General features: G+C 59.6%; 151 protein-coding genes, 1 tRNA gene and 4 pseudogenes. 77 read left to right on the top strand and 79 right to left on the bottom strand.

Annotation, left to right across the window (positions count from 1 at the left end; all coding sequences use genetic code 11):
• The 3 genes and pseudogenes from CFE47_RS15650 to mtnA form a co-directional block, all read right to left on the bottom strand.
• A pseudogene (locus tag CFE47_RS15650) lies at positions 1–110 on the bottom strand (3-phosphoserine/phosphohydroxythreonine transaminase); the annotation flags it as partial.
• A gap of 110 nt (positions 111–220) precedes the next feature.
• The gene (gene gyrA / locus CFE47_RS15645) at positions 221–2,881 is read right to left on the bottom strand and encodes a DNA gyrase subunit A (RefSeq protein WP_095184190.1); all 2,661 of its coding nucleotides are present in this window, start codon (positions 2,879–2,881) and stop codon (positions 221–223) included.
• A 423-nt stretch (positions 2,882–3,304) separates the two neighbouring features.
• Complete coding sequence (gene mtnA / locus CFE47_RS15640; RefSeq protein WP_099601430.1) at positions 3,305–4,375, bottom strand: S-methyl-5-thioribose-1-phosphate isomerase; 1,071 nt, start codon at positions 4,373–4,375, stop codon at positions 3,305–3,307.
• A gap of 109 nt (positions 4,376–4,484) precedes the next feature.
• On the opposite strand from mtnA, the gene CFE47_RS15635 reads away from it, so the two are divergent.
• The 4 genes from CFE47_RS15635 (at position 4,485) to CFE47_RS15620 (ending at position 8,198) form a co-directional block, all read left to right on the top strand.
• Positions 4,485–5,816, top strand: coding sequence for a TRZ/ATZ family hydrolase (locus CFE47_RS15635; protein WP_099601429.1), 1,332 nt, complete (start codon positions 4,485–4,487; stop codon positions 5,814–5,816).
• Positions 5,817–5,880: 64 nt separating this feature from the next.
• Positions 5,881–6,579, top strand: a complete 699-nt coding sequence (gene ubiG / locus CFE47_RS15630) for a bifunctional 2-polyprenyl-6-hydroxyphenol methylase/3-demethylubiquinol 3-O-methyltransferase UbiG (protein ID WP_017734479.1) — start codon at positions 5,881–5,883, stop codon at positions 6,577–6,579.
• A 4-nt stretch (positions 6,580–6,583) separates the two neighbouring features.
• Positions 6,584–7,255 (top strand): N-acetylmuramic acid 6-phosphate phosphatase MupP, encoded by a 672-nt coding sequence (gene mupP, locus CFE47_RS15625; protein WP_032888903.1) that lies wholly within the window; start codon positions 6,584–6,586, stop codon positions 7,253–7,255.
• Between the two features lie 202 nt (positions 7,256–7,457).
• A complete protein-coding gene (locus CFE47_RS15620; RefSeq protein WP_181643550.1) occupies positions 7,458–8,198 on the top strand; it encodes a YciK family oxidoreductase in 741 nt (246 codons plus the stop codon).
• Between the two features lie 190 nt (positions 8,199–8,388).
• On the opposite strand, the gene CFE47_RS15615 is transcribed toward CFE47_RS15620, so the two are convergent.
• Genes CFE47_RS15615 through CFE47_RS15590 form a run of 6 tightly spaced genes read right to left on the bottom strand, consistent with a single transcriptional unit; the run spans position 8,389 to position 14,552 of the window.
• Positions 8,389–9,903, bottom strand: coding sequence for an ABC transporter substrate-binding protein (locus tag CFE47_RS15615; protein ID WP_122764945.1), 1,515 nt, complete (start codon positions 9,901–9,903; stop codon positions 8,389–8,391).
• A 35-nt stretch (positions 9,904–9,938) separates the two neighbouring features.
• Positions 9,939–10,910 carry an ABC transporter ATP-binding protein gene (locus CFE47_RS15610; protein ID WP_122764944.1) on the bottom strand — a complete coding sequence of 324 codons (972 nt, stop codon included), beginning with the start codon at positions 10,908–10,910 and terminating at the stop codon, positions 9,939–9,941.
• Positions 10,907–11,863, bottom strand: coding sequence for an ABC transporter ATP-binding protein (locus CFE47_RS15605; RefSeq protein WP_181643549.1), 957 nt, complete (start codon positions 11,861–11,863; stop codon positions 10,907–10,909). The genes CFE47_RS15610 and CFE47_RS15605 overlap by 4 nt, the downstream gene beginning before the upstream one ends.
• Complete coding sequence (locus tag CFE47_RS15600) at positions 11,860–12,717, bottom strand: ABC transporter permease (protein WP_181643548.1); 858 nt, start codon at positions 12,715–12,717, stop codon at positions 11,860–11,862. The genes CFE47_RS15605 and CFE47_RS15600 overlap by 4 nt, the downstream gene beginning before the upstream one ends.
• A complete protein-coding gene (locus CFE47_RS15595; RefSeq protein WP_032888892.1) occupies positions 12,714–13,661 on the bottom strand; it encodes an ABC transporter permease in 948 nt (315 codons plus the stop codon). The genes CFE47_RS15600 and CFE47_RS15595 overlap by 4 nt, the downstream gene beginning before the upstream one ends.
• Positions 13,662–13,664: 3 nt before the next feature.
• Complete coding sequence (locus tag CFE47_RS15590; protein ID WP_181643546.1) at positions 13,665–14,552, bottom strand: proline iminopeptidase-family hydrolase; 888 nt, start codon at positions 14,550–14,552, stop codon at positions 13,665–13,667.
• 183 nt (positions 14,553–14,735) lie between these two features.
• Between CFE47_RS15590 and CFE47_RS15585 the strand changes: the two genes are divergently transcribed.
• Positions 14,736–15,500, top strand: coding sequence for a LuxR family transcriptional regulator (locus CFE47_RS15585; RefSeq protein ID WP_032888888.1), 765 nt, complete (start codon positions 14,736–14,738; stop codon positions 15,498–15,500).
• Positions 15,501–15,592: 92 nt separating this feature from the next.
• Positions 15,593–16,525, top strand: coding sequence for a proline iminopeptidase-family hydrolase (locus CFE47_RS15580; RefSeq protein ID WP_032888886.1), 933 nt, complete (start codon positions 15,593–15,595; stop codon positions 16,523–16,525).
• Positions 16,526–16,625: 100 nt separating this feature from the next.
• Here the strand turns inward: CFE47_RS15580 and CFE47_RS15575 are convergent, their stop codons facing one another.
• The gene (locus CFE47_RS15575; protein WP_181643545.1) at positions 16,626–18,128 is read right to left on the bottom strand and encodes a nucleobase:cation symporter-2 family protein; all 1,503 of its coding nucleotides are present in this window, start codon (positions 18,126–18,128) and stop codon (positions 16,626–16,628) included.
• 157 nt (positions 18,129–18,285) lie between these two features.
• Between CFE47_RS15575 and CFE47_RS15570 the strand changes: the two genes are divergently transcribed.
• Positions 18,286–19,119, top strand: a complete 834-nt coding sequence (locus CFE47_RS15570; protein ID WP_181643544.1) for a nucleoside-binding protein — start codon at positions 18,286–18,288, stop codon at positions 19,117–19,119.
• Positions 19,120–19,186: 67 nt separating this feature from the next.
• Here CFE47_RS15570 and punC read toward each other — a convergent pair whose 3' ends face one another.
• Positions 19,187–20,365 (bottom strand): purine nucleoside transporter PunC, encoded by a 1,179-nt coding sequence (gene punC / locus CFE47_RS15565; RefSeq protein ID WP_181643543.1) that lies wholly within the window; start codon positions 20,363–20,365, stop codon positions 19,187–19,189.
• 122 nt (positions 20,366–20,487) lie between these two features.
• Between punC and punR the strand changes: the two genes are divergently transcribed.
• On the top strand, positions 20,488–21,411 hold the full coding sequence (punR, locus tag CFE47_RS15560; RefSeq protein WP_095184183.1) for a DNA-binding transcriptional activator PunR: 924 nt from the start codon (positions 20,488–20,490) through the stop codon (positions 21,409–21,411).
• On the opposite strand, the gene CFE47_RS15555 is transcribed toward punR, so the two are convergent.
• The gene (locus CFE47_RS15555; protein WP_095184182.1) at positions 21,383–22,561 is read right to left on the bottom strand and encodes an acetylornithine transaminase; all 1,179 of its coding nucleotides are present in this window, start codon (positions 22,559–22,561) and stop codon (positions 21,383–21,385) included. The two genes, punR and CFE47_RS15555, sit on opposite strands and share 29 nt — an antisense overlap.
• Positions 22,562–22,657: 96 nt before the next feature.
• On the opposite strand from CFE47_RS15555, the gene CFE47_RS15550 reads away from it, so the two are divergent.
• Complete coding sequence (locus tag CFE47_RS15550) at positions 22,658–23,563, top strand: LysR family transcriptional regulator (RefSeq protein WP_181643541.1); 906 nt, start codon at positions 22,658–22,660, stop codon at positions 23,561–23,563.
• Here the strand turns inward: CFE47_RS15550 and CFE47_RS15545 are convergent.
• Positions 23,560–24,183 carry an HAD family hydrolase gene (locus CFE47_RS15545; protein ID WP_181643540.1) on the bottom strand — a complete coding sequence of 208 codons (624 nt, stop codon included), beginning with the start codon at positions 24,181–24,183 and terminating at the stop codon, positions 23,560–23,562. The two genes, CFE47_RS15550 and CFE47_RS15545, sit on opposite strands and share 4 nt — an antisense overlap.
• A gap of 304 nt (positions 24,184–24,487) precedes the next feature.
• Between CFE47_RS15545 and CFE47_RS15540 the strand changes: the two genes are divergently transcribed.
• Positions 24,488–25,657 (top strand): anthrax toxin-like adenylyl cyclase domain-containing protein, encoded by a 1,170-nt coding sequence (locus CFE47_RS15540; protein ID WP_122755762.1) that lies wholly within the window; start codon positions 24,488–24,490, stop codon positions 25,655–25,657.
• Between the two features lie 63 nt (positions 25,658–25,720).
• Here CFE47_RS15540 and fabV read toward each other — a convergent pair whose 3' ends face one another.
• Positions 25,721–26,917 carry an enoyl-ACP reductase FabV gene (gene fabV / locus CFE47_RS15535; RefSeq protein ID WP_181643539.1) on the bottom strand — a complete coding sequence of 399 codons (1,197 nt, stop codon included), beginning with the start codon at positions 26,915–26,917 and terminating at the stop codon, positions 25,721–25,723.
• A gap of 192 nt (positions 26,918–27,109) precedes the next feature.
• Between fabV and CFE47_RS15530 the strand changes: the two are divergent.
• The 3 genes and pseudogenes from CFE47_RS15530 to CFE47_RS15520 form a co-directional block, all read left to right on the top strand.
• Positions 27,110–27,208, top strand: a pseudogene (locus CFE47_RS15530) (aspartyl/asparaginyl beta-hydroxylase domain-containing protein); the annotation flags it as partial.
• 148 nt (positions 27,209–27,356) lie between these two features.
• Positions 27,357–28,730 carry a nucleotide 5'-monophosphate nucleosidase PpnN gene (ppnN, locus tag CFE47_RS15525; protein ID WP_032888871.1) on the top strand — a complete coding sequence of 458 codons (1,374 nt, stop codon included), beginning with the start codon at positions 27,357–27,359 and terminating at the stop codon, positions 28,728–28,730.
• A 194-nt stretch (positions 28,731–28,924) separates the two neighbouring features.
• A complete protein-coding gene (locus CFE47_RS15520; RefSeq protein WP_181643538.1) occupies positions 28,925–29,296 on the top strand; it encodes a hypothetical protein in 372 nt (123 codons plus the stop codon).
• Positions 29,297–29,304: 8 nt separating this feature from the next.
• Here CFE47_RS15520 and CFE47_RS15515 read toward each other — a convergent pair whose 3' ends face one another.
• A complete protein-coding gene (locus CFE47_RS15515; RefSeq protein ID WP_095184329.1) occupies positions 29,305–29,634 on the bottom strand; it encodes a YXWGXW repeat-containing protein in 330 nt (109 codons plus the stop codon).
• Positions 29,635–29,846: 212 nt separating this feature from the next.
• Positions 29,847–31,493 (bottom strand): malate dehydrogenase (quinone), encoded by a 1,647-nt coding sequence (gene mqo, locus CFE47_RS15510; protein ID WP_032888867.1) that lies wholly within the window; start codon positions 31,491–31,493, stop codon positions 29,847–29,849.
• A 437-nt stretch (positions 31,494–31,930) separates the two neighbouring features.
• Between mqo and CFE47_RS15505 the strand changes: the two genes are divergently transcribed.
• The 6 genes from CFE47_RS15505 (at position 31,931) to CFE47_RS15480 (ending at position 37,758) form a co-directional block, all read left to right on the top strand.
• Positions 31,931–32,503 carry a fimbrial protein gene (locus tag CFE47_RS15505; protein WP_032888865.1) on the top strand — a complete coding sequence of 191 codons (573 nt, stop codon included), beginning with the start codon at positions 31,931–31,933 and terminating at the stop codon, positions 32,501–32,503.
• A gap of 66 nt (positions 32,504–32,569) precedes the next feature.
• Positions 32,570–33,268 carry a fimbrial biogenesis chaperone gene (locus tag CFE47_RS15500; RefSeq protein WP_286838234.1) on the top strand — a complete coding sequence of 233 codons (699 nt, stop codon included), beginning with the start codon at positions 32,570–32,572 and terminating at the stop codon, positions 33,266–33,268.
• Between the two features lie 41 nt (positions 33,269–33,309).
• Positions 33,310–35,886, top strand: coding sequence for a fimbria/pilus outer membrane usher protein (locus CFE47_RS15495; RefSeq protein WP_286838231.1), 2,577 nt, complete (start codon positions 33,310–33,312; stop codon positions 35,884–35,886).
• Positions 35,887–35,889: 3 nt separating this feature from the next.
• Positions 35,890–36,798 (top strand): fimbrial protein, encoded by a 909-nt coding sequence (locus tag CFE47_RS15490; protein ID WP_241089438.1) that lies wholly within the window; start codon positions 35,890–35,892, stop codon positions 36,796–36,798.
• A gap of 7 nt (positions 36,799–36,805) precedes the next feature.
• A complete protein-coding gene (locus tag CFE47_RS15485; protein WP_032888859.1) occupies positions 36,806–37,273 on the top strand; it encodes a fimbrial protein in 468 nt (155 codons plus the stop codon).
• A complete protein-coding gene (locus tag CFE47_RS15480; protein ID WP_181643964.1) occupies positions 37,270–37,758 on the top strand; it encodes a fimbrial protein in 489 nt (162 codons plus the stop codon). Before CFE47_RS15485 ends, CFE47_RS15480 begins: the two co-directional genes overlap by 4 nt.
• A 5-nt stretch (positions 37,759–37,763) precedes the next feature.
• Here CFE47_RS15480 and CFE47_RS15475 read toward each other — a convergent pair whose 3' ends face one another.
• From CFE47_RS15475 to CFE47_RS15460, 4 genes are all read right to left on the bottom strand, one after another.
• Entirely contained in the window at positions 37,764–38,411 is a 648-nt protein-coding gene (locus CFE47_RS15475; RefSeq protein ID WP_032888855.1) for a response regulator, read from the bottom strand.
• A 28-nt stretch (positions 38,412–38,439) separates the two neighbouring features.
• Positions 38,440–41,337 carry a hybrid sensor histidine kinase/response regulator gene (locus tag CFE47_RS15470; protein WP_181643965.1) on the bottom strand — a complete coding sequence of 966 codons (2,898 nt, stop codon included), beginning with the start codon at positions 41,335–41,337 and terminating at the stop codon, positions 38,440–38,442.
• Positions 41,338–41,462: 125 nt separating this feature from the next.
• A complete protein-coding gene (gene pvrR, locus CFE47_RS15465) occupies positions 41,463–42,662 on the bottom strand; it encodes a response regulator cyclic di-GMP phosphodiesterase PvrR (protein ID WP_032888851.1) in 1,200 nt (399 codons plus the stop codon).
• Positions 42,659–45,472 carry an ATP-binding protein gene (locus tag CFE47_RS15460; protein ID WP_099601419.1) on the bottom strand — a complete coding sequence of 938 codons (2,814 nt, stop codon included), beginning with the start codon at positions 45,470–45,472 and terminating at the stop codon, positions 42,659–42,661. The genes pvrR and CFE47_RS15460 overlap by 4 nt, the downstream gene beginning before the upstream one ends.
• A gap of 163 nt (positions 45,473–45,635) precedes the next feature.
• Between CFE47_RS15460 and CFE47_RS15455 the strand changes: the two genes are divergently transcribed.
• From CFE47_RS15455 to CFE47_RS15435, 5 genes are all read left to right on the top strand, one after another.
• Complete coding sequence (locus CFE47_RS15455; RefSeq protein ID WP_032888847.1) at positions 45,636–46,823, top strand: MFS transporter; 1,188 nt, start codon at positions 45,636–45,638, stop codon at positions 46,821–46,823.
• A 181-nt stretch (positions 46,824–47,004) separates the two neighbouring features.
• Positions 47,005–47,823 carry a lipopolysaccharide kinase InaA family protein gene (locus CFE47_RS15450; RefSeq protein WP_286838224.1) on the top strand — a complete coding sequence of 273 codons (819 nt, stop codon included), beginning with the start codon at positions 47,005–47,007 and terminating at the stop codon, positions 47,821–47,823.
• A gap of 852 nt (positions 47,824–48,675) precedes the next feature.
• Positions 48,676–50,004, top strand: a complete 1,329-nt coding sequence (locus CFE47_RS15445; protein ID WP_286838221.1) for a hypothetical protein — start codon at positions 48,676–48,678, stop codon at positions 50,002–50,004.
• 61 nt (positions 50,005–50,065) lie between these two features.
• Positions 50,066–52,306 (top strand): hypothetical protein, encoded by a 2,241-nt coding sequence (locus tag CFE47_RS15440; RefSeq protein ID WP_181643967.1) that lies wholly within the window; start codon positions 50,066–50,068, stop codon positions 52,304–52,306.
• 989 nt (positions 52,307–53,295) lie between these two features.
• A complete protein-coding gene (locus CFE47_RS15435; protein ID WP_181644020.1) occupies positions 53,296–56,268 on the top strand; it encodes a TrlF family AAA-like ATPase in 2,973 nt (990 codons plus the stop codon).
• 95 nt (positions 56,269–56,363) lie between these two features.
• On the opposite strand, the pseudogene CFE47_RS15430 reads toward CFE47_RS15435, so the two are convergent.
• Positions 56,364–56,768, bottom strand: a pseudogene (locus CFE47_RS15430) (phage portal protein); the annotation flags it as partial.
• Between the two features lie 333 nt (positions 56,769–57,101).
• Positions 57,102–57,416 (bottom strand): annotated as a pseudogene (locus tag CFE47_RS15425) (site-specific integrase); the annotation flags it as partial.
• Positions 57,417–57,519: 103 nt separating this feature from the next.
• Here CFE47_RS15425 and dusA point away from each other — a divergent pair.
• Together dusA and tal are read left to right on the top strand one after the other, a co-directional pair.
• On the top strand, positions 57,520–58,530 hold the full coding sequence (dusA, locus tag CFE47_RS15420) for a tRNA dihydrouridine(20/20a) synthase DusA (RefSeq protein ID WP_181643969.1): 1,011 nt from the start codon (positions 57,520–57,522) through the stop codon (positions 58,528–58,530).
• 313 nt (positions 58,531–58,843) lie between these two features.
• The gene (tal, locus tag CFE47_RS15415; protein WP_032888840.1) at positions 58,844–59,770 is read left to right on the top strand and encodes a transaldolase; all 927 of its coding nucleotides are present in this window, start codon (positions 58,844–58,846) and stop codon (positions 59,768–59,770) included.
• Positions 59,771–59,953: 183 nt separating this feature from the next.
• Here tal and rssC read toward each other — a convergent pair whose 3' ends face one another.
• Positions 59,954–60,436 carry an anti-sigma factor antagonist RssC gene (gene rssC / locus CFE47_RS15410; RefSeq protein ID WP_032888838.1) on the bottom strand — a complete coding sequence of 161 codons (483 nt, stop codon included), beginning with the start codon at positions 60,434–60,436 and terminating at the stop codon, positions 59,954–59,956.
• Positions 60,436–61,617, bottom strand: a complete 1,182-nt coding sequence (gene rssB / locus CFE47_RS15405) for a two-component system response regulator RssB (RefSeq protein ID WP_181643970.1) — start codon at positions 61,615–61,617, stop codon at positions 60,436–60,438. Before rssB ends, rssC begins: the two co-directional genes overlap by 1 nt.
• Before the next feature lie 278 nt (positions 61,618–61,895).
• On the opposite strand from rssB, the gene CFE47_RS15400 reads away from it, so the two are divergent.
• Positions 61,896–62,192, top strand: coding sequence for a PilZ domain-containing protein (locus tag CFE47_RS15400; protein WP_095184124.1), 297 nt, complete (start codon positions 61,896–61,898; stop codon positions 62,190–62,192).
• 62 nt (positions 62,193–62,254) lie between these two features.
• Here CFE47_RS15400 and CFE47_RS15395 read toward each other — a convergent pair whose 3' ends face one another.
• Positions 62,255–62,944, bottom strand: coding sequence for an MlaA family lipoprotein (locus tag CFE47_RS15395; RefSeq protein WP_032888832.1), 690 nt, complete (start codon positions 62,942–62,944; stop codon positions 62,255–62,257).
• 195 nt (positions 62,945–63,139) lie between these two features.
• On the opposite strand from CFE47_RS15395, the gene pcrP reads away from it, so the two are divergent.
• Complete coding sequence (pcrP, locus tag CFE47_RS15390) at positions 63,140–63,748, top strand: HAD superfamily inactivated hydrolase PcrP (RefSeq protein WP_032888830.1); 609 nt, start codon at positions 63,140–63,142, stop codon at positions 63,746–63,748.
• A gap of 110 nt (positions 63,749–63,858) precedes the next feature.
• Complete coding sequence (locus tag CFE47_RS15385; RefSeq protein ID WP_032888829.1) at positions 63,859–64,125, top strand: DUF4404 family protein; 267 nt, start codon at positions 63,859–63,861, stop codon at positions 64,123–64,125.
• 125 nt (positions 64,126–64,250) lie between these two features.
• Here the strand turns inward: CFE47_RS15385 and queF are convergent, their stop codons facing one another.
• Both queF and copI read right to left on the bottom strand, forming a co-directional pair.
• A complete protein-coding gene (queF, locus tag CFE47_RS15380) occupies positions 64,251–65,081 on the bottom strand; it encodes an NADPH-dependent 7-cyano-7-deazaguanine reductase QueF (RefSeq protein WP_095184123.1) in 831 nt (276 codons plus the stop codon).
• Positions 65,082–65,147: 66 nt separating this feature from the next.
• Positions 65,148–65,660, bottom strand: a complete 513-nt coding sequence (gene copI / locus CFE47_RS15375; protein ID WP_286838216.1) for a copper-resistant cuproprotein CopI — start codon at positions 65,658–65,660, stop codon at positions 65,148–65,150.
• 157 nt (positions 65,661–65,817) lie between these two features.
• On the opposite strand from copI, the gene CFE47_RS15370 reads away from it, so the two are divergent.
• Positions 65,818–66,498: a heavy metal response regulator transcription factor gene (locus CFE47_RS15370; RefSeq protein WP_032888823.1), complete on the top strand. Its 681-nt coding sequence runs from the start codon at positions 65,818–65,820 to the stop codon at positions 66,496–66,498.
• Positions 66,495–67,850: a heavy metal sensor histidine kinase gene (locus CFE47_RS15365; RefSeq protein ID WP_099601502.1), complete on the top strand. Its 1,356-nt coding sequence runs from the start codon at positions 66,495–66,497 to the stop codon at positions 67,848–67,850. Before CFE47_RS15370 ends, CFE47_RS15365 begins: the two co-directional genes overlap by 4 nt.
• 104 nt (positions 67,851–67,954) lie before the next feature.
• On the opposite strand, the gene CFE47_RS15360 is transcribed toward CFE47_RS15365, so the two are convergent.
• From CFE47_RS15360 to CFE47_RS15350, 3 genes are read right to left on the bottom strand one after another with little or no spacing between them, the layout of a single operon-like run.
• Positions 67,955–69,199 carry a lipoprotein-releasing ABC transporter permease subunit gene (locus CFE47_RS15360; protein ID WP_032888822.1) on the bottom strand — a complete coding sequence of 415 codons (1,245 nt, stop codon included), beginning with the start codon at positions 69,197–69,199 and terminating at the stop codon, positions 67,955–67,957.
• 60 nt (positions 69,200–69,259) lie between these two features.
• A complete protein-coding gene (gene lolD / locus CFE47_RS15355) occupies positions 69,260–69,943 on the bottom strand; it encodes a lipoprotein-releasing ABC transporter ATP-binding protein LolD (protein WP_024074097.1) in 684 nt (227 codons plus the stop codon).
• 7 nt (positions 69,944–69,950) lie between these two features.
• Complete coding sequence (locus CFE47_RS15350) at positions 69,951–71,201, bottom strand: lipoprotein-releasing ABC transporter permease subunit (RefSeq protein ID WP_032888819.1); 1,251 nt, start codon at positions 71,199–71,201, stop codon at positions 69,951–69,953.
• Between the two features lie 94 nt (positions 71,202–71,295).
• Here CFE47_RS15350 and CFE47_RS15345 point away from each other — a divergent pair, with 94 nt between their 5' ends.
• Both CFE47_RS15345 and CFE47_RS15340 read left to right on the top strand, forming a co-directional pair.
• Entirely contained in the window at positions 71,296–71,874 is a 579-nt protein-coding gene (locus CFE47_RS15345) for a PilZ domain-containing protein (protein ID WP_032888817.1), read from the top strand.
• Between the two features lie 44 nt (positions 71,875–71,918).
• Complete coding sequence (locus tag CFE47_RS15340) at positions 71,919–72,641, top strand: glycerophosphodiester phosphodiesterase (protein WP_181643971.1); 723 nt, start codon at positions 71,919–71,921, stop codon at positions 72,639–72,641.
• 42 nt (positions 72,642–72,683) lie between these two features.
• Here CFE47_RS15340 and sthA read toward each other — a convergent pair whose 3' ends face one another.
• A complete protein-coding gene (sthA, locus tag CFE47_RS15335; protein WP_032888814.1) occupies positions 72,684–74,078 on the bottom strand; it encodes a Si-specific NAD(P)(+) transhydrogenase in 1,395 nt (464 codons plus the stop codon).
• Between the two features lie 259 nt (positions 74,079–74,337).
• On the opposite strand from sthA, the gene CFE47_RS15330 reads away from it, so the two are divergent.
• Positions 74,338–74,871 carry a chalcone isomerase family protein gene (locus CFE47_RS15330; RefSeq protein ID WP_032888812.1) on the top strand — a complete coding sequence of 178 codons (534 nt, stop codon included), beginning with the start codon at positions 74,338–74,340 and terminating at the stop codon, positions 74,869–74,871.
• A gap of 194 nt (positions 74,872–75,065) precedes the next feature.
• On the opposite strand, the gene CFE47_RS15325 is transcribed toward CFE47_RS15330, so the two are convergent.
• The gene (locus tag CFE47_RS15325; protein WP_032888810.1) at positions 75,066–76,529 is read right to left on the bottom strand and encodes a glyceraldehyde-3-phosphate dehydrogenase; all 1,464 of its coding nucleotides are present in this window, start codon (positions 76,527–76,529) and stop codon (positions 75,066–75,068) included.
• A 340-nt stretch (positions 76,530–76,869) separates the two neighbouring features.
• On the opposite strand from CFE47_RS15325, the gene mfd reads away from it, so the two are divergent.
• From mfd to CFE47_RS15310, 3 genes are read left to right on the top strand one after another with little or no spacing between them, the layout of a single operon-like run.
• Entirely contained in the window at positions 76,870–80,319 is a 3,450-nt protein-coding gene (gene mfd / locus CFE47_RS15320; protein WP_032888809.1) for a transcription-repair coupling factor, read from the top strand.
• A gap of 11 nt (positions 80,320–80,330) precedes the next feature.
• Entirely contained in the window at positions 80,331–80,897 is a 567-nt protein-coding gene (locus CFE47_RS15315) for a CsiV family protein (protein WP_032888806.1), read from the top strand.
• A 9-nt stretch (positions 80,898–80,906) separates the two neighbouring features.
• Positions 80,907–83,594, top strand: a complete 2,688-nt coding sequence (locus tag CFE47_RS15310) for a DEAD/DEAH box helicase (RefSeq protein ID WP_181643972.1) — start codon at positions 80,907–80,909, stop codon at positions 83,592–83,594.
• Positions 83,595–83,681: 87 nt separating this feature from the next.
• Here the strand turns inward: CFE47_RS15310 and nagZ are convergent, their stop codons facing one another.
• Together nagZ and CFE47_RS15300 are read right to left on the bottom strand one after the other, a co-directional pair.
• The gene (nagZ, locus tag CFE47_RS15305; protein WP_032888802.1) at positions 83,682–84,692 is read right to left on the bottom strand and encodes a beta-N-acetylhexosaminidase; all 1,011 of its coding nucleotides are present in this window, start codon (positions 84,690–84,692) and stop codon (positions 83,682–83,684) included.
• 144 nt (positions 84,693–84,836) lie between these two features.
• On the bottom strand, positions 84,837–85,544 hold the full coding sequence (locus CFE47_RS15300) for a TetR/AcrR family transcriptional regulator (protein ID WP_032888800.1): 708 nt from the start codon (positions 85,542–85,544) through the stop codon (positions 84,837–84,839).
• A 263-nt stretch (positions 85,545–85,807) separates the two neighbouring features.
• Here CFE47_RS15300 and lexA point away from each other — a divergent pair, with 263 nt between their 5' ends.
• Positions 85,808–86,416 (top strand): transcriptional repressor LexA, encoded by a 609-nt coding sequence (lexA, locus tag CFE47_RS15295; RefSeq protein ID WP_003172575.1) that lies wholly within the window; start codon positions 85,808–85,810, stop codon positions 86,414–86,416.
• A gap of 10 nt (positions 86,417–86,426) precedes the next feature.
• On the top strand, positions 86,427–86,900 hold the full coding sequence (gene sulA, locus CFE47_RS15290) for an SOS-induced cell division inhibitor SulA (protein WP_095184114.1): 474 nt from the start codon (positions 86,427–86,429) through the stop codon (positions 86,898–86,900).
• 258 nt (positions 86,901–87,158) lie between these two features.
• On the opposite strand, the gene CFE47_RS15285 is transcribed toward sulA, so the two are convergent.
• The 7 genes from CFE47_RS15285 to CFE47_RS15255 all read right to left on the bottom strand — a co-directional run bounded on the left by CFE47_RS15285 (position 87,159) and on the right by CFE47_RS15255 (position 95,518).
• A complete protein-coding gene (locus tag CFE47_RS15285) occupies positions 87,159–87,392 on the bottom strand; it encodes a hypothetical protein (RefSeq protein ID WP_032889274.1) in 234 nt (77 codons plus the stop codon).
• A gap of 118 nt (positions 87,393–87,510) precedes the next feature.
• Positions 87,511–88,032, bottom strand: a complete 522-nt coding sequence (locus CFE47_RS15280; protein ID WP_095184113.1) for a DUF6586 family protein — start codon at positions 88,030–88,032, stop codon at positions 87,511–87,513.
• Between the two features lie 127 nt (positions 88,033–88,159).
• On the bottom strand, positions 88,160–90,781 hold the full coding sequence (gene topA, locus CFE47_RS15275; protein ID WP_032888794.1) for a type I DNA topoisomerase: 2,622 nt from the start codon (positions 90,779–90,781) through the stop codon (positions 88,160–88,162).
• Positions 90,782–90,895: 114 nt separating this feature from the next.
• On the bottom strand, positions 90,896–91,132 hold the full coding sequence (locus tag CFE47_RS15270; protein ID WP_010212074.1) for a DUF1653 domain-containing protein: 237 nt from the start codon (positions 91,130–91,132) through the stop codon (positions 90,896–90,898).
• A gap of 97 nt (positions 91,133–91,229) precedes the next feature.
• Complete coding sequence (gene fadA / locus CFE47_RS15265; protein ID WP_024074080.1) at positions 91,230–92,405, bottom strand: acetyl-CoA C-acyltransferase FadA; 1,176 nt, start codon at positions 92,403–92,405, stop codon at positions 91,230–91,232.
• 29 nt (positions 92,406–92,434) lie between these two features.
• Positions 92,435–94,582, bottom strand: a complete 2,148-nt coding sequence (fadB, locus tag CFE47_RS15260; RefSeq protein ID WP_032888792.1) for a fatty acid oxidation complex subunit alpha FadB — start codon at positions 94,580–94,582, stop codon at positions 92,435–92,437.
• A gap of 498 nt (positions 94,583–95,080) precedes the next feature.
• Entirely contained in the window at positions 95,081–95,518 is a 438-nt protein-coding gene (locus tag CFE47_RS15255) for a hypothetical protein (RefSeq protein ID WP_286838196.1), read from the bottom strand.
• A 105-nt stretch (positions 95,519–95,623) separates the two neighbouring features.
• Here CFE47_RS15255 and CFE47_RS15250 point away from each other — a divergent pair, with 105 nt between their 5' ends.
• Positions 95,624–96,064 carry a universal stress protein gene (locus CFE47_RS15250; RefSeq protein ID WP_124528029.1) on the top strand — a complete coding sequence of 147 codons (441 nt, stop codon included), beginning with the start codon at positions 95,624–95,626 and terminating at the stop codon, positions 96,062–96,064.
• Between the two features lie 183 nt (positions 96,065–96,247).
• Here the strand turns inward: CFE47_RS15250 and CFE47_RS15245 are convergent, their stop codons facing one another.
• Positions 96,248–98,170 (bottom strand): ATP-binding cassette domain-containing protein, encoded by a 1,923-nt coding sequence (locus tag CFE47_RS15245; protein WP_286838194.1) that lies wholly within the window; start codon positions 98,168–98,170, stop codon positions 96,248–96,250.
• 213 nt (positions 98,171–98,383) lie between these two features.
• Here CFE47_RS15245 and CFE47_RS15240 point away from each other — a divergent pair, with 213 nt between their 5' ends.
• Complete coding sequence (locus CFE47_RS15240) at positions 98,384–100,312, top strand: transglycosylase SLT domain-containing protein (RefSeq protein ID WP_286838191.1); 1,929 nt, start codon at positions 98,384–98,386, stop codon at positions 100,310–100,312.
• A gap of 62 nt (positions 100,313–100,374) precedes the next feature.
• Here the strand turns inward: CFE47_RS15240 and CFE47_RS15235 are convergent, their stop codons facing one another.
• Positions 100,375–102,159 carry an ABC transporter transmembrane domain-containing protein gene (locus tag CFE47_RS15235; protein WP_286838190.1) on the bottom strand — a complete coding sequence of 595 codons (1,785 nt, stop codon included), beginning with the start codon at positions 102,157–102,159 and terminating at the stop codon, positions 100,375–100,377.
• 251 nt (positions 102,160–102,410) lie between these two features.
• On the opposite strand from CFE47_RS15235, the gene CFE47_RS15230 reads away from it, so the two are divergent.
• Complete coding sequence (locus CFE47_RS15230; protein ID WP_185709384.1) at positions 102,411–102,590, top strand: PA1571 family protein; 180 nt, start codon at positions 102,411–102,413, stop codon at positions 102,588–102,590.
• A gap of 53 nt (positions 102,591–102,643) precedes the next feature.
• On the opposite strand, the gene pdxB is transcribed toward CFE47_RS15230, so the two are convergent.
• On the bottom strand, positions 102,644–103,786 hold the full coding sequence (gene pdxB / locus CFE47_RS15225) for a 4-phosphoerythronate dehydrogenase PdxB (RefSeq protein ID WP_286838186.1): 1,143 nt from the start codon (positions 103,784–103,786) through the stop codon (positions 102,644–102,646).
• Positions 103,787–103,919: 133 nt separating this feature from the next.
• Between pdxB and CFE47_RS15220 the strand changes: the two genes are divergently transcribed.
• Entirely contained in the window at positions 103,920–105,314 is a 1,395-nt protein-coding gene (locus tag CFE47_RS15220) for an MATE family efflux transporter (RefSeq protein WP_286838183.1), read from the top strand.
• Here CFE47_RS15220 and tusA read toward each other — a convergent pair.
• Both tusA and rlmM read right to left on the bottom strand, forming a co-directional pair.
• On the bottom strand, positions 105,311–105,562 hold the full coding sequence (tusA, locus tag CFE47_RS15215) for a sulfurtransferase TusA (RefSeq protein WP_286838181.1): 252 nt from the start codon (positions 105,560–105,562) through the stop codon (positions 105,311–105,313). The two genes, CFE47_RS15220 and tusA, sit on opposite strands and share 4 nt — an antisense overlap.
• Positions 105,563–105,705: 143 nt before the next feature.
• A complete protein-coding gene (gene rlmM, locus CFE47_RS15210; protein WP_286838179.1) occupies positions 105,706–106,782 on the bottom strand; it encodes a 23S rRNA (cytidine(2498)-2'-O)-methyltransferase RlmM in 1,077 nt (358 codons plus the stop codon).
• 196 nt (positions 106,783–106,978) lie between these two features.
• On the opposite strand from rlmM, the gene acnA reads away from it, so the two are divergent.
• The gene (acnA, locus tag CFE47_RS15205; protein ID WP_286838177.1) at positions 106,979–109,720 is read left to right on the top strand and encodes an aconitate hydratase AcnA; all 2,742 of its coding nucleotides are present in this window, start codon (positions 106,979–106,981) and stop codon (positions 109,718–109,720) included.
• A 125-nt stretch (positions 109,721–109,845) separates the two neighbouring features.
• Here acnA and CFE47_RS15200 read toward each other — a convergent pair whose 3' ends face one another.
• Both CFE47_RS15200 and cysK read right to left on the bottom strand, forming a co-directional pair.
• Complete coding sequence (locus tag CFE47_RS15200) at positions 109,846–110,781, bottom strand: aspartyl/asparaginyl beta-hydroxylase domain-containing protein (RefSeq protein WP_286838174.1); 936 nt, start codon at positions 110,779–110,781, stop codon at positions 109,846–109,848.
• Positions 110,782–110,890: 109 nt separating this feature from the next.
• Entirely contained in the window at positions 110,891–111,865 is a 975-nt protein-coding gene (gene cysK, locus CFE47_RS15195) for a cysteine synthase A (RefSeq protein ID WP_286838171.1), read from the bottom strand.
• 126 nt (positions 111,866–111,991) lie between these two features.
• Between cysK and CFE47_RS15190 the strand changes: the two genes are divergently transcribed.
• The 3 genes from CFE47_RS15190 to CFE47_RS15180 all read left to right on the top strand — a co-directional run bounded on the left by CFE47_RS15190 (position 111,992) and on the right by CFE47_RS15180 (position 115,328).
• On the top strand, positions 111,992–113,068 hold the full coding sequence (locus CFE47_RS15190) for a DUF748 domain-containing protein (RefSeq protein ID WP_185709392.1): 1,077 nt from the start codon (positions 111,992–111,994) through the stop codon (positions 113,066–113,068).
• Between the two features lie 236 nt (positions 113,069–113,304).
• Positions 113,305–114,150 carry an AAA family ATPase gene (locus tag CFE47_RS15185; RefSeq protein WP_003210690.1) on the top strand — a complete coding sequence of 282 codons (846 nt, stop codon included), beginning with the start codon at positions 113,305–113,307 and terminating at the stop codon, positions 114,148–114,150.
• Complete coding sequence (locus CFE47_RS15180) at positions 114,150–115,328, top strand: vWA domain-containing protein (protein ID WP_286838170.1); 1,179 nt, start codon at positions 114,150–114,152, stop codon at positions 115,326–115,328. The genes CFE47_RS15185 and CFE47_RS15180 overlap by 1 nt, the downstream gene beginning before the upstream one ends.
• A 118-nt stretch (positions 115,329–115,446) precedes the next feature.
• Here CFE47_RS15180 and CFE47_RS15175 read toward each other — a convergent pair whose 3' ends face one another.
• From CFE47_RS15175 to CFE47_RS15165, 3 genes are read right to left on the bottom strand one after another with little or no spacing between them, the layout of a single operon-like run.
• Complete coding sequence (locus CFE47_RS15175; RefSeq protein WP_286838168.1) at positions 115,447–116,355, bottom strand: 5-oxoprolinase subunit C family protein; 909 nt, start codon at positions 116,353–116,355, stop codon at positions 115,447–115,449.
• Positions 116,352–117,056: a 5-oxoprolinase subunit PxpB gene (pxpB, locus tag CFE47_RS15170; RefSeq protein WP_286838167.1), complete on the bottom strand. Its 705-nt coding sequence runs from the start codon at positions 117,054–117,056 to the stop codon at positions 116,352–116,354. The genes CFE47_RS15175 and pxpB overlap by 4 nt, the downstream gene beginning before the upstream one ends.
• A complete protein-coding gene (locus CFE47_RS15165) occupies positions 117,053–117,793 on the bottom strand; it encodes a 5-oxoprolinase subunit PxpA (RefSeq protein WP_286838166.1) in 741 nt (246 codons plus the stop codon). The genes pxpB and CFE47_RS15165 overlap by 4 nt, the downstream gene beginning before the upstream one ends.
• Positions 117,794–117,969: 176 nt before the next feature.
• On the opposite strand from CFE47_RS15165, the gene CFE47_RS15160 reads away from it, so the two are divergent.
• Positions 117,970–118,890 (top strand): LysR family transcriptional regulator, encoded by a 921-nt coding sequence (locus tag CFE47_RS15160; protein ID WP_286838165.1) that lies wholly within the window; start codon positions 117,970–117,972, stop codon positions 118,888–118,890.
• A 110-nt stretch (positions 118,891–119,000) separates the two neighbouring features.
• On the opposite strand, the gene CFE47_RS15155 is transcribed toward CFE47_RS15160, so the two are convergent.
• From CFE47_RS15155 to CFE47_RS15145, 3 genes are read right to left on the bottom strand one after another with little or no spacing between them, the layout of a single operon-like run.
• A complete protein-coding gene (locus CFE47_RS15155; protein WP_286838164.1) occupies positions 119,001–119,543 on the bottom strand; it encodes a DUF2937 family protein in 543 nt (180 codons plus the stop codon).
• Positions 119,544–119,554: 11 nt separating this feature from the next.
• Entirely contained in the window at positions 119,555–120,331 is a 777-nt protein-coding gene (locus CFE47_RS15150; protein WP_286838162.1) for a class II glutamine amidotransferase, read from the bottom strand.
• A gap of 21 nt (positions 120,332–120,352) precedes the next feature.
• Positions 120,353–120,883, bottom strand: a complete 531-nt coding sequence (locus CFE47_RS15145) for an MFS transporter (protein WP_185709400.1) — start codon at positions 120,881–120,883, stop codon at positions 120,353–120,355.
• Positions 120,884–120,907: 24 nt separating this feature from the next.
• Between CFE47_RS15145 and CFE47_RS15140 the strand changes: the two genes are divergently transcribed.
• Both CFE47_RS15140 and CFE47_RS15135 read left to right on the top strand, forming a co-directional pair.
• On the top strand, positions 120,908–122,950 hold the full coding sequence (locus tag CFE47_RS15140; protein WP_286838161.1) for a S9 family peptidase: 2,043 nt from the start codon (positions 120,908–120,910) through the stop codon (positions 122,948–122,950).
• A 66-nt stretch (positions 122,951–123,016) separates the two neighbouring features.
• Positions 123,017–123,490, top strand: a complete 474-nt coding sequence (locus CFE47_RS15135; RefSeq protein WP_286838160.1) for a cyclic nucleotide-binding domain-containing protein — start codon at positions 123,017–123,019, stop codon at positions 123,488–123,490.
• Here CFE47_RS15135 and CFE47_RS15130 read toward each other — a convergent pair.
• Positions 123,487–123,765: a hypothetical protein gene (locus CFE47_RS15130; RefSeq protein ID WP_185709403.1), complete on the bottom strand. Its 279-nt coding sequence runs from the start codon at positions 123,763–123,765 to the stop codon at positions 123,487–123,489. The genes CFE47_RS15135 and CFE47_RS15130 overlap by 4 nt on opposite strands.
• Before the next feature lie 77 nt (positions 123,766–123,842).
• Here CFE47_RS15130 and CFE47_RS15125 point away from each other — a divergent pair, with 77 nt between their 5' ends.
• The 4 genes from CFE47_RS15125 (at position 123,843) to CFE47_RS15110 (ending at position 126,021) form a co-directional block, all read left to right on the top strand.
• Positions 123,843–124,529 carry a spermidine synthase gene (locus CFE47_RS15125; RefSeq protein ID WP_207045443.1) on the top strand — a complete coding sequence of 229 codons (687 nt, stop codon included), beginning with the start codon at positions 123,843–123,845 and terminating at the stop codon, positions 124,527–124,529.
• Positions 124,530–124,590: 61 nt separating this feature from the next.
• Positions 124,591–124,965: a YajD family HNH nuclease gene (locus tag CFE47_RS15120; protein WP_017736286.1), complete on the top strand. Its 375-nt coding sequence runs from the start codon at positions 124,591–124,593 to the stop codon at positions 124,963–124,965.
• A 178-nt stretch (positions 124,966–125,143) separates the two neighbouring features.
• A complete protein-coding gene (locus CFE47_RS15115; RefSeq protein WP_003189607.1) occupies positions 125,144–125,611 on the top strand; it encodes an RNA methyltransferase in 468 nt (155 codons plus the stop codon).
• 68 nt (positions 125,612–125,679) lie between these two features.
• On the top strand, positions 125,680–126,021 hold the full coding sequence (locus CFE47_RS15110; RefSeq protein ID WP_286838156.1) for a YgaP family membrane protein: 342 nt from the start codon (positions 125,680–125,682) through the stop codon (positions 126,019–126,021).
• Positions 126,022–126,164: 143 nt separating this feature from the next.
• Here CFE47_RS15110 and CFE47_RS15105 read toward each other — a convergent pair whose 3' ends face one another.
• Entirely contained in the window at positions 126,165–127,385 is a 1,221-nt protein-coding gene (locus tag CFE47_RS15105; RefSeq protein ID WP_286838155.1) for a hypothetical protein, read from the bottom strand.
• Between the two features lie 12 nt (positions 127,386–127,397).
• Complete coding sequence (locus CFE47_RS15100) at positions 127,398–127,847, bottom strand: YcgN family cysteine cluster protein (protein WP_003172524.1); 450 nt, start codon at positions 127,845–127,847, stop codon at positions 127,398–127,400.
• A 287-nt stretch (positions 127,848–128,134) separates the two neighbouring features.
• Here CFE47_RS15100 and CFE47_RS15095 point away from each other — a divergent pair, with 287 nt between their 5' ends.
• The gene (locus CFE47_RS15095; protein ID WP_185709406.1) at positions 128,135–128,728 is read left to right on the top strand and encodes a nitroreductase family protein; all 594 of its coding nucleotides are present in this window, start codon (positions 128,135–128,137) and stop codon (positions 128,726–128,728) included.
• A gap of 41 nt (positions 128,729–128,769) precedes the next feature.
• Here the strand turns inward: CFE47_RS15095 and CFE47_RS15090 are convergent, their stop codons facing one another.
• The 7 genes from CFE47_RS15090 to CFE47_RS15060 form a co-directional block, all read right to left on the bottom strand.
• Positions 128,770–132,933 (bottom strand): SET domain-containing protein-lysine N-methyltransferase, encoded by a 4,164-nt coding sequence (locus CFE47_RS15090; protein ID WP_286838154.1) that lies wholly within the window; start codon positions 132,931–132,933, stop codon positions 128,770–128,772.
• 110 nt (positions 132,934–133,043) lie between these two features.
• Positions 133,044–133,586, bottom strand: coding sequence for a hypothetical protein (locus CFE47_RS15085; RefSeq protein ID WP_286838153.1), 543 nt, complete (start codon positions 133,584–133,586; stop codon positions 133,044–133,046).
• Between the two features lie 137 nt (positions 133,587–133,723).
• On the bottom strand, positions 133,724–134,656 hold the full coding sequence (locus CFE47_RS15080; protein ID WP_286838151.1) for a D-2-hydroxyacid dehydrogenase: 933 nt from the start codon (positions 134,654–134,656) through the stop codon (positions 133,724–133,726).
• A 107-nt stretch (positions 134,657–134,763) separates the two neighbouring features.
• Positions 134,764–135,057 carry a YcgL domain-containing protein gene (locus CFE47_RS15075; protein ID WP_185709408.1) on the bottom strand — a complete coding sequence of 98 codons (294 nt, stop codon included), beginning with the start codon at positions 135,055–135,057 and terminating at the stop codon, positions 134,764–134,766.
• On the bottom strand, positions 135,054–136,187 hold the full coding sequence (gene rnd / locus CFE47_RS15070; protein ID WP_286838150.1) for a ribonuclease D: 1,134 nt from the start codon (positions 136,185–136,187) through the stop codon (positions 135,054–135,056). The genes CFE47_RS15075 and rnd overlap by 4 nt, the downstream gene beginning before the upstream one ends.
• A 122-nt stretch (positions 136,188–136,309) precedes the next feature.
• Positions 136,310–136,909, bottom strand: a complete 600-nt coding sequence (locus CFE47_RS15065; RefSeq protein ID WP_286838149.1) for a class I SAM-dependent methyltransferase — start codon at positions 136,907–136,909, stop codon at positions 136,310–136,312.
• Between the two features lie 102 nt (positions 136,910–137,011).
• On the bottom strand, positions 137,012–138,382 hold the full coding sequence (locus CFE47_RS15060) for a glutamine synthetase family protein (RefSeq protein WP_286838148.1): 1,371 nt from the start codon (positions 138,380–138,382) through the stop codon (positions 137,012–137,014).
• 346 nt (positions 138,383–138,728) lie between these two features.
• Between CFE47_RS15060 and CFE47_RS15055 the strand changes: the two genes are divergently transcribed.
• A complete protein-coding gene (locus CFE47_RS15055) occupies positions 138,729–139,502 on the top strand; it encodes a transporter substrate-binding domain-containing protein (protein WP_286838146.1) in 774 nt (257 codons plus the stop codon).
• Positions 139,503–139,552: 50 nt separating this feature from the next.
• Positions 139,553–140,392, top strand: a complete 840-nt coding sequence (locus CFE47_RS15050) for a cache domain-containing protein (RefSeq protein ID WP_286838144.1) — start codon at positions 139,553–139,555, stop codon at positions 140,390–140,392.
• Positions 140,393–140,524: 132 nt separating this feature from the next.
• Here the strand turns inward: CFE47_RS15050 and CFE47_RS15045 are convergent, their stop codons facing one another.
• Both CFE47_RS15045 and pobA read right to left on the bottom strand, forming a co-directional pair.
• Complete coding sequence (locus CFE47_RS15045) at positions 140,525–141,979, bottom strand: MDR family MFS transporter (protein ID WP_233081541.1); 1,455 nt, start codon at positions 141,977–141,979, stop codon at positions 140,525–140,527.
• A 144-nt stretch (positions 141,980–142,123) separates the two neighbouring features.
• A complete protein-coding gene (pobA, locus tag CFE47_RS15040; protein WP_286838251.1) occupies positions 142,124–143,308 on the bottom strand; it encodes a 4-hydroxybenzoate 3-monooxygenase in 1,185 nt (394 codons plus the stop codon).
• A 188-nt stretch (positions 143,309–143,496) separates the two neighbouring features.
• On the opposite strand from pobA, the gene CFE47_RS15035 reads away from it, so the two are divergent.
• Positions 143,497–144,375: a helix-turn-helix domain-containing protein gene (locus CFE47_RS15035; protein ID WP_286838143.1), complete on the top strand. Its 879-nt coding sequence runs from the start codon at positions 143,497–143,499 to the stop codon at positions 144,373–144,375.
• Here the strand turns inward: CFE47_RS15035 and CFE47_RS15030 are convergent.
• Positions 144,368–144,547: a hypothetical protein gene (locus CFE47_RS15030; protein WP_286838140.1), complete on the bottom strand. Its 180-nt coding sequence runs from the start codon at positions 144,545–144,547 to the stop codon at positions 144,368–144,370. The two genes, CFE47_RS15035 and CFE47_RS15030, sit on opposite strands and share 8 nt — an antisense overlap.
• A gap of 100 nt (positions 144,548–144,647) precedes the next feature.
• Positions 144,648–145,553: a LysR family transcriptional regulator gene (locus CFE47_RS15025; protein WP_286838139.1), complete on the bottom strand. Its 906-nt coding sequence runs from the start codon at positions 145,551–145,553 to the stop codon at positions 144,648–144,650.
• A 105-nt stretch (positions 145,554–145,658) separates the two neighbouring features.
• On the opposite strand from CFE47_RS15025, the gene CFE47_RS15020 reads away from it, so the two are divergent.
• Both CFE47_RS15020 and CFE47_RS15015 read left to right on the top strand, forming a co-directional pair.
• Positions 145,659–146,525 (top strand): MBL fold metallo-hydrolase, encoded by an 867-nt coding sequence (locus CFE47_RS15020; protein ID WP_286838137.1) that lies wholly within the window; start codon positions 145,659–145,661, stop codon positions 146,523–146,525.
• 33 nt (positions 146,526–146,558) lie between these two features.
• Complete coding sequence (locus CFE47_RS15015) at positions 146,559–147,173, top strand: NAD(P)-dependent oxidoreductase (protein WP_286838135.1); 615 nt, start codon at positions 146,559–146,561, stop codon at positions 147,171–147,173.
• 121 nt (positions 147,174–147,294) lie between these two features.
• Here the strand turns inward: CFE47_RS15015 and CFE47_RS15010 are convergent, their stop codons facing one another.
• The gene (locus tag CFE47_RS15010) at positions 147,295–148,167 is read right to left on the bottom strand and encodes a LysR substrate-binding domain-containing protein (protein ID WP_286838133.1); all 873 of its coding nucleotides are present in this window, start codon (positions 148,165–148,167) and stop codon (positions 147,295–147,297) included.
• Positions 148,168–148,277: 110 nt separating this feature from the next.
• Between CFE47_RS15010 and CFE47_RS15005 the strand changes: the two genes are divergently transcribed.
• From CFE47_RS15005 to CFE47_RS14990, 4 genes are all read left to right on the top strand, one after another.
• Positions 148,278–149,903 (top strand): 5-guanidino-2-oxopentanoate decarboxylase, encoded by a 1,626-nt coding sequence (locus CFE47_RS15005; protein ID WP_286838130.1) that lies wholly within the window; start codon positions 148,278–148,280, stop codon positions 149,901–149,903.
• A complete protein-coding gene (locus CFE47_RS15000; RefSeq protein WP_286838128.1) occupies positions 149,900–151,357 on the top strand; it encodes an aldehyde dehydrogenase family protein in 1,458 nt (485 codons plus the stop codon). Before CFE47_RS15005 ends, CFE47_RS15000 begins: the two co-directional genes overlap by 4 nt.
• Before the next feature lie 78 nt (positions 151,358–151,435).
• Positions 151,436–152,623, top strand: a complete 1,188-nt coding sequence (locus CFE47_RS14995; RefSeq protein ID WP_286838125.1) for a cyanate transporter — start codon at positions 151,436–151,438, stop codon at positions 152,621–152,623.
• 137 nt (positions 152,624–152,760) lie between these two features.
• Complete coding sequence (locus CFE47_RS14990; RefSeq protein ID WP_286838122.1) at positions 152,761–153,696, top strand: LysR family transcriptional regulator; 936 nt, start codon at positions 152,761–152,763, stop codon at positions 153,694–153,696.
• Between the two features lie 16 nt (positions 153,697–153,712).
• Here the strand turns inward: CFE47_RS14990 and CFE47_RS14985 are convergent, their stop codons facing one another.
• Positions 153,713–154,075: a 5-carboxymethyl-2-hydroxymuconate Delta-isomerase gene (locus CFE47_RS14985; protein WP_185709424.1), complete on the bottom strand. Its 363-nt coding sequence runs from the start codon at positions 154,073–154,075 to the stop codon at positions 153,713–153,715.
• A 79-nt stretch (positions 154,076–154,154) separates the two neighbouring features.
• Positions 154,155–155,078: a LysR family transcriptional regulator gene (locus CFE47_RS14980; protein ID WP_286838119.1), complete on the bottom strand. Its 924-nt coding sequence runs from the start codon at positions 155,076–155,078 to the stop codon at positions 154,155–154,157.
• Positions 155,079–155,205: 127 nt separating this feature from the next.
• Between CFE47_RS14980 and CFE47_RS14975 the strand changes: the two genes are divergently transcribed.
• The 5 genes from CFE47_RS14975 (at position 155,206) to CFE47_RS14955 (ending at position 158,896) form a co-directional block, all read left to right on the top strand.
• Positions 155,206–155,382 carry a hypothetical protein gene (locus tag CFE47_RS14975; RefSeq protein ID WP_185709426.1) on the top strand — a complete coding sequence of 59 codons (177 nt, stop codon included), beginning with the start codon at positions 155,206–155,208 and terminating at the stop codon, positions 155,380–155,382.
• Positions 155,383–155,417: 35 nt separating this feature from the next.
• Positions 155,418–155,978 carry a hypothetical protein gene (locus CFE47_RS14970; RefSeq protein WP_286838117.1) on the top strand — a complete coding sequence of 187 codons (561 nt, stop codon included), beginning with the start codon at positions 155,418–155,420 and terminating at the stop codon, positions 155,976–155,978.
• On the top strand, positions 155,975–156,367 hold the full coding sequence (locus CFE47_RS14965) for a VOC family protein (protein WP_286838115.1): 393 nt from the start codon (positions 155,975–155,977) through the stop codon (positions 156,365–156,367). The genes CFE47_RS14970 and CFE47_RS14965 overlap by 4 nt, the downstream gene beginning before the upstream one ends.
• Before the next feature lie 466 nt (positions 156,368–156,833).
• The gene (locus CFE47_RS14960) at positions 156,834–158,138 is read left to right on the top strand and encodes an MFS transporter (RefSeq protein WP_286838114.1); all 1,305 of its coding nucleotides are present in this window, start codon (positions 156,834–156,836) and stop codon (positions 158,136–158,138) included.
• Positions 158,138–158,896, top strand: a complete 759-nt coding sequence (locus CFE47_RS14955; RefSeq protein WP_286838113.1) for a substrate-binding domain-containing protein — start codon at positions 158,138–158,140, stop codon at positions 158,894–158,896. The genes CFE47_RS14960 and CFE47_RS14955 overlap by 1 nt, the downstream gene beginning before the upstream one ends.
• Here the strand turns inward: CFE47_RS14955 and CFE47_RS14950 are convergent.
• On the bottom strand, positions 158,888–159,790 hold the full coding sequence (locus CFE47_RS14950) for a LysR family transcriptional regulator (RefSeq protein WP_185709431.1): 903 nt from the start codon (positions 159,788–159,790) through the stop codon (positions 158,888–158,890). The two genes, CFE47_RS14955 and CFE47_RS14950, sit on opposite strands and share 9 nt — an antisense overlap.
• Before the next feature lie 208 nt (positions 159,791–159,998).
• Between CFE47_RS14950 and CFE47_RS14945 the strand changes: the two genes are divergently transcribed.
• Together CFE47_RS14945 and CFE47_RS14940 are read left to right on the top strand one after the other, a co-directional pair.
• The gene (locus CFE47_RS14945) at positions 159,999–160,841 is read left to right on the top strand and encodes a DUF6216 family protein (protein WP_286838112.1); all 843 of its coding nucleotides are present in this window, start codon (positions 159,999–160,001) and stop codon (positions 160,839–160,841) included.
• Between the two features lie 84 nt (positions 160,842–160,925).
• A complete protein-coding gene (locus CFE47_RS14940; RefSeq protein WP_286838249.1) occupies positions 160,926–161,765 on the top strand; it encodes an SMP-30/gluconolactonase/LRE family protein in 840 nt (279 codons plus the stop codon).
• 62 nt (positions 161,766–161,827) lie between these two features.
• On the opposite strand, the gene CFE47_RS14935 is transcribed toward CFE47_RS14940, so the two are convergent.
• The 3 genes from CFE47_RS14935 to CFE47_RS14925 are packed head-to-tail and all read right to left on the bottom strand — an operon-like array spanning position 161,828 to position 165,426.
• The gene (locus tag CFE47_RS14935) at positions 161,828–162,853 is read right to left on the bottom strand and encodes a histone deacetylase family protein (protein ID WP_286838110.1); all 1,026 of its coding nucleotides are present in this window, start codon (positions 162,851–162,853) and stop codon (positions 161,828–161,830) included.
• A 10-nt stretch (positions 162,854–162,863) separates the two neighbouring features.
• A complete protein-coding gene (locus tag CFE47_RS14930) occupies positions 162,864–164,093 on the bottom strand; it encodes a Zn-dependent hydrolase (protein WP_286838108.1) in 1,230 nt (409 codons plus the stop codon).
• Positions 164,094–164,106: 13 nt separating this feature from the next.
• Positions 164,107–165,426 carry an MFS transporter gene (locus CFE47_RS14925; RefSeq protein ID WP_286838107.1) on the bottom strand — a complete coding sequence of 440 codons (1,320 nt, stop codon included), beginning with the start codon at positions 165,424–165,426 and terminating at the stop codon, positions 164,107–164,109.
• Positions 165,427–165,584: 158 nt separating this feature from the next.
• Here CFE47_RS14925 and CFE47_RS14920 point away from each other — a divergent pair, with 158 nt between their 5' ends.
• The 6 genes from CFE47_RS14920 (at position 165,585) to CFE47_RS14895 (ending at position 170,716) form a co-directional block, all read left to right on the top strand.
• Complete coding sequence (locus CFE47_RS14920; RefSeq protein ID WP_286838106.1) at positions 165,585–166,523, top strand: LysR family transcriptional regulator; 939 nt, start codon at positions 165,585–165,587, stop codon at positions 166,521–166,523.
• A 188-nt stretch (positions 166,524–166,711) separates the two neighbouring features.
• Positions 166,712–166,858 (top strand): hypothetical protein, encoded by a 147-nt coding sequence (locus tag CFE47_RS14915; protein WP_017256035.1) that lies wholly within the window; start codon positions 166,712–166,714, stop codon positions 166,856–166,858.
• Between the two features lie 6 nt (positions 166,859–166,864).
• Complete coding sequence (locus CFE47_RS14910) at positions 166,865–167,284, top strand: type II toxin-antitoxin system YafO family toxin (protein ID WP_286838105.1); 420 nt, start codon at positions 166,865–166,867, stop codon at positions 167,282–167,284.
• Positions 167,285–167,404: 120 nt separating this feature from the next.
• Positions 167,405–168,226, top strand: coding sequence for an SDR family NAD(P)-dependent oxidoreductase (locus CFE47_RS14905; RefSeq protein ID WP_286838104.1), 822 nt, complete (start codon positions 167,405–167,407; stop codon positions 168,224–168,226).
• 28 nt (positions 168,227–168,254) lie between these two features.
• Positions 168,255–169,280: an AraC family transcriptional regulator gene (locus tag CFE47_RS14900; RefSeq protein WP_286838103.1), complete on the top strand. Its 1,026-nt coding sequence runs from the start codon at positions 168,255–168,257 to the stop codon at positions 169,278–169,280.
• A 209-nt stretch (positions 169,281–169,489) separates the two neighbouring features.
• Positions 169,490–170,716, top strand: coding sequence for an MFS transporter (locus CFE47_RS14895; RefSeq protein ID WP_286838102.1), 1,227 nt, complete (start codon positions 169,490–169,492; stop codon positions 170,714–170,716).
• A gap of 383 nt (positions 170,717–171,099) precedes the next feature.
• Here CFE47_RS14895 and CFE47_RS14890 read toward each other — a convergent pair.
• The 4 genes from CFE47_RS14890 to bamC all read right to left on the bottom strand — a co-directional run bounded on the left by CFE47_RS14890 (position 171,100) and on the right by bamC (position 173,893).
• Positions 171,100–171,189 (bottom strand) — tRNA-Ser (locus CFE47_RS14890).
• 84 nt (positions 171,190–171,273) lie between these two features.
• A complete protein-coding gene (gene purC / locus CFE47_RS14885) occupies positions 171,274–171,987 on the bottom strand; it encodes a phosphoribosylaminoimidazolesuccinocarboxamide synthase (RefSeq protein ID WP_003172493.1) in 714 nt (237 codons plus the stop codon).
• 27 nt (positions 171,988–172,014) lie between these two features.
• Positions 172,015–172,773 carry an MBL fold metallo-hydrolase gene (locus CFE47_RS14880; RefSeq protein ID WP_286838101.1) on the bottom strand — a complete coding sequence of 253 codons (759 nt, stop codon included), beginning with the start codon at positions 172,771–172,773 and terminating at the stop codon, positions 172,015–172,017.
• Between the two features lie 4 nt (positions 172,774–172,777).
• Positions 172,778–173,893: an NlpB/DapX family lipoprotein gene (bamC, locus tag CFE47_RS14875; RefSeq protein ID WP_286838100.1), complete on the bottom strand. Its 1,116-nt coding sequence runs from the start codon at positions 173,891–173,893 to the stop codon at positions 172,778–172,780.
• Positions 173,894–173,919: the final 26 nt, after the last annotated feature.

Genomic DNA, 173,919 nt, shown 5'->3' with positions numbered 1-173,919 from the left:
ACGGAGAGGCCTTTTCCATGCCAGTCGAGGAGTTCACCCTGCGCACGCTGCAGGACTGCTTCAGGAAGCGCCGCGGGACCGGCACAGAAGTTATAGGCTCTCTTGCTCACATCCAATCTCACTCTGATCTGGTGGGGTGGTGCAATAAATCGGGATTTCAATATTTCACAAGGGACAAACAACAAGGGGGCGAATCTTCATCCGCCCCCTTTGTGTCCGCTTATTCCTGCGGTTCTTCTTCGTCTGCGGCAGCATCGAGGGTTGGCTCGTCGACGATATCATCGCCACTCGCCATGACCTCACCTGCGAACTCGGCATCGGCCTCGTCCAGCTCTTCGCCTTCAACTTCCGATGGTTCCTGGACACGTTCCAGGCCTACCAGTGTCTCGTCGCTGGCCAGCTTGATAAGCGTCACGCCTTGGGTGTTGCGACCCAGGCTCGACACTTCTGCCACACGGGTACGTACCAGGGTGCCCTGGTCGGAAATCAGCATGATCTCCTCGCCGTCGAGCACCTGTACCGCGCCGACCAGACGGCCGTTGCGATCGTTGCTGACCATGGCAATAACGCCCTGGCCACCACGTTTGTACTCCGGGAACTCGCCGATGGCCGTACGCTTGCCATAACCACGCGCAGAAGCGGTGAGGATTTGGCTGCCTTCTTCCGGGATCAGCATCGAAATCAGCTTCTGCCCTTCCGGCAGACGCATGCCGCGCACACCGCGGGCGGTACGGCCCATGGCGCGAACGTCGGATTCCTTGAAGCGCGTAACCTTGCCGCCGTCGGAGAACAGCATGACTTCACGCTCGCCGTCGGTGATGGCCGCGCTGATCAATACGTCGCCTTCGTCCAGTTCCAGGGCGATCAGGCCCACGCTGCGCTGGCGGCTGAAGGATTCGAGCGGGGTCTTCTTCACGGTGCCTTTGGCAGTTGCCATGAAGATGAAGTGACCTTCGGTGTATTCGTCTACCGGCAGCATGGTGGTGATGTATTCATCACTGTCCAGTGGCAGCAGGTTGACCAGCGGACGACCACGGGCGGCGCGGGACGCTTCCGGAATTTCGTAGGTTTTGAGCCAGTACACCTTGCCCTTGCTGGAGAACAGCAGCAGCGTGGTGTGGCTGTTGGCGACCAGCAGGTGAGCGATGTAGTCCTCATCCTTCACGCCAGTAGCCGATTTACCTTTACCGCCGCGACGCTGGGCCTGGTAAGCAGCCAATGGCTGGGTCTTGGCATAGCCGCCGTGGGAGATCGTAACCACGCGTTCTTCTTCCGGGATCATGTCACCCAGGGTCAGATCGAGACGGGCATCGAGGATTTCGGTGCGGCGCACGTCGCCGTATTCGGCGCGGATTACTTCCAGTTCTTCGCGGATCACTTCCATCAGGCGCACGGCGCTGTTGAGGATGCGGATCAACTCGCCGATCTGATTGAGAATTTCCTGGTACTCGGCCAGCAGCTTCTCGTGCTCAAGGCCGGTCAGACGGTGCAGACGCAGTTCGAGGATAGCCTGGGCCTGTTCCGGCGACAGGAAGTACTTGCCGTCACGCAGACCGTATTGCGGGTCCAGTGTCTCCGGGCGGCACGAGTCAGCACCGGCACGTTCAACCATCGCCACGACGGCGCTGGATTCCCACGGCATCTTGATCAGCGCTTCTTTCGCTTCCGATGGTGTCGGCGAGGCTTTGATCAAGGCGATAACCGGGTCGATGTTCGACAGCGCAACCGCCTGGCCTTCCAGAATGTGGCCACGCTCGCGGGCCTTGCGCAGTTCGAATACGGTGCGGCGGGTCACTACTTCGCGACGGTGACGCACGAAGGCTTCCAGCAGATCCTTGAGGTTCAGGATGCGCGGGCGGCCGTCGATCAGGGCAACCACGTTGATACCAAACACGCTTTGCAGCTGGGTCTGGGCATAGAGGTTGTTGAGGATCACCTCAGGCACTTCGCCACGACGCAGCTCGATCACTACGCGCATACCGTCTTTGTCGGATTCGTCGCGCAGCTCGGTGATGCCTTCGAGTTTCTTCTCTTTAACCAGCTCGGCGATCTTTTCGATCAGACGCGCCTTGTTCAACTGGTAAGGGAGCTCGGTGATGACGATTTGCTGACGGCCACCGACCTTGTCGATGTCTTCGATCATCGAGCGGGCGCGCATGTAAATGCGGCCACGGCCGGTGCGGTAGGCTTCGATGATGCCGGCGCGACCGTTGATGATCGCGGCGGTCGGGAAGTCCGGACCCGGGATGTACTGCATCAACTCATCGACGGTCAGCTCAGGGTTGTCGATGAGGGCCAGGCAACCGTCGATGACTTCACCGAGGTTGTGCGGCGGGATGTTGGTCGCCATGCCCACGGCGATACCGCTGGAACCGTTGACAAGCAGGTTGGGGATCCGGGTAGGCATGACAGCCGGGATCATTTCGGTGCCGTCGTAGTTCGGCACCCAGTCCACGGTTTCTTTGTGCAGGTCAGCCAGCAGCTCATGCGCCAGCTTGGTCATGCGCACTTCGGTGTATCGCATGGCAGCAGCGTTGTCGCCGTCGACGGAACCGAAGTTACCCTGGCCGTCTACCAGCAGGTAGCGCAGGGAAAACGGCTGGGCCATACGTACGATGGTGTCGTACACCGCAGTGTCGCCGTGAGGGTGATACTTACCGATCACGTCACCGACAACACGGGCAGATTTCTTGTACGGCTTGTTCCAGTCGTTACCCAGCTCGCTCATCGCGAACAGCACACGCCGGTGCACGGGCTTCAAGCCATCGCGCGCATCAGGCAGTGCCCGACCGACAATTACGCTCATCGCGTAGTCGAGGTAGGACTGTTTCAGCTCGTCTTCGATATTGACCGGGAGGATTTCTTTGGCCAGTTCGCCCATGAGAAGCCTGATTCCTTTTTCGGGTGAAACCTCGTCACATCCATATGGGACGAACGAAGCTCGCCGCTGCCGACAGAGTGCCTGACAACGACTTACGACAAATCAACGAGTTATGACACGGATCTGCACGTTATAGGCAACCCCTCGGGGCGGCCCTGGAAACCGCCGGATGTTATCACAATCGCCGCCACGCACCTATCCCCCTGATGCGCATGGAGACTAGTAATTTGACGGATGACAGGCTTGAGGGGGACGAGAGGGCCTCAGAGATGGGGTGGTGCTTTTTTTTGAGGGCGGATCCGAGGGTTTTATTGACTTTCAGGGCCAATCGGGGGCAAGCCCCCTCATACATTTTGACTGTGTTCGTCATTCAAGTGTGGGAGGGGCTTGCCCCCGGTAGCCATTTCACAGACACCGCAGCCCTCAATGCAGCCGCTTACGGCACATCAGCTTGGCCAATTTCGCCGTATCCGGCCGCTCAACCACGCCCTTCTCAGTCACAATCACATCAATCAAGTCGGCCGGAGTCACATCAAATACCGGGTTAAACGCATTAACCTCCAGGCGCTTCCCGTTGACCTCCAACAGCTCACCCGGATCGCGCTCTTCCAACGCAACATCTTCGCCAGTGGCCATCATCAGATCCAAGGTCGAACTCGGCGCCACCACCATAAACCGCACGCCGTGATGCATGGCACACACGGCCAACTGGTACGTGCCGATCGTGCTGACCACATCTCCATTGGCCGCAATACAGTCAGCCCCGACGATCACCCAGGTCACGCCTTTGGTCTTGAGGATATGCGCGCCCGCCGAGTCGGCATTGACCGTGACAGGGATGCCCTCGCCCGCCAACTCCCAGGCCGTCAGCCGCGAACCTTGCAGCCAGGGCCGGGTTTCATTGGCATAGACGTGTTCAACCAAACCCTCCAAGAAGGCCGCACGCACAACCCCGAGGGCCGTGCCGACGCCGCCCGTCGCCAACGCGCCGGCATTGCCGTGGGTCAGGATCGCCTGGGCGTTGCCCTGGTGCTTGCGAATCCGCTCAACGCCCAACTGCGCCATCACAAGGTTGGCTTCGCGGTCACTTTCATGGATCGCGATGGCCTCTGCTTCCAGGACTGCCAGCGGATCGGCGTGCATCTTGATGCGATCCAGGCGATCGCGCATGCGCTTGAGGGCCCAGAACAGGTTCGACGCTGTGGGACGAGTATCGGCCAGCAGTGCGTAATCCTCCTCCCACGCAGCCTGCCAGTCTTCGCCCTCGGCCATACGATCACGGGCGGCCAGTACCAAGCCATAGGCCGCACTGATACCGATGGCCGGCGCACCACGCACCACCATGGCGCGAATGGCGGCAGCCACATCGTCGACCGTGGAGCAGGCCACCCAGTTTTCCTGGGACGGCAAGGCACGCTGATCGAGCAGATGCAGCGTGCCATCACGCCAATCGATGGCCTTCACTTTCTCCGCTGCCAACAGTCGGTCGCGCATCCCTTACTCCGCACTCATGAACAAAAGCCGCCGATTATAGCGATCCGCCAGCCAGGACGCTCGGGTATACTTCGCGCTTCTTTTATAGCTGCCCGGGAAGAAGCCTGCGATGACCTCCACTGCCGCCCCGCTCGACTTACTGCTACTGCCAACCTGGCTGGTACCTGTCGAACCTGCTGGCGTGGTGCTCAAGGAACATGGCGTGGGCATCCGCGATGGGCGCATTGCCTTTATCGGGCCGCGGGCCGCTGCCTTGAAGCTGTCAGCCACTGAGGTGCGCGAACTGCCAGGGATGCTGCTCAGCCCAGGCCTGATCAACGCCCACGGGCACGCGGCGATGAGCCTGTTTCGCGGCCTGGCCGATGACCTGCCCTTGATGACCTGGCTGGAAAAACACATCTGGCCCGCCGAAGCCAAGTGGGTCGATGAAGCCTTCGTGCGTGATGGCACCGACCTGGCCATCGCCGAGCAACTCAAGGGCGGCATCACTTGCTTCTCCGACATGTACTTCTACCCCAAGGTCGCCAGCGATTGCGTGCACAACAGCGGCATGCGTGCACAGATCGCGATTCCGATCCTCGACTTCCCGATTCCCGGCGCCAGCACCGCCGATGAGGCGATCCGCCAGGGCATCGAGCTGTTCGGCGACCTCAAGCACCACCCGCGCATCAAGATTACGTTCGGCCCCCACGCGCCCTATACCGTGTGCGATGCCAACCTTGAAAAGATTCGGGTGATCGCCGAAGAGCTGGACGCCGCGATCCATATGCACGTGCACGAAACCGCCTTCGAGGTGCAGCAAGCCGTCGAACAGACCGGCGAACGCCCGCTGGCACGCTTGGGCCGCCTCGGATTACTGGGGCCGCGCTTCCAGGCCGTTCATATGACTCAAATCAGCGAGGACGACCTGGCTTTGCTGGTAGAAAGCAACACCAGCGTTATCCATTGCCCGGAATCCAACCTTAAACTGGCCAGCGGCTTCTGCCCGGTGGAGCGTCTGTGGCAGGCTGGGGTCAATGTGGCCATCGGCACCGATGGCGCCGCCAGCAACAATGACCTGGACCTGTTGGGCGAAACCCGCACCGCTGCGATGCTGGCCAAGGCCGTCGCCGGCTCGGCCACCGCGCTGGACGCGCACCGTGCATTGCGTATGGCTACGCTCAACGGTGCGCGGGCCATGGGCCTGGAAAGCGAGATTGGCTCCCTGGAAGTGGGCAAGGCGGCGGATATGGTCGCCTTCGATCTCACAGGGCTGGCGCAACAACCGATCTACGATCCGGTCTCACAGCTTATATATGCCACCGGGCGCGATTGCGTGAAACACCTTTGGGTCGCCGGCAAGCAGTTGCTCGACGATCGGCAACTCACCCGCATGGATGAACAACAGTTGACCGCCACGGCCATTGCCTGGGGAAAACGCATCAGCGGGCACACCGAATAACGCTGGCTCTGAACCTGAGTGTTCAGGACCGACAAACCGATTTATCAGATTTAGAGGATTCACCATGAGCAACGTCGACCACGCAGAAATCGCCAAGTTTGAAGCCTTGGCCCACCGCTGGTGGGACCGCGAAAGCGAGTTCAAACCCCTCCACGACATCAACCCGCTGCGGGTCAACTGGATTGACGAACGCGTCAACCTGGCCGGCAAGAAGGTGCTGGACGTCGGCTGCGGCGGCGGCATCCTCAGCGAAGCCATGGCCCAGCGCGGCGCCACGGTGATGGGGATCGACATGGGTGAAGCGCCGCTGGCCGTGGCACAACTGCACCAGTTGGAGTCCGGCGTGAACGTGGAATACCGCCAGATCACAGCCGAAGACCTAGCTGAAGAGATGCCCGAGCAGTTCGACGTGGTCACCTGCCTTGAGATGCTTGAGCACGTACCGGATCCCTCCTCGGTGATCCGCGCCTGCTTCCGCATGGTCAAGCCCGGCGGCCAGGTGTTCTTCTCCACCATCAACCGCAACCCCAAGGCCTACCTGTTCGCGATCATTGGCGCCGAATACATCATGAAGCTGCTGCCGCGCGGCACCCATGACTTCAAGAAATTCATCCGCCCGTCCGAACTGGGCGCCTGGAGCCGCCAGGCTGGGCTGACCGTCAAGGACATCATCGGCCTGACCTACAACCCGCTGACCAAGCACTACAAACTGGCCAGCGACGTTGACGTCAACTACATGATCCAGACCCTGCGCGAGGAGTAAGCCTGTGAAGTTGCGAGCGGTTCTCTTCGATATGGACGGTACCTTGCTGGACACCGCGCCGGACTTCATCGCCATCTGCCAGGCCATGCGCGCCGACCGCGACCTGGCGCCGATCAACCCGCAGCATATTCGCGATGAAATTTCCGGCGGTGCGCGGGCGATGGTCGCCGTGACTTTCTCGATGGACCCGGAGTCACCGGGCTTTGAGGAACTGCGCCAGGAATTCCTGGAGCGCTACCTGAAGGACTGCGCGGTGCACAGCAAGCTGTTCGACGGCATGGCCGAGCTTCTGGAAGACATCGAGAAGGCCAAGCTGGTCTGGGGCGTCGTCACCAACAAGCCATTGCGCTTCGCCGAACCGATCATGCAGCAGTTGGGCCTGGCCGAGCGTTCGGCCCTGCTGATCTGCCCGGACCACGTGACAAACAGCAAGCCGGACCCGGAACCGATGATCCTGGCGTGCAAGATGCTCGGTCTGGACCCGGCCAGCGTGTTGTTCGTGGGCGATGACCTGCGCGACATCGAGTCCGGCCGCGATGCCGGCACGCGCACGGCGGCGGTCAGCTACGGCTATATCCACCCGGACGACAACCCACGCCACTGGGGCGCAGATGTAGTGGTGGATCACCCACTGGAACTGCGCAAGGTGCTGGATAACGCACTGTGCAGTTGCTAATGGCTCACCGGCCTTAGTGATTGATAAAGATCCAAATGTGGGAGGGGCGGTTCGACGATTCGACTTGCCCCCGATTGCAGTGTGTCAGTCACTGCATTTGCTGACTGATACACCAGTATCGGGGGCAAGCCCCTCCCACAGGGGATCTTCAGTGTTTTCCAGCTCGCTGTTTGTAACCTGCTGAATTCTGTCGAGGCTTTTTATGTTTGATTACTCTGCACGTCCAGAACTGCTCAAAGACCGGGTCATCCTGGTGACCGGCGCCGGTCGCGGGATTGGCGCGGCGGCGGCAAAAGCCTATGCCGCCCATGGCGCTACCGTGCTGCTGTTAGGCAAAACCGAAGCCAATCTGGCCCAGGTCTACGACGAAATCGAAGCGGCCGGCAACCCGCAGCCAGTGGTGATCCCATTCAACCTGGAGACCGCCCTGCCCCATCAATACGATGAGCTGGCAGCCATGATCGAAAAAGAATTCGGCCACCTCGACGGCCTGCTGCACAACGCCTCGATCATCGGCCCGCGCACGCCCATCGAGCAGCTCTCCGGTGAGAACTTCATGCGGGTGATGCACATCAACGTCAACGCAATGTTCATGCTCACCAGCACCTTGTTGCCGCTGCTCAAGCTGTCCCAGGATGCGTCGGTGGTGTTCACCTCCAGCAGCGTAGGCCGCAAGGGCCGCGCGTACTGGGGCGCTTATGGGGTGTCGAAGTTTGCCACTGAAGGCTTGATGCAGACCCTGGCGGATGAGCTTGAAGATGTGGCAGCGGTGCGGGCCAACAGCATCAACCCTGGCGGCACTCGTACCAGCATGCGGGCCCAGGCGTATCCGGGGGAGAACCCGATGGAAAGGCCCGCGCCGGAAGAGATCATGCCGGTGTACCTGTACCTGATGGGGCCGGACAGTGCCGGCATCAATGGGCAGGCGTTTGATGCGCAGTAACATCTGACACCCAACTCGCTGTGTGAGTTGGCTTTTGTAGTGAGCGGGCTTGCCCCGCACGGGGCTGCAAAGCGGCCCCAAAACCTGCCAGCGCGATCTCTCTGTCAGATCGCGCTGGCTGTACTGCTGCTTCGCAGCCCAGCGCGGGGCAAGCCCGCTCATCACAGGTCTCGCCCCACATTGGGTTTACTTAGTTCTTCACCACTTCCTCAAGGGTGAAGCGCCCCAGCGGGTTTTGCAGGAAATTGCTCACGTTATTGCGTGAGATGTTGATGTAGGGGCTGTAGTACAAGTCGATCCAGTTCACATCCTGTTTCGCCAGTTTTTGCAGCTCGACATACATCTGCTCACGCTTGACCGGGTCCGCCTCAATCCGCGCCGCAGCCACCAGGTCCTTGACCTTGTCGTTCTTGTAGCGGGTCATGTAGTTCTGATTGGTGTCGTGGCCCAGCACAAAGGTGGTCTTCTGGTCCGGGTCGAGGATGTCGTTGGTCCAGTACATCACGGAAATATCGTACTCACCGTCCACCAGCATCTGCCAGCTTTGAGTCGGGTCGACCTTCTGCAGGTTGGCGGTGACGCCGACTTTGGCCAACTGGTCCTTGATGATCACCGCGATCTGCTCGTCAGCCTCATTGCCGGCGTTGACCACGTAGTTCAGCTTCAAGTCCTTGGCACCGGCAGCAGCCAGTAATTTCTTGGCTTCGGCCGGGTCGTACGGGCGTTGCAGGTTGTTGGCGTAGTGGTACAGCGAACCTTTTGGAATGTAGGAATAGGCCACGGTGCCCTGACCGTAGGTGGCGGTCTTGACCAGCGATTGTTTGTCGATGGCCATGTCCAGCGCCTGACGGACTTCCGGCTTGGCCAGCAGGCCATGGGCGTGGTTGATCAACAGGTGATCTTCACGGGTGGAAGGGTCGGCGTGGATCACCACGTTCTTGTCTTTCTTCAGCTCTTCAACCCGGGAGAACGGCACGAAGATCGCCGTGTCCAGCTCGTTGTTCTGCACCATGCGCATGCGCGTGTTGTCGTCGGTCACCGAGACCCACTCCACGCCATCCAGGCTCACATTCTTGGCCTGCCAGAAGTTCGGGTTCTTCTTCAGGATCACCCGATCGCCCTTGCGCCACTCCTCCACGGTAAACGCGCCGGATGTCACCGGGTTTTCCGAGTAGGCGTCTTCGCCCATCTTGGTCATGGCTTTTTCCGACAGGATCGAAACCGTCGGGGAAGCCAGTTGCGAGAGGAACGCCACGGCAGGCGTCTTCAAGGTGACGACCAGGGTTTTCGGGTCGGCGGCGTTGGCCGTGTTGATCAGGTTGAAAGGGTCCGCCCACAGCGAGGCTTTGTTATCGCGGATGCGCAGCAGGCTAAACGCCGCATCTTCAGCGGTGATCGGCGAGCCGTCAGAGAATTTCGCATCGCGCAGTTTGAAGGTGTAAGTCAGGCCATCCTTGGAAATGTCCCAGCTTTCGGCCAGGCCCGGTTCCATCTTGGTGCCCAGGTTATCCACGCGCACCAGGGTGTCGTAGACGTTGGCGAACACCCACGTGTCGCGGTTTTGCGCGCTTTTGATCGGGTCGAACGTGGTGCTGTCTTCACGGCAGCCAATAGTCAGGACGCCAGCGGCCTGGGCCAAACCAGCGGTCAGCGACCAAGCCGTAAGCGTAGCGGCGGCGAGCAACTTCAAGTGACGGGATTGCATGTCATAACTCCTTGTTCATGAATGGCAGGGAAGGGTCAAAGCAAAGGTGATTCAAGCACGCAACTGTATCGATGCTCGTGCAGGAAATGAGTAGGCGGCGACGCCACGGAACACATGGCGCGCGCATACCGGCAACGTGGGTGAAAGGCACAGCCGGTGGGCAAATTCAGTGGGCTCGGTGGCTCACCGGGCAAAGGTTCTGCAGGCAATGGCCGATGCGGATCGATCTCCGGAATCGCCTGGATCAACGCCGCCGTATAGGGATGACGCGGCGCGCTGAACACTGCCTCAACGGGCCCTTCCTCGACGATCTTGCCCAAGTACATCACCGCCACGCGGTCGCACAGGCGCCGCACGATGGCCAAGTCATGGGCGATAAACAGGATGGCCAGGTTCATGCGCTGTTGCAGTTCCAACAGCAGATTGATGATCTGCCCCTGGATCGACACATCCAGCGCGGCCACGCACTCATCGGCGATGATCAGGCGCGGTTCCACCGCCAAGGCGCGAGCAATGCCGACGCGCTGGCATTGACCGCCACTGAGGGAGCCGGGTTTTCGACTGGCCAGTTCGGGGCGCAAGCCGACCAGCTCAAGCAGTTCATTGACGCGCGCCGGGATGCGCTCTGCCGGGACTTTGCGCTGCACCCGCAGCACCTCGGCGATGGTTTCGCCGATGGTCTGGCGCGGGTTCAACGCGGCGTAGGGATCTTGAAAGATCATCGCCGTTTCATGGCGCAAACGCGCGATGTCGATCGCGCTGCCATGGGCCATGTCGATACCATCGAACAACACCTGCCCGGCGCTGATCGGGTTGAGGTGCAGGATCGCCCGGCCAAGGGTGCTTTTACCGCTGCCGGACTCGCCCACCAACCCGAGGGTTTCGCCGGCCGCCAGGTTCAGCGACACACCGTTCACCGCCCTCACCCACTGCGTGTTCAGGCCAAACAAACCGCTGCCTGACGCCGCAAAGCGCACCTCCAGATCCTTGATCTGCAACAGGCTCATGGTCGCGCTCCCAGCGGATAGTGACAGGCTACGCGGGCACCTTCTGGCAGCACCTCGGTACATAAGGCACCGACCTGCGGGCAGCGCGGATTGAAGCGGCAGCCGCCGGGCAAGGCATCCAGCAACGGCGGCTGGCCGGGAATGGTGCGCAACAAGGCGTGGCCACTGCTGTGGGCCGGCTGGCAGTCAATCAGGCCAGCGGTGTACGGATGTTGCGGATGGGCCAGCAGGTCGTACTTACTGCCGTGTTCGCACAGGCGCCCCGCGTACATCACCGCGATGGAATTGCAGGTTTGCGCCACCACGCCCAAGTCGTGGGTGATCATGATGATCGACAAGCCACGCTGGTCGCGCAGGTCCAGCAACAGACGCAGGATTTGCGCCTGGACAGTCACATCCAGGGCGGTGGTCGGCTCGTCGGCGATCAGGACCCTTGGGTTGCAGGCCAAGGCCACGGCGATCATGGCGCGCTGGCGCATGCCGCCGGAAAACTCGTGAGGATAGTTGTCGACGCGCGCCTGTGGATCGGGAATACCCACCTGGCGCAGTACGTCGATGGCGTGTCGTCGGGCGTCTTTTTTCGACGCACCCTGGTGCAGGCGAATACCCTCGGCGATCTGCTCGCCAATGCGCATCAGCGGGTCGAGGTGGCTGCTGGGGTTCTGGAAAATCATGCCCAATTGCCCGCCGCGTATCGCACGCATGCCCGCGTCATCCAGTGACAGCAGATCCTGACCGGCCAGGCACACGGCACCGCCCTGCGCGCGCAGATCAGGCGACGGCAGCAGCCGCATCAGGCCTCGGCAGGCCATGGTCTTGCCCGAGCCGCTCTCGCCCACCAAACCAAGGATTTCGCCTTCGGCCAGGTCGAAGGAGACGCGGTCGACCAAGGTGACATCGCGCCCCGCGTTATTGGCGATTACGCTGAGGTCTCGTACCTGAAGCAGACTCATGACCGATCCCCTAACACTTGCGCCACCCCATCAGCCAACAGGCTGAAACCCATGGCCAGGGTCACGATGCCCAACCCCGGAAAGGTGCAGATCCACCAGGCCGTGGTAATAAACGCCTGCCCTTCGGCGACCATCGTCCCCCATTCGGCGGTCGGCGGTTGCACCCCAAGGCCCAGGTAGCTCACGGCGGCACCGTTGAGCAGCACCAGCACCGCATCGGACATGGAAAACACAATCGAGCCAAACATCGCATTCGGCAGCAAATGCCGGAACAGGATGCGCCCATGACCAAAACCCAGGCTCTTGGCGGCCAGGGCAAAGTCGCTTTCCTTGAGCACCAGGATCTGCGAACGGATCAGCCTCGCATACGAGACCCAACCCACCAGCGCCATGGCGATGTAAAAGCTCTTCAGGCCCGGGCCGAGGATGGCCATGATCGCCAGCATCAGCACCAGGAACGGGAACGCCAGGATCACATCGATCACACGCATGCAGAAACTGTCGAAACGACCGCCGATGTAACCTGAGACCGCGCCCACAAAGGTGCCGATCATGAAGGGGAAAATGACCCCGATGATGGCCAGCTGCAGGTCAATACGTGCGCCCCAGATGACCCTGGACAGAATGTCACGACCGTAGTTATCGGTGCCGAATGGATGGGCCAGGCTGGGACCGATCAAACTGATATCGGTATTCTGTGCAATCGGATCAAAAGGCGCGATCCATGGCGCAAACAGCGCCAGGGTCAACCACACCAACAGTATCAATAGCCCCCAAGCGGCCGTCAGCCAGCCATTGCGAAAACCAAAGCGCAGGCGCAAGCGCCATGGGGCAATCAACGGGCGGCTGCTCATTGCATTTTCACCCGCGGGTCGAGGGCCACCGTCGCCACATCCGCGATGAAGTTGACCACCACCGTCGCGCAGGCCAACACCATGGCCACGCCCTGCACCACCATGTAGTCGCGGGTAAAGATGCCGCGCACCAATAACTGACCGATGCCAGGAATGGCGAACAGGCTTTCGATGACCACCGTGCCGCTGATCAGCCAGCCGATATTCACTGCCAGCAGGTTGACCGCCGGCACCAGGGAATTGGGCAACACATGGCGGCGAAACACGGCGGCTTCGGACAGTCCGCGCGCACGGGCGGCGGTAACGTGGTCCGCCTGCAACTCCATCAACATGCTCGCCCGCAGGTTGCGCACCAGTACTGCCGACAGCGCCAGGGCAATGGTCAGGCACGGCAGGACCATATGGTGTGCCTTGTCCAGCCAGGTGCGACCGTAGCCGGACACCGGGAACAAGCCCCATTTCACACTCAGCAGCAGGATCAGCATCAAGCCCAGCCAGAACGCCGGCATGCCCAGGCCCACCGTGGTGAACACGCGGATCAGGTTGTCGGCCCAGCCGCCTTTATTGCGCGCAGCCCAGGTTGCCAGGGGCACCGCGATCAGCAGCGCCAGCACCACGCTGCCGAGTACCAGCACCAGGGTCGGCTCGATACGGGTGACGATCAGCTTCAGCGCGTCGACCTTGTACAGCAGCGATTGACCGAGGTCGCCCTTCAGGAGGTTCTTCAGAAAATAGAAATATTGCAGCCACAACGGCTGATCGAGGCCGTACTGGGCGCGGATTTTCAGCAACGCGTCCGGTGTGCTGCGCGAGCCGAGCAACGCACGCGCCGGGTCGCCGGGGATCGAGCGCACCAGCACAAAGGTAATCAGGCTGATGCCAAACAGCACCGGCAGCAATTGCAGCGGCCGGGACAGCACAAAACGGTAGCGCGCCAAGTTCATCCGTCAGCCTCGGTGGCGAGCAAGAAAGTCCAGCAGCACCGGGAAATACGCCTGGGGTTCTTCGTAGAACGGCATATGGCTGCTGTTGGGGAATACATGCAGTTCGGCGTGTCTGGCCGCCATTTTCATGCGCATGGCACAGGCCGGGGTGAGTTCGTCGTGCTGGCCGGTGGTGATCAAGATCGGCATCTTGAAATCGGCCATCTCGGGGATGCGGTTCCAGTCCTTGAGGTTGCCGACATAGAGGAATTCGTTAGGGCCCTGCATGGTTTCGTAGGGGCCCATGTTCCAGTCGCCGAGGGCGCGTTTGACCGGCTCGGGCCATTCGTCCAGACGGCACACGTGGCGATAGTTGAGCAAGGTGATCGCGGCCTGGTACTGCGGGTGATCGAGAGTGCCCATGGCTTCATGGCGCTGCATCATGGCCACGGTTTCGCTGCCTAAGGCGCCGCGCAGGCGCTCCAGCTCCTGGGACAGGTGCGGAATGTCGCCGACAGTGTTTTCCAGGATCAGGCTTTTCAGCGCGTCGGGATAATGGATGGCGTATTCGATGCCCAGCCAGCCGCCCCATGAATGCCCGAGCAAGTGCACACGGCCCAGCCCCAGTGCCTGGCGCACGGATTCGACTTCTTCGACATAACGGCGTATTTCCCACAGGGAAACATCGGTCGGTCTGGCTGATGCCCCCGTGCCAAGCTGGTCGAATGCAACCACTCGCAGGTTATGCTCTTTGAGCCAGCCATGGGCGTCGCGCAAGTAGTCACACGGCAGGCCTGGCCCGCCGTTGAGGCACAACAGCACCTCATCGCCTTCGCCAAAGCTGTAGACCACGAGGTTATGGCCGTCGACTTGCACGTTGTACTGCTGGTCGGGGGCAATTTCACGCCACATGCATACATTCCTTGTGTTGTATCGGCCTGGCGAGTAGCGGCCGCTTGTCAGGCCAACACTACCGAGGATGCCGCGCGTCCATAACCTAGTAGTTCTTATAGGTTTGGCCTGGCAGTCCTTCGCCGGGGCGTGGCATTCTACTTGCCGCATGTCGAGATTCAAATGAATTCGGGAGCAGAACGGATGCTGACCAAGCTGACTGCCTTCAACAATCGTCTGATGCCGGGCAGGAGCCTGGATGAGCAGATGGACAACGCGTTTATCCTCGCTCAACAGTTAGGCTTCGATGCGCTGGTGTACGACTACTCCCCCGTGCCGATCGACCAGGACGGCGCTTTGATCACCCCCTCGGTGCTGGAACTGCGCAATACGCCACCCGACTGGCACGCATTATGGTGCAGTAAAGGGTTTTACCAGATCGATCCGGTGCAACACCTGGCCCTGAGCACGGTATCGCCGTTCGTATGGTCCTACGAAGCCAAGGCCGACACCCCACTGCAAAAAATCATCGATCCGTGCCACGCGCCGGTTTCATCCTACCTGCATGACCAGCAGCTGACCTGCGGCGTCAGCGTACCGATCCACCTGCCCCGTGGTGGCTTTGCTTCGCTGACCGGCCTGCGTATCGGTAGCGCGCACACGGTGTTGCAGGACGCGCAGCAAACTTTGTCGGATTTCAGTGTGATTTCCCATGCGTTGCAGGAAGCAGCCTACCCGCTGTTCAGCAAGGAACTGCGCACCTACCCCCATATTCACCTGACCAAACGCGAACGCGAGTGCCTGAAATGGGCCGCCGAAGGCCTGACCGCTGCTGAAATCGCCACGCAGTTGAGCCGTTCGCTGGCGGTGGTCACGCTGCACCTGGCTTCGGCGATGCACAAGCTGGGCGCCAAAAACCGAGTCCAGGCGGTGGTTCGGGCTACCCATTACCGCCTGCTGGAAGACTGATCCATCGGCAAAACCTAGCTGTTTTGCTAGTTACCTAAATTTCGCGCGCAGACTATCGTGTCCCTGAGCCTTTTTTCAGAGCAGGGTACGAAATGGAATTCATCGAAAAAATCCGCGAAGGGTATGCGGCCTTTGGCGCCTACCAAACCTGGTATCGCGTCACTGGCGACCTGTCCAGCGGCCGTACACCACTGGTCGTCATCCACGGCGGCCCCGGCTGTACCCATGATTATGTCGACGCCTTCAAGGACGTCGCAGCCAGCGGCCACGCGGTCATCCACTACGACCAACTGGGCAATGGCCGCTCCACGCATTTGCCTGAGAAAGATCCGTCCTTCTGGACCGTCGACTTGTTCCTCAAAGAACTGGATAACCTGCTGGATCACCTGCAGATCAGCGACAACTACGCGATCCTCGGCCAGTCCTGGGGCGGCATGCTCGGCAGTGAACATGCAATCTTGCAACCCAAGGGTTTGCGCGCGTTCATCCCGGCCAACTCCCCGACCTGCATGCGCACCTGGGTCAGCGAGGCCAATCGCCTGCGCCAATTGCTGCCGGAAGGCGTGCACGAAACCCTGCTCAAGCACGAAGCCGCTGGCACCTATCAAGACCCGGAATACCTCGCCGCCTCGCGGGTGTTCTATGACCAGCACGTATGCCGCGTGAACCCCTGGCCGGAGGAAGTGGCGCGCACTTTCGCCCAGGTCGATTCAGACCCTACGGTTTATCACGCCATGAGCGGCCCGACTGAGTTCCACGTGATCGGCAGTCTGAAGGACTGGAAATCCATTGGCCGCCTCTCGGCGATCAAGGTGCCGACCCTGGTGATCTCGGGCCGACATGACGAGGCCACCCCACTGGTGGTCAAGCCGTTTCTGGATGAGATCGCGGATGTACGCTGGGCGCTGTTCGAAGACTCCAGCCACATGCCCCACGTAGAAGAACGCCAGGCCTGCATGGGGACCGTGGTGAAGTTTTTGGATGAGGCCTGTTCAGTGCCGCACCCCGTTCGCAAGGCTGGTTGAGTTCCAAATGTGGGAGGGGGCTTTCTCCCGATAGCGCTGGGTCAGTCACGACTACTGTGGCTGACACCCTGCTATCGGGAGCAAGCCCCCTCCCACATTTTCAGACCTCTGTGGTTTCAGGCTGCGCTGTTTTCCTGGGCACCTCCGCTACCAGCGGAATCTCCTTGCCCTCGGCATCAAACAACTTGCCGCCCCTGAAGTAATCTCCATCCCGCAACGCCGCGACGTCGTGGAAGCACAAACTGCGCTCGGTCCCCGCCACGAACACCGACTGCTGATCCGAATTGCCCGCCGTGAAGTGGTTAAACGCCAGGTTCAACAAGATCGCCATGATCGCCGACGAGCTGATGCCCGAGTGGAAAATGGTCGCAAACCAGCTAGGGAATTGATCGTAGAAACTCGGCGCTGCAATCGGAATCATGCCAAAACCGATGGAGGTGGCGACGATGATCAGGTTCATGTTGTTGCGGTAATCCACTTTCGACAGGGTGCGAATACCACTGGCCGCCACGGTGCCGAACAGCACAATCCCGGCACCGCCCAGCACCGAGGTGGGCACCGCGGCGATCACCCGCCCCATAAATGGCAGCAGGCCAAGGATCACCAGGAACAGGCCACCGGTGGCAACCACAAAGCGACTCTTCACCCCGGTCACCGCCACCAGGCCGACGTTCTGGGCGAACGCACTCTGGGTGAACGAACCGAAGATCGGCGCGAACATACTCGACAGCATGTCGGCGCGCAGGCCATTACCGAGGCGTTTAGAGTCGACTTTGGTGTCGATGATTTCGCCCACGGCCAAGATGTCGGCCGAGGTTTCCACCAGGGTCACCATCACCACGATGCACATGGAAATGATTGCCGCGATGTGGAAGGTCGGCATGCCGAAATGGAAGGGCGTAGGGAAACCAAACATCGGGCCCTGGGTCACGCCGGAAAAGTCCGCCATGCCGAGGAACACCGCAATCACCGTGCCGATGACCATCGCCAGCAGGATCGACAGGCGCGAGATGGTTGCGCTGCCAATCTTGCTCAATAGCAGCACCAATACCAAGGTCAACGCCGCCAGGCCGATATTGGGCATGCTGCCGAAATCTGCAGCGCGGTTGTTACCGCCCATGGCCCAGCGCGCCGCCACGGGCATCAGCGTCAGGCCGATGGTGGTGATCACGATGCCAGTCACCAACGGCGGGAAGAACTTGGTAATCCGCGAGAACACGGGCGTGATCAGTAGCCCGATAAACGACGCGGCCATCACCGCCCCAAGAATCGCCGGCACCCCGCCAGCGCCGTCGCTGCCGACAATCGCCACCATGGTTGCCACACCGGCAAATGACACGCCCTGCACCAGCGGCAACTGACAGCCAAAGAACGGCAGGCCAAGGGTTTGCAACAGGGTGGCCAAGCCACCAGCGAACAGCGACGCGGCGATCAGCAGACCAATATCTGCCGGTGACAACCCGGCCGCCTGACCGACGATCAACGGTACCGCGACGATGCCGCCGTACATGGTGAGCACATGCTGCAGGCCGTAAGCCATGTTGGCGGCGACGCCGAGATTCTCATCTTCTGGCCGCTGCGGTGACGCCTTCGGGATAGTCATGGTGAGGGGTTCTCTGTTTTTGTTGTGCGGCCACTGTATGCAATGTTAGGACTAGATGTCCATAGAGTTGTATACAATCAATCGAACAAGATACCCTCCGCCGGCGTTACAAAAACAATCCGGCCGTGATGAGCCAGAACGCCAAAGGACCAGGACCATGAAAAAGGTATTACAGGGCGCCACCGTTGCACTCACCCTTCTCGGCGGCGGGGAGGCTGTCGCGGTGGAATGGATGAACAACAGCGCAGGCTTTCGCTACGGCCAGCAGTTCACCAACCCGAACAACCCCGATGAATTCAGCAAGCGCATCTACAGCTTCACCCACGCCAGCGGCTACCAGTACGGCAGCAATTTCCTGAACCTGGACGTGTTCCTGTCCGACAGCCGCGACCCGCGCAAGGGCACTGATCACGGTGGCAGCGAGGTGTACGCCGTGTATCGGCATCAGCTGTACGCCTCACGCGTATTTGATGTGCCGCTGGGCACCGGGCTGATCAAGGATTACGCGCTGACCTTGGGCTTTGATGCCAACCGCAACAACAACTTCGCCTCGGCCAAAAAGCGTGCGCTGGTGCTCGGCCCGACCTTGAAGTTCAACACCGTGGGCGTGCTGGACCTGAGCCTGATGTACTACAAGGAAAAGAATCACACCGGCATCCCCGGCGCGCAGGAGTCGAACCACACCTTCGACGACACCTACATGCTTAACCTGACTTGGATGCGCCCATTCGAAATCGCCAACCACGCGGCAAAATTCCAGGGTTTTATCAATTACGTCGGGGAAAAAGGCGAGGACTACCATGGCCGTGACACTGCGCCGGAAGCCTTGATGCGCACCGCGTTGATGGTGGCGGTACGACCGGGTAAGAGCGTAAAGCCGAACCTGTACCTCGGGGTGGGTTACGAGTACTGGCACAACAAATTCGGTGTGGACGGCGGCCGGGGTAGCCGCACGTCAACACCGACGGTGAATATGGAGATCACGTTTTAGCCACTCACCCAGCCGAGTCAAAATGTGGGAGGGGCTTGCCCCCTCTCACAATGACCGCACTGTCAGCCTAAACGCGCGACAGCTTCGAAGCCGTGTGCTTCGGCCGCGCCAGCCAGTAGCCCAACACCGCAAGTGGCGCGGTCGCCAGCATCACGATCACGGTGATCAGCAGCGGTTGGTCGATCATCGAAGACACCAGCAGGCTGCTGAGAAAACACAGGCCCAGTTGCAAGGTGTTTTGCAACGCGGCCGCCTTGCCGGAATTTTCCGCAAACGGCATCAGTGCATTCGCCACCACGATCGGATAACTCGCACCGTTGACCAACGCCATCAGACAGAACGGAATCAGCAAGGTGGTGAGGGTCGGCACGGTCATGGTCGCAACCAGATACAGCGCCACCATGCTGATGCAGTAGGCCGCCAGTAACCAAGGCAACAACGTCTTGCCCTGGAAACGCTGCAAGGCGCTGCGGCAGCTGTAGCCGCCCACCAGAAACGCCAGTGTCGGCAACACGTAACTCAGGCCGATGTCATTCGGGCTGTAGCCCATGTCGCCAAGGATGAACGGCGAAGCCGTCAGCCAGGCAAAGAAACTGGCGGAGCAGGCAGCGAAGATCATCACGTTGCCGGTGAACACCCGGGAAGTGAGCAACTGCCCATAACCGAGGCGTGTCGGAGTTTCTATCTGCCGTTTCGGCACGCTGCGCAGGAACAAGGTCGGCAGCAGCAACAGCAGTGATACGCCCAGCAAGACCCCAAAGATCGCCTGCCAACCGAAGTGGTTCAGCACCATCGCGCCCAACAGCGGCGCCAGGGCAGGCGACAGCGACATCAGCGGCATGATGCTGGCGAACACCCGGTGAGCCTTGTTGGCCGGGTAGCGATCGATGACCAGCGCCTGCCAGCTCACAGCAGCGGAGCACACGCCAATGGCCTGCATAAAGCGCAAGGCCAGCAGTTGAGACGCGGTCTCGACCCAGAACATTCCGGCGCAGCCCAGCACAAACAGACTCAAGCCTGCGAGCAAGATCGGCTTGCGCCCCAGGCGATCGGACAACGGGCCCCACAGCAACTGCCCCAGCGCAAAGCCGGCGAGGAAAATACTCAAGCTGGCCCCCACCGCGCCAGCGCCAATCTGCAACTGCTCGCCCATGGCGCCGAACGCCGGCAAGTACATATCCATGGCCAGATAACCGAGCATGCTCAGCCCCGCCAGGTACCAGGTAAAACCAAAAGAATTTTTCATTGAAGCCTTGTAGATCTTGCCATCAAACTATTTGCTGACTGGCGGCCATTATGAGGCTGACAGATTTTGTGTGAAGCGATAATAATTGGACACTCTTATCAATAATTTTGAAGGCAGTCACCATGTGGTCTGAATACTCCCTGGATGTAGTCGATGCGGTGGCACGCCATGGCAGTTTCAGCGCTGCCGCCCAGGAATTGCACCGCGTGCCGTCGGCCATCAGCTACACGGTGCGTCAACTGGAAGAATGGTTGGCAGTGCCACTGTTTGTGCGGCGCCATCGCGACGTAGAGCTGACCCCGGCGGGCCGTCTATTTATAGACGAAGCCCGAGGCGTGATGAAAAAAATGCTCGGCACGCGGCGTCTGTGTCAGCAAGTGGCGAACGGTTGGAGCGGTCAGTTGAAGGTGGCCGTGGACTCCATCGTCAAACCCCAGCGTTGCCGGCAGTTGGTGCTGGATTTCTATCGACAGTTCCCCGAGGTGGAATTGTTGCTGGAATACGAGGTGTACAACGGCGTGTGGGACGCCCTGGCCGATGAGCGCACCGACATTGTGATCGGCGCCACCAGCGCGGTGCCGGTGGCCAGTCACTTCACCTTTCGCGACATGGGGTTGTTGAACTGGTTGTGTGTGGTCAGCGCCAAGCATCCACTGGCGGCGGTGCAAGGGCTGCTCAGCGATGACCAACTGCGCCCGTTCGCATCACTGTGCATGACCGACACTTCACGCAACCTCCCCAAGCGCGACACCTGGACGCTGGATAACCAACGTCGGCTGGTGGTGCCGAACTGGGCGTCCGCCATCGATTGCCTGCGTGATGGTCTGTGCGTCGGCATGGCGCCAGCGCATCAGGTGTTGCCGTGGATCGAACGCGGTGAACTGGTGGCGCTGCAATTGACCCGGCCCTTCCCCGCCAGCCCGTCGTGCGTGGCCTGGGCACAGAACAAGCTGTCCCCGGCCATGGCGTGGTTGCTGGAGTATCTGGGGGATAAAGAGACAATGAACCAGGAATGGCTCAATGGGCCTGATCCAATAAACGGGTGATGGCTCGCACGATCATTTCGACCTCCTTGGCATCCAGGGTCAACGGCGGCAACAGGCGAATGACCTTACCCCGCGTCACATTGATCAGTAGCCCATGCTCCTGGGCAGCGCGCTGGGCCAGTTCGCGGTAAGGGCTGGTCAGCTCGATGCCGATCATCAAGCCTTGCCCGCGAATCGCCATTACCTGCGGGTGTTCGTCCAATTCCATCCGCAACCGCGCCAGCAAGCGCTCGCCCTGCTGCGCAGCGTTCTGCAACAGGCCTTGCTCTTCGATAATGTCCAACACGGTGCAGCCCACCCGACACGCCAGAGGGTTGCCGCCGAAAGTGCTGCCGTGGCTGCCCGGCGTGAATAACTGGGCCACCCCCGCCCTTGCAAGGCAGGCGCCGATGGGCACACCGTTGCCCAGGCCTTTGGCCAAGGTCATCACGTCCGGCAGGATGCCTTCATGCTGGAAAGCAAACCAGGCGCCGGTACGACCGATGCCGGTCTGGATTTCATCCAGCATCATCAGCCAACCGTGGCGCGTGCAGTGATCGCGCAGCGCTTGCAGGTAACCCGGCGGCGCCGGCAGCACGCCGCTTTCGCCCTGGATCGGCTCCAGCAAGACCGCCGCGATCCGCGTACCAAACGTTTTGGTGAGTGCTTCGATGGCCGCCAGATCACCAAACCGGACCTTGAGAAAATCCCCCGGCAAGCGCTGAAAACCAAGGCGCACCGACGGCCCATCACTGGCGGCCATGGTGCCAAGCGTGCGGCCGTGGAAGGCATTCTCCATGACCACCACCAACGGCTCTTCGATGCCTTTTTTCCAACCATGCAACCGCGCCAGTTTCAGCGCGGTCTCGTTGGCTTCGGCGCCGGAGTTGTTGAAAAAAACGCGGTCCAGGCCGGACAGTTGCGTCAAGCGCTGGGCCAGCCGTTGCTGCCAATCAATGCTGTAGAGGTTGGAGGTATGCAGCAACAGGCCAGCTTGCTCGCTGATAGCCGTCACCAGTTTCGGGTGGGAGTGGCCGACATTGGTCACCGCCACACCCGCTACCGCGTCCAGGTATTCACGGCCCTGCTGATCCCATAGGCGTGTGCCCAGGCCACGGGTAAAACTCAAGGCCAAGGGTTGGTAGGTGGTCATCAGGCAGGCGGCGGTCATGGTGGCAGGCTCCGGTTGTGGTGATGGAAGTATCGTTAGCCACCTCAGCTGGATAAACTGTGCTTTCCTGCAATGACTTTAAATCAGGGATTGATAATGGACCTGTTCCAGGCAATGTCGGTGTACGTGAAAGTGGTGGAGACCGGCAGCATGACCGCTGCGGCACAGGCCTGTGGGATGTCGACCACCATGGTCGGTAACCATTTGCGCGCCTTGGAGCAACGCCTGGGCGTCAGCCTGCTCAAGCGCACCACGCGCAAGCAGAGCCTGACGGAATTCGGTGGCCAGTATTACCAGCGCTGCCTGGAAGTGCTGGGACTGGTCGCCGACTCCGAACAATTGGCAGAACAGGCCCACAGTGACGTTCCCAAAGGCACCCTGCGCATCACCGCGCCACCCGCCTTCGGCACCGAACGCCTGGCGCCGGCCTTGAGCGAATTCTCGCAACGCTACCCGCTGATCAAACTGTACGTGGTGCTCAGCAATCAGCGTATGGACATGGTCGACAGCGGCTTTGACGTGGCGATCCGCCTGGGCGAACTGGAGCCGTCGAGCCTGATCGCCCGCCCCATGCAGGACTACACCATCACCCTGTGCGCCTCACCGCAATACCTGGAACGGCGTGGCACGCCACAGATGCCTGTAGACCTGCAGCACCACGACTGCCTGGCCTTCGCCTACCCATCCACCGACGACTGGCGCAATGCCGACAAGCTCTGGCGCATGACCGGCGCAGAGGGCGAAGTGGAAATCCCGGTGTCCGGTTCGCTGACCATCAACAGCTCCCAAGCCCTGCGCCAGGCGGCAGTGCAAGGCATGGGCATCGTCATGCTGCCCGACGCCCTGGTACAGCCCGACCTGCAGAGCGGCAAGCTGGTGGCGTTGCTGACCACTTACCAACTGCCCAGCCGTCCCATGCACTTGCTGTATGGCCAGGACCGCTATCGCCTGCCAAAGCTGCGCGCCTTTGTCGATTTCGCCATGGAGAAATGGGCGCGCTAGAAGCCCACACCCAACTCCCTCAGCCGAGCCGCCGTCTGTTCGGCTGACACATGGTGAATGCCTTGCCAGCCGAGGGCGATGGCCGCGTCGATATTGCCGGCAACATCATCGATAAATACGACTTCTCCTGGCTGGATATCCGGCAAATGGGCACGAACTTGACTAAGGCTGGCGTGGTAGATCGCCGGATCGGGCTTGATCAGCTTCAACTCGCCAGACACCACGATGTCGCGAAAACACTGCAGGAATGGATAGTGGGCACGGGCATAGGGAAAGGTTTCGGCTGACCAGTTGGTAAGCCCAAACAAGGGCATGTTGGCTGCATGCAGCGCCCTGAGAATCGCCACGCCTTCGGGCAACGGACCACGCAGCATTTCATGCCAGCGGTCGTAGTACGCCGTGATCAGGGTTTTGTGGTGCGGGAATTGATTGACCAGAACGTGCGTGGCTTCGGCCAGCGGCCGACCCGCGTCCTGCTCGGTGTTCCAGGCCTGGGTGCAGATATTCTCGAGAAACCATTGCCGCTCATCATCATCGGCAATCAGCTTGCGGTACAGGTGTTGCGGGTTCCAATCGAACAACACACCGCCGAAATCAAACACTACTGCGCGAATCGTCATGGGGTCCTCCCGTGTGTGAAACGACATAACCATCACAGTCTGGCATGCCTGCGACCTGCAAGAGCATGTAAGAGCGAGTAGGAACGCTCTGAGAATTCGACCAGGCCCGGCGATGGGAAATAGCGGAGCTCCCGTGCGGTACGCGGTTTTAACTGACTTGTGCGAGTTCAACTTCACACAGACAGTCACACTCGTTCTCTGCGATTGAGGGCGCTTTCACCTTAGTGTCGGTCGGACAACTCAAGGAGCTGGCGTTTGGAGGGAATCGTTCAACTTCGCAGTAGACATACGTGGAGAAACTTCAATGACAGGCATGATTTCCTCAGTGATTTCCCCTTGCGCGCACAGCCTTCATGCGCTGCAAAGCTACCGTGCCCAGGGCGCGAATGATCCCGCAGCCGATCTGGTCGGCCAAGTAAAAAACCAAACAGGCATCGTGACGAGCCATCTTGCCCCCTTGCAAGGCATCGCGGTAATCACCAACTCCATCATTGGCGTACGCCCGGTCGAAACCGTGGCAACAGGCCTGATAGAAGCCGGGCACCCCACCAAGGACTTCCATATCAAAGGGAAAAGCGCCAACTGGGGCCCCCAGGCAGGTTTTATCTGTACGGATCAGGCGCTCAGCAAGCTTGAGCAATTTGCTGAAAAAACGCCGGCCAAAGTGGCCAAGGCCAATGAGCAAATCCAGGCGTGCATCCAGGAAGGCCATGCAGTTGCAACCCCTCTGAAACTCTCGGGCCAGCGCATTGATGAGCTGCTCAAGCTCGGCCAGATAACCCAACTGGCAGCCCATGGACCTGACGGCACATTGCAGTTGAGCGCCTGCGGGCCCAGTCAACAGTCGTATACATTCGAAGGCCATCGCACGTCGCCTTCAAGTGACAGCTACCTCATCACTCATCAGGGCAAGCCCCTCGAAGTGCTGGCCAAGCAATCAGAAGGCAAACCGTTGACCGCCGATTACGACCTGCACATGATCGCGCCCCACATCAGCGACTTTGGTCCACAGGACAAACTCCCCGTGCCGGACGTGGCCCACCGTGTCTTCAGGGATCGAGTTGAGCGCTACAAGCAGGTTCCGAAAGAGCTACGCGCAGACTTTGAAAGTGCGGCGCACTTCTACCAGAAAGAAGATCCCCACCTCGGCAATGCGACACCGCGGATAGAGCAGATGATAGAACTCATCAATCAAACGTTGATAGGCGAGGGAGAGCGCGTGGTTCATCACAATGCGGACTCGGGCAGCCCGGCGACGGAAGTGGCCGACAATTACCCGGCGACGTTTTTCCTGCCGGCAAAACTGGGCCGATTCAACGAAATCAGCATCATCCGCGACAGTAGGGAAATGGCAGAACTGATCAAGACCGCCAAGGACAGCGGTTATCACGTACCGCTGAATCCACTCTGGGAGAAAGAAGTGACCACTGTCAGGCGGTCCGACTTTACCCTGGCAAAAAACCGTCTTTCTTGAATCAAGAAAGAGCTGACAGCGGCCTGATAACCCGGTTATCAAGACCGCTGTCAATCACATCACTTACGCCTGGACCAGACCGTTGATCTTCACGGTCGGGTTCACGTCAGCGTCGTAGTCCACGCCATCGACTTCAAAGCCGAACAAGCGCAGGAACTCCGCCTTGTAGCCGGCAAAATCGCTGATCTCGTTGACGTTTTCGTCAGTAACCTGATCCCACAGTGCCGCAACGGCGTCCTGGACCTTAGGCTCCAACTCAGCCAGATCGGCACGCAAGCGGCCGTCGGCGTCGAGTTTCGGCTCGCTGCCGTACAGGCTGTCCTTGAACAGACCGTAGACCTGCTCGATGCAGCCTTCGTGGGTGCCCTGCTCTTTCATCACGCGGAACAGCAGCGACAAGTACAACGGCATGATCGGGATCGCCGAACTGGCCTGGGTCACCACGGCCTTGAGCACCGACACGCGGGCGTCGCCCCTCAGTGCGGCCAGGTTGTCGCGCAGGGTCAGGACTTTCTTGTCGAGGTCTTTCTTGGCTTCGCCGATGGAGCCGTTCCAGTAGATATCCTGGGTCAGCTTCTCGCCGAGGTAGGTGAACGCGGTGGTCTTGGCGCCTTCGGCCAACACGTCCGCATCACGCAGGGCGTCGATCCACAGCTGCCAGTCGGCGCCACCCATGACATTCACGGTACCGTCGATTTCTTCCTGGGTTGCAGGCTCAAGGGTGGTGTCGACCACAACGCCTTTGTCGGTATTGATACCGCGCAGGGTCACAGCCTTGCCAATTGGCTTGAGGGTGGAGTTATAGACTTCACCGGTTTTAGGATCGGTACGGCGTGGCGCCGCCAGGCTGTAGACCACGAGGTCGATCTTGCCCAGGTCTTTCTTGATGGTTTCGATGGTCAGGCGCTTGATCTCGTCAGAGAACGCGTCGCCGTTGATGCTCTTGGCGTACAGGCCTTTTTCGACGGCAAACTTCTCGAACGCAGCACTGTTGTACCAGCCAGCGGAGCTGAGCTTGCCTTCTTCGCCTTCTTTCTCAAAAAACACGCCCAGGGTGTCGGCGCCGCAGCCAAACGCAGCACTGATACGCGCGGCCAAGCCGTAGCCGGTGGAAGCGCCGAGGACCAGCACCTTCTTGGGGCCGCCTTCGATGACGCCGTTTTTAGTGACGTAGTCGATCTGCTCTTTGACGTTCGCTTCACAGCCAACAGGGTGAGCGGTCACACAGATAAAGCCACGAACCCGCGGTTTGATGATCATAAAAATTTCTGCCTCTTCCAAGGTGCCGAAGGCCAATGGTGGCCATTCAACTTCAATCGTACCGGTCTATGACGCCTGAAAAACCGAAGCGTCACGATAGACGTAAATCTTCCGTTTACAAAATTCAATCCACACAAGGCTGGCAAGGCTTGAAAACGATGTAAAGCCTGCATAAGGTCGCACGCCTTTGCGGTGATGCCGTCGCTGCTCAACGCCGTGATCGCAGGGTTTTGCGGGATGGCCGTTACCCTGCGTCGGGTTTTCTACAAAAACTGGAAGCTGATTCGGTAAGTTCTGCGGCATGATGGGGGTGGACGGTATTTGCGCTGGGCCCCGCGCCTGAGGTAAATATTCGGCTCGTGCGACCGTTTACGGCGCCCACCATTCTCAAGCTATCGCGCCTCGTCGGGTGCGGTGGCTGTGCTTTCAAGGAATCAGAATGCCCCAACGCCAAGTCATCAATGCCTCCGTCAGCCCCAAGGGCAGCCTCGAAACCCTGTCCCAACGTGAAGTCCAGCAACTGAGCGAAGCCGGTACCGGCAGTATCTACACCCTGTTCCGCCAGTGCGCCCTGGCGATCCTCAACACCGGCGCGCATATCGATAACGCCAAGACCATCCTCGACGCCTACAAAGACTTTGAAGTGCGCATCCACCAGCAGGACCGTGGCGTGCGCCTGGAACTGTTGAACGCGCCTGCCGACGCGTTTGTCGATGGTGAAATGATCGCCAGTACCCGTGAGATGTTGTTCAGCGCACTGCGCGACATCGTCTACACCGAGAACGAACTGGACAGCCAGCGCATCGACCTGAGCAACTCCCAAGGCATCACCGACTACGTGTTCCATCTATTGCGCAACGCCCGCACGCTGCGCCCGGGCGTGGAACCGAAGATCGTGGTGTGCTGGGGTGGGCACTCGATCAATACCGAAGAATACAAATACACCAAGAAAGTCGGCCACGAACTGGGCCTGCGCAGCCTCGACGTATGCACCGGTTGCGGCCCCGGCGTGATGAAAGGCCCGATGAAGGGCGCGACCATTTCCCACGCCAAGCAACGCATCACCGGCGGCCGCTACCTGGGCCTGACCGAGCCGGGCATCATCGCCGCCGAAGCGCCGAACCCGATCGTCAACGAGCTGGTGATCCTGCCGGACATCGAAAAACGCCTGGAGGCTTTTGTGCGTGTCGGCCACGGCATCATCATCTTCCCAGGCGGTGCCGGCACGGCTGAAGAGTTCCTGTACCTGCTTGGCATCCTGATGCACCCGGACAACCGCGACGTGCCCTTCCCGGTCATTCTCACCGGGCCGAAACAGGCTGCGCCGTACTTGCAGCAACTGCATGCCTTCGTCGGTGCCACCCTGGGCGAAGCAGCGCAGGCGCACTACCAGATCATCATCGACGACCCGGCCGAAGTGGCCCGCCAAATGACCGTCGGCCTCAAGGCGGTGAAACAATTCCGCCGCGAACGCAACGACGCGTTCCACTTCAACTGGCTGCTGAAAATCGACGAAGGCTTCCAGCGCCCGTTCGACCCGACCCACGAAAACATGGCCGGCCTGCAACTGAGCCACGCACTTCCACCCCACGAACTGGCGGCCAACCTGCGCCGCGCCTTCTCGGGGATCGTGGCCGGCAACGTGAAGGACAAGGGCATCCGCTTGATCGAGGAACATGGGCCGTACGAGATCCACGGCGACCCGGCCATCATGAAGCCGCTGGATGAGCTGTTGCAGGCGTTCGTCGCCCAGCACCGCATGAAGTTGCCGGGCGGTGCGGCGTACGTGCCTTGTTATCGCGTAGTGCAGTGAGATAAAGGGGCTGGCCGGTCGGTCATCGTTTTTATCGCCTTGGCCCGTCGGCAAGGTTGTGAACACACCGCCACCTTCGACCTCAATGCGGTCAAGGTGGCGGGCATCAAGCGCCTGACCTGAACCCGCGCGTTGCGGCGAAGGGCGGGCTTTGGTAAAAACCACCTCTGCCCCTGATCGAGAGAAAGCCCCACGTGCGCTCGTTTCTTCTTGCTGCCCTGGCCTTGTCGCCGTCCCTCGCCCTGGCCGATATCGCCTGGCCTGAGCTACCGAAAACCTGCTTCGTCAGCGGCCGTTCGGCCACCAGTACAGATGTCGACATTGGCTGCGCGGCGTTTCTGATCAACGTGAAGGGCAAGGCAGCGGGTACACCGATCAAGCTGGATATTCCCCAGTACGCGATGCACGTCGACGAAGCCACCGGCAAGGAAACACCGGTGATCATCATCCAGGCGGAAGAGAACGGTGAGGTTAAAGCCGTGGGTTACAAGGAGTTGGGCACCGATCAACTCGGCGCCGCGCTGTTAAGGGAAGTCAGGCTCTTGGGTACGAAAAAGCCCTCTTAGGACGAAGCTCAGCGAATCCAGCCACCAACCTGCCAGTGGTATCCATCATTGCGCTGCACCCAATGCGGATGCACATAACGATAGCCCTGGCGCACAGGCTCCCAATGGCCGTGTACCGCAACATAGCGCCCACCTTCCCAACGCCAGTAACCACGCGACCATATGTAACCTTCGCGTACCGCAGGCTCGACCTCGATCACCTGCACCGGTGGCGGTTGTGGCGCAACCACCTCGACATACTCACGTTGTGGCGGTCGACGCTCATGCACGACACGCTCTTGCACACACCCGGATGCCGCAACGACCATGGCCGCCAATGCTGCGTAACGTAGCAACATATAACCCCCTCGGGCGCTGACGCCCAACACTTGCACCAGTAAAAAATGCCCCCGTATTTGAGCCACGCTCCTGCTAAGGCCTGGGTACTTTTTTAACAGGTGATGTCTGTCGGATTGCTGAACTGTTCTCACGGCCATGAAAAAGCCCGCTGACCGTCACCGGTTCAGCGGGCTTTTTTACAGTTGGACCTGAATCAGCGCCCTACCTGTTTTTACAGCGCCAGATCAGACGCCGGCTTGCTCGGCTCAGCCGCAGGCTTCGCAGCCTCGGTCGCCTTGGGAGCAGCCATTGCCGGGATCACCGGCGGTGTAGGCAGTTGCAGGATATTGGCGGTGTAGGCCCATTCCTTGGCAACGGCTTCAGGACTGTCGTTCAGCTTGGTGCCGTAGCTTGGCACGATCTGATGCAGCTTTTCCTGCCAGGCCGGAGTAGCCACCTTGTCCTTGAACACTTTCTGCAGCACGGTCAGCATGATCGGAGCCGCGGTGGACGCGCCTGGCGATGCACCCAGCAGGCCTGCGATGGTGTTGTCGGCGGAGCTGACCACTTCGGTACCGAGTTTCAGGACGCCGCCCTGCTCTTCGTCACGCTTGATGATCTGCACGCGCTGACCAGCTTGCCACAGGCGCCAGTCGGATTGCTTGGCGTTCGGGAAGTACTCTTGCAGCGCCTTGAAGCGGTCGTCATCGGACAGCATCAGTTGGCCAGCAAGGTACTCAACCAGTGGGTATTCACGAATACCGACTTTGGTCATTGGCCAGATGTTGTGGGTGGTGGTGCTGGTCAGCAGGTCCAGGTACGAGCCTTCTTTCAGGAACTTGGTCGAGAAGGTGGCAAATGGGCCAAACAGAATTACGCGCTTGCCATCCAGCACGCGGGTGTCCAGGTGCGGAACCGACATCGGTGGCGCGCCAACCGAAGCCTTACCGTAGGCCTTGGCCAGGTGCTGCTCGGCAACGGTTGGGTTATCGGTCACGAGGAACGAACCACCCACCGGGAAGCCAGCGTATTCCTTGGCTTCAGGAATGCCCGACTTTTGCAGCAGGTGCAGTGCACCGCCGCCGGCGCCGATGAACACGAACTTGGCGTCAGTTTCAGTCTTGGTGCCATCTTTCAGGTTTTTGTAGCTGACACGCCACGAACCGTCGGCGTTCTTGGTGATGTCCTGCACTTCGCTCGACAGTTTCAGGTCGAACTTAGGTGTGGTTTGCAGGTGAGCAACGAACTGGCGGGTGATCTCGCCGAAGTTCATGTCGGTACCCAGCGGGCTCCAAGTGGCCGCGATTTTCTGGTTCGGGTCACGCCCTTCCATCATCAGCGGAACCCATTTGGCGATCTGCGCCGGGTCTTCGGAGTACTGCATGCCGGCGAACAGCGGGCTCGCTTTCAGGGCTTCGTAGCGCTTCTTGAGGAACTTGATGTTGTCATCGCCCCACACAAAGCTCATGTGCGGAGTGGTGTTGATGAACGAACGAGGGTTCTTCAGCACGCCCTGCTGGACCTGCCAGGACCAGAACTGACGGGAGATCTGGAACGCTTCGTTGATCTCGACCGCTTTCGGGATCTCAACGTTGCCGTTCTTGTCTTCCGGGGTGTAGTTCAGCTCGGCCAGGGCCGAGTGACCGGTACCGGCGTTGTTCCAGCCGTTGGAGCTTTCTTCGGCCACGCCGTCGAGGCGCTCGACCATCTCCATCGACCAGTCCGGTTCCAGCTCGTTAAGCCAGACACCGAGGGTTGCACTCATGATGCCGCCGCCGATCAGCAGCACATCGACTTTCTTTGCCTCTTCCGCATGAACGGACGTGATCCCCAGCGACAAAGCCAGCCCCAGCAGGGCAGTGTTTACTTTTTTAAACATCAGTAGCACCTATGATAAAACGCCATCCGCCCCACTGCCCCTGATCATGGGCAACCCTCAATCACGCTACGCCAGGCAACGTACCGCGGGGTTTGCACACTCACACGAAGGCCACAGGGTGGGCACACAAAGCCGACGTATCGACCTCACTTTTATGTCCCTTCTGCGCTGACTTTTTATCTTTATTGGCTTCAGCAACCTGGGCGACAGTCAACCGCTGGGACGTATACGGATGTACGTACCAAGGAAAGACTAGACCAAGACGGCGCGCAGAATATCACGCCCGGCGTCGGATATGGACTCACCGGTCGAACGGCCATCAGTAGGCCAGCTTTTAAGATCTGTCTCATGTGCCTCCAAATCCCAGCATTGCACTATGGATTGGCTTACCCAAGGGGGGTAAGCAGACAACCATCCATCTCGTAAAGGGCATTGCAATGCTGAACAAACTGAGCCAAATCACTCTCGCATGCGGCGCTTGCTGGCTGCTGGCCGGTACCGCACAGGCTGCGGACGGGCAGATCCAATTCACCGGTTCCGTGACCGACAACGCGTGCACCATCAAAACCGGCGACGAGAGCAAGTCCGTGACACTCGATCCGGTGCGCATCGCTGACTTCGGGAAAACAGTGGGCGCCACCGCCAAGCCGAAAGCGTTCTCGATCAGCCTGGACAACTGCAGCACCGCGACCAAGAAAAACGTCGCGATTACCTTCAGCGGCCAGGAAGACGCCAGCGACTCCACCCTGCTGGGCCTGACCGGTGAAAACCAGGTCACAGGTATCGCGATCAAGATCGCTGACGCGCGTACCGGAAACGCGGTTCCACTGAATACCGCGACCGCCGACTACGACCTGCGAGCGATGTCCAACACCTTCAACTTCACCGCCGCCTATGTGCGCACCGCCGCCGATGTGACTACGGGCACGGGCGACGATGCAGTGACCACGTCCGGCATCGGCACCGGTCAAGTCAACGCCCTGGCCAGCTTCGACGTTACCTACAAGTAATTGCTCGTCAACACCGTGGGCCTGGCGCCGCCGCGCCGGCCTACGGACTTTTAAAGGTCTCCCCTCATGCGTTTGAAACTGTATTTTTTACTCGCGCTCTTACCGCTCTGGCATGTCGCAGCAGCGGACGCCGCCGTGACCGTAGGCGCCACGCGCCTGATCTACAACGGCGCCTCCAACGAAGCCAATCTGAATGTGAGCAACCGCGAAGACACCTCGCCTTACCTGGTGCAGTCCTGGGTCAGCCGTTTCGGCGGCACCAGCGAAGAAAGCGTCGACAGCTTTATCGTCACCCCGCCGCTGTTCCGGCTCGACGCCGACAAGGAAAACATCCTGCGTGTGATCTTTGCCGGTGGCGCCGATGTGCCACAAGACCGTGAAAGCCTGTTCCTGATGAACGTCAAGGCGATCCCGGCCATGAGTGACGACCAGAAAGGCAAGAACGTGCTGCAGATCGCCCTCAAGACCACCATCAAGCTGTTCTACCGCCCCGCTGGCCTTAAAGGCGAACTCAAGGACGCGGTGGCGCAAGTGAACTGGAAGGCCAATGCCGGCGCGCTGATGTTCAACAACACGTCCAAATTCCATGTTGTGGTCAGCGAGCTGAAGCTCAACGGCCAGCCGATCACCCAGGCACCGGATGTGCTGCGCCCCGGCCAACAGCAGGAACTAGCGATCCAGGCCAAGCCCGGTGATGAAGTGCAAATGAGCTACATCGATGACTACGGCAGCGTCGTGACCGCCCCCGTCGTCCGCCTTCACTGATACCCAAGCGCCAACCTCGAAACGCCATTTCAGGAACGCCCATGCCCCGTTCACTCCCATTCATGCGCCGTTGCGCCATGAAGGCTTTCGGCTGCCCGATCGCGGCGGCCTTGGCCTTGCATTTGGCCCCTGCACAGGCTGGCTACGAGTTCGATGCGTCGTTCCTTGAGATCGGCGGCGGGCAGAGTTCGGCCGCCGTGAAACAACAGGTCAGCGCCATGAGCGAAGGCCAGTTGCCGGGGATTTACCGGGTAGACGTGTTGGTCAATGAGCATTCGGTCGAGCAGCGCGATGTACGCTTTATTCGCGCCAGCGGTACGTCGGACCGCTCCTCCACCGGGCTTTTCCCGTGCCTGGATACCGACTTTTTTCGTAGCCAAGGGGTTGCCGATACCGCCCTGCAAAACCGCAGCGACGCCGACGCTACCTGCATCGCGTTCGACCAAGGCCTGGCCGGGATGGTCTACGACTACGATTTCAACCGCCAGGTGTTGTCGATTGAGATCCCCCAAGCGTACCTGGGCAGCATCCCGTTTGAAGTACGCCGCCGGCAGTGGAGTGACGGCGAGCAAGTAGCGTTCACCAACTACAGCTTTTCCGGGAGTACGGTGGAGTCCGACACCGGCAGCCGCCAGGACCAGTTCGGCAGCCTGCGCAGCGGTATAAACGCCGGAGCCTGGCGGCTGCGCAATTTCTCCACCTGGCAGAAAGGCACAGGCGACACCGGGCGTTGGGAGTCGATGGAAACCTACGCCCAGCGCAACATGGGCAACATGATGGCGATTGCCACCGTGGGCGACTCCACCACCGAAGGTGACCTGTTCGACGCCATCCCCTATCGCGGGCTGGGCATTGCCTCGGACATGGACATGCTGCCGGACCAGGCCCGCCAATTCGCGCCAGTGATTCGTGGCATCGCCAACGGCCGCTCGCGGGTGATCATCCGCCAGCGCGGTTACGTGATCCATGAGCAGTGGGTGCCCTCGGGGCCGTTCGCGTTGACCGACCTGTACCCCACCGCCAGCAATGGCGACATTGAAGTCACCGTGGAAGACCCCGATGGCCAGCGCCAGGTGTTTACCCAGTCGTTTTCGTCGGTGCCTTACATGCTGCGTGAGGGCCAACAGAGCTACTCGGTATTCGCCGGCCAGTACCGCCCGGCGCAAGCGACCACGCAGCAGGACACCCCGCGTTTTATCCAGGCGTCCCTGCGGCGCGGCCTGGCCGGCGGCACCACGCTGTTCGGCGGCAGCCTGCTGAGTGATCAGTACAGCGCCGGCCTGCTAGGGTTCGCCCACGACTTCGCCGGTTTCGGTGCGATTTCAGTGGACATGACCCACGCGCGCAGCGAAGCCATGGGCCCGGCAAAAACCACCGCCAGCGGCCAGTCGTTTCGCTTTCGCTACTCCAAAGCCCTGGCGGCCACCGACACCAACTTCAGCCTGATCGGTTATCGCTATTCCACCGGCGGCTACTACTCGTTCAACGAGGCGCTCAACAGCCGCACCAACGAGCAGTCGCTGGAGATGTACCGCAGCGGCCATATGAAGAGCAACTTCACCGCCAACGTGTCCCAGCAACTGGGCAGCTACGGCGGTGTGTATGCCAACGTGACGAAAACCAACTACTGGGACAAGAGCAATGCCGACACCTCGATTCAACTGGGCTACAGCGCCAGCGTCGGGGACATTTCCTACACACTCGGCTTGAGCGCTAACAAAGGGGACAGCAGCAATGACCGCACGCTGTCCCTGAGCATCAGCATGCCGCTGGGCGGTACACGCAACCAGCGTGTATCGGTCAACGCGAACCAGAGCGCGCGGGGCACGGCCTCGCGCACGGCGACGTTGAGCGGCAATGCGCTGGAGGACGACACCCTGGCCTACAGCGCTGGCGTGTCGCAGCAAGTCAACTCCAATGACCGCGTGATGGGCAGCACATTTGCCGCGCGCTATGACGCGCCCAACGCCATCGTGCACGGCGGCTATAACGAGACCTCCGGTAGCCGGCAACTGGACATGGGCATCGAGGGCTCGGTGGTCGCCTATGACCGCAATCTTATTTTCAGTCAGCCTCTGGGCGAAACCAACGTGATCGTGGCCACACCCGGCGCCGCAGACGTGGGAATCGCCAACAAGCGGGGTGTGCGCACCAATGCCAATGGCTACACGGTGGTGCCGTCTGCCCTGCCCTACCGCAAGAACCGTATGTCGCTGGACACCCAGTCGATGCCGGCTGACGTCGACATCGCCCAACTGGTGCAGGAGGTCACGCCGAATCGCGGTGCCTTTGTGCTGGCGGACTTCGAGACCCGCAAAGGCCAACGCATTCTGTTCCGCATCATCGATGCACGCGGCGAAGCGGCACCGTTTGCCGCCAAGGCCGAACTGTTCGCCCCGGATGGGCGCTCTTTGGGTAGCACACTGGTGGCCGACAAGGGCCGTGCGTACCTGAGCGGCGTACCGGCGCAGTCACGCCTGTTGATCAGCGTGGATAACCAGCCGTGGTGCAGCCGCGAATTGAAACTGGACGATAAAGGGCCTGCCGAGGGTGGGATTACACAACTGAACATTCAATGTGAGCGCGCGGCCGGTGGGTCGGGTGCCAAGGATTCGTAAGTAATGATCATGAAAATCAAGCCTGGAAACTGCTTGCTGAAGCTCATGACACTGGTGGTACTGGGTTGGCTGTCGCCTCAAGCACAGGCTTTCATCAGTGGAAGCATAAAATGCTCTCTCTCGGGCTATCCATCCAACGGTTACGAATTCGCCGCCGGAGCCGAGATGAAAGTCCCATTCAGCGGTACCTGCACAGCGGTACGTACCTACCCGTCTGGCGCAGGTACCAATTTGGAAATCACGGCGATTTCCGGAACGTCCCCCGCTAACCTGCAGGTCCTGGACCCCTATAGCAACACCTATATGCTTCAACTGCCGCTGGGCAGTTGGGGAGCCGCATGCTTGGGTGGGACTTGCGCGCCCATACTCGCCGGACGCTCGGTTTCTTACGTGTACTACGTAGTGGGAACCGCCCCGAGTACGCCGGGCCGGCGCACCGCGAGAGTGAAGCTTGGCGTGACCTCTACAGGTGGTTGGCAGGCCTATGCGGAATGGTTCCATGAGTGGCTATTCATCTACAACGTCCGCGCCGTCAGTTGCAGCTTGAGTTCTCCGAGCGCCGTCAACTTGAAATTCGGCACTATCAGCAGCGCTAATCTCAGCGCCGTTTCGCAGTCGACCAGCGTGTCACTCAATTGCCCATCGTCGATGCGCGCCAACGTGACCTTGACGCCGAGCCAGTCAGTGGTCAGCGCCAATACCGGTGTGTCACGCACCACGCTTGCGGGGCTGAACATGCAGGCTATCTGGACCGACAGCGGCAACCCGGTGGTTTTTACCAGCCCGCGCGCGATGCAACTGAGGGCCGGCAGCAACAGCGTGAATTTGAGTTTCAAGCCGCAACTGGAGGCTGGGAAATCGCCTGCCGGTGCGTTCCAGAGCCAATACACCCTGAACATCAATTACCAATGAGGCTTTCATGAAAACGTCATTGCTCGCCCTGGTACTGCTCGGCACTGCCGCCCAGGCCGCCGACACCGTGAATATCACCGTAAGCGGCACCCTCACCCGACCGCCCTGCGTACTGACTTCTGGCACCTCCCTCACGGCAGCATTCGGTAATGTGCGCACCGACCAGGTCGGCACCACCGATACCGTAGCGGTTCCCGTGAAAATGACCTGCCCGGCTGGCTCATCGCTGAACGTAAGCTTCGCTTCCAGCAAAGGCACGCACACCGACACCGTGGCCAAGACCACGGCCGACAACCTCGGCGTTTCGCTGTTGTGGGCAGACAATACGGTGGCCAACCTCAAAGGCACCGCCAAGGCCTACAGCAACCTGAGCGGCAACGTCGACATCAGCCTCAAGGCGAAGCTGATCGCACAAGGCACCCTGACGCCGGGCGCGTTCACCTCGTCGATCGTCATGACCATCAACTACCTATGAAAGCGCTTATCTGGATACTGCTGGCGGTGACCGGCACGGCGGTTGCGCAACCGGCGGATGAGGCGAAGATCGATGTCAGCGGCAAGTTGATCGCGCCGCCCTGCACACCACGTTTTCCCACCTCGCAACAGTTGAAACTGGGTGACGCCAACCTCAACCAGTTGGTCGATGACAGCGTCGCCGCTACCGACGTACCGCTGATCTTCGACTGCCAAGCTGACAGCCAGGTGAGCCTGACGTTTTCAGCGGGGTTGGGCAGCGCTGACAACCAGACCCTGCTCACCAATCGCGCTGGTCTGGGACTGCGCCTGGGGCTGTTGAATAAAAGCGCGAAGGCCGATTTCAGTCTGGGAGAAACCAGCAACTGGACGGTGGAAAAAGAACCATTGGAACTGACCCTACGAGTCAAGCCGGTGACCGTGGGCGAACTGCCCGAAGCGGGCAGCTACAGCGCAACGCTGTTGATGCAGATGACGTACCGCTAACCCCCCTACTGAAACTGCCGGGCCTCGATGCAATAGGTCAGCAGCGCCTGATCACTGTCCACATCCAGCTTGCGCATGGCCGAGATCTTCTGTGCGCTGACGGTCTTGTTGCTGCGGCTCAATTGCCTGGCAATGTCGCTGACACTCATCCCCGTGACGAATAAACGCAGCACCTCCATCTCCCGCGGCGACAAGCTCTGGAACCGCTCCTGCACCTGAAACCCGTTGCCCACCACCGACGTCGCCGCCGGCATCGGTGCCCGGTAACTGCGCTGGGCACTGATGGCGCCCAGGGCTTTCTCGATTTCACCGTGCAGGTGGTTCTTCTGGATCACGCCGGCCACGCCCAACTCCTGCAAACGCGTGAGGATCAGGCTGTTGGAGATCATGGTCAGCACCAACACTTGGGTCTCGGGGAAGTGGCGCAGGATGTACTCGATCAACTTCAGGCCATCGCCATAAGTGTCATCGCCGGGCATGTTGAAATCGGTGATCAGCACTTGCGGCCGATGGCTGCGCAACTGCTCGATCAACTGCGTCGAACTGACCGCCTCGCCCACCAGGCGGTAGCGGGCGTCGCGCTGCACGATTTCGCGCACGCCCACCAACACGATGGGATGGTCATCGGCTATGACGACGTTCATGTCTCGCATGGTTCAGCTCTCTTGTAGGGGGCGTTCATCAGGTGGATGACTCGGCCAGCAGGCACTGCGCGACGGCCGTCAAGCGCGCGCACAACACACGGATCTGCGTGGTGGCATGGCTGTCCAACGGGCCATCGTAGAGGGTGTTTTCCCATGTCTGACAGGCGTTGGACAACAGCCCGGCGCGCACGCTGGCCAGCGCGCCGTTGAGGCTGTGCAGGCGTTGGCGCACCCGATCGGAGTCGCCGGCGTCCAGGCCCTGTTCAATGAGTTGCACGTCGACCAGCAGGGTCTCGCCCATCAGTTTGCGCATGGACGGCGACAGCTCGATCCAGCCTTCGCGGTCGCGGTCCGGCGCCGGTGTCGTCAGGGCCGTGGCGCGCCTGCAGTGCGCCATCAACGCCTGGCGCAACATGCTCAGGCTCAGCGGTTTGACCACCCAGGCATTCATGCCCACCGCGAGGCAGCGTTCGCCTTCCTCGCGCAACGCATTGGCGGTGACGCCGATAATCGGCACCTGCACGCCCTGTTCGCGCAAGGCGCGGGCCAGGTCGTAACCATTGAGGCGCGGCATGTTGATGTCGGTGATCACCAGATCAAAAGGCTGCGAGCCCCAGATCTGCAACGCATGCTCGCCGTCCCGCGCCACGGTGGCCTGGGCCCCGAGCGCTTCGAGCTGCTCCTGCAATACCGCCTGGCTGACCGGGTTGTCTTCGGCCACCAGCACCCGCACGTTCAGGCACGGCGCATCCAGACAGGGCGAGGCCAGCGCCGGGCTGATGGCTGAGGGTACAGAAGTGAGAATCGGCAAGGTAATGAACAGCGAAAAACTGCTGCCAAGGCCCGGTTCGCTGACCACGCGCATGCTGCCGCCCATCAATTCACTGAGGCGCGAGCAGATCGACAGCCCAAGGCCCGCGCCATTGCCATCCTGGCCGCCGGCCACTTGGTAGAACGGTTTGAAGAGCTGTTCCACGGCCTTTTCCGGAATGCCCACGCCGGTGTCGGTGACTTGCCATTGCAAGGCGACTTCCTGCTCGAACAGCTGTTGCACGGTGAGGCGCAAACGCACGCGGCCGGAGTCGGTGAACTTGATCGCATTGCCCAACAGGTTGTGCAGGATCTGCCGAATGCGCCCGGCATCGCCGCGCAGTTGCTGTGGCACCTGCGGGTCGATCTCGGCGTCAATCTGCAAGCCTTTGTTGCGCGCCGTGGCGGTGAACGCCAGCACCGACTCGTCCACCAGTTGATGGGGGTCGAAGGCAGCCGCCTCCACCGCCATTTGCCCGGACTCGATCTTCGACACGTCGAGCACGTTGCTGATCAACTGGAACAGCACAGTGGACGAGCCCTGGATGATTTCCAGGTACTGACGCTGGCGCTCGCTCATGTCGGTCAGGGCCATCAGCTCTAGATTGCCCAGCACGCCATATAAGGGGGTGCGGATCTCATGGCTCATGGTCGCGAGGAACACCGTCTTGGCCTCGTTGGCGGCGGTGGCTTCCTGGCGGGCCTGGTTCAGTAATTGGGCTTCGTCCACATGCCGCGTGATGTCGTTGCAGCCGCAGAGAAACACGTCATCGCCCTCGTAGCGCGCGGCCACCACCACAACCTGCAAATAACGGCCGTCCACCGCCAGGCACATTTCGCCGGGGGTGTCGGCGCCGTCGTTGGCCTTGAGTACCGCCAGCAAGGACGCGGTGCCGCCCAATTGCAGGGCGCGCTGGTTCTCCAGCAGCAGTTGCGTGTCGCTGCGCCGCACCACGCACAGCCCGGCCGGGGCGTTGTGGAGCATGATGCGGTTGAACGCTTCGCTCTCGAACAGCCGCTCCTGAGCGCGCTGCGCCGGGATGACGATGCGCGTCTTGTACCAATGATTGATCCACCAACCCAGCAGCATGGCGGCGAGGAACGTGAGGCCGAGACCGAGCAGCGGCCATTTGGCGTAGCGCAGGAAGTCCTGATAGGTGATGGCGTACAAGCCGGTCCAGCGTTCACCGCCCGCGCTGGTCATCTTGAAGCGCAAGCCCTGGCGGCTGAAGCTCAAGCCCATCGGCGCCATCCGTTCGTCGCCGAGGCTGCCGAGCAACACGTCGCCCTCGGGCGCGATCAGGGTGAACTGGTTGTAGACCGACAGTCGCAACACCCGCTCGAACTCATCGACCTGGGACGTATCCACCACCGCCGCCAAGGCCAGCAAGCCCTGGCCTTGAGCAGCCGGCAACACAGCGCCGGGCACATCAAGACCGATCATGGCGACCACGCTGCGGCTGTCGTGATACAGCTGCGACGGCGCGCGCATCCAGCGCACGCGGCTGTCATTGAGCAAGGCGGCCTGACGCTGTTGCAATTCATGCAAGCGCCCGACCACCTCGCGGTACTGTCCGGGCAACAACGGCTGATGCTGGCGTAGGCCGCCAATGCCGGGCACAGCTAGGCTGGTGAGGTTGTCAGGGGTGAGCACGAACAGCTGTGGCGATGCATAAAACGAGCTGGCCCAATATCCGCCGTAGTAGTCGGTCAATTGCACGCCAAATGCCAGCGCGCGCCGTGTGTCATCCGCCGATAAGCCGGGATCATGGGACAAGGTGAACGGCAGCGAGAGCGCAAACCCCTTGGCCTGCAACACCACCTGCCCTGCGTCGCGCTGCACCTCCACCACCGACGTCGATTGCACCGCCGGCAACGGCGGCGAGTTGCGCTGGCTGTAGCCGCTGGCCACATTGCGCAGAAACGCCTCATGCTCATGGATGATTTCCACCACACGGGCAAAGTGAAACTGGATCTTTTCCTGTTCGGCTTCCAACAAACGCGACACTGCCCAATAGCAACTGCTGGACAGCAGCAAGGCGAGCCCGGTGAGCAACAACAGGGCTTTGTTCAGGCGTTGAGAGCTTTGCGCCAGCTTGTCCAGGCGCAGACTTGCATGTTTCATCGTCAGTACCGCGAAAAGCCTGGAATCAGGACGTAGGGCCTATGCTTCATCCGGCATTGACCGATAACACCCGGCTGACCGGATGACCCTTCCTCTGGGCTTCTTGACTGTGTGACCCCGGCCGTTCAGATAAGTGCTGGCGCAGGGCCATCTTCGATCAACAGCGCGCTGAATTTTTCGGCAGCGACGCCGTGGGAAATCAAGAAGCCTTGCACCTGGTCGCAGCGAAAACGCCTCAGCACCGCCAGCTCAGCCTGGGTTTCGGCGCCTTCGGCGATGGTCGTCAGGCCCAGTTTGCGGCCCAGTTCGATGATGCTTTGCAAGGCCGACGCCAGGTGTTCGTTGTCTGCACAACCGTGCACCAGTGAGCGGTCGATCTTGACCTCGTTGAACGGCGTAGACACCAGGTTGAAGTAAGAACTGAAGCCCTTGCCAAAATCATCCTGGGCCAGACCGAAGCCCATCAGGCGCAGGCGACATGCTCCAGCGTAGTAGTTGCTGGCCAACTGTGTGGTGGAGCTTTCCATCAGTTCGAAGGTGATTTGCCGGGGCTCCGCGTCGCGCTGCAGCACTTGGGCCAGCAAGCGATCGACCAGGTCGCACTGGTCGAGCAGATGGGTTGGCAGGTTGATCGATACCGGCAACCGGTAGCCGAGCTGCGCCCACTGGGCCTGGGCGGTCAGGGTCTGGGCGAGGATGCAGGACAGCAGTTGGGTTTCCAGGCCCTGGCGTTCGATCTCGCCGAGAAACTCGGCGGGCATCAGCAGGCCCTCCTGCGGGTGGACCCAGCGAGCCAGGGCTTCGGCGCCGACAATACGCCCGTCGTGCAGGGATTTCTTGGGCTGGAACCAGGCCTGGATCTCACCGTTGGTCAATGCGCGGGCCAGGGTGTCCCGCGCCAGGTTGACGCCGCGATGGCAACACGGCGTGCGCGCCTGTTCAGCCAGCCGGTCGAGGCAATCGCGCAGGCTGCGCACCTGCGGATCGCTGATCGGTTTGGACAGTAATCCAGCCACCGTCAGGCCCAAGTTGCCCGCGACCTCCCCGGCCCCCACCAACATGCGCCGCGAAGCCACACTCATCAGCGCCAACGCGGGCGGCGCCTGCAGGCCGGCCAGTTGCTGGATCAGTTGCACACCGTCCATCCCCGGCATCATCAGGTCGCTGAGCAACAGGTCGTAATGCTGGCTGGCCAGGCGCTGCAACGCGGTGGCGCCATCCCAGACCGCGTCGACGTCAAACCCGCCGATGGCCTGGAACACGTTGATCAGGTACTCATGCTGAAAGGGATGGTCTTCCACGATGAGCACGCGATAGGCACTCAAGGCTCGCTCCTTTGAAAGCGCTGCAGGCACTGATAGAGCGCGCGCAGGGTAAACGGCTTGACCAGGCAGTGGTCCATGCCGGCGCTGAGGCAACGCTCGGCTTCGTCGAGCATCGCGTTGGCCGTGGCGCCGATGATCGGCAGCGAACAGCCCAAGCGGCGAAGTTGTTCGGTGAGTTCGTAGCCGTTCATGCGCGGCATGTTGACGTCGGTGAGAACCATGTCGAACGGGCGTTCGCCCCACAACGACAGCGCTTCGATACCGTCGCCGGCGAGCACCACGGTGCAGCCGAGTTCTTCCAACTGATCGCGCAGGATCAATTGGTTGATCAGGTTGTCTTCAGCCACCAGCAGACGCAGGTTCAGGCTGACCTCGGCGGGCGCCTCGCGGGGGATGGGCGACAGGTGTTCCTCGATGCCCTGGGCGCGGCTGACGGCACGATTGAGCGCGTGCAGGTTGTTCAAGCCGATCTGCCAACACGCGCCCGGTCCCAGCGAGACGCCATGCTCATCAGCCGACGCAACTACCCGTGGGCCCGACCAGCGAAGCCGCGCAGCATCGACCGCGCCAGGATAAAGCTCGACCAGCACCGCGCCGGGGTCTGTGGCGACGGATTCGGGCACGCCCAATTGCGCCCGCGCACCCCAGCGCCGCAACCAGCCGCCGATGCTCTCGGCCAGTTCGCGTACCGGTGACACCACATAGACCCGCTCGCCCAACAACGGCAAGGCCCAGGGTTGATCGTCGGTGACCTGCTCCAACGGCAAGTTGAAGGTAAAACTGCTGCCCAGGCCCGGCTCGCTGACCACACGCAACGTGCCGTTCATCAAGTGCACCAGGCGCTTGCAGATCGACAGCCCGAGCCCGCTGCCCGCCACCACATTGGCGTTGCCGCTGGCCTGGAAGAACGGCTCGAACAAATCGGGCTGGTCGTGCGCCGCAATGCCTTTGCCGGTGTCGACCACCTGCCACTGCAACATGCTGCGCTCGCCCTCACGGCTTTCCAGGCGTAAACGCAGGACGATGCGCCCGCTCTCGGTGAATTTGAGCGCGTTGTTGAGCAGGTTGTTGAGGATCTGCCGAATCCGTGTGACATCGCCGCGCACGCGTTCGGGGGTGTGCGGGTCGAGGCAACTGAACAATTGCAGGCCCTTGCTCTGGGCGGCACCGGCGTAGCCTTGAATCACTTCCTGCACCAGTTCCAGCGGAGAAAACACCGTGAGTTCCAGGGACAACTGCCCGGCTTCGATCTTGGAGACATCCAACACGTCGCAGATCAATTGCAGCAGGTTCGCGGAGGAACCTTCGATGGCATTCAAGTAGCCGCGCTGCTGGTTGTTGAGCTCGGTGCGGGCAAGCAACTCCAAGGTGGCCAGCACGCCATACAACGGCGTGCGGATCTCGTGGCTCATGGTTGCGAGGAACAGGGTCTTGGCCTCGTTGGCCGCATCCGCCAGGGTTCGCGCCTGCTCCAGCGCCAACTCGACCTGTTTGCGCTCGCTGATGTCGCTGAAGGCACAGATCAACACTTCTTCACGTTGGTAACGGGTAGGTGCAAAGCTCAGGAACAGGTGGCGACCATCGGCCATCTGCAACTCGTCGGTGCTGCCGTGTTCGGCGTCATGGAAGGCACGGCGAACCCAGTCGAGACACAGTTGTCGGCGCTCCTGGCCCTTGCCCAGCCATTGGCGCGACAACGGGTTTTCCAGCACCACTTCGCCGTCACTGCGCCGCAGCACGCACAAGGCCACCGGGGCGATCCGAATGACCGCACTGCTGAACGCTTCGCTCTCCACCAACGCTTCGATGCGATTGGCCGCCGGGATGATCAGGCGCTGGTCGATGCGCCGTACCAGGCGCACCATCAGCAGGCTCGCCAGCGCGCACAGCAGCAAGCAGACCAGCAACGGCAGCGCCAGGCTGGGCAACAGCGAGCTCAACTCCAGGCTGTAGACGATCTGCCAGTGCGAATAGCCCAAGTGCTTGCGGATCGCCAGGCGGTCGGGCAACCAGCGGCTGCCTTCCCAGCCGAAACTGGCGGTGGAGTGATACTGGCGCAACACCTGCGCCGCCGCCGGTTGATGGGGCGCGCTGCTGAAAATCAGCTGGCCCGCGCCGTCGAGCAACATGAAGTCGCCGGCCTTCTCATGCTGCAAGGCGTTGATCAGGTCCGGTCCGTCCACCTCTAATCCAAGCCAGCCCGATGAAGGACTGCGCTCGTCCAGGCGCGTAAAAATGTACAGCGATGAATCCAGGCGACTCTGCTCGGTCAGCCACAGCTCATCGCTGACCGACACCTTGCCGGTATCCACCGCCATCAAGCGTTTCAACACCGACTCCGGTACGGCTCCCGGCGCTTCGCCCACGGTAAACAGGCGCTCGACCAGCGGCGTGGCACGCTGCGGCACGTAAATCAGGTTGACCTGGTTGGCCTGCAAGTAATCAAGCATGCGTCGGGTCAGCCACAGGCTCCAGATATTGCCTGCTTCACCGAGGGTGATATGCACTTCTTCGGCCGGCACTTCATTGAGATTGCCCACAGGCGGCGTCTTATGGCTGACGGTGGACAGGCCGAGGCTCTTCAACAGCGTCTGGCGGCTGACGAAAAAACTCTGTGCGTCGGAAATCGCCTCGTTCATATAACTGCGCCGCAGCGAAATTTCCTCGCTGAATGCCGCACGCAGATAACTGTAAGCCCCCACATAAACGCCGAGCACCAACGCAAAGGCAAACAAACGCAACAACTTGCGGGCTGCCTTGGGCGTCGAGAAGGTTGAATCGAGGGGTTGCAGGAAATGTTTGAGTTTCATCGCCCAAAGGTTAGGGATGAGCAGGAGCCGGGTGAATAAGACGGATCTCAAAGGCCGGCGCCGCGATGGGATGGAACTCAGGCGTAATCCGCTGTTCTAGACTCCTTCGTGGCCGCCTCGTTAGGATCGGCGGCTCGTCTTTCCCTCCTGCACAGAGCGATCCATGTCTATCCAGCAAACACCCGGGCACGTATTGCCCGCGCGCAGCGCCGCCAAAATGGAAGCCGCCATGGCCGTGGGCGCTTTCGCGATCGGTACCGGCGAATTCGCGATCATGGGCCTGATGCCCGACATCGCCCAGAACCTGGGGTTGAGCGAACCTCAGGTCGGCCACGCCATCAGCGCCTATGCGCTGGGCGTGATGGTCGGCGCGCCGCTGCTGGCGATCCTCGGCGCCAAGCTGCTGCGCAAACATATGTTGTTGCTGTTGATGGGCTTGTACGCGCTGGGCAACTTCGCCACGGCATTCACGCCCACCTTCGGTTCGCTGGTGGCGTTCCGCTTTATCAGTGGCCTGCCCCACGGCGCCTATTTCGGCATCGCCGCCGTAGTCGCCTCCAGCATGGTGCCGAACGACAAACGCGCCGGTGCCGTCGCCCGCGTCATGATGGGCCTGACCTTGGCCATGCTGCTCGGCAACCCTATCGCCACCTTCCTCGGCCAACACCTGGGCTGGCGCTCGGCGTTCGCGCTGGTCAGCGTGATTGCGCTGTGCACCATCGCCCTCGTCTGGCAATTCGTGCCGCACCGCCATGACGAAGAACGCAGCGACCCACGCAAGGAACTGCGTGCCTTCACCAAACCCCAGGTGTGGATGGCACTGTCCATCGGCGCAATCGGGTTTGCCGGGATGTTCTGCGTGTTCAGCTACCTGGCACCGACCATGCTCGAAGTGACCAAAGTCTCGCCACAGTGGATTCCCTTTGGCCTCGCCGCGTTTGGCGTGGGCGGGATCATCGGCAATATCGCCGGCGGCAAGCTGTTTGATCGCATGCAGTTTCGCGCGGTGGGTTGGATCCTGGTGTGGTCGATTGGCGTATTGCTGTTCTTTCCGTTCGCAGCGGCATCGCTGTGGGGCGTACTGCTGAGCATGGGCCTGGTCGGCACCATGGTGGCGTTGGCTGCACCGTTGCAGATCCGCCTGATGGACATCGCCCACGAAGCGCCAAGCCTGGCGGCAGCATCCAACCACGCGGCATTCAACCTGGCGAACGCGCTGGGCCCGTGGTTTGGCGGCATGGCGATCACGGCCGGGTTGGGCTGGACCAGCACCGGCTATATCGGCGCAGTCACAGCGTTGGCCGGGTTGGGGATCTATCTGATTGCACGACGGATGAAAGGCGGGGAATAAACGAATAGAACTCCTTGAAATCAGGCATCAACGCCAGGAAACGCTCAGATAACCCTACGTGAAAAATATTTCATTTCCAGACAGGTTACGTTCAGGTTGGATCCAATAGATCGTGCATGTAACATGTCTGTAATACTTTTCCGAATGACAAGGATGTGTTTTGAGCTTTCCCGATAGAAATGTGCTTGAGAATTTTCCCGCAACGCTCAATCACGGCAACGCGACGGTGTTCACCACACACACCAGCGACGACGGAGTCCACCAAGCGATTCAGGACCTGATCGACACTCGCCATCAACTCAAAAACCGCATCAGCGCGCCGTTGAAAGGCATGGAGAACGATCTGTTCGCCAAGTCCCAGCCGTTGGACAGCCTGCGTCCTAAACTGCGCGTCACCTTCGGACGCTCCAAACGCGACGGCACATTCGACTGGCCCGTTGAGGAAGTCATCAACACCCTGGGCGCGCAGAAGCGCGGCGCACCGGTCGCCGGACTGCGTGGTTTCGGTTACAGAAAATCTGCGCTTGGCCTAATCCAGGAATTCTTCATCTTCACCGAGATGCTCGACGGTTACCTCAGCGGCCTGGAATGGCTCAAGCAGGAACGCGGCGTCCTAAGCCTGATCACCGCGTCATTCAAATTGCTGCGCGCCCTGCACAGCAAACACATCATCCACATGGACTTCTGGGCCAACAATGTGATGGTCGACCCGCAGCACCCCACGTGCGCCAAGGCGATTGACCTGGAGAACTGCTTCCTCACCCAGACTGACTACCTCACCGAAGTGCTGGCCTTTCAATTCGGCTTCTATTATCGACGCGAGGTCTTCCGCTTTGTGATCGAGCAGGATTACGACCGCATGGTGATGGAAGAACTGGTCAACTATCCCGGTATCGACCGTGCGCGCTTTGACGAGATGTACACACTCAGCAAGCACGAAAACATCAGCCGCCGGGCACGGCGTGAGATTTTCCATAAAGGCACTGTCGAAGTGGGCTGACACAGCCCTGCCTGTAGTAGCAGGCTTGCACAGGGCCGGGCGAGAACGTGTGGGAAATTTCCTGAGGGATTTAGCGGTCTGAGCTGCACAGCCGCCTCAATCTGTATTTACTGAATTCCCAACTCTGTCGAAGGGCCCACTGTGAAATTCATTTGCGCATTCACGCTTCTATTGCTCGCCCAGGCTGCCTATGCGGCCGATTCCCCCGCGAACCCTGATCCCTACGGCGGCCCTGATAAACGCCCAGAGAACAGTGAAAATGTCACAACGTACTTGAACGAAGATGGCTCCTCCACCACCTCGGCAGTGATGGTTTATGGCGATGGCCATAAGGAACACTGCATTATCCAAATGGCACCGCCTGCAGCGACACATCGGCTACCGAAAGTCACCAGCAAGACGTGTAAAAGGATTCACTCGTACTTTAAATAGCGGGCTCGCTGACAACGCTCAGCTTGGTAAAGGCAAGCCAGGCGCTGCGGGTTGGGTCATGCCTGGCCGACAGCTGAGATACATCCCTGATAATCTGCGCGCCATTCGCCTCGTTGGCTCAGATTTCCATGTTGTTACAAATCGCTCTACTTACCCGCCGTTTTTCCGTTGTTCTGATGATGGATTGGAATTACTAATCCTACAGGCCTTGCATTACGTGCATCACAGAGCAGCAATTAAAATCGGGTACCACATTCGTACCATCGGCGCATGAACATTGGCTGGCTTCCTCTTCCATTCACCTAGCCGTGATGGCATCTTGCCTATTTGTGATAGATCTGTAGCGGCGAAATTGGCCCTTTGGAGCCTATCAAGGATTAAATCGGCCACACCACAACAACTCGAATGGATTCATTAGCAATGAAAATGCTTGAAGATATAATTTCTTCCATCACTGGAAACACTAAAACGAGAATTCACGACCCACTAATCGGTGCATTCTTAATTTCCTGGATCACTTGCAACTGGAATCATCTAGCAATTTTAATATGGGGCGAAGGAAAATTATCGGATAGGGTTAATATATTTCGTCTTTTTCTATCCGAGAGCAGATTTTTTGAATTAAATACGCTGTTCTTCATTCCCGCGCTTTTAACTACCTTCTATCTTTTTGCGCTTCCTTGGATATCACTCCTGTCAAAATCATCACTAGAGTTTGTCAACAGCAAATTACACAACCAAGCAGTCCATGCAGAACTTAATCAAATAAACTCTCAAAAACAACTCGATGAAGTCAAACTATTATCAAATCCAAACAAACCTTTTTTAGAGGAAAGCGTCAAGCTTAGCTTGAAACGCAGGTTCGAAATTATTGAAAATATTAAAGAACGGAGAATTCGGCTTGCAGCTAAAGCCGCCGCAGCAAAGTCTTCATCGGAAGAAGCCGCGGCCAGAGCGGCAGAAATGGCAAGCAAAGCGAAAATCACTCAGTTAGAAGAGGCTAATAAAACTCGTCAAATAGATTTAGAGCTCAGTCGATTTCAGGTGGAGAGTACAAGATTGAGAGCCCTGCAGGAGTCTCACCGATTCCCCTCGGCATATTTATATATGTCAATGCTTGAAAGCGCCATGAAACTAGACAAAATCTACTTATCTTTAACTACATCAGCAGAAATAGTTGCAGCCATATTCAACTACGAAAACTTTGAAGAGCTAATTAGAGATCAAAGCTTTAACAACGAAGACCTTTCGAAAGTCGAATATTTACTTTGCGACCAAAAGAACTTTGCACTGAAACTGCAGGACATTATAGCTGAAGAACCGACTAAGAATGACGCTCTAACTTCGGACGCTATTTTTGAATATACCAAGCGAATGCTCGATAAATTATCAATAGAATTCGTAACCATTGAAAGCATGGCAGAAAAATGCGTTGATTTTTTTGAAACCAACAAAGATGAACTACTTGCAAACGACGAACTCTCTTCGGAAATTTCAATTTCAAATACAGTCTACGAAGAGATTGAGCTCGAAGACATAGAATTCATAACACATTCAAAAGGTATTACTTCCCTCATCAACGCAATGGCTCGCGGCACGCATTATAAACACGAAGGTGGTCAAGGCCAAAATTTACGAATTTCAGCGGAGGTTAAAAGCGAAGCTGTTGTTGGCAAGAATGCACTGGGAGTTCTCAGCTTTGGAAGCATAGCCGGCAAGTTAGTTGATAGCTATGCAGAAGAGTATTAAGATCCTTTCTCCGATGCAGGGGGAAAACGACTATATGCCTCTAAATTCCAGGTATTAAGGGATGAACATATCAACGCTGCACACCCGATACAAGAAGATTTACGCAGCGAATGTGCTGCGTTTTTTTCGGGTCAAGATTCAATTCGTACAATGGCGAATGCGTCATGGTTTCAAGCTAATGACGCTTTGCTTGCTGGCCGCAGCGCTTTTTACTGTGTTATTGACGCCACACCTGCAGCGCATGACCGGAGACTACTTCAGTCATGAAGACAATTTCGCCGCACTGAGGTCCCTACTTGGCGGCACAGGCGCAGCGCTGATCGGTGCAGCAGCTATTGCATTCTCCCTCATCGTTTTCGCGATGCAAACCAATGTCGAGCGCATGCCACATGGTTTGTTCACGCAACTGAGCTCCGACAAAAGGTTGCTCAGTTCGTTTCTCGGATCATTCCTAAGCGCAATAGCCGTCGCTGGGATGTCACTTATCCCAGATGGAAGCTGGGGCGTTCCCGCAATAGTTGCTGCTATTTGGGGGATCACGCTGATAGTACTGTTGTTTCTGTTTGCATACCGGCGAGCGCTCCAACTCATCAATCCGATCGAGCAACTCGCCATAATGTCGATGACAGCCCAACAGGACTTGCAAAGATGGAGCAGGCTGGCAGATAACGCTGCTCTCCTTTTGGCGGAACTGCTGCCCTCTCCCATCGTTGCAGCTGGAGCGGAACTACCTTTAAACACCGCCAAGGCCAAGTTCTACAAAATCAACTCCAATTGGAATAACAAAGCCAGACAGGCAATCCCTTACGCGATTTCTTACGCCAAGCGCTTCGCGGAACAGGGCGACTATGAGGTAACGGATCATGCCTTCTTGCACCTAAAACTTATAAATACAGCCTATTGCGAAGCGAAACACGGCACCTTCGCCGGAAGCAATCCCCTCTTCGATATACATGGCACCACCGACGGTTTCATCAATACCTCACTAGAACAACTTAGGCAGACTATGAAAGCCGCATTGGCTAAGGGGGACGAACGATTGGCAGAGAGCACGCTGCGTGCAATTGGAGGGCTCTATGAGGTGTACCTAGAGATTGATTATCGAGGGCCCAACAAAAGTAAGCACCATGCGTTAATTGCGTCTAGCTACATGGTATCGGCTGTTAAGACCATAATCCCGCACAACATGCCTGACCTTATGATGGAAGGCATTCGTCTGATGGGTCGCGCATCGAGAATTGCTCTAGACCACACCAGTCCGACCGAAATTATCAGCATTGCTCAAGCAATCGCTACTCTTTCCTACATCGGCGCTGCAAATCCCAGCCATCAGCCCGTAACACTGACTGCATTCGAGCAGCTCGCAGACCTTACGTACGACCTTTTGATAAAGGGAAAGCACGACATTCACGACCCTATCCTTCAACTGCGTTCGGCTGTAACAGAGGCTGCGAAAATGTTTCTGAATACACCCGATACCCCGCTAAGCTCTATGCACCGTAGCACTCTCGGTCCGTACTTTTCGTGTACTAGCGGTTCTTCATTCCGTGGAAAATTCACCCTACTAGTCAAACAACTGCTGGGGGCTCCTGTAGAAGATGCGCACGCCAGCGAAATTATCGACAATATCGAAACGTGGGCAGAGCAGATCTATATCCCGCAGAAAGAACTCTTACTTATTGCTATAGATAAACGATCGTCCTTTACCTTTGATGCCATCGATTGGGTTATTGGGGTGGCTCAAATGCTAAATGAACTATCGAATGCACCCGCTTGTTCAGAGCACGCTCAGGACAAACTGAGAACGCACGCTGTCTGGCTTGTTTCGACGTTGTCATGGCTACCGGACGAGAGGGAATCCGTAATATTTACTCAAAACCACAATCTCTCCGAAGGCCTTTTTGAGGCAGCGTTGGACGGATATCGACAGAATTTCTTAGCGTTCTACGAGGCATGTAAAGAGCTCTTGATGGGATGGGCAAAGAAGGGTGGAAAATACGAAACAGGTTGGGGAGTTCTCGAGACCACAGTCGAAGCGCTGATCGCCTTAGCGATTGAAGAGGGAACCCCTGAGGCCATGGCTACGCTCAAGATAAAACTCCGTCAAATGCTCGCAAGCGAAGGCGCGCCGTCTCTGGAAATACGTACCCGAGCCGCAACCAATTTGGTGGATAACGCCAATAAATTGAGGCGCGCGAGTGGTTTTTGGTCGATCGATCGTACTCTCGCACGTCAGGACAATGTCACAGTGCGCGAAGCGCTGATTGAGATGGCAGGCATTATCAATGTTGAACAGCCCTGACTAAAGGGAACCACATTGAGGACGTTAACTTACGGTCGCTTATCACCGACGCTGGATCGGAACTGCTAATTCTGCGGGCTTTGCACTCCGGTCATTACTGAGCCGCACAGAAAATCCCGTACCACTTTCGTACCCACCCTCGAAACTGGCTCTTCACACCCATCCGCGCACACCACCACGCTGACGTCGTGCCTCAAGGTTCTGTCGCTCCAACCCCAGCACTACTGACAAGCGCATCCTGGCGGCCACAGCCATGTGAGCAAGAGCATCCGCGCGTGCCGGTTATGATTGCATAGAGAAGCTCGCGCAGGCGCCGCGTGCATAGCGACTGCGTTTTTTGGGTTCGTCATCGGAAAAAGGTAAGAGAAGAAATTTCAGCAACTAAATCGGCCATAGGCCTTTATTTCTGCGGTTTTGAGAATAAAGCGGAAAGGTAATATCTAAGTAATAAACAGATTATATAATTACCTCTTATCAAGGTAATATGAATAAATAATAAAAACCTTTAAAATCAACAACCTGATGAAAAATTACTTGAACTATTACTAAAAATAACTAACCCAAGTAATTCACAACCCCCAATGAATCCGGGGCTCACAGGCAACTGCCCAAATCCACATTTCCTAATTACTTTTTTCCGACGTATTTCCTGAAAACGCTTACAGACATCACCAACCCCCTTCAGTTATTCCGCTACCATCGCAGGATTCCGCAGGTTCTCACCCCTCCCAAAACGCCAAGCAAACGCCCAGCCTGATACGCCTGGAGTGGTCCGCGGGCGCGCAGAAAAAACGACCCATTTAGCCCGCAGGCGAGGTGGGGGGACGACGGCGCGCGCCAAGTGCCACTCGAATAACACAATCGTGATGGCTAAGCAAAATCAAAGCGTCCACAACCGAGCGGTGAGTGCTTTGAATGGGATTTCAGTTTCAGTTGCACACCTGCTAGTGGCACATCAGAATCAGTTCTTTTTCAACAAGGATGTCAAAATGCAGGACATACCAGCACCTCCTCTGAGCTCCGGATCCCGATGGCTACGTTGGGATCCACACGTGCATGCTCCTGGCACCTTGTTCAATGATCAATTCAAAGGTGACTGGGGGGCTTATCTAACGGCTCTCGAAACAGCTACTCCGACCATTAGTAGCATCGCTGTTACTGATTACTACCTACTCGATACCTACCGTACGGTTCAAGAGCACAAATCGAAAGGCAGACTGCCCAATTGCCATCTAGTTTTCCCAAACGTTGAACTACGGCTCAGCGTTGGAACGGCGAAATCTTGGGTAAATGTTCACTTACTTGTAAGCCCCGAACAGGCGAATCATGTAAGCGAAATCGAACGATTCCTTTCCGGACTAACATTTAAAGCCCATCAGGATGAGTTCAGGTGTAATCCAGCAGATCTCACTCGTCTCGGATACAGAGCCAACGCAGAGATAGTGGACGATCGCACCGCACTGAAACACGGAGCGGAACAATTTAAAGTTTCGTTTGATGAGCTAAAGTCAAAGTACGAAGCCAGCGCTTGGGCGCAAAACAATGTTCTTGTCGCAATCGCCGCTAAGCAAAATGATGGTACATCCGCATTGCGTGACAGTGCGGATGAGACTCTTCGGCAGGAACTGGAGCGTTTCGCTCACATAATGTTCGCAGCCAACCCCAACCAACGAGAGTTCTGGTTGGGTCGAAAAGGTCTTTCCCAAGAAGTCATAAAAGAGCGTTATAACGGCCTGAAACCTTGCCTGCATGGCTGCGACGCGCATAGCGTTCCCAAGACAGGTATACCTGATGGCGACCGCTTTAGCTGGGTCAAGGGTGCCCCAACGTTTGATACGTTACGTCAAGCATGTATAGATCCTGAGGGACGTGCATTTGTGGGTGAAGAACCGCCACCGTCAGCAATGTCTTCGGAAACCCTCTCTCGAATTTCTATCAACAATGCACCATGGTTGAAGACACCCTATATCAATCTAAACCCAGGGCTGATCGCGATTATTGGTGCGAGAGGATCAGGAAAAACAGCATTAGCCGACATGATTGCTGCCGCATGTGATGCGCATGCAGGGCATGTCACGAAACAATCATTTCTTGTGAGAGCACGAGAACATCTTGAAGGTGGTTCCGCTGATATAACATGGCAAAACGGCGATGTAGAAAGTAGGGACTTCACGGAAGCACTTCAGCTTAAAAGTGAATCTTACCCGCGAGCCCGATACCTATCTCAACAATTTGTAGAGCAACTTTGTTCATCTGACGGCATGACAGATGGTCTACTATCTGAAGTTGAACGTGTTATTTTCGACTCCCACACTGTCACTGAAAGAGAAGGAGCTGTGAATTTTGCAGACCTTCGCGAAATAAAATCTTCTCGACATGTGCAAGCCAGAAAACACGGTGAAGAATCACTTTCCATTCTTTCCGAGCGTATCAGCATAGAGCTTGAAAAACGTAGTCTTGTTGAGACACTCAAGACCCAAACTCAAGAAAAAGAGCAGCTTTTAAATCGTTTGATCGAGGACAGATCGAAACTTGTTGCCAAGGGCTCACAGCATCGCGCATTAAGATTAGAAGAGTTAAGCAAAGCGGCTGAAACAGTCGGAGGCTATGTTCGCTATTACACAAACCAAGAAAACCAAATATTGCTCATGCAGGACGAAGTTTCAAACGTACGCAACATTATTGCCCCTGAAGATTTACGAAAAATCAAAGAGCGGCATGCGGCGAGCAAAATGGGAGAGGAAGAATGGAAAATCTTCTTTAGAGACTACAAAGGAAACGTCGATGAAGTATTAGAAAAAATGCTCACCACTGCACAATATAATAAAAACTGGTGGATAGGAACGCCTCCACCGCCGAGCGACGATCCCTCAGTGCAGTTCGTTGTCGATAATGCAGAATTATTGAAGTTACCACTCGCACAAATTCAAGCTGAAATCCGGCGCCTACAACAACAAATCAGCATTGACAAGGAAACATCTACCCGTTTTACAGCAGCTTCAACGAAGATTACGGCAGAAACCGAACTTCTGCGCGCAATTAAGGAGAAGCTAGCCGACTATGAAGGAGCGGCCCTTCGTCTCGAAAGTTTAGTACGAGATAGGGAAACAGCCTACCAGCAGGTGTTTGCTGCAATTCTTTCTGGACAGCAGATATTAGCTGAACTATACGCCCCGATTAGAGCCAAGCTTGAAATGGCATCTGGCACGTTGAAAAAACTTTCATTTTCTATCACGCGCACGGTGGATATTGACTCTTGGGCAACTGACGGCGAAGCGCTTTTAAATCTGACAAAAAAGGGTCCTTTTCGAGGGAAAGGTACCCTCAGAGAAATTGTTGGTGCTTATTTTCAAAAGCCATGGATGGAAGGCAATGAACTAGAAGTATTAGAAGCGATGCGCGCATTTAAGGACGCTTTTCAAAAAGATTTTCAAGCTCATTCCCCTGTAGTCTCAACGGACCCAGCTGAATACCGACGTTGGACAAAGAAACTTGCTCAATGGTTATATGGAACAGACCATATAAACATCCAATATGCAGTCAATTACGACGGAATAGATATTCAGAAGCTCTCTCCTGGAACACGTGGAATCGTGCTACTACTTCTTTACCTATCTCTTGACAACTCAGACACCAGACCTCTAATAATTGACCAGCCCGAAGAAAACTTGGATCCCAAGTCAATTTACGATGATTTAGTATCACTATTCTTAGCAGCTAAGACTTCACGCCAAGTAATAATGGTAACGCACAATGCGAATCTCGTAATAAATACCGATGCTGATCAAATCATCGTGGCGAGCTCCGGCCCGCACGCATCGGGTGGCTTACCTCCCATCACCTATGTGTCAGGGGGGTTAGAAGACAAGAAAATTAGAGAGATGGTGTGCGAAATACTTGAAGGGGGAGAAACGGCATTTAAAGAAAGAGCTCGCAGGCTCCGAGTGCGTCTATCGCGCTGACTGTGGCTCATTGGACTTCAATGACGCTACCTGTACGAGCAACAAGCTGGTGTCGAAAGCACCAGCTTATTGTTTTTATTACACGGCAGAACGTTTTATGACTCCCCTGTAATTTCATAGGGTTTGAAGCGTACAACCTCCTCCCCAAGCCAGTCATTCACCTGCGCCATACGCGCCTGAATCGGCTCCAGTTCATTGGCCGCATAAATCTGCGCAGCTTCCCTAATCGACCCAAACCCACCAGCGTTCTGCGGCACGATGCCCATCAATTGCGGCGGAATGCGCAAGCTGGCCAGCACGTCGTCGCGGGTCTGGTTTTTGATCGAGTTGAACTCGTCCTTCGCCGTCACTTCACTGACCGGGATGATCTGCAACCCGTCCTTTTTGCCGTTCGGCGAATACACGAACAAATTGCGGAAGTTGCCAGGCCCCTTGGAGTCCTTCAGCGCCTTACGCAGTGAATCGACGTCCGCTTCGTTCTGCGCGGCGTCGGTCATGTACCCGATCCCGAGTGGGTGCGGCCAACCGTGCCTGTTCCAGATCCCGAGTGGGCTCGGCCAACTGTGCCTGTCCCAGATCCCGAGTGGTTTCCGCCAATGATTTCAGCGCCTAATCCGGCGTGGGTTGCGGGTGAGGAATCAGAGTCTCAATCTGAGCCTGAAACTATTCAGATTATTGATCCTGATGCTGTCCAGCCAACGATTAATGTGCCTGATCCTGACGCTGTCCAGCCAATGATTGAAGTGCCGGATGAGCAAGCCTCGGCCCCGCTCATTACCCTGCCTAACCCCGCGTGCTTGCTTCCACCCGAGTCTGAGCTTGTCGACGTATCGCAGGATGCCGATTTCCATCTTGCCGATCGCTTCGAGCGTGGCCTTTTTGGTTTTGCCTAGCGGGCGGGCCTTCTCCACTTCCACCAGGTACTGATCGATCATGTCTTTGACGGTGACGCCCTTACGGCTCGCCCGCTCGATCGCACCAGGTTCATCCAACTCCGATTCACGCTTGCGCGTCCACGCTTGGGCAGCCTGTTTCCGGGCGAAGGTCTGGCTCTCTTGGTAGACTTGTACTCCGTCACGTTTGATGCGGATTTGAGCCGTGTAGCTCACAGTCCCATCCGCCAGTTTTCTTGCCCTGATAGTCGCCATATCGAAAGTGGTACGCGTCTGTTTTGAGGTGGTACATCGTACCACCGAGCCTCCAAAAACGCCTGAAAACGCCCTAAAACTCGTCAAGAACACGTTGAGTAAAATGCTAGATAAACAAAGCTTTAGCCCAGCAGAATCAAGCCCCGCACTGTCTCGGCGCTTTAGCGTTGCACCCATGATGGATTGGACCGACCGCCACTGCCGGTTCTTCCTGCGCCTGCTCTCCAAACACGCCCTGCTCTACACCGAAATGGTCACCACTGGGGCGATCCTCCATGGCGACCATGAGCGTTTCCTGCGTCACAGCGAGGCCGAGCACCCGCTTGCGCTGCAATTGGGCGGTAGCGTTCCGGCGGATCTGGCGGCCTGTGCGCGCATGGCCGAGGCCGCCGGTTACGACGAAGTGAACTTGAACGTCGGCTGCCCCAGCGATCGGGTGCAGAACAATATGATTGGCGCGATCCTGATGGCTCATCCGGCGCTGGTGGCCGATTGTGTGAAGGCGATGCGTGATGCGGTGTCGATTCCGGTGACGGTGAAGCACCGTATCGGGATCAATGGCCGGGACAGTTATGCGCAGTTGTGTGATTTCGTCGGGACGGTGAAGGACGCCGGTTGCACCAGTTTCACCGTGCATGCGCGGATTGCGATTCTGGAGGGGTTATCGCCTAAGGAGAATCGGGACATTCCGCCCTTGCGCTATGACGTGGCGGCGCAGTTGAAGCAGGACTTCCCTGAGTTGGAGATTGTGCTCAACGGGGGCATCAAGACGCTGGAGCAGTGCCATGAGCACTTGCAGACGTTTGATGGCGTGATGTTGGGGCGGGAGGCTTATCACAATCCGTATTTGCTGGCGGAGGTGGATCAGCAGTTGTTTGGCAGTGCACAGCCAGTGATCAGTCGAGCGGACGCGTTGGCGCAGTTGCGGCCTTACATTGCTGAGCATTTGGCCGGTGGCGGGACGATGCATCATATTACGCGGCATGTGCTGGGACTGGGCACTGGGTTCCCCGGGGCACGCAAGTTCAGGCAGTTGCTGTCGGTGGATATTCATAAGGCCGCGGATCCGTTGGCATTGTTGGATCAGGCTGGGGCTTTGTTGGAAGGGCGTTGATTGGGTGGCTTCCAGGGGAGTCCGTTGATTATTGGCTGAGCTGGCACACCGTCATCGGGGGCAAGCCCCCTCCCACATTTGGTGCGGTGTGTGCCGGGGAAGGCATCAGTAGGCATGAAGGCGATATCCAAGTGTCATCGGGCAGTTGGGTTGAACCTGCTGGCGAATTTGCCCTCCTATTTAGCACCACGGCCGGTCATTCAAACGGCTGTTTTCAGGTTGTTGCCCTCGCAAACGATCGAACGCATTTGCGCCCTTGAGCGCCTCTCGGCGCTCGGGTAATGTCATCAGACCCATAGGACAGAGCACGCTCATGACTTCCAAGCTGGAACAACTCAAGCAATTCACCACTGTCGTAGCCGATACCGGCGATTTTTCCACCCTCGCCAAGCTCAAGCCGCAGGATGCAACCACCAACCCTTCCCTACTGCTCAAGGCCGCGTCGATTCCGGGCTATGCCAAGCTGCTGGACGAGTGCGTGCAGGACTGCAACGGTGATGTGGGCCTGGCCAGCGACCGTTTTGCGGTCGCGGTGGGGCAAGAGATTCTTAAAGTTGTGCCGGGCCGCATTTCCACCGAAGTGGATGCCCGCCTGTCGTTCGACGAGGCCGCCATTCTCAAGCGTGCGCACCGTCTGATCGACCTGTACGAAAAAGCCGGCGTTGGCCGCGACCGTGTACTGGTCAAGATCGCCTCTACCTGGGAAGGCATCCGCGCGGCAGAGAAGCTGGAGAAAGAAGGGATTCAGACCAACCTGACACTGTTGTTCTCCTTTGCCCAGGCTGTGGCGTGTGCTGAGGCAGGGGTATTCCTGATTTCGCCGTTCGTGGGCCGCATATACGATTGGTACAAGAAGGCCAACGGTAACGACTACACCGGCTCCGATGATCCGGGCGTGCAGTCGGTTACGCGCATCTACAACTACTACAAGGCTAATGGTTATAAAACGGTAGTGATGGGTGCGAGCTTCCGTAACCTGAGCCAGATTGAAGAATTGGCCGGGTGTGATCGCCTGACCATCAGCCCGGACCTGCTGGAGAAGCTGGCGGCGGATGAAGGCAAGCTGGAGCGTAAGCTGTCGCCTGGCCATGCCGGTGAAGCGCGAGTGCATATGACTGAAGCGCAGTTCCGTTGGGAGTCCAACGAAGATGCGATGGCGACTGAGAAGCTGGCGGAGGGCATTCGTCAGTTTGCCCGTGACCAGGAAAAACTTGAGGCGCTGTTGTCCGCCAAGCTGTAAACAGCGGGGACGGCAAAAAGGGCGGTACCTGTGAGGGTACCGCCCTTTTTTTGTGTCTCAAACCGATCTCAGTTCAACTGCGGGAGCGGCTGCTCCCGATAGCGGTGAGCCAGTTGTGAATGTACTGACTGACACTGCGCTATCGGGGCTCCTCCGACATTTGGAATGTATTCGACAGAAGGATCAGTGACGCTCGAGGGCGTTGACGAGGTCGTGAAACGCTTCGCGATTGGACTCATTGAGGCCCATCAGGATCTTGTGCGCTTCCAGCACCTTAACCCGCACCATTTCTTCGGACTGATCCTGGGACGGCAGGTCGGTAAGACATTCCGGGCAAGGAATCGGACGATCAACGATGTTGAACACCTGATCAAACCCCATGGACTGCAGCAGCCGGGTGATGTCTTCGTGGGTGGTGACGACGGTCGGCAACAGGCCAACCTTCTGCCGAGACAGAATGGACAACTTGGCTAATAGCCCAAGGGTGGTGCTGTCAATGCTGCGAGTTTCAGTCAGATCGATCACGATCGCCGAGAAGTTCAGCGCAGTGAAGATCCGCTCAATCGTCGCATCCAGCGCCGAACATAAGGTCAGGCGCACTTCACCGACAAACTTCAGGACGAAGGTCCCGTCTTGCTCAGCGAATTGGATTCTTCCGGTACTCATCAAAGATTCCTGCTCAACACCAATAGGGCGATATCATCCGGCATCTCCGCTAGCGTGGCCAATCCAAAAACCTGCCGCAGGCCATCCAGGCTGCCGCCAGCTGCCTTGACCCGTTGGGGCAAGGCGGCTTCTTTCTCTTTGAGTGTAGGCTCTGGAAGAAGGTCCAGGATGCCATCGGACATCAGCGTCAGGCTGAAGGTCGGCGGCAGTTCCAAAATGTGGTCTTCGTAGGTGGCTTCATTGAACAAGCCGACGGGCAGACCACGCCCTTCCAGGTAACGCACACTGTCTGGAGTGTATAAAACAGGCATCGGCAGGTGACCGCCAATGCTGTAGGTCAAAAGACCGGTTTCTTCATCGATCACGCCGCCTACCATCGTCACGTGCTTGCCCAGCTTGCAGCTGATCAGGCCTCGGTTGATGTGGCCCAGCACCTCGGAGGGAGTGAATTCCGGCAAGGTGCCATTGCGCTTGGATTCAAACAACAGCCGTGTGGTCATGAATTTCAACAACACGGTGACAAAAGCAGAGGAAGCACCGTGGCCCGAAACGTCGGCCAGATAGAACGCCACACGTCGCTCATCCACACGGAAGTAGTCCACAAAATCACCCGACAGGTACAGCGAAGGGATGATCTGGTGCGCAAACTTGAACTCGTCGATGGTCCATGGGCTGACCGGCAGCATGTTCATCTGTACCTGGCGACCGGCGTTCTGGTCTTCCTGGAGCAGGTTCAGGCTGGCTTCGAGCTCGCGGTTGGCGGTTTCGAGCTTTTCGCGGTAACGCTGGTTCTCGACCAGTAGACGTGCACGATCCAGCGCGCGGCGCACTGAGTGCTCCAGCACCGCAAGGTCTTCCAGGGGTTTGATCAGGTAGTCGGCGGCGCCCAGGCGCAAGGCCTCAACGGCGTCGTTCATCACGCCGGCACCGGACACAACAATCACCGGAGTCTGCGGGGCAAGCTCAGTCACCTGGCGAATCAGCTCCAGGCCGCCCATCTGGGGCATGCGCAAGTCGCAGATCACGAGGTCGGGCTGGTCGCGCTCGAATACCTGGAGACCCTGTTGGCCATTACTGGCCTGCAGGACGCTGAAGCCACTGTCTTCCAAATAGGCCGCGAGACTCGCGCGCACTACTTCGTCGTCATCGATTATCAGCAGCGTGGCACTGGTTTTTTGCATGTGGGCAAACGGCGCCAGAATTAGGTTGGCGTAGGCAACTCGGCAATGGCCGGGGTCACACTACTGGATTCGCTTTCTAGCCTCTCTGTCCTACAAAAGCGTAGGCGTTTTGCCCACGCACAACTGTAAAGCAGAGGTGCCCTTCTAAGGCGCAGACGGTACTCCCATCCGCCAGGTGTTTCAAGCTCATGCCGATGGTCGCCAGGCGTCTTTACATCGCAAATCACCGGGAGTTATAAGAACAGCCACGACCACAACACAAAGTAAGGATGGAACCCATGAGCGAACACGAGCGCGACTACGCCGAGAAACGCGATTTCATCCGCATGCGAGTGGATGCCGATGTGTCTTTGATCCACGAAGGCCAAGAGATTGCCGGGGTTTGCGTGGATCTTTCCAGCTCCGGAATGCAAGTGCAGGCACCGCGCCAGTTCAACGTAGGAGACCTGCTGACCGTGCGCATTGATTCAGAACATGCGGCCCTTAAAGGCCTGGAGGCAGATACCAAAGTGGTGTGGGCCAAAACGGTGGGCAATGATCAGCAATTGGGCCTCAGCATCCTGAAAATGCGCTGAAACCCGCGCACAAAAAAGGCGATCACTCAGGATCGCCTTTTTTCATTTCAAACGATCACCTCTTAAAAGTCGTCGACGACCTTGCCATCTTTGACCTTGAACTCACGGTTCTGCAGGTAGGCGTTACGAATGAAGGTGTATTTGTCGCCGGTGATCAGCTTCTCACTGTCGAGCAAGCTGGCACGGGCGTCGACGATGCCAAGGCCCATGACGCTGTTGCGCAGGGACACATCATCCATATAGCGATAAGGCTGGGTGTAGCTGTCGACGTACTTGGACGGCGCATCACGCAGGGTGCTTGGACCCAGCAGAGGGATCATCACGTACGGACCGCTGCCAACGCCCCAGTAGCCGAGTGTCTGGCCGAAGTCTTCATCGCTGCGTTGCAGCCCCATTTTGGTGCCTACGTCGATGAAGCCCAGCACACCAAACGTGGTGTTAACCAGCAAACGGGCAGTATCGACACCTGCATTGTGAGGTTTGAGCTGCAGCACATTGTTGGCCAGGTTGCCGACGTCGCCGATGTTGCGGAAGAAGTTGTGGATACCGTCTTCAACAAATTGCGGAGTGATCCATTGATAGCCTTGGGCCAATGGCTTGAGGGCATAGGTATCAACAGTGTCGTTGAAGGTAAAGATCGGGCGGTTGACGCTTTCCCATGGATCATCTTCCGACGCAGCTTGCACAGCGAACGGGGCCAGCAGAACGGTGGCACACACCGACAGCTGAGCGAAGTAGTGGCTCCAGCGCATAGCTTTTGCTCCTTGAATGGTCTGTCATGGGCGCTATGCCCTGAATAAGGTAGCCAGTATATGACGGAAGTGCCCAATTAGGCAGCCGCCGGGAAAACTCATACCGCAAATGGACAAAATTCCTACAATTGAGCCAACTGTCATCGGACTGTCATCCTGCCTCGATAGCGTCACAGCTATTTCAGGGATGTCGACATGCCTCAAGCCGAGATTGCAATCACCAGCGCACCCGCCTTGACCGCCGTGCTGTTTGGCCTGAGTGGCTGCCTAGTGGATTTTGGCTCACAGGCGCGCACCGACTCTCCTTCCCCGGATTCACAAGCCACGCCGGGCGCCCTGAAAATCCTGCGCAACCTCAAAGAGCTGGGCGTGCCCTGCGCTTGGCTGGATGAGCTGCCGCCTGCGGTGACCACTCCTTTGGCCGCCACCTTGCCCACCTGGCTCAAAGCAGCCTCGCCCTCCTCCATCCGCTGGCCCGCCCCCCACGCGTGCTGGCAAGCGCTGATGGAATTGAATATCGAACGCCTTGAAGGCTGCGTCCTGGTCAGCGGCGAGCCGCGCTTGTTGCAATCGGGACTTAACGCCGGGCTGTGGACCATCGGCCTGGCCTCCTGCGGTTCGCTGTGTGGCTTAGCGCCCGAGCAATGGCAGGCACTGAGCGACAAGGAACGCGAACACAAGCGCGGCAAGGCCACCGTGACGCTGTATGGGCTGGGAGTGCATTCTGTGATCGATCACTTAGGCGAACTCGGCACCTGCCTGGCAGACATCAGCCGGCGCCAGCTCAAAGGCGAGAAGCCCTGATCGAGATCATGCACAGTCGGCGCCGGTGGATTAATCTACAGTTCATCCCGTAGACCTTTCTCAGCGTGCCGTGGTCTATGCCAGTGCCTATCGATAAAAGGAAGAACGTCATGCCTGATCGCAAAAAACTGGAAGAACAGGTCAATATCCTGCGCGGGCAATTGGAGCAGGAGCCACCGCTATCGGAAGAAAAACGTGAAGCGCTGGAAGGGTTGATTGCCAAATTCGAAGTGCAACTTGAATTGGAACCGGCCACCCAGACACCGAGCATCGCCGATGATGTGAACCGTGCAGTGGAAGGTTTTGAACTGGACCATCCGGGCATTGCCGGGACACTGCGCAATATCGTGATCACCCTGGGCAACATCGGCATTTAACCCGAACCCAAGCCAGACACAGAACCAGAATGTGGGAGGGGGCTTGCCCCCGATTGCGGAGTGTCAGTCACCGAACCTGTGCCTGAACCTCTGCTATCGGGAGCAAGCCCCCTCCCACATTTGTTTTACTGGCGGGCCAGGCGCACGTTCTGGAACGCCACATCCTCGGTACTGCGATAAGGGTTGATATCCAACCCGCCGCGCCGCACATAGCGCGCATACACCGTCAATTTCTCCGGCTTCAGCAGGCGCTGCAGGTCGAGGAAGATGCGCTCCACACACTGCTCATGGAAGTCCGAGTGCTGGCGAAAGCTCACGATGTATTCCAACAGGCTGGCGTGATCCAACGCTTGACCACGGTACTCCACCACTACGCTGCCCCAGTCCGGCTGACTGGTAACCGGGCAATTGGACTTGAGCAGGTGGCTGTGCACGCTCTCCTCGACAATCCGCGAGTCGTCGCAACGCAACAACTCGGGGCGCGGATGTTCGTAGCTGCTGACGTTAATATCCAGATCGTCAATGCATACGCCCGGCAGTGCCATCACACCCTCGGCCTCGATCTCTGCAAGCCTGCGGATGCGTACGGTCACTGGTTTGCCGGCGGCAGCACTCAGGTCAGCGCGCAGTGTCGACTCAAGGCTTTGCGTATCGGCAAAGGCGGTCTGGTTCAGCGAGTTGAGGTACAGCTTGAATGACTTGGACTCGATGATATTCGGCGAGTCGGCCGGGATACTGAACTCACCAATGGCCACCACCGGCTTGCCCGACGGCAACAGCCAGGACAGTTCGAAGCAGTTCCAGAAATCCACGCCCTTGTAAGGCAGGGTCTCGGCACTCAGGCCCAGCTCGGCCCACTTGGCGGCGCGAGGAATCGGGAACAGCAACGAAGGCGTGTACGTGGAGATGTATTCACTGGACTTGCCCAGCGGCGAATGTTCGGCTGCGGGATGCATGGCGGAAACCTGGCTAAATAAACCGCGCCAGTCTACCAGCCTTTGCCCCCGCCCTTAAGAAACGCCTTACTCAACGGTCAGCTTGCCGACCATGCCTGCCTGGTAATGCCCGGGCAGGTTACAGGCGAACTCCAGGCCGGTGGCCTGGGTGAATGTCCACGTCAGCTCAGCAGTTTTACCGGGCTCGACCAGCACACTGTTCGGGTCATCGTGCTTCATTGCACCATGGCCCATGGCGCTGTGGTCCATCTTGCCCATGCCGGTAGACGTGAGCATGCCGCTGGCCTGCATCTGCAACATTTCCTTCTGATGCGCCGCGTGCATCGCCGCGTCACCGAGGTTGAATTCATGCAGCAACTGGCCCTTGTTGACCAGCACGAAGCGCACCGTCTCACCGGCTTTTACATCCAGGGACTTGGGCGCAAAGGCAATATCCTGCAGCGTCACTTCTACGGTGCGCGTGACCTTGTCAGCCGCCGCTGGTTGACCAAATGCATAGCTGTGGGATGCATCAGCCATTGCATTGAAACTCAACGCCAACAGGCAACCCGCCAACAACTGGGGTGTACGCAACGTCATCTCTCTTCTCCAAAATGTATAACCGGCTTGAGCCGCACTCTAAGATTACGCCGCTGCCAGCCAACTGACTGCTAGATTACAACTTTGTCAGGTTGCGCCCCGCACCTGGTCCCCACGGTATAAAGCCCCCTCGCCACCCGTTGCCAAGAGCTACCCCATGAAATTGCTGATCGTCGAAGACCAACCGAAAACCGGCCACTATCTGCGTCAAGGCCTGGCCGAGGCTGGCTTTACCACCGAACTGGTGGCCGACGGCACCAGCGGCCAGCACCTGGCGCTGACCGGCGATTATGACCTGCTGATCCTGGATGTAATGCTGCCCGGTCGCGACGGTTGGCAAATCCTGCAAGCGGTGCGCAGTGCCGGTCTGGAGATCCCGGTGCTATTTCTGACCGCCCGGGATGCCGTAGAGGACCGCGTGCATGGCCTGGAATTGGGCGCCGACGATTACCTGATCAAACCCTTCGCCTTCTCCGAATTGCTGGCGCGGGTGCGCAGCCTGTTGCGCCGTGGCAGCAGCACGCCCCAGGAAACCGCCCTGCAAGTGGCCGACCTGCGTTTGGACCTGATCCGCCGCCGCGTCGAGCGCGACGGCCAACGTATCGACCTGACCGCCAAGGAGTTTTCTCTACTGGAACTGCTGCTGCGCCGCCAGGGCGAAGTGCTGCCCAAAACGCTGATCGCCTCCCAGGTGTGGGACATGAATTTCGACAGCGACACCAACATCATCGAAGTAGCGATCCGCCGCCTACGCCTCAAAGTCGATGACAACTTCCCTAATAAGCTGATCCACACCGTTCGCGGCATGGGCTATGTGCTGGAGGAGCGGTGCAATTGATCAAGCGCCTGTCCCTCGCCAGCCGCCTGGCACTATTGTTTGCGGCTTGTACGGCAGTGGTGTCGCTGATTGCAGGCGTGCTGTTCAACCAAGCCAGTGAGGCGCACTTTGTCGAGTTGGACCAGCAGCAACTCGACAGCAAACTTGTGGCGTTGCGCAGCACCTTGCAGGGTGTCGACTCACCTCAAGCGTTCAACCAACGCGAGGCGCAACTGCGCGTCGAACTCAATAGACAGCCCGACCTTGCACTGCGCATCACTTCAGCCGGCCAGCGCTGGCTGGACGATGCGCCGAACGTCGCCCTGCCCACCGCGCCCGGCCTGCATAGCCTACAAAATGCCGGCACCGATTACCGCGTCTACAATGCGCCACTGAACGCTGGCCAAGCTGACTCACCGCAACTGAGCCTGATACTCGACATCACCCACCACCAGCACTTCCTGCAACGCATGCAGCGTTTGATCTGGCTCACCGTTGGCCTCTCTGCCCTCGCCACCGCGCTGCTGGGCGCCTGGGCCGCACGCAGCGGCTTGCGCCCATTGCGGCGCATGGGCGAAGTGGCTGCCAGCGTATCGGCCCACTCCTTGACCCAGCGCCTGCCACAGCAACACATGCCGGCGGAACTGGCTGAACTGGCCCAGGCCTTCAACGCCATGCTGGGACGATTGGACGACGCGTTCCAACGCCTGTCGGCCTTCTCCGCCGACATTGCCCATGAACTGCGCACGCCGCTGTCGAACCTGCTGACCCAGACCCAAGTCATCCTCACCCAGCCACGCCCGCTGGAGGATTACCGCGAGGCGCTGCACAGTAATTTGGAAGAGCTGCAATGGATGGCCCAACTGGTCAACGACATGCTGTACCTGGCCAAGGCGGACCACGGTTTGCTGATGCCCAAGCGTGAGCCATTGGCCCTGGCCGATGAAGTGGAGGCGTTGCTGGAGTTCTTTGCGTTGCTGGCCGAGGACGCGCACGTATCGCTGGTACGAGAAGGCAGCGCTCATACAGCCGGGGATCGCGGCATGTTGCGCCGGGCTTTGTCGAACTTGCTGGATAACGCCCTCAGGTTCACCCCGGCAGGCGGCGAAGTGCGGGTAAGAATAACCGAAGGCGCAATGGGCGTGACGCTAGCGGTGGAGAACACCGGTGAAGGCATCCCCGGGGCGTTGCTACCGAGGCTGTTTGATCGGTTCTATCGGGCCGACCCGGCGCGCCATGAAGGCAGCAGCGAACATGCGGGGCTGGGGCTGGCGATTACCCAGTCGATCGTGCGCGCCCATGGGGGGAGGATTTTTTGTGAGTCCGGGGCTGGATGGACGCGGTTTGTGATTGAGCTGCCAGCTGTAGATTGATGCAAGCTGCACCGGCCCTATCGGGGGCAAGCCCCCTCCCACACTTTGATCTATGAATACCTCAAATGTGGGAGAGGGCTTGCCCCCGATAGCGGTCTCAATAATTACGAGTATCTCAGCGCATGCGCCGGTTCAATCTTCGCCGCCCGATACGCCGGATACAGCGTCGCCAAAAAGCTCAACACAAACCCGGCGGTGCAGATCAACACCACATCGCCACCTTGCAGCTCCGAAGGCAGGTTGCTGACGAAGTACACATCCGAACTAAAGATATGCTGCCCGCTCACCCGCTCGACCCAGCCCACCAACTCGCTCACGTTGAGCGCTGCAATCACCCCCAGTACGCCGCCGATCAAGGTACCGACAATGCCGATCACCGTGCCCTGCACCATGAAGATCGCCATGATCTGCCGGGGCGTGGCGCCGATGGTGCGCAGGATCGCGATGTCCGCGCCTTTGTCATTCACTACCATGATCAAGGTGGCGATGATGTTGAACGCGGCCACGGCGACGATCATCAGCAGCAGCAGGCCGATCATGGTCTTTTCCATTTTCATCGCGCTGAACAGGCTGCCCTGGGTGTGGGTCCAGTCATCTGCCTTGTAGGCCGCGCCGAGGCTGGTGGCAATGTCCGTGGACACCTTGGGCGCTGCGTACAAATCTTTAACCGCCAAGCGCACACTCTGCACCTGGTTCGGCTGCCAATGCTGGATTTCCGCCGCGTCGGCCATGTGTATCAAGGCCATGGAACCATCCAACTCGGCGCCGACCTTGAAAATCCCCACCACGTTCAACCGCTGCATACGCGGGGTGATGCCGCCCGGCGCAGTGCTGATTTCCGGAACGATCAGGGTGAGCTTGTCGCCCACGTTCAAGCGGAAACGCCGGGCGGTGATTTCACCGACCACCACGCCGAACTCGCCGGGCTTCAGGTCGTCCAGTTTGCCCTGAACGATGTGCTGGGCCACGATCGACACCTTGCCTTCTTGGGCCGGGTCGACGCCGCTGATCTCGATCGGCTGCATCGCACCCTTGTAGGAGAACATGCCGTCCATCTGCGTGAACGGTACTGCAGCGGTCACTTGCGGATTCTTCATCGCCGCCGCGGCCACCGGCTGCCAATCATCAATCGGCTTCACGCCGACGATGGTGGCGTGGGGCACCATGCCGAGGATGCGCGAGCTCATTTCGCGCTGGAAGCCGTTCATCACCGACAGCACCACGATCATCGCCAACACGCCCAGGGCGAGGCCGATCATCGAGGTCATCGAGATAAACGAAACAAAACGGTTGCGGCGCTTGGCGCGGGTATAGCGCGTGCCGATGAAAATCGATAACGGTCTGAACATTCGCTTGCACCGCCTGAAAAATTAAAAAAGCCCGACGCCAGGCGCCAGGCTTGAAACGGGTCAGATGGCGACCAGATGACCTTCCTGCAGGTGCAGCACGCGGTCCATCTGGCGGGCCATGCTCATGTCATGGGTCACCACCAGGAATGCAGTGCGCATCTGGGTGCTCAGCTCCAGCATCAAATCCTTGATGCCCTGGGCGGTGTGGGAGTCGAGGTTGCCGGTGGGCTCGTCGAGCATCACCAGGCCTGGGTTGTTCACCAGGGCGCGGGCGATTGCCACACGCTGGCGCTCGCCACCGGACAGTTCGGCCGGCTTGTGCTCAAGGCGATGGCCCAAGCCGACACGCTCCAGCAAGGCCTTGGCACGCTGGCGTGCTTCCGGGATTGCGGTCTTGCCGATCAGCAGCGGCATGCAGACGTTTTCCAGTGCGGTGAATTCCGGCAACAAGTGGTGAAACTGGTACACAAAACCCAACGAACGGTTGCGCAACTGGCCACGGGCCTTTTCATTCAAGGCTGACAATTCTTCGCCAGCCAGCCAGACGCTGCCCTGGGACGGCGTGTCGAGGCCGCCCAACAGGTTCAGCAAGGTACTTTTGCCGGAACCGGAACTGCCGACGATCGCCACGCGTTCGCCCGGATGGAGCTCAAGTTGCAGGTTGGACAGCACCACCACTGACTCAGGGCCTTCCTCGTAGGATTTGCCCAGGTTGCGGCAGCTCAGGATTGCTTTTTCACTCATGCCCGATTCACTCATAACGTAAGGCCTGTGCTGGCTGGGTACGTGCCGCGCGCCAGGCTGGATACAGGGTGGCAAGGAAACTCAGGACCAACGCAGCGCCGCCCACCATCAACACGTCCTGGGCCTGAACCTGGGACGGCAAGTAGTCGATGAAGTAGACGTCTGCATTGAGGAACTTGTGGCCGATCACTTTCTCAAGCAAGGCGATGGCTGCGCTGACGTTAAGCGCGGCCAGGATGCCCACGGCGGTGCCGATCAAGGTACCCACCACGCCGATCACGGTGCCCTGCACCATAAAGATCGCCATGATCTGCCCCGGCGTGGCGCCCAGGGTACGCAGGATGGCGATGTCGCCTTTCTTGTCATTTACCACCATCACCAGCGTGGAGATGATGTTGAACGCGGCCACAGCGACGATCAGCAGTAGCAGCAGGCCGATCATGGCTTTTTCCATGCGGATGGCCTGGTACAGGTTGCCGTGGGTACGGGTCCAGTCACGGGCGTAATACTCGGTTTCACCCAAGTGCTGGGCGATATCCCAGGCACCGCGCGGGGCGTCGAACAAATCGCTGAACTTCAGGCGCAGGCCCTGCACCTGATCCGGCTGCCAGCGCTGGAGGCGGGCCAGATCGGTGAGATTGGTCAGCCCGAGGTAGCCGTCGATTTCGCCGGCGCCCACATGGAAGGTGCCGACCACGGTAAAGCGTTTCATGCGCGGAAACATGCCCGCCGGGGTCACGGTGACTTCCGGCGCGACGAAGGTCAGCTTGTCGCCGAGGCCAACGCCGAGCTTGGCTGCGGCCTTGTCGCCGATCACGATGCCGAAATCGCCAGGCGCCAGATCATCGAGTTTGCCCTGCAACATGAACTTGTCGATGATCGACACGTTGCGTTCCTGGGCGGGGTCGATGCCATTGAGCAAGATCTTCTGCACCTTGCCATCATGGGTCAGCAGCCCCTGCATCTGGGTAAACGGCGCAACGGCCACGACCTTGGGGTTCTGCTTGACCTTGGCGGCCAGGTTTTGCCAATCGTTGATCGGCTCGCCCGACTCGATGGTCGCGTGGGGCACCATGCCCAGCACGCGGGTGCGCATCTCATGATCGAAGCCGTTCATCACCGACAGCACCACAATCATCACGACTACGCCCAAGGCGAGCCCGATCATCGAGGTCAAGGAAATGAACGACACAAAATGATTGCGGCGCTTTGCACGGGTATAACGCGTGCCAATAAATACGAAGAGAGGTCTGAACATGTCGGGGCTTGTTCGGAGGAAAAGAAGACGTCCCGGTGGCGGGGTCTGGTAAGCAGCTTTACACTCTGACCATTACCGTTACCTGGGGTTCGCCATGTCGACATTAGATGAAGAAGAGCGCCGCGAATACTACCGTATCGACGACATGATCGCACTCCAAATCAAAAACCTGTCGGCCCCCGAAGCGGCGAGCAAGGAAGTGTTGCTGGATGATTCACCGCTGTTCAACCTGCTCAGCGAATTGCACCTCAGCGAATTCGAAGCCCAGCACCTGCTGCGCCAACTGAGCGAGAAGGACCGCACCCTCGCCGCCTTCCTGCGCGTGCAGAACAAGCGCGTAGACCTGCTCAGCCAGATCATGGCACGCGGCCTGCTCGATGAGGTGGGCGCACCGCAGCCGGTGATCATCTCCGAAGGCGGTATCGACTTCCAACACCCTACCTCACTGGTCACCGGCGCTCACTTGGCCGTCAAGCTGGTGCTGATGCCCCAGGCGCTCGGCCTGCTGTTGCGGGCGCGGGTCACCCATTGCGATCCCAAGGGCGATGGCTTTGACGTGGGTACGGAATTTGAGTCCATGACCGATACCCAACGCCAACTGCTGGCGCGCTACATCCTGCAAAAGCAGGCCCAGGAACGCCGCCTGGCGCGGGAACAAAGCGACGACATCTGAATTCGTATTCACTACGCCAGCCAGCCTGGCGCAAAGGAGCAACTGTGACCCTGATTTACGGCCACCGCGGTGCCAAAGGCGAAGCACCGGAAAACACCCTGACCAGCTTCCAGGAGTGCCTCAAGCACGGTGTACGCCGCTGCGAACTGGATCTGCACCTGTCCATGGACGGCGAGTTGATGGTCATCCACGACCCGACCCTCAAGCGCACCGCTGACCGGCGCGGCAAGGTCGTCGAGTATTCGGCGGCGGACCTTGTGAAGATGGACGCACGCAAAGGCGGCCCAGGCTGGATCAAACCGTGCCCGATCCCGCGTCTGGAAGAGCTGTTCGAGCATTGCGACTTCGATCACTGGCAACTGGAAGTCAAAAGCGCTTCGCGCACCCGCGCCGCGACCACCGTGCTGGCAATCCGTGAGATGGCGGTACGTTTCGGCCTGATGGACAAAGTCACCGTGACTTCAAGCTCGCGGGAAGTATTGAAAGCGGCGGTTGAACTCACCCCGGACCTGTCACGCGGACTGGTCGCCGAATACGCCTGGCTCGACCCGCTGAAGGTCGCGCAAAACTACGGCTGTGAGTATCTGGCATTGAACTGGACGCTGTGCACCCCGGAGCGTCTGGAAAAAGCCCAGCGCCAGGGTTTGCACGTGTCCGTATGGACGGTCAACGAACCTGCGCTGATGCGCAGGCTCGCCGACTTCGGCGTAGATAGCCTGATTACAGACTTTCCCGGTTTGGCCACTGCCACCCTCGGGAATTACTGAAATCGGTCTCCCCGGCCGGCTCAGGCCACCGGCCGGAGCCGCTCAAAAAAGCCGGTTGAGGCCGTCGTAGGCCGCTACCCGATAGGCTTCAGCCATGGTCGGGTAGTTGAACGTCGTGTTCACAAAGTACTTGAGGGTATTTTGCTCGCCCGGCTGGTTCATGATGGCCTGGCCGATGTGCACGATCTCCGACGCCTGGTAGCCGAAGCAATGCACACCGAGCACCTCAAGGGTCTCGCGGTGGAACAGGATCTTCAGCATGCCTTGGGGCTCACCAGCGATCTGCGCACGCGCCATGCTCTTGAAGAACGCCTTGCCGACTTCATAAGGCACCTTGGCCTTGGTCAGTTCGTGCTCGTTCTTGCCGATCGAGCTGATCTCGGGAATCGTGTAGATCCCGGTCGGCACGTCGTTCACGTAGCGCCAGCTGCCGTTGTCGACGATGCTGCCAGCAGCCGAACGGCCCTGGTCATGCGCCGCACTGGCCAGGCTTGGCCAGCCGATTACGTCACCAGCGCCGTAGATGTTGGTTACACAGGTGCGATAGTTCTCGTCCACCTCGATCTGGCCACGGTTGTTGACCTTGACCCCGATGTTTTCCATGCCCAGCTTGTCGGTGTTGCCGGTACGGCCGTTGCACCACAACAAGGCGTCGGCCTTGATCTTCTTGCCGGACTTGAGGTGCAGGATCACACCGTTGTCCAGGCCTTCGACCCGCTCGTACTCTTCGTTGTGGCGCACGGTGATGTTGTTGTTGCTGAAGTGGTAGCTCAACGCCTGGGAAATTTCCGAGTCGAGGAAGCTCAGCAATTGGTCGCGGTTGTCCACCAGTTCCACCAATACACCCAGGCCGCTGAAGATCGAGGCGTATTCACAGCCGATCACGCCGGCGCCGTAGATGATCAATTTGCGTGGGGTGTGGCCCAGGCTCAGGATGGTGTCGCTATCGTAGATACGCGGATGGTGGAAATCGATATCGGCCGGGCGATACGGGCGCGAACCGGTGGCGATGATGATGTGTTTGGCCACCAGCTTCTCGACCACGCCGTTGGCGCACACCACTTCGACGGTTTGCTCGTCGGCGAAGCTGCCGGTTCCGAAGAACAGGTCGACACGGTTACGGGCGTAGTAGCCGGTACGCGAAGCCACTTGTTTGGAGATAACTTTCTCGGCGCTCTTGAGCACATCCGGGAACGAGAACCAGCGCGGCTCACCAATGGCCCGGAACATCGGGTTGGTGTTGAACTGCATGATCTGGCGGACCGAGTGACGCAAGGCCTTGGACGGGATGGTACCCAGGTGGGTGCAGTTACCGCCGACCTGGCGACGGCTATCGACCATCGCCACCTTGCGCCCTGCCTTCGCGGCGTTCATCGCCGCACCTTCTCCAGCCGGGCCGGAACCCAGTACCACCACGTCGTAGTTGTAGACAGCCATGCGTACTCCTCAGAACAGGCCAGGCGTACGGTTGGACGCCTGGCTAAATCATGCCGCGGCCAGCGGTCATGAAGGACAATTTGGCTCAAGTGTGTGAACCGGGGCACAGTCTATATAAGGCTCAACGCCGCGCACATTAACCCTTGGTCGCGTCGTAGGCCAGTATTGCCTTTACTACACGGCGCATTACCGCTAAATCCTGACACGGCCAGAAATTGAATTACCCTGTAGGCACGTACGTTTTTCAGGACGGGGCATTATGCGACATATAGTTATCTGTTTGATGATGATGCTGTCGATCACGGCGCATGCTAATGAGGCGGATCGATTGAAGCAGGCCGATTTCCCGGCACAGTCCCAGGAACTGGTCCTGAAAAACCAGGCGGTGCTCACGTACCTCTGGGCGGACGTGTACGCGGCGGCGCTATATGCCCCTGCGACGCTGAGCGCCAGACAGGCCTGGGACCAGCAAAAGGCGCTGCGCCTGGTGCTTTATTACTATCGCGACATCGACCGCTCCGACGTAATCAAGGCCGCCACCGCTACGCTGGAGCGCCAGCAAGCCAGCGCACGCTTGAAGCCCGAGCTGGATCAACTGCATGCCAGCTTTCGCAACATACGCAAAGGTGATCGATATGCCTTGGACTTTCATCCAGGGCGCGGCTTGAACCTTGAGATCAATGGCCAAGTGGTGTTCAGCAGCCGTAATGAGGCACTGGCCAGGGCTTACCTGGGTATCTGGCTGGCGCCCAAAGGGCTGTCTGATGAGTTGCGCGGCAAATTGTTGAAATGAAAATGGCCTGCCGTGGGGTATGCATCCACTGAACGACCGCTATCGGGGGCAAGTCCCCTCCCACATGTCGATTTGTGAGTACATTCAAATGTGGGAGGTAGCTTGCTCCCGGTGAGGCCCTGATCGACAACACAAAACCTGCAGCCATAAAAAAGCCCCGAACCAGTCGGGGCTTTTTCATTCAACGCAGAGGCTTAGCGCGGAAACGCAGGCGGGTTAACCCCAGCCATGTCTTCCATCACGCGAACCACCTGGCAGCTGTAGCCGAACTCGTTGTCGTACCACACGTACAGCACAACACGGTTGTCCTGGGTAATGGTCGCTTCCGCGTCCACCACACCGGCGTGGCGCGAGCCAACGAAGTCGGTGGACACCACTTCCTGGGAATTGACGTAGTCGATTTGCTTGTGCAGATCGGAGTGCAGCGCCATGTAGCGCAGGTACTCGTTCATCTCTTCACGGGTGGCGGCTTTCTCAAGGTTCAGGTTGAGAATCGCCATCGACACGTTAGGCGTCGGCACACGGATCGCGTTACCGGTCAGCTTGCCGGCCAGCTCAGGCAAAGCTTTGGCAGCAGCGGTGGCAGCACCAGTCTCGGTGATAACCATGTTCAGCGCGGCGCTACGACCACGGCGATCGCCTTTGTGGAAGTTGTCGATCAGGTTCTGGTCGTTGGTGTACGAGTGAACGGTTTCAACGTGGCCGTTAACGATGCCGAACTTGTCGTTCACAGCTTTCAGCACCGGCACGATGGCATTGGTGGTGCAGGAAGCGGCGGACACGATCTTGTCGTCAGCAGTGATTTCACCGTGGTTGATGCCGTGCACGATGTTCTTCAGCTTGCCTTTGCCAGGTGCGGTCAGAACAACACGGTCGACACCCGGGCAGGCCAGGTGCTGGCCCAGGCCTTCGGCATCACGCCATACGCCGGTGTTATCCACCAGCAGAGCGTCCTTGATGCCGTACTGGGTGTAATCCACCTCAGACGGGTTCTTCGCGTAGATCACCTGGATCAGGTTACCGTTGGCGGTGATGGTGTTGTTTTCTTCGTCGATGACGATGGTGCCGTTGAACGGACCGTGTACCGAATCGCGACGCAGCAGGCTGGCGCGTTTGGTCAGGTCGTTGTCGGCGCCTTTGCGCACGACAATGGCACGCAGGCGCAGGCCGTCGCCGCCACCGGTTTTTTCGATCAGGATGCGTGCCAGCAGGCGGCCGATACGACCGAAGCCGTACAGAACCACATCAGTGCCTTTGCGGGCAGCGGCGTTTTGCTGGCCAACCACATCGGCCATTTCTTCACGCACGAACTGCTCGGCAGTGCGGCCCGCGCCTTCTTTGCGGAATTTGTACGCCAACTTGCCCAGATCTACCGAGGCCGCACCGAGCTTGAGCTCGCTCATGGCCTTGAGCAGTGGGAATGTTTCGTGGACGGAGAGTTCGCTGTCGTCGGCAGAGCGATGGCGCGCAAAACGGTGCGCCTTGAGAATCGCGATGACGGACTGGTTGATCAGGCTGCGGCCATAGATCGAGCTCACCACATTGTTATTGCGGTACAGCTGACCGATAAGCGGGATCATCGCTTCTGCGAGTGCTTCACGGTCGATCCATTCACCAAGACACTGGTCGGGCTTCTGAGTCACGGGAACCTTCCACATGTAGGGGCTGAAAAAAGGGGCTACATTATGCCGCCCGACTGTCCTCGTCGCAATGCGCGCCAGGCAACAAAAAGTCCTTGCTAAAAAATACCGCCCCGCTGCAGCCCAGTAAATACGCGGGTTCCAGAAGGCCACTAGTTCAACGAGTCGGCCGACTTGTCCGTAACCCTCCTAAACATTCACGCTTTTTGGCACTACATATTGAGTCAAAACACGCCATTGTTTGTCTTAGCCACTACATTTCCTACAAACCGTAATAGGCTCAGTCAGCAACTGACAGGCGGCACCTCGGGCCGTTACAATTACCGACTTTGTCGCAACGCTTGGAGCTCAACCTTCCGTGCCCGTTCTGCGTCTACCGCTACTCCCTGCCGCGGCAGGTAAACAGCACTGGGGCAACCTGCCCGGTGCCGCCCTGAGCCTGGCCATTGCCGAGGCTGCCAGCGCAGCCAAGCGCTTTACCCTGCTGCTCACCGCCGACAGCCAAAGCGCCGAACGGTTGGAGCAGGAGCTGAGCTTCTTCGCCCCCGATTTGCCGGTGCTGCATTTTCCCGACTGGGAAACCCTGCCCTACGACCTGTTCTCGCCGCATCAGGACATCATTTCACAGCGCATCGCCAGCCTGTACCGCTTGCCGGAACTGGCCCACGGTGTGCTCGTGGTGCCGATCACAACGGCCCTGCACCGTCTGGCACCGACCAAGTTCCTGCTGGGCAGCAGCCTGGTGCTGGATATCGGCCAGAAACTCGATGTGGAACAAATGCGCACGCGCCTGGAAGCCAGCGGCTACCGCTGCGTCGATACGGTGTATGAGCACGGTGAATTCGCGGTGCGCGGCGCCCTGATTGACCTGTTCCCGATGGGCAGCAAGTTGCCGTACCGCATCGACCTGTTCGATGACGAAATCGAAACCCTGCGCACCTTCGATCCGGAGAACCAGCGCTCTATCGACAAGGTCGACTCGGTCAAGCTGCTACCCGCGCGGGAATTCCCGCTGCAAAAAGACGCGGTGACCCGCTTCAAGGCGCGCTTCCGCGAACGCTTCGATGTCGACTTCCGTCGCTGCCCGATCTTCCAGGACTTGAGCAGTGGGATTACCCCCGCCGGTATCGAGTACTACCTGCCGCTCTTTTTCGACGAAACCTCCACGCTGTTCGATTACCTGCCCCAGGACACCCAGGTGTTCTCGCTGCCGGGTATCGAGCAAGCCGCGGAAAACTTCTGGAACGACGTGCGCAACCGCTACGAAGAGCGCCGCGTCGACCCGTCCCGTCCTTTATTGCCACCCGCCGAGCTGTTCCTGCCGGTGGAAGACTGTTTCGCGCGCCTGAAAAACTGGCCGCGCGTTGTCGCCAGCCAGCAGGACGTGGACGCCGGCAGCGGCCGCGAACGCTTCCCAGCCGGAACGCTGCCGGATTTGGCGATTCAAGCCAAAGCCACGCAGCCCCTGGAGGCTTTGTCCAACTTCCTCGGCGACTTCCCCGGCCGCGTGCTGTTTACCGCCGAATCCGCCGGCCGTCGCGAAGTGCTGCTGGAATTGTTGGAACGTCTGAAACTGCGGCCAAAAACCGTCGACAGTTGGCCGGACTTTGTGAAAAGCAAAGAACGCCTGGCGATCACCATCGCACCGCTCGACGAAGGCCTGCTTCTGGATGATCCGGCCCTGGCACTGATCGCCGAGAGCCCCCTGTTCGGCCAGCGCGTGATGCAGCGGCGCCGTCGCGAAAAACGCGCCGACGCCAACAACGACGCCGTGATCAAGAACCTCACCGAGCTGCGCGAAGGCGCGCCGGTGGTGCATATCGACCACGGCGTGGGTCGCTACCTCGGTCTGCAGACGCTGGAGATCGATAACCAGGCCGCCGAATTCCTCACCATGGAGTACGCCGAGGGCGCGAAGCTCTATGTGCCGGTTGCCAGCCTGCACCTGATCGCCCGCTACACCGGCAGCGACGACGCACTGGCGCCGTTGCACCGCCTGGGGTCCGAGACGTGGCAGAAAGCCAAGCGCAAGGCCGCCGAACAGGTGCGCGATGTCGCCGCTGAACTGCTCGACATTTACGCCCGTCGCGCCGCCCGCGAAGGCTATGCCTTTGCCGACCCGAAAGCCGACTACGCCACCTTCAGCGCCGGCTTTGCCTTCGAAGAAACGCCGGACCAGCAAACCACCATCGAAGCCGTGCGCGCCGATATGCTCGCGCCAAAGCCGATGGACCGCCTGGTGTGCGGCGACGTGGGTTTCGGCAAGACCGAAGTGGCGATGCGCGCAGCCTTCATTGCCGTCCACGGCGGCCGACAAGTCGCGATCCTGGTCCCGACCACCCTGCTCGCCCAGCAGCACTACAACAGCTTCCGCGACCGCTTTGCCGACTGGCCGGTAACCGTCGAAGTGATGAGCCGCTTCAAGTCCGCCAAGGAAGTGAACGCCGCGATCGCCGACCTGGCCGAAGGCAAGATCGACATCGTGATCGGCACGCACAAGCTGCTGTCGGACGATGTGAAGATCAAGAACCTGGGTTTGGTGATCATCGACGAAGAACACCGCTTCGGCGTGCGTCAAAAGGAACAGCTCAAGGCCCTGCGCAGCGAAGTCGACATTCTTACGCTCACTGCGACGCCGATCCCCCGCACCCTGAACATGGCGGTGTCGGGCATGCGCGATCTGTCGATCATCGCCACGCCGCCGGCACGCCGGCTGTCGGTGCGCACCTTCGTGATGGAGCAGAACAAAAGCACGGTCAAAGAAGCACTGCTGCGTGAGCTGCTCCGTGGTGGCCAGGTGTACTACCTGCACAACGACGTAAAAACCATCGAGAAATGCGCCGCCGACCTCGCCGAACTGGTACCGGAAGCACGCATTGCCATCGGCCACGGTCAGATGCGCGAGCGTGAACTCGAACAGGTGATGAGCGACTTCTACCACAAGCGCTTCAACGTACTGATCGCCTCGACCATCATCGAGACTGGCATCGACGTACCGAGCGCCAACACCATCATCATCGAGCGCGCTGATAAGTTCGGCCTGGCGCAGTTGCACCAACTGCGTGGCCGCGTCGGCCGTAGTCACCACCAGGCTTACGCCTACCTGCTGACTCCGCCGCGCCAACAGATCACTTCCGACGCCGAGAAGCGCCTGGAAGCCATTGCTAACACCCAGGACCTGGGCGCCGGATTTGTGCTGGCCACCAACGACCTGGAAATCCGTGGCGCCGGCGAACTGCTGGGCGACGGCCAGAGCGGGCAGATCCAGGCCGTCGGCTTCACCTTGTATATGGAGATGCTTGAACGCGCGGTGAAAGCTATCCGCAAGGGCGAGCAGCCGAACCTCGATCAACCCCTGGGCGGCGGCCCGGAAATCAACCTGCGCTTGCCGGCCTTGATTCCCGAAGATTACCTGCCGGATGTGCACGCACGGTTGATCCTGTACAAACGCATCGCCTCGGCCACCGACGAAGAAGGCCTCAAGGATTTGCAGGTTGAAATGATCGACCGCTTCGGCCTGCTGCCGGAACCGACCAAGAACCTGGTGCGCCTGACCTTGCTTAAATTGCAGGCCGAGCAGCTGGGTATTAAGAAAGTCGACGCAGGGCCACAGGGCGGACGCATCGAGTTCGAAGCGCAAACGCCGGTAGACCCGTTGGTGCTGATCAAGCTGATCCAGGGCCAACCCAACCGCTATAAGTTCGAAGGGGCTACGCTGTTCAAATTCATGGTGCCGATGGAACGTGCCGAAGAACGCTTTAATACCCTGGAGGCGCTGTTTGAGCGCCTCATCCCGAAATCTGTTTGAAGGACGCCCCAATGCGCCTGTTCCGCATTTTGAGCTTGTTGTTGGTGGTACTGGCGCCTTCGGCATTTGCCGACAGCCCGTACCAGGTAGAAATGATCCTGGTGCGCCAAAACGCAGAGCCGGTGATCAACAGCCGCGCCGCGCCGGAAAACTGGGATGCCGGGGCTGTGCGCCTGGGCGACAAGATGAGCCCGCCGCGCCTGAACAATATCGTCGACAAGCTCAGGGCCGATAACAGTTACACCGTGTTGGCGCACAAGGCGTGGGAACAGAACCTCGGTGAACAGCCGGTCAAAATCGCGATCACCGACGGCGAGGAGCAGTTCGGCCAGTTCCCTATCGAGGGCACGCTGAACCTGCAACTGGGGCGCTTTACCGATATCGATGCGCAATTCTGGATCAATCAGTTCGACAGCAAGGGCAGCGTGATTGCCAGCGAGCACCTGAACCAGACCGACGTGCGCACCAAGAACAACCAACTCAACTATCTGGACGGCGGCCATCTGGCACTGCTGATCAAGATCACTTCGCTGACCGCCAAGCCACCCAGCGCACCACCGCCCGACATTCAGGACTGATCCAGCGCCATGCCCCTGACATCGTCGCTGACCAAACCCCTGGCCCCTTCGTGGGCCAATCGCTTCAAAGAGCAGAGCCTGGAGCGCGGGCGACGTTACGCGCTGGAGAACCGGGTGCGCATCGTCGAATCCGGTGACAGCACCATCATCGCCAGTTGCGAAGGCTCGGGCGGCAACGTTTACCGACAAACCATCTCGCTGCGCGAATCGGCCAAGGGCTCGCTGATTCTGGTAGACAGCCGCTGCACCTGCCCGGTGCACACCAATTGCAAACACATCGCTGCCGTTTTGCTCAAGGTCCAGGAAACACTGGCGTATCCGGCAGCCGCACAGGACGCCGAATTGCTGGAAAAACTCCAGGCCGTACTGGATAACCGTGTGGTGTTGCCGCAGGTGGTGATGGAGGACGTGCCGCCGGTCCCGCGCCTGTGGCTGGCGAGTGTCGAGTTCAGTGCGTTCGAACCGCGCAATGGCAAGATGCAGCGCTATATCCAGCACCGTGCCGCGCTCTCGTTCAATTACTTGGGCAACTATGTCAGCGGGCAAAAGAACGCCGACATCATCGTGCGCCAGGAAACCCAGAGCCTGCGCATCAAGCGCCATCCGGAGCTGGAACAACCCTTTCGTGAACGACTGCGCCTGCTGGGTTTCAAGATCGCCACCCGCCAGAGCAAGGCACTGCCGGAAAGCGCTGGCGAGCTCTTCGAAATGGTCAATGACAGCGCCTGGCTGAACTTCACCCTTAACGTCTCACCCACCCTGCGCGCCGAAGGCTGGGAATTGCAGATCGATGAGGATTTCGGTTTCGACCTGAGCCCGGTGGACGACTGGTACGCCACTGTCGATGACGGGCCTGAGCGCGATTGGTTTGACCTGGAACTGGGCATCATCGTCAACGGAGAGCGGCTGAGCCTATTGCCGATCCTGCTGAATCTGATGCGCTCCCACACCGAGATCCTCAACCCGGAGAAACTCGCTCGGCGCCGCGATGACGAACTGATCCTGGTGAATATCCCCGGCCTGCCCAACGGCCACGGCCCACTACAAGTGGCATTACCTTACGGCCGCCTGAAACCGGTTCTGGCAACGCTTGGCGAGTTTTACCTACAGGACCCTGGCACCACGCTGCGTTTGGCCAAGGCCGATGCAATTCGGTTGAACCCGCTGGAAGACCTGCCACTGCAATGGGAAGGCGGCGAGAAGATCCGCAACTTTGCCCAACGCCTGAGGGATATCAAGGACTTCACCTGTGCGGCGCCCGAGGGTTTGAACGCGACGTTGCGCCCGTATCAGTTGGAAGGCCTGAGCTGGATGCAGTCGCTGCGGCAATTGGACGTCGGCGGGATCCTTGCGGATGACATGGGCCTGGGTAAAACCCTGCAGACCCTGGCGCATCTGCTCAGCGAAAAGATTGCCGGACGCCTGGACCGGCCCTGCATGGTGGTGATGCCCACCAGCCTCATCCCTAACTGGCTCGACGAAGCCGCGCACTTCACACCGCAACTCAAGGTGTTGGCGCTGTACGGCGCGGGACGCAAGAAACACTTCGCCAACCTGCAGGACTACGATCTCCTGCTCACTACCTACGCCCTGCTGCCCAAGGATATCGACCACCTCGCCGCCCTGCCCTTGCACGTACTGATCCTGGATGAAGCCCAGTACATCAAGAATCCCTCCAGCAAGGCGGCCCAAGCGGCGCGCGAGCTGAATGCTCGGCAGCGCCTGTGCCTGAGCGGCACGCCCTTGGAAAATCATCTGGGCGAACTGTGGTCGCTGTTCCACTTCCTGCTGCCAGGTTGGTTGGGCGACGTAAAAAGCTTCAACCGTGATTACCGCGTGCCCATCGAAAAGCGCGCCAGTGAGGTGCGATTGCAGCACCTCAACGGCCGGATAAAACCCTTCCTGCTGCGCCGAACCAAGGAACAAGTGGCGACGGAGTTGCCACCCAAGACCGAAATCATCCACTGGGTCGACCTCAACGAGGCACAGCGCGACGTGTACGAAACCATGCGCCTGGCCATGGATAAAAAGGTCCGCGACGAGATCACCCGCAAGGGCGTGGCGCGCAGCCAGATCATCATCCTTGAAGCGCTGCTCAAGCTGCGACAGGTCTGCTGCGATCTACGCTTGGTCAACGACGCCACTCTGCCTGCCCGCGGCAGCAGCTCGGGCAAGCTCGACAGCCTGCTGGAAATGCTCGACGAGTTGTTTGCCGAAGGTCGCCGGATCCTGCTGTTTTCCCAGTTCACCTCGATGCTGAGCCTGATCGAAGTCGAACTGAAAAAACGCGGCATTGCCTACGCGCTGCTCACCGGCCAGACCCGGGATCGGCGCACGCCGGTGAAGGATTTCCAGAGCGGCAAGTTGCAGATTTTTCTGATAAGCCTGAAGGCCGGTGGCGTGGGGCTTAACCTGACGGAAGCCGATACCGTGATCCACTACGATCCGTGGTGGAACCCGGCGACGGAAAACCAGGCCACTGACCGTGCGTATCGCATCGGGCAGGAGAAGCCGGTATTTGTCTATAAGCTGATTGCCCGAGGGACGGTGGAAGAGAAAATCCAGCACCTGCAGAAGGAAAAATCCGACCTGGCGGCGGGTGTGCTGGATGGACGAACCACCGGGGATTGGCAGTTGGGCAATGAGGAAATTGAAGCGTTGTTTGCGCCGCTGCCTGATAAGCAAGAGAAGCGCTGACCGTTAGATTGTTTGGTAGGCAAGCCACACACCCGGAATGAACACCCTGTGAGAGCTGACTTGCCTGCGATGGCCTCGCCGCGATGTTCAGCCGATCAACTGAGCCTTTCGCAACGCAGTGAGCGCCGCCAACCAACGCGGATCCTGCTTGTAATCGGTCGAAGCAATCGCCTTACCACGCATGCGCGCAATTCGGGGCGATGGAGTGACTTTCATCCGCTGCGCCGCAGTGAGGGCAAGCTCCGCAGCAGCACGGTCATTGCACACCAGCCCCATGTCACAGCCGGCCGTCAATGCCGCTTCGATACGACTGGCCGCATCGCCGACCACATGGGCACCGGCCATGGACAGGTCATCACTGAAAATCACCCCGTCAAATTGCAGCTCGCCGCGCAGGATGTCCTGCAACCAACGGCGCGAGAAACCAGCAGGCTGGGCGTCGACTTGCGGGTAGATGACGTGAGCCGGCATCACCGCCGCCAATTGCTTGCTCAGACGTGCGAAAGGCACCAGATCATTGGCGCGAATCTGTTCCAAGCTACGTTCGTCATTGGGAATGGCAACGTGGGAATCAGCCTCTGCCCAACCATGTCCCGGGAAGTGTTTGCCGGTCGCAGCCATGCCAGCGCTGTTCATGCCACGAATAAAGGCACCTGCGAGCACCGCAGCACGCTCGGGGTCGCCCTCAAAGGAACGGGTGCCGACCACCGCGCTGCGCTGGTAGTCCAAGTCCAACACCGGGGCGAAGCTCAAATCCAGGCCGACAGCCAACACTTCGGTGGCCATTATCCAACCGCACTGCTCGGCCAGGTATTCAGCGTTGGGGTTATCCGCCAGCGCACGCATAGCCGGCAGGCGCACGAAGCCTTGGCGCAAACGTTGTACACGACCGCCTTCCTGATCGACGGCCAGCAGCAAATCCGGGCGCACTGCGCGAATCGCCGCGCTCAGTTCACGCACTTGGCGCGGATGCTCGATATTGCGCGCAAAAATAATCAGGCCACCCACTTCAGGCTGACGCAACAAGTGGCGATCCTCGGCCGTCAGCCAGGTACCGGCAACGTCGACCATCAAAGAACCTTGCAGGGCAGCAGTCATAAACCTTCCTTAAATAACGCACACAACCCGGTGCACTTGCTTCGCGCGATACGCGCGGCAAGCACAACGGGTTGCGAGTAAATAGCTGAATTCGGCATGGCGGCTAGCTTAGCGGATGCAAGCAGCCGCGCACACCCGGCGTAGTCAAACCTTGGCAGGAACCGGCGCAGTTTTGCTGCGTGGACGCAACTGGGCAGCGGCCATGCCCGGATCGGTCACACCGGTTTCGGCACGCATGCCGGCGGCGAGGAACGGCACCATCAGGCGCATGACCTGTTCGATGGAGGTGTTGACGCCGAAATCGGTCTCGGCAATCGCACGCAGTGCCTTGATGCCCGACATGCTGAACGCCGCCGCACCCAGCATGAAATGCACGCGCCAGAACAGTTCGATAGGCGGGATACGCGGCGCCGCTTCGTTGACCAGCAACATATAGCGGCGGAACACCTTGCCGTACATGTCTTCCAGGTAACGCCGCAAGTGGCCCTGGCTTTGGCTGAAAGCCAGGCCCAACAGGCGCATGAAAATCGATAGGTCGTTGCCACTGCGAGGCTGGACCACCAGGGCTTGCTCGACGAGGATCTCCAGCAGCTCTTCCAAGCTGGGCTTGTTGTCTGCCTTCGCCTGACGGCGCTCTAGCTCACGATCGAGACTTGCGCAAAACGGCCCCAGGAAGCGAGAGAACACCGCCTGGATCAGGGCTTTTTTCGAGCCGAAATGGTAGTTCACAGCGGCGAGGTTGACCCCTGCCTTGCTAGTGATCAGCCGCAATGAAGTTTCAGCAAATCCTTTTTCCGCGAACAATTGCTCGGCAGCATCGAGAATGCGTTCAACGGTTTCCGACTGGGCCATGACTACTCCGCCTGACAAACACTTGTTTGAAACATACGTTTCAGGGTGTGTCTTGTCAAGCCTGCGGGTTCGCTTTCCGGCCGGTCAGTCATCTATTTCATCGCTATTTAATCACATCCCTTCAGGTCTGTAGGCAGTGCCATACCTGCGTTGTAGGAAGGATGGCGAATGACCGTCCAGCGGAGCCACAGAAAAGGATGATTGCCAAGCGCAGTTCACTGTATATAATCCCAGTCACTGTATAAAAAGACAGAGCGATCAACATGCTAAAACTGACGCCACGCCAAGCTGAGATTCTGGCTTTTATCAAGCGCTGCCTCGATGACAACGGCTACCCGCCGACACGAGCTGAGATTGCGCTGGAACTCGGGTTCAAGTCCCCCAACGCCGCCGAAGAACACCTCAAGGCACTCGCCCGCAAAGGTGCGATCGAGATGACCCCCGGTGCCTCGCGCGGTATTCGCATCCCTGGCTTCGAAGCCAAGGCCGACGAATCAACACTGCCGATCATTGGCCGCGTTGCCGCTGGTGCGCCGATCCTGGCACAACAGCACGTCGAGGAGTCCTGCAACATCAACCCGACTTTTTTCCATCCGCGTGCCGACTACCTGTTGCGGGTGCACGGCATGAGCATGAAAGACGTGGGCATCTTTGACGGCGACCTGCTAGCCGTCCACACCACCCGCGAAGCCCGTAATGGCCAGATCGTCGTCGCCCGCATCGGCGATGAAGTCACCGTAAAACGCTTCAAGCGCGAAGGCAGCAAGGTCTGGCTCCTGGCCGAGAACCCTGAGTTCGCCCCGATTGAAGTAAACCTGAAAGATCAGGACCTGGTGATCGAAGGCTTGAGCGTCGGCGTCATTCGCCGCTAAAGGAGGCATCATGCAGCTCGTACACACCCCACAACACACACAACTGTCGCTGTTCGAGGCCTTTATGGCTCAACCCCTTGCGCCCATCCTCAAGCAAACGGTAGAGGCGCCCTGGAGCGCTGAACCCGAGGCGTTCAGTGAACTGTCGTTGCGCGGTGCGGCCGGGAGCTGCCTGAGCCTATTGGCACCTATCCTGCGTGATCTGAGCGAAGATCAGGATGCACGCTGGTTGACCCTGATTGCCCCGCCCGCCAGCCTTACACAGGCCTGGCTGCGGGACGCCGGCCTCAATCGTGAGCGCATCCTGTTACTGCAACCGCGCGGCGCGCAAAGTGCCCAGCAGTTGACATGCGAAGCGTTGCGCCTGGGTCGTAGCCATACGGTGGTGAGCTGGTTGAATCCGCTGAATGCGTCGGCCAAGCAGCAATTGATCAGTGCCGCACGCACGGGTGATGCACAGAGTTTGAATATTAGATTGGGATAAAAAGCTGGGTTTGATGAGGGCGCGAAGAGGGCTGATTGTAGTGAGCATGCTCATTATGCTTAGCGAACTTCTGTGGCGAGCGAGCTTGCCCCGCGCTGGGCTGCGAAGCGGCCCTGAATAGATTGATGCGGTATATCGGATAATCCACGGCGCCTGGTTTTAGGGCTGCTTAGCAACCCAGAGCGGGGCAAGCCCGCTCACCACAACAAGTACACTCATCAAAAAATCCGCTCGCAATAAGCAGCGCTCGGCACAGACTCAGTGAAGAACCCGCGACCCATCCTCTTTCTCCGGCTCGCCTTCCGCCAGGCGACCAGCCATCTGCACACCTACGCTCAACATGGCTTTTGCCACTTCCACGTGCTGGCCTTGCAGGAACGCTTTTGCGTCCTCTGAAAAGTCCAGAATAACCAGAGAACCCTCGTCCTCAGCCCGACGCAGCTCGATTCGGCCGTCAGGCAACTCAACAATTTCCAGAAAGGACGTCGGCATAAAAGTCTGTTCTCCACGAAAGGCCGGGATTATATCAGTCATCCACCCAGCCTCGCTGAGGATCTAGGGAGGTTTCTTTACAGCTTGATGAACGGTGCTTTCCAAACCTACTCGGGGTTTAGCACTCGTTCAGGCCCTCACGAAAGCGCAGCGCCATCTTCTTCAGCTCCTGACGCCAGCCCTCCAACTCTTCCCGGCTCAATGACTTAGGCTCGTCCTCCTCCAGCGCAACTGCCAAGATCAATGGCTGCCTCACGTCACCCTTAGGCACATGGGGAACACGCGGCGGCTGAAACATATCGGCATGGGCCTTGAGCAGGCGCGCCACCCAGCTGTCTGGGCTCTGGGCCATCTCTACCAGTTCCGCCAGCTCAGGAATCGCCATGGTCTCCAGCACTTCACGGCTCATGATCATTTCCGCACGGGGCGAACCGGCCTGGGGCAAGCGGTAGAACCCGGCGATTTCATGGCACAGGCCCAGCAAGGCGCCGTACAGGTGGAATAAGGCTGCTTCACGCCCCGCCTGAACCAGCGCGATAGCATTCATCTCCTTCCCTTCCTCGGCACGACCAAGGGCTTCCAGGGACAAACCCGCGAAGTAAATTTTCTGATTGGTACGGGTATAGAGTTCGTTAGCCATGACGGCAATCTCCACAACGAATGAGGCGCGATGCTGGCTTAACAGTGTCACGGATCAACCGAGCCCGCTGCAAGCGCAAAAAAAGGCCGCCCATACAGGCGGCCTTTGTCTATCGCAAATTAGTCGATCAAGCGCCTTGGCGCTTGTCTTCGACCTTCCACTTGCCGCCGTCGTAGAACGCTTTCCAGCCGGTAGGCTTGCCGTCTACTTCGGTCTGTACGTACTGCTCCTTGGTCTTGCGGCTATAGCGGATCACGGCTGGACGACCATCCGGGTCCTTCTTCGGCGCTTCACACAGGAAGTGGTACTTCGGATCGATCTCGTCCTTGTGCGGAACGATTTCCAGCACCAACGGCGCGCGGGTCTCGCGGTTTTTCGGGAACTGGCTTGCCGCCAGGAACAACCCCGAAGCGCCATCACGCAGGATGTAGGTATCGTTGACCTTCTCGCACTTGAGTTCCGGCATCTTCACCGGATCCATCTTCGGCGGCGCCGCATCACCGCTTTTCAGCAGTTTGCGAGTGTTCTTGCAGGTCGGATTGGTGCAACCGAAGAACTTGCCGAAACGACCCGTCTTGAGCTGCATCTCGCTGCCGCACTTGTCGCATTCCAGGCTCGGCCCTTCGTAGCCCTTGATGCGGTAGGTGCCCTCTTCAATCTCGTAGCCGTTGCAATCCGGGTTGTTACCGCAGATGTGCAGCTTGTGCTTCTCGTCCAGCAGATAGGCGTCCATAGCCGTGCTGCAGATCGGGCAGCGGTGCTTGCCACGCAAGACCAGCGACTCGGACTCACCTTCGTCATCGGCGGCGATTTCATCACCCGGCACCAGATTGACCGTGGCCTTGCAGCGTTCTTTCGGCGGCAAGCTGTAGCCCGAGCAACCAAGGAACACGCCGGTGGATGCCGTACGAATCTGCATCGGGCGGCCGCACGTCTGACACGGGATATCGGTCATAACCGGCTGGTTGGCACGCATGCCGCTCTCAGGGCTCTCAGCTACTTCGAGTTTCTTCTTGAAGTCGCCGTAGAACTCGTCGAGTACATTTTTCCAGTCGCGCTCACCTTGGGCCACGTCATCGAGGTTCTCTTCCATGCCGGCGGTAAAGCCGTAATCCATCAGGTTGGAGAAGCTCTCGGACAGACGCTCTGTAACGATGTCGCCCATCTTTTCCGAATAGAACCGACGGTTGTGCAGCGCTACATAACCACGGTCCTGGATGGTGGAGATGATCGCCGCGTAGGTCGATGGACGACCGATACCGCGCTTTTCCATTTCCTTGACCAGGCTGGCTTCCGAGTAACGCGCCGGCGGCTTGGTGAAGTGTTGGGACGGGTCGAGCTTGATCAGCTTCAACGTATCGCCCTGGGCCATGTCCGGCAGTACATCGTCGTCACCAGGCTTGGCGATTTGCGGCATCACGCGGGTGTAGCCATCGAACTTGAGGATACGACCCTTGGCACGTAGTTCGAAGTCGCCAGCACCCACGCTGACGGTTGTCGACAGATATTGCGCCGGCAGCATCTGGCAAGCCAGGAACTGGCGCCAGATCAGCTCGTAGAGGCGCTCAGCGTCGCGCTCCATGCCACTCAGCTTGCTTGGCTCGGTGTTGGCATCGGAAGGACGAATCGCTTCGTGAGCCTCCTGGGCGCCTTCTTTGCTGCTGTAGACGTTCGGCTTCTCCGGCAGGTACTTATTGCCGAACTCGCTTTCAATATAGGTACGCGCCATTGCCACCGCGTCTTGCGACAGGTTGGTGGAGTCAGTACGCATATAAGTGATGTAGCCGGCTTCGTACAGACGCTGGGCCATCATCATGGTTTTCTTCACGCCGAAGCCCAGGCGGTTGCTCGCGGCCTGCTGCAGGGTGGAGGTGATGAACGGTGCCGACGGTTTGCTGCTGGTCGGCTTGTCTTCGCGCTTGACGATGCTGTAGCTGGAGGCCTTGAGCTTTTCCAGCGCGGCCATGGCCTGAGCTTCGTTCAGCGGCTTGAAGGCTTCACCTTTCTCGCGGGCCACTTCAAAGCGCACGTTGTTGCCCTTGGCAGTGCCCAGGTCGGCGTGGACTTCCCAATACTCTTCAGGGTTGAACGCACGGATCTCACGCTCACGCTCCACCACCAGCTTGACCGCTACCGATTGCACACGACCGGCGGACAGCCCACGGGCGATCTTGGCCCATAGCAGCGGCGAGACCATGTAACCCACGACGCGGTCGAGGAACCGACGGGCCTGCTGCGCGTTGACACGGTCGATATCGAGCTCGCCCGGCTTGGAGAAGGCTTCCTGAATGGCTTTCTTGGTGATTTCGTTGAACACCACACGCTTGTAGCGGCTGTCGTCACCGCCAATGGCTTCCCGCAGGTGCCAGGCAATGGCTTCCCCTTCGCGGTCCAAGTCCGTCGCGAGATAGATGGTGTCGGCATCTTTGGCGAGCCGGCGCAGCTCTTCGATGACCTTTTCCTTGCCCGGAAGGATTTCGTACTTGGCCTTCCAGCCATGATCCGGGTCCACACCCATGCGCGAGACCAGCTGCTTGCGCGCTTTCTCTTTAGGCGTGAGCACCGGACCTTCGCCCGCAGCCGCCTTGCCGCGCTTGGCGGCGGGCTCCTTGCTGGCGCTAGCCGAACCGCTGGTGGGCAGGTCTCGGATATGGCCGATACTCGACTTCACCACGTACTCGTTACCCAAGTACTTGTTGATGGTCTTGGCCTTAGCCGGGGATTCCACAATGACCAGCGATTTGCCCATGGATCGGAAAATTCCTGAATTCGAGAAGTGAAAGGCGGTTGGCGCCTGACGCGGCAACGCTATATATAGTGGCAACAAGGTGAGGTCAAGCGCAGCATTCTGCGCCGCCTGCCGTTATTGCCCTGAAAAAAGACTGGGTTCGGCCTGGACCAAAGCAAAGCGCGGGACCTGCTCGCCGTCAACTTCGACGGTCTCCAGAAACATGCTCAAGGGACGCACCCAAAAGCCGTAATCGCCATACAGTGCTTGGTAGAACACCACTTCTTCTTCGGTCTCGGAATGCCGTGCCACGCTGAAAACGCGGTACTGCGGACCCTTATAATGTTGGTAGAGCCCTGGTTCGACTTTCATGCTCTGGCCCCCTTACAAAATTTGTTGAAAAAAAATATTAAAAATTCCAAAAAACAAAAACCGGGGCACTTGGCCCCGGCTTCCGTCAACTCAACGCTTAGACGCGTTCGAAGACGGTGGAAATGCCTTGGCCGAGACCAATGCACATGGTTGCAACCCCAAGGTTACCGCCATTTTGCTTCATCACGTTAAGCAAAGTGCCGGAAATACGCGCACCGGAACAACCGAATGGGTGGCCCAGGGCAATCGCACCGCCGTGCAGGTTAACCTTCTCGTTCATCTTGTCGAGTACTTTCAAATCTTTCAGCACCGGCAGGGCCTGTGCGGCGAAAGCTTCGTTGAGCTCGAAGAAATCGATATCGGAGATAGTCAGGCCCGCGCGCTTCAACGCTTTTTGTGTGGCCGGTACAGGACCATAGCCCATGATTGCCGGGTCCACACCCGCCACTGCCATCGAACGGATCACTGCCAGCGGCTGGATGCCCAGGTCCTGGGCACGCTGCGCCGACATCACGATCATGCACGAAGCACCGTCGGTGATTTGCGACGAAGTACCCGCTGTCACGGTGCCGCCCTTTGGATTGAATGCCGGCTTCAGGGCCGCCAAGCTTTCCAGGGTGGTGTCCGGACGAATGGTTTCGTCGTAGTCGAACAGTTTCAAGAAGCCGTTCTCGTCGTAACCGTTCATCGGGATGATTTCATCCTTGAACTTGCCTTCCACGGTCGCCTTGTGGGCGAGTTGGTGGGAGCGCAAGCCGAACGCGTCCTGGGCTTCGCGGGTAATGCCGTGCATCTTGCCGAGCATTTCTGCAGTCAAGCCCATCATGCCAGAGGCTTTCGCCGCGTAGAGCGACATGTGCGGGTTTGGATCGACGCCGTGCATCATGCTGACGTGGCCCATGTGCTCCACGCCACCTACTACAAACACATCCCCGTTGCCAGTCATGATCGCTTGGGCGGCGGTGTGCAGCGCGCTCATGGACGAACCGCACAAGCGGCTCACGGTCTGGCCAGCAGCTGTGTGCGGGATCTGAGTCATCAGCGACGCCATGCGCGCGATGTTCCAGCCCTGCTCTAGGGTCTGGTTGACGCAGCCCCAGATTACGTCTTCGACTTCGTTCGGGTCGACCTTGACGTTGCGTTCCAGCAATTTGCTGATCAGGTGCGCGGACATGTCTTCAGCGCGGGTGTTGCGGTGCATGCCGCCCTTGGAGCGGCCCATCGGTGTGCGACCGAAGTCGACAATCACCACGTCTCTTGGATTCAAGCTCATAAATATTCTCGCTCTAGTCGTCTGGGCGCTTAACCGAAGAAGCTCTGGCCATTTTTGGCCATTTCACGCAGCTTCGCGGTCGGGTGGTACAGCGGGCCCAGATCAGCGTATTGATCAGCCAGGGCAACGAATTCGGCCACACCGATCGAGTCGATGTAACGCAGCGCACCGCCACGGAATGGAGGGAAACCAATACCGTACACCAAGCCCATATCGGCTTCGGCGGCGGTTTCAACGATACCGTCTTCCAGGCAGCGAACGGTTTCCAGGCACAGGGCAATCATCATCCAGTTGATGATGTCCTCATCGGACACCTCACGCTGTTCGTAGATGACCGGTGCGAGCACTTCGTGAACCGATGGATCGGCGACTTTTTTCTGCTTGCCCTTCTTGTCGGTCTCGTAGGCATAGAAGCCCTTGCCGTTCTTCTGGCCCAGGCGCTTGGCTTCATAGAGAGCATCGACAGCGGAGCGGCGGTCGTCTTTCATGCGGTCCGGGAAGCCTTCAGCCATCACGTCACGACCGTGGTGGCCGGTGTCGATGCCGACCACGTCCATCAGGTACGCCGGGCCCATCGGCCAGCCGAATTTTTCCATGACTTTGTCGATGCGCACGAAGTCAACACCGGCGCTCACCAGCTTGGCGAAACCACCGAAGTACGGGAACAGCACGCGGTTGACCAGGAAGCCTGGGCAATCGTTGACTACGATCGGGTTCTTGCCCATTTTCTTGGCGTAGGCAACGGTGGTGGCAATCGCCAGCTCGCTGGACTTCTCGCCACGGATCACTTCCACCAACGGCATCATGTGCACCGGGTTGAAGAAGTGCATGCCGACGAAGTTTTCCGGACGCTTGAGGGCCTTGGCCAGCAGCGAGATGGAAATGGTCGAGGTGTTCGAGGCCAGGATGGTGTCGTCTTTGACGTGGCCTTCAACTTCAGCCAGTACCGCCTGCTTGACCTTCGGGTTCTCGACAACAGCTTCGACCACCAGGTCGACATGGCCGAAATCGCCGTAGGACAGCGTAGGACGAATACCGTTAAGTACTTCAGCCATTTTCGCTGCGGTCATGCGACCTTTATCAACGCGCCCCACGAGCAGCTTGGCGGCTTCGGCCAGACCTTGCTCGATACCGTGCTCGTTGATGTCTTTCATCAGGATCGGCGTGCCTTTGGACGCCGACTGATAGGCAATACCGCCGCCCATGATACCGGCGCCGAGTACGGCAGCCTGTTTCACGTCCTTGGCGATTTCGTCGTAGGCCTTGGCCTTTTTCTTCAGTTCCTGATCGTTCAGGAACAGGCCAATCAGGCTTTGGGCAGCCGAGGTTTTCGCCAGCTTGACGAAGCCTGCCGCTTCCACTTCCAGGGCTTTATCGCGACCGAAGCTCGCAGCTTTCTGGATGGTTTTGATCGCTTCAACCGGCGCCGGGTAGTTCGGACCGGCCTGGCCAGCGACGAAACCTTTGGCGGTTTCGAACGACATCATTTGTTCGATGGCGTTGAGCTTGAGTTTTTCCAGCTTCGGCTGACGCTTGGCCTTGTAATCAAATTCGCCGCTGATGGCGCCCTTGATCAGGTTCAGTGCGGCTTCGGCCAGTTTGTCCGGAGCAACCACGGCGTCGACGGCACCGACTTTCAGCGCGTCTTCAGCACGGTTTTCCTTACCGGCGGCGATCCACTCGATGGCGTTGTCGGCCCCGATCAGGCGCGGCAGGCGCACGGTGCCGCCGAAACCTGGGTAGATGCCCAGTTTGACTTCAGGCAGGCCGATTTTGGCGGTGGCCGACATGACGCGGAAGTCTGCGGCCAGGCACATTTCGAAGCCACCGCCCAGCGCGATGCCATTGATCGCGGCAACGGTGGGAACGTTGAGGTCTTCGAAATCGCTGAAAATCTTGTTGGCTTCGAGGTTGCCAGCCACCAGCTCGGCATCGGGCAGCTTGAAGTTGTCGACGAATTCGGTGATGTCAGCGCCGACGATAAACACGTCCTTGCCGCTGGAGACGATCACGCCCTTGACCGAAGCATCTGCTTTGATGGTGTCTACGGCCTGACGCAGTTCATTCAGGGTTAGACGGTTGAACTTGTTGACGGACTCACCCTTGAGGTCGAATTTCAATTCGACGATGCCACTTTCAAGAGCCTTAACCGTGATGGCTTTACCTTCGTAAATCATCAACTGATCTCCACGATATGGAAGCTGAACAGTACACATTGGACGCTGGCCTATGGTTGGACATTGATGATTTGGTCAATGTTCACGCCCATCCGCCAGGCACACCCGCCAATGCGATAGTCGGGATTATGTATGAGTGGTCTGACAGACAAACGCTCAATTCATACGCCCGTTTGATTTGGGTATGCCACCTTCATCCAATTCAGGGCAATTGTCAATCGCTCAAAAAGACTAGGAAAAACGCGACTTTCCAGTCATTTCAGAACCCCGACCCTAAGCCCGCGCCTCATCAATATTCAAATATTCACGAAATCAATAATAGAAAGTTTGTGGGAAAAGACTGTACAGAGCGTGATATCCGGCTAGGCTAGCCGCAACCACAAAGCGCCTGGATGAACATCCGACGCGGGAAACACAGATTTACCGGCCTGCCTGGCCAACTCCAGCCCGATGATGATGTCGGGCTTTTTATTGCCTGCTGTTTCTACAAGGTTGGGCTTAAGCCAAGGCCTTGAGCAACTTGTCGATGGCTTGCAAATCACTCGCTTCGCCCTTCTCGCCCCAATAGAGGGCAATCATCTGCTTGTCAGCTTCGACCTTGTAGACGTTGTCCGGCAGCGTCGCAAAATGCGGCAACAACTTCTCATCGACGCACACCTCACGCCACTGATTGACCCAAACCCCAGGCTCCCACTGCCAGTAACTCCAGATAGCCGGCACGCTGCCGCGCCGTGGTCGACAGTACTGCGCACACGGGCTTGGCGGCTCTTGTTTGAGCCAGTGCGGCCACTCCTGAGGCGCCAACTGCATGGCCAGGCCGATACGGCGCGCCTCCATGCGCAGGGCCATGCGCCCGCTCTGATGACGCGACGGGCGCAGCCATGCCAGAGGGCTCAGCACCACCACAAGGATTGACACCACTATCCAGACCGTCATATGTGTACTCCCGAATTTCTAGATGAGCGGATTTGATCTGACGCAACCCCATCCGCTTGAAAGCAGCCATACTGAATTTATTGCAGTCCCCTGGAGGAACGCCTCATGCCCTACCAACATATTCTGGTCGCCGTCGATCTGACCGAAGAGTGCGATCCAGTGATCAAGCGCGCACAGGAATCTGCATTGGCCAATGGCGCCATATTATCGCTGGTGCATATCGTCGAGCCCATGGCCATGGCCTTTGGGGGTGACGTGCCAATGGACCTTTCCCAGTTGCAGCAACAACAATTCGACCAGGCCAAGGAGCGCCTTGATCGTTTGATTCTCAAATACCCGCATTTGAAAAAGGAAGACTGCCACCTGACCTACGGCCAACCGCGCCAGGAAATCCACCATCTGGCCAAGGAAAAGGCTTGCGACCTGATCGTGGTCGGCAGCCATGGCCGTCACGGCTTGGCATTGCTGCTGGGCTCTACCGCCAATGATGTGCTGCACGGTGCGCCGTGTGATGTGCTGGCGGTTAAGCTGGTCAAAGCACCTTAAGACCTTCAGAGGTCAACATGTGGGAGCGGGCTTGCCCGCGATAGCGGTCTGTCAGTTGATGCATTTGGCGACTGATACACCGCTATCGCGGGCAAGCCCGCTCCCACATTTGGATCGCATTGCATACAAAAAGCCCGGCGTTCATACAGATGAGCGCCGGGCTTTTTATTACCTATGGATCAATCAAGCATCCAACTCAGCCCAACGCTCCACCAGCACTTCCAGCTCCTGGTTCAATGTCTCCAGCGAAGCAATGACCTTGGCAGTTTCTGCCGCAGGCCGCAGGTAGAAACCCGCGTCAGCCATTTCCGCTTCAACTGCGGCAATCTGTTGCTCCTTGGCGTCGATGTCACCCGGCAAGGCTTCCAGCTCGCGCTGCAGCTTGTAGCTGAGCTTTTTCTTGCCTGCTGGTGCAACTTCCGGGGCAGGCGCAGCAGCAGCGGCCACCGGTGCCACCACCGCCGAGTTCAAGTCGGCCTTGCCGGACTTGCTCTCGGTCACGCCCAGCAGGCGCGGCGAGCCGCCCTGGCGCAGCCAGTCCTGGTAACCACCGACGTACTCGCGAACCTTGCCTTCACCTTCGAAGACCAGGGTGCTGGTCACTACGTTGTCGAGGAATGCCCGGTCGTGGCTCACCATCAATACGGTGCCATTGAAGGTCAACAGGACCTCTTCCAGCAGTTCGAGGGTTTCTACGTCCAAGTCGTTGGTCGGTTCGTCGAGCACCAGCAGGTTGGCTGGTTTGCTGAACAACTTGGCCAACAACAGGCGCGCCCGCTCACCACCGGACAAGGCTTTCACCGGGGTACGCGCACGTTGCGGGCTGAACAGGAAGTCGCCCAGGTAGCTAAGCACGTGGCGGCTCTGGCCGTCGATATCGATAAAGTCGCGGCCTTCAGCGACGTTGTCGATCACGGTTTTTTCCAGGTCCAACTGGTGGCGCAACTGGTCGAAGTAGGCCACGTCGATGCGCGTCCCCTCTTCCACAGTGCCGCTGGTCGGTTGCAAACCGTTGAGCATCAGCTTGAGCAAGGTGGTCTTGCCGGTACCGTTGGCGCCGAGCAGACCGATACGGTCGCCGCGCTGCAGGACCATCGAGAAGTCCTTGATCAGGAACGGGCCTTCCGGGTGATGGAAGCTGACGTTCTCCAGCACCATCACTTGCTTGCCCGACTTGTCGGCGGTGTCCAACTGGATATTGGCCTTGCCGGTGCGCTCACGACGCTCGCTGCGCTCAACGCGCAGGGCCTTCAGGGCACGCACGCGGCCTTCGTTACGGGTACGCCGTGCCTTGATGCCCTGGCGAATCCAGACTTCTTCCTGGGCCAGCTTCTTGTCGAACAGTGCGTTGGCGGTTTCTTCGGCTGCCAGCGTGGCTTCCTTGTGCACCAGGAAGCTGGCGTAGTCACCGTTCCAGTCGATCAGGCCGCCACGGTCCAGTTCAAGGATGCGCGTGGCCAGGTTCTGCAGGAAAGAACGGTCGTGCGTGATGAACAGCACGGCGCCCTGGAAATCCTTGAGGGCTTCTTCAAGCCAGGCAATGGCGCCAATATCCAGGTGGTTGGTAGGTTCGTCGAGCAGCAGCAGGTCCGGCTCGGATACCAACGCCTGGGCCAGCAGCACACGACGACGCCAGCCGCCGGACAACTCGGCGAGGGTCTTGTCGGCCGGCAGTTGCAGGCGGCTCAGGGTACTGTCGACCAGTTGCTGCAAGCGCCAGCCGTCACGGGCTTCGAGGTCTTGCTGGACGTGCATCAGCTTGTCCAGGTCTTCCTCGGTGACGCAGTTCTGTGCCAGGTGATGGTACTCGGCGAGCAAGGCGCCCACGCCATCAAGGCCTTCGGCAACCACGTCGAATACTGTCCGTCCGTCGGCCACCGGCAATTCTTGCGGCAATTCGCCAATCTTGAGGCCTGGCGCGCGCCAAACAGAGCCGTCATCGGGCTTCTGGTCGCCTTTAACCAGCTTCATCATGCTGGACTTGCCGGTGCCGTTGCGGCCGATGATACACACCCGCTCACCACGGGCGATCTGCCAGGACACCTTGTCCAACAACGGCATAGCGCCGAAAGCAAGGGACACATCGCTGAATTTGAGCAGGGTCATACGCTTCTCCAAAAACTGGGCGCGCATTCTACCTGAGTTGAGGGTGGGATGCGGCTGGCATTTTCGCTGCCGACACGTTCTGTAGGACATTTGCGCCGAACCTGAACGAACCGGCCGGCAAAGCTTTCGTAGGTGTTGGGCAAAAGGCTAAGCTAGGAGCAATCAGTGTCGGCAGTGCCGACGCTATTCGTGATTTCTCTGCACGGACGTCTCATGCGCAGCCGCCTTTTCAACTTTTTATCTTGCCTGCTTCTTTCCGCCACCGCCGTTCAATCCGCCCAGGCCGTGGACCTCACCACCCAACGCCAGTATTACGATGAAGCCAAACGCGCCCTGGCCAAAGGCGATAGCGGACCGTACATGCAATACAGCCAGGCCCTGGCCGATTATCCGCTGACGCCGTACCTGGCCTACGACGAGCTGACCGCGCGCCTGAAAACCGCGAGCAACGAGGAGATTGAACAATTCCTCGCCAAAAACGGTGACCTGCCCCAAGCCAACTGGATGAAATTGCGCTGGTTGCGCTGGCTCGCCGACCGGGGCGATTGGCAGACCTTTGAAAAGTACTACGATCCCAAACTCAATTTCGTAGAACTGGACTGCCTGCATGGCCAATACCAGCTCACCCATAATCTGAAGGCCGAAGGCTACAAGACCACCGAGAAACTGTGGCTTACCGGTAAATCCCAGCCGTCCGCCTGCGATGCCACCTTTGGCCAGTGGGCCGCCGACGGCCAGCTCACCGAACAGAAGATCTGGGACCGCGCCAAGCTCGCGGCCGAGGCGCGCAACTACGCGCTGGCCAACAGCCTGGTGAAAACCCTGCCCACCCTCGGCGCTCAAGGCCGCCTGATGGTGGACGTAGCGCAAAAGCCAGACATGCTCGGCGACCCGTCGCGCTTCCTGCCGGCCAACGAAGCCATGTCTGACGCCGTGGGCCTGGGCCTGCGCCGCCTGGCTCGCCAAGACCCGGACAAAGCCATGGCCCTGCTCGATGGCTACGCCAGCAGCATGCACTTCTCCCGTGACGAAAAAGTGTCGATCGCCCGGGAAATCGGCCTGACCCTGGCCCGTCGCTATGACCCGCGCGCCTTGGACGTGATGACCAAGTACGACCCGGAGCTGCGTGACAACACCGTGTCCGAATGGCGCCTGCGCCTGCTCTTGCGCCTGGCGCGCTGGGAAGATGCCTACCAGCTTACCCGCAAGCTCCCACAGGACTTGGCGACCACCAACCGCTGGCGTTACTGGCAGGCCCGCAGCCTGGAACTGGCCGAACCGAAAAACCCACAGGCCTTGGTGCTTTACAAAAACGTGGCCAAGGAACGCGACTTCTACGGGTTCCTCGCGGCTGATCGCTCCAAGTCACCGTACCAGTTGACCAACCGACCGTTGGTGATGAGCCAGGCACTGATGAACAAGGTGCGCAACACGCCGGGCGTACGCCGTGCCCTGGAGTTCTACGCCCGTGGCCAGATCGTCGATGGCCGCCGCGAGTGGTACCACGTCAGCCGTCATTTCAACCGCGATGAAATGGTTGCCCAGGCCAAGCTGGCCTATGACATGAAGTGGTACTTCCCGGCGATCCGCACCATCAGCCAGGCGCAGTATTGGGATGATCTGGATATCCGCTTCCCAATGGCCCACCGCGACACGCTGGTGCGCGAAGCCAAGGTACGTGGCCTGCACTCAAGTTGGGTGTTTGCCATTACTCGCCAGGAAAGCGCCTTCATGGACGACGCCCGCTCCGGCGTCGGCGCCAGCGGCTTGATGCAGTTGATGCCTGGGACCGCCAAGGAAACCGCGCGCAAGTTCAGCATCCCCCTGGCCTCCCCGGCCCAGGTGCTGGACCCGGACAAAAACATCCAGCTCGGCGCCGCGTACCTGAGCCAAGTGCACAGCCAGTTCAACGGTAACCGCGTGCTTGCCTCAGCCGCCTATAACGCCGGCCCTGGTCGCGTGCGCCAATGGCTGCGCGGTGCCGATCACCTTAGTTTCGACGTGTGGGTGGAAAGCATCCCATTCGACGAAACACGTCAGTACGTGCAGAACGTGCTGTCTTATTCGGTGATCTACGGGCAGAAGCTCAATTCGCCACAGCCGCTGGTGGATTGGCATGAGCGGTATTTTGATGATCAGTAAGGCATGACGCAGCAATGAAATGCCCGCATTGAAAAATGCGGGCATTTTTTATGGACGATGACTCAGTGCGAAACGCGTTCCTCCACCCCATCACTGAACTGCAACGCCGCCAGCCGCGCGTACAACGGATTGCTCGCAATCAGTTGCTGATGCGTGCCCACCGCCACCAGCTTGCCCTGGTCCATCACCGCAATGCGGTCTGCATTCTTCACCGTCGCCAAACGATGGGCGATCACCAGCGTGGTGCGGCCCTGCATCAATTGCGGCAGCGCTTGCTGGATCAGGTGCTCACTCTGGGCATCCAGGGCGCTGGTGGCCTCGTCCAACAACAATATCGGCGCATCCACCAGCAACGCGCGGGCGATAGCCAGGCGTTGGCGCTGGCCGCCGGAAAGGCCCATGCCACCGTCGCCGAGGTGGGTCTGGTAGCCGTTGGGCATTTGCAGGATGAAGTCGTGGGCGTGGGCGATGCGTGCAGCGGCCTCGACCTGCTCTGTGGTGGCCGTCGGGTTGCCGTAGCGGATATTTTCTTCGACGCTGCCGAAGAACAGCGCGGGGCTCTGGGATACCAGTGCGAAGTGGCGCCGCAGGTCCATGGGGTCGAGTTCGGTCAGCGGGTGGCCTTCGAGCAGGATGCGGCCTTGTTGTGGGTCATAAAAACGTAGCAACAGGTCGAAGATCGTCGACTTGCCAGCGCCGGAAGGGCCGACCAGCGCCAGGGTTTCGCCGGGATTGATGGTCAGGTTCAAGCCATCGATGGCGTAGCTATCGGGCCGTGACGGGTAGGAAAAACGCACGTCTTGCAGTTCCATGCGACCGCTGACCCGCTCGGGTAATTGAACGGTGCCGTCAGCGGGCGCCTTGATCTCATTGCTCGACTGCAACAATTCACCGATGCGCTCGGCGGCGCCGGCGGCACGCTGCAACTCACCCAGCACTTCGCTCAAGGTGCCGACGGCGCTGCCGACGATCAGGCTGTAGAACACAAATGCCGCCAGCTCACCGCCAGAAATGCGCCCGCCAATCACGTCCATGCCGCCGACCCACAGCATCACGCCCACGGCACCCAGCACCAGCATGATTACCAGGGTAATCAGCCAGGCGCGCTGGACGATGCGTTTACGCGCGGTGGTGAACGCGTCTTCCACGGTCACGGCGAAGCGCTGCTCGTCCTGCACCTGATGGTTGTAGGCCTGCACCGTCTTGATCTGGCCGAGAGTCTCGGACACGTAGCTGCCCACATCGGCAATCCGGTCCTGGCTCTGGCGCGACAAACTGCGTACACGACGACCGAAGATCAGGATCGGCGCCAGCACCAACGGCAACGCCACCACCACGATGCTGGTGAGCTTGGGGTTGGTGACAAACAGCAGCACGATACCGCCCAGCACCATCAAGGCATTGCGCAGGAACAATGACAGCGAGGAGCCGATTACCGATTGCAGCAAGGTGGTGTCGGTGGTCAGCCGCGACTGGATTTCCGAGCTGCGGTTGTTCTCGTAGAAACCTGGGTGCAGGTAGATCAGGTGATTGAAGACTTGTCGGCGGATATCGGCCACGACACGTTCGCCGATCCACGACACCAGGTAGAACCGCGCAAACGTGCCCACGGCCAAGCCCAGCACCAACAACATGAACAAACCGATGGACTGGTTGAGCAGGTGCGGCGACTGGGTCATGAAGCCCTGGTCCACCAGCAAGCGAATGCCCTGCCCCATGGACAAGGTGATGCCTGCGGTCACAATAAGCGCCAACAAGGCGCCGAGCGCCTGCCAGCGGTAGGGCGCAATAAAACGGCTGGCCAGGCGAATGGCACGGCGTTGACGGACTGAGAACATGGAGGGCATCACCGATGAGGAACCTGTACACCTACATGGGGGGAACTTCGCTAAATAACAACTTTCGTAATGGCAATGAGTCAGGTTAATTATGCCCGCCGATGCTGATGCCTAGAGGCTATCGGTCTAATGCCTGGCTGGAAATTTGTATCGGTTTCTGGTGGACTGAGTATTCGAACCGCTGATCGTGTATGGAGTTGTAACAGCTCAGTCACGCGGGGGTATTAGAGTAGGTACACAACCTGATGAGGAGACAGGCCATGACCTTGCACACAAGCAGCACTGACAAAGTAGAAGTCGTCCGCAAAGAACGTCAGGCACACCTGGGTTGCTCGATTATCGACGCTCAAGGCCGTGAAGTGCCTATCACTGAGGACATGATCCAGCAAGCATGCCGCGAGCTGGAACAGCGACTGGTCAAGCCTGCACAGCAAGGCTGAAGCGCCCACGCTCTTTCAAACCCGGCCCTGGTGGCCGGGTTTTTTATCGGCGTTTAAAGGGCGTTGGCACCCAGCGCCGAGACGATCTGCGACAGCGCCGCTGATTCCCCGTTGATGCGCACCTTCAAGCCATCGATCTCACGGCGCGCGGGGTAATGCTTGCGCAGCAGGTCAAAGGCTTTACGTTGCTCTTCCACTGTACCTACAAGGCTACGACGGAAATCCGCATCGTCCCGACGCGGGTCGTACACGCTGCGGCACAGGGTTGCCAACGCCCAAGCCGGGTCAGTCTCAGCGTTCAGGTGCACCTCGGCCAGCCACAACGGCGGCAGCAGGTCACTCAATTGAATGCTCGCCTCCTGGCCCGCGTGGGCACAGAACGCCTGATAGATCTGCGCCGTACCGCGCTGGCGGCCTTCTAGGCTGTAGCCGGCGATATGCGGCGTGGCCAACACGCACAGGTCGGCGAGATCGACGTCCACTTGCGGTTCGCCTTCCCAGACGTCCAACACGGCTTGCAGGTCCTCGCGCTCCAGTAGCACTTCGCGCAGGGCCGCGTTATCCACCACCGCGCCACGGCTGGCATTGATCAGCCAAGTACCAGGCTTGAGTTGGTTGAGGCGCTGGCGGTCGAACAAGTGCCAGGTAGAGCCGTTGCCGGACTTGGTCAGCGGCGTGTGCAGGCTGATCGCATCGCACTGCTCGATGATCTGTTCCAGGCTGACGTAATCACCGTCTTCGGCGATCTGCCGTGGCGGGTCGCAGACCAGCACGTTCCAGCCCAGGCCCTTGAGTACCTTGACCAGTCGCCCGCCCACTTCACCAGCGCCCACTACGCCGTAGGTACGTTGATTGAGGTCGGCCCCTTCGATTTCGGCCAGGGTCTGCAGGCTGCCCAGCACGTAGTCCACGACGCCACGGGCATTGCAGCCGGGGGCGCTGGACCACTGGATACCGGCCTGCTTGAAATAATCGAGGTCCAGGTGATCGGTGCCAATGGTGCAGGTGCCGACAAAGCGCACCGGGGTGCCCTCCAACAAGGCACGGTTGACGTTGGTCACCGAGCGCACCAGCAAGACATCGGCCTGTTCGACGGTAGCACGGTCGATGGAACGGCCGGGCACGCGGCGAATCTCGCCAAACCCTTCGAAGAAGGCGTCGAGCAGCGGAATATTTTCGTCGGCAACAATCAGCATGGCAGGCTCCTTTGGCGGACCCGCAGTGTACAGGGCGCTTACAAATCGCTAACACAGGTTTTTTCCTGACCAGTGTGTCAAGGCGTAGAATCCGCCGTCCTTGCGTTCCCCCCTTATTCCTGGACACCCGTACGTGAACACTGCCACCGCCCTCCTCACCCGCCCTGCCCGCATCAGCCGGGAAGTGCGCGACCTGCTGAAGCTCGCCCTGCCGATCATGATCGGCCAACTGGCCACCACTGCCATGAGCTTTGTCGACGCGGTGATGGCCGGGCGAGTCAGCCCGCAGGATCTGGCGGCGGTGGGCCTGGGCAATTCGATCTGGATTCCGGTGTACCTGCTGATGACCGGCACGTTGCTGGCCACGACGCCGAAAGTCGCCCAGCGCTATGGCGCCGGTCAATTCAGTGAGATCGGGCCATTGGTGCGTCAGTCACTGTGGTTGGCCTTGGTGGTGGGGATCACAGCCGCCTTGTTGCTGTTGTGCGCCGAACCTATTTTGCACGCGATGAAGGTTGAGGCCGACTTGATCAAGCCCTCCATGGGCTACCTGCACGGGATCGCCGCCGGCATGCCGGCCATCGCCTTCTATTACGTGTTGCGCTGCTTCAGTGACGGCCTGGGACGCACCCGGCCGAGCATGGTCATGGGCCTGTGTGGCCTGGCGCTGAATATTCCGCTGAACTACATCTTCATCTATGGCCACCTGGGCGTGCCGGCCATGGGCGGCGTCGGCTGTGGCTGGGCCACGGCCATTGCGATGTGGGTGATGATGCTCGGCCTGGCGGGCTGGACGCGTTTTGGCCCGGCTTACCAGAGCAGTGAATTGTTCAAGCGTTTCGACTGGCCGCAATGGGCGGTGATCAAGCGCGTGCTGAGCATCGGCCTGCCCATTGGCATCGCGATCTTTGCCGAGTCGAGCATCTTCGCGGTGATCGCCCTGCTGATCGGCAGCCTGGGGGCCACGGTGGTGTCGGGGCATCAGATCGCCCTGAACGTCAGCTCCCTGGTGTTCATGATTCCCTACTCACTGAGCATGGCCGTCACCGTACGCGTGGGCCAGGCCCTGGGCCGTGGCGAGCCGCGTGAAGCGCGCTTCGCGGCAGGAATCGGCATGGGTACGGCGTTGGCGTACGCCTGCCTGTCGTGCAGCCTGATGCTGGTGTTTCGCGAGCAGATTGCCGCGATCTACACCCCGGACCCGGTGGTGATTCACCTGGCCTCGACGTTGATCGTGTTTTCCGCGCTGTTCCAGTTTTCCGATTCGATCCAGGTCACGGCTGCCGGTGCGTTGCGGGGCTATCAGGACACCCGGGTAACCATGGTGCTGACGCTGTTTGCCTACTGGGGCGTGGGGCTACCGGTAGGTTACGCGCTGGGGCTGACCGACTGGTTCGGCGAACCCAGCGGCCCAAGCGGTTTGTGGCAAGGGCTGATCGTGGGCCTGAGTTGCGCAGCGGGGATGCTGCTGGTGCGCCTGGCGCGCAGTGCACGCCGTTACATCCGCGCAGCCAAGGCGCCCGGTTAGGCGGACTTCTTGCGAATCCAGTACAGGTAAGTGCCGGCCTGTTCCTGCTGATCCACCAGTTCGTGGTCCAGGAATACGCAAAACTTGGGAATATCGCGACGGGTGGACGGGTCGGTCGCGATCACCTTGAGCAAGCCGCCTGGCGGCAGGTCACGAATGTGCTGGTGCAGCATCATCACCGGCTCGGGGCAGTTGAGGCCGGTGGCGTCCAAGGTGCCGTCGACGGGTAGATCCTGGGGTTGGCTCATCTCTCACTCCTTAAACCGGCCCGCCCTTATGTGGGAGCGGGCTTGCCCGCGATGACCGGGGCATATTCAACATAGGTATCGACAGTTATACCGCTATCGCAGGCAAGCCAGCTCCCACATTTTGAGCGGTGCTGGGCTTGCGATCAGCGGTTCTTGGGTTTCTTGGCCGTTTCCAGCCGACGCAAATGGCAGGTCACTTCCTCACGGTCGTGGTACAGCTGCTTGCAGCCAATTTCCACCCGAATGCCCCGCGCCTTGAAGCCCTCCTCGATGCGCTCCAGCAAACGCTTCACCTCGGCATATCGCTGTTTCATCGGCAACTTCAAGTTCACCACCGCCTCGCGGCAATGCCCTTCACCGATCCAGGTTTCCAGTAGTGCGGCATTGCGCGCAGGTTTCTCGACGATGTCACACACCATCCAGTCCACCGGCTGCTTGGGCACGAAGGTAAAGCCGTCGGCCATCAAGTGTTGCACCAGGCCCGTGTCCATCAAGCTTTCGGCCATGGGGCCGTTGTCGATGGCGGTCACCAACATGCCACGGTTGACCAGTTGCCAGGTCCAGCCGCCGGGTGCTGCGCCGAGGTCGACACCGGTCATGTCGCCATGCAGGCGTTCGTCCCATTGGTCGCGAGGGATGAAGTGGTGCCAAGCCTCTTCCAGCTTGAGGGTCGAGCGGCTCGGCGCCTCACGCGGGAATTTCAAGCGCGGGATACCCATCGGCCACATCGCCGAGTTGTTCGACTCGGCCAGGCCCATGAACACTTCGCGGCCACTCTTGAAGGTCAGCAGCAGGCGCGGCTTGTTCGGATCGTCCACCAGCTTGCCGGCGTTCAACAACGCCTTGCGCAGGTGCACTTCGAATTTCTTGCAGAAGTTCGAAAGCTCTTTGCCATCATTGGTGTCGACCATCTCCAGCCACAGGCTGCCGCACACCGGGAAGCCTTGCAGGTGGGCAAGGATGACGCTGATACGGTCGGTTTCCGGCAGGTCGATAAAAACCCCGCGCGCCCACTGCCTTGGGAAGATCAGCTCGGCAAAGCGCTGGCCGTGCATCAGGCGCTGGGCGCCGTCTTCTTCGGTGCAGACAAATTCGGCGCAGGCGCTGCCGGTCTTGGCCTTGGCATAGCCAGAAACGTTCAGGCGCGCGGCGTGTTCCGCGATCTCGGAACAGACTTCACCTTCAAAACCCGGGCGGCAGTGCATAAAAAGGGTGTTCATCAACTCTCCTGGTGACTCGACAGACGATGCGCTATCGCAATGTCTGTCATGAAAACGCGCGCATGATAGCTGAGTTCGGAACCTTGGACTTAACCATAGAGTCCAGTTATTAGCCTGCTAATGAAAACAGGGCTAACGTGATAGCTCTGTTCGTCCCGTCAGGTCCGTAGCCGTGCGGACCATAAGGAGTCGCGTCATGTCATCGCTTGATAGCCTGAGAACCCTTAAGACCCTTGAAATAGACACTAAAACCTACCACTACTTCAGCCTGCCCGAAGCCGCCAAGAGCCTGGGCGACCTGGACAAACTGCCAATGTCCCTCAAGGTGCTGCTGGAAAACCTGCTGCGCTGGGAAGACAACAAGACTGTCACCGGCGCCGACCTCAAGGCCATTGCCGCCTGGCTCAAAGAGCGCCAGTCCGACCGCGAGATCCAATACCGCCCCGCCCGCGTGCTGATGCAGGACTTTACCGGCGTGCCCGCCGTGGTCGACCTGGCCGCCATGCGCGCCGCCGTGGCCAAGGCCGGTGGCGACCCGCAGCGCATCAACCCGCTGTCGCCGGTGGACCTGGTGATCGACCACTCAGTGATGGTCGACAAGTTCGGCAACGCTGACGCGTTCGAGCAGAACGTCGACATCGAAATGCAGCGCAACGGCGAGCGCTACGCCTTCCTGCGCTGGGGCCAAAGCGCCTTCGACAACTTCAGCGTAGTGCCACCGGGCACCGGCATCTGCCACCAGGTCAACCTCGAATACCTGGGCCGCACTGTGTGGACCAAGGACGAAGACGGTCGCACCTATGCGTTCCCCGACACCCTGGTGGGCACCGACTCCCACACCACCATGATCAACGGCCTCGGCGTCCTCGGCTGGGGCGTGGGCGGGATCGAAGCGGAAGCGGCGATGCTCGGCCAGCCGGTGTCGATGCTGATCCCGGAAGTGATTGGCTTCAAGCTCACCGGCAAATTGAAGGAAGGCATCACCGCCACCGACCTGGTGCTGACCGTGACCCAGATGCTGCGCAAAAAAGGCGTGGTGGGTAAGTTTGTCGAATTTTACGGCGACGGCCTGGCCGACCTGTCCCTGGCGGACCGCGCCACCATCGCCAACATGGCCCCGGAATATGGCGCCACCTGCGGCTTTTTCCCGGTGGATGAGGTGACGCTGGACTACCTGCGCCTGTCCGGTCGTCCGGCAGAAACCGTGAAGTTGGTGGAGGCTTACACCAAAGCCCAGGGCTTGTGGCGCAACGCGGGCCAGGAGCCAGTGTTCACCGACAGCCTGGCACTCGACATGGGCAGCGTCGAAGCCAGCCTCGCCGGGCCAAAGCGCCCGCAGGACCGCGTGGCATTGCCGAATGTCGGCCAGGCGTTCAGTGACTTCCTCGACCTGCAGTTCAAACCCACCAACAAGGAAGAAGGCCGCCTGGAAAGCGAAGGCGGTGGCGGTGTCGCCGTGGGCAATGCCGATCTGGTGGGCGAAACCGACTATGAGTACGACGGCCACACCTATCGCCTGAAAAACGGCGCCGTAGTGATCGCCGCGATCACCTCCTGCACCAACACTTCCAACCCCAGCGTGATGATGGCTGCCGGGCTCGTGGCTAAAAAAGCCGTGGAAAAAGGCCTGACGCGCAAGCCCTGGGTAAAAACCTCGCTGGCCCCTGGCTCCAAAGTGGTCACCGACTACTACAAGGCGGCGGGGCTCACCCAGTACCTCGACAAGCTCGGCTTCGACCTGGTGGGTTATGGCTGCACCACCTGCATCGGCAACTCCGGTCCGTTGCCCGAGCCGATTGAAAAGGCCATCCAGAAAGCCGACCTCGCCGTGGCTTCGGTGCTGTCCGGCAACCGCAACTTCGAAGGACGCGTGCACCCCCTGGTAAAAACCAACTGGCTGGCCTCACCGCCGCTGGTGGTGGCCTATGCGTTGGCCGGCACCGTGCGCATTGATATCAGCAGCGAGCCGCTGGGTAACGATCAGGACGGCAAGCCGGTGTACCTCAAGGACATCTGGCCTAGCAGCAAGGAAATTGCCGACGCCGTGGCACAGGTCAGCACCGGCATGTTTCACAAAGAATACGCCGAGGTGTTTGCCGGTGATGAGCAATGGCAGGCCATCGAAGTACCGCAAGCCGCGACCTACGTGTGGCAGAAGGACTCCACCTACATCCAGCACCCACCGTTCTTTGACGATATCTCCGGGCCTTTGCCGGTGATCAAAGACGTCCGGGCCGCCAACGTACTGGCCCTGCTGGGCGATTCGGTGACCACCGACCACATCTCCCCCGCTGGCAATATCAAGGCCGACAGCCCCGCCGGCCGCTACCTGCGCGAACAAGGCGTGGAGCCACGCGACTTCAACTCCTACGGCTCACGCCGGGGTAACCATGAAGTGATGATGCGCGGCACGTTTGCCAATATCCGTATCCGCAATGAAATGCTCGGCGGCGAGGAAGGCGGCAACACGTTGTATATCCCGACCGGCGAGAAAATGGCGATCTACGATGCGTCGATGAAATACCAGGCCTCGGGCACGCCGCTGGTGGTGATCGCGGGCCAGGAATACGGCACGGGTTCAAGCCGCGACTGGGCGGCCAAAGGCACCAACTTGCTGGGGGTAAAAGCGGTGATCGCCGAGAGTTTCGAGCGCATCCACCGTTCCAACCTGGTGGGCATGGGCGTGTTGCCGTTGCAGTTCAAGCTGGATCAGAACCGCAAGACACTCAAGCTGAGCGGCAAGGAGAAGATCGATATCCTGGGGCTGACCGGCGCTGAGATCGTGCCTCGGATGAACCTGACACTGGTGATTACGCGGGAGGATGGCAGTACGGAGAAGGTCGAGGTGTTGTGCCGGATCGATACGCTGAATGAAGTGGAGTACTTCAAGGCGGGCGGCATCTTGCACTATGTACTTCGCCAGCTGATCGCCAGCTAAATAACACTGGAGATCAAATGTGGGAGCTGGCTTGTCTGCGATTGCGGCAAGCCAGCCAGCATGGGTTTTACTGACATACCGCTATCGCAGGCAAGCCAGCTCCCACAGTTTTGATAGTGCTCTGATCAGAACAACCACTTCCACAGCAGCACCAGCACAACCACCGCCAGCACTGGCCGCGCAATCCGGTAAGCCTTGGGATGCTTGCGCTTCCACTGCTTCACCACTCCACTGAACTTGTCGCTGAAGGTCTTGCTCCAGGCATACGCCTGGTTGATCCCGCCTACACGCTCGTCATCCAGGTTCTGTGGTGCAGTCGCACGACCCAGCTGCTTGCTGACCCAGCGGTTGACGCGGGTCATCAGGCCATTGCTCAGCGGCCGTTCGATGTCGCAGAACAGGATCACACGGGTGTGTTCGGTCTCGTTTTTCACCCAATGCACGTAGGTTTCGTCGAACATCACGTCTTCACCGTCGCGCCAGGCGTAGACCTGACCGTCGACGAAGATGCGGCAGTCGTCGGAATTTGGCGTGGACAACCCCAAGTGATAACGCAGGGAACCGGCGAACGGGTCGCGGTGCGGGTTCAGGTGGCTGCCACCCGGCAACAGCGCGAACATCGCACCTTTCACGTTGGGAATGCTGCTGACCAGGGCCACGGTTTTCGGGCACAGCGCCTCGGCCGATGGCAGTGGCTTGTCGTACCACTTGAGGTAGAAACGCTTCCAGCCCTTCTTGAAGAACGAACCGAAGCCGGCGTCGTTGTTCTTTTCGGCGGCGCGAATGTAACCCTCGTCGAACAGGTGCATCGCCTCTTCGCGGATCACTTCCCAGTTGTCCTTGAGCACGTCCAGTTCCGGGAATTTGCTGCGATCCAGGTACGGCTTGGACGGTACCGCCGAAAACAGGTACATCAAGGCGTTATACGGGGCGAACAGCGCCGAATGGTTGACGAATTGGCGCAACAACGGCAAACGGGCCTTGCCGCGCAAGTGCACATACAGCGTGCTGCCTATAAATAACGCCAGCACCGACAGTTTGGCGGCCAAAGAAAAGGTCATGCAGCAACTCCTGAAAATAAGCGCCTAGCCAACAGCAGACATAGCAGCCGGCCATGATAAACAGTTGGGCCAGTATGCAGAAGGCCCGGGTTATCGGCGCTGACTCAAATCAAGCCTGGTTTTCTTGCTCGGTAAACAAATCGCTGAACAGCATGCTCGACAGGTAACGCTCACCGGAGTCCGGCAGGATCACCACGATGGTCTTGCCCTGCATCTCCGGTTTCTCGGCCAGACGCACCGCCACGGCCATCGCCGCGCCGCACGAGATACCGCACAGAATGCCCTCTTCCTGCATCAGGCGCAGGGCCATGGCCTTGGACTCTTCATCGCTCGCCAGCTCCACCCGGTCAACCATCGACAGGTCGAGGTTCTTGGGCACAAAACCGGCGCCGATGCCTTGGATCTTGTGGGGGCTGGGCTTGATCTCATCACCGGCCAGCGCCTGGGTAATCACCGGCGACACAATCGGCTCGACGGCCACCGACAGAATCGGCTTGCCTGCAATGTTCTTGATATAGCGCGATACACCGGTAATGGTGCCACCGGTGCCCACGCCCGCCACCAGCACGTCAATTGCGCCATCGGTGTCGTTCCAGATTTCCGGGCCGGTGGTTTTTTCGTGGATCGCCGGGTTGGCCGGATTTTCGAACTGGCCCGGCATAAAGTACTGGGCCGGGTCGCTGGCAACGATTTCAGCAGCCTTTTCAATGGCGCCCTTCATGCCCTTGGCTGGCTCGGTCAGTACCAGTTCCGCGCCCAAGGCCTTGAGAACCTTACGACGCTCGATGCTCATGGACGCCGGCATGGTCAGCAGCAACTTGTAGCCACGGGCAGCGGCAACAAACGCCAGGCCGATCCCGGTGTTACCCGACGTCGGTTCTACAATGGTCATGCCCGGCTTGAGTTTGCCGGTGCTTTCCGCGTCCCAGATCATGTTGGCACCAATGCGGCACTTTACCGAGTAGCCTGGGTTACGCCCTTCGATCTTGGCCAGGATGGTCACGCCACGCGGTGCGATGCGGTTGATCTGAACCAGGGGCGTATTACCGATGGAGTGCGCGTTGTCTGCAAAGATACGGCTCATGACGGGTCCTATTTGGCGATTTCAGGAAGGCCACAAGGGTATGCCTCGTGTTGCAACGCGTCCAGTCAGAGGAACGTTGCGCCGCCCACAAGAGTCCATCTCCTACATGCACGGGAGAACAACCCAATGAAACGTCGCTACAGCTGGCTGCTATGGATCGTCGCCGGGCTGGTGGTGGTGCTGGTCGTCCTGGACCTCGCCCTGCCCTATCTGGTGCGTAACTACCTGAATGACAAGCTTGCCGATATGGGCGACTACCGCGGCCAGGTCTCCGATGTGGACGTGGCCCTGTGGCGCGGCGCGTACAGGATCAACGGCCTGGAGATCACCAAGGTCGACGGCAAGGTGCCGGTACCGTTCGTCAAAGCGCCGCTGATCGACCTGGCGGTGAGTTGGCCCTCACTGATCAACGACCATGCGGTGGTTGCCAGGGTGCGTTTTATCAACCCCGAGGTGAACTTCGTCGACGGCGGCGCGAACAAGCAGGCCTCCCAGACCGGTAAAGGCACCGACTGGCGTGCCCAATTGGGCAAACTGCTGCCGATCACCCTCGATGAAGTGCGCATCGAAGACGGCAAGATCGCCTTTCGCAACTTCAGTTCCAAGCCACCGGTGAACATCAACGCCACCCAGGTCAATGCCAGCTTCTACAACCTGACCAACGTGGTCGACGTCAAAGGCAAACGCGACGCCCGTTTCGAAGGCAAGGCGCTGCTGCAAGGCCAGGCGCCATTGGAAGCCACCGCCACCTTTGACCCGCTGAGCAATTTCGAGAACTTCGAGTTCCGCTTCCGCGCCAAGGACCTGCAACTCAAACGCATGAACGACTTTGCTTCGGCCTACGGCAAGTTCGACTTCAAGGCCGGCACCGGCGACGTTGTCATCGAAGCCCAGGCCGAAAAAGGCCAACTCACCGGTTATATCAAGCCACTGCTGCGGGACGTGGAAGTGTTCGACTGGAAGCAGGACGTTGAAAACAAAGACAAGAACATCTTCCGCTCGATCTGGGAGGCAGTGGTCGGTGCCAGTGAAACCGTGTTGAAAAACCAGCAAAAGAACCAATTCGCCACCCGTGTAGAGCTCAGCGGCAGCGTGCATCAGCAAAATGCCAGCGCGTTTTCCGCGTTTTTGGCGATTTTGCGCAACGGCTTCATCCAGGCCTTCACCGCACGCTACGAACAACCCAAGCCGAGCACAGACTAAAGTGTGGGAGCTGGCTTGCCTGCGATAGCGGTCTGTCAATTAAAGGTGTGTTGTCCGCTCCGCCGCTATCGCAGGCAAGCCAGCTCCCACAGTTGGATTTGTGCCAGGGTCAAACAAGGGTGCACCGCCAGATTGTGCCGTGACCGCCCATTCAGAGACTGAATAACCCGTCTGCGTTCACAGTCGCCGGGGCTGCGCGGTATAGTCCGGGCATTGATGAATGCGAGGAAACACCGATGAAGTTCGAAGGCACCCAGGCCTATGTGGCTACCGATGACCTGAAACTGGCCGTCAACGCCGCCATCACCCTGGAGCGGCCGCTGCTGGTCAAGGGCGAGCCCGGCACCGGCAAGACCATGCTTGCCGAGCAATTGGCCGAATCCTTCGGTGCCAAGCTGATCACCTGGCACATCAAGTCCACCACCAAGGCCCATCAGGGTTTGTACGAGTACGACGCGGTGAGCCGCTTGCGCGACTCGCAACTGGGTGTGGACAAGGTGCACGACGTACGCAATTACCTGAAAAAGGGCAAGCTCTGGGAGGCGTTCGAGTCCGAAGAGCGGGTGATCCTGCTGATCGACGAGATCGACAAGGCCGACATCGAGTTCCCCAACGACCTGCTGCAAGAACTCGACAAGATGGAGTTCTACGTCTACGAAATCGACGAGACCATCAAGGCCAAGAAACGCCCGATCATCATCATCACCTCCAACAACGAAAAAGAGCTGCCGGACGCGTTCCTGCGCCGCTGCTTCTTCCACTACATCGCCTTCCCCGACCGCACCACCCTGCAAAAGATCGTGGATGTGCACTACCCCGACATCAAGAAAGACCTGGTCAGCGAAGCGCTGGACGTGTTTTTCGACGTGCGCAAAGTGCCAGGCTTGAAGAAGAAACCTTCGACCTCCGAACTGGTGGACTGGCTCAAATTGCTGATGGCCGACAACATCGGCGAAGCCGTATTGCGCGAACGCGACCCGACCAAGGCGATCCCGCCGTTGGCCGGTGCCTTGGTGAAGAACGAGCAAGACGTGCAGTTGCTGGAGCGTCTGGCGTTCATGAGCCGTCGCGGTAACCGCTAATGTTGCTCAACCTGTTCAATGAAATGCGCGCCGCCAAGGTGCCGGTGTCGGTGCGCGAGCTGCTCGACCTGATCAACGCGCTGAAAATGCGCGTGACCTTCGCCGACATGGACGAGTTCTACTACTTGGCCCGGGCGATCCTGGTGAAGGACGAGCGCCATTTCGACAAGTTCGACCGGGCTTTCGGCGCGTACTTCAACGGTCTGGAAAAGCTCGACGATCACCTGCAGGCGTTGATCCCCGAAGAGTGGCTGCGCAAGGAGTTCGAGCGCTCGCTGAGCGATGAAGAACGTGCGCAGATCCAGTCCCTCGGCGGCCTCGACAAGTTGATCGAGGAATTCAAGAAGCGCCTGGAAGAACAAAAGGAACGCCACGCCGGCGGCAACAAATGGATCGGCACCGGTGGCACCAGCCCGTTCGGCTCCGGCGGCTACAACCCGGAAGGCATTCGTGTGGGCGACGCCGGCAAGCGCCAGGGCAAGGCGGTGAAAGTCTGGGACCAGCGCGAGTACAAGAACCTCGACGACCAAGTGGAACTGGGCACGCGCAACATCAAGGTCGCCCTGCGCCGGCTGCGCAAGTTCGCACGCCAAGGGGCTGCCGAAGAGCTGGACATCGACGGCACCATCGATCACACCGCACGCGATGCCGGCTTGCTGAATATCCAGATGCGTCCGGAGCGACGTAACACCATCAAGCTGCTGCTGTTGTTCGATATCGGCGGGTCGATGGATGCCCACGTGAAGATCTGCGAGGAACTGTTCTCGGCCTGCAAGACCGAGTTCAAGCACCTGGAGTACTTCTACTTCCACAACTTCGTGTACGAATCGGTGTGGAAAAACAACCAGCGCCGCACCTCGGAACGCACCTCAACCCAGGACCTGCTGCACAAATACGGCGCGGATTACAAAGTGATCTTTATCGGCGATGCGTCGATGGCGCCGTATGAGATTACTCAGGCCGGGGGTAGCGTCGAGCACTGGAACGAAGAGCCGGGGTATGTGTGGATGCAGCGCTTCATGGCCAAGTACAAGAAGCTGATCTGGATTAACCCGTACCCGAAGGACACCTGGGACTACACGGCCTCGACGGGGATTGTGCGGGAGTTGGTGGAAGACCAGATGTATCCGCTGACGCTTCGCGGGCTGGAAGAAGGGATGCGCTTTCTTTCCAAATAAATGGAGATCCAAATGTGGGAGCGGGCTTGCTCGCGAAGACGGTGTATCAGTCAAAGATGTATTCGCTGACCCACCGCATTCGCGAGCAAGCCCGCTCCCACATTTTTGAATTGCACTGTTATTTAAAGCGCTGCAAAAAGTTGAGGTGCTGCTGGTGTGCTGTCTCCTGCACCACCGGCGCCAACCGTACCTTTTCCCCTGGCAAGCACTGCGCCAACCGCGCCAGCGACAACGGCGTCAACGCCCCCAAACGCGGGTAACCACCAATCGTCTGCCGATCATTGAGCAACACAATCGGCTGACCATCAGGCGGTACCTGGATCGCGCCCAGCGGGATGCCTTCGGAAATCAACGACGGCCCCTGGTACTGCAACGGCGTGCCCAACAGGCGCATGCCCATGCGGTCGGCGCGACTGTCCAACGACCAGTCGGTGTTGAACGCATCGAACAGGCTCTGCCCGCTGAATTGGCCGATCTGGGCGCCGACAATCACATCCAACGGTGCCTTGGCCGGTAGCGTTGGATCGCCCAGCACTTTCATCGCCCCCCCCGTTCCGGAATAGACCAGGCGCCCGCCTTCGGCCAACGCCTTGCCAAACCCATCCACACCGCCCAGCTCCTCACGCACAACAGTGGCGCAGCTGCCGAGCACATCCGGCGCATCAAACCCGCCCGGCGCAGCCAGGTAAACCCGTGCACCGTTGAACGGCTGGGTGAAGCGCAAGCGCTGGCCCTTTTGCAGAATGAAGCTGCGACCGGGACTGATGGCGCGCTCGTCGATATAGGCGCCCAGGTCCGCACCGGCCAGGGCCAGCAGGCAATAGCCCTCGGCCTGCACAGTAAAACCGCCCAAGGTAATTTCCACTACTGGCGCATCGAGCGCATTGCCCAGCAGCCAGTTGGCCCACGACATCGACACCCAATCCAACGCACCGCCCTGGGTCACACCCAGGTGGCGCACGCCAAAGCGGCCAGCGTCCTGCAACAGGCACAGCGGCGTGCTGGCCTCGATCAACATGCGGCTCATGCCTGCGCCTCCAACGGCGTGTCATCGCCACCCAGGTTGATGAATTCGGCGTGATCGACGGGCTCGAAGCGCACCGTATCGCCGGGCTGCATCAGGCTGTAGCCGTCGCGTTCGCGGTCGAACAATTTGGCTGGGGTGCGGCCGATCAGGTTCCAGCCGCCCGGCGATACCACTGGGTAAGCGGCGGTTTGCCGTTCGGCGATACCGACACTGCCGGCTGCCACACGTTTACGCGGTGTGCTGAGGCGAGGCGTGGCGAGGATTTCATCCACCAGCCCCATAAAGGCAAAACCGGGGGCAAAGCCGAGGGCGAATACCTGGTATTCATGGGCGCTGTGGCGGCGGATCACGTCGTGCACCGACAGGCCGCTGCGCTGGCTGAGCAAGGTCAACTCGGGCCCGACGCTCAGGTCGTACCACACCGGCAACACATGGCACTGGCCACTGCCCTGGGCCTGGGGTTGCAGGTCGGTCAGGGCGTGCTCGATCAATGCTCGCGCCTGGGCGGGGCTCAACGCAGTGAGGTCGTAATGCACCATCAAGGTGGTGTAGGACGGCACCAGGTCCACCAGCGCATCACCAAACCCTTCGCGCAAGCGCTGAGTGGCAGCGAGCATCCACGGCATATTGGCTTCGGCGATCACATCAAATAAACGCACCATCAGGCAGTCGATGGCGACTACTTCAATCCTTGGCTTCATGCGGGCTTCAACGCCTCGCGAATACGCTGCACGGCGGCGATCGAACTGGCGTTGTCGCCGTGCACGCACAAGGTGTTGGCTTGAAGGACCAGCGGGGTGCCGTCACTGGCAATCAGCGGTTCGCTGCGGGAAATGGTCAGGGCTTGCTGCACGATGGTGTCGGAATCATGGTGCACGGCGCCGGGCAACTGTCGCGAAACCAAGTGGCCTTGTGTGTCGTAGGCACGGTCAGCGAAGGCCTCGAACCACAGGACCACGCCGAATTCATCGCCCAACGCCTGGGCTGCGCTGTTGTCGCGGGTGGCCAGCAGCATCAGCGGCAGGTCGCCGTACGCCGCCACGGCCTGGATCACCGCACGCAATTGCGCCGGGTTGGCCATCATGTCGTTGTACATCGCGCCGTGGGGTTTGACGTAGCTGACGCGGCCGCCTTGCGCGCGGCAAATACCGTCGAGGGCGCCGATCTGGTAGTGCAACAGGTCCTGGATTTCCTGGGAGGTATAGGCCATGGAGCGGCGACCGAAGCCTTGCAGGTCCTGGTACGCCGGGTGCGCGCCCACTTGCACGCCGTGCTTGAGCGCCAGGCTGACGGTCTTGCGCATGATGCTCGGGTCGCCGGCATGGAAGCCGCAGGCCACGTTGGCGCAATCAATGAACGGCATGACCTCGGCGTCCAGGCCCATGGTCCAGTTGCCAAAGCTTTCGCCGATGTCACAGTTCAGTAGAAGGCGGCTCACGGTAGGGTGCTCCTGTAGGCTTTATTTTTTTGTAGTGTGGGATTTTTTACGCAGAACTCGCAACTTGTCCTGAGCCCCCAACGACGCTTATCGTGGAATAACTCGATTTTTGGCGCCGACACCGTGCGGCGTCCAACTAATAAAAACCGATCCATGCATAAGAAAAAGTTGATCCCATGAATTTGAAGTTCCTCGAAACCTTCGTCTGGGTGGCCAAGCTCAAGAGCTTTCGCCTGACTGCCGAGAAGTTGTTCACCACCCAGGCGTCGATCTCCAGCCGCATTGCCGTGCTGGAAAGCGAACTGGGGGTGAAGTTGTTTCTACGCGATTCACGCGGCGTAAGCCTCACCCCGGAAGGTTTGAAGGTGCTCGATTACGCCGAGCAGATGATGGTGACCATGCAGGGGTTGAAGCAGTCCCTGGAAACCACCAGCAGCAAGGTCGGGCGCATTCGCATCGGTGCGATGGACACGGTGATTCACACCTGGCTCAGCCCGTTGGTGGCCGAATTGATGGACCATTTCCCGTTGGTTGAAATTGAATTGGTCGCCGATACTGCACTGAACCTCAGCGATCAGCTGCAAAAAGGCTTTCTCGACCTGATCCTGCAAACCGACCTGCTGCGCCTCGAAACCGTACGCAGCCTGGAGCTGGCCAGCCACCCCATGGCGTGGATCGTCGCCAGCCAATCGATCTACCACCGCGACTACGCGTCCCTCGCCGAACTGGCTCAGGAGCGCATCATTACCTACTCGAAAAACTCCCACCCGCATCAGGACGTGCTTAGCCTGATGCAGGCCAACGGCGTGGCTGCGCCGCGGATGAACTGCGTGAATTCGGTGTCGGCGATCACCCGGTTGCTACGTGACGGCTTTGGCATCGGCGCGCTGCCGCCGGTGCTGGTCATGGAAGAACTGGCGCGGGGGGAATTGGTGATGTTGCCGATGACGCAGAAACTGCCGAATTTGCAGGTGGTGGTGTCGTGGCGGGTGGGGGTGGAGTTGGTGGAGGAGATTGTGGGGTTGTGTCAGAAAGTGGTGGCACGGTATGCCGAAGAAGTCGGTGAAGAGCGGATGCTACTGACGAAATCAGATTAAAAACTGTGGGAGCTGGCTTGCCTGCGATAGCGGTGAACCAGCCACAGTTGTGTCATCTGGCAGACCGCTATCGCAGGCAAGCCAGCTCCCACATTTGACCGCGTTGGGCTTTAGAGACCTTTCAGGTCACGCTCTTCGATGGGTCGGCTCTGGCGCAAGCGCTTACCGCCCAACACCACCCAGTCGATCAGCCGGAACAGGCATTCGATGCCGAACGACAGCAACATCGCCCCGCCCAAGCCCCAGCCCATGGCCTCGGGCGTGAGCAGGATCTGGTAGCTGTAGCCATTCCAGGTCTCCTGGCGAATGTCTGGATCGGCCGCCACCGCCACTTGAAGCGCGCGGATGTACCACGGGCCTTGCATCGCCTGGAACTGCTTGTCCAACGCCACCTGGCGGTCAAGCATGGCGCCCAGGCTGCTGGCGTCGCTCTGGAACACCGGGTCATCGCTGGCACGGTAATGCGCAACCAATGCCTTCAAGTCTCCGTTGAAGAACTGCTGGGCGGTGGAGTCAAACCCGCGCAACCCGGTCTGAGCCTCGATCAGATGAGCTTCGACACGCTTGGCGTAGTCGTTGATAAACCCCGGCACTTGCACGCCAACCAACAAACCAATGGCAAACAACACCAACCGCAGATAGCTGAGCAACATGGTCGATATCCTTACTCGGTAATACCCTGGCTGACGCATTCACCGCGCCGCCACAGGCTCCATTGGCCCGGTTCGTAGCGGGTCCAGTTTTCGTTGTCGGTCAAAGGTTCGGTGGCGATCACCGTCACCACATCATTTGGCGTGGTTTCGGCCTGAAAATCGACGATTACGTCGACATCTTTCAAGCGCGCCGGGCCAAATGGGGCACGCCGGGTAATCTGCGCCAATTTGGTCGAGCAGTAGCAAAACAGCCAATCGCCATCGCTCAGCAGGCAGTTGAACACGCCTTTGCTGCGGTATTCGGAACAGGCCGCGATCAGGTCCGGCAGCACGTTTTCAATGTCGACCGGCTCCGGGAAGGCTTCGCGTATACGGTTGAGCAAATCGCAAAAGGCCGCTTCGCTGTCGGTATCACCCACCGGGCGGTAGAAGGTGGCGCGGGGATTGAAGTCTGCCAACTGGCCATTGTGCGCGAAACACCAGTTGCGCCCCCACAGTTCGCGCACGAACGGGTGGGTGTTGGACAGGCACACCTTGCCCACGTTGGCCTGGCGGATATGGCCGATCACCACTTCGCTTTTGATGGGATAGCGTTGCACCAGCAGCGCGACTTCCGACTCGCTGCTGGCGGCCGGGTCCTGGAACAGGCGCAGGCCGCGGCCTTCGTAGAAGGCGATGCCCCAACCGTCACGGTGGGGGCCGGTGCGCCCACCGCGCTGCATCAGCCCGGTAAAGCTGAACACGATATCGGTGGGGACGTTGGCACTCATGCCCAATAATTCACACATGCCAGGGCTCTCGCTACAACGTTAAAGGCGCGGTTCGACGCGCATGCCACTCACAGGCGCCGGACGGCGGAAAGGTTCGTCATCATCGTCAGGCTCAGCGGCCAACGCGGCGTCGGCGGCGGCCTTGCGCTCACGACGCGCCTTGGCGGCGCGCTCGATGGGCCAACGGATCAACACGATCACGATGTACACGGCAAACGCGATCATCGTGTACATGAACAAATCGGAAATGGCCCGCCAGGCGTTGTTGCCAACCTTGAGCACCAGGTCCAGCGCGGTGATGGCCACGGCCGGCGCAAACTGGGTCTTGACCGGGTCGACGATGGTCGGGCTGAACAGCAACACCGCCATCAGCAATTGCAGCGGCTCGCGCAACCAACGCCAGATCCAGCGGGTCATGCGCCACCACACCAACAGGCAGCCCAAAGCGGCGAAGGCGTAAAGGCCCCAAGCGGTCAGATAGTCGTTCTCGGTCATGGTGTCCATGGCAAGGCTGGCAAAGAGGCGGCTATGATAACGGCTTTTGCGTGTCGCGGCTGCAATGCCTGCCACCGTCCGCCAGACAGAGAGTGATCCATGCCTATATCGACCGCCCCGATTGCCCGCAAGGCCACTGGCCCAGACCCTTACGCCTGGCTGCAAGAGCGTGACAGCGCCGAGGTGCTCGATTACCTCAAGGCCGAAAACGCCTGGCAGGAAGCCCAACTCGCCGACCAGAAGGCCCTGCGCGAAACCCTGTTCGAAGAGATCAAGGGCCGCATCCTCGAAACCGACCTGTCCCTGCCCTCCCCGTGGGGCCCGTACCTGTATTACACGCGCACCACCGCCGGCGACGAATACGCCCGCCACTACCGCTGCCGTCGCCCCGCCGATGACAGCAACCAGGTGGACGACAGCAGTGAAGAGCTGCTGTTGGACCCGAACGTGCTGGCCAACGGCGGTTTCTTCTCGCTCGGCGCATTCAGCATCAGCCCCGACCACCAGCGCCTGGCCTACAGCCTGGATACCAGCGGTGAAGAGATTTACACCCTGTACGTGAAGGAATTGGCCAACGGCAAGGTCAGTGAACTGGAATTCCAGGACTGCGACGGCAGCATGACGTGGGCCAATGACAGCCTGACCCTGTTTTTTGGTGAACTGGACGACACCCACCGTCCGCACAAGCTGTATCGCTACCGCCTGGATGGCACGGCGGCGCAGGAAGTGTTCCATGAACCGGACGGGCGTTTCTTCCTGCACTGCTACCGCTCCAGCTCCGAGCGCCAACTGCTGCTGGCCCTGGGCAGCAAGACCACCAGTGAGATCTGGGCGCTGGACGCCGAGCAGCCACACCTGGACTTCACCTGCCTGGCACCACGGGTCGAAGACCATGAATACGATGTTGACCACGGCCAGCTGAATGGCGCGTGGACCTGGTTTATCCGCAGCAACCGCGACGGCATCAACTATGCGTTGTTCGTAGCGACCGACATTGGCGACGTGCCGACCGAGGCCGAGTGGCAGAACCTGATCCCCCACAGCGACGACGTGATGCTCGACGGCGTGAGCCTGAACGCCAGCGCCATGACCCTGAGCCTGCGCATCGGCGGCCTCCCGGTGATAGAAGTGCACCCAGAGGGTCTACCGGCCTACCGCGTGGAATTGCCCGACGCCGCCTACAGCCTCTACGTACAGAACAGTCTGGAATTTGTCAGCGACAAGATTCGCCTGCGCTACGAAGCGTTGAACCGTCCGGCGCAGGTACGCCAGCTGGAACTGACCAGTGGCACGCAGCACGTGCTCAAGGAAACCCCGGTACTGGGTGTGTTCAATGCCGACGATTACGTGAGCCAACGCCTGTGGGCCACTTCTGCCGATGGCACCCAGGTGCCCATCAGCCTGGTGGTCAAGCGCGACCAACTCGGCAAAGCCACACCGCTGTACCTGTACGGCTACGGCGCCTATGGTTCGAGCCTCGACCCGTGGTTCTCCCATGCGCGCCTGAGCCTGCTGGACCGGGGCGTGGCGTTTGCCATTGCGCACGTGCGCGGCGGTGGCGAGCTGGGCGAAGCCTGGTACCGCAACGGCAAGCAGGAGCACAAGCAAAACACCTTCAGCGACTTTATCGCCTGCGCCGAACACTTGATCACCGAGGGCCTGACTACCGCCAATCAACTGGCTATCAGCGGCGGCAGCGCGGGCGGCCTACTGATCGGTGCGGTGCTTAACCAGCGTCCGGAGCTATTCCAGGCGGCAATTGCCGAAGTGCCGTTCGTCGACGTACTCAACACGATGCTCGACCCGGAGCTGCCGCTGACCATCACCGAGTACGACGAGTGGGGCAACCCTGAAGAACCTGACGTGTATGAGCGGATAAAGGCCTATGCGCCGTACGAAAACGTCCGTGCCCAGGCCTACCCGCACCTGCTGGTGATCGCCGGCTACAACGACAGCCGCGTGCAGTATTGGGAAGCAGCCAAGTGGGTGGCCAAATTGCGCGATACCAAGACCGACGACAACCTGCTGTTGCTCAAGACCGAACTGGGCGCCGGCCACGGTGGGATGAGCGGGCGTTACCAGGGATTACGTGACGTAGCACTCGAATACGGATTTGTGTTCAAGGCGCTGGGGTTGATTTAGGAACTTAGCGCGGCGGCCCTGTCTGAACACAGGACCGCCCTTGTTTGATGGACCCAGATTGCAGCCATGCCACAACCGACCTTATTGAATAACGAAATTCGCGACATGCTGATGGACTGTGGCCTGTTCGATCCGCTGTTGCCGGAAGATTTCCACGTGGCCGCCGGCTACTTCAACATCAGCAGCATTGCCCGCGACGAGGTGATCTTTGTCGAAGGCGATGCCGGCACCTTCATGTGCATCATCCACAGCGGCCAGGTGGCGGTGCAAAAAACCAACAGCGATGGCCAACGCCTGACCATCGCCACCCTGCGCAGTGGCCGGGCCTTCGGCGAAATGGCGGTGCTCGATGGCGAGCGCCGTTCCGCCAGTTGCGTGGCGGCCAGTGACTGCGTGCTGCTGAACCTGGGCAAGGACTCCCTGGAAAAAATGCTCAACGAAGCACCCAGGGTCGCCGCCAAGATCATCCGCGCCATTGCCATCGCCCTGTCCAAGCGCTTGCGCATGGTCGATGGGCAACTGCTGTCCCAACAGATTTAACCGCCGGGCGTTTTCGGCTTGCTGTCGTTTTGCAGCAGGCCGGGCACCGTCTGATCCTTCGGCGGCGTCGGCAGCACGATAGGTACCAAGGCTGGCGAGCCGTTCGTCTTGGGCACGGCTGGCGGGGTGACTTGCGGGTACAACGTCGGCGTCGGGGTGCCCGGCGCGCCGGGTGTCGGGGCTGGCGCGACCGGTACGGTTTGCAACTCCTGAGCCTGCGCCGCACCCAATGCGAGCGCGCTCAACACAATGACCGTTAGAATGCTGCACTTCATCGATGGCTCCATGGCCTGACCGGAAAGTCACAAGGCTACTCCCAACCGCGCAAGAATGCCCTTCCAATGAGATTCCCATGAAACGTTTCGTTCTGCTGGACACCACCCCGATCCCCGACAACGGCGGTGCCTTGTGCCTGTTCGAATACGGTGAAGACTTTGTCATCAAGATCCAGGGCGGTGACGGCGGCCAATTGATGAACACGCGTATGCACGGCTCTGAAGATGCGTTGGCAGAAATTCCCTGCCGCAAGGTGGCCGGCCGTGCAGATTCGCGGGTGTTGATCGGCGGTTTGGGCATGGGCTTCACCCTCGCCTCGGCCCTCAAGCATCTGGGCAAGACGGCCGAAGTCGTCGTCGCAGAGTTGGTACCTGGTGTCGTGGAGTGGAACCGGGGTCCACTGGGAGAAAAATCCGGCCGCCCGCTGCTGGACCCGCGCACGGTGATTCGCATGGAAGACGTGGCCAAGGTGCTGCAGGCCGAGCCCCAGGGGTTTGACGCAATCATGCTCGACGTCGACAACGGCCCTGAAGGCCTCACGCAAAAAGCCAATAGCTGGCTGTACTCTGCCGGTGGCCTCGCCGCCTGTGCCAAGGCCCTGCGCCCCAAGGGTGTGCTGGCGGTGTGGTCGGCCAGTGCCGACAAGCTGTTCAGCGACAAACTGCGCAAGGCCGGCTTCAAGGCCGAGGAAGTGCAGGTGTTCGCCCATGGCAACAAGGGCACGCGGCATACCATCTGGATTGCCGAAAAGCTCAAGGGCTAATTACGCCGTGAACGGCTAGAATCAACCCTATCCGTGACCCACCCAAAAGACAGGAGCCATGATGAGCTCGACCAACCCGCCCTCCCACACCGCCAAGCTGGATCGCATCCTTGCCGATGCCCAGCGCGACCGCGAAATGGGCTACCGCGACAAAGCGTTGAAGATGTACCCCCACGTGTGTGGCCGCTGCACCCGTGAGTTTTCCGGCAAGCGCTTGAGCGAACTGACCGTGCACCACCGCAACCACAACCATGATGACAACCCCCAGGATGGCTCCAACTGGGAGTTGCTGTGCCTGTACTGCCACGACAACGAACACTCGCGCTACACCGACCAGCAGTACTTCAGCGAAGGCTCCACCAGCAGCCCGACGATTGCCAAGGCCACGCATAACCCGTTTGCGGCGTTGGCGGGGTTGATGAAGAAGGACGACTGATAGTTCGTCGCTGCCTGATCGGGCCTCATCGCAGGCAAGCCAGCTCCCACACTCGAATGCATTCCAACTTTGAAATGCAGTCGAGTGTGGGAGCTGGCTTGCCTGCGATAGCGATCCTCCAAGCACCACACTCCCCAAGGCCGTATAATCGCCGTTTTCCTCCAAGGCACCCTTCCCCGTGGGCAATAAACGCTACAGCTGCATCGGTCTGTACAACCCCAAATCCCCCGAAAACGTCGGCTCCGTGATGCGCGCCGCCGGCTGCTACGGCGTGGCCTCGGTGTTCTACACCGGCGTACGCTACGAGCGCGCGCGGGATTTCATCACCGACACCAAGAAGGTCCACCACGACATTCCGCTGATCGGCATCGATGACCTGAAAAAAATCCTGCCCCTGGGCTGCATCCCCGTCGCCGTGGAACTGGTGGAAGGCGCACGCCCCCTGCCCGAATACACCCACCCCGACCGTGCGCTGTACATTTTTGGCCCTGAAGACGGCTCCCTCGACAAAGAGATCCGCGACTGGTGCGAAGACGTGGTGTACATCCCGACCACCGGTTGCATGAACCTCGCCGCCACCGTCAACGTAGTGCTCTACGACCGCCTGGCCAAGGGCAACAACACCCGTTCGGGCCCCAAGTACTGATTTTTTCGGAACATCCGGCACCTGTGCGCAGTCAGCTACTTATCACTTGCCCTTGTTGGAGACAGATCATGAGCGACAGCAAAACCTTGCGACCTATCATCGAACACACCCCGTTTGAAACCCAACCCACGCAAAACGTGCACGGCTGGGAGCGCATCGGCTCGGTGGCCGGTGGCGTGATGATGGTGGGCAAAGGCCTGCGCCGTGGTGGGCTTTTCGGCTTGATCCAGGTAGCGATTGGCGGCGTGGCACTGGCCCGTGGTTTTACCGGACACAGTTCTCTAAAGGACAAGCTGGAGCAGGGTCGTCAGGAAATGAACAGTGTGCGTACCAAGATCGAGCGGGCCGGGGCAGAGTTGAGAAACTTGAAAACCAAGGCTGAAGTGGCCGCTGAGAAAACCACTGGTTAACAGAGATCTTCCAAACAACGCAGATCTAAATGTGGGAGCGGGCTCTCTCGCGAAGGCGGTCTATCAGTTAAAGATGAGTTAACTGACACGCCGCCTTCGCGAGAGAGCCCGCTCCCACATTTTGTTTTGTGCAAGGCTTGGGATCAGCGCAGCAATTTGCTGTCCAGCACCACCGACGACTCACCGATGATGCTCTCTGCAAGTTGCACAAACTCCGCCGTGGTAATGCTATTGGCCCGCATTACCGCCTGGGCTAGGTCATCCAGTGACCGTTTGTTGTGGGTCTTCACCCGAATCTCGCGATCCAACTCCTGCAACACCACCACCGCCCGCGATACCGTTGCGCCGCTGACATGCTCGCCGCGCAAGCTGGTCACGTCCTTGCCTTCCTTCGCCAACCTGGCCTGGATCGCCTGATAACGTTCATCGGTGATTCCCCCGGCACGGCGCACCAGTTCGATGGCGTAGTACTCCGCCATGCCTTCGCTGATCCAGTCGCTGGTGTCGTGATCGTTGAAGCGCCCAATCGCCTGCACCACTTCACGGATCAACGGGCTGCTGCCGTTTTCGCTGATCAGCGGCGTGCGGCTATTAAGGTAGATAGAGTCCCGGGCCGAGAACGCGCCACGGCGCATCGGATCGCCGGCACCCACCACCAACAACTTGGCGGGGTGACGTGGGAACGCCGCCTCAACTTGAGGCCAGACGAAGGTCAGCAGCGTCACCACATCCATGCGGCGCATGCCCTGGCCCTTGGGCGAGGCGACGGTAACTTCGGTGTCGCCCAGGCGCACCCGACGGCTGCCCACGGTGCCGGCGAGCATCCAGCCGGTGGGGCGGTCGAACAGCCGGGAAACATTGTCGATACGGAATTTGTTCTTGCCGACGCGCGGCCAGGCGGTCTCGATGCTTTTCCAACCGGCGGGCAGTTCGAACACCAACCGCGAGACCAGTTCGATGCCGTCCTGTTGGTCGAGGTGCGCGGGCGGCACCAGGTCTTCGCCGCGAAACAACGCCCAGCTCGGCGTCATGCGTGCCTCGTAAATGCCCGCCTTGCGAGAATGAGTGAGGCGCACGCGGTAGGTCAGGCTGGACTTGCTCGCGCTGGGCTGCCACAGGCCGCGGTTGCCGGTGACTTTCCACTGGCCATCGGCCTTGAAGTCGCTGTAGTCACCGTCGCGGCCCAGGTCGAAGTTCAGGCTGCGCACCGCCGCGCCCTGGGACAGGCTCACCCGCACTTCGGCTTGATCGCTCTGGGGCAGCAACTTGACGTGGTAATCCAGGTCAACTTTCTTCGCGCACCACGCGGGCGTGCTCAGCGCCAGCAACACCAGGCTTGCCAGCAGCTTTGTTACCCCCCTCATACACACTCCTTGTCAGCCTGCGCGGAAAATCAGGTAATCCTCCCAGTCGTCTTCGGGCACGCTGCCTTCGCTGAGCATGCGCCCGGACTGGGAAATACGTTCGTGGTGCACGGCGTCGCGGTCGCCGCAGACCAAGTGGTGCCACAACGGCAGGTCCTTGCGCTCACTGACCAAGCGGTAACCGCAGGTCGGCGGCAGCCATTTGAACTGGTCGGCCTGGCCCGGGGTGAGCTGGATGCAGTCGGGCACCGAGGCACGACGGTTGGGGTAGTCGGTGCACTGGCAGGTTTTCAGGTCCAGCAGTTTGCAGGCGATGCGCGTGTAATAGACGCTGTTGTCGTCTTCATCCTCAAGCTTTTGCAGGCAGCACAGGCCACAGCCGTCGCACAACGACTCCCACTCCTCCTGGTCGAGGTGCTCAAGGGTTTTGCGTATCCAGAAAGGTTCGACTTTGGCGGCCATGGCTCTACATCAGTATCGGTAGGTGAAAAGGCCGCCAGTCTAGTGCCCAAGGCCCGTGGAACCAAGTGCTTGCGACTGGCGGTGTTACCAGACTTGTCAGCGACCATCCATCGCAGTAGCTTTGTGGGCCGCAAAGGCCCTGCGTCGGGCGCCATAAATGCTGTACCGCATTGCCCACGACGCCCCATGGAGCCTTGAAAAAACCCTCGCCGAGCGCATCGGTGCCCCGTTTTTTGAATCTGCGCCTGTTTCCAACCCTAGCCCATTGTCGTCATCAGGAACTGTTCATGAGCACAAACCCACGCGTTGCCGATTACCCGATCCACACTCAGTTCACCGAACGCTGGTCGCCCCGCGCCTTCACCGGCGAGAGCATCCCGCAAGAAACCCTGCTGAGCTTCTTCGAAGCCGCACGCTGGGCGCCGTCAGCCTATAACTCGCAGCCATGGCGTTTTCTCTACGCGCGCCGTGACACGCCAAACTGGGAACGTTTCCTGGGTTTGCTGAATGAATTCAACCGTGGTTGGGCGCAACACGCTTCGGCCCTGGTGATCATCGCCTCGAAAACCGACTTCACCGCCCCTGGCGCTACGGAAGAAACCCCGGCGCTGTGGCACACCTTCGACACCGGTTCGGCCTGGGGCCACCTGGCACTGCAAGCCAGCCTAAGCGGGTGGCACACCCACGGCATGGCCGGCTTCGATCAGGAGCTGACCCGCAAAGAGCTGAAAATCCCGGAAGGTTATGCACTGCACGCCGCTGTGGCGATCGGCAAGCTGGGGGACAAGTCGACGTTGCCGGAGTACCTGCAAGGTCGTGAAGCGCCCAGCCCGCGCCGTCCGTTGAGCGAGCTGGTGTCGGAGGGTGATTTCAGTCTGTAAAGACCAATAAGGCTGCGTCCTTCAGGGGCGCAGCTTGCGGGTCAGGCATCAGGATCGGGTTTTATCGCTGTAGCGGGCACCGTTTCATACAGCGGACCGTAGTCCAGCAACAACTCATCACCTTTCTTGATGTCCTTGAGCGCCACGTAAAACGCCAGGTTCTTGCCCACCGCGATAGACATCACGTTGTTTGCTTTCCACACAGGGCCATTGGGCAACTGCGAGGTATTCACCAGGCTCAGCGTATTGCCGCTGTTGAGTGCGCTGATTGAGCGATTCCCCGAACGCGTGCCGAACAGGTAGGTCAGTACGGCTCGCGAGCCTTGCTTGCGCTGCTCCTGAAACAGCGATGCGTCTGACTCATGGTATTTGCCCGAATACGGCCCCAGCACCTCGAACTGGGCAATATCACGCCGTGCCCACACCGATGCACCGCGCGACGGCCCGCCATCGTCCAGTGCCGTCATGACTTCCAAGGTCTGGTCGAACCGGGGTCCATGGTTGCCTTCGCTGCGAAGCCAGTCCTTGATCGACTCCTTGATCCGAGCTGACACCTGGGCTTTCTCTGCCGGCTCAAGCCCATCCAGCAGTCCGTGCCAGTTGGCGATACGGATGTCATCGATGGGCCCCTCGATCGCCTGGGTCAGGCTGAGCCGGGGGTTGGCCGGGTCCTGCAGGATCGGCAACGTGTTGTCGATCTGGTGGGCAGGCAATGTACGCAGCGGTGGTACAGCTGGCTCGACCTTAATCAGGGGTGGGACCGCTGATGAAGGGCCGGGAACCTGCACATTGGGTGGAGGGGACGCGGGTTTTGACAAATCCAGAGGTGCCTGCTGCGGCGGATTCAGCGGGTCTGGCGCCGGTCGCTTTCGCGATGCAGCCGGCGACATCGCAGCGCTTTGCTGCGCCTGGCTCAGACGGCGTGATCCTTGTGAGTTAAAGGTGCCATCGATAAAAACGTATTGGCGCCAATCGCAGGGATTGATCCGGTGCTGGCGCAGAAACTCGCCTAGTGTCGGCTGACCATTCGTTCGCTGGCTCCACTTGAGCAAGTGCTCATCGGTGATTGGGCTATAGATCCCCCCTGCTGCCTTGAACAACAGCGCCTCGCCGTTCGGTCCGAGGTTGCCATCCTGGCGCACGGCGTTTTTAAACGTAGTGGCATTCAGATGATGACGGCCGGCAAAACCTTCCATGGTCATTGCGTTGCGCGCTTGCTGGGTCATGCCCTGCCAGTCCCGGATATGGTTGGCGGTCAGCACGGTGTGCGGTGTGCCGGCGGCGCGGTTGCGCACGACCACGCCAGCAGCGCTCAACTGGCCATCCGGTTGTACATAGTGCGCAAGGGTGGGCGCATGCAAGCGCCGCTGACGGGCAAAACCCTGCACCGTCAGGCGCTGCTGCTCCTGACGCGGTAAAGCCTCCCACGCCCGCAGATGCTCCGCCTCGATCAGCACACCCCCAGGAGCCCCCAGCCGCTGCCACTGGTCACCCTGAACGTGCTGGACCAGCAACTCCGACTGTCGGTTATTGTGATAAACCCGCGCCTGCACTACCCCGTCTTCGCCACGGGTCACTTGCCGCACCTCGTACACCGTCGGCTTCCCGCTGTCATCGATATGCCGGATAAACGATTGATGGCCATCGGCAGCCACATATACGCCCTGGCTATTGCGGGTCAGCCCTTCGATGCTCGCCTGCGGTGCCGCGAGATGGCCGAACATCTTGCTGTTCAGTGCATGCTGGCGCACGCTGTCGATCGTTCCGCCCACGGCCTGCGTGCCCGGTTCGAATCCTTCTAGCGGGCTGCCATAGGCCCGCATCTTTTCAGCATCGAAGGCATACCAGTGACCGCCTTTGAGTACCGCGCCGCCCTCCACCGCCTTGCCACCGATGTTAACGGCGCCGGCAGCGGCGGCATCGTAGTGCTTGCTGACAGCCTTTAACAGATCGTAGCTGCCCGTAGCGCCTCTAAGTCGGTTGATCGCGTGGCCGCCAAAGGTACGCAGGAAAGTCGCACTGCCCACCGACAGATCGCCCAGGCCACCCAATGGGTTGAATGCGCTGATGGTGGCACTGCCGATGACTTTTGCTCCGCGCATCAGGCGGGTTGCACCCGACACAGCGGCAGCGCCAACCTTGGCGACTTTCGCGGCAGTGGCTACACCGGCCGTGAGAAAACCAAAGATATCCAGCATCAAATCGGTAGCCCCCTCGCCATAATTTCCGCGTTGGAAATTGACGATGGCCGAGCGCAACGGAATCAGATTCAGCAAGAACTCTTCGACCGGTTTTGCCCGGTCGATTTGCAGGTCCAGGGTGGTCTTGCCCCGGGCCTGTCGTTTGATGTCGGGCTGGTCGAGGTCCAGGTGTTTGACGAACACATCGGCGATATCGCGGCTGCGCACGCTACTGAAGCTGTCCCAGGGGGATTCGCTGGCACTGCGCCCGACGCTCAGTTCCGGGCTGCTGCCCCCGGGTCGAAATACCCGGGTTTGCTCGACCTTGTTGGCGATGTTGGTTCGATGCTCACGCACTTGAAAAGCCCCTACGCGCTCGAGGGTGCCACGGCCCAGGTCGATCTCATAGGCGGTAGTCACACCGTTGTGCTCGGCCTTGACCCAGAGTTGCGCAGTAGTCGGGCCTGGGGTTGTCGATGTGAAATCCAGGCCTCGGGTGAACGAGGTTTCTTGGAAAAACGTCAATTTTCCAAACTCCAGATTCCGACGGTCCTCCATCGGCAGTTGGGCAATCAGATGGCGGACTGCGGTTGCGCTGGCGGTTTTCTTTTGGCTGATCACGGCATTGAATGCCTGGTTGAAATCCTCGGTCACACCGAACCTGGGGTTGGCATTCAACTTGTCTATCGGTACACGCGCATCTCGGCACACGAAGGGTGCCGGGCTGGGCAGGTCCATCATGGCGATATCCAGCAACGAGTGATCCCCGACCAGGGATGTACGATGGCCTGGCCCGGCATAGTCATGGGTGTGGATCAGCTTCTCTTCAAACAGATCGCCCAGGTCACCGAACCGCGCAATCAGCTTCGCCAGGGCAATTTCCTTGCGGGTGGGGATATCCTGGTCCAATGCCTGGCTGGCCGAATTCAGCTCGCTCAATTGCTGGTTGAACCGGGTGCCTAAATCGTTGAGCTGCGTACCGGTGTAGAGTGCATCGTCCTTTTTGTCGATCAAGCCATTGGCTACACCCCAATCCACCAGTGCTGCCTTTTGCGCCTGCTCGGCCGCCGCGGGGTGGTTCATGGCGACCGCCTTGGCCCGCTGCATGATTTGCACGAAGGTCATGCCTGGTACCGTACCCGGCGCCGCAGCCTCGATTACCGCCACGGCCACCCGCAGGCTGAGCCATGCAGGGCTGCCGTAAGTGATGTTCGCAGGCATATCTTTGATCAGGTATTCCGGTGCCCGGCGAGCCAGTAACAGATAGGCACCGGCATTGGCCAAGGCGGCCGTGGTTTTTCCGCTATCGGCCAGATGGGCAGCCAACCTGGCTACCACCGTGGACAGCGGTTTGCCCCAATGCGCCGGCTGTGCCAGATCAAAGCCGGCCACGCTGTTGCGCTGAGGCAGGCCCTGGGACTCGTGATCCATTTGCACGGCAATAGCTGCCAGTACGTAGTCAAGAGAGCCTTCCTCGCCGGCAATCCCGCCCATCCGCGCTTGCAGGCTTTGTTCCATCACGCGCGCCTCGGCAGAACCCAGCAACGCATTCAACGTCCCAAGGGGGTCCTCCAACTCGGCGGTGGACAACGGTTTCCGGTAATTCAAAAAATCCAACACCCCCTTGGACTGCATGACCAGCCGCTGATCGCCCAAGTGATGGGCATGGCGCCGGGTGATATCGAGCAGCCGCCTTTGTTGTTCCGGGCTCATGGGCATCGGCCAGGACAACGCCCCGCCAAGGCTGCCAAGGGGGTGCTGCAATGCCCTGTCACCTACCGCGTCGGCCAGGGAAACCAGGTGAAAATGGCAAGTGGGCAACCCTAGCCCATTGCCCTGGATGAACGCTTCGAGGGTGATGCTCGATTCAGGCCGTGCCTGCAGTGTCGTGCTGGCCAGTGCCTGCCCCACGGCCTCGGGGCTGGCGTCGGTGCCCAGGCGGTTAGCGATTTCATTGAGTTTCTCGGCTAGGCTCGACAAGTTACGCTTGTCGTCCAATGCCGCCGTTAACACCGAAGGCGGCATGGGCTTAACGGCCTCGACCGGACTGCGCGGTTCTGGGCCGTTGTGCGCTGTAAAAGTGTGAGGGGTTTGATTCGGTTGGGCACGCGAAACATTGATCGTCGACATGAGGATTACCTGCTCCGGGTTACGACAAGTTCATCGAACTCGCTCTGCAACCTGGTCTTTTTCCGCTGGTAATCCCCCAGCGTCATGTCCCGCAGGAATGCATCGCCGGCCATCACCTCCAGGTCCAGCGCCTGGATATCCACCGGGTAGACTTTTTTGTCCTTCGCCGAATACAGGAAATTCTTCAACTGCAGGTCGTTGTGGTAAATCCCTTTGTGCACACAACTGACGCTGCCAAACGTCACACTTGCGGGAATATCACGGAGCAGGAACTCCGGCGCCAACTTGGCCAACAACTGGCAGGCCACCCGATTGGCCGTTGGCTCGCTGGCCTTGCCGGTGTCTATCAGATGGCGGCTCAAACCGTCGATCAAGGTGGAAGCAGGCTTGCCTCGCAACTGCGGTTGAGCGAGATCAAAGCCGGCGATTCGGGTAGGCAGCGAGTCTTTCAGGAGTTCGGTGTCGAGCTCTGCGTGTCGGCTCGACAACACCCCCTGAGTCGAATGTTGGGAAAACGGCTGGGGGGTTAACGAAGTAATGCTCGCCATAGAAATACTTGTCCATAGATGGAGGAATCGTCCCGCTGAAAGCGCCTCTTGGCACCTTCGGCAATGACTGAGTGTCAGTACTCAGTCGGGAGGTTCCAGCCCAAATGTCAGGACTCATATCTATGACAGGCGTGGGTTCAGTAACCGCGCTCGAAATCCACTTCCCCGCGCAGCGCTTCCTTGGCCTGGAACGCCCGCAGGTTTTGCATAAACAGCTCAACCATCAATTCTGGCGACGTCGGCGCCGAGCTGTGACCGGTGAGCAGCAGCCCCCAAGCCGTCCAGAACGGATGACGCTGCGGCAACGGTTCCTGCCGACACACATCAATCACAGCACCCGCCAAGTGCCCTTCCTTCAAGGCGTCGACCAGGTCTGCATCTACCACGGCCACGCCACGCCCGACGTTGATAAACAGGCCGGTCGGCTTGAATTGCTTGAACAGCGCCGCGTCGTACAGGTCATGGGTATTCGGCGTGTTGGGCAGCAGGTTGACCACGTAGTCCACCTCTCCCACCAGTCGGCCCAATTGATCGAGCCCGGCCACTTCGATAAACGGCGCCTGCTCACGCGCGGTGCTGGCGATGCCGTACAGCTTGACGCCAAACGGCACCAGGAACTCGGCAACGCTCTGGCCGATATCACCGGTGCCGACGATCAACACCTTGCGTCCCGCCAGGCTCTGGCCCATGCGGTTGTCCCACTTGCGCTCGACCTGGCTGACCAGCCGCGCGAGCACTTCGCGCTCATGGCCGAGCATGTAGGTAAGGACGAATTCAGCCATGACCTGGCCAAAGATGCCGACCGCGCGGGTCAGGCGATAGTCGCGGGGCAAGCCTTCGGCTAACAAGGGGGTGATGCCGGCCCAGGTCGATTGCAGCCATTGTGGCTGATGGCCCTGGCGCAACAACGTCGCCAGCAGGTCCGGCTGGCCCAGCCACACTGGGCAGTCAGCAGCCAGGCGTGACAGTTCGGCCGAGTCGCCGCTGGTCAGCACTTCAAGGTCCGGTGCCGCCTCGCCGAGCAATTGGGCGTAGAGCGGGTGATCCTGTTCAGCAATCAGAACACGCATGCTTAAAACCTTTCAAAAACACTGCAGACGGCCGCCCGCATCCTTACGGCCACCGCCCACGAATACGATTCCATTGAAGAATGTGCCCCGAACGGGGCACTGACCGATCACATCGGGTCGTTGCGACGCAGCAGCTCTTCGGGCAAGTGTTCGATGTACTCGTCCTCAGGCGGCGGCATTTGCAGGTGGTAGCCCTGCTTGTCGAGGTTTTCCAGCACTTGGGCGATGTCTTCCTGTTGCAGCTTGCGCTCAGGCGTCAGCACCAGGTTGAACGCGTGCACCGGCTTGCCGAACACGGTCAGCAGGCCTTCGGGCACTCGCTCCAGCACATCGCTTTTCAGGACGTAGAGGTACATGCCGGCGCGTTTAGGGCTGCGGTAGATGGAACAAATACGTTTCAAGGCTGTTCTCCGGCAGTGGCCAGGCTGTCGAGCAGCGCCTGGCCCATCAACTCGCGGCGCCAGCCACGCAGCGAGTCTGGCAATTGGTAAGGCCCATCGGGGTAGCCACTTTTAACCAGGGCTTCGAGGGTTTTCTTGCGCAGCATCAGTTCTGGCGCCATGTCCAGGCGTTCGGCTTCGGCCTGGCCCAGTGCACGCAGTTGCTTGATCAGCGTGGCGGCGTCCACCGGCAGCGGTTCGGCAACGGCGGGCGGCCATTGGTCCATGGAGACACTGCCGGCACGTTTGATCAGGTCCAGCAGGAACTGGCCATCCTGACGCACGGTGCGCGGGTGCATGTCTTCGATCTTGCCCAGGGCGGCGAGGTTATCCGGCTGGGATTTAGCCAGTGGCCATAGCGAATGTTCGCGAATGATGCGGTTGCGTGGCAGGTCACGGGCGCGCGCCTGCTGTTCGCGCCAGGCGCACAGCTCACGCAGGACGGCGAGCTGGGCACGGGACAGTTTCCACGCGAGCTTGGCGTCGCGGTACACCTCGTACGGGTCGACTTCACGGCGCAGGTTGGCGACCAGTTCGGCACCGTCCTCCAGTACCCACGCGTATTTATCGTCCGAAAGCTGCGGACGCAACCGTGTGTAGACCTCAGCCAAATGCACCGCGTCTTCGGCGGCGTAGCTGATCTGCGTCTCGGACAACGGCCGCTGCAGCCAGTCCGAGCGGGTTTCACCTTTGGGCAGTTCGATACCCAACACGGCTTGCACCAGGCGCGAATAGCCCATGGAGAAACCGAGGTTCAGATAAGCGGCGGCCAATTGGGTGTCAAACAACGGCACCGGCAGGCTGCCGGTCAGGCGCAGCAATACTTCGAGGTCTTCGCTGCAGGCGTGCACCACCTTGATCACCGCCGGGTTCTCCAGCAAAGCGGCCAAGGGTTGCCAATTGTCGATGGTCAGGGGATCGATCAGGTAAGCGCGTACGCCATCACCAATCTGGATCAGCCCGGCAATGGGATAAAAGGTGTCGACCCGCATGAATTCGGTGTCGAGGGCGACGAATGGCAACTGCTGCCATTCGGCGCAATGCTGGCCGAGGCTATCGTTGTCGCAGATCCAGTGAATATCGATGGCCACACGGCTCTCCCTTGAAGAATGGCGCGCAGTATATATCGCGAAAGGGACTTGCGAGCATCCGCAGTGCACAGGCAGCCATGAAAACTCGGACAGGAGATGAAGAATAGTCCGACAGACGGAAGTTATCCTCTCTTACGCAGTACGTAGACCCGCCACAGTTTCGAACCCGGCATGAACTCCTGGTGATTCAGGACCTTGAAGCCCGCCTGGCGAAACTCGTCCTCTACCACTGTACGAGAGTTGACGGAGACGATCACCGTGTCACGGCTGACCCGATGAAACTCGCGCAATAGTGCTTGGCGCACCTCGCTACTGGGCACATGACGAAACAATTCCAGGCAGAAAATACAGTCGACCGCGTTCGCCGAGAGGCCGATGGAAAACGCCGAGCCCTGGAATGTCTTGACCCGCTTGAGCAATGCCGCCGGGTGATGAGTACGGGCATGGTCGAGCATGTCCTGGGAGTTGTCCGAGGCCAGGATCACCCGGTTGACGTGCTCGGCCAACACCGGCCAGAACCGCCCCGAGCCGCACGCCAAGTCGAGGATCAGCCCCGGTTCGCCCGCCACTTTCAGCGCATGGCGCACCAGCCGTTCATCGCGCCACGACGCCAGGCGCTGCATCAGCCCAGGCGGGCGCGTGTCGCCGCAGACCCGCGCGTGCTCACGGTCGCAATGCTCGGCGAATTCATTCTCGATGGCGGATGGAGGTTGTGGCGACATCACGGACTCATGTGAGTGGAACGGTAGTGAACGACCTTGATTCGCAGCTTAACCACCGCAACGTGAAAAAAAGGTCGAAGCCGCCGCTACCTTGAAACACATTCATGCCTGATGCAGGTACCACCGCCAATCCTGCTCCCCCACCTCCCCCATAAACTGGCGGTACTCCGCACGTTTCACCGCCAGGTACACGCCAAGGAACTCGCTGCCGAACGCATCCCGCGCCCAGTTTGAGCCTTCCAGTGCGCGCAGCGTGGTCAGCCAATCGGTAGGCAGTAATTCCTTGGCCTGGGCGTAGCCGTTGCCTTCTACCGGCGCGCCAGGATCGCGCTGCTCGCGGATGCCTCGGTGGATGCCAGCCAGGATCGCCGCAGCGGCCAGGTAAGGGTTGGCGTCGGCGCCGCAGATACGGTGTTCGATATGCCGGGAGTTGGCCGGCCCACCCGGCACGCGCAGGCTGACGGTGCGGTTGTCCACACCCCAGGTGGCCGCTAAAGGCGCGTAGCTGTTGGTCTGAAAGCGGCGATAGGAGTTGGCGTTGGGGCAAAACATCAGCAACGAATCGAGCAAGGTGCTGAGCATGCCGCCCACTGCCTGGCGCAACAAAGGCGTGCCGTCGGCGGCTTCGCTGGCAAACAGGTTGTTCCCTGCTGCATCCGCCAGGCTCACGTGCATGTGCATGCCGGTGCCTGCCAGGTCATCGAATGGCTTGGCCATGAAACAGGCCGTCATCCCATGTTTATGTGCCACGCCCTTGACCAGGCGCTTGTAGCGTACTGCCTCGTCCATCGCTTGCAGGGCGTCGGCACGGTGCTCCAGGGTGATCTCGACCTGGCCGGGGGCGTATTCGGAAATCGCCGTACGTGCCGGGATGCCTTGCAGTTTGCACGCGCTATAGAGATCGGCCAGGAACGGCTCGATCTGTTCCAGTTCGCGCAGGCCATAGACTTGGGTGGAGCGTGGGCGCCCGCCGTCCATGTCCCGCGCCGGTCGGGGGCGACCATTACTGTCAGGCTTTTGGTCGAGCAGATAAAACTCCAGTTCCGCCGCCATCACCGGGTAATACCCGTCGGCCTTGAGCTCGTCGATCACCTTGGCGAGTAAATGCCGGGGGTCGGCGATGGTGGCCGGCAGCCCCTCTGTCGGGTGCATGCTCACCTGCACCGCCGCCGTAGGAATCAGGCGCCACGGCATGCGCTGCAGACTGCCGCTGATCGGGTAGGCACGGCAGTCGATATCGCCCACGTCCCAAACTAGCCCGGAATTCTCGACGTCATCGCCATTGATGGTCAGGCCCAGGATCGTGCTGGGCAATGGCCGGCCAGTTTCGTACACCGCCAACAGTTCATCGCGGTGCAGCAACTTGCCACGGGGTACGCCGTTATTGTCGAGGATAAACAGCTCGAACATCTCGATGTCCGGGTGTTGCTCAAGAAAGGATTGGGCTTCGTGCAGGCAAGCAAAAACGCTCATGGGAATTCTCATACGTGTGAGGCGGGCAGGCGCGCAAATGCGCGTCATCCAGGGGGTGGATCAACGTAGGAGAGAGATATCTGGTGGGCGGGCGTGTCGGCAGTGGAACAAGGACCAGAACGCAAGTGCGGACGGCAGTGTCGCGGGATGAGTGTCGGGGGAGCCGTCCATGCGGGGATCACACTGAGGTAGATGCCTGCCAGCGTCACACGCCTGGATAGGTGGGTAAATTCAGGGTTGACGGAGTTTGGTTGCAACACGGCTAAACATTCGACACACCTTGCCACCCGCGTGCGCAGCTGGAAATAATGACCGCCCTCGACCATGCCCCCAAGGACCCGACCGCATGAAAGCGCCTTTAGCCCTCTGTGTACTGGCAAGCCTGGCCACCAATGCCCTGGCCGACGCCGCCCCTTCGCGCCTCGACGCGGTGTTGCAGCGCGGCACCCTCACTGTCTGCACCACCGGCGACTACAAGCCTTACACCGCTTTAAAGGCCGATGGCAGTTATGAGGGGATTGACATCGCCATGGCCGAGTCCTTGGCCAAGAGCCTCAACGCGAAGATCCAATGGGTGCCTACCACGTGGAAAACCTTGATGCCGGACTTCCTGGCCCAACGCTGCGACATCGCCGTGGGCGGTATTTCGGTGTCGCTGGAACGCCAGAAAAAAGCCTTTTTCAGCCAGTCCCTCGGCGTCGACGGCAAGATCCCGCTGGTGCGCTGCCCCGATGTGAAGCGCTATCAGACCGTGGAGCAGATCAACCAGCCTCAGGTGCGCGTGATCGAACCGGCGGGCGGTACCAACGAAGTGTTTGCCCGCACCCACTTGGGCCAGGCGCAAATCCGCCTGCATGACAACGTGACCATCTTTGACGAGCTGCTGGCGGGCAAGGCCGACGTGATGATCACCGACGCCAGCGAAGCGCGTTACCAGCAGAAGCTCAAGCCTGGGCTGTGCGCGGTCAACCCTGAGCAGCAGATGCAGTACAGCGAAAAAGCGTTCCTGCTGCCTCGCGATGATGTGGCGTGGAAAAGCTACGTCGACCAGTGGTTGCACCTGAGCGTGGCCACCGGTGTTTACACCGGCATCGTCAATCAATGGTTGGCGGCGCCCTGAGCCACAGCGGTCTACGCTCTTGGCACACCAACAAGAACGAGGGACGGACCATGAAGGGAATGCTCCGAATCACCTGGCTGCTGCTGTTGTGTTTCAGCCAGGTGCACGCGGCCAGTACGCAGGAACAGGACGCCACGGCGGCCAAGGCTTTGCTGGAAAAAGCCTTGGCCTACTACCAGAGCAACGGCGACAAGGCGTTTGCCGCGTTCAGCCGCCAAGGCGAGTTTGTCGACCATGATCGTTACGTGTTCGTGGTCGATACCCAGGGCGTGCTGCTCGCCAGCGGTGGGCCCTCCTCGGCGTTGATCGGTCGCGATGTCAGCGAAGTGCTGGGGCCGGACCTGCGCCAGTCGTTCAAGGACGCACTCAAGGTGCCGCAAGGCCAGGGCATCCAGCAAGCCGACTACCGCTGGCAGAACTGGAACGACGGCAAGGTCGAGCGCAAGCATGTGTTTTATCAGCGCGTCGGCGAACGCATCCTCGCGGTGGGCTACTACCTGCCCCGGGCCACCCCGGAACAGGCACGGGCGCTGCGCAATAAAGCGGCGGATGCGCTGCTCAAGGATGAAGCGGGCACGCTCAAGGCGATCAACTCATTGCAAGGGGGCTTCCTGCAGGATGACCTGTATGTGTTTGTGGTGGACCTCGACACCCAGCGCTACGTGGCCCATGGCACCAACCTGCGGTTGATCAACACCGACTTCAGCACGATCAAGGACCCGGATGGCAAGCCGGTGGGTGAGCCGATTCTCAAGCTGATGGCCGAGCAGGACCAGGGTGAGTACAAGTACCGCTGGAAGAACCCGGTGACCGACAAGGTCGAGAACAAGCATGCGTACGTGCGCAAGGCCGGGCACTTCATGGTTGCGGTTGGCTACTACAGCCCCTGACCTGAATTGAAATGCAATTGACTGAGGGAGCTGGCTTGCCTGCGATGGCGGTGTATCAGTAGCAAATGTGCCAACTGAGAAACCGCCATCGCAGGCAAGCCGGCTCCCACATTGGGATCTCGAGCGTGTCAGTCAGCGTGCCTTATCTTCACGCCCACGCAACACCCGGTTCGGCATCGCAATTGCCGCCGCCAACCCCAGCAGTGACACCGCCGCACTCACCATCAACAAATGCCGGAACGTCACCGCCAACTCCCCCCGCAGTGCATCTTTCGCAGGACCGGGCGCGGCGTTGAGGCCATCGAGCAGCACGTTACCGGAACCGCCCTCGCCCACCAGCGCGCCGCTGGCCAGGTGCGAGAAACTCGAATCCTGCAACAGTGCCAACAGCAATGCCGACATGCACGCCACGCCCACCGCCCCACCGAGGGAGCGAAACAGATTGGTGGTGCTGGTGGCCACGCCGATGTCGCGTTGTTCCACCGAATTTTGCGAACCCACCAGTGACGTAGGAAATTGCAAACCTGCGGCGATCCCGCAGAGCAGCATGAACACGCCGGTCAGCAGCACCGCCTGGGGTGCACTGAACGCCATGCCCAGGATCGCCAGCGGGCTCAACAGTGCACCGCTGAGGATCATCGGTTTATAGCGTCCCGTCACCGACGTCATGCGCCCAGCCGAATACGCCCCAATCGGCAACCCAATGGCCAAGGGCAGCAGGTGCAAGGCGGCGCTGTCAGCACCGCCGCCGGTAACTGTCTGATAACGCAGAGGCATCAGTACCGTCAGGGAAATCGCCTGGAAACTGGTGAAAAACACCGTGCACCAGCACAGCACCGCACTGCGGTTGGCAAACAGATGCATCGGCAACAAAGGCTCACGTGCGCGGCGTTCGTGCCAGACAAACAGCGCCAATGCCACCAGCCCACAGGCCAGAAGGCCCAGCACTTGATCATCACGCCAATGATGCCCCTGGCCAATTTCAGTGATGCCCAACAGCAAGGCGGTCAGGCCGATAATCATCAACACCGTGCCGAGGTAATCGATCACCGGTTTGCGCTGCGGCACCGGCAGCCCCACCAGGGTGCGGTGGGCCACGTACCAGGCGCCGGCGCCCAAAGGCAGGTTGATCAGGAACACCCAGCGCCACGACAGGTACTCGGTCATATAACCGCCAAGCACCGGCCCGGCCACACTGGCCAGTGCGTACATGCCGCTGAAATAACCCTGGTAACGCCCGCGTTCACGGGGTGGGATGATGTCGCCGATGATCGCCTGGCTGACCGAGATCATCCCGCCCGCACCAACGCCCTGCAGCACCCGCGCCAGCACCAGTTGCTCCATGCTTTGCGCCATACCGCAGAACAACGACGCCACGGTGAACAGCCCCATGCCGATCAGCATCATCGGCCGACGCCCGTACAGGTCACCGAGCTTGCCGTAGATCGGCACCGCCACGGTCATCGCCACCATATAGCCAGAGATCACCCAGGCCAGCAGGTTGACGTCATGGAACTGGGCGGAAATGGCCGGCATGGACACCGCGACGATGGTCTGGTCCAGGGCGCCGAGGAAGATGGCCAGCATCAGCGCAGCGAGGATGCTGCGCACAGCAGGGACCGGTGGAGCGGGAGACTTGGGCAGATGATGTTCGGGCTGATTCACGATAAAACCTTCGAGCGGGGCCCGCAGGTACAGATGGCCCGCGGGAATGCTCGATACGATAGCAGGCTATTCAATAGCCTCGTAAGGAAGTCCTACGTAATTTTCGGCAATGGTCCTACGGCCTGCTTCGGAGTGGATGAAGTAATCGAGTTCACTCTCGGCAATGCGCTGGCTAAAACCATCCGCCTCCGGAAACTGGTGCAACATCGAGGTCATCCACCAGGAAAATCGCTCAGCCTTCCACACCCGGCGCAGGCAAATCGCTGAATAACGCTCCAACAACTCCACCCGCCCCTCGCGGTACACCTTGAGCAGGATGCGATACAGGGTGCTCACATCACTGGCTGCCAGGTTCAGGCCCTTGGCGCCCGTAGGCGGCACGATGTGCGCCGCGTCCCCGAGCAGGAACAGGCGCCCGTATTGCATCGGTTCCACCACGAAACTGCGCAGCGGCGCGATGTTTTTTTCGATCGAGGGACCGGTCACCAACTGCTCGGCCAGTTCGTTGGGCAGGCGGGTTTTCAGCTCGTCCCAGAAACGCTCGTCCGACCATTCATCCAGGGGTTCTTCCACCGGCACTTGCAGGTAATACCGGCTGCGGGTCGGCGAGCGCATGCTGCACAGCGCAAAGCCACGCGAGTGTTTGGCGTACACCAGCTCGGCGTGCACCGGCGGGGTGTCGGCGAGAATACCCAGCCAGCCAAAGGGGTAGACCCGTTCGAAAACTTCTAGGGATTCAGCAGGAATCGATTGGCGCGCCACGCCGTGGAAGCCGTCGCAACCGGCGATGTAGTCACACTCCAGGCGAAAGGCTTGGCCCTGATGCTCGAAGGTGAGCCAGGGTCGATCACTTTTCAGATCATGGGGCTGCACGTTGCGCGCTTCGTACAGGGTGGTGGCGCCGGCGGCAGCACGGGCGGCCATCAAGTCGCGGGTGACTTCGGTCTGACCGTAGATCATGACCGATTGGCCGCCGGTCAACGCCTTGAGATCGATGTGGGTGAGGCGACCGTTCAAGGCCAGTTCGAAGCCGTCATGCACCAGGCCTTCAGCATCCATGCGATGGCTGACGCCCGCTTCGCGCAGCAGGTTGACCATGCCTTGTTCCAACACCCCGGCGCGGATGCGGCCTTGCACGTAATCAGCGGTCTGGCGCTCAAGGATCAACGTCTCGATCCCGGCGTTGTGCAGCAGTTGGCCTAACAGCAGTCCCGATGGACCGGCGCCGATAATGGCGACTTGGGTTTTCAGCGTTTTCATTATTTTTATCGCCCGCAAGCTCCACCCGAACGGATAGGGTGAAAGAGTTGTCATTGGTCTTGTTGCTGACATTTTTCACTTGAGTGGCCGGCATAAGAAGGTGAAAACTGAGACAAAGCCTGCGCTTTTTGCCAATTGGGGCGATTACCGCACCACTCTCTGAGTATCGGATTGAAACCATGACCAAAACCGCGATTCCGGTCTTCAAGCTTTACGGGGAAAACCAGCAATGGCCCACCCCCGATTTGTTGCACTGTGAAACCATTTCCCGGCGGAGTCGGGAATACCAGTGGGAAATCCAACCCCACCGGCACGCGGATCTGTGCCAGTTGCTGTTCGTGTACAAAGGCCAGGCACAGTTGGAAATCGAAGGTCAGCGCACCACACTGCACGAGGCGACGCTGCAGGTATTGCCGCCGCTGTGCGTGCATGGTTTCCGGTTTTCCGAAGACGTTGAGGGTTATGTGGTGACCTTGTCGGCGCCGCTGGTCAGCCATTTGCAGGCGCAGCTGGGTTCGACCGTGGACGGCTTGCAGGCACTCGGCAGTTACCCGGCGGGCAAAGACAGCGACTACCTCAACAGCCAGTTTGCCCGCTTGCAGGCCGAATACGCCGATGAGCAACCGGCACGAGACATGATGATGCACGCGCTGGTCAGCGTGCTGTTGGTGTGGATCAGCCGCCAGGCCATCCAGCGTCGCCATCCACGCGCCCCGCGCGGGCGCGAGTATTTCCGACGCTTTACACAACTGGTGGAACAACATTACCGCGAACACCCCAAGATTGAGGATTTGGCCCACAAGCTGGGTATCTCGGTCTCACACCTGAACGGGACGTGTCGGGAACTGGGCGGGCAGCCCGCGTTGCAGATCATGCATGACCGCCAGTTGCTGGAAGCCAAGCGCCTGCTGACCTACACAGGCATGACCATCAATGAGATGTCGGAGGTTTTGGGTTTTTCCGACCCGACCAACTTCTCCCGTCTGTTTCGTCGACGGGTCGGGTTCTCGCCCAAGGCGTTTCGTGAGCAACTCAAGGCCGAACAGTCGGCTACCTGAGTGCGCTGAAACTGCCGGTACGGGGAACGCATTGGTCCTGATGGCAGCTGATCGCGAACGCCGTCGGCTGCAGACGTGTCTGTTCGACACGGTAGGCGGCAGTGCCGTACAGCGCAGTGGCCAAGGCGCTTAGGATGAAAATCATCAGGTACTTTCTAATTTTTAGAGTCATGGCACAGACCTCAGCACGGATCTAAACAGTGCTGTTTAAAGCATAGGTCAGACCCGGCGAGTTGCCATTATCGGACGACATTCAACCGCTTTATGTCGGCTCAAAGACCGACGTCCCACCCAGGCTCCTCCGGAAACCGCAGCACCAAAAAATCCAGCAGGCTGCGCAGTGCCGACGGCATGTGCTTGCGCGAGGCGTACACCGCGTAGATGTTCATCTGCCGAGGCTCTGCGTGAGGCAACAGGCGCACCAGTTCGCCACGGCGGATGTAATCGCCGGCCTGGTAGCTGGGCAGCATCGACACCCCTGCCCCGGCCAGGGTCACGCGCAATAAGGTACTGGCCTCGTTGGCCGTGATGTTGCCGTGCACGGGCACCGACACGTGTTCACCGTGTTCTTCGAAATGCCACAAGCTCTTGCCAAAGTAGGAGTGGGTCAGGCAATTGTGCCGAGCCAAGTCGTCGACTGTCTGGGGCGCCGCATGCTCCAGCAGGTAGGCCGGGGTAGCACACACCACGGAGCGACAGACGGTCAGCCGCCGGGCAATAAGGTTAGGGTCCAGGTCGCTGCTGGTGCGGATGGCCAGGTCGATGCGCTCATCCACCAGATTTACCGTGCGATCGAGCATTTGCAGGTCAACCGTCACCAGCGGGTAGCGCTTGACGTATTCGGCGATGGCCTCGGCCAATTGCGCCTGGCCGAACGAGGTGCTGACACTCAGGCGCAACAGGCCACGCGGTGCGTCATCCGGCTCGCTGACGGCGGCCTGCATGTCACCGCACAGCTCCAGCATCTGGCGGCAACGCGGCAGGGTTTCGCCGCCGGCGGCGGTGAGGCTGAGCTTGCGTGTGGTGCGGTGCAGCAAACGTGCGCCGACCCAGTCTTCCAGCTCGGCCAGATAGCGCGACACCACCGGGCGCGACAGGTCCAAATGGTCGGCAGCGGCAGACTGGCTGCCCAGGTCCACCACGGTGACAAACACGCGCATTGCTTGAAGACGGTCCATGATTTGCCCGATTTTAGAAACAAACTATGTCCCAGCATCGCATTTTTAGTTGTGTTTGGTGCAACTAAGCTCTGTGCATCCCTTAGCGATGGCAGGAGCTGCCCCATGTTTTCGACTTTCAAGCGCTTGACCCTGGCGACCGCCGCCCTGGCCTTCGCGGCCCATGCGGCAGCGGCCGACCTGAAATTGGACGTCTACAACCCTGGCGATGCCGCGATTTTCCCGGTCAGCTCGGTGCTGGTCAGCGGCGCCAAGGACGCGATACTGGTGGACGCACAATTCGGCAAGGGTCAAGCCGAGCAACTGGTCCAGAAGATCCGCGCCAGCGGCAAGCACCTCACCACCATCTACATCAGCCACGGCGACCCGGACTACTACTTCGGCCTCGACACCCTGACCGCCGCCTTCCCCGATGCAAAGGTGCTGGCACCGCAACCGGTGGTTGACCACATCAAAGCAACCGTGGCCGGCAAACTGGAGTTCTGGGGCCCGAAAATGGGCGCCGACAAGCCCGCCAAAACCATCGTGCCCGACGTGCTCGAAGGTCACAGCCTGACTCTGGAAGGCCAGCAGTTGGACGTGATCGGCCTGGACGGCCCGCAGCCGGATCGCACGTTTGTGTGGATCCCGTCGATCAAGGCCGTGGTCGGTGGCGTGGTCGTCTCGCAAAACATCCACCTGTGGATGGCCGACACCCAAAGCGCCCAATCCCATAAGGATTGGCTGGCTACACTGCAACGCATCCAGCAATTGAAACCGCGCACAGTCGTTCCAGGTCACTACCTGGGCACGCCCACCTTGGCCTCCGTGGCGTTCACTGCCGATTACATCAAGGCCTTTGATATCGAGACCGCCAAGGCCAAGGACTCCGCCGCCCTGATCGCGGCCATGAAAAAGCGTTACCCCACCCTCGCCGACGAAAGTTCGCTGGAACTGAGCGCCAAAGTCGCCAAGGGCGAAATGAAGTGGTGAATGGTTTTAAACCCTGACTAACTGGAGAACGTCATGAGCAAGATTGCAATCATTGGTGCCACCGGCCGTGCCGGTAGCCAACTGCTGGAAGAAGCGCTGCGTCGTGGGCATAGCGTTGTCGCTATCGCACGCAATACCGACAAGATCGCCGCACGCCCTGGCGTCACGGTCAAACAAGCCGACGCGCTGGATGCCGAGGCCCTGCAACACGCCGTCAGCGGCAGCGATGTGGTGATCAGTGCCGCGCACTTTGCCACCCTGCCCGCCAGCGCCGTGATCGGCCCGGTGAAAAAGGCCGGTGTGAAACGCTTGCTGGTGGTGGGCGGTGCGGGCTCGCTGTTGCTGCCAGATGGCAGTCGCGTAATCGACAGCCCCGGCTTTCCTGCCGAATACAAAGCCGAAGCCAGTGCGGGTGCTGAGTTTCTCAACGCATTGCGCCAGGAAAAGGAGCTGGACTGGACCTTCCTGTCGCCGTCGGCGGAATTTGTGGAAACCGAGCGCACCGGTAAATTCCGTGTGGGCCAGGATGATTTGCTGGTGAGCAGTGAAGGTCGCAGCTGGATCAGTTTTGCCGACTACGCCATCGCGCTGATCGATGAAGTTGAATCGCCAAAGCACCCGCGCCAGCGTTTCACCGTGGGCTACTGACACGACTCGGTAAAAACTGTGGGAGCGGGCTTGCTCGCGAAAGCGGTGTGTCAGATAAAGATTTACTGACTGATCCACCGCATTCGCGAGCAAGCCCGCTCCCACATTGGGTTCTTCGATTTCACGGCTGTTGTGCTTGGCTCACGAGCCAATTCATCAGAGCCTCAAGCTCTTGCGACGGCTGCGTCCCCGGCGGATACACCAAGTAATACCCCATCCCCGTCGGCACCCGCAGTTCAAACGGCATCACCAGCCGCCCCGCCTTCAAATCCTCGCCAATCAGCGCACTGTCGCCAATCGCCACGCCTGAACCCTGGGACGCCACCGTCATGGCCAGGTCCAGCGTTTCAAAATGATGTCCCTGGGCCAAATTGCCCAGCCGCGTATTCGCCGCCGCAAGCCACAACGCCCAGTCCCGCTCATCCCGCGTGGGGTGCAGCAGCACTTGTTGCTGCAAGTCCGCCGGGCTGGCCAAACCGTCGAGCAACGCCGGTGCGCAAACCGGTGTGAGTTGTTCATCAAACAAGTGCCGCGCTTCGGCCGATTGTTCAGCGATGGGCGCATAGATGACTGCGGCGTCGAATTGCTCGCGACGAAAATCCACGGTGTAGGCCACGGTGGTGGTGAGTTCCACCGGCACGTCCGGGCGCTCCTTTTGCCATTGCATCAAGCGTGGCAGCAGCCAGCGCATGACGCAGGTGGAGGCCTTGAGCTGCAGGGTCTGGCGGCGACTGCCGATCTGCTCCACCGCGTCACCGATCAGGCCGAAAACCTGTTGCGTACGTAGCGACCACTCGCGGCCTTCTTCGGTCAGGCTCAAGCCCCGTGCCTGACGATGGAAAAGCGCGTAGCCCAGGTGGCTTTCCAGCCCGGCAACCTGCCGGCTCACCGCGCCTTGGGTGATGTGCAATTGCTCGGCGGCGCGGGTGAAGTTGCAACACTGGGCAGTGACCCAGAAGGTGTGCAACGCAGGCAATGGAGGGAGGCGTTTCATAGGGCGCAGCCATGACGTGAGGACATGGCTAGTATGACTTTTTATCGATTGTTGCCGCTACCGGCCAGCCGGTCCAATACCGCCTCGAATCAATAACAAGAGCGACATCTATGGCGACCTGCGGCGAAGTATTGGTCAACCTCCTGGAAGGCTATGGCGTGGACCAGGTGTTTGGCATCCCCGGCGTGCACACCGTGGAGCTGTATCGCGGCCTGGCCCGTTCCAGCATCCGTCACGTCACCCCGCGCCATGAACAGGGCGCCGGCTTCATGGCCGACGGCTATGCGCGCACCAGCGGCAAGCCCGGCGTGTGCTTCATCATCACCGGCCCCGGCATGACCAATATCACCACGGCCATGGGCCAGGCCTATGCCGACTCGATCCCGATGCTGGTGATTTCCAGCGTGCAGTCGCGCAGCCAGTTGGGCGGCGGACGCGGCAAGCTGCATGAGCTGCCGAACCAGGGCGCGATGATGGCGGGTGTCGCGGCGTTCTCCCATACCTTGATGTCGGCGGCAGAATTGCCCGGCGTATTGGCGCGGGCGTTTGCGTTGTTCCAGGCCGGGCGGCCGCGCCCGGTGCATATCGAGATTCCACTGGATGTGCTGGTGGAAAACGCCGACGCGTTGCTGGGCAGTGAACCGGTCAGCGTGGCCCGTGCCGGCGCAGCACCGTCGGCGGTGAAGCAGATGAGCCAGTTGCTGGCGGCGGCCAAGCGGCCATTGATCCTGGCCGGTGGCGGCGCCATTGATGCGGCGCCTGAGTTGACTCGTCTTGCCGAAACCCTGGGGGCGCCAGTGGCGCTGACAATCAACGCCAAAGGCATGCTGCCCGGGGCTCACCCACTGCTGATCGGCTCGACCCAGACCCTGGTCGCCACTCGCGCCCTGGTGGCCGAAGCGGACGTGGTGCTGGCCATTGGCACCGAACTGGCGGAAACCGACTACGACGTGACTTTCGCCGGCGGTTTCGAGATTCCCGGCGCGTTGCTGCGCATCGATATCGACCCCGACCAGACAGTGCGCAACTACCCGCCGCACGTCGCCCTGGTGGCCGACGCGCAGATCGCTGCCGCCGCCCTCTTGGCCGAGTTTGAGAACACGCCATTACCGGCTCGCGATGCCAGTTGGGGCCCTCAACGCGTCGCCCGTTTGTGGGCCGAATTGACGCCTGCCTGGGACGCCGCCACCCGCGCGCAAACCCTGTTCCTCAACACCGTCCTGCAAGAACTGCCCGAGGCCGTGCTGGTGGGCGATTCCACCCAACCGGTGTACAGCGGCAACCTGACGCTGAACCCCGACCACCCGCGCCGTTGGTTCAACTCGTCCACCGGCTACGGCACCTTGGGCTACGCGCTGCCGGCCGCAATCGGCGCCTGGTTGGGGCGTGGTGACGGGCAGCCGGTGGTGTGCCTGATCGGCGACGGCGGGCTGCAATTCACCCTGCCGGAACTGGCCAGCGCCGTCGAAGCCCGCACACCGGTCATCGTGTTGTTGTGGAATAACCAGGGCTACGAAGAGATCAAGAAATACATGGTCAACCGCGCCATCGAACCGGTCGGCGTAGACATCTACACCCCAGACTTTATCGGGGTCGCCAAGGCACTCGGGTGCGCCGCCGAAAGCATCCAGGGCATCGAGCATTTGCGCAGTGCACTGCGGGCTGCGGCTGATCGCCAGGGGCCGACGCTAATTGAAATCGACCAGGGACTTTGGATGAAAGAGGTAGCGGCATGAGCACAGTATTGAACGGTGTGTATATCGATGGCACGTGGCGTGCGGGCCAGGCTGTACTGGACGTGATCAACCCGGCCACCGAGGCGACGTTGGCCCAGGTCAGCGTGGGCGATGCCGTGGCGGTGACGCTGGCCGTGGATGCAGCCAGCGCCGCGTTCGGCGACTGGTCAAAAAGCACCGGGCGCGATCGCGGCGCGCTGTTGCGCAAGGTCGCCCAGGGCGTCAGTGAACAACGCGAACAATTGATGCACGTGCAGTCGAGCAACAACGGCAAACCGCTGTTTGAAGCAGGCATTGACGTGGACGACGTAATCGCCACTTTCGAGTACTACGCCGGCATCGCCGAAGCGATGGACGCCAGCCAGGACCAGCCAGTGACGCTGCCCAGCGCGGACTTCAGCGCGCGCTTGCGTCGTGAGCCCTGCGGCGTGGTCGGGCTGATCGTGCCGTGGAATTTCCCGATGGTCACCACCGCCTGGAAACTCGCCCCGGCCCTCGCCGCCGGTTGCTGCGTGGTGCTCAAGCCCTCGGAAGTCACGCCGCTGGCCGAACTGCAGTTGGCACGCATCATTGCCGAGGCGGGTTTCCCTGCAGGTGTGTTCAACCTGGTGTGCGGCACTGGCTTGGCCGTGGGTGCACCGCTGGCGGCAGACCCTCGCGTGGCGAAGGTTTCCTTCACCGGCAGTAACGCCGTCGGCGTGCAGGTGATGCAACGCGCCGCCGAAACCATCAAGGGTGTGAGCCTGGAGTTGGGCGGTAAATCCTCGTTGTTGGTCATGGCCGATGCCGACCTTGATCTGGCAGTGGAACTGGCCTGCGGCGGTGGTTTCTTCAACGCGGGGCAGATGTGTTCCGCCACCAGTCGTGTGCTGGTGGCCGACAACCTGGCAGATGAATTCCTGCAACGGTTACAAGCGCGGGCGGAAAGTATTCGCGTCGCCGATCCGTTTGCCGACGATGTTGAGATGGGCGCGCTGATCAATCGTGCGCAGTACCAACGGGTGCTGGGTCATATCCAACGAGGCATCGATGACGGTGCACGGTTGTTGTGCGGCGGTGAGCGTCCGGCGGATTTGCCGAACGGCTTTTTCATTCGGCCAACGGTGTTTACCGACGTGCCGCTGGACAGCGCGTTGTGGAATGAAGAAATCTTCGGCCCGGTGTTGTGTGTCAGACGTTTTGCCACCGAGGACGAGGCAATCGCCCTGGCCAACGACAGTGATTTCGGTCTGGTGGCCAGCGTGGTCAGCGCCAACACCGAAACCGCCGAACGTGTGGCGAATGCGCTGCAGGCCGGGATGGTGTGGATCAACGCACCGCAGGTGATCTTCCCGCAGACCGCGTGGGGTGGTTACAAGCAGAGCAGCATTGGTCGTGAACTGGGGCCGTGGGGGTTGGCGGCGTTCCAGGAGATCAAGCACGTGATCCGTGCCCACCCAACACGCAATTTTTAGATAGGTCCTGCGACTTTCTAATTTGCCCCCCTCCCCTGGCCGTGGCCTGATTCGCGCCTGTTCACTCAAGGCTGGCCCATGGAAAACGTTCACGCAAAACCCACCACAGCCGTTTGGCTGATGATCAGTGTCGTATTGGTCGCCCTTAACCTGCGCCCGTCGATGGCGGCCGTGGGGCCTTTGTTGTCATCGATTCGCGGCGATGTGCCGCTGAGCTTCAGCAGCGCAGCGTTACTGACCATGTTGCCGGTGATGGCCATGGGCTTGGCGATGTTTTTTGGCATGGGCCTGGCCAAGCGCTTCGGTGAGCATCGCAGCATCGTGCTGTCGTTGCTGGTGATAGGCGCGGCCACGCTGTCACGGTTGTTCCTCGATTCGGCGCTGGAGCTGATCGTCAGCGCCATCGCCGCCGGTGTGGGCATCGCAATGATCCAGGCGGTGATGCCGGCGCTGATCAAGTCGCGGTTCAGCGATAACGTCTCGTTGTTCATGGGCTTGTATGTCACGGCGATCATGGGCGGCGCAGCGTTGGCGGCGTCGTTCTCACCGTTCGTGCAAGTGCAGACCGGCAGTTGGCGCATCGGCCTGGCGGTGTGGGCGGCGCTCGCGGTGTTGGCTTTGGTGTTCTGGTACGCGCAGCGCTCGGTGTTACCGCCGCTGCCCCACGCCGGTTCCGGCCCACAAGCGTCATTTTTCGGCAACGCGCGCGCGTGGCTGCTGGCGATCTTCTTTGGCCTGGGTACGGCGTCCTACACCTGCGTACTCGCGTGGCTGGCGCCGTACTACGTGGAGCAAGGCTGGAGCGAGCAGAACGCGGGTTTGCTGCTGGGCTTCCTGACCGCCATGGAAGTGATCTCCGGCCTGATCACCCCAGCAATCGCCAACCGTCGCCGGGATAAACGCGTGGTGGTTGCTGTGCTGCTGGTGCTGATCATCCTCGGGTTCTGTGGCCTGATCCTCAGCCCGCAACACCTCAGCCTGCTGTGGCCGTGCCTGCTGGGCCTGGGCATCGGCGGCCTGTTTCCTATGAGCCTGATCCTGTCCCTCGACCACCTGGACAACCCGCGCCGTGCCGGGGGCCTCACCGCGTTTGTGCAAGGCATTGGCTATCTGATCGCCGGTTTGTCGCCGTTGATCGCCGGCATGATCCGCGACCAGTTGGGCAGTTTCGAATGGGCCTGGTGGTCACTCGCGGCGGTGGTGGTGGTGATGCTGCTGATGGTCACGCGCTTCAACCCTGCGCATTACGCCCGGCATATCCGCTGACGTCGTGTTGTAAACAGTATTTGTCTCACTCCAAACATAGAAACGCCCTACAGAGCCTTCTTATGGTACGACCGTTCCGTTAAGCTTTTGCCCTTGTCGCGCACTGCCACAGTGCCAAGGCTTACCGGATGGAATGGATGCTAAACAGTAACTTGCTCAGAAAGCTCGACATGCAGGACTTGATGGTATTTATCGCCGTCTACGACCAGAGCAGCGTTACCGAAGTGTCCGAAACGTTGTTCGTCAGCCAGTCCACCGTGAGCTACAGCTTGAAGAAGCTGCGCACCAGCTTCGAAGACGAGTTGTTTATCAACACGCGGGCGGGCATGCGCCCGACGTACAAGGCCACCACCATGTATGGCCATGTGCAGAAGATCCTCGAAAGCATCAACCTGTGCCACGCTGGCGGCCAGGCGTTCGACCCGACGCAAAAGGCTGTGACCTTCAATGTGTGTGCCCCGGAATATTTCGAGCAACTGATCCTGCCGCGCCTGCTGAAGAACTTCGACCGCGCCGACTTGCCGGTGATCGTCAATGTGCAAAAGCTGGAAACCGACATCCCCGCCGACGACCTGCGTGAGGGGCGTCTCGACCTGGTGATCTGCTTCGGCCCGAACTTCCACCGCGCCCACAAAGACTTCAAGACCCAGATGCTGTTGGAAGACGATTTGGTCTGTGTGTTCGACAAACGCTCAGCCCCTCGGGAACCGGCATTCAGCCTGCAATCCTTCGTCGAACGCCGCCACGTGTTCCCTACGCCATGGACCTCCGACACCAACATGATCGACGGCTGGCTCACACGCCAGGGCCACAAGCGCCAGGTCATCGCTCGCGCCAACAGCTATGGCGCGGCGTTGAAGATGATCACCGGCACCGACTTCATCGTCACCCTGCCCCGCCGCGTGCAAAAGCTGCTGGCGCCCGCGTCGACGTTTGGCCACCGCGAACCGCCCAACGGACTGCCGGGCTTTACCTTGGATATGCAGTGGAATGAAACCAGCGAACAGGACAGCGCCAATACCTGGTTTCGTGAGCAAGTGGTCAAGGTGTGCGCGGATCAGGGGTTATTGTAGTGAGCGGGCAAGGGCGTTAGCCGATGGCGACTTTGCTGTAGGAGTCGCGATCAATGTCCAGCAACTCGACACTCAATTGCACCTGCACGCCTTCCGGCCAGGGGCCGAGGTCCTGCACCACGGCCAGCAGGCTTTCCGATAGCTGCTGTTTGATCTGTGACGAACGCCCGCTGAGCAACGCAAGGCGCACCGCAACAAACCCACGCTCATTCAGGCCGGTGCCAACACGGAAGCTCTCGACCTTGAGCGCACGGCTTTTGATATCAAACTCGGCGCCGAACTGACCGGAAGCCACCAGTGCGTGGTTCAGGCGCAACAGGGCCTTGTCGGTGTCCAGTTGCGTCAGGTTGGCGGTGTATTCCAAGTGCAGGTGCGGCATGGGTTTCTCCAAGTTTTTTGTAGGAAGATTCTTAGGTATATCACGAGGCATCACGCCTCAGGCGTGAAAGCTCTGTCAGTCAGGGTTTGGCCGCCAATCCTCGATCACTCATGAACGCCTCCAGCCGCGAACGCACCCAGCGCTCGGCGGGGTCAGTGTCCACGTGACTGAGCCAGACCATGGACAAATCCAACGTCGGTGTTTCGAACGGAAACGGCTCGCAAAACAGCTGGCCCGACACCGCCATGGCCTCGGCAGTGTAGTCCGGCAAGCTGGCAATCAGGTCCGTCCCGGCCAGCAACGCCGGCAACGCGCTGTACTGCGGCACCGACAGCACCACCTGGCGCTTGCGGCCGATTTCCGCCAGCCACTCATCAGCAAACCCCGACACGTTGGCGGTGTGGGACACCAGCACGTGGGGGCGTGAGCAGTATTCGTCGAGGGTCAGCGGCGTGTCCGAGTGGTCTGCCCGCAGGATGCGCGGGTGAATATGGCGCAGCAGCTTGCGCTTGGCGTTGGCCGGCAGGCCTCGGGTCTGGGTGATGCCCACGGTGATGTCACCGGAGGCGAGCAGATCGGGAATGCGCCAATAGTCGACATGCTGCACCACAAACACCACCGACGGTGCTTCCCGGCGCAAAGTGCGCAACAGGGGTGGCAGCAGGCCAAATTCAACGTCATCGGACAAACCGATACGGAATGTCATGGTGCTGATGGACGGGTCGAAATCGTGGGTCAGGCTCAGGGCCGACGACAGTGAATCCAGGGCGGGCGACAGATGCTGGATGATTTCCTCGGCACGCGCCGTGGGCTCCATGCGGTGGCCAACGCGAATAAACAGTGGATCATTAAACAAGGTGCGCAACCGGTTGAGGGCCGAGCTGATGGTCGGCTGCCCCAGAAACAGCTTCTCGGCCACCCGTGTCACATTGCGCTCCAGCATCAGTGCTTCGAACACCACCATCAGGTTGATGTCGGCCTTGCGTAATTCATTGCGATTCATCGGCGCCTGCCCCTTCCCAAGACAAGCCGCAGTTTAGAAAGCCCACAGGGCTGCGTCTATGTGCACACTGTTCATCCGGCGGCTTTGGGACTATAAATCAGCTCTTGTAGGTCGCAGGAACACTACTGTGCTGGTCATTATCGCCTTGGCCGTTGTCGTGGCCGGGTTCTGTCTCTGGGTTGTCCAATTCATCGCCACGCCCACCGTGAGGACGCTGCTGCGCGTGTTTATCGGTTTATGCCTGGCGGCGGTGATCGCGTTTCTGGTGCTGGCCGCGGGTTTTCCGACGTCGCTACTGGTGTAACCCCCTTTGATTGCTTCTGGAATGGATGCCCCGCTGTGATAAAAAAACTCTGCCTGGCCTCGCTGGTGCTGATCGCCAGCTGTGCGCCGTATCAACACTATGCGGCGCCTGTCCAAGGCCCGCGTGCGCAGATCAAGAGCGAGCTGTACACGCCAAACAGCTACAACTACTTGCTGTCTGTAGGTGTATCCACCGACACCGACTGCCGCCTGGGACGGCAAGCTGCACGGGGCAAGGAAGCCGAATTGTTCTCCGTTTACAACGCCACGCCTCGCCCCCAGGGCTTTCAAGAGATTGCCGCCAACACCCCACTGCACTTGGTGCTGCAAGGCTCGGCAAGCGCCGGCCGCGTGTGTACCCTTGAATTCATCACTGAGTTCGCCGCGAAAGGGCGTTACCTGCTCAAAGGCGGGATGCTTGAAAACGGCGGGCTCTGCAGGATCGAAGTGGTCAACGCCGACACGGGCGCTTCACTCGCTCAATTCGAAACACCGACCCAAGTACCGCCCGCTTCCACGGAGTCCTATTCCTGGAGGCAATTGATGGACCAAAAAGGCTGTTACCTCCCCTCTACTGACAAGGATCGCCAACCATGAAATTTGCCTACACCATCATCTACGTGCCCGACGTGGCCGCCTCCCTGGCGTTTTTCGAAAAGGCCTTCGGTTTCAGTCGCCGTTTCCTGCATGAATCCGGCACCTATGGCGAATTGGAAACCGGCGATACCACGTTGTCGTTTGCTGCCCATGAATTGGGCGAGATGAATTTCAAGGGTGGGCATGTTGAAGCGCACACCTCCCGGCAGCCGCTAGGCATGGAAGTGGGGTTCGTGACTGAAGATGTGCTGGTCGCCCATGCAAAAGCACTGGCAAACGGCGCGACGGAATTGTCGGCACCGAGCGCCAAGCCGTGGGGGCAAGTGGTGTCTTATGTGCGATGCCCGGACGGGACGCTGGTGGAGCTTTGCACGCCAATCCAAGGCTGAACACAAAACTAAGTTGGGAGCGGGCTTGCTCGCGAATGCGGAGTGCCAGTCAACGGATATATTGGCTGACACACCGCATTCGCGAGCAAGCCCGCTCCCACATTTGATCTTCGCAGCCTCATGAATCAGGGTTTGAGCGGACGCTCCTGGTCCCGCTCAGACAGTTCGGTCCCATCATCGGGATGCTTCCAAGTTTGCGGTTTCTCTTCCTCGTGCCGCTTTGGTTGCTCAGGCTTCGTCTCATCCCGCCGCTTCTGTTGGTCAGTCATTGCCACCTCCCATCCGTAAGAATTGGTCACAGTTCAAGCATAGATCAGGGCCGATAGTTTGACCGGAACCGATGATTGATAGCCTGTACGCATCAATACATCCAAATAACTCACTTATCATTTCTAAATGTGTCAGCCACTATCCGCGGTCTTAAGCGAAACAAGCACTTTAAAAAGAACGCTGGAGACACAAAACCATGACTAGCCCTACCCGGCCCGACTCTGCCCGCTCGAAAGTTGGTGCGGTATTCCGCGTTACTTCGGGCAACTTCCTCGAACAGTTCGACTTCTTTCTGTTCGGTTTCTACGCCACCTACATCGCTGCCGCGTTCTTCCCCGCTGCTAATGAGTTTGCGTCATTAATGATGACCTTCGCCGTGTTCGGTGCGGGCTTCCTGATGCGTCCGTTGGGCGCGATCATTTTGGGTGCCTATATCGATGACGTCGGTCGTCGCAAAGGCCTGATCGTGACCCTGTCGATCATGGCCAGCGGCACGCTGCTGATCGTGTTGGTGCCCGGTTATCACACCATTGGCCTGTGGGCCCCGGCGCTGGTGCTGTTAGGCCGTTTGCTGCAAGGCTTCTCGGCCGGCGCGGAACTGGGCGGTGTCTCGGTCTACCTCGCCGAAATGGCCACCCCCGGCCGCAAGGGTTTCTACACCAGCTGGCAATCGGGCAGCCAACAGATCTCCATCGTGGTCGCCGCCGCTCTGGGTTATGGCCTGAACGTGTGGATGGAACCTGCCGTGGTCGCCGATTGGGGCTGGCGTATTCCGTTCGCCATCGGCTGCGTGATCATCCCGTTCATCTTCATCCTGCGTCGCAACCTGCAGGAAACCGAAGAGTTCGCCAACCGCAAACATCGCCCGACCATGCGCGAAGTGCTGGCCACCCTGGTGAAAAACTGGACCGTGGTGATCGGCGGCATGCTGATGGTGGCCATGACCACCACCGCGTTCTACCTGATCACGGTGTACGCGCCGACCTTCGGCAAGACCGTGCTGCAGCTGAGCACCTCCGATGCCTTGCTGGTGACCTTGCTGGTGGCCATTTCCAACTTTGTCTGGCTGCCGATCGGCGGCACCCTCAGTGACCGCTTCGGCCGCAAGCCGGTGCTGATCGCCATGACCGCCCTGACCGTAATCACCGCCTATCCGGCGCTGTCGTTCGTGGTCAACGCGCCAAGCTTCGCCCATATGCTGGAAACCCTGCTGTGGTTCTCCTTCCTCTATGGCATGTACAACGGCGCGATGATCCCGGCCCTCACCGAGATCATGCCGGTAGAAGTACGCGTGGCCGGTTTCTCCCTGGCCTACAGCTTGGCGACCGCGATCTTCGGTGGCTTCACCCCGGCGATCTCCACCTGGTTCATTCACATCACCGAAGACAAGGCCTCGCCGGCCTACTGGATGATGTTTGCCGCAGCGTGCGCCCTGTGCTCGACCTTGGCACTGTATCGCCGCGCCAGTACCCGTGGGCAGGTGATCCGGGAGGCGGTGTGATGATGCCTCTGTTCAAGACCCTGACGGCCCTGGCCCTCGGCGCACTGGCGCTGTCGGCCCAGGCCGAAGAGCTGAAGGTGATGACCTCCGGTGGCTTTACTGCCGCTTATAAATTGCTGGGCCCGCAGTATGCCCAGCACAGCGGCGACACCTTGGACACAATCCTCGGCCCATCGATGGGCAAGGCGCCGGAAGCGATTCCCAACCGCCTGGCCCGTGGTGAACACGCCGACGTGGTGATCATGGTCGGCTACGCCCTGGATGAGTTGATCAAACAGGGCAAGGTCGACAAGGCGTCCCGCGTGGAATTGGCAGACTCGCGCATCGGCCTGGTGGTGAAGGAAGGCGCCGCCAAACCGGCCATCGGTACCGATGCAGAACTCAAGGCCGTGCTGAGCAAGGCCAAGTCCGTGGCGTATTCGGACAGCGCCAGCGGCGTGTATGTCGAGAAGGAGTTGTTCAAGAAACTCGGCATGCCGGCCAAAGGCACCATGATCGAACGCATCCCGGTGGCCGAGCAGGTCGCCAAGGGTGACTACGAAGTGGGCTTGCAGCAGGTGGCGGAACTGCTGCCGGTAAAGGGCGTGACCTACGTCGGCAAGATCCCGGAAGACGTGCAATCAGTGACGCGCTTTGCGGCGGGCATTCCGGTGAACGCCGAACACCCTGAGCAGGCCAAGGCACTGTTGCAGTACCTGGCCTCGCCCGAGGCGCAACCGGTGGTGCAAGCCACCGGCCTGGACTCGGTGTCACGCTGACCGGAACGGCATCTCTCGCACCAGTCGCTCCAACTCCAACGCCGCCGGCGGCAATGTCCGCCCGCGGCGTTTTATCAAGCCCACATTGCGCATCACCTGCGGCTCCACCAGCGGCACACTCACCAGGATCGGGTGCGTGCCGGCCGGCATCGCAATCGAGGGCACCATCGCCACGCCTAATCCCGCCTCCACCAGCCCGATCATCGTGGTCACGTGGTGCGTTTCACAGATACTCGGTTTTTTCACCCGTACGCCGCGCAAGGCCTGGTCCAGCAGGAAGCGGTTGCCCGAGGTCTTGTCCACGGTGATGTAGTCGTGCTCGTAGGCTTCGGCCCACGGCACGCTCTCGCGCCCGGCCAGCGGGTGATCACGACGACAGGCCAGCACATAGCGCTCCTGCAGCAGCAGTTCGAACTCCACTTCATCGGCCAGGCTGCCGCTGAAACTCACGCCAAAATCCGCCTCGCCGCTTTCCACCGCGTTGCACACCTCACCGGCACTGGCATCCAGCACCCGCAGGCGAATTTTCGGGTACAGCTTGTGGAACTCGGAGATCACGTGGGGCATGAAGTAGTACGCCGTGGACGGCACACAGGCGATGGTGACGTTACCCATGCGCGTGGAGGCGACGTTGCTGATGCCCATCAACGCCACGTCGAGGTCGTCGAGCATGCGCTCCACTTGCGGCAGGAACGCGCGCCCAACCATGGTCAGGCTGACCCGCCGCGTGGTGCGCTCGAACAGCTTGACGTCGAGCGCCGACTCGAGCTTTTCGATACGCCGGCTGAGGGCGGGCTGCGAAATACGGATGGCCTCGGCAGCCCCGCGAAAACTGCCCTTGTCTACCACTGCGCGGAAAGCTTGGAGGTCGTTGAGGTCGAAGTTGATGATCACGAGGATGGCCAGGGTGGTCGAGGTAGAGAGGCATTATCGTACGAGCGTAGATGGGAAGCTACGGAGAGCCCCACCAGAAAGGCGGATACTGTGGACTCGTCCATTTCCGAAGAGGCCGTGGGTCTCTTCCTGTTTTTCTTGAGGTAACGACAGGGTTGCGCCGCATACCTAAAATCCCTTGCTCGACTCTATGACTAAGGATCAAGGCATGGCCGACCCTATCGTTAAAAGCACACCGCTGACTTGGTATGTTGAAAATCTGGCTGCGCTGAGCAGTATCGCTACGTTGGTAGCCATCGTGTGGCTGCTCGGTTTCATCTACCGACGCTCCGGCTCGCTGCTGTTCTTGCGCGATTGGGTATGGCGATTTTTTGGCGGAAAGCCTCACTTCGAAACCCAGCGTTTTGAACGTATGCGCAAGGACCTGCGCGAGCTGGAGTACTACCGCTACGAATTCAACATTCCCGCCAATACGCTGCTTGAAGCAGATCAGGCCGAGGAGTGGATGTACGACAATGGATTCTCCCCACGTGAATTCGGCCGTGTGAAGCACTACATAGACTGGCGCGACTTCACCGCGCTTTGTTTCATCACCCGACGTTTTTCGCAATGGCGCATCAATACCCTCTTCATCCTCGCCATGACCTTATTGATGGGCGTTGCCGTAGCGCTTCCATTGACCGATACAAAGTATTTGATGGTGTCGTTGAAAAACGCACCGCAAACGCCGTCCTTCTATTTATCCGAAGACAATGTGAAGTTTGGACTCTGGTCCGATGCGCGCCTAACGGTGGATCAATGTCGAACCTCAGCGGCACTCCAGCCATTTATCCAGCCCGAGTTCCCCGAGAAAAAACTCGATATCATTTGTTCTTTTTTTATCGACAAAACCTATAGCCAGTACGTACGCGAGGGCCTGAGTGAACAACGCGGACTGCTTTTGGGGTTCGTTTTTCTGTCAATGCTCGGAATGATTGTTCTGGTACTTTTCATTGCGCGCATGGAAGTCGCCCGCAAGCTCTATCGTCAATGGCAAGCCCAAGCGCATTGAAAAAAAACCTCACCTGCGTAGTCTGCATGCCAAATCCAATCGACTGAGCGATCAATGACCACCGCATCCAATAACAAAAAACCAATGCGCCTATGGCGACTGGGGGCCTGCCTCGTGGGCGCCCCTTGCATCGCCGCCCTCGGTTTCTTTGCCTGGCAAAGTTTCTATCCCGTGAGTGCGGCGGCCGGTTGGAGTGTCCAGGTAGTCCATCGCGACGTGGCGAAAGCAGCATCGTTGATGCCGTTGTCAGACGGGTCGCTGGTGGTCAGCCAAGAGCTCGACAAGGGTAAGGGCAGTATCGTGCGCATCCACCCCGACGGCTCGCGTGAGGTGCTGGTGGCTGACCTGTCCAAACCCGACGGCATCGTGCCAACCCGTGGCGGTTGGGTGTTCAGCCAGGAGTCCGATGGCTTGCCCGTCAGCTTCTATAAGGACGGCGTGGTCACCGAACTGTTCAAAGGTGACAGCGTGCAAGGCCTGTGGGTTGAGGGCGACGATCTCTACGCCATCGAAGACCGCAAGCCGGCCGGGCGCTTGCTACGCTACCGCTGGAGCGACCAGTCCCTGACGGTGTTACGCGACCAGGTGCAGGAAGGCGAAGCCATCGTGCGTTGCACCGACGGACGCCTGCTCTACAACGAGAAGAAAAAAGGTGTGGTGCGTGAGCTGACCGCCGACGGCAGCGACCCGGTGGTGCTGAGCAATCTGAATCAGCCGACCTTTCTGATGTGCGACGAGCGCGGGCTGTGGGTCAATGAAGATGCCACGCACCGCGCGCGGTTGTTGCTGATTGATAAACGGGGGCGCCAAAAGACCATTCTCTCCTTCCTCAAAGCCCCCCAATCGATTGTGCCGACCGGGCATGGGACTTATCTGCTGGCAGAAGGTGGGAGAAGTCGTGTGCTGGAACTGACGCCTGAGTAGCGCCTCACCCCCCTGCTGTGCAGGTTGTCCGAGGACGCCACTCTGTAAAGCCTGTCGCCTCGTTACTTCGCCCAGGCCTGAGGGCCACTGAAAAACGCCTGCGCATTGCTGTCCAGCGTTTCCAAGTGATAGCCACCCTCCTGCACGATCACACACGGCAGCCCTATGCCACGAATGCATTCCCCCAGCCGCGCGAACCCTTCACGCGTCACCGCGACTTTGCTTTGCGGGTCCAGCTCGTAGATGTCGAAGCCCAGGGACAGCACCAACACATCCGCCGAAAATTCCTTGACCGCCGCCAGGGCTTGTTCAAGTTTTTCGAAAAACAACGCCTCGCTGGCACCGTGGGGCATTGGCAGGTTGAGGTTGAAGCCTTCACCGCGGGCGTTTCCGCACTCGTCGGCAAAACCGGCAACACCGGGGTAAAAGTTGGTGGGGTCACCGTGGATCGATACGTAGAGCACGTCATCACGGTCGTAGAAGATTTCCTGGATGCCCTGGCCGTGGTGCATGTCGGTGTCGAGCACGGCAACGCGCTGGAAGCCTTCGCGCAGCGCCTGTGCCGCCACCGCAGCGTTATTGATGTAGCAGAAACCACCGGCCGAATCGAAGCGCGCATGGTGGCCCGGAGGGCGACAGAGTGCGTAGGCGGCGGGAGCGCCATCGAGGATGTCCTTGGCGGCGGCGACAGCGCTTTGGGCCGACCAGTAGGCCGAGCGCCAGGTGAGTTCGCCGATAGGGCAACTGCCATCGGCCAGGTAGCGCGCAGCCTGGGCAAGAATGCCGCGCAAGGCATTGGGCTCGCGCACGAAGATATTGGACATGACTTCATCGCCCCAGTCTTCGGGGACTTCCTTCCAGCGTTGATGCGCTTCTTCAAGGAAGGCCAGGTAAGGCGCACCGTGTACGGCCAACAGTGGGTCAAGGCCATGGTCCTGAGGTTGCTGGATCTCGAAGCCCAGGGTTTGCGCCGCCAGCAACAGGTTGCGAGCGCGCTCAGGGACTTCCTGGGGGGTGCGCATTTGGCCGCGTGAGTAGTAGCTGCGCGGATGATGCAGGAGTTGTTCTGGGTGGAAAAACGTACGCATGGAGTTCTCCTTACTGAACCTGGCCGGCGCGCTGCAACACGGCGTTGAGCAATACATCGGTGCCCTGGCGCACATCTTCGGGCAGCACGTCTTCAGCTTCGTTGTGGCTGAGGCCGCCGACGCAAGGGATGAAGATCATTGCGGTCGGGCAATAGCGCGCCAGGTGGATGGCATCGTGGCCGGCGCCGCTGACAATGCGTTGCTGGCTGTAGCCCAGCGCGTCCACCGAGGCTTGCACGCAGGCGACACAATCGGCATCAAACGGCGTGGCTGGGCTGATCCAATGGGGGCTGATGGTGACACTCAGGCCACGTCTCTCGGCGATGGCCTGCAAACGCGCTCGTACTTGCTGCTCCATGGCATCAATGTCGGCATCGCGGTGGTGGCGCAAGTCGACAGTGAAGTTCAGTAGCCCTGGAATGGTATTGCGCGACGACTTGGCAATGCTCAATTCACCGACGGTGGTGAGGCCTTCGGGAGCGAAATCCGCGGCGAGATTTTCCAGGGCCTGGATCATTGTTGCAGCGCCATACAGCGCATCCTTGCGCAGCGGCATTGGCGTCGTTCCCGCATGGGCGGCCATGCCTTCGACGCGCACGTCCAACCAACGAATCGCTTGGCCGCCGGTGACCACGCCGATGCTCTTGGCGTTGTCTTCCAGGATCGGGCCCTGCTCGATATGCGCTTCGAAATACGCATCCACCGCGCCACCTAACGGGCGCGAACCGTTATAGCCGGTAGCACGCAACGCCTCGGCCACGCTGATGCCATCGGAATCCGCCGTGGCCAGGGCCTTGTCCAGCGCGAGGGTGCCGGTAAACACTGCCGAGCCGAGCATCGCCGGGGTAAAGCGCGCGCCCTCCTCGTTGGTCCACACTGCAATTTCCAGCGGCTTGCGGGTCTGGATGCCATGGTCATCAAGGCTGCGAATCACCTCAAGGCCAGCCAGCACGCCGTACACACCGTCAAAACGCCCGCCTTCGGGTTGGGTATCCAGATGGCTGCCCATCATCACCGGCGCGGCGTCGCTCTCGGTACCAGCGCGGCGGGCAAACAGGTTGCCGACGGCATCCACGCTCAGGGTCATCCCGGCAGCTGTGCACCAGTGGCTGAACAGTTCACGACCGGCCTGGTCTTCGGCGCTCAGGGCCAGGCGGCAACTGCCACCGCGCGCGGTCGCGCCGATCTCGGCCATGGCCATCAAGCTGGCCCACAGGCGCTCTCCATTGATCTTCAACATTGTGCAATCTCCCTCAAACACTGTGAGCCATCTCAAGACGATGAGCCGTGGCGTGACGGCGCGACAACGCCAATACACACACCAGCGAGACCGCCGCGATCAGGCTGTAGAACACTGCCATCGGCCACCACTGGCCCTGGTATTCATGGGCCAGCCACGTGCCGATCAATGGCGTGAGGCCACCGGCCAAGGCGCCGCATACCTGGTAGGCCAGGGAGATCGCGGTATACCGCACACGGGTTTCAAACAAGCCGCTGACAAAACCTGCGATCACCGCATAAAACGACGCCATGCACACCACCGCCAGGGCGATCCCCAGGATGATCAACGGCGCTTGACCGCTACTGACCAATACGAACATTGGATACGGCGAGGCCATGGCCAGCACGGTCATGGCGCACAGGAAACGTGTCGCGCCGACCTTCTCGGCCACCCAGGCGGCCAGCGGCTGGACACAGAATTGGATGATGGCGACGACAAACAGGCACTCCAAAATCAGCGAGCGCGGTAGGCCCAGTTGCTGAGTGCTGTAGGCAATCATGAAGGTGTTGGTGAAATACACGCCGGCGATGCCCAGGGTATTGGCGCCGATGCACAACAACAGTGGGCGCCATGCGGTTCGCAGCACCTCAATGACTGGGGCCTGGTCTTTTTTGATCGCACGCGCCTTTTCGGCCTGGGCTTTGTCTTCAAGGAATTCAGGCGATTCGTTCACGCCCAATCGAATCGCCAGGCCGACAACCAACAGCAACGCACTGGCCAGGAATGGAACACGCCAGCCCCAACTCAGCAGGTCTTCTTCCGGCAAACGGGTGACCGCGCTGAACGCCAGCAGCGACAGGATCAAGCCTGCCGGGCTGCCCAGTTGGGCAAAAGAGGCAAAGAAGTTACGGCGCCCTTTCGGCGCATGCTCGCCGGCCATCAACACGGCTCCGCCCCACTCGCCACCCACCGCGATGCCTTGCACCACACGCAGCAGGATCAACAGCACCGGTGCCGCGACACCGATCTGCGCATAAGTAGGCAGCAGGCCGATACACACCGTGACCACGCCCATCATCACCAGCGTGATGACCAGGGATTTCTTGCGCCCGATGCGATCGCCGATGTGGCCGAACACAATGCCGCCCAACGGCCGCGCAAAGAAACCCACGGCAAACGTGCCGAACGCGGCCATGGTGCTAAACAGTTTGTCTTCGGAGGGGAAAAACAGCTGGCCGAACACCAGCGCGGCGGCGGTGGCATAGATGTAAAAGTCGTACCACTCGATCATGGTGCCGATAAAAGCGGCGGCCGCAGCACGGCGTGGCTGCGGCGAAGCGGAAGGCTTCATGGGGCAGGCTCCTTTGGTTATTTTTTTGGCAGGAGAAAAGTCGAACGCATGCGCTCTGTTGGCGCTTGTTAGGAGTGATTTTTTGTCGCGGGGCTATGATTAGTCAATTTTCTATTTATTATTCGAACTATAACGACAGCTTATTATCGAGCCACTCCATGTCCGAAGCCCGCCGCGATATCCACCCTCTGCTCAACGATCGCCTGGACTGGAACCTGCTGCGCACCTTCCGCGTGATCGGCCAGGAACTGAGCATCAGCCGCGCCGCCGCCCGCCTGCACTTGACCCAACCGGCTATCAGCCAGGCCCTCAAGCGCCTGGAAGAACAACTCGACTGCCAACTCATCGCCCGCCGTGGCCCGCGCTTTGTGCTGACCGAGGCCGGCGAGCAAATCTTCGCCATCGCCGGCGAGATGTACGGCCAGGTCTCGCAGATGAGCAACGCCTTGCAAAAACCCGGCGATGAAGTGATCGGCAAAGTGCGCCTGCTGATGATCAGCCGGATCAATTCGGACACCTTCGATGACTTCCTCACGGGTTTTCACCGCGCGCATCCTCGGGTCGACCTAGAGGTCGAAGTCATGCGCAGCTCGGACATCGTCGCCGCCCTTCTGGAAAAAACCGCGACCCTGGGCCTGAGCCTCAATCGGCGCCCACAGCCGCGCCTGGAACAGCACCTGTTCCTGCGCCAGCGCTACGCGTTTTTCTGTGGCCGGCACCATCCACTGTTTGGCCGCACCGGCTTGGCAGAGGGTGATTTGCAATCGGAGAACTTCGTGAGTTTCACCAGCGATCAGATCGGCGGGATGCTCTCGCCGTTGACGATCTTTCGCGATCAACAAGGGTTTAGCGGGCGTATTGTGGCGTCGTCGTCCAGCCTGGAAGAAGTGCGACGCTTGGTGATCGCCGGGTTCGGCCTGGGTTGCCTGCCGATCCATGTGGTCGCGGAGGACGTGAAGAACGAGCTGCTCTGGCGGCTACCGCCGGATGAGGGAATCGCGGACGTGGACATTCATCTGCTGTGGAATCGGGAGCAAAAGATGAGCCGGGCGGAGACGGTGTTTATCGATAGCCTGACGGGACGGCTGGGGAGCTGACGTCCCTGACGAATGTGTTTAGAGATTTGCCTGACGTGGTTACCAGACGCGTCTCTCAGCGACAGCCTTGATGGTTCATCAAGGCTGCACCTACAGTTATGCAGGTCTGCGCAATGAGGCGCGGTTTGATCACACACCACTATTCACATAAGCTGAACGCCATGAACACACATCCTTCGGAGGCTCCGATGGCCACCACCAAAAAAGTCGACAAGCCGCGCAAAAAGGTCGTCAGCGAAGAGCTGACCTTCCTTGATGTAAGGCAAGCCGCGCGTGATGGCCAAAAAGTCTTCGACACCTTTGTGATCAGCGGCAAGCTTCCAATCTCCAAGTAGGATTGAATGCCCGCGGTCAAAATCTCCTCACTGTTCCAAAAAATCAATCGATGGGAAAACTTCGCCGCACACTTTTATAACTACAAAGTATGCGGCGAACTTCCGTCTATTTTCGGTCGAGATGAAAGCCTTGATCTCAGCGAGATGCGCCATATCCATTTGGCGGGCACGGCCCGAACGCAGGTTCAGTGGGCCAAGATCAAGCGCCAGTATTACCGCACAACTGCAACGAATGACCCAGAGAACGATTTCTGGCTTATCTACGCTCACGACGCCTATGACGACAATTATCTGCTGCTGACTGTAATGGGGCCCAACGCCCACAGTCGTGCCGAGTGGGGATCGTTTCTACGGACCGTTCATAACGAAGTAGTGATGCCCTGGATTGTGGGAAAAATCGCCTACCCGGACCTTGATGACTACTGACCCAATGATTGGCGCACTTTGCAAGTCACTTGGCGCCTTCCTGCTAGTGTAGGAACACCCCTCATAGACCATCCTTCGTGCACTGGCTAATTCAGCCGTCCCACACGAAAAGGTGTTCACATGTCCAAGATCTGGTTTATCACCGGCAGTTCCCGTGGCCTTGGCCGCGCAATCGCCGAGGCCGTATTGCGCGCGGGTGATCGTGTGGTTGCCACTGCTCGCAATCCGCGCCAATTGGATGATTTGGTTGCCGAGTATGGCGCTGCGGTCTACCCCGTGCAGTTGGACGTGACCGATAACCAACAGGTCGAGAATGCGGTCACAGCAGCGGTGGCACACTTTGGCGGCCTGGATGTGGTGGTCAACAACGCGGGCTATGGTGATTTGGCGTCGGTAGAAGACGTGACGCTGGAGGATTTCAAGGCCCAGATCGATACCAACTTTTATGGCGTGGTACACGTGAGCAAGGCCGTGGTGCCGGTGCTGCGCGCACAGGGCAGCGGGCACATCTTTCAGGTATCGTCCTTGGGTGGACGTATTGGCATGGCGGGCCTCGCCGCCTATCAGAGCGCCAAATGGGCCGTCGGTGGTTTTTCGACAGTGCTGGCGCAAGAAGTAAACCCGCTGGGGGTTCAAGTGACGGTGTTGGAGCCGGGCGGCATGAGGACTGATTGGTCAGGAGCTTCCATGACCATCCCGCCGATCAGCGAGCCCTACCAGCAAAGCGTTGGTGCCCTGGTTGAGCTGCTCAATTCCCCTGGCATTCTACCGACCGGCCCGGCTCGGGTTGCCGAGATCATACTGGAGTTGGCGCTCAATAAAGACGCGCCCCTGCGCCTGCTGATCGGTAGCGATGCCGTGCAGTACGCAGCCAAGGCCGCAGAAGACCTGGCTGCCTCCGACAAGAAATGGCATGACCTTAGCGTGTCGGCCTCTGATTGATTTGATTGCTTGAAACAAAAGGTAGCCCATGTCTGACGCACGCCAATCACGCTTCAATATTCCGGATGTTTTTTGGCAAGCCCTGAGAAGCATCGGTCTGGCGCCAGCAGCCGTGTTGCGTCAGGCGCGGCTGCCCGTCACGCTTAATCTGCATGAGCGCCGGGACCGCCGCCAGGTCAGCACCGAGGAGTTTTTCCGCTTGTGGGAGGCGATCGCCACGCTCAATCCGGACCCGACCGCCGCTATCCAGATGGTGACCCAATTGGATAGCGCTACATTGCCGCCCGCAAGCTTCGTAGCATTTATTGCCCGCGATTTTCGGGATGGCTTGCACCGCCTCGCACGCTTCAAACAACTGTGCACGCTGGAGCGTGTCGGGGTAACAGAAGCAGGCAACACCTGCACAGTCACTGTCGATTGGTTGCGCACCCAAGCGCCACCTCCCACGCTCTTGATCGATGCAGCATTTGCCACGTTTGTTGAACTGGGCAGACGTGGCTCCGGGGTGCACATCCTCCCGCTAAGCATCGAATTGGCTCGACCGGAAAGCGGTCATGATGGATTAGCCGATTTTTTTGGCTGTGCCGTACGTTTCGGCGCCGAGCGCAATGCACTGGTATTTGACGCCGCCGACCTGAGCCGCCCCTTTCCCAGCCATAACCCAGAACTGCTCGAGATGCTGAACCCGGCCCTGACTGCCGCATTGGCCGAAGCATCGGCACCGTCCACGATCAGCCTGCAGGTGAAAAGCGCCCTCAAGCGTATCCTCGCCAGCGGTCGACCGGAGATGGCCGAGGTGGCGCGGGAAATGGGCATGAGCGAGCGCACCTTGCAACGGCGCATTACCGAGGAAGGCACCAGCTTCCGCCAACTCATGCTGGAGACGCGCCAGGAAGTCGTACGCCATTTGCTGAGCGAACCGTCGATCGAGATAGAGGAAGTGGCGTGCCTGCTCGGGTATGAAGACACCAACTCGTTTTATCGAGCCTTTCGCGCCTGGGAAGGGACGACACCCGCTCGCTGGCGTGCCTCCCAGATCGAGATGTACAAGTGAGCTAAACCATCGTTTTGCGAAGGCTGGCGCTGTACTCCCAACGCCAAACACGCCTCGAAAGTGTCTAGCCCGGCCCATCGCATCGATAGCACTGATGATTACTATCGAAACGAGCGCCTGCTCAATATTCAAGACCGGTTTATATAATCGCCCCCTGACTCCCTCCCCCCGCCTGGTTTCAGGCGACATTCATCTTGGAACCCAACACCATGCCAAGTGCCACACAGGCCCCTAGCGGCCGTCCCGAACATAATCAACAGAGTGTCAAACAGCAGTGGCTGGCGATTCTCTCGGTCGCGGTGGGTGCCTTCGCCTTGGTGACCAGCGAGTTCCTGCCGGTGGGCGTCCTCAACGACGTCGCCAGCGACCTGGGCATCAGTGCAGGCCATGCCGGCCTCATGGTGACGCTGCCCGGCATCATGGCCGCCCTCGCCGCCCCGTTGCTGTCGGTGAGTATCGGCGCCATGGACCGCCGCTACCTGCTGATCGGCCTGACGCTGATCATGATCATCGCCAACTCAGTCGTAGCGTTTGCCAGCGACTTCAGCCTGCTGCTGTTTGGCCGCGTGCTGCTGGGCATCAGTATTGGCGGATTCTGGGCCACGGCCATCGCCCTCAGCGGTCGCCTGGCGCCTAAGGGCGTAGGCGTAGCGAAGGCCACCTCGATCATCATGATGGGCGTTACCCTGGCCACCGTACTGGGCGTGCCCGTAGGCACGTGGCTCAGTGGCCTGATGGGCTGGCGCATGACCTTCCTCGTCACTGCACTGGTCGGTGTGCCGGTGTTGCTGGCGCAGGTATTTTTGCTGCCCCGACTCCCCCCGGAAAAGGCCATTCACATCAGTGACCTGCCCGCCCTGTTTATCAACCCACAAGCTCGGGTCGGGTTGATCGCGGTCTTGCTGATTGGCCTGGCGCACTTTGCCGCCTACACCTATGTGGCGCCGTTCTTCAAACAGAGTTCGGGCTTCGATGGGCCAACCATTGGCTCACTGTTGCTGCTTTACGGCGTGGCCGGAGTGATGGGTAATGTGTTTGCCGGTTTCGCCGCCAACCGCAGCGTGCGCCACACCTTGTTGCTGGTCGCGCTGATGATCGGCACCAGCACCGCCCTGTTCCCCTACTTCGCCACCGGCATGACCGGCGCCGCGATGCTGATCGCACTCTGGGGCTTCGCCTTTGGCGCCTTCCCGGCATGCGCCAGTATCTGGATGTTCGTCGTCGCCCCCAAGGACGTCGAACGCGGCATGCCGCTGTTCGTTGCCCTGTTCCAGGTAATCATTGCCCTGGGCTCGTTCTTCGGCGGGCGGATCGTCGACCAGATGGGCAGCGCAGTGCTGTTGAGCTTGGCCACGGCGTTGGTGGGTGCTGGTTTTGTTACGGTGCTGGTGTTGGGGCGCAAGGTGAGTAATAGCCTGGTGGCTCAGACTGCCTAGTTAGACTGCGCCGACTAAAAAAGCCTGCTGAACGTTGAGCTCAGCAGGCTTTTTCATTTCCAGAAATGAGTTATCACGGTTATAGCCAAGCGTCGTAATGAGAAGTCGCACAATGTCGCGTACGCACTCAAGCCCCTGAACTAGCCTCGAAAGTGTCGCCGGCATGGCGACGGGCAGCCAAGGAGCTTCTATGCCAACCAGATATCGTGATGCGGTAACAGGGGAATACGTGACAGAGGGTGAGGCGAAAAAAAGGCCAAGGGAGACGGTGAAGGAAACCGATAAAAAGGCACCGTCGAAGCCGAAGGGTAGGAAATAGAAAAAAATACTCAGAAACGAAAAAGCCCCGTAACTTGTTCAGCTACGGGGCTTTTTCTATGTAATGGCGGAGAGATAGGGATTCGAACCCTAGGTACCGGTGAAGGTACAACGGATTTCGAATCCGTCCCATTCGGCCACTCTGGCATCTCTCCAACGGCGCGCATCATAACAGCGTGGTTCAGGAAAGCAAAGCTCGAAACGAGATTTTTTTCCGTGCTATCAGATGCTTGCGTCGATTAAAGCGGTACGCCAAGACGGTTGGCGACTTCTTCGTAGGCTTCGATAACGTCACCGAGGCCCTGGCGGAAGCGGTCTTTGTCCATCTTTTTCTTGGTGTCCTTGTCCCACAGGCGGCAGCCGTCCGGGCTGAACTCGTCGCCCAGGACGATGGAGCCGTCGTGGAACACACCGAATTCCAGCTTGAAGTCCACCAACAGCAGGCCGGCGTCGTCGAACAGCTTGCTCAGCACGTCGTTGACCTTGAGGGACAACTCCTTCATGCGCGCCAGTTGCTCAGCGGTGCCCCAACCGAACGCCACGACGTGGGATTCGTTGATGAACGGGTCGCCCTTGGCGTCGTCCTTCAGGAACAGTTCGAACGTGTAAGGGTTGAGCTTAAGGCCCTCTTCCACGCCCAGGCGCTTGACCAGGCTGCCGGCGGCGTAGTTACGCACGACGCATTCAACCGGGATCATGTCCAGCTTCTTGACCAGGCACTCGTTGTCGCCCAGCAGTTTGTCGAATTGGGTCGGAATGCCGGCCTCTTCGAGTTTCTGCATGATGAAGGCGTTGAACTTGTTGTTCACCATGCCCTTGCGGTCCAGCTGTTCGATGCGCTTGCCGTCGAACGCCGAGGTGTCGTTGCGAAACAGCAGGATCAGGCGGTTGGCGTCGTCGGTCTTGTAAACCGACTTGGCTTTGCCGCGGTAGAGTTCTTCACGTTTTTCCATGATGGGCTCCGCTTTGAGTGAGGTGGGCTAGGCGATATGTCGCCAGTCGAGCCCTGAATCTTGATCGGCCAGTTGCAGCCAGTCCGGGTCGCACCCTAGGGTGTCGACAAAACATTGCCGGGCAAGCGTCGGCAGGTTGTTCTTGCTGCTCAAGTGGGCCAGGACCAGATGTTGCAGGTCTTGCCAGCCCAACTCATACACCAGGTACGCCGCCTGGTGGTTGTTCAAATGTCCCAGTTCGCCGCCCACCCGCTGCTTGAGAAAGTATGGGTAGTGACCGCGAGCCAGCAGGTCTCGACAGTGGTTGGACTCGATCATCAATGCATCGAGGTCGCGGTAGCCGTCCAGCACCTTGGAGCAGTAGGAACCCAGGTCGGTGAGCACGCCAAAGCGCCGCTCGCCGTCGCTGAACACATATTGCGTCGGCTCCTGGGCGTCGTGCGCCACGGCAATCACGTCGATGCTCAACGCGCCGATTTGCAACTGCTCGCCACCGGCCAGGAAACCTGCGGGTTCAATGGGTTTGCGCATCCCGCGCAAGGTGCCGCGACTGAGGTACACCGGAAGATTGTAGCGCCGAGACAGCAAACCCACGCCATGCACGTGGTCGGCATGTTCGTGGGTCACCAGAATCGCGCTCAGCTGCGTGGGGTGAACCCCCAGGCGCAGCAGGCGCCGCTCGGTTTCTTTTAACGAGAAACCACAATCCACCAGCACATACGTGTCGTCATGTGCGACCAGCGTGCCGTTCCCTTGGCTACCGCTGCCGAGAACGGCAAAACGCATCGGATCAGCCCAAGTTGTCCTGAATCACGCCCAACACTTTGCGCGCTGTTTCAGCTGGCGCAACGGTGTTGATGTTCTTCTCGACGGTGACTTGTACGCTTTCGCCAACCTTGCTCAAACGAACCTGGTAACGCTCGGCACGGGTCTCGATCTCTTCCTTGGTCGGCTTGCTGCCGAACAATTTGCCGAAGAAGCCTGGCTCGTCGTCTTTTTTCTCGGCCTTTTCAGCCACGTTGATGTAGTACAAGCCCAGGCTGCGGTTGATGTCTTCAACACGCCACGGGCCTTGCTCCAACGCGCGACCGACGCTGGCCCACGCACGGTCCAGGTCTTCACCCAGGTTCAGCACCACGTTGCCGCTGCCGTCTTCAGTGAGGCTGACGCGGCTTGGGGTGTCGTAATCACGTGCGGCGAGCAGGGAAACAGAACCGCCCTTCTCGGAGATACGGCTCATGCTGGCGAGCATTTCGTCAACCAATGCGGAGTCAACACCGGTGTTGACCGAGCGGTTGGTAAAGTCAACGTTGGCGGTGCTGCCGGCAGGACGCTCGGCGCTCACCACGTAGACTTCACTGGTGTTGCGCTGCACGCCTGGCTCGATGCGCACACGCACACGGGCCTCGCTGTCAGCGGCTACACCGCTCGCTTGCAGGCGCTTGGCCATGTTGGCCGACAGCTCGCTGCCTTGCTGCCATGCCGTGGTGAACTCACCGGTTTGCGGACGTTGCTGGTCGATACGGAAACCGTTGTCCTGGAAGAACTGCACCGCCACCGGCCAAACTTCGGCAGGTGGGCGCTGAGCCATGATCCAGCGGTTGTCACCGCTCTTCTGCAGGCTGTAGTCGCTGGCTTCGGCCACGGCCGAGATCGGCTGCGGACGCGGCACTACGTACTCACCCTTGACGGTGTCGTCGGCAACGTTACGCGGGATCGGCAGCAACGGGTCAAGGCGCTTGGCGACATTGACGTCCGGCGGCAGTTGCATCGGTTTGGTTGCTTGGGCTTCCAGGTAATCGCTACCGCGGTCACGGAAGTAGCCTTCCGGGCCCCAGATCCAACCGCAGCCACTGGTGCTGGAGATAATCAAGGCAAGTGCGGAAAGTCCGGCCAATCGCTTCATGCGTAGTGCTTCCTCAATTAAACCAG

Source organism: Pseudomonas sp. PGPPP1 (genome assembly GCF_002255865.1).
GTDB lineage: Bacteria > Pseudomonadota > Gammaproteobacteria > Pseudomonadales > Pseudomonadaceae > Aquipseudomonas > Aquipseudomonas cremoris.
Note: the sequence above shows the minus strand (reverse complement) of the source record. Positions and strands in the feature narration are given on the sequence as shown.

What these genes read in the sequence shown, in the direction of transcription:
- CFE47_RS15065 (WP_286838149.1), bottom strand. Translation starts at nt 136,909, where the DNA reads ATGTCGCCACAACCTCCATCCGCCATCGAGAATGAATTCGCCGAGCAT.
- punR (WP_095184183.1), top strand. Translation starts at nt 20,488, where the DNA reads ATGTGGTCTGAATACTCCCTGGATGTAGTCGATGCGGTGGCACGCCAT.
- CFE47_RS14925 (WP_286838107.1), bottom strand. Translation starts at nt 165,426, where the DNA reads ATGAAGCCTTCCGCTTCGCCGCAGCCACGCCGTGCTGCGGCCGCCGCT.
- CFE47_RS15620 (WP_181643550.1), top strand. Translation starts at nt 7,458, where the DNA reads ATGTTTGATTACTCTGCACGTCCAGAACTGCTCAAAGACCGGGTCATC.
- CFE47_RS15055 (WP_286838146.1), top strand. Translation starts at nt 138,729, where the DNA reads ATGAAAGCGCCTTTAGCCCTCTGTGTACTGGCAAGCCTGGCCACCAAT.
- CFE47_RS15130 (WP_185709403.1), bottom strand. Translation starts at nt 123,765, where the DNA reads ATGAAGTGCAGCATTCTAACGGTCATTGTGTTGAGCGCGCTCGCATTG.
- CFE47_RS15575 (WP_181643545.1), bottom strand. Translation starts at nt 18,128, where the DNA reads ATGACTATCCCGAAGGCGTCACCGCAGCGGCCAGAAGATGAGAATCTC.
- CFE47_RS15315 (WP_032888806.1), top strand. Translation starts at nt 80,331, where the DNA reads ATGCGCCTGTTCCGCATTTTGAGCTTGTTGTTGGTGGTACTGGCGCCT.
- CFE47_RS15555 (WP_095184182.1), bottom strand. Translation starts at nt 22,561, where the DNA reads ATGACCGCCGCCTGCCTGATGACCACCTACCAACCCTTGGCCTTGAGT.
- CFE47_RS15020 (WP_286838137.1), top strand. Translation starts at nt 145,659, where the DNA reads ATGTTTTCGACTTTCAAGCGCTTGACCCTGGCGACCGCCGCCCTGGCC.
- CFE47_RS15010 (WP_286838133.1), bottom strand. Translation starts at nt 148,167, where the DNA reads ATGAAACGCCTCCCTCCATTGCCTGCGTTGCACACCTTCTGGGTCACT.
- CFE47_RS15605 (WP_181643549.1), bottom strand. Translation starts at nt 11,863, where the DNA reads ATGAGTCTGCTTCAGGTACGAGACCTCAGCGTAATCGCCAATAACGCG.
- CFE47_RS15280 (WP_095184113.1), bottom strand. Translation starts at nt 88,032, where the DNA reads ATGGCTAACGAACTCTATACCCGTACCAATCAGAAAATTTACTTCGCG.
- CFE47_RS15635 (WP_099601429.1), top strand. Translation starts at nt 4,485, where the DNA reads ATGACCTCCACTGCCGCCCCGCTCGACTTACTGCTACTGCCAACCTGG.
- CFE47_RS14935 (WP_286838110.1), bottom strand. Translation starts at nt 162,853, where the DNA reads ATGCGTACGTTTTTCCACCCAGAACAACTCCTGCATCATCCGCGCAGC.
- CFE47_RS15050 (WP_286838144.1), top strand. Translation starts at nt 139,553, where the DNA reads ATGAAGGGAATGCTCCGAATCACCTGGCTGCTGCTGTTGTGTTTCAGC.
- rssB (WP_181643970.1), bottom strand. Translation starts at nt 61,617, where the DNA reads ATGCAAAAAACCAGTGCCACGCTGCTGATAATCGATGACGACGAAGTA.
- CFE47_RS15095 (WP_185709406.1), top strand. Translation starts at nt 128,135, where the DNA reads ATGAGCACAAACCCACGCGTTGCCGATTACCCGATCCACACTCAGTTC.
- CFE47_RS15475 (WP_032888855.1), bottom strand. Translation starts at nt 38,411, where the DNA reads ATGCGAGACATGAACGTCGTCATAGCCGATGACCATCCCATCGTGTTG.
- CFE47_RS15455 (WP_032888847.1), top strand. Translation starts at nt 45,636, where the DNA reads ATGTCTATCCAGCAAACACCCGGGCACGTATTGCCCGCGCGCAGCGCC.
- fadB (WP_032888792.1), bottom strand. Translation starts at nt 94,582, where the DNA reads ATGATTTACGAAGGTAAAGCCATCACGGTTAAGGCTCTTGAAAGTGGC.
- CFE47_RS15120 (WP_017736286.1), top strand. Translation starts at nt 124,591, where the DNA reads ATGAGCTCGACCAACCCGCCCTCCCACACCGCCAAGCTGGATCGCATC.
- CFE47_RS15135 (WP_286838160.1), top strand. Translation starts at nt 123,017, where the DNA reads ATGCCACAACCGACCTTATTGAATAACGAAATTCGCGACATGCTGATG.
- lolD (WP_024074097.1), bottom strand. Translation starts at nt 69,943, where the DNA reads ATGAGTGAAAAAGCAATCCTGAGCTGCCGCAACCTGGGCAAATCCTAC.
- dusA (WP_181643969.1), top strand. Translation starts at nt 57,520, where the DNA reads ATGCTAGATAAACAAAGCTTTAGCCCAGCAGAATCAAGCCCCGCACTG.
- CFE47_RS15030 (WP_286838140.1), bottom strand. Translation starts at nt 144,547, where the DNA reads ATGACTCTAAAAATTAGAAAGTACCTGATGATTTTCATCCTAAGCGCC.
- CFE47_RS15370 (WP_032888823.1), top strand. Translation starts at nt 65,818, where the DNA reads ATGAAATTGCTGATCGTCGAAGACCAACCGAAAACCGGCCACTATCTG.
- rlmM (WP_286838179.1), bottom strand. Translation starts at nt 106,782, where the DNA reads ATGAACACCCTTTTTATGCACTGCCGCCCGGGTTTTGAAGGTGAAGTC.
- CFE47_RS15615 (WP_122764945.1), bottom strand. Translation starts at nt 9,903, where the DNA reads ATGCAATCCCGTCACTTGAAGTTGCTCGCCGCCGCTACGCTTACGGCT.
- CFE47_RS15550 (WP_181643541.1), top strand. Translation starts at nt 22,658, where the DNA reads ATGGACCTGTTCCAGGCAATGTCGGTGTACGTGAAAGTGGTGGAGACC.
- CFE47_RS15045 (WP_233081541.1), bottom strand. Translation starts at nt 141,979, where the DNA reads ATGCTGGCCATCTTCCTCGGCGCCCTGGACCAGACCATCGTCGCGGTG.
- mqo (WP_032888867.1), bottom strand. Translation starts at nt 31,493, where the DNA reads ATGTTTAAAAAAGTAAACACTGCCCTGCTGGGGCTGGCTTTGTCGCTG.
- lexA (WP_003172575.1), top strand. Translation starts at nt 85,808, where the DNA reads ATGCTAAAACTGACGCCACGCCAAGCTGAGATTCTGGCTTTTATCAAG.
- bamC (WP_286838100.1), bottom strand. Translation starts at nt 173,893, where the DNA reads ATGAAGCGATTGGCCGGACTTTCCGCACTTGCCTTGATTATCTCCAGC.
- CFE47_RS15150 (WP_286838162.1), bottom strand. Translation starts at nt 120,331, where the DNA reads ATGTGTGAATTATTGGGCATGAGTGCCAACGTCCCCACCGATATCGTG.
- rssC (WP_032888838.1), bottom strand. Translation starts at nt 60,436, where the DNA reads ATGAGTACCGGAAGAATCCAATTCGCTGAGCAAGACGGGACCTTCGTC.
- CFE47_RS15140 (WP_286838161.1), top strand. Translation starts at nt 120,908, where the DNA reads ATGCCTATATCGACCGCCCCGATTGCCCGCAAGGCCACTGGCCCAGAC.
- sulA (WP_095184114.1), top strand. Translation starts at nt 86,427, where the DNA reads ATGCAGCTCGTACACACCCCACAACACACACAACTGTCGCTGTTCGAG.
- CFE47_RS15480 (WP_181643964.1), top strand. Translation starts at nt 37,270, where the DNA reads ATGAAAGCGCTTATCTGGATACTGCTGGCGGTGACCGGCACGGCGGTT.
- CFE47_RS14980 (WP_286838119.1), bottom strand. Translation starts at nt 155,078, where the DNA reads ATGAATCGCAATGAATTACGCAAGGCCGACATCAACCTGATGGTGGTG.
- CFE47_RS15360 (WP_032888822.1), bottom strand. Translation starts at nt 69,199, where the DNA reads ATGTTCAGACCGTTATCGATTTTCATCGGCACGCGCTATACCCGCGCC.
- CFE47_RS15330 (WP_032888812.1), top strand. Translation starts at nt 74,338, where the DNA reads ATGCGACATATAGTTATCTGTTTGATGATGATGCTGTCGATCACGGCG.
- CFE47_RS15580 (WP_032888886.1), top strand. Translation starts at nt 15,593, where the DNA reads ATGGAATTCATCGAAAAAATCCGCGAAGGGTATGCGGCCTTTGGCGCC.
- CFE47_RS15000 (WP_286838128.1), top strand. Translation starts at nt 149,900, where the DNA reads ATGAGCACAGTATTGAACGGTGTGTATATCGATGGCACGTGGCGTGCG.
- CFE47_RS14940 (WP_286838249.1), top strand. Translation starts at nt 160,926, where the DNA reads ATGCGCCTATGGCGACTGGGGGCCTGCCTCGTGGGCGCCCCTTGCATC.
- tal (WP_032888840.1), top strand. Translation starts at nt 58,844, where the DNA reads ATGACTTCCAAGCTGGAACAACTCAAGCAATTCACCACTGTCGTAGCC.
- CFE47_RS15090 (WP_286838154.1), bottom strand. Translation starts at nt 132,933, where the DNA reads ATGCCGCCTTCGGTGTTAACGGCGGCATTGGACGACAAGCGTAACTTG.
- CFE47_RS15125 (WP_207045443.1), top strand. Translation starts at nt 123,843, where the DNA reads ATGAAACGTTTCGTTCTGCTGGACACCACCCCGATCCCCGACAACGGC.
- CFE47_RS15585 (WP_032888888.1), top strand. Translation starts at nt 14,736, where the DNA reads ATGCTGACCAAGCTGACTGCCTTCAACAATCGTCTGATGCCGGGCAGG.
- CFE47_RS14960 (WP_286838114.1), top strand. Translation starts at nt 156,834, where the DNA reads ATGACTAGCCCTACCCGGCCCGACTCTGCCCGCTCGAAAGTTGGTGCG.
- CFE47_RS15590 (WP_181643546.1), bottom strand. Translation starts at nt 14,552, where the DNA reads ATGTGGCGTGAAATTGCCCCCGACCAGCAGTACAACGTGCAAGTCGAC.
- CFE47_RS15350 (WP_032888819.1), bottom strand. Translation starts at nt 71,201, where the DNA reads ATGTTCAGACCTCTCTTCGTATTTATTGGCACGCGTTATACCCGTGCA.
- tusA (WP_286838181.1), bottom strand. Translation starts at nt 105,562, where the DNA reads ATGAGCCAACCCCAGGATCTACCCGTCGACGGCACCTTGGACGCCACC.
- pxpB (WP_286838167.1), bottom strand. Translation starts at nt 117,056, where the DNA reads ATGAAGCCAAGGATTGAAGTAGTCGCCATCGACTGCCTGATGGTGCGT.
- CFE47_RS15540 (WP_122755762.1), top strand. Translation starts at nt 24,488, where the DNA reads ATGACAGGCATGATTTCCTCAGTGATTTCCCCTTGCGCGCACAGCCTT.
- CFE47_RS14955 (WP_286838113.1), top strand. Translation starts at nt 158,138, where the DNA reads ATGATGCCTCTGTTCAAGACCCTGACGGCCCTGGCCCTCGGCGCACTG.
- CFE47_RS15080 (WP_286838151.1), bottom strand. Translation starts at nt 134,656, where the DNA reads ATGCGTGTTCTGATTGCTGAACAGGATCACCCGCTCTACGCCCAATTG.
- CFE47_RS15505 (WP_032888865.1), top strand. Translation starts at nt 31,931, where the DNA reads ATGCTGAACAAACTGAGCCAAATCACTCTCGCATGCGGCGCTTGCTGG.
- CFE47_RS15445 (WP_286838221.1), top strand. Translation starts at nt 48,676, where the DNA reads ATGAAAATGCTTGAAGATATAATTTCTTCCATCACTGGAAACACTAAA.
- CFE47_RS14895 (WP_286838102.1), top strand. Translation starts at nt 169,490, where the DNA reads ATGCCAAGTGCCACACAGGCCCCTAGCGGCCGTCCCGAACATAATCAA.
- CFE47_RS14910 (WP_286838105.1), top strand. Translation starts at nt 166,865, where the DNA reads ATGCCCGCGGTCAAAATCTCCTCACTGTTCCAAAAAATCAATCGATGG.
- CFE47_RS15300 (WP_032888800.1), bottom strand. Translation starts at nt 85,544, where the DNA reads ATGGCCCAGTCGGAAACCGTTGAACGCATTCTCGATGCTGCCGAGCAA.
- CFE47_RS15600 (WP_181643548.1), bottom strand. Translation starts at nt 12,717, where the DNA reads ATGAGCAGCCGCCCGTTGATTGCCCCATGGCGCTTGCGCCTGCGCTTT.
- CFE47_RS14905 (WP_286838104.1), top strand. Translation starts at nt 167,405, where the DNA reads ATGTCCAAGATCTGGTTTATCACCGGCAGTTCCCGTGGCCTTGGCCGC.
- topA (WP_032888794.1), bottom strand. Translation starts at nt 90,781, where the DNA reads ATGGGCAAATCGCTGGTCATTGTGGAATCCCCGGCTAAGGCCAAGACC.
- nagZ (WP_032888802.1), bottom strand. Translation starts at nt 84,692, where the DNA reads ATGACTGCTGCCCTGCAAGGTTCTTTGATGGTCGACGTTGCCGGTACC.
- ppnN (WP_032888871.1), top strand. Translation starts at nt 27,357, where the DNA reads ATGCCCCAACGCCAAGTCATCAATGCCTCCGTCAGCCCCAAGGGCAGC.
- CFE47_RS14990 (WP_286838122.1), top strand. Translation starts at nt 152,761, where the DNA reads ATGCTAAACAGTAACTTGCTCAGAAAGCTCGACATGCAGGACTTGATG.
- CFE47_RS15395 (WP_032888832.1), bottom strand. Translation starts at nt 62,944, where the DNA reads ATGCGCTGGAGCCACTACTTCGCTCAGCTGTCGGTGTGTGCCACCGTT.
- pdxB (WP_286838186.1), bottom strand. Translation starts at nt 103,786, where the DNA reads ATGCTGATTGTTGCCGACGAAAATATTCCGCTGCTCGACGCCTTCTTC.
- fabV (WP_181643539.1), bottom strand. Translation starts at nt 26,917, where the DNA reads ATGATCATCAAACCGCGGGTTCGTGGCTTTATCTGTGTGACCGCTCAC.
- CFE47_RS15325 (WP_032888810.1), bottom strand. Translation starts at nt 76,529, where the DNA reads ATGTGGAAGGTTCCCGTGACTCAGAAGCCCGACCAGTGTCTTGGTGAA.
- CFE47_RS14920 (WP_286838106.1), top strand. Translation starts at nt 165,585, where the DNA reads ATGTCCGAAGCCCGCCGCGATATCCACCCTCTGCTCAACGATCGCCTG.
- CFE47_RS15235 (WP_286838190.1), bottom strand. Translation starts at nt 102,159, where the DNA reads ATGCCCTCCATGTTCTCAGTCCGTCAACGCCGTGCCATTCGCCTGGCC.
- pcrP (WP_032888830.1), top strand. Translation starts at nt 63,140, where the DNA reads ATGCCTCAAGCCGAGATTGCAATCACCAGCGCACCCGCCTTGACCGCC.
- CFE47_RS15015 (WP_286838135.1), top strand. Translation starts at nt 146,559, where the DNA reads ATGAGCAAGATTGCAATCATTGGTGCCACCGGCCGTGCCGGTAGCCAA.
- CFE47_RS15085 (WP_286838153.1), bottom strand. Translation starts at nt 133,586, where the DNA reads ATGGCGAGCATTACTTCGTTAACCCCCCAGCCGTTTTCCCAACATTCG.
- CFE47_RS15190 (WP_185709392.1), top strand. Translation starts at nt 111,992, where the DNA reads ATGAAACGTCGCTACAGCTGGCTGCTATGGATCGTCGCCGGGCTGGTG.
- CFE47_RS15270 (WP_010212074.1), bottom strand. Translation starts at nt 91,132, where the DNA reads ATGAAAGTCGAACCAGGGCTCTACCAACATTATAAGGGTCCGCAGTAC.
- CFE47_RS15250 (WP_124528029.1), top strand. Translation starts at nt 95,624, where the DNA reads ATGCCCTACCAACATATTCTGGTCGCCGTCGATCTGACCGAAGAGTGC.
- CFE47_RS15105 (WP_286838155.1), bottom strand. Translation starts at nt 127,385, where the DNA reads ATGAGGGGGGTAACAAAGCTGCTGGCAAGCCTGGTGTTGCTGGCGCTG.
- CFE47_RS15495 (WP_286838231.1), top strand. Translation starts at nt 33,310, where the DNA reads ATGCCCCGTTCACTCCCATTCATGCGCCGTTGCGCCATGAAGGCTTTC.
- CFE47_RS15245 (WP_286838194.1), bottom strand. Translation starts at nt 98,170, where the DNA reads ATGACCCTGCTCAAATTCAGCGATGTGTCCCTTGCTTTCGGCGCTATG.
- CFE47_RS15060 (WP_286838148.1), bottom strand. Translation starts at nt 138,382, where the DNA reads ATGAGCGTTTTTGCTTGCCTGCACGAAGCCCAATCCTTTCTTGAGCAA.
- CFE47_RS15400 (WP_095184124.1), top strand. Translation starts at nt 61,896, where the DNA reads ATGAGCGAACACGAGCGCGACTACGCCGAGAAACGCGATTTCATCCGC.
- CFE47_RS15485 (WP_032888859.1), top strand. Translation starts at nt 36,806, where the DNA reads ATGAAAACGTCATTGCTCGCCCTGGTACTGCTCGGCACTGCCGCCCAG.
- CFE47_RS14965 (WP_286838115.1), top strand. Translation starts at nt 155,975, where the DNA reads ATGAAATTTGCCTACACCATCATCTACGTGCCCGACGTGGCCGCCTCC.
- CFE47_RS15005 (WP_286838130.1), top strand. Translation starts at nt 148,278, where the DNA reads ATGGCGACCTGCGGCGAAGTATTGGTCAACCTCCTGGAAGGCTATGGC.
- ubiG (WP_017734479.1), top strand. Translation starts at nt 5,881, where the DNA reads ATGAGCAACGTCGACCACGCAGAAATCGCCAAGTTTGAAGCCTTGGCC.
- cysK (WP_286838171.1), bottom strand. Translation starts at nt 111,865, where the DNA reads ATGAGCCGTATCTTTGCAGACAACGCGCACTCCATCGGTAATACGCCC.
- CFE47_RS15110 (WP_286838156.1), top strand. Translation starts at nt 125,680, where the DNA reads ATGAGCGACAGCAAAACCTTGCGACCTATCATCGAACACACCCCGTTT.
- mtnA (WP_099601430.1), bottom strand. Translation starts at nt 4,375, where the DNA reads ATGCGCGACCGACTGTTGGCAGCGGAGAAAGTGAAGGCCATCGATTGG.
- CFE47_RS15200 (WP_286838174.1), bottom strand. Translation starts at nt 110,781, where the DNA reads ATGACCTTTTCTTTGGCCGCCAAACTGTCGGTGCTGGCGTTATTTATA.
- CFE47_RS15310 (WP_181643972.1), top strand. Translation starts at nt 80,907, where the DNA reads ATGCCCCTGACATCGTCGCTGACCAAACCCCTGGCCCCTTCGTGGGCC.
- CFE47_RS15345 (WP_032888817.1), top strand. Translation starts at nt 71,296, where the DNA reads ATGTCGACATTAGATGAAGAAGAGCGCCGCGAATACTACCGTATCGAC.
- CFE47_RS14945 (WP_286838112.1), top strand. Translation starts at nt 159,999, where the DNA reads ATGGCCGACCCTATCGTTAAAAGCACACCGCTGACTTGGTATGTTGAA.
- CFE47_RS15155 (WP_286838164.1), bottom strand. Translation starts at nt 119,543, where the DNA reads ATGTTGCTCAGCTATCTGCGGTTGGTGTTGTTTGCCATTGGTTTGTTG.
- CFE47_RS15035 (WP_286838143.1), top strand. Translation starts at nt 143,497, where the DNA reads ATGACCAAAACCGCGATTCCGGTCTTCAAGCTTTACGGGGAAAACCAG.
- gyrA (WP_095184190.1), bottom strand. Translation starts at nt 2,881, where the DNA reads ATGGGCGAACTGGCCAAAGAAATCCTCCCGGTCAATATCGAAGACGAG.
- CFE47_RS15240 (WP_286838191.1), top strand. Translation starts at nt 98,384, where the DNA reads ATGCGCAGCCGCCTTTTCAACTTTTTATCTTGCCTGCTTCTTTCCGCC.
- fadA (WP_024074080.1), bottom strand. Translation starts at nt 92,405, where the DNA reads ATGAGCTTGAATCCAAGAGACGTGGTGATTGTCGACTTCGGTCGCACA.
- purC (WP_003172493.1), bottom strand. Translation starts at nt 171,987, where the DNA reads ATGGAAAAACGTGAAGAACTCTACCGCGGCAAAGCCAAGTCGGTTTAC.
- CFE47_RS14880 (WP_286838101.1), bottom strand. Translation starts at nt 172,773, where the DNA reads ATGCGTTTTGCCGTTCTCGGCAGCGGTAGCCAAGGGAACGGCACGCTG.
- CFE47_RS14985 (WP_185709424.1), bottom strand. Translation starts at nt 154,075, where the DNA reads ATGCCGCACCTGCACTTGGAATACACCGCCAACCTGACGCAACTGGAC.
- CFE47_RS15570 (WP_181643544.1), top strand. Translation starts at nt 18,286, where the DNA reads ATGAAAAAGGTATTACAGGGCGCCACCGTTGCACTCACCCTTCTCGGC.
- copI (WP_286838216.1), bottom strand. Translation starts at nt 65,660, where the DNA reads ATGACGTTGCGTACACCCCAGTTGTTGGCGGGTTGCCTGTTGGCGTTG.
- CFE47_RS15285 (WP_032889274.1), bottom strand. Translation starts at nt 87,392, where the DNA reads ATGCCGACGTCCTTTCTGGAAATTGTTGAGTTGCCTGACGGCCGAATC.
- CFE47_RS15490 (WP_241089438.1), top strand. Translation starts at nt 35,890, where the DNA reads ATGATCATGAAAATCAAGCCTGGAAACTGCTTGCTGAAGCTCATGACA.
- CFE47_RS15440 (WP_181643967.1), top strand. Translation starts at nt 50,066, where the DNA reads ATGAACATATCAACGCTGCACACCCGATACAAGAAGATTTACGCAGCG.
- sthA (WP_032888814.1), bottom strand. Translation starts at nt 74,078, where the DNA reads ATGGCTGTCTACAACTACGACGTGGTGGTACTGGGTTCCGGCCCGGCT.
- queF (WP_095184123.1), bottom strand. Translation starts at nt 65,081, where the DNA reads ATGCATCCCGCAGCCGAACATTCGCCGCTGGGCAAGTCCAGTGAATAC.
- CFE47_RS15160 (WP_286838165.1), top strand. Translation starts at nt 117,970, where the DNA reads ATGAATTTGAAGTTCCTCGAAACCTTCGTCTGGGTGGCCAAGCTCAAG.
- CFE47_RS15025 (WP_286838139.1), bottom strand. Translation starts at nt 145,553, where the DNA reads ATGGACCGTCTTCAAGCAATGCGCGTGTTTGTCACCGTGGTGGACCTG.
- CFE47_RS15460 (WP_099601419.1), bottom strand. Translation starts at nt 45,472, where the DNA reads ATGAAACTCAAACATTTCCTGCAACCCCTCGATTCAACCTTCTCGACG.
- punC (WP_181643543.1), bottom strand. Translation starts at nt 20,365, where the DNA reads ATGAAAAATTCTTTTGGTTTTACCTGGTACCTGGCGGGGCTGAGCATG.
- CFE47_RS15500 (WP_286838234.1), top strand. Translation starts at nt 32,570, where the DNA reads ATGCGTTTGAAACTGTATTTTTTACTCGCGCTCTTACCGCTCTGGCAT.
- CFE47_RS15175 (WP_286838168.1), bottom strand. Translation starts at nt 116,355, where the DNA reads ATGAGCCGCATGTTGATCGAGGCCAGCACGCCGCTGTGCCTGTTGCAG.
- CFE47_RS15100 (WP_003172524.1), bottom strand. Translation starts at nt 127,847, where the DNA reads ATGGCCGCCAAAGTCGAACCTTTCTGGATACGCAAAACCCTTGAGCAC.
- CFE47_RS15610 (WP_122764944.1), bottom strand. Translation starts at nt 10,910, where the DNA reads ATGAGCCTGTTGCAGATCAAGGATCTGGAGGTGCGCTTTGCGGCGTCA.
- CFE47_RS15545 (WP_181643540.1), bottom strand. Translation starts at nt 24,183, where the DNA reads ATGACGATTCGCGCAGTAGTGTTTGATTTCGGCGGTGTGTTGTTCGAT.
- CFE47_RS14930 (WP_286838108.1), bottom strand. Translation starts at nt 164,093, where the DNA reads ATGTTGAAGATCAATGGAGAGCGCCTGTGGGCCAGCTTGATGGCCATG.
- CFE47_RS15595 (WP_032888892.1), bottom strand. Translation starts at nt 13,661, where the DNA reads ATGAACTTGGCGCGCTACCGTTTTGTGCTGTCCCGGCCGCTGCAATTG.
- acnA (WP_286838177.1), top strand. Translation starts at nt 106,979, where the DNA reads ATGTCATCGCTTGATAGCCTGAGAACCCTTAAGACCCTTGAAATAGAC.
- CFE47_RS14995 (WP_286838125.1), top strand. Translation starts at nt 151,436, where the DNA reads ATGGAAAACGTTCACGCAAAACCCACCACAGCCGTTTGGCTGATGATC.
- CFE47_RS15255 (WP_286838196.1), bottom strand. Translation starts at nt 95,518, where the DNA reads ATGACGGTCTGGATAGTGGTGTCAATCCTTGTGGTGGTGCTGAGCCCT.
- CFE47_RS15515 (WP_095184329.1), bottom strand. Translation starts at nt 29,634, where the DNA reads ATGTTGCTACGTTACGCAGCATTGGCGGCCATGGTCGTTGCGGCATCC.
- CFE47_RS15230 (WP_185709384.1), top strand. Translation starts at nt 102,411, where the DNA reads ATGACCTTGCACACAAGCAGCACTGACAAAGTAGAAGTCGTCCGCAAA.
- CFE47_RS15185 (WP_003210690.1), top strand. Translation starts at nt 113,305, where the DNA reads ATGAAGTTCGAAGGCACCCAGGCCTATGTGGCTACCGATGACCTGAAA.
- CFE47_RS14900 (WP_286838103.1), top strand. Translation starts at nt 168,255, where the DNA reads ATGTCTGACGCACGCCAATCACGCTTCAATATTCCGGATGTTTTTTGG.
- CFE47_RS15435 (WP_181644020.1), top strand. Translation starts at nt 53,296, where the DNA reads ATGCAGGACATACCAGCACCTCCTCTGAGCTCCGGATCCCGATGGCTA.
- CFE47_RS15470 (WP_181643965.1), bottom strand. Translation starts at nt 41,337, where the DNA reads ATGAAACATGCAAGTCTGCGCCTGGACAAGCTGGCGCAAAGCTCTCAA.
- CFE47_RS15385 (WP_032888829.1), top strand. Translation starts at nt 63,859, where the DNA reads ATGCCTGATCGCAAAAAACTGGAAGAACAGGTCAATATCCTGCGCGGG.
- CFE47_RS15180 (WP_286838170.1), top strand. Translation starts at nt 114,150, where the DNA reads ATGTTGCTCAACCTGTTCAATGAAATGCGCGCCGCCAAGGTGCCGGTG.
- CFE47_RS14915 (WP_017256035.1), top strand. Translation starts at nt 166,712, where the DNA reads ATGGCCACCACCAAAAAAGTCGACAAGCCGCGCAAAAAGGTCGTCAGC.